Genomic DNA, 223,982 nt, shown 5'->3' with positions numbered 1-223,982 from the left:
TAAGTTTTGGGGGGTTATTGACTACATCATTGTCAGTATCAAAACCAATACCGTGAATTTCTCCTCGTTTGCTGCTTTGGAATTCAAATTCCAGGATGGTGTTGTTGGTAATATTGTAACTACCAATGTCCAGTTTTTTCCAGGTGTTACCGGATAGTCCTAGTTCAGTTTTATCAGCAGAGATAGTGAATTCATTTGTGACATTTTGGGAGGCGGCGGAAAGAGCGTATTCGTTGCTATTACCGTTGATATTGACGCTGATGTTATTCTGATTCTCGTAGAGTTGGATATTGCGGAACTGACCATTACTATCAGGTGAGGCTACATCATGGTCATTGGCAAAGGTGAGGTAGTTGAAATCTCCGGTGAAGTAATCTCCTACGGTAATACTGTAAGATTGCCAACCAGAACCAGTGCTATAGTTTTTAAAGTTATTCAGTCCCCAATTTTGAGTTCCACTAAGTTGGAATAAGTTTTGGGGGTTATTGATGACATCATTGTCAGTATCAAAACCAATTCCGTGAATTTCTCCTCGTTTGCTGCTTTGGAATTCAAATTCCAGGATGGTGTTGTTGGTAATATTGTAACTACCAATGTCCAGTTTTTTCCAGGTGTTACCGGATAGTCCTAGTTCAGTTTTATCAGCAGAGATAGTGAATTCATTTGTGACATTTTGGGAGGCGGCGGAAAGAGCGTATTCGTTGCTATTACCGTTGATGTTGACGCTGATGTTATTCTGATTCTCGTAGAGTTGGATATTGCGGAACTGACCATTACTATCAGGTGAGGCTACATCATGGTCATTGGCAAAGGTGAGGTAGTTGAAATCTCCGGTGAAGTAATCTCCTACGGTAATACTGTAAGATTGCCAACCAGAACCAGTGCTATAGTTTTTAAAGTTATTTAGTCCCCAATTTTGAGTTCCACTGAGTTGGAATAAGTTTTGGGGGTTATTGACTACATCATTGTCAGTATCAAAACCAATACCGTGAATTTCTCCTCGTTTGCTGCTTTGGAATTCAAATTCCAGGATGGTGTTGTTGGTAATATTGTAACTACCAATGTCCAGTTTTTTCCAAGTGTTACCGGATAGTCCTAGTTCAGTTTTATCAGCAGAGATAGTGAATTCATTTGTGACATTTTGGGAGGCGGCGGAAAGAGCGTATTCGTTGCTATTACCGTTGATGTTTAAAATCACCCTGGGGGGTTCGTTGAGAAAATCATCATTAGTGATGGTTCCAGTAACTGCGGTTGCGGTAGCAACTGTATAACCCGTGCCAGAATTTAAGGTTAAAGCAACAGTTTCATCATCTTCAACGATGGTATCTGCTGTGGGGTCAATGGTAAGAGTTGCGGTGGCAGAATTAGCCGCAAAGGTAATAGTTCCAGTCGTATCTGTGAAACTGGCTGCACCAATTTGGCTGTAATCGTTATTGAAGGTGGCTGTACCAGCAACGCTATAATTCACAGTTAAAGCATTGGTGGTGTTTTCTGTACGAGTGAAGGTATAAACTAGGTTGGTTGTGCCATCTTCGGTGACGCTATCTGGAGATATTGCTAGGGTAATTGTAGGAGTAATATTAGAGGCAGCAATATTACCACTGATAGTGTACTGCCCCAAACTGCCGTAATCTGTGTAGCCGGTAGTAAAAGGATCTCCTTTACCTACACCATCAATTTTGAGGTAATAGGTTCCAGCCGCCACACTTGTGTCGATACTTGCAAAGAGTGACTCTGTGGGATTGGAGGATACAATTAATGTACCAACAGAATCGTATAACTCTGCTAAAATGTCTAGGTTTGGTCCGCGAGTAAAGGGATTCACGGTTAAGCTAATTGCACCAGCACCCGTGAAAAAACTATAGTAATCAATATCTGTATTACGTTCGATGATGCCACTACCATTCAATGTTGTACCAGAAACATTTAATGCCTTGGCTGTAGCAATTGTATTACCAGTATCATCTGTTCGGTAGCCGAACCCATTTTTGGTCGTAATAATTTGCAAATCATCTTCAGTATTGGTAGCGGAAGCATACTCGCCTTTGGTCCACTGGGTTACGTTCTGGAAGTCTGAGTATCCCATAATTGGTGCCCAGCCAGTCTCCCCGCTACCATGTCCATAGTAGTATTCTTCTCTTGGGTTAATAGTTCCATCATGCTTGAGTCCTAGAGTATGACCAACTTCATGGGAGATAGTCTCAGCAATAGGTTTCTCCTGGCCGCCCATATCCTTACTAAACATAAAAGTGGGAGTATCAGTACCCCAATTGAAAGAATTAAGGTAGGCGATTCCTGATAATCTCTGACCAATCCAGTCCAAGCCGCTACCACCGATAACAGCACGCACACCCCAGCGAGTATCGTTAGCACCACTCTTAATCAGATCGTTAATATCTGTTGGTGCTTGGGTTGTGACATTAACATTAAAGGGGATAAAATCTTCAGCTACACGCTGCCAAATATACTGAATTCTTTGCAGTTCAGTCGAGCTAAATGAGGCTGTATTGCCGTCTAGGTCGAAGGCAGGGGTAACAATATTAGTACCATAACTTTCATTCCAGAAAGTACCAGAGGTGGTATGCCCGTTGAAATCTAAATAAATTGTGTGGTTAGCACCTGCTAGGCTGTTTAGGAAGAAAGTTTGGGATAAATCTAAAGCTGCTGATACAGGTGCTGTTAACTCTTGGGGTGGATTATTGATTTGATTTCGATCAACTAAAGGACGCGCACAAGATGAGCAACTACACCCTAAAATGCGTGGATGTGCTGTAGGGATAACAGGATCTACACCTTCGTTGATATTCGGCTGCACAGATGTGATTTCTTGTTCAGTTACGTTATTCCCTGGCGCAAATTTAGAACTAGATGTATCTGTCTGATTCACTTCTGGGAATGCAGCACTTCTCGCTTCTGGTGTGGCAGTTGTAACAAAACTATCTGATAAATTAATTTTATTAGTATTGGTGGGGTTGCCGATTAGACCCACATACGCTATGCGATCGCTTGTGCTATCTCTGGCATTAAGACTGCTGTTGCTGTTATGCAGAAGAATCGACTCAACGTTCCAAGTTCTGGTTAGTGATTGATAATTATGTAAATTCTCCAAACTCAGTTGCGTATTACCTAAGTACAAATATTCTGGAGAACCGTGAGAAACGATATGTAACCTGGTAATTTGGGAATTTTGTTGTAAGACTTCGGTAATTTCCTCAATCCCGTCTCGATTTGGCGAAAGAATAAATGTTTTTACTCCCTCAAGAACTCCTTCCTGTAGCCTTTTGTAGTTGGGAACGGAGGAATCAATAAAAACAACCGTATCGGTATCGGTTTTAGAGAAAAAATAGTTATTTGACATTTTTATGATTTTTTCACCTGGTAACAGAATCTAATGTCTTTAGGACTTACGCACAATTTACGTTTTCTTGGCGTTCTTCTCCCTTGGCGCTAGTACCGCAAGGCGGAAGTCAAAAGTCAAAAGTCAAAAGTCAAAAAGCTTATAAAATGGGCTTTTCAGGGATTTTGAATGGTCTGTTTATTTACGCCGTCTTGTACTAGCCTCCCTTTGGGAGAAGGGGAGACGCTACGCGAAGGCGACTTGGCGGTTAGATAAATCAAGATTTTTGGCAATTGTTGCGTAAGTCCTGGTCTTGTTGCATTGAGGCTAGTTTTTACTAGTTCTGATGCAGACAAGTTTAAGTATAAATAAATAGTAATATAGTTCAAGAAATACTTAGTAATTCTTAATATTATTAAAAGTCAGTTTTATCAAGCAGGTTTATGAGCGATCGCTATAATTGTCGATAGAGGAACTTCAGCAAAATAATTTTGCTGGAATTGTTCTTCCCTGATAGCGGCTAAAAATCTTTCTACAGATGCATCACCAATGTTTTCGCAATTGGTGCTATTATTCCAAATAATGTGAAAATCACGGTCTTCTCTTGTGACTGTGAACCCTAAATATTTTAAAGCTTCGATTCCCCAAAACAACGTTTGGTCACGAATGCCGAGTTTTTCTAAAAGTTGGAAGCGGGTAACAGATTGATTTGTGCGACTCAGATATTTAGCAATACCAACCAAAGTCAGCCAAATTTGCCTGGGTGGTTGATGATTGGGTTTAGACCAGGCGATCGCTAATTGTTGATTATTATAAAGACATCGCCTTAACCATCCACGTAAATCATCCCAGCTTGTCGGACAATCTACCATCACAAGCACTGAATGCTGATTTATCAGTTCAGAGTAATCTTGATTTCGCCAATCTAAGATAATTTGACTATAAACGCAATTTATCGCCTCCGAATTAACCGCAGAACGCACAGCAATTAATCTAATTTCATAGCGCTTATTAAAAGTATTATAATCTAGTTCGGCAATGCAATCACACCTACCTAGAGGCAATTCATCTTTATAGTGTCCCCACCAAATACCAGGAAACGGGCTGTTAGTAGACTCATCCCGAATATTAAAATCAGTTTTAATATACTGTACCTTTTTTCCTTTCCAATCCTGCTGATTGCGATGCCTAGAATTTTCAAACCAGCAATTTTTAATTAACAGTTTTGGCACAGGATTTCCCATTCCACAAGGTTCCAGAAGTTTGAGTTCCAAAAATAACTCTTTGCCTAAATCAGCGACAGTTACTGTTAAATCAGCTTGTACAGTGGGCGTGAGAGTTGTTCCCCCTAAAGTTTGCCTTAACTGCTGATTAATAGCATCTGTAAATAAAGGAATATTTTCCGGTAATAAACTCAAACCAGCCGCAAAGGGATGTCCACCAAAGCTATTTAACAGATGTGCTTGCTTTTTTACCAATTGGTATAAATCAACAAAATTAACAGAACGGGCAGAACCACGGGCTAAGAGGGGAGTAGGGAGTGGGGAGTAGGGAGTAGGGGTAGTACCTTGTGTTCGTTCTTCTGTACTTAATAAAATGGTCGGACGGCCTGTTTCTTGGGCTATTTGTCCAGCGACTAAACCCAAAACTCCCGCAGGCCATTGGCTATCTTCTAAAACAATAACGCTGGTGGTTGATAAGTCTAGCTGGGTAAGTTTTTGTGCTACTTGGGCTTGGACATCTTTTTGTACAGATTTGCGGCGGGTGTTAGCGAGTTCTGTAAATTCGGCTAGTTGATGACAATGTTTAAGATCCCGGCTAGTTAATAACTCTACGCAGAAACTAGCATCGCCTTGAATGCGACTCACAGCGTTAATGCGTGGTCCTAAACCGAAGGAAATATCTGTGGGGCGATCGCCATTTTTCTGGCATAATTCTAATAATCGCCCTATCCCTGGCCTTCGTCGGGCTGTCACTGGCTGCTGAAAGTCGGCTTGCAGTTTTTGAATACCTAATTGCGCTAAATACCGACAGTCTCCACTTAACTGCACCAAATCAGCAATTAATCCCACTGCGACTAAATCTAATAAATCTGTTAATGGATTTTGGGGAACATTTGGTAAGGTTAAATAAAGAGCTTCAATTAACTTAAAAGCTACCGCTACCCCAGAAAAATGAAATAATTGATGTTCACTGGGTAAATAGCGGGGGTTGATAATTGCTGTAACTGGTGGGCGTTCTTCAGGTAATGTATGGTGGTCTGTAACTATGACATCTATTCCTAATTTTTGAGCATAAATAATTTCATTAATATTTGTACTGCCTGTGTCGCAAGTTACTATTAATTTACAACCTTGTTTTTGTAAATTATCAATTCCTGGATAATTGAGTCCGTGAGATTCTTTCAGGCGATTGGGGATGTAATAAGTTAACTGGGTATTTTGCTCAAAAAATTGTCCTAAACCATCCCATAAAACAGCCGTAGCTGTAATTCCATCAGCGTCAAAGTCTCCCCAAATGGCAATTTTATCATTGTTATTTCGTGCCTGTTGCAGTCTTTCCATAGCTAACTGCATTTCTGCGCCAAATTCAAAGGGGCTGGCTGGTTGATAGGTTTTATAGTCGGTAAAGGCTGCTAATTTTTGTTTGTCTTTAATTCCTCTTTGCCACAATAATTGTGCTGCATACAATCCCATTGATGCTGGTGTATACTGTTTGACTATTTGGATGAACCAGTCTGGTGGTTTTTCGGGTGTTTCTATAATCCATTGCATGGAGTTTATTAATAATTAAATTATTGAATAATAACGAACCGCAAAGGGCGCAAAGTACACAAAGAAGAAAGAAATAAGGAAGGTATGTAGGCAATTTGTGCGGTCTCAGAAATCAATTTCTTATCTGTGTTCATCTGTGGTTAATTAGTTTTTGCCATTTTTACAAACAATGTTTAGATTTATTCATCGTTTATTTGAGTTTCATTCACCAGAGGATTGAGAATTATTTCGTTAGCAAGTCCTTCAGATTTACGGGCGCGAATTGCGGGACGGGTTCGCCTATAACCGGCTCTTTCGGCTTTTTGATGTTCGTAATCAATCAGTCTGCCATAATGTTCATGTTTGCTTAAATTCATCGACAAGAAAATATGCTGGCGGATGTTTCCAAATCCTTTGCGGTTAAAAAATTTGACGGCTGGATTGTTGGTGGGATCTGTATCGACTAGCATAAACCGCGCCCCGTCTTCAATCATACGCGCGATCGCTTTATCAACTAATTTATCTGCTACTCCCCGACGCTGAAATTTGGGGTTCACAGCTAGCCATAATATGTAACCGTAAGTCCAGGATGCTTTGGTGATGATGGTTCCTAAAATAAAACCTGCCAATTCTCCATCGGTTTCCGCCACTAGACAATATTCTGGATCTGTATTATAAAGTCCAATTACTTCCCATTCGTCCCAGGTGCGATATAAATAAGGATATAAATCGCTAGTAAATAACTGTTCTCCTAAGTGGTAAACTGGCGAAATATCATCTATCCCTAATTCTCGCACGTAAATCAAATCAGTTTCATCAAAGCTTTTCATATATTTTCCCTAAAATTTAGAGGGATACTTCTGGAATATTGGCAAGATTTGGTAAATAATTCTGCTGATTTTCTGGGCTGGCTTGTGTGCGATCGCAACCTGGAGCAAAATAACAATAATTACAAATTTTACTATTTTCCGACACTTGAGGAAATAGTTGATTTTTTTCGTATTTTTCCAGCAAATTAGTTAATTTATTTAACAGTTGATTCAGTTTCTGGGCTGTTTGCTGATGCTGGGTAGAATCGTAATTAAATGTAATATTTTGCGGTTGAACTTCAGACTGAACAAACCAGTAAGTCATGGAAATATTTTTGGGTAAATAGGCGCTCGTTTCAGCTAATACATATAAATAAAGACGTGTTTGCCAATTCTGTGCTAACTTGCGTTGATTTTGGGGTTTAGGATAAGTTTTCCAATCGAGAATTTGAGCTTGCTGGTTATCTGCTATAAATAAATCATAAACAACTGTTAGCAAATAGTTTTGAATTTGCAGTGTGCGGTAATGTTCGCTTTCTCGGAAAGTTTGGGTATCAGTTGGTGTTAAAATCTCTGGTGCTGCATTGCTAAAACCTGACATCCAGCTTTTTAGTTGAGTATCAGCTTCCAGGAAACTACCAATTGGTAAACCCATTTCTCGCTGTTGCATTAGCAGGTGAAATTGACTACCCAAAGTTTGGTGTTCTTCGTGTTTGGGATCTAAAGGCGAGTTGAGTTGTTCTAAGTAAGTGTGTTGGAATTTACGCGGACAAGCTTCTAGTAAGTTGAGATGTCCTTGAGATAGCCGTAATAGTTGAGTTGTTTCTGACAGCATTCTTTTATTTTAGATGTAGAAACGTTTCCTGGAACGTCTCCAGAGGAGTTTTGACATCATCAAAATGTTCACACTCCCGCTAAGTCCTGGTAAAAAATAAAAGGTGGAAGGATGAATTTTGCCTTTTCCTTCATCCCTCTACCTTTTTATGTACCTGATGCTTATTTAATGTTAGCCCGTGCGTCCCTGACTGCGGCAAAGAAAAATAATCCTGTGAGTGGAATGCTCAATCCAAGGATAATGGCAGTTACCTGAACACCTAAATCTGGTTGTCCAGAAGTAAGTTCAAACACTGAACCGACAGCAGCGATGGCTGTGATGCAAGAACCACCGAGAAATAAACCGCTTTTTGGAGTTAAATACACTATTATTACCCTATGCTACTGGTTTCACGGCTTGATACGAGAAGCCATTTTTAGATAACTCCTGGGACAAAGCCAAAGAATTTTCTACACGATCTACAAATACCACGCCTTTGAGGTGATCCATTTCGTGTTGAATGCAGCGTGCGAGTAAGTCCGTAGCTTTGAGGGTTTTGGGACGGCCGTATTCGTCTTTATAAGCAATTTCTACGGCTTCGGGACGTTTTACGTCTAAATACACTTTGGGAATGCTTAAACACCCTTCTTGGGCAACGCAGACTTCTTTGCTCATCTGTTTGATTGTGGGGTTAATCAATACCAGGGGCGGATGATCTGGGTTATCAGGCTCACAATCGATGACAATCAGTTGTTTATGAATTCCCACTTGAGGTGCAGCCAAACCAATGCCATCGCTACTGTACATAGTTTGCAGCATTTCCCGTGCCAATTGACGAATTTCATCGTCTACTTTCGCAATCCGCTTGGCATCTTGACGCAATACGCGATCGCCTAGATAGTGTAATGTCAAAGGCGGATTTTTTAACTTTTTTTTCTCGACAGCAATTTCAGAAGGCATGATGATCAATGACTAAGTTGTGAAAATTCCTACTATTTCAATTCTATCAACCTCAGATAGCCCCCTGTTGAGATAGAGAAATTCACCGGAATATAAATTTCAATGGAGAAATTCATCATGATTATCAATGTAATTTAGATTTTGGGGTGGTGCGTGTTTAAATTTCTGACAAAACTTGACTATTTGCTCAAAGAAACTTTCCTCGGTTTGCTGCGGGGTGGTTGGATGAATTGGGCGGCTATCAGTACCGTTACAGTGTTATTATTTCTATTTGGCTTGAGTCTGCAAACTTCTTGGCAAGTTGAAAAACTCCTGAATCAGTTTGGTAGCCAGTTAGAAGTTTCAGTTTATCTCGATCCAGAGACAGCAGCCCGCACCATTGAGCCATTTATCGCCCAAATGTCGGATGTAGTAGGGATGCAAACCATTACGAAAGAACAAGCTTGGACGAAGTTAGTCCAGGAATTAGGCATTGCTAATATTGATGGTGCTACGCAACAGTTAGGGGATAATCCTCTGGTGGATGAGATTAAGGTAAAAGCTCGTAATTCTCAGGTTGTACCCAATTTAGCGACTGAATTGGCTAAGTTACAAGGTGTGGAAACTGTGCAGTATATAGATGAAGCTGTAAAACGCGTTGCCCAGTTGCACCGGGGTTTAAATTGGATAACTTTGACGATTACAATTATTTTGACCTTAACGGCGATCGCAGTCAATACTACCACCATTCGCCTGATTGTCATGGCGCGACGGCGAGAAATTGAAATTATGCAACTGGTAGGTGCAACATCTGCTTGGATTTATCTACCATTTATTTTACAAGGAATTACCTTCGGTTTAGTTGGCGGTGCGATCGCTTGGAGTTTCATTTCTCTAATCCAACAGTTTATCAGCCGGACTTTAGCGAATCAACCAGAGTTTATCCAATTTCTGACCAACGGTTTAGAACTTAGTACCGCACAGGTTTTACTATTGCCTTTCATTCTCTTAAGTTTCGGTGCAGTGGTAGGATTAATGGGTAGCTTATTTGCTGTGCGGCGGTTTGCGAAGAATTAAAATTACAGCTTTCAGGACTTGACTTATGGCAACTCAGTGGGAATCTTTACTGCAAAATCTCGGTGAATGGCAAGGCTCATTTACCCGATTCTCACCCCAAGGCGCACTTTTAGAAGATATCAAAAGTGTAGTGTCCTTGCAAGGGTTAAATAATAACCAAACTATCCGCCAGATAGTCAGCCGCCAAGGACAAGAAGATTTAGTTTTAGAATACAGTTCTGTGGCAAAGAGTACGTTATTTTTTGCCACTGGTGCTTTTTCCCAAGGTTCAATTCAGTTAGCACCATTTACAGAATTTGGGGCGGAACTCGGTTTAATTCATGAAAATCGCCGCCTACGTCTGGTACAAATATTTAATAAAACTGGTCAGTTAGATAAAATAACTCTGATTCGCGAACATTTAGCTCGAACTGAAGCAGTAGAACGCCCATCGGTACAAATAGATGATTTATTGGGAGAATGGCTTGGTGAAGCTGTCACCATCTATCCAGATTGGTCTTCCCCAGATCATTACTCTACTAAACTCAATTTACAATTAGATAATGGGCGATTAATTCAAAGTTTAACTTTTAACGAGCGCACAATTACTTCCACTGGGACTATCAACGGTTGTATAATTAACTTTGATCAAAATCCCCAAAAACAGGTTCAAGTATTACTCCTCCCTGATGGTGCTTCTGTGACTTCACCCTTACAGGTGCAATTGCGTCAACCTTTATTTTTAGAAGTTGGTTGGTTAATTCGGCCTCACCTGCGCCAGCGCATGATTCGCAGTTACAACGATAAAGGCGAATGGGTGAGTCTGACATTAGTTACAGAAGAAAAAGTTTAACTTATAGTTTCTCTAATTCGTCTAGCGTCAGTGGTGCTTGGGCGCTATGGCGCACGTACAAAATATAAACTGTCGTATCTCGAATCGTAAACAGCAATCGGTAGATGTTTTTGGATTTTCCATACAGAAGTTGACGGACTTCCTCTGGAAAAATCTCGTGTTCAACTGCTAAGTTACAGCGTCGGGGGTTCTCTTGTAGAGTAGCAATAGCATTCATCAATGCTCGAAACCAACGATCAGCAAATTCTGGATTACGTTCTCGATACCAGCCATAGGCTTGCTCAATTTGAGCTTCTGCAATGGGAGTAATCTCAACCTGAAATGTCATACTTTTGCTGCATTTCTTGAACAAAATCTCCAATGGAGCGAGTTTGACCAGCGTTGAGTTCCTCAAAACCTTGCTGAATACCGGCAATTGTCTCCAACTGATCAATCAATTGGCGTAGTTTGCTAAAATTAACTTTACTAGGATCAAGAAAGGTAACGAGAACTTGAGTGCGATCGCTCAAGTCTTGGGGTAACTCACTAAGTTGAATTTGCCCATTTTGATAAATGCCTTCGATGGTTTTTAGCATGAGTTGTTATGGGGTTGCTAATTCTCTCCATTCTAGTTGCTGCAAGAATTTATTCACCCGCGTAACTAATGGTTCGCGCATGATTCGCAGTTACAACGATAAAGGCGAATGGGTGAGTCTGACATTAGTTACAGAGAAGTTGGCGAAATCAGCTTCAGCCTTTAGTTCTACGGCGTGATCCTCCGGGACGAGCATCGGACTTTTTACCACCTGTCACGGTTCGCGGTGTTGATTTTTTCGCTGATGTTTGTGGTAACTGTTTACCAGTTTTAGGTTTGTGCTTGCGTTCATTGGGAATTGCTTTCGGCTGGGTATAGGAATTGCCTCCAAAGCCAGCAACAACTTCAAAAGGTAAGCGTTGTGCAATCAGTTTTTCGATATCTGCCAACAGATGGTATTCATCGGCGGACACAAGGGATATAGCTTCACCTGACGCGCCAGCCCGACCAGTACGACCAATGCGATGCACATAATCTTCTGCTACATTGGGCAAATCGAAATTGACCACATGGGGCAGTTCGCTGATGTCAAGACCTCGCGCTGCAATATCGGTCGCCACCAATACCTGTAAACTATTGTTTTTGAACTTCGCCAAAGTGTGGGTACGTGAGGACTGGCTCTTATTACCGTGGATAGCCAATGCTTGAATGCGCTCCTCGCCCAACTGCTTCACCAGACGGTCAGCACCATACTTCGTGCGGGTGAAAACTAGGACTTGATACCAATTATCTTGGCGAATCAGATGGGCAAGTAATTGGCGCTTTTTGTCACGGTCTACTTTATAGACTTTCTGTGTCACCGTGTCAGCAGTAACGTTGCGGCGTGCGACTTCAATCATCTTCGGCCGATTCAGCAACCCGGCGGCGAGGGCTTTAATTTTTTCGGAGAAAGTGGCGAAGAATAGCAAGTTTTGGCGCTGTTTGGGCAGGAGCGAGAGAATGCGACGAATATCACGAATAAAGCCCATGTCGAGCATTCGATCTGCTTCATCCAGCACCAAAATTTCAATATGGGACAGGTTCACCGTACCCTGCTGCACATGGTCTAGCAGTCGCCCTGGGGTAGAAACCAGAATATCCACGCGCCCTTCCTTTAAAAGCCGTTTTTGTGGATTAATGCTGACTCCGCCAAACATCACCATCGAGTTCAGCTTTAGGTACTTACCATAATCACGCACGCTTGATTCCACCTGTGCGGCGAGTTCACGCGTCGGGGTGAGAATCAGCGCTCGGATTGGTGAGTATCCATGAGATGTGCTTTTAACATTCTTGTCAGACGACAATCGATGTAGCATAGGCAGGGTAAAGCCTGCGGTTTTGCCAGTACCAGTTTGCGCCCCAGCGAGCAAATCGCTACCCGATAACACCGCAGGAATGGCCTGCATTTGAATTGGCGTAGGTTCGGTGTATCCTTGCTCAGTCACAGCGCGGATAATTTCATGGGACAAGCCGAGAGTAGAAAAAGACATAGGATTCCATAATTAACATCGGCCTGTCGCCTGTGGCGGTGTCAGTCTTAGGCGGACGGATAAAGGTTTGAAGGGCAGTAGCACCAAGACCCAGAGCAAATGCCGCAGCTCTGCATTCTAGCAGAGAGCAGTCTATGATGTCGTCAACCAAAAAGTTTTTTCCCCATCAGCGAATTGAGGCGCTGGGCGATCGCTAAATTCTTGGTAGTTCTAAATAACAACGTCGTTGCAAAGCTTCCTTAAGTAAAGCTTGATATTCCTCATCCCTAATACCATAAGCGCCAAATCTTTCTAAATGAGGATTCATCATTTGAGCATCAAACAGTACAAATTGCCTTTGACGTAACCTTTCCACCAACTTAACCATAGCCACCTTTGAGCCTTCAGTAATGTGGTAAAACATCGACTCACCAATAAAAGCACCGCCAATTACAATACCTAAAATCCCCCCAGCCAGTTCATCACCTTGCCAAGTTTCAAAACTATAAGCGTAACCATTCTGGTAAAGTAACCAGTAAATCTCTTGTAACTCTCGTGAAATCCAAGTAGTTTCGCGATTAGCACATCCAGCCACCACACCCTGAAAGTCACGGTTAATCGCCACAGTAAAACGCTCTTGATTGAGAACACGCTGTAACGACTTAGGGTAGTGAAATCGCTCATCCAAAGGAATCAAAGTGCGATCGCGACTTCCGTACCATCCCAGGCCTGTATTATCATCAGCCATGAGAAAATAACCTTGAGCATAACCCCGAATAATAGCAGCGATATCATATTGCATAATTAAGCAAACAAGCAAAAAACCCTCTCAGCGTACCTTTGCGTTTCCCTCAGCGTACCTTTGCGTTTAAAAAAAGATGACTCAAGCAATCCCACCAATCACCTTACCACCATCCAACAACCCCCATCTCGAAGGAGAATGGTTGCAAGATTCCTTATTACGGTGGCTAGACACAGAATTTTTACCAGAAATAGTCAATCAAAAAATCGCCCAACGCGCGGCGCAAATCTTTGTCCGACAACGCATGGAAGGAGAAAACGACCTAGGATCTCTAGTTATAGCCATTGTTACAGAGATGCAGGCATTTGATTTTTCCAAAAGTTTTTATGGAGAGTTTGCGATCGCCAACGCCGTCAGCGATCTACTCTTAGACAGTCTAGGCATAGACCGTTGTTGTGGAGAATAGCTTGGCTGTGGTCATTAGTTCTTTGTCCAAACTAATGACCAACCACTACCAGCTAGACTTGACCACACCAGGTAAAAGACCTTGATGCGCCCATTCCCGTAGCACGTTCCGAGATAGCCCAAAGTCACTGTAGACACCTCTAGGACGACCAGTTACCCAGCAGCGATTGCGGTGACGAGTCGGCGCACTATTCCGGGGTAGCTGTTGAATTTTCCGGTGAACTTCCAACTTATCCAAAGGAGATACAGCGCTTTTGAACTCTTCTAATAACGCTTCTCGCTTGTCAGCGTACTTTTCTACCAACTTGGCGCGTTTTTTTTCGCGCTCAATCATACTCTTTTTTGCCATAAATTCTCTAACAGATTTAAAGACAGCATTTTCTATCTTACCGTGTCACCGTTAATTATAGGGATATTTTATTTTCCTTGTCCTGCAACTAATGTTTTCCCAGCACTGGGGCATAAATCACTTAACTCACAAGCCTCACAGAGGGGAGAACGGGCTTTACAAACAGCACGACCGTGATAAATCAACCGAATTGACCAATTTTCCCAATCTGGTTGGGGTAACAACTTGATTAGATCTTTCTCAATCCGGATTGGATCAGGAAATTTAGTTAAACCCAAGCGTTGGCTCAAACGCTTAACGTGAGTATCTACAGTCACTCCAGCATTAATACCATAAGCATGAGCTAGAACGACATTCCCAGTTTTGCGCGCCACACCTGGAAGCTGTAATAATTGCTCCATTTGGTTAGGAACTACAGAGTCAAACTCGCTGACAATTTTTTGACAAGCCCCTTGAATATTCTTCGCCTTATTGCGATAAAAACCTGTAGAACGCACCAAATTTTCTAACTCTTCTAAATCAGCATTAGCTAAACTCGCAGCATCAGGAAAGCGTGCGAATAAAGCTGGTGTAACTTTATTGACTCGCTCATCTGTACACTGGGCGGAAAGAATAGTTGCTACTAGCAGTTGGACAGGCGTTGAATAATTCAAGGAGCAAGTTGCATCTGGGTAAAGACGCTGTAAGCGGGCGAGAATTTCTAACGCCCGTTGCTTCTGGGATGGGGATTTCCGGCTCACACTCACTGGAATAACTTTTGTACCCACTCTAATTGGGAAGTTAACTGACTGGTTTCTTTGACGATCAGAAAAATGCCAAGTCCTAAAAGTAGCACTAAACCAGTTTGCATCACACCTTCTTGAATCCGGTTAGGTAATGGCTTACCACGGACACCTTCAATCAGCAAAAATGCCAGTTGTCCGCCATCTAAAGCGGGTAAAGGCAAAATGTTGATAATTGCCAAGTTAATGCTGATTAAAGCGCCAAAGAAGAACAAACCACCTGTATCATTTTGGGCAATATTGGAACCAATTTGCACAATTTTAATCGGTCCGGCTACCTGACTCGCAGTTTCCCCGAAATTAGTGATTAGTTGCCCAAATCCTTGCACTGTCAGGGTGACAAGGCGCTGAAATTCGCTAGCACCAATGTTTAAGGCTTGTCCTATATTCTTTACGGGACGGCGAACAACTTCACCATTGGGAGCTAGTCCGATGCCTATACTACCTCCGCCTGGCTTCTCTTCAGGAACTACATTCACCGACAGTTTTTGGTCGCCACGGGCAATTTCTAGTTGCACAGACTGACCAGGACTATTTTTAATGATGTCTCTGAAAGCTTCAATGTCTTTTAGCTCTGTGCCAAATTCTCTTTGATCAGCTGCTAAGATCACATCTCCTGGTTGAATTCCGGCTTCTGTGGCTACAGAACTGACTTCTGGTGCTAGTTGTTGAATTAAAACTCCTGGGGCGCTGGCTTGTCCGACACCGATGAGGCTGACTTGAGTTACCAAGAGGAAATAGGCAAAGATTAAATTGGCGATGACTCCGGCGCTGATCACGATCGCTCGGTCGAAAATGGGACGGTTTCGCATCAAATTGGGGTCATTGAGGGGAATATCGCTATCTGGGTCATCATCGGGAAAGCCGACAAAACCGCCCAGGGGAAACAGGCGGATAGCATATTCGGTTTGTGGCCCTTGGTACTTCCAAAGAACTGGGCCGAATCCTAAAGAAAAGCGGTTAACGAGAATACCTTGAGAACGAGCTGCGGTAAAGTGTCCCAACTCGTGTACCAAGATCAGAACAGCCAAGACTGCGATCGCTGCTAAAACTGACATAGAGTAATTTAGTCAAAAAATTCGGATATTATTCTTATTGTAATAGTTAAGGAATGGCTAAAGAGTCTTAACCCATCCGCCGGGATCAGTGAAGGGCTGGATTGAGTGAAGGGATGTCTACGACGAGCAACGCCTAAGCACTAACGCACTACTCGAATTTCTATTCCCACACTCAGGCTACCCCATAAGCGATCAGTGGTGAGAACAGGTTGGTTAAGAAAAATACCTAATGCTAGACAAGCGCGATCGCCAAATGAAAGTCCGATTGATTTAGTCGCTGGACGCATCATTCCCGCCTTAAATGCTTGTTCTTCATTAAAAGGAATAACTTCAAGATTTAAATTTCCAAGAATTTGCCTAATATCTTCTGCCGGGATTCCTGCTTCTGCTAACTTTGCTATAACCTCGGATAAGTTGACAGCACTAATGGCTGCATTGTCAATAAACTGCGAAATTTCTTCGCTACCAGTTTCTTGATTGAGCAAAGCTAAAATAGCAGAGGCATCCACCACAACTTCACTCACTCAAAGCCTCCAATCTTCGCTCCTGAATCAACTCTTCAGAAAGTTTTTTATTAGCAGGAATATATTGCCTGAAAAGATTTTGAGCATTTTTGACAGAAGTTTGAAATCGCTCATCGATTGGTCTTTCATCTAGCACAAGCACAGCATTATATTCACCCACTGGCATATCTACTGGAGAATTGACTAACAATTTACCATCGCTGGTTATGGTGACAATTATTTCTAATGTTTTCATAATTAACTTATCTAGTTAGTCAGCCTAATAATTATATAAAAAATACCATGCCGCCTCAAGTTTTGTGCTTTAGCGATCGCACTACAACAAATTCTTAAATTCTAAACAAAGTTCTATTGCTTCTTGGATACGTTCCATTAGCTCATCTACGGATTTTGCTTGTGTGTGACAGCCTTTTAAATTGGGGACTGAAGCCACGAAGTAACCATCTGAGTCTCTCTCAATAATTACACTGAATTCTTTCACCATGTGTCAACTACAATTAGCTCATAATTGAACTTATTGTATCAAATTCAATTTGTTTGCACACGATTATAAGTATAAGAGTAATAATTATACACTACTTAGTGCTTTGACTTTAGCGATCGCTACGACTGTCTACACCTAAGCGCTTTCAATATCTGGTAGTTTTTGACCATATTTTGCGGCTTTTTCTAACCATAAATTTCTCACAATTATCAATTATTGTAACGTTTCTTCTAAAATTTCACCTTGTGCTAAACATCCGCGTAAAGCTGGAATTTCAGCCACAAAACCACCTTCATCACAATTAAATATTCAGATACTTTCATTATTTTAGCAACGTCATTTTTGGGATTATTTAATCCGAGATGAACAGGATTTTATGCTACAGTGTGATTACATTCATTATAATCCTTTCAAACATTGATTATCTGTAAATCCGCAAGATTGGCAGTTTTCAAGTATTCATAGATTTATTGAATAGGGAGTTTATCCTCCGAATTAGGGAGTTGATGTAATTCTCGATATACAATCAAGCGATTTGTACGATTCCTAAATTCGTAGGGTGCGTTAGCGCCAGCGTAACGCACCGATTAAATATCAATAAAAGATGGTGCGTTACATTTCATTAACGCACCCTACGAAAAGAGTGAAAAGCTCACGCACTCTGGAACGTGAGTTACGAAAAGTTCGTCCAACTTTAATCATTCCATCTAATGAAGGGTTTGTCAGTATATAAACGTATCCTGATGCCATTGGTGTAAAAAGCTGAATTATATCACTTATCATACTTCACCTTAATCTTTTGTAGAGACGTACCCCAAACGCCTCTACAAAACCCCTAAATCACAAAACCTCCCTACCCAAATAAGGTTGCAACACCGCCGGTACTTTAATCGTCCCATCAGGCTGCTGATAATTTTCCAAAATCGCTGCCATAGTTCTTCCCACAGCTAAACCGGAACCGTTCAAAGTATGGACAAACTGCGTCCCCTTCTTACCAGCTTCCTTAAAGCGAATATCAGCCCTTCTTGCTTGAAAATCTACACAATTAGAACAACTGGAAATTTCTCGATACTTTCCAGAAGAAGGCAACCATACTTCTAAATCATAAGTTTTCGTTGCCCCAAAACCTAAATCAGCAGTACATAAATTAATGACCCGATAAGGTAATTTCAAAGCTTGTAAAATTGCTTCCGCATTGACTACCAATTTTTCTAATTCCTCAAAAGAAGAACTAGGATGAACAACTTTTACTAACTCAACTTTATTAAATTGATGCAGACGAATTAAACCCCGCATATCTCGCCCATAACTTCCCGCTTCTCGACGAAAACAGGGAGTATAAGCACAGTGATAAATTGGTAACTCTTCCGCAGCTAAAATTTCTCCCCGGTAAAGGTTGGTAACGGGAACTTCTGCTGTGGGTATCAACCACAATTCATCATCAGCACATTTAAAACTTTCTTCGGCAAATTTCGGTAACTGACCTGTTCCGGTTAAAGCATCAGTATTCACTAACAACGGCGGACTAACTTCTACATAGCCGGCTTCGGTTTGCGTCTTCAGCATAAACTGAATTAATGCCCTTTCTAAAGCCGCACCTGCACCAACCAGAGTTACAAACCGACTTTGGGCAACTTTCACAGCCCGCTCAAAGTTGAGAATACCCATTTTTTCGCCGATTTCCCAATGGGGAATAATCTTCGGGTTTTGCGGGAGATATTCATCACCCCAGCGTCGCACCTCTTGATTATCATCTTCACTTGTGCCAAAAGGTGTGAACTCACTGGGTAAATTAGGAAGTGCTAACACCAGTTGCTCAATTTCGGCTTTGAGGGCTTTTTCTTGGGGTTCCAGTTCACTTAATTGGGCTTTAACAGAGTTCCCTTCGTCGCGCAGGGCTTGAATTTCTGGAGATTGAGGATCAGTACCAGATTTAATTTTCTGTCCTACAAGCTTACCAATTTCGTTGCTGCGGGCTTGAAGTTGACTGCGTGTCCCCTCCAGTTCCCGTTGTTGCTTGTCTAACTGTAAAATCGGTTCGATGTCGTATTTACCACTACGACTGTTCAAGCGTTCTTGGATTAATTGGGGATTTTCCCGTATTTGCTTAATATCCAGCACAGATTTTTCTCGGTTTTTTTGCCTAGTGTCTTCTTGCCAAAACATCAGCATATCCTGATTTTGACTTGCTAGGGCAGGAATTGCCAATCTAACAATTTCGTTCTGCTAATCTTGCTCAAGCTAGAAAATTCTATATTAATTCTGATTCGGACTAAATCTGTTACATTCGGGTAATCCGATTGAGTAGCCAAATCGACACTGCAAGCCCTGCAAAGTGGGCTGAGACGGTGTTGATATTTGCCTGGACTACAAGCATATCTAAACCGCTAATAATCCGCGTGGGGTCAAATAATTGAGTGGTTGCAGCTTGGGGAGATATCGACCTGGCTACCAATGTCCCCACGATCGCTTGTGCGCCCAATAATGTTACTAGCATTCCCACTAAATTAATCCACAGTCCCAGGCGTAATACTTGCAAGGTTTCACTTTTGCGAGGGCGGTTACTGGGATTTGAGGATTGCAATTGATTACCTATTCTGGTATAGCGATAAGCCAAATAAATGCCGCCACCTAAAATCAGAATTCCGCAAACTGCTAAAAATACGCCAAACCCAGTCCCAGGATTATTACCTGTGCCAGTTCGCTGCTGACTAAAGATGGCAAATAGCAGCACAATAATGGCCGAAACAACGCCTAAGACTAGTTGAATCCAAAAACTAATCCAACCTGTTAGACGAAAGGTTTGGGCGATCGCACGGAGATTAGAGGAAGACGATGGGCTGTCGGAATTTTGTGACATACTGATCACCAATGTGCTAAGGACTTGTTAAATTTAATATCACACTTACCAGATGGGATATGAGGATCTCAAGTCCAGATAGTCAGTGTTGAATGCTTATTTGATTGTGTCTACAAGCTTATAGGTTTTTATCCCGACTTTTCACATACCTAAATTTCTGAGGTTGTTTACTGGGATAATCACCGTAAAACAAAGTGTTTATTAACTTTTGCAGACAAAACGGCATTTTGCTTGTAAAATTTCTTCGATGGCATTTTATGTTTAGGCAGTTCTCACCAGTTTGGCATCACTTGACACCTGGAAGCTGTCCAGGCGATCGCTTTAATTGCTCCTCTCCACAATACCTATAACTTGGGTAGGAGTGTGATATTTTGCGCTCCTCAAACTTGCAAATTCGTCCCGCGTTTAGCCGCGTGGGTAATTGTTTTAATGTTTACCCTTTGAAAAACCTGCCTAGGTAGCCAGATATAACTGCTTATTTGGTAGTAACACTATATACTGACTACCAGGATTTTAAATACCACTATTATCAGGCATTTTTTCGCCATTCACTAAACCATGAAACTTGAGGATATATATCAATTCTTTGAGAATCCTCCGCCAACTTATCTCTGTCAGGAAGTAGCAGTTTGTTACATCTTGTATATTCTATTACAGGGTGATTCCTACGGAACTGAGTTAATCCAGCGACTGGAAACTGAATACCCAAGCTATCGACTTTCGGATACGGTACTTTATACTGCGATTAAATTTCTCGAAGACGAAAGGGCGATTACTGGGTATTGGAAGAAACTCGAAGGGCGAGGAAGACCCCGGCGAATGTACCAAGTTTCTCCAGAATGGCAAGAACGATCACAAAATTTGGCGCATCTTTGGCAAGATTACAGAAAGGGGAGGACAATTTAATGAATAAATGAATAATTGCTCATCAATGATGTCTCCGAAATCAATACAATAATAATTTAGTTATGGATACTGCAATTGTCCCATCTACGTTGCTGCTCACCTTGTTGTTATTAGTGGGGCTGTTTTTCTTTATTCGCGCCTCAACCAAAGACCGCACAACAAAAGCACAACTTGTATCTGAACAAGATGAAACTGCTTTAATGGCCCAGGTTAAGGAGTATTTTCGCTCACGTTCTTACCAAGTAGCAGCAATAGACCGAGAAAAAAATCAAGTCATTTTTGAAGGTTTTGTTCAACCGAGTTGGTTTTTAGCAGTGTTTTTAACACTGTTAGCATCTGCGGGTATGCTCTGTCTAGCATTAGTTTTATGGCTGCTTTTTCCTAACTTCGGTCCTTTGTTTCTCGGATTAGTACTACTGTCACCTTTAAGCGGGCTGTTTTATTGGCAAAAAGCCGGAAGATTTGAAAAGGTATCGTTCCAGATAGAAGAAGCAAACCAGGGTGAATTACCCTCTCCAAGTAAAATTACTATAATTGCCCATCGAGATGAACTCATGGAGTTACAGAGGGTTTTACAGTTAAAATCTGCGGAATAAACATGAGGGAGGAGGACAAAGTTGGCAGGGCTATATAAGTTTTCCCTACGACAATGGCATCGCAGGGAAAATATTATATCTGTTTACAGAGCCTCTTAGGCAATCCATTAGGGGAGAGCGCAACTCAACTCTCACTTGCGGATGCATTTTGCTCTATCTGACTCCCCTGTGCATCATTTGACTAGAGATCAACCTATACAAACTAACGTGGTTTGAGAAGAAGTTGATTTTCCAATTAAGTGCGATTAACTCGACTGGATATACTGGCAAATCAGTTACAAACTTAAAAAAAACAAAAACTTTGCATAAACTGAGCAACTTTACCAGTTAAATGATTGTCAGAAGCCACATTAGGTTACTTTAAGATAACCATTTATAATTTAGCGGCTACTAGCCATAGCCACTGGTTCTATACCTGCTGGAGATTCTAATGTCCGCAGGCTGGGAAACAAGAAATGGTTTTCTTCTACGTATTGAGCGCCAAACAGCCCTTTTTCTGCCCAGAAATAACGGTCTGTGGTGTGTTCATTTCGCTTTACAAGTAGCAATGCGGGTGGCGCGATTCCTTCAGCTTGAATGAATTTTCTCGCTGCTGTCACAGGTTTTTCTTCGCCACTTTCGATGCTATATTGAGGCACGTGTTCTAGAATGCGTCGTCCTTCTTGGCGACGACGACTTTTCCGCTTACGTCTTCTAGCCAAACTATTTTCCTCCTCTTTCAAGCTATAGATTGTAGTTATAGCTACAAAATCCGTCGCAATTATATAAGTTCTAGTTCAAAATATCAATAGTTTTTAAAGTTTTGATACATAAGAAATAATATATGAAGTTGGTAACGCATATAATCCCCTGGTGCAAACCATTACTGCAAAGATTTAGTTAAGCTTTATTAAAAGAGTAAGAAAAAATAAAGCAACTTCCTTCTATCTTCCCTCAAATTCTGTGATCCTGAGCAAAAGCTAAAAATGTTAATGTCTGCCAGTTCAGATTTTGTTGCTCTATGTCGAGAGCAAATAGCACTGCTAACCCAAGGGCTGGGCGCTTCTTTGAGTGTTGTTTACTTAACACAAGAATTGGTAGATGCTCCGTCTGGTGAGGCGAAACTAATTCCTGTGGTGGTTTACCCGGAGACAGCAGTATTACAACCAGGGGCAGAAATTGCTCAGGCGACAGTAGCCGATGTTTTGGTAGTACCTCAGCCAGACAGTAAGTTATTGAAAGCCGGGACGGGATCACCGATTTCATCACAGGACACAAAAAAACCAGATGCTGAACAACCAGATTTAAATCAGGAATCTCCTCTGAGTGAACGCCAAATTGTGCTGCCTTTGATCCATGAAGGTGTGATGATGGGGCTATTGGTGACGGGTAGAGAAGATCGGGCATGGAATGAACAAGAGCAAAGCGAAATTCAAAAAATAGCCCAAACGCTGGCGATCGCCTGTATTCTAGATCAACGTCGAGCTTGGTTACAGCATCAGCTACATCAACAACAAATTCTCCAAGAACAGCAGCGAGATTTGCTCGATAACCTGCTGCACCAATTTCGTAACCCCCTGACAGCAATCAGAACCTTTGGCAAACTGCTATTAAAACGACTGCGAGCAGGTGATCCCAACCGAGACGTAGGAGCGAATATCGTCCGGGAAAGCGATCGCCTCGAAGAATTGCTGCAACAATTCGATCAAGTAATTGATTGGACAGAGGCCGATTTCGCGCCCAAGTCATTGCCCGAACACGAAGTATTTGTAGAAGCAACTGTACAAAGAGAACCCAAACCAGCACTATTATTGCCGGGAACAGGAGACAAAGAAACTGATTGCTTTGTAGTTGATTTATTAACACCATTATTAGTATCAGCTCAAGCAATAGCACAGGAGCGTCATCTACAACTGAAAACCGAAATTCCTGGGAATTTGCCACCGATATACGCCAATGTCAAAGCATTACAAGAAGTATTCAGCAACATAATTGATAATGCCCTAAAATATACCCCTCCCGGTGGCAAGATTTTAATTCAGGTAGGACAAGAAAAAGCTAATTTTCAAGGAATTGCTATTAGTAATACTGGGTCGGGAATTCCACCAGAAGATTTAGCACATTTGGGAGAACGCCATTATCGGGGAGTACAAGCGCAAACTGAAATTCCTGGAAGTGGTTTGGGACTAGCGATCGCCCAACAATTAATACAACAAATGCAGGGCGAAATTGAAATTTTCAGCCCTGCAATTAACTCATCTATGTCTTCAGCCGATGCACCGGGAACTACTTTTATAATTTGGTTGCCTATGAGGAAGCAGGGGAGCAGGGAGCAGGGAGCAGGGGGGAGAATAGGCAGGGGGGAGAAGAAGGTAACTTACCAATGACCAATGACCAATGACCAATGACCAAGACTATTTAACTGAAACCAGGAACTGTTGATTGATGGTCATTTGTAAATCGGTATCTGGTGCGATCGCAATTAAGTCAACGCTGTTTCTGCCAAAGAACAGACCAATCAAACCACCGATAGCCGCACCACCCAGCACTTCTTCTGTAGCCACCGCGCGATCGCCTGTGACAGCAGACACCGCCGCCGCCGCACCAGCACCTAATACAGTATTCTTGATAATTGTATTGGTGCTAGTACCCTTTCTAATGGTTTCAGTTTTAGTAATCACTTCTGATGAGGCGTTAATCTGATACTCTTCACCTGTCGTTAAAACTAACTTCTCAGCAACGAATTGAGAACCGCCTTGAGCAGGTTTGAGTTTACCGAAAACTTGACTACCAGCCGGAATTACTACAGTACCTTCTTGGGTAACTACATTTTGGTCTACTGTCAGAGTCAAAGGTGCTGTTTCATTTTTGGTCACCAGAATTTTTTCTGCCTGATCATACTTCACCGGAATCGCAGTCCCTTGGGGAATGGTTACAGATATCGGTGTAGGTGTAGTAGGTTGAACAGCTACAATATAGGGCGAACTAATTGCTGAGGCTTGACCAGAACGGACTAACGCCTGATAGATAAAAGCTGCTACCTGTGCGCGTGTCGCTGTTGCAGTGGGATTGAGGAACTGAACATTAGGATAGTTGACCACAATTCGCTGTTCAGTTGCTGCGGCGACGGGACTACGCGCCCAGTCTGCAATATTAAAGTTATCACTGAAAGTTTGCAGCGTGCTTTGGGCATTAGCAGTGGGCGAATAATTGAGACCGTTGGCTAAAGCTACCAAAGCCTGTTGGCGGGGAATAGCCTGATTAGGCTCGAAGCGATTACCGGGATATCCTGATAAGAAGCCATTAACATAGGATTGTCTAATGGCATTAGATGCCCAAAAATTACTGGGGACATCCACAAAATTAATTGCTTGCCGTTCTGGTGTGCTTGAGAAAGCGTTGGTAACCATTGTCGCAAATTGAGCGCGGGTTACTGGCTGTTCGGGGCGGAAACTACCATCAGGAAAACCAGCAATCACTCCTCGCTGTGACAACTGTTGAATGAACTGTGCTGCCCAATAGTTAGATGGAATATCAGAAAATCTGGTTTGAGCCAAAGCTGGTGCAGCTGTCATCAAGGGGGCGACAGCGCCGACTGTGACGCTTAAAGCCATAAATGCTGCGGTTCCAGATTGCCAACGATTTAAATTAAACATTGCTTTTTACTCCAGTAAATTTAAGTTTTTTTCTCTTAGCTATTCAGACAAGTTGGGTGATGAAAAGTTCCTCGAATTTTTATTTTTCATCAGTGAATTGGCAAGATTTTGTAATTTGTAAAAATCATATTTGTCTGTTTAAGAATTCATATTTATCCCATTCCTTGATGAAAATGCGTCCAATTAAACTAGGTCTTTAGGCTTTGTTTGTCAGCCAATAGCATCGGTTTAGTGGCATAATCAAGCGCAGTCTTCGACAGATAAATTGAGCGCTCACGCCGAATTAATCATCTAGAATTGGGATGAATATGAGGATTTTACAAATTTAAATCAAGTCCGTTCTCATTTTGGTTTGCTAGTTAATTAATTAATTTCATCAGTAATTACTAACAACAGGAAAATCAAAGGAACTGATATATTGACTGAGACGCTACGTAAATAAAAATAGTTGCCAGAGCATGAAACATTTTTGACTATTTACCTCTGAGCATTCCACTAGCTGGGTGTTGACCTATTTGTATAGATGGCTGGAGATTTATGAATAAAGAACGAAGCGATCGCCTGCTAGAATTACAGTGGCGATCGCTCATGGTAGATCATCAAAGACACGGCTAAAATATAATCAAGCTTAGTAGCGGTCTATAACTAAATTAGAATTAAGTCCCAGCCTCAAATCTTGTTCTGGTCTTAAAACGAAGACTTCAGCTTCTTTTTTCCGTAACAGTACACTGGCTAAAGCACCCGCCGCCGCACCACCTAACGTTTCTCCAATTTCAATTCTGCGGTTCCCTGTAATTAATGAAATTGCCGTAGAAGCACCAGCACCAATAGCCGCATCTGTTAAAACTCTGCTGCTATCATTTTTACTAACTTTTTCAGTTGTGGTAACAGTCTGAGAAGAAGCATTAATTGACTGGCGACGACCAGAGGGAAAGACTAATTCCCGTGCTACGAAGCGCACACCTCTTAAATTGTCATTATCTCTGTTTCCGCCGTTGAAATATACAGGTTCTAACCGTCCTACAACTTCCGTGTTTCTCGGAATTAAGACATTTCTCTGACTATCGGTGATGTCGTTGGATATTTTCAATGTCAGGTCTAATGTTTCCCCGCGACTCACAATAACTTTCTCCTTATCGTGTGTAACAGGAAAAATCACGTTGGCATTAGCAGGAATTGTGACTGTTCTCGATTGCCCCATATTATACTGAGCATTAGCAGGAGCAAAGGCAATCATCGGCATCACCGCAGTGGTAGTAATTGCCATTGTCATCAGTGCGGCAGTTCTAGATTTCCATTGGTGTAGGGTAGTCATAGGATGCTTGCGCCTTATCTCTGTTGTCTATGATATGACGACGTTTGACGAAGATTGTTTCTGGCTATCAGTTATCAGTTATCAGTTATCAGTTATCAGTTATATTTTTCTTGGAAGTTGAAAAACTTAGTCATAATAATGTTAAGATTGATAAAAATACTGACTTAAAGACTAGAATAGTGATATTCACATAGGTAAACTATAAAATAGTGCATCTGTACTCACAGTTCGTAAAACATTAGATGCGGCACTATAGCCTCAATGATTCCAGTCCAACTTATCCTCAAAAACTTCCTCAGTTACCGTGATGCAACTTTAGATTTTCGCGGTTTGCATACGGCTTGTATTTGTGGTTCTAATGGTGCGGGTAAATCTTCTCTTTTAGAAGCAATCACATGGGCAATTTGGGGTCAAAGCCGTGCCGGTGTTGAAGATGATGTGATTCATTCGGGTGCAAAAGAAGTTCGGGTTGATTATGTGTTTCAATGTAATCAGCAAAAATATCGCGTAATTCGCACCAGAGTTCGGGGTGCTAGTGGTGTCTTAGAATTTCAAATAGAAACAGCTTCGGGGTTTCGCGCCTTGACTGGGAAAGGAGTCAGAGCTACACAGGATTTAATTTTACAACATATCAAACTGGATTACGACACTTTTATTAATTCGGCTTACTTGCGTCAAGGTCGTGCTGATGAGTTCATGATCAAGCGTCCCAGTGAACGTAAGGAAATTTTAGCAGAATTATTAAAACTGAATCAATATGATCAATTGGAAGAACGGGCAAAAGAGACATACCGCCAGTTTAAGGCGAGAGCGGAAGAGTTAGAGCGTTCTTTGGAATCGAGCCAAATTCAGTTACAACAACAAGAAGCAACACAAGCCCAAAAAACAGAGTTAGAAACTGAACTCAACCAATTGCAACAAGTTCAGGCTTTTGAGAATATTCAATTACAAAGTTTGCAAGTTGTTCAGCACCAGCGCCAAAATTGGGAACAACAGCTGCATTTTGTCAAGCAACAACATCAAAATTTAACTCAAGATGGCGATCGCTTGCAACAAGAACAGTCAGCAGTTCAAACTCAGTTATCAGATTTAGAAGCCATCTTAAATCAGGAAGCTGAAATTAACACTGGTTTTACACAATATCAAACTCTCCAAGCTCAAGAAGAAGCTTTTGCGACTAAATTTCAAGCATATACCCGTGCAACGGCTTTACTTCAACAAAAGCAACAGGAATTAACTAACCAAATACACGCACTAGAAAGGGAACTGCAACAAGTTGAAGGACAATTAGTTGCATTAGAACAACAAGAGCCAGAAATTCAGCACACTCTCAATAAATCGGCGGAAGTCGAAGCAGCTTTAACCCAACTTACCGCAGCTCGTCGCCGTGTGACTGAATTAGATGAATTGCAAATGCAGGTTTCTCCTTTATTGCAACAACGGCAAAATTTGCAAAGTCAACTGGATAGGGTTCATGCTGGTTTAGTAGCGCGTCTAGAACAGTTACAAGCTACAGAAAACCAACTACAACGCTCCTCACAACGTCAACCGCAATTACAACAAGCGGCGAAAGACTTAGAAATCCAGATTTCGCAAATGGAGAAAGACAAAGTTTATTTGCAACGAGTTCAGGAAAAAGGCCAGGAAAGACGGCATTTTATGGAACGTCTGCAAGCTCAACAGCGAGAATATGAAAGATTATTGGCTGAATTGGAGCAAAAACTGGAAATGCTTCGCACCCCTGATGCAATGTGTCCTCTGTGTGAGCGTCCTTTAGATGAACATCATTGGAATCGTGTGGTAGACAAAACCAAAGATGAGTATCAGGATACTGAGGGACAATTGTGGGTATTCCGGGAACAAAAAGCAGTGTCAGACCGAGAAATTCAGGTACTGAGGCAAGAATATCGGGAGATATTGCAAAAGGTATCACCTTATGATACACTCAGAGAACAAAGAGGTCAATTAGCCGCACAACTGCAATCAACCAGTGATGCTGACCAACAATTACAAGAACTAGCTGCGGAAAAACAACATTTAGAGCGATCGCTGCAAGCAGGTGATTACGCCCCAGACAAACAGGCGGAATTGCAACAATTAGCAGAATATTTACAACAACTGAATTATAATGAACAAGACCATGCTCTGGCTAGAAGTGAAGTAGAGCGTTGGCGATGGGCAGAAATTAAACAAGGGCAAATTAAAGACGCAGCCAAGCGACAAGCTCAAATAGTCGCCCGCAAGCCAGAGTTACAAGCAAGCATTTCTCAATTACAGACTCGAATTCAGCAGGATAAAATTGATTCTGACTGTGCAAAAGAAATTGCTCAACTTGAGCGTCAGATTTCGGAAATTGCTTACAGTTCAGAGGAACATCATAACCTGCGCGTAGCTGTCCGCCAAGCCCAATCTTGGCAATTACGTTATCAACAACTTTTATCAGCCCAACAGCAGTATCCCCAACTCCAGCAAAGATGGCAAGATTTAGAGGTTTCCAGAAGAGAGAGATTGGAAGAACGGCAAAAACTGCTGACTCAAATTGAAAGTATTTCTCAAGAGTTAGTTAAATCAGCTAACCCCACTCAGGAAATTACTGTTTTAGAGCAGCAAATTCAAACCCGTCGCCGGCAACTTGATGATAAAATAGCGAATCTGGGGCGTTTGGAACAGTTGATGCTGCAATTAGAAACTTTGCAAAATCAGTATGAGCAACAGCAGCAGCAATTACAATCTTGTCAGCAGGAACAACGAGTTTATCAGGAATTGGCGCAGGCGTTTGGTAAAAATGGCATCCAAGCACTGATGATTGAAAATGTCTTACCCCAATTGGAAGCTGAGACAAATCAACTGTTATCGCGGTTGAGTGCTAATCAATTGCACGTACAATTTATTACTCAGAAATCTGGGCGGAGTAGTAAGGCGAAGAAGAAAGATGCGAAGCTGATTGATACTTTAGATATTTTAATTGCTGATTCTAGGGGAACGCGAGCTTATGAAACTTACTCTGGTGGGGAAGCTTTTAGAATTAATTTTGCTATCCGTTTAGCTCTGGCGAAATTATTGGCTCAGAGGGCAGGGGCGGCTTTACAATTGTTAATTATAGATGAAGGCTTTGGGACTCAGGATGCCGAAGGATGCGATCGCTTGATTGCGTCCATAAATGCGATCGCTTGTGATTTCGCCTGTATCCTCACTGTAACACATATGCCCCACCTCAAAGAAGCCTTTCAAGCCCGCATAGAGGTTAATAAAACCCAGCAAGGTTCCCAAGTCAGTTTGTCAATTTAACTCCCAGAGAAAACGCCAAAAAGAGGATTGGGGAGTTGACAAATGATTTTACATCTGTTAAAATAAAACCGATAAGGAAGAACTAGTTTCTAATACTCAAAGAAAATATTGCCAATCTAGCGTGCAGATTAACTCCCAGAGAACTATCTTCAAATCACTAGCTAAATGATTGCCCATTTAGAGTACAGATTAACTCCCAGAGAAAACGCCAAAAAGAGGATTGGGGAGTTGACAAATGATTTTACATCTGTTAAAGTCAAATGGATGAGGAAGAACTAGGTTCTAATAATTGGAGAAAATACTGCCAATCTAGCGTGCAGATTAACTCCCAGAGAACTATCTTCAAATCACTAGCTAAATGATTGCCCATTTAGAGTACAGATTAACTCCCAGAGAAAACGCCAAAAAAGAGGATTGGGGAGTTGACAAATGATTTTACATCTGTTAAAGTCAAATGGATGAGGAAGAACTAGGTTCTAATAATTGGAGAAAATACTGCCAATCTAGCGTGCAGATATAGTAGATAGATTGGAAAACTGCGGTCATGTTCAGGATAGAAGTGGAAATGCCGCAGTTAGCATCAAAAATGAGCGGTGTTCTGCCTGTACATAGTATCAGATGGTTGAAGATTGTCAGGATTTATTCCAACCGTTCAGTATTACCTATTTTTATCCAACCTTCTTGTTCCCCTTGTGTGCGAATCTTTTGCCAATTTTTATCCTGACTTTCCTCCAGTACAATCAGTTCTTCATTAACACCAACTCCAGCAATACGTTCAGCATCCATACTGGGTTCAACTCGCACACTCAAGCCTTCAGTCCAAGTTACACGTCCTCGGTAAGCCCCTGGTGGTAATGTGTCTGTGGGCGTTGGGGTTGGGGTTGGGGTGGGCGTTGGCGTTGGTTTTGGTGTCGTGTTTACCTCATTCCCTTGAGAAGATTGCTCTTGCAAAGAGGGACTATCATTTGCAAAAATAGGTCTAGGTGGGGATATAAAACTTCGATTCATGAAATAGAGCGCAACTGCAACACCGCTACCCGCTAAAATGGCGATCGCTAAGAAAACACCTAGTATAAACTTTACTACATTCAAAAACATCTTTAAAATCTCATCACCAATGATCAATAGTCAATAGTAAATCTTAAATATTGACTATTGACATCTGAATGATTAATTACCTAATTATTACATCTGTAGCTGAATGCGTTAACGTAACTTACCAAAAGTATCAGTTAAAGGATTGTGTTTCGAGGCTAGACGCGCTCTTCCAGATGCAGCCCATTCTTGTAGTTGTTGAATTTGCTCTACAGCCGTTCGCGCCAAGGGTATAATTTGGCTAGCAGCTTCCAGAATATCGTCGTTAGCAAAATCACGGTTTTGACTAAATCCAATGTGCATCGCTTCAATTAACGTTTGCTCAATCTCAGCCCCGGAAAAATCGGGGGTTTCATAAGCTAATCTGTCAATATCATAGCTTTTCAGGTTATGGGGGCGAAGTCGGGATAAATGAACGTTAAAAATTGCTTTTCTTTCATCTTGGGTAGGTAAACCGACAAAGAAAATTTCGTCAAATCGCCCTTTACGGAGCATTTCTGGCGGTAGGGCTTGGATGTCGTTAGCTGTGGAAACAACAAACACAGGTGAGGTTTTTTCGGCTAACCAAGTAATAAAAGTCCCAAATACACGGCTAGCAGTACCTGCATCACCTTTAGCACCAAGTCCCGAAAAACCTTTATCGATTTCATCAATCCACAAAACGCAAGGCGCGAGGGCTTCAGCGACTTGAATCATTTGGCGAGTCCGGGATTCTGATTCACCGACTAAACCACCGAATAAACGCCCAACATCGAGGCGTAATAGGGGTAAATGCCAATGATGTGCGATCGCTTTTGCTGTTAAAGATTTACCAGTACCTTGAATACCTAATAACATTAAACCACGGGGGTGTGGTAATCCGTACTGACGAGCTTTATCAGTAAATGAGCCTCCCCGGCGTAGTAGCCAGTCTTTGAGGTTATCTAGTCCCCCTATATCAGAAATTCGCTGAGTGGCGGGGTAAAAGTCCAGGATTTGGGTTTGGCGGATAGTTTGGCGCTTTTCCTCCAAAACCAAGTCTACATCCTCTGGTTGCAGTTCTCCGTGGGATGCGATCGCCCTAGCTAAAACTCGCCGAATTCTTTCCATCGATAGCCCTTGACAAGAGCGCACCAAGTCATCCAGAATTTTGCCAGATAGGGAGTTTTGACCAGTGCTTTGCAGTAAGCGTTCTACCTCAGTTTTAATTTCTGGAGCTGCGGGTAATGGGAACTCAACTACTGTGAGAACTTCGGTTAAATCGTCAGGAATGGCGATGCGTGGCGATAGTAAGACCAGATTTTTGGGTTGAGATTTCAGTAGTCTGGCTAAATTGCGAAGTTTGCGGGCGATCGCTACATCTTCTAAAAACCGATGATAATCGCGTAAAATCAAGACAGCAGGAGCAGAGGCTGGCAACTTTTCCACAAACTCCAAAGCTTGTAAAGGGTTACGCTTACCAAACCCCGCATCATTGGGGTTTCCCTGGTAGCCATCCACAAAATCCCAAGTATATACAGGCCGATTACCTTGGTTTGCGGCTTCCTCCCGAATCGCCGTTTCTACCCGTTCCTCCTCATAAGTGGGAATATAAATCAAAGGATAGCGGGCGCGTAGCAGCAATTTAAATTCTTCACGAAAATTCATAAGTCTAATTTATAATTCGTAATTCGTAATTAAGAATGACATATTACCACTCCCCACCCCAAAAGATTGGGATAGGCAAGTTAGAGGAATTTTATTGATTTAACAGGTCTATTGCTTGTTCGATGTGTAATTCGCCTTATAGATAGCAAACAGCATCTCTTGGTCAAAACGACTGGGGCAAGACATCCTTTTGCCTTCCAGTGTCTCTCTAACTAAAGCTGACTGTTGATCTGTTGGTGTATTCATGTCATCTAAGCATTTGCCAAAATTTCCAATTTATCCCAACTAGGTTTTTTAGTCCTCTCAAGTCTCTCAGATGTATGTCAAATCTGCTACGATCACAATGTTGACTGTCACTAAATGGAAAATCAGTTCAATACTCAATACTGTAGCCAAAATAAGAGCCTTGATAATTTTTGGCAAAAACGGCAAAAACAAGCATACATAAGCGTTTCGATAAAAAGGTTGTTTAGAATCTCAATACTGTAGCCAAAAAAAGAGTATAAAAAAGAGGGCTGATGTAGTAGAGTTATAGTCTTCCAAAACAACAACTCGAAATCCACACACAGCCGATGTTTGACATACTAGCACTGTTGCAATGCCTACTACCAGAGATAAAAGTCACGACGATGCGGCAATTGAGCTCCTTCATCACGGCCATGTTAGCGATGAGCGGGCGAGTTACAATGTTGGGAATTTCGCGTTGGGCGCTTAGTGGTGGTAGTTATCGGACGGTAATCAGATTCTTTCGTACAGTCATACCGTGGGCAACGGTGTTCTGGGTGTTTTTTCGGCGGCATTTGTTTTGCCCAAATGATGTTTATTTGTTGGCAGGAGACGAAGTAGTAATAAGCCAAGTTTGTATATTTTTGATGATCAGTTTTACAGTCGGAATAGTTAGTTATTTTGTTCAATCTATTTATCAAAATCATAGTTCAATTGTCCCCCGAATTATTCAGGGGATACTAAAATTCAATACACAAGGTTGGGCAGAGGAACAAAACCCAACATTTGCAAGGTTATTTTACAAATAATCCCAAAAACTTGTAGAGACGCGATGAATCACGTCTAAATTCATAGCGTCCCTTGACCGAAAAACGAGACGCAAGCCCCTGACTTTAGGCATGGGGAGAAGGCGGTAAGAACTTTTAAGTTCCGTCAAACGATTGCGTGGCTTTAGCCACAGTGTTAAAATAGATTAGCGAGAAAACAAGTAGGAATAACCTTCAGCGCATTGAAGTATCCTAGTACGGAGCAATCCCGGCAACGGACATATCCGACTCGATTCGGAATAGTTAAAGGGCGAATAATGGCAGGATATGGAGCGTTCATCTTTAAAATATGAAGGACTCAGAAAGTATGCGCGAATGAGAGCAAAAGCTCTTTGAGTGAGTAGAGGGATACTTGAATGTCCCGTTGTCGCCTTTTTCAGGTAGGCAAGAATCCCCTGGCTTTAGACGTGGGGAGGTTCAAATCATCCTGGAAGTTGCTTTTTCAACGCTTCCAAAGAAGCCCAACGACTATCCCCCGGTTTCTTTGAACCATCAGCATCATCGCTCAAAATACCCGGACAATCGAGGTTACAAAGCTGACGCTGAGGTATTGCTAAACACATCTGCTCGTATAACCATTCACTCGGATAAAAATAGCCTTTAGGTGAGAGAGTTTCCACTAAATCTTCCATCACCACTTCCCGTTCTAAAGGCAATTCCTCTATTTGGTTAGCAGCTTCATCTAACCAAATAACTTCTGTGGTATTCACCGTCAAACGTTGATTATATTGCTGCAAACAACGGTTACAAGTACAAGTAATAATTGTTTCTGCCTGACTGGACACTTCCAAGTAATTACCTTGATGATGCACCCGCACACGACCGCGAACAGGTGTCAAGCTTTCCAGACCAGGTAGAAACTCTTGAACTTGAATTTCCTCTGTCCGCTCCGGGGCTTTGGTGAGCTGCGGAATAAAAATTGCGTCCATAGGATTTCGATATAATTACGAAAATTTAGGTTTTACTAACAGCAATCTGCTAATAAGGGACTCCAAAAAATAAATTATCCCATATTGTGGGATGGCCATCCTGCCCGTCCTTGGTTATTAGCAGGCAAGATGCCTGCTCCACAAGAAAATTTGTCAGATTTTTTTATTTGTCAGTCCCTAATACAACCCTATTTTAACTCCTATTATTCAACCGTCGTAGCTGGACAAACCACCAAATTACGGTGCGGTTCTCTCCCACGGCTGAAGGTTTGCAAATCTGCAAATTCTTTCAAGAAAGAGTGGATTTGCCGCCGTTCTGCTGAACTGAGAGATTTTATTTCTACTTCTCCACCAGAAGCCCGGACTTCATTCGCTGCGGCTTGTGCCATGGCGTGAATTTCCGCTTGTCTTTTGACGCGGTAGCCATTCAACTCAATAGTGTAAAAAGCTTGTGATTCTTCGGGTAAGCCTAGATTTAGCACCGAATTAGCTAAATACTGAATCGAATCTAAAACGGAACCATCAGCGCCAATTAACAAGCGGATTTGTTCGGTCGTTAAATTGGTTTGATCAATTGTTAACCAGTAACTATTTAGTTTTGGGGAATCGCCAAATTGAGGCGGGTCAATTTCTAGATTCCCCTTAATCTCCGCAGGTGTTCCTGTTAGTTGCAGCAGCGTTTTTAACCACTGCTGCCCTCTTTCCATCGGACTTTCCAGCATCATCAACCTGTAGTCTTTTTCTTAGAACTCTTTGGCTCAAATGGTAAAGTTCTCTGTTCTGCTGCTGTTTCTTTCTCTTGGGTGGCGACAATTTCTTGTAGTCCCTCTGGTAGAGGTTCACGGGAGAGAATGTAAGTTTGAGCAGTTTGGAAAATATTACCAATTACCATATACATCAAAACCCCAGCTGGTAGGGGGAAGAACAAAAACATCCCAGAAAATATAACTGGTGTGATTTTGTTAACTGTATCTTGTTGTGGATTACCACCACTGGAATTCTGCCCGGAAATCATTTGGCTGACATAAAGGCTCACCCCGAAAAACAGGATCATGGAGACAATATCCCAATTAATCTGTCCGTCAGGATTTTGAGCGCCAACTCTACCTAAAGCTTGAATGAACAAAAATCCTTTCTCTGCTGCTAGTCCAGGAATTGAGCCTTGAATTGTCACGTCTCCTGGTTCTAAGGCTTCTATATTGCCTTGGGCATCTATTTTTACCCTCTCTTCCCCTTTGGTGATTTTCCATTCAGGAACCAGGTTACTTTCGGGATGTTCTGCTAAAAGCGCCTGAAATGGTTTGCCTTCAACAGTCTGATATTGGAGCTTAGTTTTTTCTCCTACTGCTAATTTGTTACCAGCAGGCAGAATAGCTGTCACACGAGTGCGTTCCCCATCAGCAATGTAGATGTTTTGGGGAGCAGTGGCAAAAGCTTGGGGTTGAATGCGTTCAATTTGTTCGGAGGGAAAAATTTGGAGGTTAACGCTATAGTTCGCACCTGCAAAAGGTGAACCCCGCAATGTGGCAAACAGCGCTAATAATACTGGCATTTGCAGCACAAGGGGAAGACATCCAGCTAATGGGTTGCCAAATTCTTTTTGGACATTGACCATTTCCTCTTGCTGCTTTTGCGGATTATCTTTGTACTTCTCTTTAATTTCTGCCATCCGCTTCTGCATCAGAGGTTGTACAATTCGCATTTTCCGCATATTACGAATTGAACCAGCACTCAGGGGATAGAGCGCGAAGCGGATTATCAATGTCAAGGCAACGATCGCCAATCCGTAACTAGGCACAATTCCATAGAAAAAGTCTATGATTGGCAGCATCACGTTGTTTGAAAGAAACCCGATACCAAAATCCATTATTCTGAATTTAACCTGAGCTACTGTAAACTGAACTGAATCTAATTTATCTAAATCATGATTCCTATATGACTATCCTACGCTACGGATAGCCGAATGGGGAAGAAGAAGCAGGGGGCAGGGGGCAGGGGGCAGGGGAGAAGAGAATAGGACTTTAAGTAGAGTCAATAAGTGCTATTTTCTTTTAAATTCTCCCCTGCTCCGGTGTTTCCTACTCCCCACTCCCTATTCCCTATCACTTCTTAGCAGCACCGCTATATAGGGGATTTTTAGCTGTAACTCTTTCGTTGATGTAGTCATAAGTTTCCCGGAAATTCGGAACAGCCCGCATTTCTAGGCGACTACCATTTCTGAGGGTTAATACCATATCTCCCCAAAAGCCGATGCCACGGGGAACTTTGACGATTTTAACCACTTCTGAATAGATAATATCAGTGCGATCGCGTCCTCTCCAACCTCCCGTTACAGAAATCCGGCGGTCGGTGATCCGGAAGCGTAGCCATAAAGCCCTCACAATTGCCCCAACTGCCAATGGTAGCCCCACAACAGTTAGTCCAATTAACGAATTGAGAATTAAGTCCCCGATGTGGGGGCCACCCTCATAATAAACTTCTTCACGAATGCCCATCAAATACCTCTGCTTTTACCAACAACTGCTCTAATTCTTGCAGAAATTGTTGGCTTACGCACTTAGATTCTGCTGCTGTTGGTTTGACAACTATGACTACCCGCCAGCCAGGGGACAAATTTGGCAACAAATCATGTAAAGCAGCTGTAATCTGGCGTTTAATCCGGTTACGAATTACTGCTCTTTTGCTGACTTTAGTGCTAATGGAAACGCCAAATTGTGTGCTGGACAGTGGTTTCTGACTGGTAGCAGTATCCAAGGAAGGCGCTTTTGAACCTGAAGGTCGTAAAGCTCTCAATGTGAAATGAGAACTGTGACGACGAATTCCTTCCCGGAAAACTGCCTGAAAATCTTTTCGAGATTTTAATCGATTTGCTTTGGGCAAAGCCACATCTGTTCTTTTTGCTGGAAACTTCCTAAACGCTCAGACGATGACGACCTCTTTTTCTCCTGGCTCGGATCACGTTTCTTCCGGTTGGTGTCTGCATTCTGGCACGAAAACCAGAAGTTCTTTTTCTCTTACGGCAAGTGCCGCCCAGGGTTCTCTGCATACTCTTCTCCTCTTAGGCGATTTTTATAAAAAGTTACAATCTGCTATTGTACCACTGCAACAGCCAAAAATGATCAATCAAAAATTGCTGATTTTGTAGTCAACGGTTCATGCTTCTGAATTAGCAATTAACAACTAACCAAAAGAGGCAGGGGAGCACCGGAGCAGGGGGCAAGGGGGAAGAATTCCGGATTTTCCCTGCCAACAGGAATACAAGCCCCTAAATTTATTTATGGGGTTCTCCCTGCCCCCGCCCCCTGACCCTTTTCCTCTTCTTTGACAAATATTTAAGAGATACTCAAAAGCCAGGTTCCCACATAACGCAGTAGTGGTACATCCCCAGGAGCGAGAATCTGGCAGTTAAAATGATACATCCCCCCAAAACGGGGAGTTCGCATATCCGAGATCACTAACTCCACCTCTTTTCCTGCTGGTACTGGCTCTTCGGGGAAAATTTCTAGTAGGCGAGCTTCCTTGTTCCACTTGACTTCAGTCAGAGGAACTTTTTTGCCTCCAACTTTTACCTCAATCTTTTTGGGGTTGAAAGTTCCTTCGTAATAATCTGGGTAGCTAACGGCAAACTGAGCTGCTGCTAAATTCATTTTCTTGGCTGGTATTCTGAATCTGCCTCGGTCTATGGTGTTAGGCTCTCCACCAAAATCGAATGTGTAGGATAGCCGATTTTCGCTTTTGACACCGCCAAATAGTATGAGTCCCTCTGAGCTTTGCGCTGCATTCATCACTGAAAATCCAGCAAGCATTGAGCTAGTCACGGCTAAAGCAGAAAGAAGTCTCAGAGGCAGTTTGCCCTTAGAACCTGAAAATCGTAAACTTTGCATAGTATGGGCTTCCTCAAACAAAAAAATAGGTTTGTGATCTAAATAACCGAAATTTAGTTTTTGTAACTAAACTTTACTACTGACAGCCCGAAAATTGACGTTAAATGGAAACAAAAAGTGCCATCAGCTCTAGAAGCTTGAGTAAGTGTAAAATTAGCTTGTGATAAATCTAACTTTTGTTTACGTAAACAGTTTCACTATAAAATTGGTAGAATTTACCCTCAATAAAAATACAGTTGGGATGTGATTTTGTTTCTAAATATGTATAAATGTATTTTAATATAAAAGTTTTGTGATAAAAATTGATCTGTCTAGTCAGCGATCGCCAATGAACTTGAGATAGATTGATGAAAATGAGCTTGATTCAAAGCAGCAATCATTAAAAAATAACTAGGAAACTATCAAGCTAAAAAATATGTGAACCAGGAATACTAAAATTTTGCAATCCCTAAAACAAGCTAAAGACAAAGATGCAAATTTGGTAATCAACTTAGGATTTGCAATATGTGAACCTATTTGTAACTATCAGCAAATGTGACATATGCGAGGCGCAAAGTGAGGCTGGGACTGGAGAACCAAGATTATTCAAGGACAAATTGAAGGTTCAATCTCTCAGAACAAGCGATCGCAGACAGTTATCGCCCTAAAGGCTGAATCAGGGGAAAATGACAGATTTCCCACAAAAAAGGTATTTATCTCCAGGAGATTTCATGAAAATTGCGGTTGCTAAAGAAATTGAAGTTTGTGAACGACGGGTAGCATTGAATCCTGACACCGTAGCCCGATTAATCAAACAAGGTTTGGAAGTATCGGTGGAAGCAGGTGCGGGAGAGCGCTCTTATTTTAGCGATTCTGCCTATGAAGCAGCAGGAGCTACAATTATCAGTGATACTGCTAAATTATGGGGTGAAGCAGATATTCTGTTAAAAGTTAGCCCACCGCAAGAGCGAGAAAATGGTGGTTCTGAAGTGGAATTACTTAAGGAAGGGGCTGTGTTAATCAGCTTCCTCAATCCTTTGGGAAATCCCGCAGTGGCGCAGGAACTGGCAAATCGCCAAGTTACGGCTTTTAGTATGGAGATGATCCCCCGTACTACTAGGGCGCAAAGTATGGATGCTTTGTCTTCCCAAGCTTCACTAGCAGGTTACAAGGCTGTATTAATCGCCGCAGCAGCATTACCAAAGTATTTCCCCATGCTGACAACAGCCGCCGGTACTATTGCCCCAGCTAAAGTATTTATTATGGGTGCTGGTGTAGCCGGATTGCAAGCGATCGCCACAGCCAGACGCTTGGGTGCAGTAGTAGAAGCCTTTGATATTCGTCCCGCAGTCAAAGAAGAAGTGCAAAGTTTGGGGGCTAAATTCGTCGAAGTCAAACTCGAAGAAGAAACCACAGCAGCCGGTGGTTATGCTAAAGAAATTTCTGAAGCTAGTAAACAACGAACTCAGGAAGTTGTCGCCGAACACGTAAAAAATGCCGATGTAGTAATTACCACCGCCCAAGTACCTGGAAGAAAAGCCCCACGGCTAGTTACAGAGGAAATGGTGGCACAAATGAAACCAGGCTCGGTAATAGTAGATTTAGCGGCAGATCAAGGTGGTAACTGCGCCTGCACTGAAGCAGGTAAAGATATTGTTTGGAATGGCGTAACAATTATTGGCCCCATCAATTTACCCTCATCCATGCCAATTCACGCTAGTCAGTTGTATTCTAAGAACCTAACATCCTTAGTGCAATTATTAGTCAAGGACAAAGCTTTACAGGTAGATTTTGCTGACGACATCGTGAATGCAGCTTGTATTACCCACGCAGGGGAAATTCGCAATCAACGGGTGCGGGATGCACTACAAGCTTTAAGTCCTCAAATTGGCACACATTAATGAACCGCCGATAAGAATTTATCTGTGTTTATCTGTGTGCATCTGTGGTTCTAAACAGGAGATATTATTTCATGACTGAGGCATTACTTGCTGCTTTGTTTGTGTTTGTTTTGGCATCTTTTATTGGCTTTGAAGTCATCAACAAAATTCCACCGACATTACACACGCCTTTAATGTCCGGCTCAAATGCCATTTCGGGGATTGCGGTATTGGGGGCGATTGTGGCTGCTGGTGCTAAAGATACCAGTGTGTCGGTGATTCTCGGTTTAATTGCTGTGGTACTAGCGACAGTTAACGTCGTTGGTGGTTTTCTCGTCACAGATCGGATGTTGCAAATGTTCAAGAAAAAGGAAGTTAAGGCGTGAGCGATTTTCTACCAACTGGGATTCAGCTGACGTACTTAGTCGCTGCATCGTTGTTTATTCTGGGTTTGAAAAAACTCGGTTCCCCAGCTACAGCGCGCAGCGGTAACGTCATCGCTGCTGTGGGAATGCTGCTGGCGATTGTCGCCACAATGTTAGATCAGCAGGTGCTCAACTATGAGATGATTTTGGTGGGCTTGGCGATTGGTACCGGAATTGGTGCGATCGCAGCCTACAAAGTCCAAATGACCGAAATGCCCCAAATGGTGGGTTTACTCAATGGTTTAGGTGGTGCAGCTTCAGCACTCATCGCCGTTGCTGAATTTTGGCGGTTAATCGCAGCATCTCAACCCATACCTCTAGATGTCAACATTTCCATTTTGCTGGATGTGTTAATTGGTGGTGTCACCTTAACCGGTAGTTTTGTCGCCTTTGCCAAATTGCAAGGTTTAATCAGTGGTTCACCGATTAAATTACCTTTTCAGCAACCATTTAACCTCTTACTGCTAGTTGGTTATATAGTAGGCAGTGCCTATTTAATCATCACACCCGACAGCTTACCCATATTCTTCGGAGTTGTGGGAGTTTCTTTAGTATTGGGTGTCATGTTCGTTCTCCCTATTGGTGGAGGCGATATGCCTGTGGTAATTTCGCTGTTAAACTCCCTATCTGGGATAGCAGCCGCCGCAGCTGGTTTTGTGGTAATGAACAATATGTTGATTATCGCTGGCGCACTGGTGGGGGCTTCTGGTTTAATCCTCACCCAGATTATGTGTAAAGCGATGAATCGTTCTCTGTTCAGCGTGCTATTTGGTGCGTTTGGTGGGGCGGTTGCTGGTGGTGCTGGCGGTGCTACAGGTGCTACAGGCGACCAAACTGTTCGCAGCATCGATGCGGAAGAAGGCGCGATGATGTTGGGTTATGCCCGTAGCGTCGTAATTGTCCCCGGTTATGGTATGGCTGTTGCCCAAGCGCAGCATACTGTGCGAGAATTGGCAGACCAATTAGAACGCATGGGTGTTGATGTTAAGTATGCCATTCACCCTGTAGCTGGAAGAATGCCAGGACACATGAATGTGTTATTGGCTGAGGCTAATGTGGCTTATACGCAGTTGTATGATATGGATGACATCAATCCTCAATTGGAAGCTGCGGATGTGGCTTTGGTAATTGGGGCGAATGATGTGGTAAATCCGGCGGCGCGTAGTGATGTAAATAGCCCAATTTATGGTATGCCGATTTTGGAAGTAGATCGGGCAAAGCAAACAATTGTAATTAAGCGTGGGATGAGTACAGGTTTTGCCGGTGTAGATAATGAATTGTTCTACAAGGAAAAAACTACGATGCTTTTTGGTGGCGCGAAGGATATGGTTTCTAAGTTGGTTTCGGAAGTGAAACAGCTTTAATAAACCACACCAGACGCAGAGAACGCGGAGGAAGAAAAGAATTTAGATATTTGGCTTGTCTTGGGGGTGTGATGCTTCTGGGACAAGTTTTTTTTGGGAATTTTCCTGATGTCAAGAAGATGTTCAGCAATTAGTTGTACAAACTCAATTTCTGATGTGTTCCATTGCCGAGGACCACTACACTGATGAATACTTATAACATTTTGAATCTTGCAAGACAAGCTAGGACGGGGCACGTCCAAAGTAACGCTGTAGGACTCGTGGCCGCTACTCTTTTAGGCGAAAGCCTATTGGAGCAAGTGACGAGGTAGATTACAGAATCCCCTCGCCTTTAGGCAGGGGAGTGTCAAAAATAAGATTTTTAGCTTGTATTTTTGTAGGAACATGATATAATCAAGCCCCTACAAAAACATTGTTCAACTTTGAGTGAATTATCGCCGTTTGGGAGAACTGCGTCTAATTTCGCGTTTTTCGTCTTCGCGGCGACGGCGATCGCGCCAATCTGCTAGAGTCAAATAACCAACGCCACCAGTAACCGCTACTAGAAGCATTAAGGCTAATAAAGCCAAAATATTCAGGAATGGATTTTCCACGATTCCCCTATAGTCCGTTACGTCCCCAAACCACCATTGCAATTGACCAAGTAAACACAACCAAAAGTGATACCCAACCCAGTGTCAAAGTTGCCATAGTCTTACTTTCTAAATAATTACAAAACGTCTCTAATCCCTATGATAATGGGAAAGAGCAGTTGATTCTTCAACTATATTGCTAATTTATTATACAGATTCTCTGTAAGCTGGGGTTTTATTAGCCCACAACAAGCAATGCCACAGGCTGATAAACTAAGCCATGATTAGCCGCTAAGAAGGCGATCTTGATCCAAAAATGGTCTTACTTATAGATATAAAGTGAACGAAACTGCAAATATGCCATTGATGGCGGAACGGCTAGAATCTCTCAAAGCGGGAATAATTGGGGGTTTTTCTGTTGGTTTGGCTTTTCTAATTACCAGTCTGGTGAATACCCTGGTTGTTGCCAGGTATTTTCCGACACTCGCAAGTCTGCAAAGTGAGATTAATGGGCGTTGGTGGCTGAGTGGGGGAATTGCGGCTTTTTCTGGTTTGTTATTTGGTGTCACCTATCGCTATATCATCCGCACCGATGAAAATCCTCAACTGAAATCTGGTGGTGTAATGGCTTTTGGTTTAGTGCGAGGTTTAACCCAGATAGATTCTGCTCAGACAATTTTACCTGGTTTGGTGCTAGCTGGTGAAAGTGTTTTGTGGTTTGCAATGGGGGCGATCGCTCTCGATACCACAATTCAAATCGGCTGGGTCAAACCTTTTAAGTTGACTCAAGGGAGTGATGAACCTAGCAAAAATTAAAAGTTACACTGAAATAATCACTATTTCGGGAGCAAATACCTGATGTCAACACCTAATCGTTTAAAAACTCCTGCTTTTTTCCAGCAATTACAGTGGGTAGCTGATCCTGTAGGGTATATGGAAAAAGCCGCCCAACAATATCCTGACATTTTTACGGCTCAAGTCGTCGGTTTTGGTAACAACTTAGTATTTGTCAACCATCCCCAGGCGATGCAAGAAATTTTAACCAATGACCGTAAGAAGCTTTTTGCTGGTGGTAAAGAAAATAAAATTTTGCAGCCTTTATTAGGTGATTATTCCATGATTATGCTGGATGGCGATCGCCATCGAAAACGGCGACAATTGGTAATGCCATCTTTTCATGGCGATCGGATGCGAAGTTATGGTGAAATTATTAGTAATATTACTGAAGAAGTTTGGAGCAATTTACCGACAGATAAATCTTTTCTGGCGCGTAATGTCACCCAAGATATCACCTTACAAGTGATGATACAAGCAGTCTTCGGTGTATATCAAGGAGAACGCAGCCAACAACTCAAGAAACAACTAGAGTTAATGGCGAATATATTTCGCTCACCGTTGAGTTCTAGTATGCTATTTTTTTCGTCTCTGCAACAGGATTTAGGCGCTTGGAGTCCCTGGGGTAAGTTTGTTAGGGATAGACAGGAACTTGATAATTTAATTTACACTGAAATTGCTGAACGTCGCCAGCAGAACCTGGAAAATCGGATTGATATCCTTTCGTTGCTGATGTCAGCAGAAGATGAATCTGGTAATCCTATGACAGTTCAGGAATTACGCGATGAGTTGATGACTTTGTTGTTTGCTGGATATGAAACCACAGCTACAGCACTGGCTTGGGGATTATATTTTATTCAGAAACACCCGGAAGTTCAAGAAAAACTACTGCAAGAATTGGACACCCTTGGTGATTCACCAGATCCTATGAGCATTTTCCGGTTGCCTTATCTTACAGCTGTTTGTAATGAAACCTTGCGGATTCATCCCGTAGCCATGTTGACATTTCCCAGAACAGTAAAAGAACCTGTGGAAATTTCGGGTTATGCTCTCGACCCTGGTACGATATTAGTTGGCTCGATGTATCTGACTCACCAGCGTGAAGATTTATATCCAGAACCCAAGCAATTTAAACCAGAGCGCTTTCTAGAACGTCAATTTTCTCCCTATGAGTTTATCCCCTTTGGCGGTGGTGTGCGTCGCTGTGTGGGTGAGGCTTTGGCAGTATTTGAACTGAAGCTAGTATTGGCAACAATTCTCTCACGCTATGAACTCGCATTGACTGATGATCAACCAGAAGTCCCCCGTCGTCGAGGTGTTACCCTTGCGCCTGGTCGTGGTGTAAATATGATGATAACAGGTCAAAGGTTGGCTTAAAAATCTCCACTGAGTATGGCAACAAATTAGACTCAGAATCGGTTTTGGTAACGACTTGGCTTTGAGTGATAATTTTATGGAGGTTAAAAAAAATGACACAGGAACTCACCGACCTCAGAAATAGTATTTTACAAGGAAATTACGCAGATGCTTTGGCAATTGTTGATGAGTTAGAGGGGATGAGTAAAAAAGCAATTCTGCGGCAGATTAAATCTTTTCTCAAGATTTTGTTGATCCATTTAATTAAAAATCAAGTAGAACAGCGATTAACAAATTCTTGGGTAGCTTCTATTCGCAATGCAATTTTAGAAATTCAAGACGTGAATCTCAAAGAAAATAAAAAATCCTATTATGTCAATCAAGATGAATGGGAAGATTTCATAAATGAGGTAGTAATTGAAAGTTCTATAGCTGATGCCAGTTTAGAAGTGATGAATGGCAAGTATAGTCAATTTCAACTAGCTGAAATTATAGATAGAACCCAGTTAATTGAGAATGCTTTGAATTTTTTGGGATTAACTTATTCCTATTCAGCCAAGGAGTTACCAGCAATTGTGGCAGAAAGTTTAACTCAATTACCGGGTGGTGAAGATTAGAAAGCCGGGAGATGGTAAGTAATGACACATTTGGGTGAGAAATTTGGCAATAGGGTGGGGAAACCCCGCCACAAGGTTGGCTCAAACATCTCCCCTGAGTATGGCAACAAATTAGACTCACAAAAGGTGATAGGATTTTGACGTATTAATTTTATCCAAAATCTAATTTTATATGGACTCCCTAACCTCCCGTATGCAGGCGGTACAGTCGCCAATTATTCCTGTGGTTGGGGAATTAATTCAAAATTCTCCCGGCACAATTTCTTTAGGACAGGGTGTAGTTTCATACAACCCACCGCCAGAAGCCATTGAGCTTTTACCCCAATTTTTAGCAGAATCTTCTAATAATTTATACAAAGCTGTTGAGGGAATTCCCCCATTATTATCAGCGCTGGCGGAAAAGTTACAAACCTTCAACAAGATTGCAATTAATCAAGATAACTGCATTGTAGTGACTGCGGGAAGCAATATGGCGTTTATGAATGCTATTTTGGCGATTACTTCCCCAGGTGACGAAATTATCCTGAATACGCCTTATTATTTTAATCATGAGATGGCGATCGCAATGGCTGGTTGTCGTGCCGTATTGGTCGCCACAGATACCAATTATCACCTGCGTCCAGAGGCGATCGCCCAAGCAATTACCCCCAAAACACGAGCTATAGTTACAATATCCCCAAATAATCCCACAGGAGTTATTTATACAGAAGCCGCATTAAAACAGGTAAATCAAATCTGTGGAACTCATGGCATTTACCACATTAGCGATGAAGCCTATGAATATTTTACCTACAATGGCGTAAAACACATTTCTCCCGGCTCATTTAGTGGTAGTAGAGAGTACACAATTTCCCTGTATAGCCTTTCTAAAGCCTATGGTTTTGCCAGTTGGCGGATTGGTTATATGGTAATTCCGCAGCACCTATTTGTCGCCGTCAAAAAAATTCAAGATACGATATTGATTTGTCCGCCCGTTGTTTCTCAGTATGCAGCATTAGGAGCATTACAAGCCAAGCCAGAGTATTTACAGAAAAACATTGGTGCTATTTCCCAAGTCCGAGAAATAGTCATAGATGCCCTCAAACCCCTAGAAGGTTTATGTAGCATAGCACCTGCCAATGGCGCGTTTTACTTTTTCCTCAAAGTTCATACTCAGATGGATGCCTTTGAATTAGTTAAAAGGTTAATTAAAGAACATCAAGTAGCAGTGATTCCCGGAACAACCTTCGGGATAGAATCAGGATGTTATCTGAGGGTTGCTTATGGTGCGCTGCAAAAAGATACCGCCAAAGCAGGTATAGAAAGATTAGTAAAAGGCTTGCAAATTTTACTGAGGAATGGGGAAAACAGGAACCTCAAAATCAAATAACATCTGTATTTCTTATTCTCTGTGTTCTCTGTGCCTCTGTGGTTCCTTAAATTCCGGATAATTTCCCCAATACCCCATTAATCTAAGGTAAATTCTACAAACTCTGGTTCCCCAGCCAACATATTTTTATCCACTGCCGACAAAGTTTTATAATGAGAACGCTGAGAATTTAGACTTTTACAAACCAACTCCGCCACATCAGGGCGATGAATAGTACCAACAATCCGGGGATCTTCAGTTAAAATCCCATTACCTGTGGCTGGTTCCGATTTCAACCCACCAGGACGAATTATTGTATAAATCAGTCCACTAGTAATTAAGTGTTGTTCAGCCTTATCCTTTTCCACTAACACAGGTCCCAGAGTGGCTAAAGCTTGGGGAGGTAAAGCACCAGCGCTATTCCCAGTACCAATAGAAGACACCAAAATAAACCTATGTACTCCAGCTTTAACAGCCGCATCAATGATATTTTTGTTACCGAGGAAATCAGCCCTTTCACCTTCCGAAGGTAAGCCGCCAATGGTACTAATAACTGTGTGGATAGGCTGATCTGCAATTATTGCACGCTCGACATCGCTGATATCTAAAGCATCTCCCATGACAGTTTCAATACCCATTGATTCTAGTTCAGCAACAGCTGACTCATTTCTCAGGAGTGCTTTTACCTGAAGATTTTGGGCGCTTAAGTATTTGGCAATTTCTCGCCCAACACCACGGCTTGCGCCAGCCAGAAAAATGTAAGATGCACTTGTCATATAAATTTTGAGTAATCAATATGGTCTCGTAATTAATCAAATTTTACCAGTTGCTTGACTAGTCGCAGCAATACTCCAAATCTGAGTTTGTGATTATGACGACAGATATTTTTGAGTGATGAAATTTAAATATCAGTAGCGAAAATCCCTTGTTTAATTAAAGCAATTATACTCAGTGCGATCGCTAAAGGAATTTTTAACTAAACAAGCAAGTAAATCTTCTCAAAGAAACTCATGGGTAAGAAAAAGCAAAAAAAGAGAGAATTATCTCCAGATAAAGATATTAGATTCATTACTACCAAGAAAATCTGGGAAATGACAGTTGGCATTTTGGCAATTTGTATTCCACTTGCAGGTGTGACGAGAAGTGGTCCAATTTTGCCTTTAGCTGCTATTTTTGGTGCAACTCTTAGTACTGTTGCTGTTTGGCGTTCTGATGAGAAAAACGCCAAATCTCATGATTTATCAGCACAGCAGCTAGAAATTTTACAACAAAGATTAGCTAATTTGGAAACAATATTGAACCTCCCCACGTCTAAAGCCAGGGGATTCTTGCCTACCTGAAAAAGGCGACAACGGGACATTCAAGTATCCCTCTACTCACTCAAAGAGCTTTTGCTCTCATTCGCGCATACTTTCTGAGTCCTTCATATTTTAAAGATGAACGCTCCATATCCTGCCATTATTCGCCCTTTAACTATTCCGAATCGAGTCGGATATGTCCGTTGCCGGGATTGCTCCGTACTAGGATACTTCAATGCGCTGAAGGTTATTCCTACTTGTTTTCTCGCTAATCTATTTTAACACTGTGGCTAAAGCCACGCAATCGTTTGACGGAACTTAAAAGTTCTTACCGCCTTCTCCCCATGCCTAAAGTCAGGGGCTTGCGTCTCGTTTTTCGGTCAGTAGTGATGAGTTTGATTTAAATAAGAAAATAAAACAGCTAGAAATAACTGAGAAGACTAAGCGTAGCCGGAATAAAAAAAATAAACAATAGTGAATAATAAAATATAGAACCTCACCCCCAGCCCCTCTCCTTAGTAAGGAGAGGGGAGAGATAAAACAATTAAGATTTGGGGAGAGATGTTTTGTTTTACCGGACGGGTTAAAGGAGTTAAGTCCTGATGTATATCAAATCACAAAAATTTTGAGACTTAAGTTACATCTGTAGGGGGAGAATTAGAGATGGCGATCGCCAATAGCCTAGACATAACCAACTAAAAGAGGTTAAAGTTATGGCAGTATCAGCAATTGACATTTCCAGAAGTCTCAGTGGCATAGACTTTCCGGTAAACAAAGACGGTTTAGTCAACCATGCTAGACAGAAAAATGCCAACCAAGAGATAATTGACACCCTCCAACAAATGCCAGAACGGGAATATGGCAACATGGCAGATGTAGAACACGCCTTTGGTGAAGTGAAATAATTCCTTAAGTGCTACGCAAGACGGAAATTAAAACAGTGTAGAGACGTTGCATGCAACGTCTCTACATTATGATCTAATTAACCGAAAATATCGTCATCTAAAATCATTACACCAGCAGTGATTGCATCAATGGTCTGTCTTCGGATAACTTCCCAGTCCGTAACCACTCCTCCAGTTCATCTGGTACTTGCACTTGGTTGAGAAATTCGCGCAACTTAACACCTTCGAGAATTTCCTTCTCTAATAATGCCTGTGCAGTCTCCTCTAGCAACTCGCGGTTATAATGCAAAATACTCAAAGCAATGTGATGAGCATTATCCAGAGTTAGCTTCACTTCCCGGTCAATTTCCTCAGCCACCTTGGGGCTAATACTGCGGCGAGGATTTCCATAACCTTCGAGGAACTGCTGTTGTTGAATTTTATCAAAAGCCACAGGTCCCAACCTTTCGCTCATTCCATAGATAGTAATGGCTCTTTCTGCTAAATCAGTAGCCTTTTGAATATCATCCGCCGCACCAGTGGAAACCTTGCCAAAAACAGTTTCTTCCGCAGAACGTCCACCCAATAAAGTAGCAATGCGACCGCGAATTTCATCTTCTATCATCAAAAAGCGGTCTTCTTCCGGCATCTGAATTGTATAACCCAAAGCACCCACACCACGGGGGACAACAGAGATTTTTTCCACTTTACCAGCCCCAGGCATCAACGCACCGATGAGCGCGTGACCAACTTCGTGATAAGCTACAGTGGTTTTCTCCAGTTCATTCAGGACACGAGAGCGTTTTTCTAAACCAGCCACCAAGCGCTCAATAGCTTCATTAAAATCTGCCATAATCACAGCTTGGCGATTTTTTCGGGCTGCTAATAATGCCGCTTCATTCACCAAGTTAGCTAAATCTGCACCCGCAAAACCAGGAGTTCTCGCCGCAATAGTTGACAAATTCACATCATTAGCTAATTTGACATTTTTAGCATGGACATTGAGAATAGCTTCTCTCCCGCTTTTATCAGGGCGGTCAACCACAACTTGACGGTCAAATCGTCCCGGACGACTTAAAGCCGGGTCAATGACTTCAGGACGGTTAGTAGCGGCGATAATTATCACCCCTGTGTTAGCGTCAAAACCATCCATTTCGCTGAGTAACTGGTTGAGAGTTTGTTCGCGTTCATCGTTACCGCCCATCATTGGTCCAGCACCACCGCGAGACTTACCCAGCGCGTCTAATTCTTGAACCTCCCCACGTCTAAAGCCAGGGGATTCTTGCCTACCTGAAAAAGGCGACAACGGGACATTCAAGTATCCCTCTACTCACTCAAAGAGCTTTTGCTCTCATTCGCGCATACTTTCTGAGTCCTTCATATTTTAAAGATGAACGCTCCATATCCTGCCATTATTCGCCCTTTAACTATTCCGAATCGAGTCGGATATGTCCGTTGCCGGGATTGCTCCGTACTAGGATACTTCAATGCGCTGAAGGTTATTCCTACTTGTTTTCTCGCTAATCTATTTTAACACTGTGGCTAAAGCCACGCAATCGTTTGACGGAACTTAAAAGTTCTTACCGCCTTCTCCCCATGCCTAAAGTCAGGGGCTTGCGTCTCGTTTTTCGGTCAATAAAGACAATACAAGGAGCTTGCTGTTTAGCTTGGTCGAACAAGTCCCGCACTCGTGAAGCACCGACACCGACGAATAACTCAATAAATTCGGAACCAGAAATGCTGAAGAAGGGAACACCAGCTTCACCCGCAACAGCTTTGGCGAGCATGGTTTTACCTGTTCCTGGGGGTCCGACTAATAAGACACCTTTGGGAATTTTTGCCCCCAGTCTGGTGTATTTACCCGCATTTTTGAGAAAATCAATAATTTCTTCCAGTTCGGCTTTAGCTTCATCTACACCAGCAACGTCACTGAATTTTACACCTGTGATGCCTTCAGAATAGATGCGGGCTTTGCTTTTACCTACCGTTAGCGCCGCAGGACCACCGCCTTGGCGATTGATTAAGAAGCCCCAAATTCCAAAGAAAATGAGCGGCGGAACCACCCAACTGAGTAATGTACCTATCCAGGCGTTCTCAGATGGCGGTGGGGCGGTAAATTCGACATCATGCTCACGGAGAATTTTGGGCAAATCTAAATCGAGAGCTACTGGCGTAGTGGTAAATACTTTTTCTACGGTTTCGCCTTCAGGTGTTTGGGTTTTGATGGTATATTCAATGCGATCGCTACCCACAACAGCTTGCTCAACTTGATTATTTTGCACCTGAGCAATAAACTGACTGTAGGGAACTTGCGCTTGTCGCTGCCAAAACAAACTGGGAACGATTAAGTTAAGCATTAATAACAAACTTAACAGAATCAGTAAACTCCCGCCCAACTGCCTATTTTTCGGCGGTTGATTGGGTTTTTTTTGATTATTATTAGTTTCTACAGGCATTTAGATACACCCTCCAAATTCAGTTATCAGTTATCAGTTATCAGTTACAGCAGTTTTCATTGAGATGAAATACAGATTTATCTGTGTAGCCTACGGCAAGCCGCTAACGCGTCTATATCTGTGTTCATCTGTGGTTAACTATCTTGTGAAGTGGCAAATTAGACAGGTTCTGGGTATGGAGACAATTTTTCTAACTACTCGAAGCAACAAAAAATTTAACGAACTAGCGACTTTGGCAGTGTCAATATAAAGGTTCGTGTCTGTATAGGTCTATTCTAGAAACTAAAGCCAATACCCTAATATCGGGTATACCCCACAGAAAAATGTGTATTGCCGAACTGTATGAAAAATAATCTCGGATTTGTGGTTAAATTACTTGTGATTTCAAGTTTGCTGTCTGTCTTGATTAAGTATGCAGGACCGAATGTCTCGATCATGGCAACAGATGCTAATGCGCTGATTATAGTATTGTTACCGACTGTGATGATTGCGATCGCTTTATTTTGGCGATTCCAGTCAGCACCCAAACAAAATTAGTATAACTTGCTAAAATCAGCTAACCTAATCTGAATGACACAGTTGGGGAGCAGCCTGTGAACCTTGGTCAATGGATCGGCTTAATCGCCATAGTCCTTTCTTTATATATCTTATGGCAAATTCGGCAGGTGTTATTGCTGATATTTGCCGCCGTCGTCTTAGCTGTCACCTTAAATCGCCTAGCCAAACGTATTCAAGGCTTTGGCGTGAGACGTGGCTTTGCTGTTGTCCTGTCGGTAGTTCTTTTTTTCGTGGGGGTTGTGTGTTTTTTCTGGCTGATTGTGCCACCTTTTGCACAGCAGTTTCAAGAACTCACTTATCGGGTTCCTCAAGGGTTTGATCGTTTTAATAGTTGGATACAACGACTAGAAACTTTAATTCCTAACCAATTGGTTCCTTACATCCCAGATTTCAATCATCTCATTGCACAGGCACAACCTTTTCTGAATCAGATATTGGGAAACTCTTTCGCTTTTGTTTCTGGCTCTTTAGAAGTCCTACTCAAGATTTTATTAGTCTTAGTATTAACAGGAATGTTCTTAGCCGAACCTCAAGCCTATCGCAAATTATTTATTCGCCTGTTTCCCTCCTTTTATCGCACAAAAGTAGACGGGATTTTAGATAAATGTGAACTGTCATTAGAGAGATGGATTACAGGTGCTTTCATTGCCATGAGTGTAGTGGGAATATTGAGTGTGATAGGCTTATCTGTGTTGGGTGTCAAGGCGGCTCTAGCTTTAGGAGTTTTAGCAGGATTTCTCAACTTAATTCCTAATTTAGGCCCCACATTGAGTCTTATCCCAGCAATGGCGATCGCTTTGTTAGATACTCCCTGGAAACCTCTGTTGGTATTCATTCTCTATTTTGTAGTTCAACAAATTGATGCTAACTTGGTTACTCCCACAATCATGGCCAATCGAGTTTCATTGCTACCAGCAGTGACATTAATTTCACAACTATTTTTTGTGACTTTCTTTGGGTTTTTAGGCTTATTTTTAGCCCTACCTTTGACTGTTGTTGCTAAGATTTGGCTGGAAGAAGTATTGATTAAAGATGTTTTAGATCAATGGGGCAAAAGTCACCACCAAGAAACTGAGTTAGTCATAATTTCTGAATCTTCCCTGTCAGATATTGACTGGAAGGAAGAAACTCCAAATGGCGACCAAGAGCCGCAACTTGATCAGATTTTACCACAAGAAGAGTAATCCCAATTCCCCATAAAAATGGACTTTGCCGAGGTAAATTTTGCTAATTTAACTCAAGTGTCTAAAAATTATTTTGTGTAACTCTACTCTTGTAAAAGGTTTCGTTAAATATCCAGATGCTCCTACTAATCGCGCTTTTACCTGATCAATAATTCCCTTAGAACCTGTGACAAAAATCACCGGAGTATTTTTAAACATCGAATTATTTCGTATAACCCGACACAACTCATAACCGTCAATTACTGGCATATTTAAATCCAGTAAAATTAAATCTGGCTTGTGTCGAATAATCGACATTACAGCTTTGAGCGGGTTATTGATTGCAATGACAACAAAAGTTTCACTGTCTAAAAAACGGCTAATTTCTTGGAGAATTGTTGGACTATCATCTACAGAAACAACTTTATAGACTTTTTTGGTGCTTACAGTAGCAGCAGTTACTCTTTCAGCAGTAGGATTTATGTTATTTGATATTGTTAGTTCCTGAATATTTTCTCCTATAGGAGCAGAAATATCCTGGAATTCCTCTACAACAATATCTGAGTCAGATTGGCTCGTATTCTTGAGCGTATCTACTGGTATGGCTACTAAATTCTTGTGAAATAATTCTGTTATCGGTAATTGATCAAAAGGTGGATCTGGTTCATGTAATATAATTCCACCTTTGACAATGTAAGGATATAGTATTTTAGCCAATTCAATTTCATCTTGATTCATCATCACCGCAAGATGGCGTAGGCTGAAACCCTTCATCCAGGTAGTTAAATTTGGCTGGATATCTGAAAAAGCTTGACTTTGAACTATATTGGTAAACAACAGATATGGGCGCTGATAAGGTGAAGAAATATAAGGTGTTAAAGACAACCAATTATCTAATTGAATTTGGCAAAATTCTATAACTTTTTCTACATCTAATCTGCATATTTCTGATGCTTCTGGCGGGAAATAGCTGAATGCAAAATGACCATTTTTAATTAATAAAAATGATTCAACTACTTCTTTAACTAATTCTTCAATCAGTAATGTTGCTTGTTGAGTATTCAAATACCCTTGATTCATCAACCAGTTAATAGCTTGATAATCAGCAGGATGATTATTCGTATCACCATGATATTCTCTGAACTGATTATGTAAGTCAGTTTCAAACATTAAGCGTAATTGGACACGAATTTCACTAGTAAGCCCTGGAATTTGATAACTCAGGCGACGCAGATGGCGTTCTAGTCGGTCAAAAGGTTCTACTGAATGGGTTGCGTAGGTTATTTTCCCCTGCTTTAGGTAAATTGACCAAGTAACTAAGTTACTAAAAGCTTGTAGACAAGTAGTATCATAACAATTAGATAAATGTCTTAACAAACGCTGAGGACGTAATGCTGTGAAAGTGCCAATATTATTCATATTTTGGTGTATTTTCGAGAGAGTATACAGAATACCGCCACAATTAATCTTTGATTAGGGATTTTTTTGAAAATTTAATATTTAAAATAAAAAAACATTATAAACTTGTAAATATGTATATAGAAAAAATAGCGATTTTTTTATTTAAATTTATAACAGAGTGATTAAATGAATTAATTGGTCAGATGATTTGCTGAGATTTGTCGAGATTTATGTTAGTATTCCACATTTTGTTGATAGACAAAACTTTGTACATAAATAATTTCTTAAATAAATATGTATACCGATTATATATGAGGAACTGCGATTTATTCCAGCACAGGAATCAATCTCACAGGCTGGCAAACAAAGCTGTGATTAACAGGCTAATTAGGCACATTTTGATTAATAAATGGTATATATAGATCATTTAGTTAAAAGTATCTGTTTCATAAAGATTGCACTAATTAGGGCTAAACATTTATGTTTAGTCTTGTAGGCTCCGGAAACGAAACTATATACTTTGAAAAAAGGAAAATAAAGCATTGAAACATAACATAACAAAAAAAGTTATGCACGATACCTTAAAACTCGATGAAATAGTTGAATTTGCTGAAAACCCTGAACCACGTTGTCCTTGTGTGCTATTGCTGGACACATCTGGCTCAATGCAAGGAGATGCAATAGAGGCGTTAAATCAGGGCTTGTTGAGTTTAAAGGATGAATTAGTCAAAAATTCCTTAGCAGCCAGAAGAGTTGAAGTAGCCATTGTCACATTTGATAGTAACGTCAATATAGTCCAAGACTTTGTGACAGCCGATCAATTTAACCCGCCAATATTGACAGCACAGGGACTAACGACAATGGGCGCGGGAATTCATAAAGCATTAGACATGGTGCAAGAGCGTAAATCTCTATATCGTACCAATGGCATTGCTTACTATCGTCCTTGGGTATTTATGATTACAGATGGAGAACCGCAAGGGGAATTAGATCATCTGATAGAGCAAGCAGCGCAGCGCCTGCAAGGAGAGGAAGCCAATAAACGAGTTGCATTCTTCACAGTAGGTGTAGAAAACGCTAACATGATGCGCTTAAATCAATTAGCCGTGAGGACTCCGCTCAAACTGAAAGGACTGAATTTTATTGAGATGTTTGTTTGGTTGTCAGCTAGTATGTCAGCAGTTTCCCATTCCCAGGTAGATGAACAGGTAGCACTACCACCGATTGGCTGGGGGACTCTTTAATCGCGATCGCGTAGCTGACCGTAGGTATGGCGCGGCTTATACTCAGACAGCTAGCTGCTGTGAAAAAATCTATGAACACAACATCAAAAAAGATATCTCATTGGCGAGTAGTCGCCGCATCTGTATGTGGTACAAGTCACATCAGAAACAAGCAGCTATGTCAAGATGCTCACCACTGGCAGCTCTTGCCAAGTAATGTATTGGTAATTGCTGCTGCTGATGGTGCTGGTTCAGCCAGTCAGGGAAAAGTGGGAGCAATGGTAGCTGTAGAAACAGCAATAGAAAACCTTTCTCTCCAAGAAATTACTCCAGACTCCCTTGCAGATGATGCAATTGTGCAATCACTATTGAATGAAGCCTTACTAGCCGCCAAAAAAGCAGTAGAGGATGAAGCGGTAGCTTGTAGCAAACAGCCTCAAGATTTAGCAACTACCTTAATTATTATGGTTGCCACACCAGATATGGTGGCAGTTGTACAAATTGGAGACGGTTTAGCAGTAGCCAAAGATCATATGGGTAACTTAGTGGCACTGACAATACCTGACAATGGCGAACACATCAACGAGACGACTTTTTTAACTTCGCCTGATGCCTTAGATACCGCGCAAATGAGATTATGGCGTGAATCCATAGTGAATATTGGAGTCCTTACCGATGGACTACAAATGGTGGCTTTAAACATGGTTCTGGGTGAACCTCACAAACCATTCTTTTTTCCCTTATTCGACTTTGTAGAGAATGCGGAAGATCAAACATTAGCCAAAGAGCAGTTGGTGCGGTTTTTAGGTTCTGAGCGGATTACGCAACGTACTGATGATGATCTGACGCTGATTTTAGCCGGCTTCCAGAGTGCTGTAAAGCCCTACGATAGCTGCGCTTAGAGCAAAGCGGGACGTTAGCCCGTGCTAAGTGAAAAAAATACTTGAAACGTGGCTCACGTCTCATGAGCTTTTTTCTCAGCAATGTTGTGCTAATTTTGCGATATTAGTCTTTTACATAACCCCATTCACCGTGATTTCATCATGCAGGTCTTACGTTGTCTTCCCAAACCAGAAATTATCAACCTCAGCGTTAGTTTGGGGCGTGGCGGTGAAGCTTGTATCTATGCAATACCGTCTTGTGGTGATTTAGTAGCCAAGGTTTATCACAAGCCCACAGTTGCTCACGCCCAAAAACTCCGGGCGATGCTGGCTAACCCTCCAGAAAACCCTACGGCTAGCTTGGGGCATATTTCCATTGCTTGGCCCCAGGATTTATTACAGGCGACAGATCAAGGCAATGGTATCATTGGCTTTTTGATGCCCCGGATTTACGGGATGCGCCCAATTATTGACTTTTACAATCCCAAAACCCGTCGCGAACATTGTCCTTTATTCAATTATCAGTATTTGCTGCGTACAGCTCGCAATTTAGCGGCGGCTTTTGCGGCTTTGCATAATAGTGGGTATTGCGTTGGTGACGTAAATGAGTCAAATATTCTCGTCAGTGATACAGCACTGGTGACTTTGGTAGATACTGACTCTTTCCAAGTATACGATCCTGATCAGAATCTTGTTTATCGCTGTTCAGTGGGTAAACCAGAGTTTACTCCACCAGAACTACAAAATAAAACTTTTGCTCAACACGATCGCCAAATTCCCCATGACTTGTTTGGCTTGGCGGTGTTGATTTTTCAACTTTTAATGGAAGGTACTCACCCCTTTTCGGGAATCTTTCAAGGTATTTCTGAGCCACCCCCTTACGAAGCCCGCATTGCTGCGGGACATTTCACTTACAGTCAAAAGCGCCAAGTACCTTATAGCCCTACCCCCATCGCACCTGCTTGGGAAGTGCTTCATCCCAAGTTGCAAGAATTGTTTTTACGTTGCTTTGAGGATGGTCATCATGACCCACAGATGCGCCCCACTGCTCAAACTTGGCTATCAGTTTTAGCTGAAGCCGAAGATAGCCTGATTACTTGTACTACTAATCCTCAGCATCGCTACAACAACCATTTAGATAGTTGTCCTTGGTGTGAACGGACTTTGCGCTTAGGTGGACGTGATCCATTTCCATCACCTAGAGCAGTAGAGAATCGCGAACATCTGCGCCCGCGAGTCGTACCAAAAAGGCGTTACACCCAGCGTCCACGTTCTCCACAACCAGTCAGTCCGCAGTATCAAGTAAATTATTGGCAGTCAGTAGCTACTCCTGGCTTTTCTCCTTATCAACATCGCAAAAAGACCAAGTTTTATCCTGCTATTTTGTGTTTACTAGGTTTTGGTCTGTTGGGGTATTTGGACGTAGTAATTAAATTTACTCGTCCATACGTTTCTCAAAATGCCTACACTCAACAAACTTTGATAGCTCGTTCCCACAAACCACCAGAAGACACTCTCAGTTTCGCAGATTACTATAAAGCCGGTCATGCTGCTTACCAAATTCGAGATTATGACCAAGCAGTCAAAAAGTTTAGCCAAGCCATAGAACAGCAACCGACAAGTTCCAGAGCTTATGTTAACCGAGGCAATGCCCGCTATAATTTGAGAGATTATGAAGGCGCTCTCAAAGACTATAACCAAGCTTTAGAGATTAACCCCGAAGAAGTTAAAGCTTTTGTCAACCGAGGTAATGCTCGTTATATGATGGCTGAATATAGCCATGATCCTGATCGAGAATATCAGCTAGCGATCGCTGACTTTAATCAAGCTCTGGGGATCAATAAGCAGGAAATTGAAGCCTATATTAGAAGAGGTATTGTCCGTTCTAAAATGGCTAGATATAGCAGTGAATCTGTGCAAGTTTATCAACAAGCAATTGTTGATTTGACCCAGGCGATTCGACTGAATGCATCCAGAGCAGAAGCTTATTTTCAGCGCGGTGAAATTCGCTATAAAATGGCACAATTTAGCAGTAACTTTATTCCAGAATATCAACAGGTAATCGCTGACTTTAACGAAGCACTAAAAATAAATGGCAGCTTGGCGAAAGTCTATCTCAAGCGAGGGATGATTCGCTATGAACTTACACAATATACTGGCAAGGAATTTGACCCCAATAATCTCAAGGCTATTGAAGATTTACAAACAGCAGCCAAACTTTCCTTAGAGCAAGAGGATACAGAAAGCTACCAGCAAGCACTTAGCAGTATCTGTGTAATTATAGAAAGCCAATGTACTGCTTTATTACAAAGCTCTGCTATATGGGAATATACAGGGAACAATTAATTTAAAAAACTAGTGAAGTTAGAGCTAGTTTTTTCCTAAATAGTTTTTTTTTGGTGAGATAAAATTAAACATGATAAGGGTGAGCATTTCCATACTCTTATCATGTTTAGCTATTTTACTATATTTAACTTATTGAATTATCATTATATCTATATTCATCTATATTTTATATATAAAAGAAAATCATTTACATCCTCTTCATCAATTAGCCAAAAATAATCGTTATATTGTGTACGGAAGCAAAGACATTATCCAGGCAATTTGCTCCTCTATACGTGCATCCTCTTCATCCCGAAAAATTCAAATAATAATCTACCTAAAAATCTCCGAAAAGGTAATTGTATGAAAGCGGTAATTCTAGCTGGAGGGCTTGGTACACGCCTCAGTGAAGAAACTAGTATCAGACCTAAGCCAATGGTTGAAATTGGTGGGAAACCAATTCTTTGGCACATTATGAAGACTTACTCTACCCACGGCATTAATGACTTTATCATTTGTTGTGGATATAAAGGTTACATCATTAAAGAGTATTTTGCCAATTACTTTTTACATATGTCAGATGTTACCTTTGATATGCGATTTAATCAGATGAGTATACATTCTGGTTATGCTGAACCCTGGCGTGTCACCTTAGTCAATACGGGCGATTACACAATGACAGGTGGACGCTTAAAGCGCATCAGTGAGCATATTGGTAACAGCACTTTTTGCTTCACTTATGGCGATGGTGTAAGTAACATCAATATCACAGAGTTAATTAACTTCCATAAAGAACAACAAACCTTAGCGACACTCAGCGCCGTTCAACCAGCAGGACGCTTTGGTGCGATTTCTTTAGGACAAGAGCAAACTAAAATCAACAGCTTTCGGGAAAAACCGGAAGGTGATGGTGCATGGATTAACGGCGGTTACTTTGTTTTAGAACCGGAAGTAATTAACTTGATTGCTGATGACTCTACAGTTTGGGAGAAAGAACCATTAGAAAAACTGGCACAGATGAATCAGTTATCTGCTTTTAAACATAATGATTTTTGGCAGCCGATGGATACTTTACGTGATAAAAACCACCTAGAAGAGCTATGGAAAAGTGGTCATGCTCCTTGGAAAGTCTGGTAATTCGTAGTTCGTAATTGCCATAACTGAAGGTTAATTTACACCGTGCTGCATGAGGATAATTTAGCTAATGAAATCAAATTTTTGGTCTGGAAAAAAAGTTTTTGTCACAGGACATACAGGTTTTAAAGGTAGTTGGTTATCTCTGTGGTTACAAATGTTAGGGGCAGAAGTGTGTGGTTATGCTTTAACACCTCCCACAAGTTTGAACCTGTTTGAATTAGCTAATGTTGCTGATGGGATGACATCGGTGGTAGGAGATATCAAAGATTTAGATTTTCTCCAACGAGTGATGCAAACCTATCAACCCGATATTGTCATCCATATGGCAGCGCAGGCGTTGGTGCGGGAATCTTACTACAACCCAGTAGACACCTATGCTGTAAATATTATGGGAACAGTCAACGTATTGGAAGCAGTACGGAATGTCCCCAGCGTCAAAGCCGTAGTTTCAGTCACCTCTGATAAGTGTTATGAAAATCGGGAATGGGTTTGGGGCTACCGGGAAACTGATGCTATGGGGGGATATGATCCTTACAGCAGTAGTAAAGGATGTGCTGAATTAGTCACCACAGCTTATCGTCAATCATTTTTCAATCCGGCTGATTACGCTCAACATGGAGTAGCTGTAGCCAGTGTTCGAGCTGGAAATGTCATTGGCGGCGGAGACTGGGCTAAGGACAGACTGATTCCTGATATTCTCAACGCTTGGCTTTCCGGGAAAGAAGTTGTGATTAGAAATCCCCAAGCAGTGCGCCCTTGGCAACACGTTTTGGAACCCCTAAATGGTTACTTAATGCTGGCTGAAAAACTATTTACTCACGGTTCAGTTTATTGTGGAGGCTGGAATTTTGGGCCGAATGAGTCAGGAGTAAAAACCGTAGCTTGGGTAGTTAACCAGCTGCAAAAGTTTTGGGGTAAGGATGCTAATTGGATTCAGGATGGTAAAGTTCAACCCCATGAAGCCAATTTGTTAACCTTGGATTGTTCTAAAGCTCGAACTCAAATTAACTGGGAACCAAAATTAGATTTAACCACAGCTTTAGCTTGGATTGTGGATTGGACAAAAGCCTGGAAACAAGGCTGTGATATGCAGCAAAAGAGCCAAGCGCAAATTCAGCAGTTTATGCAACTTGCATATTTTCAGCAACGAGAAATTGCTCGGTGGGAAGTTGAAACTGGGGAAAATGTAGCTGAAGTCGCTCAATCAAGAAGTTAACCAACTAATTGTCCCAAAATTTCTCCAGATAAATTCTATGATATTTACCACAACTACACTGAAAGACGCATTCATTGTTGATGTTGAAAAAAAGCCGGATCATCGGGGATTTTTTGCCCGTGGTTTCTGCGCTCAAGAATTTATGGCACATGGTTTGAAGCCTACAGTTGCCCAATGTAATATATCTTTTAACCACAAGAAAGGTACTGTAAGGGGAATGCATTATCAAGTTTCTCCAGCCGCAGAAACCAAATTAGTGCGTTGTACCAAAGGCGCTATCTATGACGTAATTATTGATATGCGTCCTGAGTCGCCGACTTTTTTATCACATATTGGCGTGGAATTAACCGCAGAAAATCACCGGGCTTTGTATGTACCGGAAATGTTTGCTCACGGTTATCAAACCCTCACAGATGATGCTGAGGTTGTCTATCAAGTGGGTGAGTTTTATACACCAGGTTATGAACGAGGATTACGTTACAATGACCCATTTTTTCATATTGAATGGCCTCTAGCAGTAACTGAAATTTCTGAGAAAGACTTAAATTGGACTTTATTGGAAATGATCCCTGTTGGTAGTGCAGATTCTAGATAAACAGTTATCAGTTATCAGTTATCAGTTACCAGTGTATTTACTGTTTTTAAGCTTAGTTTGAGCAAATAATTAACACTAGGAATTTAGCTAATGATTATTATTGATCGTGCCTTAGAAGCCCGCGCCGCCGCCGGGAATCCCGTGAAAGTGGGGATGATTGGGGCTGGTTTTATGGGTAGGGGGATTGCTAATCAAATTATCAATTCAGTTCCCGGAATGGAGTTGGTGGCGATTTTTAGCCGTCAGGTTGATGCAGCCAAACGAGCTTATACAGAAGCGGGATTAGAAAATATTCAAGTTGTGACAAGTGTAACTGAATTAGAAGAGGCGATCGCTCAGGATAAATATGCAGTTACCGAAGATGCTTCATTACTCTGCCAAGCTGAGGGCATTGATGCGATCATCGAAGTCACTGGTGCAGTAGAATTTGGCGCTCATATCGTCATGGAAGCGATCGCCCATCGCAAACACGTCATTATGATGAATGCCGAACTCGACGCGACTATCGGCCCCATCCTCAACGTGTACGCCAAACAAGCCGGAGTCATTCTCAGCGCCTGTGATGGTGATCAGCCAGGGGTAGAAATGAATCTCTACCGATTTGTCAAAAGTATTGGTCTAACTCCCTTATTGTGCGGTAACATTAAAGGACTCCAAGACCCCTATCGTAACCCGACAACCCAAGAAGGATTTGCTAAACGTTGGGGTCAAAAAGCCCACATGGTAACTAGTTTTGCTGACGGAACCAAAATTTCCTTCGAGCAAGCGATCGTTGCCAACGCCACAGGAATGAAAGTCGCCCAGCGCGGAATGCTCGGCTACAACTTTAGCGGTCATGTTGATCAAATGACCAAAATGTACGACGTTGATCAACTGAAGCAACTGGGTGGTATCGTTGATTATGTAGTTGGCGCTCAACCTAGCCCTGGTGTATTTGTATTTGCCACTCATGACGACCCCAAACAACGCCATTATCTCGATTTGTACAAATTAGGTGAAGGTCCCTTATATAGCTTCTACACTCCTTATCACCTCTGCCATTTTGAAGTCCCATTATCTGTAGCCCGTGCTGTGCTGTTTCAAGATGCTGTCTTGTCTCCACTAGCAGGTCCATTAGTCGATGTGATCACCACCGCCAAAATTAATCTGAAAGCCGGGGAAACCCTAGATGGTATTGGCTACTATATGACCTACGGCCAATGTGAAAATTCCCCCATTGTTCAAGAGCAGAAACTATTACCAATCGGTTTAGCCGAAGGATGTCGTCTCAAACGAGATATTCCCCAGGATCAAGTCCTCACATACGATGATGTCGAGTTACCTGAAGGCAGACTTTGCGACCAACTACGTGCTGAACAAAACACTTATTTTGCATCAGAAAAAGTTCTAGCAACCGTTGGATAACATCAGCATTTTCTATATTACTACCTTCAGTTAAGCCTGTGAACCCCTCAAGCTCTTTGATCAGCAGCTTGAGGGCATCTTCGACAGATACATCAGCTAACCAAACTGTAGAAATAAAAGTTTGTAGTCAGTAGGACTTACGCACAAGTTAAGAAAGAATGAACCACGTAAAGCCTACGGCATAGCTTCGCTTATGGCGCTAGCCTATCCCTTTGGGAGAAGGAACGTTCGCGTAGCGTCTCCCCTTGGGAGAAGAACACGTTCGCGAAGCGTCTCCTAAACTTAAGAAGAAATTTAGATAAAAGTATGAAAATTGCTCTAGTTCATGATTATTTAACCCAGCGCGGTGGAGCAGAGCGCGTATTTGAATTACTTTGCAAGCGTTACCCCCAAGCGGATGTTTTCACCTCTTTGTACAACCCGCAAAAAACCATTGATATGGGTGAACGTATCGTCAAAACTACTTTTTTGCAAAAAATTCCCGGCGCAGTCAAGTATTTTAGATTGATGGCTCCTTTGTATTTTCCTGCCTTTAGGTCCTTGGATTTACAAGATTATGATTTGATTATTAGTAGTAGTACGAGCTTTGCCAAAGCAGTACGCAAACGTCCAGATGCAAAACATATTTGTTTTTGTCATAATGTTACCCGTTTCTTGTGGGATACAGAAACTTATTTAAGGGAGTATGGGGACTATCGCTATTTTGCGCCCTTAATTGAACAGATTTTTCAATTAATGAGAAATGTAGACCTGAAATATGCTCAGGAACCTGATCTTTACATTGCTAACTCTAGTGTAGTCGCCCGTCGTATTCAAAAAATTTACAATAAACAAGCAATTACTATTAACTATCCCATTGATACAAATAATTTTCTCTTTTCAGATATAAAAGATGAATATTATCTAGCTTCGGCAAGGATGATCAGCTATAAGCGGCTAGATATCATCATTGAAGCCTTTAATTGGCTAGGGTGGCAATTATTAATTTCAGGTGATGGGCCAGAACAAGAACGTCTCAAAGCCAAAGCCTTAGATAATATTACGTTTTTAGGACACGTCAGTGATGCTCAACGCAAAGAATTATTTTCTAAAGCCAAGTCTGTGATAGTTGCCGCCTTAGAAGACTATGGATTAGTTCCAGTTGAGGCAAATGCTAGTGGCACACCAGTGATTGCCTACGGAGCGGGTGGAGTATTAGATACACAGATACACGGAAAAACCGGGGTATTATTTAAGAGACAAACACCCGAATCCATACAATCTGCATTAATAGAGTCCGGAGCAATCACTTGGAATTATGAAAATATTCGTAATCATGCAGTGAACAATTTTTCAGAACCAGTGTTTTTTAGGAAGGTTGAGCAACTTATTGAACAAACTTGTAGTATCAATTAATCATTGTTGAGGTTTTTCATATAAATTATCAAAATCATGTCACACTTGTAAACCGAGAAACCAAGATGGAGTCTGATTTTCCCAATTATAAATCACGTAAAGCCTCTGGTTAGTCCATGCAAGTTATGGGCATAGCTGGGCTAAGAGCGTAGCCCCTGGGCAATGACGAATTAGTATTAACAATATCCCTACGGGGAAGCAAGCTACGCGTAGCATCTCGCAGATAAGGATAATAAACATGAATCAACCTAGTCTTAGTCCCGGTATAAATCAGGTTAATAACTCTAATACAGAACCAAGTTATGGACAGTTGTTTAAAATATTTATTCGTAGATTCCCTTGGTTTTTAGCAGTATTTATTACTTCAATCTCAATGGCGGCTGTGGTAACTTCTAGGACAAAGCCTACTTACAGAAGCTCGATGCAGCTGCTTGTAGAACCTAACTATCAAGGTAGGCCCGAAGGCGCTGGGATAGACAGTCAATTTATCGAGCCGGATATTCAGATAGATACAGCAACTCAGCTGAATCTGATGCAAAGTTCAGGACTCATCCAACAAGCAGTTGACAAACTTAAATCTGATTATCCTCAGATTACTGTCAATGAAATTAGAGAATCTTTAGTTCTGAATCAACTCAGGAGTAAAGAAGATAATGTGGCTACAAAAATTTTCCAAGTAGACTATACTGCCCAAGATCCAGAAAAGACACAAAACGTTTTGGCGGCAATTCGGCAAGTTTATGTAGAATACAACAAACAGCAGCAGAATTCCCGGTTACAAAAAGGTTTGCAAGTTATTAGGGAACAGTTAAGTAAAGCCAGTGAGGAAGTAAATGCCTCGGAGACTAATCTACAAAGATTTCGCAGAAACCAAAATTTAATCGATCCTGAGTCACAAGCTAAAGCTCTAGAAGATTCTTTAAACACTATTGAACAAGAACGTCGTACTACCCGTTCTCAATATCAAGAGGCTGTAGCCCGCCAAAAATCTTTGCAAGAACAACTCAAGCGTTCTCCACAAAATGCTCTGGTTGCTTCTCGTCTGAGCCAGTCTACTCGCTACCAAGGCTTACTCAACGAAATTCAAAAAACTGAACTAGCACTAGCTCAAGAGCGTTTGCGGTTTACGGATGAAACTCCGACTGTGCAACAGCTTCAAGAACAACTGGAAAGCCAGAAGAAATTATTGCAACAAGAGGTGGGCAGAACTTTAGGCGTACAATCTAATGGTGTATTGTCCTCCCAAGCACCTCTTTTGGAACAAGGACAATTCGGTGAAATTGACCTCAACCTAGCGAGTCAGCTAGTGGAGACGCAAACAACTATAGTTGCCTTAAGCGCCCGCGATCAAACTTTGGCGGAAAAAGAAAATGAATTGCGTTTTGAAATCAAACGCTTTCCGCCTCTGTTGGCTTATTACAATCGGATTATGCCACAGCTACAATTTAGCCGTGAACGGTTAGAGGAGCTATTGCGAGCTGAACAGAAATTACGCCAAGAACTTGCTAAGGGTGGCTTTAATTGGGAAGTTGTGGAAGAACCACAATTAGGTACGTATTTAGGCCCCAATCTGCGGCAGAATCTTTTGTTGGGTGGAGTTGTGGGGTTGATGTTGGGAGGTATTGCTACCTTTATTCGAGAAGCATCTGATGATGCTGTGCATACTACGGCGGAATTGGAAAAGCAGGTGGCTTTGCCGTTGTTGGGAACTACTCCCAAACTGCCAACTACCAAAAACAGAGAGTCAATTATCAAGTTACCTTTTGGTAAACCAGAAGTTCTTTCTCCTTGGACAATTCAGGTGTTGCAATCTCCACCGCGTTGGGAATCCTTGGATTTAATTTTCAAGAATATTGAACTTTTAAATTCTGTTTCCACGTTGAAGTCTTTGATGATTACCTCGGCTTTGCGAGATGAGAGTAAGTCAGCTTTGGCTTTGGGTTTGGCGATGAGTGCGGCTCGTTTACACAAAAGGGTACTATTGATTGATGCCAACTTACGCGAGCCTAGTCTCCACGAACAGCTCAATCTTCCCAATGAGCAAGGGCTATCTACTCTCCTGGCTAGTGATGTCTCTCTTCCCAACCAGATTGGTGTTCCTAGTTTAGGTTCAGCGTACATCGATATTTTGACAGCCGGGCCGACACCGATTGACCCAGCAAATCTTTTGAGTTCACCACGGATGATGCAATTGATGGCAGTCTTTGAGGATAATTATGATTTGGTACTTATAGATGGTCCGCCAGTTCTCGGCTTGGTGGATGCTATGCTGACAGCTTCATCTTGTCGTAGTGTGGTACTGGCTGCCAGTATGAGTAAGATTACTCGCAGCCAATTAGCCCAAGCTACAGCCATGTTGAGTAAGTTAAATCTGATTGGGGTTGTGGCTAATGGAGTCTCAAATTCTGGCAGTACTTATGTCAAGTATCCCCAGCCGTCTCAATCTTCTCAATTGGCGTTGCAAGAAGCGGTAGAAAAATAGCACAGATTTTGGGGAGGGGGGACAGATAGGAAACTTCTATTTGTATCTGTGTGCAATTTTACCAATTGAAAGGTTTTATATGATGTGCGATCGCAATTTTTGGTATGGGATCGCACATATGCTTTTTTTGATAATTTGCTCGTAATTTGGAGAGGCGATCGCTTATATTTTCAGATATGAATTTTTTATTGTATTAATATTACTTCAAATTCAGTATATTTATAGCAACTTTATAATTATCTAGAAAAACAACTGCCTGTTTAAAGACTAAATAAAGAATCTAGCACAGTAGATAGTTCTTTCTACATAGTCTTATATCCTAGAGATTAAAGCCCCTTCTCAACAGCTAAAAGACAACGGTGAACTAGTTTTGTGAGATTGATAAAAAAAAAATAGGTAGTCGCAACTAAACGTAGATATGAAGTTAGGGTTCACTTGAGGAACGGGGAAATTTTCCTCTGCACTTCCCATCTTCCCTAGTTATCAAAGAGAAACCCGCGTTTCCCAATCAGCTTTCCCAGTATGTTTACTGCTAGTTGTCTGCTTAGGATCTTTCTTGTTTGTACATCTTGACACCAGCAGAATTTCCCAAGATGTGGACTTGTCTGGAGTGCAACTTACTTAAAAGAGCGTATTTCTGCACGTAATCGCCTACATATTTCTTGGAGCAAAACTTTTTTTCGGAGTCTTTGGCATTAATAGCCTTCAATATTAACCCAGAAATTCACTATTGTATAGATCCAAAGACATATGACAATATCATTAATTCCTGCTCTCCAGAATTCTTCTCTTGAAACCCAAAAACACCAACATCATCACTTTTCATACTGTAAACTCCAATGGCGGCGGGGTCAGTTGTTGGTCAAATCTACCGGAAAAACTCAACCGCTTCATCTACCTTCTTTGCATGACGAGCAATTATTAGTCAATTGCTTAAAACATTCTCTAGTAAATTTGGTGAGTATAGATCCAAATATTGGTGAAGATTATCTAAAACTTTGGGTTGAAGCTTGCGAAGAAGCTGGTAAGCCCATATTTCTGCGCCTACCCTCTAGCGATAAACAGGCGAAACAAGGTAACAATTGGCAAAAACTAATTGAATGGATTGCGGCTTTATTTCTGCTCCTACTCATGAGTCCAGTCATGATGGGATTATTTGCAATTTTACAGCTTAACTCACCAGAATCAGTTTTTACCAGTGAATGGCAAGTTGGAGAACGAGGTAAACTCTTTCGTGCAATCAAGTTTTGTACAACTACAAAGCCCAATATTACACCTTTGTGTCGTTGGATGCGTAAATACGATTTAGATCATCTACCCCAGTTGTGGAATGTGCTACGCGGTGAAATGAGTTTGATGGGTTCTGGTAATTGCACTTTAGAACAAGCTGTGCGGCTAACTTTGGCGGGACAACAGCAGATGAATCAACTATCAGAGATGAGGAATTCATGGGAAGAATCGAGTCTGTTGCATTTAGATAGCCAAACATTGTGATTTGCTTGTGAACTAGATGCATTAAGTCGCTCAGGTGCGTTAAGGGACTTCCAAGAAATAAATTATCCTAATAAACGTAGACCGAAGGGCTTGCCGAAGGCTACCACTCCAGACACAGAGGACACAGAGTTATGAGAGTTTGAGAGGTTTTTTGCTTTAGGTGATTTCGTATTTTTTTATTTGGAACTCCCTCATCGCCATAACGCACCCTAAAAAAAGATCAGCCTTTTTTTGTCTTACCTAATAGGACTTACGCAATAACTCTCTGCAACCCTCTTTCCTTCGTGTCCTTCGCGTTCTTTGTGGTTCGTTTTTTCATGATTTTGCGTAAGTCCTGCCTAAAATCAACGGGTTATTTAGCATCTCTATTATCTATCTAAGCAATCACATTTTGTAAATCAATCCTCATGTATATTCAAGCTTTCCAACTAATAGGTAATCGCTGCAAAAATACCAAGTTTTGGCAAAAAAATCGGTTAATTTTACGAGAGTTTAAAAATTTCCGCAAAATTGCTGCTTTAGCTTTAGTCTTTTCATTTATAGCTGCCACTTTTGAAGGTTTTAGTATTGGTTTTCTCCTGTCGTTTTTGCAAAATTTAACTACTCCTGATGCCGAACCTATTCAAACGGGAATTTCCTGGTTTGATACTTGGATTTTAGCTGCTAATGCATCGGCAATTCATAGACTATATCGCATCTCTTTACTGATTCTCTTAAGTACATGGATTCGGGCTGGTTTCAATTATCTAGCACAAGTATACACAGAAATGTCTCAATTGTTTCTAGCTGACCGCTTGCGGAAACAAATTTTTGATCAGTTGCAAGGTTTACCTTTAAGTTATTTTGCTAAAACTCGCTCTGGTGAACTAATTAATACTATTACCACTGAAATTGAGAGGATGAAACAGTGGTTTAGTGGAGCAGCATTTTTAATAACTAGAGGTATCACTGCTTTTGTCTATTTTGTCTCGATGTGTTTATTATCGTGGCAACTTACTGTTATTTCTTTTTTCTTATTCACCTTGGTAGGAGTAGGATTATCAACACTGAATGCGCGGGCTAGAGAAACGAGTTTTAGTACTTCGATTGCTAATGGAAATTTTACTTCAATAGCGATTGAATTTATTAACGCTATTCGCACAGTTCAGGCATTTTCTACTCAAGAGTTTGAGCGCGAACGTTTCTATAATGCTAGTGATAACGTAGTTAGCACTTCTACTAAAGTTGTATTAACTTGGGCGCTTGTCAGACCGCTAGCTGAAGCTATAGCTAGTACAATTCTCATTGGGATGATTATTTTTGCATTTACTATTTTTGTTGTCAATGGAACCTTACAAGTAGCTTCTTTGCTGACATTTTTCTTTGTTCTCTTCCGGGTTGTGCCAATTGTGCAAGATATTAATGGCACTAGAGCGCATCTCAGCACACTTGAAGGAGCGGCAGATAATATTAAGGAGCTAATTAGGACTGACAATAAAATCTATTTGCAAAATGGCTATGTCAAATTTACTGGGCTACAGTATTCAATTGATATAGTTTCTGCTGATTTTGGCTATGATGCTGATACTTTAGTGCTAAATAATATTACCCTGAGCATTGAAAAAGGTAAAACTACTGCGTTAGTTGGCGGCACTGGGGCTGGTAAAAGTACTTTGATTGATTTAATTCCCAGATTTTATGATCCAACAGAAGGGAATGTCCTGATTGATGGCATAAATATTCGCCAATTTGATATTAGTTCTTTACGGCAGAAAATCGCTGTTGTCAGTCAGGATACGTTTATTTTCAATACTACTGTGGGGAATAATATTTCCTATGGTACTGAAGGAGCGACTGAAGCGGAAATTCGCAAAGTTGCTCAATTAGCGAATGCACTGGAATTTATTGACGAAATGCCTGAAGGCTTGAATACGCAACTGGGGGATCGGGGTGTGCGATTATCTGGAGGACAACGCCAGCGAATTGCGATCGCTCGTGCTTTGCTACGTGACCCAGAAATTCTGATTTTGGACGAAGCCACCAGCGCCCTCGATTCTGTGACTGAACATTTGATTCAGGAATCTATCGAAAAGCTATCTGTAGGTAGAACAGTGATTGCGATCGCTCACCGTCTTTCAACTATCGCCCAAGCTGATAAGGTTGTAGTCTTAGAACAAGGACGCATCGTGGAACAAGGTAATTATCAAGAATTACTACAACTTCAAGGCAAGCTGTGGGAATATCACAAAACTCAATATGAAATGGGTCAAGCTGGATAAAATTTGTCCGGATTTAATTATCAGAGATTGCACAATAAATTGAGACCAAACATTTGGCATTTAAACGAGGTGAGATAAATGGTAAATATTGGCTATCATACTGCGCGCTTTCAAGGAAAATTTAACCGTTCTCTCTATAAATCAAAGCTGGCGAAAACGGTTAAAATTGCCATACAATCAAATCAAAAAGTTCCCATTCGAGTCTATGCTTTATCTTGTGAACGCGACTTAGCTGAACAAGTAGCAAGTATTCGCTCATTTATCAGCAATGTTGGGATACCTGAGACATTTACTGTGATTTCTGATGGTAGCTATACTGATGTGAGTTGTCAGTTACTACGCCGCATTCATCCCTGTGTTGAGGTTATACCAATCAACAAATTTCTCAAAACAGATTTACCACCATGTGTATCTGATTATGCTCAAATACATCCAATGGGTAAAAAATTATCAGCATTGATGTCAATTCCGGTGAATGGTGCAACTATTTATACTGATTCAGACATTTTATTCTTCCCAGGGGGAATTGACTTAGTTGAGTTAGCGAAGTTAGATAATCAAGTATGTCATTATCTTCCTGATTGTGCTAATTCTCTAGATGGCAGAATCCTTTATGAAGAAACAGAAAAATCAAATCCTGTGAATGCGGGATTTATTTTATTTAAACATGAGCTAAATTGGGATTTTGCAATTAAACGTTTGGCAAATTTAGCCGGAACACCGAGCTATTTTACTGAACAAACAATTGTACATTTGACAATTCACCATAATCATGGTGTGCCACTATGTTCAGAAAAGTATGTCATGAATGTGATGGATCAATTTATCTATCCAGATAAATTTTCTAGTAAAAAAATTGCTTTACGACATTATGTAAGTGATGTCAGACATAAGTTTTGGATGAATGCATCCAACTAATTTCAGGACTTACGCAAAAACTCTCTCCAACCCCTATTTCTCTGTGTCCTCTGCGTCTGGTGTGGTTAGTTATTCCGTAATTCGTGCGTAAGTCCTATAATTTATCTAAAAAAATTAGGATTCTAATTAAAAATAAGCCAAATCAATATGAGTTATACATTAATTGATCAAAAAATGATTTATCACTGCTCCCGTGCTGATATCAAGGGGGGTGGTGGTATTGAAACTTATTTAGCGTCTTTAGTAAATTCGCAAATTTCTGGGGTGAGCGATCGCCCTATTTCTTCTCTAAAAAATATCGCTCAAAAACAGCCCCAATTGCTGCATATTCACGACCCAGATATGTTAGTGGATTTGCGAGAAGAATGTCCAGCAATTTTTACTCTGCACAATCACTCTAGCTACTGTCCCAGTGGAACAAAATATTTAGCCAATCGCGGGAAAGTGTGCGATCGCATGATGAATCCTTTAGGATGTACTTGGGGACATTTAGTAGATGGCTGTGGTAGTCGCCGACCCCGAAAAATTCTGCAAAATTGGTTGAATACTCACCATCCTCTAGAGATACTCAAAAACCTCAAAATTCCTGTAATTGCTAATAGTGATTATGTGCGTCAGCAAATCATTAGTAGTGGTTTAGCACCGGAACGAGTCATGACATTGCGGTGTGGTGTCAAACCACCCAAAAATCCCACAACACCCCTAAATTCGGACACTCATCAAAATCAGCGCATTTTGTTCGCTGGTCGAATTGTTCCTGATAAAGGGGTGGAATGGCTGATTAAAGCTTTAGCACAAACTAACCAACGCATTCATCTGGACATCGCCGGTGATGGTTGGAGTAAGCCTAGTATGGAAAAATTAGCACGTCAGATGGGGTTAAGCGATCGCATTACTTGGCATGGCTGGTGTAATAGTGACAAACTAGAATCACTTTATCAACAATGCTTTGCTGTAGTCTTTCCCAGTCTGTGGCCTGAACCTGCTGGTTTAGTAACCCTCGAAGCCTATAGTCACTATCGCCCAATCATTGCTAGTGCAGTGGGCGGTATTCCTGAACACGTGCGAGATGGTGAAACAGGAATTTTGGTTACACCTAATAATATAAAACAGTTAGCTGCTGCCATCAACGAACTCGCCATAAATTATTCCCAAAGCCGACTCATGGGTGAGAAAGGTCAGGCTTGGTATCAGCAAGAATTTACTATTGATATCCACATCCAAAGACTGGCAGAAATTTATGCTAAAACTATCGCTGAATTTGAAGCAAGAACTCCTACTAATACGGCTTTAAATTTCTGCCCCATTTAAGAAAATTAAATAACTTTTGATTTTGGATGGCTCATTTTCAATTAATGCAGTCAAAAATTACTCACGCCTGATGTCGATAAAAATCACTGGTATCAGAGCAGCCAATCCAAAATTTCCCAACTTCAAGTATCTAATTATATAAACACCAGGTAAAATCTATTCCTTCTGGAATAGTAAAGCCAAAATATCACCTGATAAACTAATGTCACTCACGATGAAATCCCCACAACCTTTAGTCAGTGTTATTATTCCCACTTATAATCGACCGGAATATCTCCATCAAGCGATCGCCAGTGCTGTTAAGCAAACTTATCAAAATATTGAAATTATTGTTTCTGATAATTGCAGTCCCGAAAGTCCCCAAGAAATTGTCGAATCTTTTGGAGATCCACGCATTAGATTTTGGCGACAACCGCAAAATGTGGGGATGATTGCTAATCAAATGTATGGCTTCAAAATGGCAACTGGTAAATATGTAGCTAGCCTCCACGATGATGATATGTGGAATCAGGATTTTTTAGCCAAACTTGTACCACCATTAGAAGCCAATTCTGATTTAATTCTAGCATTTTGTGACCAATACATTATAGATAATAATAACAAAATTCAAAAGGAGAAAACAGAAGTAAATACACGCAGTTACAAGCGAGATCAACTAGCCCCAGGAGTTCATCAACCATTCGCCAAAATTGGGTTAATAGATAAAAGTATAGCCACAGCCGCAGCTTGCGTAATTCGTAATCACACTATTGATTGGGATAGTATTCCCTCAGAAGTTGGCGGTATGTGGGATTTATATTTAACCTACCTCTGCTGTATATCCGGTCATAGTGTTTACTATCATCCCGAAAAACTCACACTATATCGAGAACACGAGCAGACAGACACAAATCAGAGCGGAAGTAGAAACGTGCAGGCAAAAATCCGTAAAGCCAAAAGTGAAATCTTCTGTTATAAAATCTTTAGAGAAGATCCGAATATCGCCGAATTTAAAACCCACTTTCAAAAAAAAATGTTAGAATCTCATACAACTTTAGGCATCGGGTTACTGCGAAATAAACAGACAGAATTAGGACGTTGTTATCTTTGGCAAGCCCTGAGAGAGCAAAAGTTTAATTTGCGAACCATCGTCGCACTGATTCTCAGCTTTACCCCGAAAATGTTAAGCAATCAATTACTAGGAATACCAGAATAAATCAATAGTATTAATTAATTCAAAATTTTCAATCATCTGCTTTGTTTGTGTCTTAGTAGTTCCTTCTTTATCTTTGCCCAATTACTCAGTTAATCATTAATAATAGAGGGAATCAGAATCAATGAGAATTTGTATTGTTACCCACACCGTACAAAAAGGCGATGGTCAGGGTAGAGTTAATTACGAAGTTGCTCAAGAAGCAATTCGTCGCGGTTATCACCTGACCTTATTAGCGAGTAAAGTAGATTCAGAAATTCTGCAAAATCCCCAAGTTAATTGGGTTACTATCTCTGTAAAAGGATGGCCGACGGAATTTATTCGCAACATGGTTTTTGCGCTTAAAAGTACAAAATGGTTGCAAAAACATCGCCCAGAACTGGACATAGTAAAAGTAAACGGAGCAATTACCAATGCTTCTGGAGATGTGAATGCAGTGCATTTTGTGCATAATTCTTGGCTGAAATTCACCTCTAGGAAAAATCAACCAAATTTACAGAAATTTTTATATAATTTTTACCAGTGGGTATACACAAATTTAAATGCTCATTGGGAAAAACAAGCTTTTCGTAAAGCTCAAGTAGTAGTTGCAGTGTCTGATAAAGTCGCCCAAGATTTACGAGAAATAGGTGTACTTCCAGAGTCCATTAAAGTAATTTTAAACGGCGTTGATTTACAAGAGTTTTCCCCAGGAATTAGAGAACGCCAAAAATGGCAACTACCTGAGAACGTACCCCTAGCACTGTTTGCAGGCGATATCAGACTAGCTCGCAAAAACTTAGATACAGTCTTACAAGCTTTAGTGAAAGTTCCTGAGTTACATCTAGCAGTAGCCGGAAATACTCAAGGAAGTCCCTATGTTCAGCTAGCAGCATCACTGGGATTGGGTGAACGAGTGCATTTTTTGGGACAGAGGTTTGATGTCCCAGAACTGATGAAAGCTGTAGATTTCTTTGTTTTCCCCTCCCGTTATGAACCCTTTGGCTTGGTGGTGATTGAAGCGATGGCTTCTGGTTTACCTGTAATTACAGCTCGTTCCACCGGTGCGGCCAATTTGGTAACGCCAGCATCTGGGATAGTTTTGTCTGACTCAGATGATGCTGAGGGTTTGACACAAGCAATGCAGTTATTAGCAAGCGATCGCATCTTACGCCAAAACATGGGGAAAGCCGCCCGTTCCATCGCCGAACAACATAGTTGGACGAATATGGCACAAATTTATCTGGATTTATTTGAGGAATTAATTAATCATGAGGAATACAGTTCTCATCCCTACTTATCGCCGTCCCCTGGATCTATCACGCTGCCTTTTGGCACTGCAAACCCAAACTAAACCGGTTGATCAACTAATTATAGTAGTTCGGGATACGGATACAGAAACTTGGGAATTTATCGCCGAATTTCATCTGCAAAACTTCTTACCACTGCAAACTGTGAAAGTGACACAACCGGGAGTAGTCGCCGCACTCAACGCCGGATTAGCGGAAGTAGAAGGAGACATTCTTTCCATTACTGATGATGATGCAGCGCCCCATCCTGATTGGTTAGAAAAAATCAATGCTCACTTTATCGCTGATAGTTGCATTGGTGGTGTGGGTGGTCGTGATTGGGTACACTACGGCGATCAAATTGAATCCGGTCAACAGCCGATAGTTGGTAAGTTGCAGTGGTTCGGGCGGGTAATTGGTAATCATCATTTGGGAGTAGGAGAACCGCGCGAAGTTGATGTTCTTAAAGGGGTAAATATGAGTTTTCGGACTCTCGCAATTGGTCGATTAAAATTTGATCAACGTATGCGTGGTACGGGAGCGCAGGTACATTTTGAAATGGCTTTTACTCTGTGTTTAAAGCGGGCTGGTTGGAAGATGATTTATGACCCACAGGTGGCGGTTGACCACTATCCAGCCCAACGTTTTGATGAAGACCAACGTCATAATTTTAATGAAGTTGCTTTGATTAATTTGGTTCATAATGAAACTTTAGTTTTACTAGAACATTTGCCGCGATCGCGCCATTTTGTTTTTTGGCTTTGGGCTTTCTTAGTGGGGACACGAGAGAGTTTAGGTTTAATCCAATGGTTGCGACTTTTACCGAGTCAAGGTAAACTGGCTGGACAAAAATTAATCATATCTTGGCGCGGTCGTTGGCAAGCTTATGAAGCCTTGAAATTTACAAATCCTCGTTTAAATATGGGAAATTTTCCTTCTTAGAGCGATTTTTATATTTTGAGGTATCCGGAATGATTAATTAACCACAGATAAAGACGGATGATTTTTTATTCAATTTTTACAATATAATGTTGGTAGCTTTATTGTGATTTCCAAACAGATACATTTTAATAGTTTTTCAGAATCACACTTTTTTCCTGAAGAGCGATCGCTACAAGGTTGGCTGGCTATTTTGGGCTTTTTGCTACTAATTGTAGTTTGCTATTTTGCTGGTGCGGCTGGTTTGTTGCGCTTGGTTTATCCGGCGATGGCTTTGGCTGTAGCTGTATTTTTATACTTACGCCATCCCATTCTCTATATCGGCTTTACTTGGTGGATATGGTTCCTGACACCCTTAGCGACTCGCTTAGTTGACTATCGCATTGGTTGGGACCCTACCCGTCAGATGCTCGTAGCACCTTACTTAGTGGTGTTTGTCACTATCGCCACATTTTTACGGCACTCTCCTCGCGCTTCAATTCAGGGAGGACTGCCGTTTATTTTGGCGTTTATTGGCGTGTTTTATGGTTCTTTAGTGGGTCTAATTTATAATGCACCAGTACCTGTAGCACGGGGTTTTTTAGATTGGCTCAGTCCGATTATTTTCGCTTTTCACTTATTTATCAACTGGCGAGATTATCCCAGCTACCGCCAAAATTTGCAACGCATTTTTCTGTGGGGCGTGTTGATTTTAGGCATTTATGGTATCTATCAATTCGTGGTAGCACCTGAATGGGATAGATATTGGTTGATAGAATCCAAAATGTTTACGAGTTCGGGAGATCCGGAACCTTTTGGAATGCGCGTGTGGAGTACTTTACACTCACCCGGTCCCTTTGCCTATGTCATGCAAACAGGTTTATTGTTATTATTTACCAGTTCGGGAACCTTAATTTTTCCAGCCTCAGCCGTTGGTTATCTCTCCTTTTTGTTAACACAAGTACGCACAAGTTGGTTGGGTTGGTTGCTAGGAGTAGTGATGATTTTTGGTTCGGTAAAGGCGCGGATTCAAATGCGCTTAATTGCCATCATTTTAATCATGCTCATGTGTGTTATACCATTGACTAACATTGAACCAATTTCTGGTGTAGTTGCGGATCGTTTGGAAAGTTTTTCTAATTTGGAAAACGATACTAGCTTTAAAGAGAGATCGGGAAGCTATGACAGAAATTTAAGTTTAGCTCTTTCTAATGTTTTAGGTAATGGGTTAGGAAATATCTGGAAAGTCAATGAAAAAACTGGTCAAATAGAAGTAATTGTGCTTGACAGTGGCATTTTAGATATGTTTTTTACCTTGGGTTGGTTAGGTGCTATCCCTTATATTGGTGGTTTAATTTTGATCATTTTCAGCGTTCTCCAATATAATGAAGCTAAATTTGATAGTTTTGTCAGCGCCGCCCGTGCTATTGGTCTGAGTTCTTGTGTACAGTTAGTAGGCAATAGTGCGATGCTAAGTGTGCCGGGTATGATTCTTTGGGGATTTTTAGCTATGGCTATGGCCGCCCACAAGTATTATCAGCATCAAGGTATCAATACTTTCAATCAGTAGGACTCTTTTGGAGAGTATGAATGGCAAATTTATCCTAGAAATGTTTCGGGAGAACATCTCTACTTGCTAAAATCTAGGGTGAGCCAGAGGAGAACACTAAATACATGGTAGCCACCCCAACCGATTTAAATATTCCCGCCTTAGAAGCAGAATATAGTCAAAGAATGCCCAGGGAAATTATCAAATTTGCCTTGGAGACTTTTAATAATCTCTCGATTTCTTTTAGTGGTGCTGAGGATGTTGTCCTGATTGATATCGCCTCAAAAATTACTAAAGATTTCCGTGTTTTTACACTGGACACAGGACGCTTGCACCCTGAAACTTATCAGTTATTGGATCAGGTGAGAGAACGTTACGGGATTAAATTAGAGGTGCAATTTCCAGATGCTGCGGAAGTCCAAGCTTTAGTGGAAGAAAAGGGCTTGTTTAGTTTCTATCAAGACGGTCACAAGGAATGCTGCGGAGTTCGCAAAGTCAGACCATTACGCCGCAAACTGAATACTCTTGATGCTTGGATTACCGGACAACGCAAAGACCAAAGCCCTAGTACCCGCAACCATATTCCTGTAATTGAAGTTGATAGTGCTTTTTCTACCCCAGACCATCAGTTAATTAAATTTAACCCTTTAGCAAATTGGTCTTCTACACGGGTGTGGGAATACATCCGCGCTTTCAATGTGCCTTACAATAAGTTACACGAACGCGGTTTTATCAGCATCGGTTGCGAACCTTGCACTAGACCTGTTTTACCTAGCCAGCATGAACGAGAAGGCCGTTGGTGGTGGGAAGAATCTACAATGAAAGAGTGTGGTTTACACGCTGGTAATTTAGAAAAATAACCCCAAGGGTGCGTTAGCAAATCCGTAACGCACCTCAAGTTCTTTCTATGAGTATTCACCTATCTATGGTGAATTTTTTTTAATTAACAAATAAACTCCAACGGTAGTACCAACTATATTTGGTAGCCATATCCAAGAAAATGAGATAATTTCTGATATGATAAAAATTTTAGCAATTACTTGAATTGCATCATATAGTAAAATAATTCCTAAAGTTAGACTGAAGCTGTTATATCTAGTTCTCGGTTGTAGATTAATTCCTATTGCTGAACCTAATAAAGCAAATACAGCACAGGAAACTGGTAAAGTAAATCTTTCTTGAATATTAACTTGTAGACTACGAAAATTTCTGCGATCGCCTGCTTTTTGGAAAACCAACAATCGTTGATAAACTTGAAATATATTCATTTCTCTGTTATCAAGTGTTTCTTGATCTATTTGCAATTGTAAAGCTATATTAGGTAGATATAAAGGCATGGTATCAAACTTAATTCTTTCACCATAAGAGCCATCTGCATTAATTATATTTTTCACACCCTCATAAAAATAGCAAAATTTCTGCTGTCCATAGCATTCAGCAAACCTGGATTTGATAATTACTTTTAACTTTTCTGAATCTCTCATTAATAAAGTGACTTGTTGCATCTGCCCATCAGCAAATCTCTCGGCATATAATAGATGTTTGAGATAATTCTGTTGAGCTAATGAATCCAGGGTATTTTCATTATCTATTTGTTGGTAAAAAATATCATTTTTTTGAAAATATAATCTATTTATATTCATAGCTTTTTCTAGGGTAATTGCAGCTTTATAGTTGGCAGGAATCACAATTACTTCATTAAATATAAATAATACAGGTATTAACAAAGCAGCGACCATTACCGCAGGATAAACTAATTTATCTAAACTGACTCCACAGCTGTGGATGGCAATAATTTCACTGGTATTTGATAATTTTTTATAAGTAAATATAGTAGCTAGTAAAACAGCAATAGGCGCAGCAAAAACAATAAACTCAGGTAGTTTAAGTAAATGAAGATATATTAATATTTCAAAGGTTAACTGTCTTTCTATGAGAAATTTGAACTGTTCAAATGATATCCCAATTGATTCTGCAACAATGGTAACGATAGCAATGCTAAATAATAAAGGTGGAATTAGCTCTGAGATTAAATAACGTTCTAGTAATGAGAGTTGAGGAAAAGTATGATTTTTTTTCATTTATCATTGTTCCAGTTATGTCAAGTGATATGTAAGCGGGCAAGATGCCCGCAATATTTTATAAAAAATGTACTTTCCCTAATTAGCTTGATTGATAAACCTAACCGCCTCTCTTTGTGCTGCTTGTACTTCAGCCCGGCAAGTGGTACCTTGTTGACTCAAACCAAATCTGTCTACACACTGACCAGTTAAATCTGTGGCTGTGCTATTAATTTCTCCGAAAGTTGTATTTCTATCAACTGTTGCTACATAACCTAAAGACGGAACGGTAATAGTTAAGGTTTGGGGGGGTTCGGGGGGTTCAGTGGGTTCAGTGGGGTAAATGGGGGGAGTATTACTTGATGTACCTCCACTACAGGAAGTAATCATTACACAGGTAATTAAAATTCCCAAAAGCCTACGGGTAGCCAAATTTTTGGACATAAAATTAATCTCACAACGTTCTACTTATTACATGAGGCTGAAAGAGAGTTTTCCCAGGGTGATTTGTAAATAAATTTTATACGAACTTGTAATGATTGCAGTGGGTTGACGACAGCATCAATCACCATTGTGATGTGATAAATAATCTAACTAACTCCGGCTATGTTACTTTATTTTCACTGTTAAATTACCAGGGTTAGCGCATCTCAAATGTAAGCGGGCAAGATGCCCGCAATCTTTGACTAAATATTGATGCTAGTACAGCACAGCGTAAATAAAGCAACCATTTAAAATCCTTGAAAAGCCTGTTTGATCAGCTTTTTGACTTTTGATGAACGGCTAGCGGTACTAGTTAGTTCAATTGGTTGATATATTGATTATCTATCTCTAAAAGCAACTGGTATACTAGAGCCATCTGCCCGTCTCCTCGGACCAAATTCACATCTTCCTCTTGAACCATCACTAAAAGTTCTTCGAGAAATCGGAGTCGAGGAACCTTGACAATCAATCCTATATTGCTGCCATTCTTCTTCAGATCTTTCAGCATTTTGATTCTGACTGTTGTCACCCCCTCCCCCATTAGAAGTATTACTTGATGTACCTCCACTATCAGCATTTTGATTCTGACTGTTGTTACCCCCTCCCCCATTAGGAGTATTACTTGATGTACCGCCACTACAAGAAGTAATCATTACACAGGTAATTAAAATTCCCAAAAGCCTACGGGTGGCAAAACTTTTTGACATAAAGTTATAGGACTTACGCAGAAACTCTCTTAAACCCTCTTGACTCGGTGTACTCTGTGCCTCTGTGGTTGGTTTTCCCATAAATTTGCGTAAGTCCTAAGTTAATCTCAGAACGTTCTATTTATTACTGAATGCTGAAAGAGAGTTTTCGCAGTAAGACTCCTATTTGATTTTTGAAAAACATTCAGTATGCTGTTACTGATTTTTTCCTGTTCGTTCCCTGTTTCCTATCTCTACGAGTAATTTCAGTAATCAAACGTGATTCCTAAATTGATTTAGGACTTACGCATTGACAATAAATCCCAAATATGTAAACACTAAAAAGCACATATTTCGTAGGGGGTTTAGCAATGCTAAACCCTTACCACACGGGTATATTTACTATCAACATAATCATTGTTCAAAGCCAGAAATTGGCTATTTTGCTGACAGCATACCATGATTAATTTGTACAATGCGTAAGTCCTAGTAAAGTGGATTAACCGCAGCCTAACCCACCATTGTATGAATTTGATTTATCACCTGATTAGATTAAGAACATCTTGACATGCAGTTTGGATCAGTGCTGGCCAGACAATTGTCCATACAGCGAGATACCCTCCGATACTCTCTGTCTTCTCTTTCTCTTTCGACTCTTTGTTGTTCTAGTAGCCACAGACGCTGCTGATTCACATAATCATTTGAATCACGTCTACTGGGTTGTTGATGACGGTAGGGGCGCTTGGGTGCGGGCTGATTATTTTCAGTGCATTCTGAGGGAATTACTGAAGCGGCAGTTTCTGCATCACCTGTAATTGCTAAACCCAGTAAAGCACCGATGGCTGATGCAGTGCAGTAAGTTTCTTGGGATTGGGCTTGAGCTACGTTGATATTCCAACCTAATACAGAAGCTATCGCGGTGGCGGTTATGAATAATTTATACAACTTGTTCATAGTTACCTCACTAGAGAGTGATTTTAACTTCTAGTTATTAGAGGACGCTGAAACAAACTTTTCGCAAGTTGGAGTAATAAATAAAACTTATGTTTATATATAAAACTTATTAAAATAATATATCAAGTGAATTGCGAAAGATGGGTTTTAGCATCCTGTAAATAAGCGTATAGATTAATTGAACATACAGATTATGCTATGTATTTGAGTTACCAGAGAGGCGATCGCGCAACAATCCTATACAATTATTCTGGCATTTATTTATAGAATTTGACACTGGCAATTACCACAATTTCGTTATGAACGATATTAATACTAACTTGCGTCGTCTGATTAATGAGGCGAAAAATTTACCACTAGAAAGTGTAGAGCGTCAACAAAAAATACATCAGACTTATCTCCTAGCAATGAAATCTGGTAAACTTTGGCGAGAAAATAAACCTTATTATAATGATGCACTGCAAGATATGTGGGAATATTGCTGTAGTCATCTGGAAGAATATAACCCTACAAAAAAACAGGTAATTACTTGGCTAAATGATGAAATTATTAAAGCTTTGAGAAGATATGAGTATAAAGAAGAAACAAGACCACGCAAGAGACACATTGAACTTAGGGTAAATTTAAATTCAGATAATTTTGAACCAGTAATTAATAATTTAGATAACTTATCTCCAGAACAATTAAACAAACCACCTACTGATATTCAACCATTACTTGAAATGTGGGAAACAACAGTCCAATGGGTGAAAGCTGACCCAGATCAAGTATTACGCAACACTTATTTTCAAGAACGTCCAGAAATTAACGCTCAAGTTGTGATTTTAAAAAGGCTACCTCCTGATGTTTCTTGGAAAGAAATTGCTAAAGAGTTTAATTTAAATGATGCTGAGTCCAAAAATTTACCTAAATGGTATCACCGTAGTTGTTTGCCTTTACTCAGAAGATTTGGTACTAACCAAGGATATTTATAGCAAGATAAACTTGCGAAAAATATATTTTTGCTTATAGTAAATAAATGACTACTACAGTTAATATAATAAGAAGGTAGATGAGTAATATGCTCGATAAAATCTTCACGAAAGAATCAAACATTTCCGTTCCAGTAATTCTTACTAACAAAGCGATTTCTACTGCTGAAAAGTTTGCTAGAGAACAGTACACCCAAGCAAAAGCACAGCAAGTTTATCTCAATACTTTGGCAGTTTATTTAGTCGATAACTATTTACGTGTTATGGGAATTAACACAGATTTAGCAGCCGGAGATAGTTGGAATCCTGCGGTGCGTTTTGCTGCTGATGTTGCTGACTTAGAAATTACAGGCGTGGGACGTTTAGAATGTCTCCCTGTAGTTAATCAGGCAGAAAAATGTGATATTCCCCTGGAAGTAATTGATGAGAGAATTGGTTATGTAATAGTTAGTATTGATTTGCAGCAAAAGGAAGCTTATTTATTAGGGTTTACGGAAAAAATCACAACAAACTATGTATATCTAAATCAGTTACTATCGGTGGAAACTTTATTGGAACATATCAACCAATTAAAGCAAAAAACATCAATTGTTAAACTTAGTGAGTGGTTAAATAATACTTTTGAATCAAGTTGGCAATTACTCTCAAATATTTTAGCATCTCCCTCTCAAGAATTGAATTTTAATTTTAGAGATAGTCAGACAATTATTAGGGGGAAAAGATTAGATTTAATCCAAGGCCAAGAAGCAGTTGCTTTATGTGTTGGTGTCAATCCAGTATTCCATTCAGAAATGGCTATTTATATTAGTCTATACCCCACTGAACAACAGGTTCTACCTACTGGATTACAGTTAATGTTATTTAATGAACAGGGTAAACTAGAGATGCAAGCAGAAGCTGGAAAGAATGATCAGTTTCTTAAATTTCAATTTACTGGAGAATTAGGAGAAAGTTTTTGTGTAAAAATTTGTTGGGGAAATGTGGATATTGCTGAGAAATTTAGTCTATAGTATTTGGTAACGATGTAAAGATTAATGCCGCTATGAGTAAAGTCGTAGTTATTGAACTTGATGGTGACTTGTTACAACAAGGTTTTCGCGTCAGTTTGGAGATTAAAGAAGAAGGAAGGATAGATTCCCTTTGTCGTCGGAAAGGGAAATTACCTCCTGATCCCAAATTAAGCGATCGCCTAGAATATCATTGGCAAGAAATATATCGTAATTTAGCAGCATCCTATCGCATTAAGAACAAACAAATTATCAGTAAATCATTTTTACAATCACTTGTAGAAAAATGTCATCAATCCAGTGTAGATTTAAAAAATGAATTAAATAATTGGCTGAAGTCTGAAGAGTTTAGGGAAATTGATGTTTGTATCAGAGAGCAGTTAAAACTGGATGAAGACGTTAGATTTCTCATTCATACCGATGATCAAGAGTTACAAAAGCTTCCTTGGCAAGAATGGGATATTTTTACATCTTATTCACGAGCAGAAATAGGTTGGGCTTTGCCTAATTATCAATTACCAAGATCCATAAAAAATCATAATTTTAAAGTCAGAGTATTAGTGATTCTGGGTAATCGTCAAGGAATTGATATTGAGACAGATAAACTGTTATTACAGAGTTTACCCAATGTTGACTTAGTGTTTCTCGATGAACCACACCGCCGGGAAATTAATGACGAACTTTGGGAGAAAAATTGGGATATTATCTTTTTTGCTGGACATAGTAGGACAAAATCAGAAACAGGTACAATTGATATTAATCCTCATGATAGTCTGAGTATTGATGAACTATGTTATGGATTAAAAAAAGCTATAGAGAAAGGTTTAAAGTTAGCAATTTTTAATTCTTGTGATGGATTAGGATTAGCTAGAAGTCTGTATAACTTAAATATTCCGCAAACAATTGTGATGCGGGAATTAGTTCCTGATCAAGTAGCCCATGAGTTTTTAAAGTCCTTTTTGAAGAAATTTGCTCAGGGTAAATCTTTATATATTGCTGTCAGAGAAGCTAGGGAACAGTTGCAAGGGTTAGAAGATAAATTTCCTTGTGCAACTTGGCTACCTGTAATTTTTCAGAATCCGGCAGTGATTCCACCAACATGGCATGATTTAATCGGAATAAAACGACAAACCCCACAAGTCAGCCAGATTAAATTTTTGCATTTGTTGCTGACAAGTTTTGTATTCACTGGCTTAGTGATGGGAGTGCGATCGCTTGGTATTTTACAACCATTAGAACTGAAAGCTTACGATCATTTTTTGCGGATGCTTCCAGACAAAGAACCTGATCCGCACCTAGTAATCGTTAAAGTCACAGAAGCAGATATTCAAGAATTTGCTCAAGATCCGATTAGCGATCGCTTAATATTAAAAGCCTTAGAAAATATCAATCAGCATCAACCAATAGCTATAGGTTTAGATATTCTTCGGAATATTCCTCTCAATCCAGGTAATCAAGAGTTAAATAGCTATCTTCAAGAAAACCCCAATATTGTGACTATATGTAAATTCGGTCATCCCCAAGCTAAAACTAAAAATGATCTTGGCTTAAAACCCCCACCAGGAAGTCCCCAAACCAGTAGAAGCTTTAATAATATTAATAAAGATCCTGATAATATTGTTCGTCGTCAACTCATTTACGCCACACCCACAGAACTATCTTATTGTCAAGCTAAATACTCTTTTAGCTCACAACTAGCATTCAGGTTTTTAAACTCAAAAGGAATTAGTCCAGAGAGTGTTATTTTCAATCGTTTGCATGAATTACGTAATAAAAATGGATTTTACCAACAAATAGATGATAAAGGTTATCAAATCTTGCTCAATTACCGTTCTTCAGGAAAAGTAGCAGCAGAAATTAGTTTGAGCCAAATTATTAATAATGATTTTGAGCCTCAATTGTTAGGAAACAAAATTGTCCTGATTGGTTATACAACTGAATCAACGAAGCCAGATGTATTTTTAACTCCCTACACTAACCACCCGCAGCAAAAAAAGATGTTTGGTGTAGAAATTCATGCACAAATGACCAGTCAATTAATTAGTATAGGCTTAAAAGAAACACAACAGCTTGGCTTTTTACCTTGGTGGGGAGATGGAATTTGCATTTTACTTGTTTCCTTCTCAGCTTGGATACCAATTTTATACTTAAAATCATCATTACATCAGACTGTGGTATTTGCCATTAACATTATTGTTTTATATTATGCTTGTTTTTTGTACTTGATTACAGCACCATTAATCCCGGCAATTTTAGTCTTAGCTTTATTAAGAATTTTTGCACCTTCTTTGTTAATTACATCCGAAACCGAGGCATAAAAATGATGTTGCACCCCAACTTTAATCAAGTTAGGTTAAGACTGATATCTATTTTAGTTTTTTCGTTGGCTAGTTTCCCAGTCAATTTACTAAAAACACCAGCCCAAGTGAGCAAATCCCCATTGTCCAACATTCAATTTAATCTCCCAGACTTAGGAGATAAAGACGCTCCTGGTGATACAGAAGGAGCAGGAAGACGTGGTACTTGTCCTAAAATTAATACACCTCTAACTGCGTTAGTACCCAGGGTTAAAAAATCGCCATATTTCAGCAATGTTTGGGGATTAACTCTAGAAAAATCACCAACTTTATGGTTTTATATTCCCTATTCACCTACAGATGTGAGTAGCGGGGAATTAATAATATGGGATGAAACAGATGCAGATAAGAGAAAACATCAGAAAATTTATCAAGGTAATTTCTCTTTACAAAACACTCCGGGGATTATTAGTCTTTCTCTCCCCCATCAGGTGAAACTAGAGAAAGACAGAAGATATCATTGGTATTTATCAGTTCCTATAAAGTGTGATTCAGAAAATGCTGAAGTTGGTGTTAATGGGTGGGTTTGGATAGACACGAAGAGGCTCAATTTAGCATCACCGATATTATCAGGAAAATTATCAAAGCAAGAGCAAGCTGTTATTTTAGCTGAACATGGTATTTGGCAAGATGTTCTAACTTTAGTAAGTCAAACATCAGAAGCAGACTGGAAGCAACTGTTAACAGAGATTAATTTAAAGCATTTAGTCTCAGAAAAAATTGTTCCTTGTTGTAGTCTAAACACTTCAAATTAGTTTCACAACCAATTACCTACTAAAACAACAGCCGCCCATTTATGAGGTACACGATAGTAATTTAAAAGGTGCAGTTGTGCTTTTTGCAAAGCTTGGGCTTTAGTCAACTCAGGATTATTAATTAATTCTTGATAAAATTGTTTCATTAAAGCAGCAGTAGAGTCATCATCTACTTGCCATAAAGTTGCTAAAGTACTACGCGCACCAGAACGTACTGCTACCCCTGCTAGCCCTAACGCAGCGCGGTTATCTCCGGCGGCGGTTTCACAAGCACTGAGGACTAATAATTCAATATTTTGAGATTGTAGTGGATCTCTGCTTCGCAATAATTGCTCTAATTCTTGGATATTAATAGATTTATCCCAAGCCAAAATAAAAGTTTCTTCATTGTTAGAGCTAAATTGTCCATGAGTTGCTAGATGAATGACTTGGGCAGCAGTTTGATCAATTTTCAATTTAAAATTATTTTTCGTAAAGTCTTGATTACGCAGTTGTTCGCCAGAAACTTGAGCTTTTATTTCATCGAGTTCCTGACTGACAAATGGTAATCCGCCTAATTTTCTAGCTTCGATACTGGGGGCTTTATCTGTATCTATTCCCGCAGATAAGGCGCTTAATTCTTGTTTTTTCAGGGGCTGCGGCTGGATCAATTTTAAACCAGGGCTGTAGGCGATCGCATATTTTTCTACTAGATACTTTTGCCCATCATCTAAAGCCGCCATCGGGATATTTCTTAAGTAACTATCTAAAATAAATACCACAGTCTGAATGTTATTTTTAGCTAAATCAGGCTCTACTTGTCCAAATAACCAATCATAAACTTTTTGAGATAATTGTGACTCTCGACGACTAGGACTTTTAAGTTCTTGCTGTAATGCTTTTAAAGTAGTTTCTAATTCCGGCTGAGAAATATCAGTTGTGTAATGTAATAAAGGTTTTTGGGGAACTGTGAGAATAATTTCTAACCTTTGCGGTAAAACAATTGCATAAAATATGGCTGTTGGTGAATTATTTTGTGCTGATTGCGTGACAAAATCATCAATATTTATTTCTTGATTTTCTATACAAGCATCTCTAAAGAAATTTTCTAATTCTGCCAGTTGTAAGGACTCTATCAACTCACGAGCTTTTTGCAAATTATCCTGATTGGGATGATCTTGTAATAGTAAATCAACATATCGACGATATACTGGTTCTACTCTTTCTCTAAAATCATACTGAAGATCAGGATTGAGGCTAACCAAATCATTACGCAGAGTTTGCAAAGAATTCACTGCATCAGCATAAGCTGCGATCGCCTCCTGTTTCTGTCCCTGATTTAATAAAATTCGTCCTAATTGCCATTGTATTTGATAGCTAATATCAACAGCCTTTAATTGTTGCGCTATCTCTAAACCTGACTGGGTATATTCCCTTCCCCTTTGCCATTGTCCCAGTTTTTCATACACTCTTCCCACCATAGCTAAAGCGTAAGACTGAGTTCTTTTATCTCCTAGTTCTTCTGCATCCTTGGCTATACTAATTAATTTTCGCACAGTCTGAGAAACCCTATCTTGATTCCACCTATCCCCCAGATCAGTTTCTTCTCGTTGTTGGAGACAATTTAATTGTTTTTGTTCTTTACAGAATTGGTATTCAGCCAACTTTATTTCCGCATAAATTGTTGTTTGTCTGCGGGGTAAATCAGTAATAACTTTTTCAGCTTCATCAATTAAACTTATATCTTGAGATAAATCTATTTGATTCAGTAAACCCTGCAACTTAATTTCTTTTGATGATGTTTGCCTAATTGCTTTTTGATAATAATTTACTGGTAATTGACAAGATTTGTCTTGACATAAAGCACGTTCTGTATTTCCCAAACTGAGTAAAATATTACTTTCGTATTCAGGAAATAAATTCTCCACCATTTCTAGGGTAGTCAACAAAACTTGTTGAGACTGTTTTAATTTACCAACACCACGTAAAGCATTACCTAGAGTATGTAGTCCTTTGACTTGACTTAATTTAATTTGATGCTTTCTATCTGTAATAATTTGTATTTTCAGATTTTCTAATTCTTCATCTGTAATCTGACAATCTTGACCATTAATCTTAAAAGCTCTCAGCAAAGTTAAACAACTGCGAGGATAAAACCCTAATTTTTGCATTGCTTGAGCTTGATTCACTTGATTAGAAAATAGTGCTTCTTTTTCACCAATGTTAGTATAAACTTTAGCGGCTTCTTGCCAACTTGCTAAAGCTTGTTCTCTTTGACCTTGAATAAATCTCTGCTGACCTTGAATATCCAGAGTTTGAGCAAGAATACGCTGCTGTTCTGTTGTATTTGCCAGATTGTTGAGTATATGGAAACTTTTATCTAAAAATATCAAAGATTCTTCCCTATTTCCCAATTTTGCATAAGTCAAGGCCAAATTACTTAATGCCATTGCCTGATTTAGTTTATTATTTTGCAAAGCATAAATATTAGCCGCTTGTTTCCACTTATCAACTGCTGCTGTCAAACTTCCTTGGACATATAAATTTTCAGCTTGTCTGACTATTTCTAAAGCATGATCTTGATTTTTCACAGCTAATTTATCAACCTGAGCCATAACTGGGGAAATGCTCATGGATATTATAAATAGTAAGATTGTGAAAAATACAATATTTTTTTTATAAACATTTTTCAGTTCAAGTACCAGACGATTTGCAATTGAATTGAGTTTTTTTATAGTAGGGAACAGGGAACAGGGAACAGGGAACAGAGTTAAAAGTCTTTTAGTGTATCTCATTCCAGTGCATACCGCTATATTAATATATTCTTTTTAGTTACAGGCCATAGCCTGATTAATTTCTCGTTGCAACCCTTTACGGGTCGGGTCATAATCCACTAAAGTTAAATTACCATCTTCATTAAATATCCAACCCCTAGCCGGGATAATATTTTGACTAGAAGTTTCCATATTAGAGTTAGAACTAACCGCAGTTCCTAAACTTTCAGCAGGTTTTACTAACCCCACATCAATAGTATTAGTTTCTAAAACTTGATCAGGAGTAATCGGTAAACCACCCCTTCCAGTGCGGTAAAATTGACTATTAGTTCCCCGACGACAAACATTTTCAGCAATTAGCTTAGTGGGATCTTCTATATTTTCTGGTAATTCAATTAAACCTTGAGTGGGGTCTACTGCCAAAATATTAGTTTCTACCACTCCATCAATACCTAATGCTGAACTGGCATTAATTGTACTTTCGGGAGTAAAAAATAGGCTGTTAGCAGTAATGTTAATATTACCTCCATTCCCTTCAAAGGCATTAGCAATAATATTACTCTCATTTCTGCCAACTAAAAAATCAGTATTAATATTTATATTACCACCATTTCCTGTACCTCCAGCTTCAGTTGTAATTACACCTCTGTTCAGACGTAAAATATCATCAACATATAGACTAATATTGCCTCCTTCCCCGCTAAATGTAGCAGCAGAAATATCTGAATTACTATTAATATTGAGGTTGTCAGCCGTTAAAAAAATGTCCCCAGCATTGCCTTCACCTTGACTATTAACGGCAATGCGTGAACCATGATTCAAATTGACAAATATGGGGTCAATAATAACATTGCCACCATTTCCGGTAGAATTAGAAGTAGTGCTAGCCAAGATATTGCCACGATTTAAATTAATACTCTCAACAATATTGAGAAAAATATCTCCTGCTTGTTCATCACCATCAGTAATGGAAAAAATACCCCCATTTTCTGTTATTTCTAACTTCTCAGCATTAATAATAATGTCACCCGATTGACCTTTTCCCAAGGTACTAGTATTAATTTGACTACCATTGCTCAGAGCAAAATCAGGTGTATTAATTTCAATATCACCAGCATCTCCTCTGCCTGTAGCTTCCACTGTAGTGAATACACCATTTAACAATTCCGTGCCACTTGCGCCACTCAAAACTGCTTTTTCAGTCGCAGTAATTTTCACATTCCCTGCGTTTCCCTCGCCGGAAGTGCTAGCCACAATTCGAGCATTATCTGTAAGTAAAAAAGATGGAGAGTTAATCACAATATCATTACCATTTCCTTTTCCTCTTATATCTACATTAGTGGAAATAGTAGCTTTACCAAAAAGTTCTACTTGATGATTAGAGTTAATTGTCACCTTCCCCGCATTTCCTGCTCCAGTTGTTTTAGCGACTATCACAGCATTATCAGACATTCGTAAATTACCAGTTTTAATGTTAATATCACCTCCATTTCCTATACCACTAAATAAAACATCAGCAAAAATTCGACCAGATTGAATATTGATCTTGTCAGTAGCATTAATAATGATATTACCCGCATTACCTTTACCAGATGTACTAGTAGTTAATTCTGCAAAATTTTTAATTTCTAACACAGGTGTATTTATTTGAATATCACCGGCATTACCTACAGAAGAAACTACACTGGTAAATGCACCTTGAAAAAGTGAATCAGCAAATATCACCTTATCTGTAGCCGTAATATTGATATTTCCTCCATTACCTATTCCCGATGTAAATGACTCAAAATAAGCATTATTTATCACTTCTAATAAAGCAGTATGAATATTAATATCCCCTGCATTACCTACGCCTGTAGAAGCAACAATACTCTGAGCAAAAGTATCAGCACCATCAAACTTGACCAAATTATTGGCATTAATATTAATACTTCCGCCTTTGCCCTCTCCTGCTAAACTAGTAAATAAAGATGCACCATTAGTTACTTCCAAAGAACCAGCATTAATATTAATATCACCTGCATTACCCCTCGCACCAGATCCAATGAGAGTACTTATCCTACTACCAACACCATCTATTTTCAGTGTATTATCTGCATAAAGATTGACACTTCCCGCATTACCTCTACCAACACTTTGTGCTTGAATTTCAGAACCATTGCCAATTTGTAGAGAATCATGAGCATTAATCTGAATATTCCCGCCATTACCTTGAGCTAGATTATCAACGATACTCCAAACTTGGCTATTATCTAAAAGGATTTCATTGCTAGTAAAATTAATATTTCCAGCATTACCTACACCGTAGGTACTAGCAGATATTGGATATAAAGCATTATCTTTGATTTGCAAAGATCGACTATTAAGATTAATATTACCAGCGTTACCTACACCATAAACACTGCTATCAAATGTAGAAAAATTATTCAGAATTATCTTGTCTGTATTAATGTTAATGTTGCCACCATTACCAACAGTACCAGGAAAAGTGTAAGTATAAACAGCACTGTTATCAAAAATAACGCTATCAGCAACTTTTAAATTAACATTACCCGCGTTTCCCGTTTTTTGATTATTTTCAGTTATTACCCCAATATTTTCAGCAACCAAAGAACCATTATTTATATTAATATTTACATCCCCTGCATTGCCTTGACCATTGCTGGTATAAATGCCAGTGTAAATTATAGGTGCATAACTAGCATTTTCAAAAATCACATCTCCACTCAAAGCAGTAATATTAATGTTTCCAGCGTTTCCCTTGCCACTAGTGCTAGTATCAATATAAGTACTATTTTTGACTTCTAGAGAACCTGTGGTAATATTAATATCTCCTGCATGACCTTCACCAAAAGGTAAAACAGGATTATCAATCAGACTAGAATTTTCTACGGTTATTTTTTCTGTAAGTAGGTTAACAGAAAAATTTAAAGGTATGTAAAGAAAAGTTAACCTAATTGGCTTTGTTAAATTTAGTACGTTCTGTCCGGTGTTTTCCTTTTTTACCTCTGGTTTCAACACCATCCATAACTGCATACGCTAGTTCTAATTCATCCTCAAACATTTTTCCAGCAATTTCATCTCGTTTAAGATGTTGCCATTCTAATTCAATTGGATTCATTTCCGAGCAATATTTAGGAAGGAAAAACATATATAAACCCATTTGTTCCCACTTTGTCCATAATGCCTGAACTTCTTTACAACAATGTATTGGTCCATTATCTTGAACTATGACTCTCATTCGTTTACTTTCAGATGCTTCTTGCGCCTCTTGTTCCATCATTTTGATGTAAGAACTGCGCTTAACTCCTCCAATTACTAGACCATAAATAAAGCTAATTAATGGCTGAAATAGCCCAATAATACTGATTCTGCGTCCACGTCTTTTTGTTTGTTCGAGCTTTTTTTGTTCTCCTTTTTGATAGTATGTATAACCTGAATCACTCCAAGCTGAAAATCCTGATTCATCCAAATATTTTAGGTCTATTTCTCCACTAGCCGCAGCCAGTTCTAACATATCCATATCTGCTTGTTTATTTGCACGAGTCACTGGATCTTGTTTTGCTTGATGACTTATTCTTATCCGCTTCCAAATCACCCCTTTTTTTTTAGTCCCCGTCTGATTGTGTTGGTACTTACTTTTATCCCACGCTCTTTATCCAGTTTTTCTGCTAATTGCTTACTGTTATAAGTTTGTGCTTCTTCTTTCAAGCATTTTTCTAAATATTCAATGTCAGCTTCCACCAATTTTGGCTTTCTCCCTCGACCTGGTAACTCATGGAGTCCTTCTATTCCTTCTTTTTCCCACTTATTCAACACGACTCTTACTGTTTGCTCTCCCCAATCAAAGTGAGCCGCTATTTTTTCCACATACCAACCATCTGCATTTAATCTGATTACTTCAGCTCTATCTTTTACTTTCTGCGGTACTTTCGCTGTTCTCAGGTCAAACAACTCTCTATCTTGTTTTTTTGTCAGGAATATCCTTAACCTTGACCCCATATTTACATCACCCTAATATATGTTTTTCCGTATTTACTTATCTTTACACACCTTTAATTTTTTTTGTTTACCTACTTACTCCTTTTTTATCAATTTACCTACGTAATCACCGTTTGTGACAGTCAAGGGTGCGGAATGTAGGATTTAGACTAAGCATGAGAAAACATATCTTTATGAGGCTTAATCTGAGAATTTACTCTTATTTGACTCAATTTAACTTTTTTTTGGTTGTTTTATAGACTGAATTCAATCTATAATATTTCGGTCATTTTTTTGGTTGTTTTATAGACTGAATTCAATCTATAATATTCCGGTCAAGGCATTACAGCAGTTTCCGCTCTTATGAGGTACATCTTAGCCCCCTCCCCGCAAGCGAAGAGGGGGTTGGGGTTGGGGTTCTTGTACCTCATAACACCGAGAAGTGCTGTATAACTTTATTCAAATCTAATGGAGAAAACCAAAATGGAAAATAAAGATTTACTAGCACCCAACAAGTCTACTTTGCAAAGCCGCATTGAAAAAGTCAAGAAGCACAAGGAGCAATTTAAAACTCCATGTGTCGTTCAAGGCTTGGGAACTACTTGGGAAAACTGGGTAAGCCAAAGCTGGAGCAACATTGCAATGTAATTCAACCCAACTGAAATAATTAAGTAGTGGTAGATTTGTTTATGTCCACTATCTACCACTATGGGTAATAGATAGTCAGTCCTATAATGTGAGTTTTCCATGAAATGTAGAAGGCTGGGTAAAAGTCCGCTTTTTGTTTCAGAAATCGGATTGGGAACTATGATTTTTGGTACTCAATGTGATGTAGAAACATCCTTAACGATCTTGGATAAATCATTTGATATTGGAATTAACTTCTACGATTCTGCTGAAATTTACCCCGTACCTTCTACTGCAAAAGATTTTGGACTATCTGAGTCTATTCTTGGAGACTGGATCAAGACAAAGGATCGTAGTGCAGTTATTGTTTCTACTAAGGTTTCTGGATCTGCTCAAACTTGGTATAAATCTCCTGCTAGATCTGGAATGGCTGCACTGGATAGAGTCCAAATCAGGAAAGCCCTAGAAGGTTCACTCAAGCGATTGAATACTGACTATATTGATGTTTACCAAGCTCATTGGCCAGATCATGGAGCAAGACTAGAAGATTTACTTGACTTATTTCACTCTTTTATTAAGGAGGGAAAGATTAGAGTTATTGGTTGCAGCAACGAAACTTCATGGGGTTTAATGAAGTCATTGTGGATATCTGAAGCTAATCGATATACTCCATTTGATGTTATTCAAAATAGCTATAGTTTCCACAATCGCCGATTTGAAGACGAACTAGCTGAGGTTTGCCTTTATGAGAATGTTAGTTTAGTTGCTTACGCTCCTTTGTCAGGGGGAGTTTTAACGGGTAAGTACACCCAAAGTCAGCAATCTCACAATTTTCGCTTTAACTATTATTCCCAAGGTGAACTCAGACAAAAATCTATAGCTAGTCGATATGTCAATCATAAAACTCTGGAATCAGCCTTACTGTTTTGTGAAATTGCCCAAAGAGAGGAAATACCTCCCGCAGCTTTGGCATTAGCTTGGAACCTACAGCATGATTACTTAGCTTCATCTTTGATTGGCATTAGTAACCCTCAGCAGCTTGATGATATTGCTTACTTAGACAACTATGAAATTTCAGAGGAAGCATTAAGTTCCCTAGAAGCTATTTCAAAAGAAATACCTTATCCAATGGAGCACGGTTTTTAAATCATTACAAAATTTTCAGGATTGTTATTATGTTAGCCCAAGATTTACATACACGCCTCTTCATTTTACAGCCGACTCCCTTTTGCAATTTAGATTGTAAATATTGTTATCTACCAGATCGTGATAATAAGGCTAAAATCTCACTTGAGATAGTGGAAGCATCTTTTGAAAAGCTTTTTTCAAGCAATATGGTTAAGGATAAGGTTTATATTGTTTGGCATTGTGGCGAACCGTTAGTTGCTGGCTTGCCTTTTTTTAAGGAGGCAATATCAATTTTAGAGGCTGTGGCTAAGAAGTATGGCAAGGAAAATTCTTATACTAATGGAGTTCAAACTAATGGTCTCTTGATTAATGAGAAGTGGTGTGAGTTCTTTAAAGAAAAACATTTTAGTGTCGGAGTAAGCATTGATGGTCCAGAATTTATCCACGATAGACATAGGACTACCAAACGTGGAATCTCTACTCATCAAGCAGTATTAAAGGGTTGGAGGCTCTTACAGCAGTATGAGGTTGATACGAACATCATCGGCGTACTGACTAATTTTTCTCTAGATTACGCAAACGAGATACATGATTTTTTTGCTAGCCTCAATGTACAACTAATCGGTTTTAACATGGATGAAGTTGAGGGAACTAATAAAATATCTTCTTTCTCTCCCTCTGATTCCTCACTAGAACGGTTTAAAAAGTTCATGAGTGAACTTTATGATTTGGTTGAATCGTCGAAAGCTTTTGCTGTTCGGGAATTTGAGCTTGCTAAAAATCTCATACTAGGAACTCAGGATATAGAGCATGGTGAGAATCGACCTTTTTCAATTATTTCCGTTGATCATCAAGGTAATTTCTCCACGTTTGCGCCAGAACTACTCACTATGAAAAGTGATCAATATGGGGATTTTATATTTGGAAATGTATTGAATGATTCTTTTCAGAGTAGTTTCAATACATACAAATACCAAAAAATTAGTCAGAGCATTGAACAAGGAATCCTTTTATGCAAAGAGTCCTGTGATTATTTTAATATGTGTCGTGGTGGCTCTGCGTCTAATAAATATTTTGAACAAGGTAAGTTTCAATGTGATGAAACAACCTATTGTATTTTCATGAAAAAGGCAATTATTGATGTTGTTTTGGAGAAAATGGAAAAATCTATAGCCAATAAATTGTGAGCCGAAGTATATTTCAAAGAAACTATGCTAGCCACCTACATGAATACACATATCGCTCATTATTAAATAGATTGGAGAACAGCCGTGTGTCTAGATAAAGATATCCATTTGTGGATTGATCCTAGTCTTGATCTTGAAAAAGATACTGATCTAGTCTGTTTGTCTGATGGGCTAGAGATTATTAATCATGACGGTAAGATGCCACTTAAAAAAGACAGCAGTCAACAAATTACAAAAGGCTACACACATCAACAGGCTACTGCAACTGCTCGCCAAAAAGTAAAAGTTGGCAAAGTACGAAAAGGTATTTCTAATAAGCAGTATACAAGTAATGCGGTTGTTCCTAGAATGCCTTGGCAGCCAATTGTTCACTTTGATTGCTTAAATAATTTACTTGTGGGTGAAGGCTGTTCATCCTACTATAATACTGTAGCTATAGTTAAGTTAAGCACAAGAATAGAAGATTATATGTCTTCCGTTAACTTTTCAGAAATTAATGTCAACTCTAGCCTAAATCATGATTTTATTAATGAGATCGTTTCTTCTATTTCTGTAGAGGTAGAAAAGCTAAATACTTGTGGTTATCAAGTTTTTAATGCTATTGCTATCAACAAGCCAGGTTTACACACAGTAACTTTTGATCATAAGGAGTCTAAATACATAGGACTACATATAGATAGTTTTGATAAAGACCATCCTTGGAAAAGGAGGTTCTCCTCAAATCGAATCTGTATTAACATATCTACTGAAGATCGTTACTTTGTGTTTATTAACAAAACAATACTTTCTATTGTTAAAGAAATCGAACAACTACAACCAGAATCAATTCCAAAAGAAACCCATTTAGATATTTCAAAACTAGCTTATTATTTTGCAATATGTAAGCCTCATTATCCTGTAGTTAGAGTTAAATGTCCTCCTGGATATGCTTACATTGCTCCAACTGAGAATATTATTCACGATGGTTCTAGCGAAAATCAAACTCAGTTAGATGTTTCTATTTCATTCAGAGGTTTTTTCTCACCTAATCCTAGTCAGGTTATTAATGATTCTCAGTACGGTGATTGGGATTTACTTGCAGTGTACTCACTATTCACAAAGGAAGAGTGTCAGAAAATAGTCAGTGAAGTCTTAGATAATCAGCAATATTGGCAAGAAGAAATATGTTCAAGATTGCAACAATTTTTTCGGGATCTGAATTCAAACTTAACAATCAGGTTGACTGATAACTTGCAATTAAATAGAGTTAATAGAAATTCTTTCCAACTCCAATATGGATCGAGTTTGTCTGGTTTTGGTCGTCATACTTTAATTCTTTTCTTAAATGATGGTTTTAGTGGGGGTGAAACATACATTTCATCTGCATCTTATAAGATTACTCCCAAAAGAGGAGATGGTGTAATTTTTTCTAAGTTTCATCACTATGAGGATCTCTCTGTTTATCAGGGAGAAAAAATCTTACTTAAAGCAGAAGTTATGTTAAATTATTTACCTTAGACCTTATTTATTGAATACAATGTTTAAGCAAACAAAAGATATATTGACTAAGCATAAAGTTGGTAGATGGACTTACGGAGTTCCTGAAATTAAATATGATAATAAAGGGGGAAATTTGGAGATAGGTGCATTTTGTTCAATTGCTGGCAGAGTACAAATATTGTTAGGAGGTAATCATAGAATGGACTGGGTTACAACTTATCCATTTTATGTGTACTGGGATTCTGCCAGATACATTCCTAGCCCCTCTCACTCTAAAGGTGATGTTATTATTAAAAACGATGTATGGATCGGTGAAAACGCAACTATTTTATCAGGTGTTACCATTGGCAATGGTGCAGTTATTGGAACTTCTGCTGTCGTTGCTAAAAATGTACCTGATTATTCAGTTGTTGTAGGAAATCCAGCAAAAGTTATCAGGAAAAGGTTTGATGAAGAAACAATAGAAAGATTATTACGAATAAGCTGGTGGAATTGGTCAGATCAAAAGATAGAAACATTTTTGCCTTTAATGCTTGATACTGACATTAGCAAATTTCTAATAGCAGTGGAAAACTCCCAATAGCCTGTAATTCGTTAGTCTCACCGCTATCATCTACAGGCGTTACAGGCTTTAGTGTCGGAGTTGTCGGAGTTTTATTGACGGGCTTTGTCGTGGTTTGTGTCGGTGTTTGTCGGGGTTGGGTCGTTTGCGCTAATGTGGTTTCAATTTTTAGTAGGGGAAATGTTAAAAATAATAGTAATGGTAGTTTGATATTTACCATCTTTACCCACCCAAGGCTTAACTTTTTTAATATACCCGTTGCGTGGACTTCTGACAATAGGTTTAGCGACCTGCAATTATAAATTCCAAAACCTGCAATCATCGTTGTTTCTAGCCAGGATTATTTGCAACTATAATTTCATTTGAACCAGAATTAATTGCAACTGAGCCAGGATTAAATGCAACCAACCTGCAATCATCCATTTCGACCAGGATTAATTGCAAATAAGCCCAATACTTTACTAGGGCTAAGTTTTCAGGGTTGACAGGGGGTTGTCAAAAAACTCATATCAGAATTTAATAAATTAACTTTGAATTCCTTACCGTGCAAATAATCCTGGTTCAGTTGCAGTTAATCCTGGCTGAAGCAGAATTATAGTTGCAAGTAATTCTGGTTTGAAAATGTCTTGATTGCAGGTTTGAGCGATTAGTATTGCAGGTTGCTACAGCTACCTCTCCTCTAATTGCACCTTACAAAATTGTCGTGGTAGAAAATGCTGAAAGAATGCCACCCACTGCTGCTAATGCACTTCTGAAAACCTTGGAAGAGCCAATATCCGGCACAATTATCCTCATCTCTTCCCAACCCCAAAGGTTACTTGCTACAATTACCAGCCGTTGTCAACTTGTTCCTTTCCAGCGACTAAACAACGCCCAAATGACCACTGTTTTAGAAAATGTGGGACGTTCTGAAATTCTCAATCACCCAAATGTTATACAGTTTGCGGGTGGTTCTCCTGGAATAGCGATCGCTCATTATGATCAACTTCAATCTATCCCACAATCAATTTTGCAACAACTAATTCAACCACCTAGCAATCTGTTAACAGCGTTAAGTATCGCCAAAGATATTGAAGTGCAATTAGATTTTCATCAACAACTATGGCTGCTGGATTACCTGCAACATTGCTGGAAGGAATTTCTCAGTGATCACAGTTGGCTGTTGAAATTGGAAGATGCCAAAAACTCTCTGTTGAAAATGGCCTCTCCCCGATTGGTATGGGAAGTTTTACTATTTCCTGACTAATACCAAAAACTACATTTTTAACGCAATCTGTCTAAACATCATCAAAGATACCAAAAACGTTTTTGGATAAAAGGATTGCGCTATGCGCTCTTGTGGTGAACTAAATCAAACAAAAACCATGAGTGCCATTATCAATAATTACCGTCAATTGGATGTAGCATTTCTCCTGCTCAACGACTTGACAACAAAACTCCGCACGGCTGGGGCAAGAATCTCTGTTAGGAAAGTGGGAAATTTCCACAGAATCACCGTTTTGAAAGAACCTACTGTAGCCAGTATTGAGCAAATTCTCAGTTACACCAGTGGGGAAACAGAAACGCCTAACCTCAGCAGTAATGGTGCAATTACTTCACCCACTGAAATCAATTCCCCATCAGATTATGCTCTTAGTGAAGCTGGTGGTAATACAGTACCTACCGTAAACGAAGAGATTGAGGATAACTCAGTAAAAGATGCGATCGCTTTACCAACATCATCTGAATCTAATTCCTCAACAGATGATACTCCTAGTGAAGATGGTGCTAATACAGTGCCTACCTTAAACGAAGATATTGAGGATAACTCAGTAGTGGATGCGATCGCCTTACCAGAATTACCTGAATCTACTTCCTCAACAGATGATACTCCTAGTGAAGCTAGTAGCGATACTGTAACTGTGGTGAGTGATGATATTGATCATAGCAGTGACAGCAATGATATTATTCCCTGCGACACAGCAGAACTAATCACCGATTCAACTGATTCTCCTACACCTGATGACTTTTCCTCAGAAATAACAAATATTCCCGATTCTCCAGAATTAGCAAGTTTGGAAGATTTACAAACCCTAACTTTAAAAAGACTAAGGGAGTTAGCCAAATTGCACAAAATCCCTGGTTTCTCTCGCATGAAAGAAGAGAAATTAGTAACCAAATTGCATGGTTTAGCAACCAAAGAACAAATTTTGTAATACTCATCAACCTCAAATCTCTAGCAGATTTGGGGTTATTTTTTACGCAGTTTTTCCCAATACAACCAGTAATAAATGCGCTAGGCGCAATCAGGTTTGATACTGGGCTGTATCCAATAAAGCCTCAAATCAGCCTGTAGCAAATCATTCGTTTAGTTGCATAACCGAGAATGCGCTATCGCGCTAATACTGTGAAAAAAATAGATTACCCAAGGAAAATAATATGACTCAGCAATACGTCAATAAAGTTGATTTAGTTGGTCGCGTTGGTCAAACACCTGATGTTCGCTATTTTGAATCAGGTGCAATGAAAACATCCTTGACCCTTGCTGTCAAACCTCCCTACAGAAGTGAAAATCCCCTCTGGTTTGATTTAGAACTTTGGGGAAATATTGCTCAAGTTGCAGCAGACTGGGTTCAAAAAGGTTCGACTATTGGGATCACCGGTGAAATAGTCTTCGATAGATGGATAGATAAAAACACCAACGAATCCAGACAAAAACCCATCATTCGTGTCAGCAATCTAGAACTGATCAGTTCTGCTCAACGTAAAGACTCGAATGAAACCAGTGAAGACCAAGATTCCATAATTAACGCCAACTTCTAGAAAACTAACCACATCCCGCAGCATAACTTTTGTCTGTGGGATGTTGTGGTTGAAAAGCGCAAAGCGCAATTTTTATGAACAATTGACAATTTCATCACAAGGAATAGACCATGATTAACTCAACTCAAACTATTCGACTCCTCAGTATTGATGAAGCTTTTGATAGCCAAGGTGTAAAGATTGTCTATGGTGAATGTGTTTTCTCCTACTATTCAAAAGATGGCGTAGTGGAAGACACAATTCCCTACAGAACCAAGGGAGCAGCCGCAGTTTCCATTGCTGAATCAGGAATTAATGCTACTGGTATCGCTATGGGCTATTTAGATATTAACGTAGTGGATAGCGGTAAGGGATATAAAGAAAAGAAAACTGCCTTGGTTATCCGCACTTTCATCTGCACTACCACTGGTAATCGGAATCCTATACCAACTGCTACACCTGTTGTTCAAGCAACTCCACAGGAAAATACTCAACAGCTAGTTGGTGCTGGTGTAGCTACAGCATCTAACAACGGACATTCTCCAAATACTAATATTTCTCACATTCCCTTTTAATGATCTTACTTCTGGCTACTTTGCCAGAGGTATTTTTTTCCTGTCGGCAGATAATTTTTTTCACTTATCAGTGCTAGGCTATGACTTCAATGATAGATGTAGGAACTGTTATTTTTTTAACCCATAATTTGAGCAATAGTCTACAGGTTGCAGCAACAGAGAAAATTTATGTTTCAAGATTCGGTTAATTCTCATATATTGATATATGATGCAAAAGAATAAATATTAGACTTGTTAGGAAATAGATGGTGAAAATCGCTGAAATGTTTTCCAGGAAAGGAATTAAAGAATTTTAAGGGTTATTACCCAACGACTCTAATATATTCTTAAATCATATATCAATATATGATGTAGAAAATCCGATATATGATACTCACATAACATCAAAAAAATAGTCATGCAAATTAGATTAGCTGTAATAAGTAATGCCGGAGGAAGTGGTAAGACAACCCTTTCTGTCCATCTAGCTCATGCTCTGGCAAAACGCAAGTATAACGTAGCACTGTTTGACCTTGATCCGCAAGGGTCACTGACACTGTTTTGTGGTTTAAATCAACCAGAACCAGAACATACTTTAGCTGCTGTCCTCAAAGAGAATTTTGATGGTAACTGGCCGTTAACACCCTGCTGGAGTGAACACACTGATAAAGTAGTCATTTGTCAGGGTGGTATGGTTCTGACCCAAACAGCAGATGAATTAGTTTTACACAAACGAGGAGCTTACTTATTAGGCGATCGCTTAACTGACTATCCTCTAGAACATGATTTGATGATCTTTGATTGTCCAGCTACCCTGGGTCCCTTACCTTTAATGGCACTAGCAGCCAGTACACACATAATTATTCCCGTGCAGCTAGAACCCAAATCAATTCAAGGAGCGGCTCATTTACTGGAATGGTATTACTACCATTGCAAGCATTTACGCTTAAAACCCACACCAGAAATTCTCGGCTTTGTTCCCAACCAATACGATGCTCGACGTGCAGCCCATAGACAAATGTTGGCTGCATTACCATCTCAGTTAGAGCAGATGAATATCCATGCTTTTTCAGAAATTCGGGATAGTGCTGAATTTGTTAACGCCAGTGGACAAGGATTACCATTAGCTATTCACCGCCCCAGTCATCAAGCAAAGGATGACTTTAAAGAAATTGCCTCAAAATTAGCGGCTTTGATTGGCAGCAAGAGTAAAGAGAGCGCGAAAGTTTAACTAATCTGTTGCACCCAAAAGTTGTACCTTTTTGATTTTGGCTACAAGTTTTAAATCCTCTCCCCTGTTCAATCATTGTCTCAATGTGCAAATTAAATCTGTGCTAATTTATGACCACTCGTAAATCTCCTGACCTCACCAACTATTTTTCAGGCGCAAAGCAATCCCAACAATTATCAGAAGCTGAGGCAGAAATTCAACGCCTAAAAGCCGAAATAGAAGAACTCCGCTCTCAAGGATCAAGTGAGTTAGAAACACAGCTACAAACTCTCAGGGCGCAACTTCAGTCACAATCAGGTATCCAATCTATTTCTTTAGAAAAAATTCAAGCCAACCCAGAGCAACCGAGACAGACATTTTTATCAGAAAGTATTGAGTCTATGTCTCGTTCTCTGGTATCAGATGGACAACTAGAACCAATTATTTTAATTCAACGGGAACACTTAGTTATCTTTGACGGTGAACGACGTTGGCGCAGTGCTAAAAACTTGGGTTGGGAAAATCTGCAAGCTGTGATTATTCCTGAACCTGATGCTTTGCACCGTAAAGCTTTAATTACTTCATTACACAGGGAAGACCTCAATCCTCTGGATAAAGCTGAAGCTATTGTGCGGGAGTTGGCAATAAATACTGGTTTAGAACCTCAAGATATTCCCCGTATTCTCTCAACGGTAGTACGACGGTTGAATGCACAAAAACGAATGAATTCTGTTGTTGGACTGATTACGGTAACACCGGAAGAACAACAACAAGGTTTAGCTGTTTTGGACTTAGATGAACGCGAAGCGGCAATTTTCACTGTACTTTTAGATTTACAACTCAATCCCGCTTCGATTGATGCCAATATTTTTCCTATGCTTTCTTTAGCGGAAGACTTGAAAACTGCAATCAGGTCTTCTGGTCTTAAAGGTGTTCATGCCATAGCGTTACAAAAACTGTCAGCGAAAAATTTGGGAGTGCCAGAATTAGAAGCAGAAGAAATTAGAATCAACGTCACCCAAAAGGTGTTAGCAGAAAAATTATCTGTGCAAAAAACACGGCAATTAGTAACTGAAGCGATCGCTTCACAAAGTACCGACGCTGAAAAAATCGAAAAACAAGTTAAACCAATGACTACGGCAACACGCTCTTTGTATAAAGTTTCTGGGGACGCGCTGAAGAAAGTTGAGGTTTCTCAATTAATGGAGTTTCAGGAAGTCCTTCGCAAGAAACTGGCAGAGATTGAAGAAGTAATCCAGGAAAAAGCTGTCAACGATAATAAGGTTTAAAATGTTCTGCTTTTCCGAGTTAGCTAACGATATCTACCCATTATTAACAAATTATGAAGTATATTGCAAATTTACTTAGTGGTAGTGAATAATTTTAATCATCACAGAAAAGTGATAAGGGTTTAAAAAAATTTAAACAAGAGGATTTTGTATTATTTATGACACACTCTAACGAAAATAATATAGACCAAAATATTATACCAGTAGATGGTGCAAATATTATTCCCCTATATCAAGATAGTAAAAATATACTACAACAGGCATCCGCAGGACTAGCTTTACACGGGATGCTTATTAGTACCAACGAAGAAGACATTTTACAACAACGGTTTAATCTAATTACAGTTCAGGGAAATATCTCTTTAACTCACCCATCATATAAAGCTACAGATAACACAGAAGAATTTAAATCTGAAACCAAAGAAAGCATCTTTAAAAGAGGTGTGGAAAAGTTTGGTGCCAGCATTAAAGCATCCGCCAAAGGTAATGGTTTATTCGGAGGGCTACTGAATGCTAGTGCTTCTTTTTCATCACAAAAAGAAACAGAAAATATTAATGAAACAAAACAGACAACTACAAGTAATTACTATTCTAAAGTACAATATGTAGTTATGCCTGTTGCAGCTTGCACTATTACATCAAATCAGATTCGCCTTGATAATAATGCTTTACAAGAATTAAAGAGAATAGATAATATTTTACGCAATCCCGAATCTGAATATATAACGATTCAGGCTTGTAAAGATTTTCTAAAGGATTATGGTTCTCATGCTCTACTAGGAACTGTTACTTTTGGAAGTATTTCTTTAATTGTTGCTTCCTCCAGTGGATTTTCATCTACTGAAGAACAGAATATTCAAAATATTGTTAATACCAAACTTACTACTCAATTTCAAATTGGATTTATTGGTATAGGCGAAGGTAGTATCGGGACAGATCACAGTTCTAGGAATAAAAATCAATATATTTATAAACAAGAAATTACCGAATCTAAAATCAAAATAGAAAAACTTCAGATTGGTGGATTACAACCTGATCAAGCTGCAATTATTGATAGAGATTATAGAAGAGCGATCGCAGTATGGGAAATTATTTGTCGTTACCATCTCCATGAATTTGAAAATCCCCAAAAACTTATAGAATTACTCCGTCAAGAATGGATGAATTTTACTGGGTTAAAAGATAAATTTCAATACTTTGTTGATGAAATAGCTAAAATTAATGAACAAACTCAAAACTTATTAAACCAACAGATACCTTCCTGGATTCAAGAAAGACAATTAAATACCGAAAATCTCAATCATCTCATTAGATTAAGAAGAGAGTTTAAAACTAAAACTGACAATAATAATTACTGGGTACAAGAAATATTATCAAGCAAGATAGTTCAACAGTATTTACTGGATATTAGATACAACAATAATGCTGATAGTAAAGAAATTAAAGAATTGATGCGTCAAATTGTGAATGCAGAAGATACTACAGTAATGAATAAAGAAGATTATTCTCAATTTAAAAATATTTTCAAATGGCTAAATGAAAGATCAGAAGTTACAGATTTTATCATTGCATCTGAAATTAATAATATTAATGAATTCATTAATAAGATTTCTGATTTGATTATCACAATTATACTAGAAAATGATTCCACAAAAGAAAGTAGAAAGAAACAAGCATATCAACATATAATATTGGCTATCAATAACTTACGAACAGCACTTATAAAAAAAGACAAACTGAGTGAACTTAGTTTGTTGTGCTTACTTTTTCCCTTGGGTTATGTGCCAGAATTTAGCTTTTTTAATAAAGTTTGGGAATTTGAAGACTATCAAACATTAGAAAAGTTGTTACGAGAAGATCAAGAACATCCTTTTGGTATAGAAGCAAAAAATTACCAAACAGAAAAACAAGAAGCCTATTTAATACTCAAAATGTTGAGTTATGATATTTGCTTTTTAGAAAAAGAGAGAACAATAGACTTTATTCAGCAAATATTACTACCGAATCTACAATCAGAGTCCATTATTAGCATTCTCAAAAGATATAATGTAGGTTTGTCTTATGAGTGTGTAGAAGCAGTTAAAGAATTGCAAAATGTTATTGATGATCAACCACAGAATGAAAATTCAGAAATTGGATTACAAGATATTATGAAAGAAACTGACAATAATTCACAAAAAAAATCTCCGGTTACATCATCTGATGAACAACCTTCTCCTGAGTCACAAGATATACTAGAACGTTTAGGATTAACTAAATATTATCCTGGAAAATTGGGAAGAGAAGAAATTTATTCAATTACAGAATATTCACTAGAGCAGAATCTTCCAGCAACTACAGAACAACTTGCGACACATTTTTTAAGTAACCTAATATCGTTTAATTATGAAGGGCGTAAACTGAAAATTGCATCAGAAAATAAATCAGCAACTGAATCGGAACAGTCAGGTAGTCGCTTTGGAAGACGCAAGAAACAAGAACCAGAAACGGCTAATGTGTATCCATTAGATGTAGTTGCAGCCACATTTTTATGCTGTAATTCCATTATTCAACAAGATTTAGTTCAGAGATTATGGGGCTGTAAATTAGCAATTCCCTTAGTGATTCAAGAAGGTGAGGATAAATCTCCGAAATTCTTTTTATGGGCAATGCGCTCTTTAGTAATGAAGTGGAAGGCTCTACAAGGAGAATTTATTAAAAGTGAAGAAAGAGGAATTGCTAATTATCCTATAGAAACAGTTAGCTTTATTAGATTTGATAAGTCTGATTTTTCTAAATCATCGCTTTTAAATTGGGTAATTAGTGAAAATGAACCTGATAAATCTCATCCTGTATTTTTTCACAGAAATTCCGAGGGTTCTACTAAAAATCGGCAGTTAGCGGATGGTATGGTAGAAATTGGTTGGTATTTACCTAAAGGCGTGAAAGAAGATATTTTCCAAGATATAGTTTCATTCACCAATTTGCGTGGTGATGCTAGGAAATATCCTATTCAACTAGAACTAATTAAGCAAGCATCATCCAGAATCGTGATTTTAGCTTCAGCTAAAGAACTACTAGAAAAAGAAGCAGAAATTGTTCAAAGCTTTCTGGAAGATAGAAAGAGTGTCATTATTATTTTGACAGATAAAACAATTACAAATAAAGAAGAAGAAAGTGTAGAAAATTTCCTCAATCGCTTCTCTGAATATAGTGATGAGCAACTGGTAATTCTGGATATTGAAAACAAAAATTCACCAGATATCAGGGATGAAATTCGACGAAAATTAAAAGAAATTAAAGTTGACGAAAACTCCAAAGTTAGCCTAGAAAACCTTGCTCAAACAATGCAGCAACTAGGAATGAATGTAGATGAACTAGAAGAAAATTGCCGGCAAGGAATTAACAAAGCAACAGAAATTTTGCAGATTATCCAAAAACACGACAAAGATAAGCGCAAAGCTGAACTATTGCCATTACAGGGTAAAAATTGGGCAGATTGGGCTGAAGCTGATAAGGAAATTCATCGGCTAGAGAACATTGGGAAAGAGAAGTTAGATCAATATCTAGAAAGGCAAGAACTACGCAAAATAGAAAGTCGAAAACTGCAATTTAGCATCGTTAAAAATGGGCTTCCAGAGGTAATGCAATTGTTCATTAAAGCACTTTTGAATGAACAGTCCTCGGTTCGAGAGTATTTTGTCAGGTGGTTAAAGCTGGGGTTAGATGAACTTTCTAGAGAAGAATTGCCACTTTTATATGGCTTCTATGGCGAACAAATGAAAAAAATTGCTCAAGATAAAACGCCAGAAGAAAAAGCTGCTATTAACAAAGAACTTGACAAACTAGATAAGAGAATTTCATCTCAGTCATTTGGTTTGGAGCATTTGCTGCGAGAAATGGGTCAAATTTACTCAGCAGTGATAGCAAGTTCTGAATCTGAAAGAGCCAAATTTAAAAGTTTAGAACGTTTACCAAAAATTGCAGCTGATTTACTTTTGAGTGGGTATCCAGTAGAAATTATGGATGGTGATGTTAGCTCTGTTCCATATGTTTGGGTTGAGGCAGTTCTGAAAGAATTAAACAAAATTCTCCAGGAGAGGGAGGGACAGGAGAACCTGCGAGTCTTTGTATTGTCAGCAATGGGGATTCAAAGCTCTGGTAAGTCCACTTTGTTAAATACTATGTTTGGGCTGCAATTTGCAGTCAGCGCTGGTCGTTGTACAAAAGGAGTTTATCTACAACCAGTAAAATTAGAGCATAAATTACGCGAAAAATATAACGCTGACTATATTTTTGTGGTGGATACAGAAGGTTTAAAATCTCCCGAACTTTCTTCTGGCTCAACTCGTAAACATGATAATGAACTTTCTACATTTGTCATTGGCTTAAGCAATCTTGCCTTGATTAAGCTACCAGGAGAAAATAATACTTATTTGCAGGAAATGTTGCCTATCTCTGTTCATGCTTTTTTAAGAATGGAAGAGGTAGACTTGCATCCTAAGACTAAAATTGTTCACCGCAATGTTGATAAGTCATCAGAAGAAAAATTAAATACTCAAAGTCGAATTTTGAATGAAAATCTTGACAAATACACAAAAATAGCCTGCGAATTTGAAGGCAAGAAGGTTCAAACATTTAAGGAATTGATTGATTTTAATCTGACTGAAGATATAGAATATTTGCCTTCTTTATACGAGGGTGATGATTCCAGAAATGCAGTTATTCCTAATTATAGTAAAGAGGTAAATGGACTAAAGAGAAAAATTTTAACAGGAATAGATTTAAATCAATTGTCAATAACTAGTTTTTCTAAGCATTTGCAGAATCTTTGGGAGGCGGTAAAGAAAGATGATTTTGTTTATGAGTTTAAGAATACTATTGAAACTCAAGCTAGAGGAGAGCTAGATAAATTCTGGAGTCAGATAGATCTGCAATTTCGCAGCAAAGTAACAGAATTTATATTAAACGCACATACTAGAATTATGAATTGTCGTGATGAAGCTGAATTATCTAAAGTTTCTGAGGATTTCAAGGTAAATTTATCAGATAAAATAGATCAAATCTTCCAGCAACAAGAAGAAAGCCTTAAACAATTCTTCAAAAAATCAAAAGGAATGTATGAAGACGCTATACAGCAATGGGAACAAAGTACCTTTGCTAGACTTAGAGATTTGAGCGATAAATTGAGAAGTCAAAACAATCAGCAGATTGAAAGTTATCAAAATAGTAAACAAGCTGAACTGACTGTTGATAGAGAAGTTCTTAACTATGAAGAAAGAATCACTGAAAGTATACGGTTATTCGTACAGCGAGAAAAGGAGAAAATAGAACAGGGACAAATGCTTTCTTTGTCTGAAGAAAAATTACGAGAACTCTTTGAAGCTCAATGGTTAATTTGGATGAATGATTTGAGGACGCATTACAAAAATCCTCTAAAACAAGCGGATGTAGAAAGAGATACCCAGGAAGCTTTGAGACAATCAGATTCAGGTAAGTGGAGCTTCATTAGAGAGAAAATATCCAAGGAGAAAGAACTAAGGAAATTTGGATTAAAATATTTTTCTGTCAATAATAAACACTATGATTGGGATTGGAAACAAGCCGGAATTTTATCATTTACTCAGGTATTAAAAAAGGGGGAGATACCAAAGGATAAACAGCAAGAAGTTGTAAGAGAGATTGAAAAACTGAAACATAACTTATTTGAGAATGTAGATAAGATTCTTCGAGAAAAAAAGGATAATTCACAGCCATATAATGAAAGTTATATCAGAGATATCCTCAAACATATTAACAATATGATACATGAAAAATCTGAGGAATTATTTAAAAGTCTTGCTTTCCGCCTGACTCAAGATTTAGAAATTGATTTAGTCATAGCAATATGTGGTCATGCAATTAAGCATCTGGAAAATCTCGATCAACGCTTTCGAGAAAATCAGAATCCAATTCTCAAGCTCGAAAAAAATAAAGAGTTTTACTTTAAGCTTTTTAAAGTCAATTTTGACAAAGAAAACTTAGCAAGTACGATTGTCTATGTACTGTCTGAGATTATCATACAAGGAATTAGTCAAAAGATAGAAGAGGGTTTGGCAGATGAAATATGCAACGATATGTGTACCATAACTCATACCAAAATTATCAATAATAAGGGATCACTAATAGCAAGTATTCTCATTTCTCTAGCAGAAAAAGGAGACATTAATTCTTATTATACTTATATTCATTACCCGGAACGAAGTATAAAAGACTGGGTATCGAGCTATTTTAACGACTTTAATGCCAAAGATAAGGGTGTTGAAGGTGTAATAGAAGACAAAATTAAAAATTTAGTGGAAGCCGCTAAACATTTTGTAGAACAAACAAATAGATACATTGAAAGTAAAGATAAAGGTTCGCGTTCTATTGCAAATTGGATAGAAAAATTTAGTGAGTTAACAAGAGAAAATCTTATTATCAAAAATTTAGAAAGGATTGAAATTTTAGGTTCTACTTTTATTGGTGATTTTGATTGTAAATATCTCCAAGATGGACTTAGTAAAGAATTAGAGAATACTAAATCACGACTAGCTAGTGAATTGGGTGATTTTTCCAATCCAGCCGCCAGTAAATACACCAGTTTGAGAACCAAAGTTGTAGAAAAAATAATTACTGTAAGAATCGGTTGTGTAAAGAGTTGTCCCTTCTGTGGGGAAATTTGTATTAGTGGTATGAATGATCATGCTGGAGATCATGAGACTCCTAATCATCGTCCACAAGGTATAACTGGATACGCTCTAAGAGACGGAAACGGTAAACTAATTATAGAAACGTGTCAACAGCTTGTGAAGGGTGATGGAAACTTTGAAAACTTTAAGAATCACCACACTGATTGGAAACCTCACCCTTACAAGGATTATCGGAAAGTAAATAGTGACTATGCTTTATGGAAAATTATTGGTGATCGTACACTAGAATCTGGAAGCTACTGGAAGTGGTTTATGGCAACCTATTCTTCTCAGCTTGCTAAACTATATGATGCAGTAGAAGCAGATATACCAGAATCTTGGAAGTCACTCAGTAAGGAGAAAGAAATTGAAAAGTTGCGGAAGATAATTTAGGGCTAATTTTGCTACCTAACCAGAGTTCCACAGTTAGGATAAAATTAATCACGAATACAACCCTTCGCACAGATAAACCTCTTTTATCAAAGTAGGGTAAGTTAATTCTTATTTAGCTAAAATAATGCAAGTTGGCTAAGTCATCAAAATTTGAATTGCTGGAATTTGGGTTGTAACTATCAGTTGGAAGCTAACGCTTATTTGGGAGTGAGCAAATAATATGATTCCCAAAACAATATGCTACAAGCAGTCATTCCCAACTCAAACGAAACCTTCCTCAAAAACGCTGTTGTTGAAAGATACAACTTCTCCAAATTAAACAAAACACGCATCCGGTTCAAGATTCAATTAAAGAAAACAACTAAAAGCAATGCTCCAAAATGGGCAGATGTTCTTAAAACGTCTCAAAATGAGCAAGAATCTGACCTAGTAAAAGTTACAACTTCAGAAGTTGGTTTAAAAGGCATCAAAGTTTTCAAAGCTTTAGATGAAGCCGCAAATAAATTAAGACAAGAAGTTGCTTCAGTCCAAGAATGGATGAATTATGACAATGGTGATTGGATTTGTTCCATAGATTTAGCACCCATAGTCTGGAGTCAATTAATCGAAATTCGAGATAATATTGCCCCTACTTTACGCACCCAATTGAGAGAAGAGTATGACGAGGGTTACACAGATTACCAAGAACGAATTGATAAATTCCTCTCACTGAATGCTTGGCAGTTATCTGTAGAACAACAACAAGAAGTTAAGCAAAACTTAGTAAAAGCTTTTCCCTGTTTAGAGGAACTAGAAGACTACTTACAAGTAATAATTGGTCGTCCTGTGATTATTCCTGCTATTAGCGAGCAATTGTCAGAACAACAAGCTGAATGTTTGCAGCAAATAACTCGGTTTATCGAGCAGTATGACACAAATTTAGAACAAACACTCAGAGAATCAGCGATCGCAGGTGGTGAACAATTAGCAGCACAATTACTCGAAGATTTGAGCAACTGGGAACCAGGACGCAAGCCGGTTAACTTCAAGAAAAAGATGGAACGTCATTTTAAGAAAGTGCAAATGCTTTTGGGTAACGCCAGTTTTGAAGCAGATAGCAGTCTCGAACAAATGATGACTCATCTAGAAGACATTCTCGAAAACGCTTCTGTAGATGCCAAAAGGCTTGATTCACAGGGGCGTTCTCAATTAGAGGGAAAAATGGATGAAATTTACGCCAAGCTGCTGGATGAACAACGTCATCTTCAAAGATTAGCAAGTGATGAGGGTATGGGGTTAAGCAAAGCTACAGCCATGTCTCTCAAACTTCGGTAGAAAAACCTGTCTGTATCATCTTTGAACAAAAAAAAGGTGTGAGGTGTAGATAAGAATAATACACCTCATACACTTGCTACGCAATTAAGAGAGGAAATAATAGCAACTATTTGCTTACCTGTTTATCAGTCTTAATTTCCCAATTCACAGTAACTAAGATGTCACATTTCTCAACTGTCACCACAAAATTAACTAACCGTGAATGTTTAGTTGATGCTCTACAAGATTTGCAGCTTACCGTGCAAGTTTATGAGAAACCACAATTGCTCAAAGGTTATTACGACGACTCTGAAGGCAAAAGTGCAGAGATTGTTGTCCCTGGTCATACTTTAAATGCCCGTGCAGATATCGGGTTTCTGTGGGATCAAGAAGTAAAGGTGTATCAAATCATCCATGATGCCTATGAAACCGTACCCCGACTGGGAGAAAACTTCTTTTCTCATACCCTCATGCAAGCCTACGGTAAAAACATGGTTCGCGCTAAAGCAGCACAGTTACAGGAACAGCTAGGAGAATACACCATCACCGAAGAAACCAAGGGTCAAGTACATACCTTGCGTCTTGCATTCTCAGCACATCAACAAACTCAGCAAGTACGGAGATAGTTTATGGAAAGGGCAATATTGATACATTTTGACACTGCTACAGGTGAAGTAAAAATAGAAGCTGAAGGATTTGAGGGATTGTCCTGTCTAGAAGCAACCCAACCTTTTGAGGAAGCTTTGGGGATAGTAGAGAGCGATCGCACCTACAAGCCCGAATCTCACCAACAGCTTCGTAGCACTAATACCCATCAACACCGACTACATCAATAAATTCAAACCAGGGAGGGAGAAAATGTCTTCAATATTCCTCCCTCTCCTCATTATCCTTCACGTAAACAAGCTTTGCTATTTCATCAATACATTTTCACTGGGAAACAAACAAAATTCCTTATTCACAACCATGAAACTATCAAACCTAATTACCACCATTGACTCTCAAATACCCATCGTGGCTTTAGAGGTTCTATCTCCTGAAGAAGCAACTATCATTCAGTGGTTAACTACTGAAGTTATGGACAAACTCAACAGTCCTGTGTATTTCTGGAATTTAGGAGTATCCAGCTTAGAACAATGTCTAATTGCTGACGACGGTGGACTGGTATTCAAATCAATTGAGACTTACAAAAAGCCTCCTCACATAGACCCTTTAATATATGTATTCGAGTACATCAACAATTTTGAGGGGAATGGGGTTTTCATTTTGGGAGATATTCACCCTTTTGTGGGTAAAAATTCCCTGCAATTGAGTTGGGAAATTCTCACCAGAGTCAAAAACTTGTACCATCGTCTCAAACCAACTGAAAAACGCATTGTACTTCTGGGTCAAAACATTCAACTGCATGAATCTTTATTGAGGCTTATTCCTTGCTGTGAAGTTCCTTTACCCAGCATTGAGCAAATTCAAGACCACTTAGAATCATATTTGCTCTATTTGCAAGAATCTGCCAGTGAGCAAGAGGTAAAATTCACAGTTTCTCTGACCACTGAAGATAAGGAAACCTTGGCAAGAGCAGCTTTAGGATTAACTTTGGAAGAAATCAGCGACTTCCTGCGGTTGACTGTGAAGGAACGATTAACTTCTCAAGGCATTGTGATTGATGCTACAGTCATTTCCTTGGTTGTCGAATACAAAACCCGGCTATTAGCTCAAATGGGTATCGAACTGGGTAAACCCACAAAAATACCTTTTGGCGGTCTGGATTTACTACGGGATTGGTTGCAACGCCGTCGTCGGTTGTTTTCCCAAGAAGCGCGTTAGCGAAGCTCGCCGAAGGCATCGCTCAATTTACCCCAACCTAAAGGAGTGCTACTAGCGGGACCACCAGGGACAGGTAAATCAATAGTAGCAAAGAATATTGCCACCATCCTCAATCTTCCATTATTGCAACTAGACATTGCCTCAATGCTTGGTAGCCTGGTGGGAGAATCTGAAGGTAATGTCCGCCGCGCACTCAGTACAGCAGAAGCGATCGCTCCCTGTGTCCTTTGGATTGATGAAGTTGAGAAGGCACTTTCCGCTAATGGCGATACTTCTGGGGTTTCGCAAAGGATTTTAGGAAATATCCTCACCTTCATGTCTGAGTGTACAGCAGGGGTGTTTGTGGTGGCAACCTGTAATGACCCAACTGCTTTACCAATTGAGTTTAAGCGCAAAGGACGGTTTGATGAGAATTTCTTTGTTGATCTACCCACAGAAATAGAACGTTGTCAAATTCTCAGGATTCATCTGGGACGCTACGGTATAAAAGTTCCTGAAGAGTATCTGGAAGCGATCGCTGCTAGTACCAGCAAGTTTAGCGGTGCTGAATTGGAAACTCTAGCCTCAGAAGCCGCACTACTAGCTTTTGATGAGGGAAGACCACAGCAGGTAACACTAGCTGATCTAGAAAATTGCCAGCGAAATATTACGCCTTTAGCGGTTCAAGATGCTGCTGCTGTTGAGCGGATGCAGTCTTGGTCAAAGGTGGCACGACCCGCTTCTAGTCCTGTGCAGGTTTCCAAGAGAAGTCTTCGTACCTCTAAATTCCGTACCAATTAGATTGCCTCCGGCACAGAAGTAAGCGGCTCGCTTTGCTTTCAGTAGTCAAGTAAGCCATAAATCACTAAACCGCTAAATACTAATTGGAGTTTTTAGCGGTTTACAACCATGAAATATCATTGTAATCATCATGGAAATATATTTAGTATTCGTAGATGCTGCCCAGAATAGCAATAAGTTCTGGAGTGCTAAAGTTGAGCAAGAAAATTTAACTGTTGAATGGGGTCGAGTAGGCTACAAATCTCAACAGAAAGTTCACTCATTTGGTAATTTTCAACAAGCAGTTTCTAAATTTCACAATCTCGTTGCTGAAAAGAAAATGAAAGGCTACCGAGAAAGCCAGCCTCAAATTGATCATACTTCTGATTCTTTGGAAATCAAAAGAGCTATTCAATTGCTAGAAATATTACGCCCTTATGTAGCTGAAAGACAATTCGCAAATAGCAATTATTTAGAGACATTAAACCAATATCTAAAAATTGTCCCTACACCTTTAGGCATGAAAATAATCCCCTCCTTAATATACCGTCATGTCGGAGACGTAGACCACCAACTATCACTACTAAAATCTTTATTGGCAACTGAATCTGTTCAAGGTGAAAATACATCAGAATCTGGTAATAACAGGAAAGTTGTCAGCTTAAAAACAATTAGTAAGAACTTTTGGAGGCATATTTAATACTGTTCAACATTCAAATTATCAAGTTTCTCAACCTGTTAATGTAATTTTTCAACCATAAATGTTCACAAATTATTTATAAATGATATGGCTTACTAATGAATGTAAGCTATATTTTTTCTCTGATATCATTTTACTTTAAAGATGCACATATAGCATTTTCTAGTCTAATGAAGTACAAAATTATCTGCGTTTATCTGCGTCCATCTGCGTTCAATTATTACTGCCCATACTTCACTTGAATGCGAATATCTATAACATATTTAGATCGTAAATTTGCGCTATGCGCCCATTACCAAAACTATTTTTTGGCAATGGTATATGTTTACAATCAATTCAACAATAAGTAGGTTAACAGAAAAATTTAAAGGTATGTAAAGAAAAGTTAACCTAATTGGCTTTGTTAAATTTAGTACGTTCTGTCCGGTGTTTTCCTTTTTTACCTCTGGTTTCAACACCATCCATAACTGCATACGCTAGTTCTAATTCATCCTCAAACATTTTTCCAGCAATTTCATCTCGTTTAAGATGTTGCCATTCTAATTCAATTGGATTCATTTCCGAGCAATATTTAGGAAGGAAAAACATATATAAACCCATTTGTTCCCACTTTGTCCATAATGCCTGAACTTCTTTACAACAATGTATTGGTCCATTATCTTGAACTATGACTCTCATTCGTTTACTTTCAGATGCTTCTTGCGCCTCTTGTTCCATCATTTTGATGTAAGAACTGCGCTTAACTCCTCCAATTACTAGACCATAAATAAAGCTAATTAATGGCTGAAATAGCCCAATAATACTGATTCTGCGTCCACGTCTTTTTGTTTGTTCGAGCTTTTTTTGTTCTCCTTTTTGATAGTATGTATAACCTGAATCACTCCAAGCTGAAAATCCTGATTCATCCAAATATTTTAGGTCTATTTCTCCACTAGCCGCAGCCAGTTCTAACATATCCATATCTGCTTGTTTATTTGCACGAGTCACTGGATCTTGTTTTGCTTGATGACTTATTCTTATCCGCTTCCAAATCACCCCTTTTTTTTTAGTCCCCGTCTGATTGTGTTGGTACTTACTTTTATCCCACGCTCTTTATCCAGTTTTTCTGCTAATTGCTTACTGTTATAAGTTTGTGCTTCTTCTTTCAAGCATTTTTCTAAATATTCAATGTCAGCTTCCACCAATTTTGGCTTTCTCCCTCGACCTGGTAACTCATGGAGTCCTTCTATTCCTTCTTTTTCCCACTTATTCAACACGACTCTTACTGTTTGCTCTCCCCAATCAAAGTGAGCCGCTATTTTTTCCACATACCAACCATCTGCATTTAATCTGATTACTTCAGCTCTATCTTTTACTTTCTGCGGTACTTTCGCTGTTCTCAGGTCAAACAACTCTCTATCTTGTTTTTTTGTCAGGAATATCCTTAACCTTGACCCCATATTTACATCACCCTAATATATGTTTTTCCGTATTTACTTATCTTTACACACCTTTAATTTTTTTTGTTTACCTACTTACACATATATATTTTGTTGATATTAATCTCCTAGTGACCACGCAGTAACTTCATTCTGTGTGTGTTTAATTATATCATTAATGGCTAATTATTTGCTACCCAATGCCCACGATACCAGATGATGGCGATCGCTCTCCAAAGATATTTTCCCAGATCAGGCAAATATAATTCCCTGCTACACAAACATTGTGTCTGCTACCAACATCATCACAACGAAATCATAAAACTATCTCGCAGATGAAAGTCAGGGTTTACTCCTGAATGAGCTAACGCCCAGTAAGTAACATTACTATTTTTATCTTTAACTACTGTAGTAATCGCAACACTTATTTCTTGTTCTCTCACCAATATTTTACCCAAATCCACATCCAAAACCAGTGTGAAACTATCAGCTTGCTTCTGGACAAGAAACGGGAGGATATGAAAGGCTGTTTCCTCTTGCATTCCTTGACGATAGCCATCAAAATGATAAACATTCCAATGTCCGGTGGGGGAAAGGTTGAATTCCCAATACTCAGAATCTTTAATACCAATAAAAAACTCAAAACAAGTATTTTCCCATAGTTCAGGCTTGCGCTCTGGTGTATCTGATAATTGAGGAATCACGACTTGGTTTAAATCACCCGTCAGCTGATAACGGAGGCTAAGTTTATTTGCATATCGAGCAATATTACCTGTAATTTGCAAATTAGGCCAAGATTCCGGAGAGGGAAACGGTTTTAGAGAAAATTCCTGATTTTTCATTTCAAATCTGCGATAATTTGGCGAATCTTGGTTTCTTGAGCTTCAATACTCTCAGTCAGCTTAAACTGAACTAACGCCCTGGCTAAGTTATGTTCTGGATACTTAATTTTAAAGTATACATTCCCAGCTAAATAGTCCGTAAAGAATCTCAGTCCTAACTCAAAGCTAATCAAACGAATAGCAGCGTAAATGTAGGTATAGTCATTTTCGGTGAGAAAAGCTTGAGCAACATCAAGATAACCCTGTAAAATTCCCTGACATAAATCTGTATTAAAAGAAACGTTTTGCCATTGGTCTGTTTCTTCTCCCGCCAGATTGCAACCAGACCGCAAACAGTCGCCAATGTCGTAATGTATTAGTCCCGGCTTTACGGTGTCGAGGTCGATAATGCTAACTGCTTTCTGTGTGGCAGTATCAAACAACACATTATTAATTTTGGGGTCGCCGTGGATCAGGCGGAGTGGCAATTTACCTGTAGCTTTGGCATCTTCTAAGATATGTGCAAAGGTAGTTCTACTGCTGACAAATTGTAAGCAATAGTTAATCTCTGGGGATGTCTGCGGTTGAGTTTTTGTCAGTATATCCTCGTACTGCTGAAGATAAATTGGTGTAATATGAAATCCTGGTAAAGTATCAGCGAGTTTTGCCGGGGGTAAATCACTGATGAGATTGTGGAACATTCCCAAAGCATAGCCGATTTCTGGGGCGTGGGAATTATCCGCCAAAGTGTCAAATGATTGGGCGTTGTCTACAAAGCTGATAGCCCGCCAGCAGCCATTATTTTCGTCTCTCCAGAGGTTTTGACCATCCTGAGTTAATAACACGCGAGGAACCTCCCAGCGCCGATTGGCAGGGGTAAGTTTTAGGTTCTGGCTCACATGATCTGTTAAAATACGCATATTCTGCATAACCAGTTCTGGCTGCCCAAACACTTGCGTATTGATGCGTTGCAGCACAAAATGCTTTTTCTCTGGGGAATCCAGATTTACCAGAAAAGTGTCATTAATATTACCATTTCCCAATGATTGAATCCTCGTAACCTGACCTTGAGAGGTGAATTGTTCGGCTATAGCAATTAAATTGATCTCATTTGTCATGTTTTTTGACCTGCACTACTCCCCACATAAACTGCACAAAGGCAATAGGGGATATAGTACCGCAAGGCGGAAGTTAAAAGTCAAAAGTCAAAAGTCAAAAAGTTGATTATGTAGGGTTTTTATTGATTTTCAAGGCTTTTAATTGTATGCTGGAGTTACATCAGTAAGGTAAGAGCTATCAAGCGCGCTGACTTTCTAAATGAAAATGGTTTCACTACGTCCAGGGGTAGCAACTGGAGTAAACCATTGGTTTTCAATCGGATTAAAAAATATAAGGGCATTGAGCCGCACCCAGTTCATTTTTTAAGGACGCAGACTAGTACAATTTCTGTTAAAATCTATTTTTAACCATAATGTATAATATATTCAATACATTTAATCAATGAACAGAAAAGATGTAGAGAAGGTAGAAATAACTTCTGGTGATATCAAGGCTGAACAAATTGAGCAGCTTAAAGCCATTTTTCCAGAGGTGTTTACAGAAGATAATATAGATTTTGCCAAATTAAAGGCAACTTTAGGAGAAATTATAGATGATCGCCCAGAACGTTACTCTTTTACTTGGGCTGGTAAGCGCGAAGCTATTCAGATGTTACAAACACCCAGTAGAGCAACATTAAAACCAGATAGAAATGAATCAGTAGATTTTGATCATACTCAAAATTTGTTTATTGAAGGTGATAATTTAGAGGTTTTAAAGTTACTTCGCAATTCCTATTCTGGACAAGTAAAGATGATTTACATTGACCCTCCCTACAACACGGGCAATGATTTTATTTATCCAGATAATTATACAGATACTCTTGATAACTATTTAGAATTAACAGGTCAAAAAGATAGTGAAGGAAATTTACAAACTAGCAATCCTGAAACCAGTGGACGTTATCATTCTGCTTGGTTATCTATGATGTATCCCCGTCTGTTTTTGGCACGGCAATTGTTAAAAGAAGATGGGGTAATTTTCGTGAGTATTGATGATCATGAGGTTCATAATTTGCGGTTGTTGATGAATGAAATTTTTGGAGAAGAGAATTTCGTTGCGTGCGTGTGTTGGCAAAAAAAATATGCTCCAGCTAATGATACTGTTGATTTTTCAGCTACCCATGATTTTATATTGGTTTATAGTAAGCAGAGACAGTTTTTAGATAGTGGTAAACCAATAGCACTAATTGGCAGAATGGAGAGAACAGAAGAACAAAATAAACTATACAAAAATCCAGATAATGATCCGCGAGGTTTATGGAAAGCTTCAGACTATTTATGTAATAAATCGGCTGAACAAAGACCCAATCTTTACTATCCAATAATTCATCCCAAAACAGAAGAAGAAATCTGGCCTAGTCGAACTGCGGTTTGGCGCTATAGCAAAGCTAGACATCAACAAAATGTTCAAGATAATAGAGTTTGGTGGGGATTAAATCAGGAAAATAAAGTACCTGCATACAAAAGGTTTTTATCGGAAGTAGGTGGAATTATATCAGATACTTGGTGGCAACATAAAGATGTTGGACATAATGATGAAGCTAAAAAACAGATTAAATCTCTCTTTCCAGAAGCATCTCAATCTTTTGATACACCAAAACCAACCCGGTTAATCAAACGTATAGTTGAATTATCTACAAATACAGATTCAACAGATATTATTCTTGATTTTTTCGCGGGTTCTGCTACTACAGCCCAGGCAGTATTAGAATTAAATCATGAAGATACTGGTGATCGTCGATTTATACTAATTCAGTTACCACAAAAAACATATAATCCACAGTTTACTACTATTTCTGATATTAGTAAAGAGCGTATTCGTCGTAGTATTCAGAAAATAAAAAATTCAGCCAACGGTAAACTCCCATTGCAAAATCGCGAAACTCCAGAAGATTTAGGTTTCAAAGTTTTAAAATTATCTAAATCAAATTATCGTCAATCGGAAGAATTACCATCCGATACAGAACCCGAACAATATATAGAACAACTAGAACTATTTAATGATCCTTTAGTTGATGGCTGGGAATTAGAAAATGTAATATATGAAGTCATGCTCAAACAAGGTTATAGCTTAACATCTCGCATTGAGCAAGTTACAGAAATTGAATCGGCTACTATCTACAAAGTAACTGATGAAGATAAAAGACAGCATTTTTATATTAGTCTTGATAATCAGTTTCATTTTGAAACAGCGAGAACATTAAAACTAACTAAAAACGATTTATTAATTTGCCGTGACATGGCAATTGATGATACAACAGCAGCTAATTTAGTGCTGCAATGTAGACTAAAAACTATTTAAAAGGGGTAGCAGATGGAATTTAGATTTGATGCCAACCAAGAATACCAAACTACTGCTATTGAAGCCGTTACTAATTTATTAGAAGGTCAACCCCGCATAGAATTAGACATGAGTTTAATTTTAGAGTGGGGTTCTGCTACTGTCATGAATCGTCTGGATTTAGACGAAGCAAGTTTATTAGAAAATCTGCAAGCAGTTCAAAAACAAAACGATATTTTACCTGATGAATCACTCCAATATATTGAAAAAACGATAGAAACAATAAGAGGTAAAAAAACACTTTCCTTTCCTAACTTTTCTGTAGAAATGGAAACAGGAACAGGTAAAACTTATGTTTACTTACGCACTGCTTTACAATTATTTCAGCGTTATGGGTTGCGTAAATTTATTATAGTTGTTCCTTCCGTTGCTGTACGAGAAGGAGTTTTAAAAACCTTAAAAGTCACTGAAAGGCATTTTCGACAACTTTATAGTAATCCACCTTATCGTTATTATATTTATGATTCTGTCAATCTTTCTCAAGTGCGTCAATTTGCACTTTCTGACGGCTTAGAAATTATGGTGATGACAATAGATGCTTTCAATAAAGCTGCTAATGTCATTCGTCAGAGTACAGATAGGTTAATGGGTGAAACACCACTGCATTTAGTACAATCAACCCGTCCTATTTTAATTTTAGATGAACCGCAAAATATGGAGAGTGAAAAAAGTATTGCGGCTTTAGCATCTCTTCATCCTTTGTTTATTCTCCGCTATAGTGCAACTCACAAAAATCCCTACAATTTAATTTATCGGTTAACTCCTTTTACGGCTTATAATCAAGGTTTAGTTAAACGTATTGAAGTTGCTTCAGTGATTAAAGAAAATGATTTTAATCAGGTCTTCCTCCGGTTAGAAAATATTACCAGTCAAAAGAAAACCATTACAGCTAAAATTGCTATTCATCAATTACAAAAAAATGGCACAGTTAAAGAAAAGGTAATTACAGTAAAGCCAGGAGATTGTTTATTTGATAAAGCTAAACGCAGTGAATATGCAGATTTTGAAATAGAAGAAATTAATCCTGGTTCTCAAACCGTGCTTTTCAAGAATAATTTAGAAATTAGCATTGGTGAATCGAAGGGAACTGATAAAGAAGCTATCTTTGAGTCACAAATTCGTTACACGATTGAAGAACATTTCCGTAAACAAAAAAGACTAAAATCCCAAGGTATCAAAGTTATTTCGCTATTCTTTATTGATAAAGTTGCTAACTATAAAACAGAAACTGGTGAAGATGGTATTATCTGTCAGTTATTTAAGCAAGCCTTTGAAGAGTTAAAGGTAAATTATCCAGAATGGGAAGCATTGACACCTGAACAAGTCCAAGCTGCTTATTTTGCCCAAAAACGAAAAAAGGGAGGAGAAACTGTTTTTGAAGATAGTACAACTGGTACAGCCAAAAAAGATGAAGAAGCCTATAACTTAATTATGAAGGATAAAGAGAGGTTACTTTCTTTAGATGAACCTGTTGCTTTTATTTTTTCCCATTCTGCATTACGAGAAGGTTGGGATAACCCTAATGTTTTTCAAATCTGCACACTAAACCAAACAACATCAGAAACTAAAAAACGCCAAGAAATTGGTCGGGGTGTGCGGTTAGCTGTGAATCAAATAGGAGAAAGAATATTTGATCCAAAAATCAACATTCTTACTGTAATTGCTAATGAAAGTTATGAAAAATATGTAGCAACACTGCAACAGGAAATTGAAAACGAGTATGGTAAAGAAGGTGTACCACCGAAACCAGCTAATGGGAGGAACAAAGGTACAGCTAAGTTACGTAAAGAATATTTGTTAAAACCAGAGTTTCAGGAATTGTGGGAAAAAATTAAACATAAAACTCGTTATGCTGTGCAAATTCATACAGAAAAACTGATTGAGGAAGTTCTGAATGAGTTAGACACAAAAACTATTAATCCTCCCCGCATTGCTATTACTAAAGCACGGGTAGAGGTAGGTAATGAAGATACATTAGAAACCATGCAACTTAGCACCAGTAAAACGGCTATGACGTTAACTGGAAAACGACCTTTACCTAATGTAATTACTCTCATGGTAGACTTATTGGAGAATACAACTCCTTCTGTCTCATTAACTCGTCATACCTTATTAACAATCTTAAAAAGGTTGAGTAATCAAAAAAGTGTGCTTTCTAATCCTCATGAATTTGCTACGGTAGCGGTGCAAATTATTAAGAATAAACTAGCAGATCATCTAGTAAATGGGATTCAATATGAGAAAATAGATACTTGGTATGAAATGACTCAATTTCAAGATGAAATTGAAACTTGGCAAGAGTATCTAATTCCGGCAAATCGTTCGGTTTATGATCATGTAATTATTGATAGTCAAGCCGAAAATATACAAGATAGTATTGAAGGTAAATTTGTTGCAGATTTAGAAAAACGAGATGATGTACAACTATTTGTCAAACTTCCTAATTGGTTTACTGTACCTACACCTGTAGGCGAATATAATCCAGATTGGGCAATTATCATGGAAGATAGGGACGAACATGGAGAAGCAGTAGGGAAACCGCTTCTTTACCTCATTCGTGAGACAAAAGGTACAACAAATTTAGATGAATTACGCCCCGATGAACGCCGTAAAATTCTTTGTGGTAAAAAGCATTTTAATCAAGCATTAGGAGTAGATTACGAGGTAAATATAGAGAGAGTGTTATGAGGGGTAAGTAGTACAAAACCTCAGTTTGTAGTATGACAAAACATGGTTAAAATCTAGATTGATGTATTGCAACGATTCGCACACAGCTTCGCTATATCTACGCCAATTGGTATTACATTATTTAGGGTTTTTAATCAATAAAATTATACGCGATCGCACAAAGTTTTAAGCAACACCATAATCTGTGTACTGCCGTTTGAAGGGAGGTTGCAAACCCAAGATAATATCTTCTCTTGGTACTCCCATTTCAACTAATTCCTCTGCCGGATTCTGATCAGTTAAATTCTGCTGAAGCCAAATTTTGCCATCTTTAATGTCAAAATGCATAACACATCGATAAACACGATTAAATTGCTGCCAACCCACATTCATCCACTGGTAATGGTTATGCTCAGTATCTAAGATGAGTTGAACTTCTACGTCCTGATCTGAAACATCATTACTAGCATAACGAGTTAGTAGTTTTTTAATACATTCCTGATATTTTGCTACTTTATCCACTGCACAATCACCTTATTAATCAATTAAGCTGCCGCACCCTCTGGAAAAATCCGCCTCAAATCCAACAAGACATCTTCAAATCCAGGAATTGGTACTGATTGGTGAGATAAAGAAATTTGCTGGCTGAGATAGTGAAAATTCTTTTGAGCATTTTGATAAGGTTGATTGTATCGCTCAAGTTGACGAGCCGGCAAATTTACAATCCAATAATTAACAATTCCCACTTCTGCGTATAGAGATAGCTTTTTTGTTTGGTCATAAATCAATGTGGAATCAGAAATTTCGATAACTAATACAATATCTTCGGGGTAGGGATGATGAACTAGATAATCCTCATCTTTGCCTCTAGCAATCACGATATCAGGCTCAGGTTCACTTTGATTGGGTAGGGTAATGGGATCTTGCCCACGGATGACTGCGCGATCGCCTAATAACCGATCCAGTTGGCGACATAAGATAGAACTACACACTGTATGCACTCTTCCTTTTGCCGTCATTTGCATCAGTTCTCCTCGAATCAATTCAATGCGTTCGCCCTCTGTAAGTAAACCAAGTTCAATCAGCCGATGATACTCGTCTATAGTGAATCGCTTAGGTTTGACGACAGTCATAAAAATTTATGCACAATCACTCTATTTTCACTTTAGCTTCCCAACAGAAATTAAACTGACTTTAAAGCCAACGCCTCAAACTGTCGCCAGCAAAGATACAATGCACGGGGGACATGAAAACAGCCCTTCCATTTACCACCTTTGAGATTTAACAATACTTCCCCCCGGCGATTGAGATAACCGAACCATTCGCCATATTCTGGATCGGCAAAGTGTGACCAAGTATAATCGTGCATTTTTTGATACCATTTCCCACACTCATCACGCCCAGTCAGGCGATCGCCCATTGCTAATGCTACTAAAGATTCTAAATGCACCCACCACAACTTTTGATCCCATTCCAGTTGTTGTAGAGGATGACCGTCTGCATCCATAAAGTAATATAACCCACCATACTCAGCATCCCAAGCAAAATTGAGGATATTTAGCACCACATCAACGGCTTGATTAATCGTCTGAGTATCATTTTTCCGGTTGGCGATATCCATAATAAACCACATAGCTTCAATACCGTGACCAGGATTAATTAACCGCCCTTCAAAACAATCAATGTGGGAACCATCAGGGGCGACATTTTCATACATCAGCCCCCGTTCCTGGTCGAGAAAATCCGTCATCACCTCCTGAACAGTGCTAGCCAGGACATTTTCCAGGGTTTCGCTGGGTAGCAGCCATGCCATTTCTAGAGTCAGATTAGCTAAAATCATCGGTACAGCTAAGGATTTCATTGGGCGTGTACCGGGATAGGTCTTATTATATTTACCTTTAGGATTATCCTTGCGGCGCAACACATTATTATAAGCTTGCATTGCCACATCCTTCGCCCAATCTTCTCCACAAGCCAAGGCATATTGGCTAAATGCCATCGCTGCAAAACAATCAGAAAATATATTATAAGGTTCTACCAGTGGCTGACCTTCACGAGTGAGAGCAAAATACCAATTACCTTTAGCATCTCTGCCATGTTGGGCGAGAAAATCAGCGCCATTTTTGGCAATATTTAACCAAGTTTCCCGCTTTTCCATCTGGTTGTACAGCATAGAAAAAGTCCAGATTTGGCGATTTTGCAACCAGATAAATTTGTCTGTGTCATAAACCTGACCTTGGCGATTCAGACAGGTAAAATAACCGCCATGCTGCCAATCGAGGGAGTTTTTTTCCCAAAATGGAAGTACGTCATTCAAGAGGGCGTTTTTATAAAGTTCAGCTAGGGTTTTAAAGTCGTACTCCATAGATTTCTGCCAAAACCAACAACTTAATCATTATCAGTTAGCAGTTATCAATATGCCAATCACTTGAAAAGCTTGTTTAATTTCTTCTGCTAATGAATATTTTTGTTGCTGTGTATAGAGTTTAACAGCCTCACGATAAGCTAACAACATTTCGCGGAAATGTTCTACTTGATTGTCTTGTCCTCTAATATTCAGTAAAACCCAACCTAAGTTGTGATAAGCTTCTGCATAATTTGGTTTTAGCTGAATGACTTTTTCTAAATAAAAGCGGGCTTTTGTCCATTCCCCCAATTTGCCATACAACGTACCTAGACGAAATAACGCCAAGGCATGAGTAGGTACTTGTTGATTATTAGCTTCGTAAACTTGAATAGCACCTGAAAAATTTTGCAGATGTTCTTGAGTAATTCCCTGATTGATTAATACCCATGCGGGAACTTGTGATTTGCGGCTTGCTTGTTCAAAACTAGAAAGTGCCTCATTCCATAGCCCTTGTAGGGCTTTTTTCCAACCTTGAAATCCGAAAGCGAAAGCGCTATCAGGTACTTGACTAATAAATTCTTGTACACGTCTTTCTACATCCCTCGCCTGCTGGGTAACTACCGCTTTTTCTAAGGACATAATCAGATAAGGATACACCCATTGCTGTAATATTTGAGAATCACTAGATGGCGTTTCCTTGGACTTGAAAATTGCTTGTGTAGCAGCACGAATGGCTGGTTTCCATTGCTCTTGGTTGACAGCTATCCATGCTTGTAATCCGAAAGCAAAAGTGCAATTAGCATCTAGTTCTAGGGCTTTAGTTACAGCTATCTCCGCTTGTTGCCAATTACCAGACTTACCTAGCGCCCAAGCAAGATTAGCTTGTATCCAGGTTTCTTGGGGAGCTAATTTGGCTGCTTGTTGCAAATATTTTATACCTGCTGACCAATTTTGCTGACGGCAATTGACAAGCCCTAAAACCCCATAGCCCCTACCATCATTTGGTTGTAGTTGAATTGCTTTCTGAGCAGCTATTCCGGCTTTACTCTCATTGAGATGCATGTGAATTAATGCCAGTTCAACTGCGGCTTCGCCATTATTTGGTTCAATTTTTAGATACTTTTCATAAGCTTGAACAGCTGCTGTTAATTCACCTTGTTGGACTAAATCCCTGGCTCGTTTTTGGCTGGGAGAGACAAATTTACCATTTAAGGCATCAATTAATTCATCGGCTGTTTGAAAGCGGTCTTCTACTCGAAATTGCATCCCCGTTAAAATCACTTTTTCCATTAAGGGACTGAGATGAGGACACAATTTTCGAGGAGGTATCAGTGTATCTGATATAGCTCTATCTGTGGCGGAAACTGGTAATTGTTCAGTTAATAATTCATACATTGATGCACATAAGGCATAAAAATCTGTGGCTGGCCAACGCTGACTACGGTAACTGTATTGTTCTAAAGGAGCATATCCTGGTGATAAGGTGACGCTCATTTCACGGGTTTGTCCGGCAATAAATTCTTTGGTGGCACCGAAGTCAATCAAGACTGCTCTATCTTGGTGATCAATGAGAATATTATCTGGTTTAATATCTCGATGTAATAATTTGTTATGATGTACTATTTTTAAGGCTTCTGTAATTTGAATAAAATAACGTTTTATCTGATGTTCTGGCAATTTACCTTGTTCTTTAAAGATTTGATATAAGGTTTTCCCCGAAAGAAATTCCATTACTAAGTAAGCTGTATTATTCTCTTCAAACCATTCATATACTTTAGCAATATTACTATGGACACATTGTGATAAGTAATGAGCTTCTATCTGAAAGTTTTGCACCTGTTTTTGTCGCTCAACTGGAGTAATGGAATGAGGCCAATATACTGTATTGCCGTTTCTAGCAGCTTTTTCTGGCCAAAGTTCTTTAATAGCAACGCTAGCTGAATTTTGTAAATAAACTCCTTTATAGGTAATGCCAAAACCACCTTCTCCTAAAACTTTCTCTATCTGATATCTTCCTTGTCTTAAGATTGCGCCAGCAGGTAATTGGTAAGTGGATAAACTGGAAGTAGAAGTTAGGGGAGAACCACAGGCTGTACAATTAATTGCACTGTCAGCATTTTCGGTGAGGCAAGTGGGACATTGAATAGTCATTTAATTAAATAGATAAGTTAAATTAAATTTTTTAATAGCAAATATGAATTTAACTATTTTTTCCTATCCGACATTTTAAGGCTAGGAGAGTTGCGTTATCAGATGCACCCCTTTCTAATACTTGGTTCATAGTTTGATCTACAGCTAATTGTAAGTCTTGATGATTATTAAATATTTCGGCTAGGTGATTTTCATTCACTAAATCCCAAACTCCATCTGAGCATAGCAGTAAGATATCTTCGTTCTCCAGTTTGATTGATAATTCTTGGTTTGTACGTCTTAAATCTTGGACATAGCCATCACTTAATCTCTGTTTTGCACCTAAAAATTTTGTGAGTACATTTCGGTCTGGATGGTCTATACTTTCTTCTGGGGTGATTTGACCACTGGCTACTAACATCGCAATCAGTGAGTGGTCTTCACTTAACTGGCGTATTTCTCCTTGGCGCAACAGATAAATCCGACTATCTCCAACATGAGCAATCATTAATTGTTGAGCGATCGCTAAAATTACACTGAGGGTAGTTCCTCCATCTTTGACATGACTGGCTACAGATTCATTGACTTTCTGAAATAATGAAATTAACCATTCATTTCGTTGTTCTGCGGTTTTCAAATTGGGAGAAATAGGTTCTTCTATGACTATTTCCACAGCTAATTTACTGGCTACTTCTCCCTGGGACATCCCACCCATACCATCAGCGACAACTCCCATAATCATGGTTTCAGCATCACTTAATTGCTGTTGTCTCACTCCATAGTTATCTTCATTTTGTAAACGATTTGTTGAAAGTCCGACGGTTGAACGACTGGCAATATGCCACTGAATTTTGAATGTATTAAATACTTGACGAGTTTCTACTAATATGCTTAATAGTTGAGACAGAGGAAATCTTGCTTCTGGAATTGGAGATAGGCAAATTTTGAGAATTTGATAAATCCGAGGAATGGGACTAATTTTTAGATCAATAGACTGTTCTGGGGGCAAAGTTTGTTGGTGAATAGCATGATATAATAATGCTCCAACTGTATAGCTACTCATGGATTCATGGATAGGATTCTTCCCATAGGCAAGTTCAGGAGCGCAATAATCTCCTAACAAGCCAGAGGGGAGTATTTCACCCAGTGGGTAGGCACTAGTTAAATCAAAAATTTGCATGGGGGTTCCCATTTGCATCAATTCAGGCAGAATACAGACAAAACACCAGTTTCGCTGATGCAGATATCGTAAAAATTGGCAAACTTGGCTAGTGAAAAACAGAGATTCTTCTAAGGAATGCTCTACTTTTAACCAAGTTTCTAATGTTTGAGTCTCATCTGGAAGATAGGTAAGTAGGATGAGTTTACTAGTAGATGAGTTAGAGATGATTTCTTGTTCGGGATAATATTCTTCTTCTAAATAATTCGATTCAATGTCTAATGGGCTGGAGGTATCTGCTAATTCTAGAGGATTAGCCACTAATTCGCTGTTATCCTGCTCATTTTCTCTCTGTTGTGGCTGTTCATCCTCTAGCTGGTGGCTGGTTGAATGAAGATTAATGATCACAGATTCGGCTGTGGTGTGAGCTAGAAGTTCAGCAATCATTTTATAATCACCGAGTATTTGCCTTAGCTGTAGTTCTCGGCTGAGTCCGCCATCAATTGCGCCTACCCTGAGCAAACCTAATTTACTAGAGGTGCTACTATCATCTATTGATAAAATATTAACTTGGAAGTAATAAACATCGGTGGTAAATTGACCGAGATATGATAAAACTTCTAGTTGAAAAGTTTCAATAGCAAGGCTACTATTTATCTCAATTACTAAATTATTGGTTGTGTCTATCGGGAGTGAGGACATAGGGATTTTTAATTGGTTGGCATTTTAATGAGTTTGGAATAAAAACCGAACTTTGCCAAAGGCAATTTCATCTCCGGGATTTACGGTTTCAGGTGTGGTAATTCTGGCTCCAAAGCGAGTCTGTCCTACAGGTTTGATGAAAACACCATTTGTAGAGCCAAGATCCTTAACTTGCCAAACTCCCCCCTGTTGGTATATTTCTGCATGGTTGCGTGAAACTGTTTCACCACCAAAAAAGGTTTCTAAGTCAATATCAACAGGCCCCATATCTGGGTCAAATATGCCAACAATAGCATTGCTATCTAAGATAAATTCTGGCACGGGCGAACCAGGTTGTTTAGGAATTAGCTTGGCTATTGCAGTGGTGCTGGGGAAAGTAGGAGCAGTGGGGGTCGGTGTGGGATAGTTGGGTTGTGGTATTTGTGGTGATGGTATTTCTGGTTGAATAACTGTAGGTGCTGTTGTTGTTATGCTTTGTAGTTCTGAACCACAAGCACCGCAAAATTCTGAGTCTTCTGGGTTTTGATCATAACCACAGGTTGAACAGGTAATCATTTAGATATAACTCCTTTGTAAGTTAATGAGTATTGAAGTTGCACAGTTGAAGCATGATGTGGGAAAATTTGGGGTATGTCTTCGTTAAGTTCCTGTGAGTTTACGCATTTCTGCTTCTGAAAGCTGTTCGTTAATATCGCTGCTCATTTTCACGGTTTTACCTTTGGCTCCCATTTTGACTGTTTTACGGGTTCCGGCTGAAATTTTGCGGGTTTTGCGTAATTCTTCTTGAGCGCCGTTGAGGGATTCTGCCATTGCTTGGTTGCCAATTTTGACTGTCATCCGTCGTGCAGTGTCTAAGAGTTGTTCGGCTTTTTGAGGATCTTGTTCGGCGATTTTTGTGGCTTGGTTGATGATGTGGGAAATATTGCACTGTTGCAGATAATCCATGACTTCTTGATCTACTTGTGCTGCGCCTCCTTGTCCTGGGACAAATTGCACGACTACATTTTGAGGGGGTAATTCACCTCGGATTTTTTGCCCTGGGACATCGTAGGTTAAGCCGAGTTGAGCGATGCGGACACGGGATGCAGGACGACTGTTCATGCTGAATTCGAGGATAAAGATGGTTTCGTCGTTAGCGGCTGCGTTACCAATGGGATGAGGGTCTTGATTTAAGGGGAATTCGGCTTGGGTGGGGTAGGCGCGAACAATGCGGGTAAGTTCTACACCTTTGACTGTTTTGATGGTTAAGGCGAGGTTGGTGATCACTTCTTGCTGGGCTTGAGTGTATTCGTCAATGATTTTGTGAGGTAAATCTGAAATGGAAACTTGAGTGCCAATGGCGTTTCCGGGTACAATATAAAGTAGTGTGCCACCTGTGGAGTCGCTCAGATGTGTGAGTAAGTCTTCGTTAAAGTCTTCTCCAACTCCTAATGCGGTGATGGGGATGTTATTGGTGGCAAAATCTGAGGCGATCGCTCGGCATTGGTCATCGTCAAATGTTTGACCATCTGTAAATAGGAGGGTACGCCGAACGGTCATTTGTTGATTGTTTAACATCTCTAAAGCCCGGCGCAAACCTAAACCCATGCGAGTCCCACCGGAAAAGGTACGGAGTTGAGCGATCGCATCTTCTAATTTATTAATTTCTGTGGCACTGGTTAAGCCGATAATCTGGGAAGCGGTATCATCAAACTGGACAATGGCTATGCGATCGCTTGCTCCTAGTCTGCCAGAACGTATTAAGGCTAATAAGGACTCGCTGACAATATCAATTTTAGATTTGCCTCCAGTTACTTGTGTATATTCTTTGCCGTCAACTGTATAAGTTTTACCAGTGGGAGTAGTATCTCCAGCAACTATTTCATACATTGAACCACTGGTATCAATCACAAAAGTAAAAGTAGTTGAAGGAGGAATGGCAGCTACATCTTTTGTGGGGCGAAGTTTCAGCATCAGAAATAGTTTCTGTCCGGCTGTTTCCGCAGGCATAAATTCCCGATGTGGGCGAATGGCTAGATTGAGTTCATTTGGCATGATGCTTTTTTTGATGGAGAATTGGGAAGGAAAGTAGACTGGAAAAATTATTACTTATTATTAGCCTGTGTGCCGACTTTTTTTAGGCAAAATTTAAGGGTGGTAGCATTCCTAATTGGGGTTCTATATCTAATAAATCTGGACTGATAACGGAGGGGATTTGTTGATTTCCTGGTTCATATAATTGGTCAATATTTGATTCAATGAGTAAAGGTAAATTCAGAGTGATGTTACTATCTCTAAAACCTTCTTTAATATCCTGTATCCAAGTCTGAATGATTTGATTTAGGTGGTGATCTTTAATAGCGCATAGGCTTTTATTTTGCAGATCAATTCGCATATTTTCGCGTACTTGAGCAGTAAAAGCTTGCTGAGGCTGATTTTCTTGGTGAGAGAGTAAATCTAAATGATAAGTATATTCTTGATCAGAACCTTTTACCTTGAGAGAAAATGTATATTTCACCATAAAATTTTTCACCAGACAATTAATGACGATAAATACTGACATCATAGCATTGCTGCTAATAGACAACCCATTTCCAAATAGTAGGGGTTTGTTTCGTCTCAGGATTCTAAATATATTTTGCATTCTCCAGATAAACCTCAAAATAAATTTACCAATCAATCAAACTTTAAATAAATAGCTTTTTTATTTAGTCATTTGTTCATAAACCATACGTGATATTTCCGGAAAAATCTTTTTATCTTGATAAAAGCTTGGGTGATCCCCAAAAACTACCAAGATGTATTTATGTTTGCCATCTGGAGTACCTATAATAGCTGCATCGTTACGAGTCTTTGAGTTCCATCCCATTTTTGATAAAAAGTAAGTATTTTCTGGTAAAGATTCACCTAGAAAGCCTTCAATAGCATTAAATTGTTTATTTTGCCAATCCTCTTTTTTTAAGCTCCTTTTTAAAAGAGTTTTCATTTGATTACTATATTTTTTAGATATTGATTTCTCTTGCTCAATTTCAAGTAGTAAACGAGCGACATTATGCGTTGTAGTATAATTCCTTACAGGAGGATAAAACTCATTATCCTGTTTACGTATTTGTAAATCTCTACCCATAGGACCATCATTTTTACTGTAAGAGGTAGGAAACAGCTTTTGGCTAATATTTATTAGCTTGTAATCAGCTTCTTGAAAAAATTTATTCAAAGAAAGACGTTTCTGATACCATACCTGAAATTCACCATCAGGTAATTCATCACCTGATTCTGTTTGAGTAATTTTATCTACTATTAAACTAGCAGACTCGTTATCAGAATCTTTAATCATCTTACGTACAGCCTTTTCAGGTACTTCTCCTCTTTTTAGATGTCCTTCTTGATATAGCCCATATAGATACACCATCCAAAATAATTTTGTAATGCTGGCCGCAAATCTTGCTGTTTCGTTTGATTTTCCAGCATACTCACAGCATTTTGGACTATTTAAATTAATTAGACTTATAGATAAATGTTCAGTGGGAAGACCACTAGACTGGACGGAACTTACAATATCATTAACTAGCCTTTGTAGTTCATTATTAGGTGTGAAAGTTGGTTGTTTTTTGGGTTTATAACTTATATTCGACTTAACTTGTTGATAATCAATTTCTGGAATAGGAGTCATATGTTGCCTATCTGTGTTTCCATAATGATCATTGTTAGTCGTTGTGGTTAAATTTTGATTGTTAGGTTGTTTAGGAATTTCTATTGATGTTTGATTCTTTGGTATGGGGGAGGATAAAACAGGAGAAGACCAAGTAGAATTGACTTGAGGAAAAGATGGAGACCGAGAAATTTTAGGTTGAGTAAACGGCGGAGGAGTTTTGGCCTGATGATTTTCCCTGTGAATAATTTTATTTATTAGTAGTCCAAGAATTACGAGTGTTGATAATGAAACCATACAAGCCAAAGAGAATCTTTTGAAATTAATAGACATTTTCTTTTTAACAAGTTTTTTACGAACTCTCATATTTTTATTCATTAATTTACCTTCTTATAGTCGTAGATTTTCCAAACTCCATTTTCTTTTGCAAATGTGTAGATAAAATTACCACGGTAAGCGCCGGAATTTTTTCTGTCAATTCCATTCTTCCCATGAAGATATAATTCTTCAAAAACTTTGATTTTCATATATGGTCTGCTACCAGAATTAGAAAAATCTACGATATTTGTAATTTCAGATTTTTTATAGGTATAGTAAGCATTATTATTCTCTAACCAAGCAACTGGTCCATCAGGTTTTGTAGTAAATGAATAAAGCTTACCTGTTGTCAATTTATCCACTAAGCTTGTGTCATAAGGTGGCCCAAAAATTCTAGGTTTAGCTGTATACCAATTTTGAACTATCTCTAATGCTTCTTCTTGACTAATATCATGGGCTGGTTCAGCACCAGATACAGGAACGGATGGAGGCGGAGTATATGAAGGAGTCCGTCGTGGTCTGGGGACTGAGGAAGGACTGGGAGTGACACTAGGTGTATTAGTGGTTGTAGCTACGGAAGCTTGGACTGGTACAGGTGTGGGAGTAGAAGATGCTTGAAGGCTAGTTAAACTCATGTTTAAATCAAATGTTCTTAAACCTTGAGGTGCAGAAACTTGAATAATATATGCTCCATCTTTGGGTAATTCTAGGGTGTTAATAATTTGGTTATCTGGTGTATAAACCCAAATACAAATATCAGCATCAGTGGCGTAACTCAGTTTTTGACCTGATTCTGCATCAAATTGATAGCCAAGAGATTTAGTAGCAGTAGCTTGACCAGATTTAGTTAATGTCTGCTCATTCAGCGTAATTAGTTCTACATCTTGTTCACGCAGAGTTACTGCCGGTTTCTCTGAACAACCTGGAAATGGAGACGAAGAAACAGAGGAGGATGAGTTTAATACTGGTTGACTGCATCCGTATATTGTTAATAATGTCAAGCAAATAGTTAGCTTTTTCATCAATTTAGTCACAGATAAAGTAAATATGTTTTCAACATCAAGGTACTAATTTATTGTTAAATAACCAACTGTCAGTATCATCATTCCATGTTAAATAAATCCGGGTTTTAGGGTCTTCATAAATTCTTCCACTCTCCAAGACATACGACAATTTAGCATCTACTATAGCTTGATCACTATTTTGCTCAATAAGTTGGATAGCACCAATATTTATTTCTCTAACACTATTCCACCATTCTTCATATTGAGAATAACTACTAGAGAGATTTTTAAATTGAGGGGAAAGACTATTCCATGTTTGGCTATATTGACGATTTTTAAGTGCTATATAGTGATTTCTGACAAAATTATCTGCTTTTGGACGTGATCTAGATTTTCTTCTGGAATTAACCACAGCCTGATTAGAAGATGTAGGTGTAGGTGTAGGTGTAGGTGTAGGTGTAGGTGTAGATCGTGGAGAAGAGGGAATAGCGGCTTGTGTAACATTCTCTAAATTCATTGTTAAATCAAAGGTCGTAGAACCTTGGGGTGCAGAAACTTGAATAACATATTTCCCGGTAGTAGGTAAGAGACCGCTATTAAGTAGTTGATTATCTGGGGTATAAATCCAAATACAAATATTTTGATTGGTTGTATAGGAGAGCTTTTGCTCTGAAGTACCATCAAAGGTATATGCTAATAATTGATTACTGTTAACTATTCCTGATTCTGTAACGGTTTGATTATTGAGGGAAACAGGTTTAACATTTTGGGATTCTAGAACTGCTTGGGGTTGGGTAGGACATTCATTAGCTTTTGTCTGAGTTTGGTTAGTTGTCTGGGAACAAGCAGCAATGACTGGGAGAAGTAAAGTAGTTAAGCACAGGATTTTAATTTTCATAGGGTTTTTTTGATGGAAATTAATCCTGTAGGGCTTCTTGTTTTAAATGTTTACCCCAAAAGTAAAAAGGGACTATACCGCCAAGTGCGATCGCTAGTAAAGTAAAGATAAGCATTATTAGCCGCACTACCAAAGGAAGCGATCGCCCAAATACAGAAATTCTGTATGCTTTGGGTGGAGACTCCACGGGTTTACCTCCTGGAATATTCACGACAACCTGCACATCATGTTTAGCACCCCGTTCTGCATTGGGTTGGGTGTAGGTAATTTCGTATTCCCCCAGCAACGCATTGAGGAACAGTTGAAGATTTGCAGCAATGGCTTTTGCGTTTCCAGAAAATTCGGTAATTCCCCCGGTTAACTTGGCGATTTCCTCTAACCGTTTTTGGTCTACAAACTCTGCTTCTGGAACCTTACCACTACCAATATCCGCACGAGTAGCTGGTCTACCAAGTTTATATTTTTGCCCTAACTGTTGCGGTGTCAACCCATATCCCAAGGTATGAACAGTAATCAGAGGATTCCTTCTAAAGAGATTAGTTAAAGCTGTAAAATCCTGCTGTTCATTTGCTTTATTGTGATAACCATCAGATAGCAAAATAATTGAAAGTCTAGGTTGAGGTTGATCAGAATTTTCAGCTACATAAAAACGTTCTTCTTCACTAGTGGCTAAAAACCTGACTGCTTGATTCAAAGGTTCGTAAAGGTTAGTAGAAGCACAGGGAGTACTCTTTGCCAAGTAGTTGAGATGATTTTGTAACTTAAAATCATTCGCTGCAAAAAACTTATCCAGAGTCTCTTTATTTACGGGATAGCCTTGACAACGACTACCAGATTCGCCAAAAGGAACAATAGAAATTTGTGTATTTCCACCACGTTGGCTTAATACTTGAATAAATTGGCGAACTGCATTAATTGCACCTGTAATTTTTTTCGTACCCCCACTATCCAACTGATTCATACTGCCACTAAAATCTAGCATCACTAAAATCCAAGCTGGAGGCGGGACACTTTCTTCTGGGCTTTTCCAGTCTCTAGTTGCAAATCTAACTTCTTTTTGATCTACAAGTAACTTAAAATCTGTATCTTGTAGACCCATGACTGGTCTTTCTGCTTCATTTTTAACTTTAATGCGAATAGTTACTCGATCATCGTTGACTGTGGGATTATTGACAATTTCTGCAACATTTTCCTTTGCCCAACTGGGAGAAGCTAAGGAAGCTACCACCAGTAGAGATAAACTAAGCTTGTGGGTCAAGGAAGCGATTATAGTAGACAAAACGATAGATTTTTTTCTTCATGTTTGCCGTCCATTTTGACTGTGTGAAAGGTCAAAACGTAATTATGTTTTAGGCGAATTTGTTTAGAGGAGACTAACCGATGGCCATTAACTTCAATACAGGAAATAAACTGCGGTTTGGGAACTAGGAAAACCTCACGCTTTTTTAGAACTAAATCCGCAATGTGTGGAGGCAGTCTAGGCATATAAATATGTGATTTTCCCACTGTAGCCCCAATGTTAATCGTACCATTGCTTGGTAATTGAATTGACAAACCCTCCTCAATTTTTTCAGCATCTCCATCACTGACAAATTTGAGTAACTTTTTATCTATATATGGCAAGGTTTTTTTTAAGCCTCCTAATTGCAGTTCATCATTGTCATAGCTAAAACCTGTGTACTCAAAACCTGCACCAGCCCTTAAAGCACCCATATAGCTGGGAGAGTTAGTGATGCTAAAAACCAACCCTAGCAGCATCCCCAAAATAGAAACTCCTAAAGGGTCTTCAATGTTTCTAAATTCTGCCGGTACTTGACCCAAACCTGTACGGATAAATTCAAACAGTCCAGCCGCCACCAAACTGGCGGTACTAGCACCAATAAAGCTAGTTATTAAACGTTGTCGAAATCTTTTAGAGTCTCCTGCTTCGATGCTGTGGGATCTCCAACTCAAACCTTCAGCAATTCCCACGGAACTACCAATTAATAGCCAACCCAGAGTTCTGACAATGGGACTAGGAACGCTAATTATTGGTAAAAAGAGAATTTGCGAAATTATACCAGCAATTAAACCTGACAAAGTTCCTAAACCCAGGGAAATCAGTAAGGGCATTTTGGCAATGCGAAAGTTGAGTTTATGTCTGGTGGGGTTGCTAATAAATATTTCATTCATCACCATTCCAAATGCGAGAGAGATAGCGATACAAGGAAATAGGGTAATTTCGGGAAATTGTGGTAATAAACCCAAGTCAGTCAAGAAAAATTGCCCCAGGTTCCAGCCAATTAAGGCTGATGTTAGTCCAGCTAATATGTAAAGGTAAAATCTCATTATCAGTAGAGTTTATTGGAAAGTGCTTGTTTTTTACGGGCAGGTTTATATATTATAATTAGTTGTTATTAATCTCCCTTCTTAATGAATTATATGTTTGGTCGCCGTCTTTAATATATCCAGTCACATTCTGTATATTATTCCTCTTCTGATATGAATATATTGCTTCAGATAATTTTATTCTTTCAAACATTTGTTGTGACTTCTGTTGCTCAGTAATATTATCCAAATCCGATTTTGACATAAGTGAAAAATCAAATTCTACATCTAAAATATCTCTCATTTTTTTTATTATTTTCTGACGATTTATTATTCTTTCAGCCGGATTTTGTTCTTCAGTGAGTTTATTAAGCGCTGTTTTAGTTGTATTAAAATTAGTTTCTGTATTCGCTATCAATATTATATTTCTTTTATCTTCTGGCATTTGAAATACTGAGGGTTCTTCTACAACCTTTTGACCTGCGGGATTAGGACTTGTAGAAGGCGGAGTTTGACTTTTAGAAAAAAATTGAGAACCTATAACAAAACTAGTTCCAGACAATATGAGTGATAAAATGATCACGAATTTAATTGGCACAATATACTCCTGTAAAAAATAGTTGATAACACCTTCAATCAAAGTAACGTCTCTTTCAAGAGTCAACCCTAAAAAAGTGAGTGAATATGGTCTGTTGCTAGGATTAGGAGAAGCTGCAAGAAATACATCTTTAGGAACCTTACGTTCACTTACCTGATAAAAGTAAGCAGATAAGTCATATTCATGTAACTGCTCAAATAATTGCGCTAAAGGCAGATAATCATCAAGCTGATAGTAACCTCCATTAATTGCTCTCCAAGAACCGATGATTTTTTGCCAAGTGACTTTTTGAAACTTCAAAGCATCAAAAGAAAAAGTATGAGTTTGTTGTCCAGAGTTAAAATGCTTATAAATTAGTTGTAAATCATAGCGAACATCATTAATAAACTCACTACGACAAACATCCCAAGCTCTACCTTTTATAAATAACCAATGGAAAAGTTCTGGTGTGATGTCTCCTTGCAGTAACTTAGGTAGCAGCAACTTAATTCCCTCAGTGAGTTGATATTTGGGAAATTGCTTACCGACAGCAGATTGAAAATTTAAAGAAATGGTTTCATTTTCATCAGGATTCTTACCTGCTTTGACATTTAACCAAGTTAAAAACTCTGGTATAGTCTTGGGAATCACCATTGCCCTCAGTGTTATTAACCGCACCATCTGAGAGCTATAAATTTTCTGGTTAATCGCTGTTTTAGCTCCCTGTCCATCAAATAGGGTGTGCCAATATTCTGAAGTAATCTGTTTATCCCCAAGCGCCTCTTTAATAACTTTCACAGCATCAGGTTTGACTTGAGAACTATTCATTAAACTCCGAATTGCTGATTTAAGAGCTTCTTCATCTCCTACTACTGGTGTGGATACTTGTGGAGTTTGTTTAATCGCTCGTTGCAATATTTCATAAGCCCGTGTGGAAGCCGGTTGAATGATCTGAAAACTTCGGGGTTTTTCTAGTGCTTCTACATCAGATGCCCAGGATACAGGTTGAATCTTGTTAAGAATATTAAATTTTCTGAATGCTAAGATGTTGATAGTTTCCAAACTATACTGCTGTGGTTGTAACAATATAGGTTCAGTTGTTTCGATTGGTAAATTTTTAGCTTCTTCGTCAAATTTAGACTGATGAAAAGAAGTTGGATCAACAGATTCATATTGACCAACAGTTTTTATATCAAAAGGGTTAAATTTAGGTCTTCCCTGGTCTTCCCACCAAGCTAGTATTTTCCGAAGGTTGTTCTCTCCCTGAGCCAAAAAATAACGATACACAGAGACGCTGCGCCCTTTCTCATCTCGTCCCCTGGTGACAACAGCCACTACCGCCCAAGTATTATCTCCCGTTCCCACCACTCGTCCAATAATTGCCGGCTGTTCAGTAGAAGCCCCCTCTGTCACTGCAAATTCCCGATTGGCAATAGAACGCTCCACAACTTCAGGAATGCCCTTAAGGGTGACATTCATATACTGTCCGGTGAATCCCAGTGATACCCAACCGCCATCAGCAGTTCTTTCGGGACGAATACCAGTGCTAAATTCGTGAATTTCTACAGTCTCTGGATACATCTGTTTACCCCTTATCTAATTCCTTATGGCGATCGCCTGTACATAGCCAATAAATTGGAGCCACTAAACCAAAAGGCCGCCAGCGTTTGGGGTCTTTGATAATGGCGTTGACACCATCACGACCACGACGCAGCACTTGGACGTTGGGTTCTGGATATCTATTCCCCAACATCCCAAAAGCGGAAGCAGTAAAGTAATCCACTTTTCCGCCTCCCAGTTGTTGCCAAGCCTGTAGTTTACGGTGTACTTGGGGAAAACGAGCTTCAGCTAAAAAAGCTGGTTTATGTCGATTCACCCATAATTCCGACTGCTCACACTTAGTTAGCACCAAGGCAATTCTCCGAGTTCCCATATCCATATCGGTGCGATCAAGGGAAGTTAAAAACTTATCCAAACCATTGGCATACTCAAAATCCTTAGCACGACTATTGCCATCAACTAAGAACATAATCCCCGTAGCTAGGGAACAATCTTCTAAATACTCTTCTAGTCGTGGGTTTCCAGCTTGGTATAAGAGGTCAGCAAAAAATTCACCTGAGTAATCTTTGGAGCTGATATTGAGATTAACTAATTGGGAACCTCTAGCAATCTGGGGGTTATTCCGAGAAAACTGACCTTTGAGGGTAATGCTCAGGGTGTAATCCTTTAACATACTACGATCCAAATCAGTAGCTTCTAGCTCTAACCCTTGCTCCAGAATGTTTTGAGCCTTACTGATTAATTCTTCTCCCCACTCGCCTACAGGGATAACAGTCTGCACTGGACTAGCAGGATCGGCATTAGGCCATCTGGCTAAAGAAGCCATATAAGCAGTTTTTCCGGAACTGCGATCGCCAATTACCCTTACAACTGCGTTACTCTGCTGGGGTGCAGAGGCAGTTTTAGAGAACCAATTACGTATCATCTCTCATCCTCTTACCTGTACTCAGCCAATAAAGAGGGGAAATAATGCCATAGGGTTGCCAACGATTTGCCTCTCTTAAAACAGAATTTCTCCCATCAGTTCCCCATTCTACAATGCGGTTCGGACGAGGATCATTACGCCCCAAAACCCCAAAAGTTGATATGGCGTGAAACCGGAGATTTTTGGCAGGAATTTTATCTTGCAAAATAGATTTAGTCTTAGGTAAATGAATATCAAATAAATCAGCTTCAGGGTCAAGACGACCAGGCCATAGTTCCCCCCGTTCACATTTACTCATAGCCACCGCCAACCGTAAATCATTACTTCGGTCATGAATATCTATTAATTCAATAAAGCGTTGTAGCACTCGACTATAAAACTTATCAGTTCCTTGTTTCCATTCTGTGAGCAGAATTAAACAGCCATTAACATCTTTAGTTAAACATTCCTCAATAAACTCTTCATGTAAAGAATTTGATGAGCCAGTTTCTAAATCTTCAAAAATTTCTCCTGGATAGTCTCTGGCGACCAAATTGATTTTTTCTTTAGTAAAACCACTGGTAAATTCTATATTAAATGAGTAAACAGGTAATTCATAAATATTTCTGACATGAGAACCAGTAGGTTCTAAAGATGCTCCTTCGCAAATAATATTTTCAGCTTTGTCTGCTAACTTTTTAGTATCTTCATTTATCGCTTGAATATTGAACTTTTTACTTTTCCACATCGCCTTGGCTGGTTGGTAAGCTAAGGCTGCAAGATACGTAGTTTTACCAGACCCCCTGGGGCCAATTACCCGAATATTTCCCATATTTATTTGTGCCTTCTCTACTACTTAGCCAAAAAGCTGCCTAGATATATCCAAGGAAGTTCCAAAACCGACCGATTATGTATTGAAGTGATAAAACAGCGCACTGATAACCCCCCAATACTTTGATTAATTTGCTGTAATTGCGATTGAATAGGTCTAAAGTATCGTTGCAAAACATAGAAATGACGTTGTTGCCAATTCATTTGAGCGCCATTGGGACTGTAGCTGAGTTTTGCAGCTTCTTTTTCCAAGTCGCAAAAAAGGTCTGCCTTATTTAGACAAATTACCAGATGCCTTAATTTAGGACAGTCTTGCCGAAAAAACTCTACCCAACGGTCAAACCTGTTGCACCATTGTTGTTGACTCATAAATTGCTCTGAGTCCACTCCCTTATGAAAATTCATCCCTCGATGGGGTGGTAGTATCAGCAACATTCCTTCACTTTGACCAATGGCCGCTAAGAGTTTATTCCACTCACTTTGATTATCACCTTGCCAGCTTTTGCGCCATACCTCTCCAGGCGTATCTATCCAATCTACAGTAATGGGTTTTATACCTGTTGGCAGTCGTACTTGAACATCTAAGGGACGATCATAGATGGCTTGGTTAGCACCCGTTGGTCTAGTTCCTGCCAAATTTTCATCTAGTAACTGAGCTTGCAGGTTTTCGTAATCGAGGTTTTCTACTTTTACATATTCATTTTTAGGGTTGGCTAGCTCCATTGCTAAATGTGTCTTACCAGTAAAGCGATCGCCTATATACAATACTCCCACATTTATTACCCGTATTTATACAACATATATACCATACTTATTGAGCAGCATTTATTGATATAAATACTGAAATTATGCAGAGAATTGTTGAAATATCGGGCTGGATACCTGGAGTGGGTGGCGGCGTTATGTAAGTAATTAAGCGGAGATAATATTAGTCCCATCATTATCAATAAACATCTCCGCCAAAAAATATAGAGACTTTTCGTGGAACGTCTCTACAAGGGTTTGGGAAAAAATATTCAATTTTTAGAGATGACTGTTAACAACAAATATATTCTTTTTTCGTATCCCATTGGGGTTTTAGAAACTGCAAATCTGGGGTGGTGCGTTAGCCTGGGGCATAACACACCCGATAAACTCTTAGACCCCAATTAAATCAGGGGCAGATTAAAAACTACTGCAAAGAATTACCCGCTTGAGATAGCAATTCTCCCAGTCGTTGCACCTTTGTTGCTACATCACCAGTAGCGTTAGCAGCTGCATTTTGAGTGTCTTCGCCCAAATCGACCAGAATTTCTGCAATTGAGGAAGTATCGCCACTGAGGAGCGCTTCTTTGAGTTCTCCCAAGTCTTCAGCCAGGTCAGTTCCTGAGAGTTCTTGTTGCCAATTATTGATAATCGCCACCGCCTGATCGGTAGGGATGGAGGTCAGGTCTCTTTGCAAGGCAGAGATGGTGCTATCTATGTCAACGTTTTGGATTGCATCAGCCATAAGAATCTCCTGTTTTGAATGAATCTGAATAATCCACAATGGATTACTACCTGACCTCATTCTTCTCAAGATCAATACTTAAGTCCTCAGCCTAGAGTTATGTTCTCAAAGTTAGAAAAATTGTCAAAACTTTACTTTATATAAATCAAATAATTCTCCTGATTGTTTCGCCGCTACTTTTGCACCAGTAGCTTTAATCATTTTTTCCCACTCAGCTACAGGTTCGAGAAATACTTCAGCACCTAAATATGTTTCCAAAACTGCCCAATCTTCTGCTAAAGGGTGTTCGGGATTGAGGATGTCAAATACAAAATATCCATCTGGTTTCAAGACCCGCTTAACTTCTGCTAAGACAACACTCCAGTATTTTAGGGGAAAATAGCAGCTAAATCCTGTGGCGATCGCCAGATCAAACTGGTCTGCGGAGTAGTTTAATTGATGGGCTGGCCCCAACTCCACACCCTTGAACAGCTTAGAATTCAATTGCGAACCACGAGAATTGAGGGTATCCCGTGCCACTGTGCTAATTTCTTGCCCATAAAAGTATGCTAACCAATCCCGCCAAGGATAGATTAACAAGCTGACACCACAGCCAATATCCAAACAGTGCTGGTTTTTTTTCGGTTGAGCAATTTCCCAAAATGGAGAGGCAATTTTCCCAGACAACAGCCCCGCCACCCATTCTTGATAGATGGGCATTTCCTGTACTTCTGCTGGTAATTCCAAATCTTGCTTTTGATACTGTCGGTTAAAGCGATACCCCACCTGCGCCACTCTCTCCTGCCAGTTTTCTGAGTTATAGGGAGTTTGGGAGGGAAAAAGCTCAATTTGGTCTGGTGAATTCCGCTTTTTAGACATTCTGTCTCTGCTGCTCCTAGATTATTTAGAATCAATTTCTAGTGTAGCTAAATAGAAACTTAGTTTGCATATTTAAATTACATTAAACTCTTGTGGTCTGGGCAAAGATGCCCGGCAATGTTATGTGTCATCTATTTAATAGATAATGGTGGGTTACGCTGTCGCTAACCCACCCTACTGGACTGACAAGCTTAAAATGTTGCATTATATTTCTCTTGTGGAACAGGCATCTTGCCTGTTCTGGGGGGACCAGTAGCCCACCCCACAATATTTATGTTTATGCACTATTTTAAGCTGGCCACGGCGCTACAATTTTGAATGAAATTGTAAATCTCAATTAACCCAAATCAAAAAGTAAAAATTCTGTGCTAATGTCGGTACTGATTTGCAGTTTAAAGATACTATTCCGTTTTTAAACAAAATTTACAGGCGATCGCTCAATTTGACTCCATTCCTCCAGGTACGGTAAATTTAAAACTATACCTAAAGAAATATTATTTTCATGAATTACTACGTTATCTACGACGGAAACTGTAATCTCTGCGTTACCCTAGTCCAATTACTGGAAAACCTAGACCAAGGAAAGCTGTTTCGTTACGCCCCCATGCAAGATGAAGAAACACTGCAACAGTGGGGAATTACACCCCAAGCTTGCGAACAAGGAATGATTTTAATTGATGCTAATGCACCGGAACGACGTTGGCAAGGTAGTGATGCGGCTGAGGAAATTGGGCGATTATTGCCGATGGGAAGTGTATTTGTGGAAGCTTATCGGGCGTTACCTGGGATGAAGTGGGTAGGCGATCGCTTTTATGAACAAATCCGCGACAACCGCTATACTCTCTTTGGCAAGCGTGGGAGTACTTATCAATCAGCCTATTGTGTCGATGGTAGCTGCAAAACGGGGAATAATTCATAAATGAGTGCTATTAAACACATCTAAAATGTGCCGACAAATCTCCTTGAGTTTGTCCCCAACTTGCGGCGAAGGTTCAGCCATACCGACAAAACTCCAGTTTTCCACAGTAGACAGTCGCCAAGCTTCCCCGCGATGGTCAAAACCAGCGACTTCTAAACCAATAGCACGACGTGACTGATTTATGGGATCTTGGTAAAAGCGGATTTGAATCAAAACACTGCGACTGCGCCAAGATTTGCTGATTCCCGGAAAGTGAAAGCCAATGTCTATAGAATCTGGATCAATTAACTCCCTGGTTTCTGGATCATTTTTCCAAGGTTTGAGATCCGATTTAGCATCAGGAAACTCGAATTTAAACAAATTCACTACCGTAGCAATCTTGCTGGCGAGTTCAAGGTTTGTTGCTTGTTCAGATGCGTTCACGAAAAAACACTCCTATTACCGCAAGTGCGGAAGTCAAACAATTTTAGATTTTAGATTTGGGATTTTAGATTGATTCCACAGATAAATCTGGGGGCTTGTACCATTAAGGAACTATTGGTCAAAAGTCAAAATTCAAAAGTCTGATTTTCTAGGCTGTTCATTGAATTTAAATGGTCTGTTTGTTTACGCCAGAAAAACCGCCAGAAGGCTGATTATATTCCTGTTTCAACTTATCAGCACCTTTTAGATTTAGCAAATTTCAAATTACGCTTTCCTCATAATTAAGTCTTTTGAGACTGAGCCGGGCTATCTTGAGTAATTATACTTAAATTTTCCAGAAACACGCACTCACTACGCCCATTAGCAAAAATTTCTGGAAAATCCCTTGTTAAGTAGAACGCTAGATCACCCCAACGATCTAAAATTACACTGTTCATCGGCACACACAAAACACAATAAATTCAGTTTATGGCGCGTCAACGCTCGATTTTTTCTCTGATTTTAGTATTATTGGCTACATTACTCATCAGTTGTGGTGGCCCTAGTGCCACAGTTGCACCTCCAACTTACACAGCAACTCAACTGGAGAGAATTGGGGAATACGTTCCGAAAATTCAGGCTGTGCGCGATCGCGCAGACGAACTAAGAACCCTGATCAACAAAAAGGATTGGATCGATGTCAGTAATTTTATACATGGTCCGATGACCGAAGCTAGGTCAAGCATGACTTATATCATTCCTAACCTCGTACCTTCTGTCCAACCCGTAGCACGGCAAAAAAACCGAGATTTACTGAACGACCTGGTTAAAATCGATCAAGCGGCTGTACAGAGTGATACCCAACTTGCTTTGACTAGCTACCAAAAAGCTATGGAAGACATTGATAAATTCTTCCAACTGCTTCCTGATACAAGCACTCAACCAGAAGTAAGTTAGGCAATAAGTTTAAAATGGGAAGAGAAGGATCAGGGTGAATGAATGATCATTACTATCTTTTGCTACTCCCTGATCTCTCCCATTCTCTTGTAAAGACGTGATTAATTGCGTCTCTACCCACTTCCTTCAAAAAAATAATGAGTCATGTAGTTATCATCGGGTGTGGTGTAGTTGGGGCTGCGATCGCCTATGAACTCAGCCTAGTTAAAAACTTAAAAATCACAGTCATCGACCGTCAAGCACCCGCCAAAGCTTCCACAGGTGCAGCCCTGGGCGTTTTAATGGGCGTGATTAGTCATAAAATTAAAGGTCAGGCTTGGCAAAGGCGACAAACCAGCATTCAACGCTACGAAACCTTAATTCCCGAATTAGAAGCTGTAACAGGGCGTAAAATCCCTTTTAACCGCCAAGGTATTCTCAGTTTGTTCGGGTCAGAAGAAAATTTAACCGGCTGGGAAAACCTCGCCGCAGTTCGTGATTCTCAAGGCTGGAAATTAGAACTTTGGGATACAGCCAAACTCAAAAATATCTGTCCTCAAGTTGATCACACCAAAATTACAGGCGCGGTTTATTCTCCCCAAGACCGCCAACTAGATCCCACTGCTTTGACTTTAGCTTTAGTTGAGGCTGCCCAACACAATGGCGTAACTTGCAAATTTGGTGTAACTGTTTTGGGAATGGATACCCAAACCCCAGAAATTGACAAAGTTAGTCAATGTAGTGCTGTAGAGACGACAGAAGGAAAAATTGCGGCCGATTGGATTGTAGTCGCTGCGGGGCTGGGTTCTACACCACTCACGGCACAGTTAAACCAAATGCTTGATATCCGCCCGGTTTTAGGGCAAGCATTACACATACATTTAGATCAACCATTGGGTAATTCTGACTTTCAGCCGGTGATTACTGGTAATGATGTGCATATTGTCCCTATCGGGGGCGGTGATTACTGGGTAGGTGCAACGGTGGAATTTCCTAGCAATGCAGATGAAATACTACTAGATCAAGAAATGCTAGCAGAAGTTTGGCAGCAAGCGATCGCCTTTTGCCCAGATTTAGCCCCAGCCGAGATTATCCGCACTTGGTCGGGTTTACGTCCCCGTCCTGAAGGTCGTCCCGCACCAGTGATTGAACAACTACCAGGATTTAGCAATATTCTCTTAGCTACAGGACACTACCGCAATGGTGTTTTGCTAGCACCAGCAACAGCTGACGCAATTCGTGAGATGATTACTTCTGGGCATTATTAAAAAATAGCTTTTAGTATTTGTGCTTTGACGTTTTATTAGGAAAATGGTGTGTCTTTAAAAGAACATAAAATTACAGTAGATTCTCTAGAATGGTTTTATCGCGAGTGTGAACCCATTGGCAGAACTGACTTACTGCCTGTATTGTTTCTACACGGTTTAGTATCACAAAGTTATAGCTGGCGCAACATTATGCCTGCTTTAGGGAGTCAAGGAAGCAGAGCGATCGCACCTGATTGGATTGGTTACGGTTTTTCATCCCAGCCGGAAAAATGGGATTTTGCTTACACACCTGATAAATTTATTACTGCCTTAGAAGGATTTGTCAAGGCCTTAGAACTGGAAAGATTTTCTTTAGTTGTCCAAGGATTTTTAGGTTCTGTAGGCTTACAATATGCCTTGCGTCATCCCGAACAAGTAACTAATATAGCTATCTTGAATGCACCAATTTCCACAACTGCCAAATTGCCTTGGAAAATTAAACAACTGGGTTTACCATTGGCTGGTGAAATGATGACCCAAGATCCTCTCTTAGTTGATCGGACTCTCGAAAGTGGAAGTCGTTACCGCATCGAAGATAAAGATTTAGACATTTATCGCAAACCATTTTTAAAAGCTTCCACTGCGGGGCGAAGTCTCCTAGCAACTGTGCGGAATTTACAACTAGACCAAGCAATGTCAGAAATAGAATCTGGATTTAAACAATGGCAACAGCCAATTTTGATTCAGTGGGGCATGATTGACCCTTGGCTACCTATAGAAGTAGCACAAAAGTTTGCTGATTCTGTACCCAATGCCGAATTAATAAAAATTAATAATGTCGGGCATTATCCTCAAGAACACTACCACAAAACGATTCTAGAAGACCTTTTGCCCTTTGTCCGACGTATAAATACTTAACAAAAAAATCATAAATCTGGGGAAAATCGATATTATAAGCAAGAAACCATACATACAACACATTTCATTTGAGTAGGTGCAGAGTCAGTAGGGGAGAGTTGACCAATATTGTGGGGTGGGCATCCTGCCCGCCTATGGGTTTGGGTATCCTGCCCCCCTTCTTTGTGGAATATTGCCAACTTCACAAGATTTATAATATTAAAATGTGTACTTGAGTTACTTGCAAAATGCGATGAATATAAATAAGCAACAACAAATGATTTATTTTTCTCTAATTTTAAGTACGGTTAAGGTTAGAGGTTGTTTGAAAAGTCTAATTTATGACTAACTTGGCGACTAGAAGTCGCGGAACCATCCAGACGAAACCCGCCTGCGCGGGTTAATTTCTCATTAGTCCACGCAGGTGGACTTTGCTTGTGTAGTAGCGAATTATATTCGCCCAAAACTTTTAAAACATCCTCTTAGTAAATAATGCTTTTGTTGCGGATTTATAATATTATCTAAGACTGCATTTGTAAACTTTTTATTAAAGCTAAAAAAGGTTCAAAACCACACTGACGGAGATTTGAGTTCATGGCTTATTCCTGGTTTAAAGCATTTCATCTGATTGGGATTGTAGTTTGGTTTGCGGGGTTATTTTACCTAGTACGTTTATTTATTTATCATGTGGAAGCGAACCAAGAACCAGAACCAGCAAAAACGATACTGAAAAATCAGTATCAGATTATGGAAAAGCGCCTCTACAATATCATTACCACTCCAGGAATGTTGCTGACGGTAGCAATGGCGATAGGTTTATTAAGCACTGAACCGGAAGTTTTAAAACAAAGTTGGTTGCATATTAAACTGCTATTTGTTGCCCTTTTACTCGGTTATCATCATTACTGTAAACGTCTGATGAAGCAGTTAGCCGCAGATGAATGTCGCTGGAGTGGTCAGCAGTTGCGGGCTTTAAATGAAGCACCTACAGTCATGTTACTGGTGATTGTCTTACTGGCTGTGTTTAAGAATAATCTGCCAACAGATATTACAGTTTGGGGTATTTTTGGTTTAGTCATTTTAATGGCGGTGACTATTCAGCTTTATGCGAAAAAACGCCGACGGGATAAAGAAAAGCTGATGGAAGAAGGACAAATAGGACAAGTTCCTCAACAACAAAGTTAGAGTAAGTTTGCCGAGAAGTGAAAAGTTATTAATTTTAATGCTCTCCTGACTTATAGCCAGGAGAGCATAAATATTAACTATCTAGTTGACTATGTGCATTGAATACTATAGTATTCGTAAATGAAACACAAAATCATTGATTTATTTGCTGGTGCAGGTGGTTTGACTACAGGATTTGACATGGAGGGTTTTGAGTCTCTATGTGCAATCGATATAGATGCAAAAGCCTTAGCAACCTATAAGCATAATTACCCAAACACTAAAATCATTCATCAAGACATACGTCAGGTTAATCCATCTGATTTAAGATTAGCCTTGGGCTTGCGACAAGAAGAACTAACAGTGTTGATTGGCGGTCCTCCCTGTCAGGGATTTTCCAGAAATACTCCTGCTGGTTATCGCTACCTAAATGATTCTCGTAACCAACTATATAGAACTTTCTTGGAATTTGTAGAGGAATTTAGACCCCTTTATGCCGTAATTGAAAACGTGCCTGAAATCTTAAAAGCTTACAATGGCGTAGTTAGAGAAGAAATCACCAAACAACTTGAATCATTAGGCTATAAAGTTATCTCTTCATCACTCAATGCTGCACATTATGGAATACCACAAACGAGATCCAGAGCCTTTTTTCTAGCTAGTTTGGATAACTCTCTTCATTTTCCTGAACCCACAAATTTTGGTGATATTAGGAGTGACTATAGAACTATGAAGTCTTGCAATCAGCTTAATTTATTAGAGGCAAATTTTTCTCCACTGGTAACAGTCAGAGATGCGATTGGAGACTTACCACCACTAGATGCTGGACAGGACTATGGCGAAGAAGTTTATCCTGATGCTCCACAAACTACATATCAAGCTATGATTCGTAATAAAAGCTTGAAAATTGTTAATCATGTTGCTCGCGCTTTGAGTCCAATCCAATTAGCAAGAGCGCGCGTTCTTGGTGAAGGACAAGATGCTAGGGATTTACCTTGTGAATTAGCTCCCAAGAAACATTATAGCGGCGCATACGGTAGACTTTATTGGGATAAGCCAGCGAGAACCATCACCAGATGGGTTTTCCATCCAGGATCTGGTAGGTTTTTCCACCCTATTCAAGACCGAACAATTACAATCCGCGAAGCTGCAAGATTACACTCTTATCCAGATAATTTTCATTTTTTGGGAACATATACTGATATGGCTGCTCAAATTGGTCAATCTGTACCCCCACTCTTAGGTAAAGTGATAGCCTCATCTATGATTCAGGCTCATCTTCAGAAAACTGAGTATTGATTTGATCTTCCAAAGCACAAAGCACTGTTTTTACATATCTATCAAGTGTCAAACGAGTTCGTTCCACTGTAATACAAACCGCTTGTGCAGGAATAGTTCTAGCTCTAAAAAGTTGTTTCTGATTTTTGTACCAAATCAATTCTATTTTGCCTGTAACACTTCCTTGTAGTCCTGCGCCTGATAACCCACTCGTTTTATCTACTGTCCAAGCCCAAGAAAAGGTATTTGGGTCGAGAGGATAAAGTGGAAACTCACAGTAAATGTACTCGTAGCCTTTGATAGTTTTCAGCAATATGCTTTCATAACTATTGACAACACTTTGTGCTGCTTGACTAGCGATAATCTTCTCGTTCCAATGTTGAATAATGGCTGTTCCCAGAGCATCAGGCGATGATTGCTCGGTTAGACCAGGATACCCCAATTGGACAGCTTTTTTGATAATATCTGCTCTCTGAATTACAAAGAAAAATGAACTTCCAATCTTGAGTCTATTAAGTTGCAGAGATTTGAGTGACCAACCAGTTTTAGTCACCAAATCAACAGCATCATAAAGAAGCTTGCTGCGTCCCAATGCAGGATCTGATAAAGGTATATTCTTAATATAGTGAAAAATTGCTTCCCACGTATAATCTTCTATGGAACCGATAATTGGAGATGCAACAGTCGCAATAATAGCTTGCCTTAATTTTTTAATTTCATCGTCCTTCAACACTCAAAGATTCCTCTACGGCTTCTAAAAATTGACTCATTGTTATACCCAATGAATGAGTAATATGGCTGAGAACTCTAACAGATGGACTTTTTAGCCCTCGCTCAAGCTGGCTGATGTAAGTTCTGTGCAGACCTGTGACTTCTGCAAGATACTCCTGTGACCACCCTTTTTCGGTGCGATGACGCTGTAGTTCTAGTCCTAAAATTTGATCTAGTTTACTGGGCTGCATGAAAAAAAGCATAGAATTTTGAATACAAAAGTTCTACAGACTAAAGTATTCAATTTAAAAAGATAATTTGCGGGAAATCGAATAAGTAAGTATTTTTTCGGTGAAATTAGCAAAAAATGTTTGAGAATGTTAGTAGTAAAACCAGATTGATACAAAGATCGAGCAAAAAAAATGTAACCAACTTTACTAAATAGCAGATAAAAAACCGTTAATTTAGTAAAGGCCATAAATGTAATTCAGGCTACATAAAAATGCGGCTAGAGCAGTTACAAGCCTTTCTGGCGATCGCCCAAACCGGGAGTTTCCAACAAGCAGCCCGAAAATGTGGAGTGACTCAATCGACCATCAGTCGGCAAATTCAGTCACTAGAAGCTGATCTGGGCGTAGAACTATTTCACCGCAGCAGTCACGCCAAGTTAACTTTAGGTGGTGAATGTTTACTCCCTCGTGTCCGCAAAATATGCCAAGAGTGGCAAACTGCTACACAAGAATTAACAGATTTAATGGAGGGGAAGCAACCGGAACTTTGTATTGCGGCGATTCATTCGCTGTGTGCTTCCTACTTACCACCAGTGTTACAGAAATTTTGTCATGATTATCCAGAAGTACAATTGCGGGTTACATCATTGGGTAGCGATCGCGCTTTAAAAGTCCTCAAAGATGGACTAGTAGATTTAGCAATTGTCATGAATAATCGCTTCTTAACTACTGGTAAAGAAATGGTAGTAGAAGTATTATATGAAGAATCAATAGAAGTCCTCACAGCCGCCCATCATCCCCTAGCCCCAAGAGATAGAAAGATTGCTGCTCTCGCCCCATGATTATGGGATTACTAGCAAGAATGTACCTTTAGGAAGTACCGCAGAATTGTTGACTCAAATCCAGGAAGTTTTAGCCGGTCAACCTGGGGAACTCATGCAAACAGCCTTATGGAATGGTGGTTTTTATCTCTGGCGCAGTGGTATTTGTTCAGATATGCCATCAGGTTTAAGCAAAGCGGCAGAATTACTTCATAATGGGGCGGTAGCTACCAAACTCCAAGAGCTTAGACAGTCTTTGAGCGAATGTCACTGATCATTAATGCTTTGCGGAAAATATTAGTTTTTTAAATGCAGACTTTTCCCAAATTTCATTGGCTACCCAACCGATAATACTAAACCCACTGATTTCTGAGTTTGATTAATCAATGCGGTGGTAATATCACATCATCTAACTTTACCTCACTCCCCGGATTCAGGTGGTAGAATTGCAATTCAGATTGCATCGCCTGTAAAGGATAAGGAAACAAAGGCTGGAGCATTTGGTCACCCAGACATTGTTTAATGGAAGCTGCTGGATGGAGTGGGAATCAAACCTCTGACACCCCAAAATTTCACCAGAAATTCACCCACAGGACTACTTAGGGGAATAATTGGCTCTTCTGTTACGTAGCTTTGCAAACCCGATAACTCAAAATTTGACATTTTCCTTGCCAATTAGACCTTACTGAGCAGGTCATCGTAGTGCCGCACTTCCAAAAGTCGGTTTTTTTCGTCCACAATGACTACTGTAGGAGAGTAATTTTTTAACTCTTCTGGAGTGAACTGCCCGTAAGCCATTATGATCACGCGATCGCCTGTAATGCCTAGACGTGCTGCTGCCCCATTGAGTTCAATTATTCCGGAATTAGCGGGAGCAGGTATTGTATAAGTTATAAAACGCTCACCATTGGCATTATTCACTACTTGCACTTGCTCATAGGGTAAAATGCCAGCTTTGTCTAATAAAACTTCATCGATGCTGATACTACCCACGTAGTTAATATTTGCTCCCGTGAGGGTACAGTTATGAATTTTTGCTAAAAGGACAGTACGCTGCATTTTTTTTAGAGTTTTGTAGAATTTTTTGCAAATCGCAACCAGCGAAAGCTGTTTGTGTCTCTACAAAGGTTATAAACCGTTAAGAGTTAGAAGTTAAGAGTTAAAAATAAAAACTCATAACTCACAACTTATAACTCATAACGTTTACATTATGCTTGAGCAGCCTTGATGAATTTTTCTACTAAGGCGGCAACTTTGTCAACATCCTGCCAACCGAGAATTTCTGTCACCTTCTTTTCCAGATTTTTATAACTGCGGAAAAATTCGGCAATTTCGTCTAAGCGGTGTGGTGCTATGTCTCTGAGTGATTTTACTCCAGCGTAGCGCGGATCTTTGTCAGGAACACAAAGAATTTTTTCATCGCGATCGCCTCCGTCAATCATTTCTAACATCCCAATGGGTCGTGCTGGAATTACACAGCCAGGAAAGGTTGGTTCATCCATAATCACCATTCCATCCAAAGGATCGCCATCATCAGCTAAAGTGTTCGGTACAAAGCCGTAGTCATAAGGATATCGTACCGAAGAATAAAGCACTCTGTCTAGGGCGAAGGCTTCCAAGTCTTTGTCAAACTCGTATTTATTTTTACTCCCGCCGGGGATTTCAATTAAAACGTTGAGTATACCAGGTTTTGGTTGAGCAGGAATACGGGATAAGTCCACAGAAAAACTCCTCTGATAACGGGTAAATTCAGGTAGCACTCAGTTTGGCTCCTTCTGTAGAATTTTAAAGCCAAGATGGACTTCTTCCCAAGGTATTCATTTCAATTATTGTTCCACATCGCAAGTATAGGTCAACTTCCCACAGTAAAAAGCGTTGTCAGGACTCCCCGCAACGCTTTTTACTCAGATATCTACGACTGATGATCAATCAAAAAACTTGAGCTACACATATCTGAATCAGTCAGAAGACAATACAGATTCAGATCATGCCGGGTTAATTACACATCCAGAATATCAGATCACAAGGTGTTTTCTCCTTCTGCGAGCGAACTTGCTGTGAAATGCTACTTGCAACTGTTGTTTAATTTCCACGAATAGGCAGTGTATAGGTTTGCGGTTGCGGGTTATTTGCAACATCTGTTGAATAGTGGGCAATGACAAACACAGGTAGTGTTAGAGTCACTAGAGCGATCGCAGTTCCCACAATGTCTGCCAAACGATGGGAATATGTATCGGGAGGGTTGGCAGACTGGCTATTTGCGTCCATACAAATTTGAAATTCGTCACTTTTTTTGGAGGTTGACTCTCAAGAAGAGAGTGTTGATGCTATTCTAACTATTTTTTGACTGTTAACTATGTAGCAGTCAAAAAGTTCACCCAGTTTTGTCAATTTCATAATAGCAGCTTTATAACTGCCATTTTTGATACAAAGTTACAAAAAACCATTGGTATCTTGACTGCGTGACTAATAATTTACATTCTGGACTGTAATTTGTGATTTACGGGTTAAGAATAGGTTAACTATTGGCATAATAAATCACTTTTTTTTATCTGAGCATATATTAATTATTCACCTGAATTAGCGAACCATGATACTATAGTAACATCTTCAAATCACCTTGTCAGCGTAGTTTTAGCGATTTAGCTAGTTTTAGTTACATTTAAAGTCACCGAAATTTTACATAAAAATAAATATTTTTTTAACAATAGCCCTGTAGTTAAATCTCAGGTATGCAAAAATCAGTAAGACTATGTAAAACTAACTATTACACAAATGAAGTAATACCGCATAAATACAGTGAATACAGCCAGATTATCTCGTATTTATGCAGCGATCGCACCAAAAAAAGGTTCTGCATCATCAAAGCTAAATCTGAGTAATACTACCTCGCTTTTGTCAATCTATATATAGGTAGAGTCTGAGTCAAGCCTGCTAGTTTAATAGCGATTTTAGTCTTTAGTTCTGGGGGAATGGTTAATATATGACTGGTGAGGATGAGGGTTTGGCGGGTGCGTTTGAGTTGTCGTGTCAGGTTTTTGATGGCGCGAATTACGGGAGCATTTTTTTCGGTGTCGGGGTTTTTGAGGATAAAATGTATGTCTCGCAATACAAATATTGTGGTGGTATTTTCGGGTGCTTTGGCTATTCTTGCTAATGCACCCATGACTGAATTTTTATCGTTACCGTTGTCATCCCAACCGGTGACGATATCCCATAATAATAGTTGTCGTGGTGTCTGGGATATTTGGGTGAAACGAATAAGCTGCATCTTGTACTTGTAGTGACTCATCATTTAAAGCTTGAATTACTAAATCTAAACCCACTTCTCCATAATTCAAAACTTGTCCCAGTGCTGCAATTCTTACCGTTGGGTTGGAGTTACTCAACCGTAACTTTACCCCTTGAATTCCACCTAAAACTGCTGCATTCTCTGGGGCTTGATTTTGACCACCAAGTACAGCATCGTATTCTCCCGGTTGTTGCGGATTATTTGCCATTGGTAAACACTTGGGTTTTATGTATCGCTTCAAAGATTATACATGGTTTCTCAACCGTAGGGTGGGTATAGCCCAAGGGGCATGGCTGCGCTAAAGCGACAGCTTAACCCACCACAAATATTGACGGTTGAAGGTGGGTTACGTCGCCAAAAAGTTCTTTTGTTGAGTGTCATGTTTACCCTATGCGCCTAACCCACCCTACGATTGCTGGCGTTATTCGGTAAAACTTACCACTTTAGCCTTTACCATAAGCACTCATCGGTTCCTTGAGAAACTTAATATAAAAGTGTTTAAACGTAGACTTAATCACACGAGGCATGGCAAAATCAATTGGGATTAATTTATCTGGTAATTGCCAATCTTCAATTTTGAGTAAATCAGGTTGTAAATGAGGAAATTCTATCTCAGCTAATTCTGGACAAACACCCAACCTTTGAGACGCTGCAACTGTGGGAACTTGTTCGGGTGGGACATTGAGAATTTCTACTACCGCCCTATCTAAAGCAAATACATCGGCTGCGGCTGCTAAAATTCCTAAATTACGAGGTTCTCCACCACTCGGTCCATTACCTTCATGACCGATAATACCATCTAAAATAGTTAAGTTGGGATTAATTGCTCTGGCAGTTTCTACTAACATTTCACCAAATCGGTTAGCATCTTTCCCTGCTTCCATGTGCCACCAAGCTTTCATTTTACCAGGAACACAACCAAAGAGATTTTTTACCCCCATCGTTAATGTCAACTGTGTATGTGATTTGACTTTGGGTAAGTTAATCACAACATCTGCTTCCATTGCTTCTTTGCATAGCCGCAGGTGATTAAAATCTTCGTTGACTGTTTGGTAACGCTTACCGTGAAACTCAATGATAGGTATATGCAATGCTTCTAAAAGCGGGAGATAGCCGTTGGCTTCTGCGACTCCTTTGGCGCTCCCAAAGGCGGGACTATCGCCTAGAAATGGCTTACCACCAGCTGCTATGACCATCTGGGCGACTTCATAAACCAGTTCTCGCCGGGTTGTACACTCTTTTGTAGGGCGGGAACCTGTGAGGAGATTGGGCTTGAGTAATACTCTATTTCCTGGTTTGACAAAGGCAGACATCCCCCCCAAAGGTTCCAGCAGGGTGACTAATGATGCTCGTAAAGCCTCGCTTTCGTAGGAGGTAGCCCGAATTAGACTGACTGATGGTTTTTGTGTCTGCATGGATAATATATGACATTAATATATGTTTAATTATATGAAGAAATTTATCATCTGTCATGAAACCTCACCCCCAACCCCTCTCCTTATAAAGGAGAGGGGAGATTTTGACTTTTTGATGGTTTTTGTGTCTGCATGGATAATATATTGGATTAATATATGTTTCATTATATTAATAAATTTTACCTGCTGTCATGAAACCTCACCCCCAACCCCTCTCCTTATAAAGGAGAGGGGAGAATGTCAAGTTAGAGGAACAATGGCGCTCATTTGTTCTAAGTTTAAGACGATGGCTAATTCGTCTTCGGTCATTAATCCTCGTTCTAATACAATTTGTCTGAGAGATTTACCTGTTTCTAAAGATTCTTTGGCTACAGCAGCAGCGTTTAAATATCCGATGTGGGTGTTCAGTGCGGTGACTAATGCTAAACTACCTTCGGCGTAGGCTAAACAGCGTTCTTTATCGGCGGTAATTCCTTCAATACAGCGTTCGGTGAGGGCGGCGATGGTGTTACCGAGTATTTCAATGCTGTGAATCAAATTATAGCCAATTAGCGGCATCATTACGTTTAATTCTAATTGTCCGGCTTGGGCTGCTAAGGCGATCGCACTATCATATCCCATTACCTGAAAGCATACCATTGATGTCATCTCTGCCATGACTGGGTTATATTTACCCGGCATAATTGAAGAACCTGGTTGCACTGGGGGGAGTTGAATTTCTTTAAAACCAGTTTTGGGGCCTGAGTCCATTAACCGCAAATCATGGGAAATTTTGACTAAATCCTGTGCCAAGTTGCGTAAAGCCCCGGAAACGTTGACAAAAGGAGCCATACTCTGCATTGCAGCCATTAAATGGGGTGCTGGTTCTAAGGGCGATTCCAGAAATTGGGCAATAACTTCTACCACACGGGCGCGATACTGGGGATGTGTATTCATTCCTGTACCAGCCGCACTTCCACCCAAACCCAACGCCATTAAATCCCCAGAGGCTGTATAGATGCGGTTTTGGTGTTCTGATAATATCTGCGCCCAAGCCCGGAAATTCTCACCCAAACGCACAGGTACAGCATCTTGTAGGTGGGTTCTGCCAGATTTGACGATATCTTGAAATTGTACAGCTTTGTTTTCTAAAGATGCGATCGCCTTTTCTAAAGCTGGCTGTAATGTGTGGGTAAGTGCTAATAAGCCACCAACGCGGATAGCTGTGGGAATCACATCATTGGTAGACTGTCCGTAGTTTACATGGTCGTTGGGGCTAACCCTTTTGTAATTACCCTTTTCATCGCCGAGAATTTCTAAAGCCCGATTTGCCAAAACCTCATTAACATTCATGTGGTGAGAAGTTCCCGCACCCGCTTGATAGACATCAACCACAAACTGATCTCGTAAATTTCCCGCCAGGATTTCATTAGCAGCTTGGATAATTGCTTCACTGATATCCTGGGGAATACAACCTAATTCGCCGTTAACGGTGGCGGTAGCTTTTTTAATTATCAGACAGGCATCTACGTAAGTAGGCAAAGGCTCAATGCCGCTAATTTGGAAGTTTTCTATCGCCCGTAGTGTTTGAATGCCGTAATAAGCGCTACCGGGAATTTGGCGATCGCCCATTGAATCGCGTTCAATCCGAAAATCTGTATTTTCAGTCATAGTCTTGTTTTCATAATCTCAAAATACAGATCATGCCATGCAAATAGACTAAAAACTCAATTTGGTGATATTTTGTTTCGCACCATAGACACGCAGCCGAAAATCAAACAAGTTTATTTAAGCTAAACTTGATGTTAAATAGCATCAGGAAAATATTATGATAAAAACACCAACTCGCCAAATAAGTTTAGAAGAATTTTTGCAATTACCAGAAACCGAACCAGCCAGTGAATATATCAACGGCGAAATCATTCAAAAACCCATGCATCAAGGTAAACATAGTACAATTCAAGGTGAATTAGTTACTACAATTAATAATGTAGTCAAACCTCGCAAAATCGCTTTAGCCTTTCCAGAATTACGCTGTACATTTGGCGAACGCTCTATTGTTCCAGATGTGGCTGTATTTGCATGGGGGAGAATTCCTGTTGATGAAAAAGGCAATATTGCCAATGTGTTTAATACCTATCCAGATTGGACAATTGAAATCCTCTCTCCTCAACAAAGTACAATCAAAGTTACCAGAAATATTTTACATTGTTTAAATCATGGTACTAGCTTAGGTTGGTTAATTGACCCAGAAGAACATAACGTTTTAGTTTATCCACATAATCAGCAACCAATATTTTTAGAAAATGAACAAGATATATTACCAGTACCCGAATTAGTCGGTGATTTCCAGTTGACATTAGGGCAATTATTTGATTGTTTAAAATTATGAATTTACCCAACGCGATTACATTTTCTCGACTTTTGGGAATCCCATTTTTACTGTATGGATTATATAATCCCACACCCCAAGCCAGATGGATATGTTTAACAATATTTTTAGTCGCAGCGTTAACTGACTGGTTAGATGGCTATTTGGCGCGAAAACTCAACCAAATTACTGATTTGGGTAAATTTCTTGATCCTTTAGTAGATAAATTACTGGTACTTGCGCCGTTATTGGTGTTAGTTGAACTAGAACGTATTCCAGCTTGGGGCGTGTTTGTAATTTTAGCACGGGAATTGGCGATCGCCGGGTGGCGAGTAAATCAAACGACAATCACAGGGGCGAATATTTGGGGTAAACTGAAAACAGTTAGTCAAATCATAGCCATATCGCTGTTAATTGCACCCTTATCTACCCTTTGGGAAACTCCCTCTATGATTGCTTTTTGGATTTCTGTAGCATTAACCTTAATTTCCGGAGGAATTTATCTCATTCCACCTGCAAAAAATCCCACTTAACCATAACTCCCTCTCCGCGCAACTTTGCGTTCACCTTTGCGCCCCTTTGCGTTTAACTCTTACCCCCAACACGATTTTCATAGTTTTGTTTTAACCATGACTTATATTCTCCTGAACGTACCTGATTAATCCAATCAGAGTTATTGAGATACCATTGCACAGTTTTGAATAAACCACTATCGAAATTTTCGTGAGGTTGCCAACCTAATTCATCACTAATTTTACTACAATCAATTGCATATCTTCGATCATGTCCCGGACGGTCTTTGACAAAGGTAATTAATGAAGAGTGGGAAAAATCAGGTTTAGGCGCTAATTCATCGATAATTGCACAAATTTTTTCCACAACTATCAAGTTAGTTTTTTCGTTAATTCCACCAATATTATAAGTTTCGCCAACTTTTCCCTGTTGCAAAACTAGGTTAATAGCCTCGCAATGGTCGATAACATAAAGCCAATCTCTGATATTTTGTCCATCCCCATATATAGGTAATGATTTACCTTCCATAGCATTAAGGATAGTCAAAGGAATCAGTTTTTCAGGAAACTGACGCGGACCATAATTGTTAGAGCAATTTGTTGTTAAAGTAGGGAATCCATAAGTGTGATAATAAGCTCTTACAAAATGGTCAGAAGCTGCTTTAGATGCTGCATAAGGACTATTGGGTGCATAGGGTGTATCTTCGCAAAAAGCTGGATCTTTCGGATTAAGTGAGCCGTATACTTCATCTGTAGAGACGTGCAGAAAGCGAAATTCTGACTGTTTTGAAGCTGATAATTTTTGCCAATAAAATCGACTTGCTTCTAATAACTTAAATGTACCGACTACATTAGTCTGAATAAAATCTTCAGGACTCAAAATAGAACGGTCAACATGACTTTCAGCAGCAAAATTGATAATTGCATCTGGCTGATATTTTTCTAATAAATAACCGACTAACTCTAAATTACCAATATCTCCTTGGACAAAATGATAATTTTTATCACCTTGTAACTCAGCTAAAGTTCCTAAATTACTAGCATAAGTTAACTTATCCAAATTAATTACATTAGCCCATCCTAACTGTCTTGCTAGGAGGACAAAATTAGCACCAATAAAACCCGCCCCACCTGTAACTAATATCGTTAACATATCTTCTCAAAAAATCCAATTCGTTTATTTGAAAATAAATTGTAAATCAGCAACTAACTCTTCCTTTCCCCTCTTACCTTCGTGTACTTTGCGCCCTTTGCGGTTCGTTCATCTTCAAATAACCAACTAACCCTGAAAACCGTATGTAGGTAATCCAGAAACCTCAGACTTGAAAGCAAACAAATCACCAGAATAGAAACTTTTGTCAATTTCATCTTGCTGGAGTCCCACAGAAGCCGTAGTAATATAAAGTGTTTGCAAATCCTCACCTCCAAAAGTGCAGCTAGTCACCAATGGGACAGGTAACTGTATTCTGAATACTTCCTCACCACTGGGGCTAAAACGAATCACACACCAACCATTCCACATAGCTGACCAAATGTAGCCTTCGCTATCGATAGTCAACCCATCAGGATAGAAGGATTCATTAGTTAAATCAACCACAATCCGCCGATTACTAATATTACCTGTCGCCGAGTCAAAATCGTAAGCGTAGATTTTTTGTTGAGGAGAATCAGTCAAATAAAATGTTTTTTGATCAGGACTCCAACCCAAACCGTTAGAAATAGTTAGTCCTGTTTCCATGATATGTAGTGAACCATCATGGTCATAACGGTACAAATTGGCTTGAGTTGCTTCTGAAGACATGGAACCAAACCAAAAACGTCCTTGAGGGTCGCATTTACCGTCATTAAGGCGGTTGTTTTGTCTATCAGGTTCAATTTCGATAATTGTGGTAACTAAGCCCGTCTGAGTGTCTAGGAATGCCAATTGATGGCGCAATGCGATGATTAAGCGATTATCCCCTGCTGGTGATATTGCACCAACCACATCTCCCACATCAAAATACTCATCTTTGCCTGTAGCCGGATAAAATCTATGTACTCGATGGTTATAAATATCAACCCAATACAGCAACTGCTGTGTAGAATCCCAGATGGGGCCTTCGGCTAACCGGGCGCGCACCTCTAACACGTTATGGAGTGAATTTGGTAATAATTCCGTCATAGTCTATTGTAATTAGGCTATTAAAATTGACTTTCCATGTTACTAGAACACAGAAAGCCAAAGATAGAAAATCTCTAGACAGCTTGCAAAATCTCTTCATCCATAGAGAAATCAACCTCAGCTTTATCCCGCCCAGTTTTCAGATAATCGTTTTCTAGGGAATCAGCCAGCCCGGAAATTAAATCATATTCGGGTTGCCAAGCTAATTCTGTCATAGCTTTGTTCACAGAGGCGAAGAAATGCTGCACTCGCATGGGGAAAGCTTTACGTTTGCCAAAATCGAATTTTTTGGGGTCGTAATGCACAATTTTGACTGCATCGGGTGATTTACCAGCCGCTACCGCACAAGCACGGGCTAAACCATCGAAGGTGACAAAGCGATCGCCTGAAATATTATAAATTTGTCTTATGGCTTGTGAATTACCAATTACCTGTGACATCGCCGTGGCTAAATCTTTGACATGACCTAACTGGGTAATATGTAAGCCATTTCCCGGAATCGGTATAGGGCGATCGCGTACAATTCTATCAAAAAACCAGCTTTCCAAATCGTTATAATTTTGCGGCCCGTAAATATACGTGGGGCGAATCGAGGTAACAGGTAAATTCTGCTGCATCAAGTAAGCTTCAGTTTCATGCTTACCCCGGTGACGACTTTTCGGATCGACTGTATCGCCTTCTATGTGAGGTAATTGGTCAGATTTAAGATACACCCCCGCCGAACTCATATAAACAAAATGTTGCACTTGGTCTTGAAAAATTTCTGCTAATGGTTGAGTATCAGTAAGTTCGCGACCATTATTGTCAAAAATTACATCAAATTTTTCTGATGATAATTTTTCTTTTAATTGAGTGGCGTTAGTGCGATCGCCTATAATTTGTCCTACTCCCGGCAAATGAGGTACTGGACGATTACCACGATTGAACAATACAACCTCATGTCCTTGTTCTACCAGCAGTTGAGTCAGGTAAACACCAATAAACCTAGTACCACCCATGATCAAAATTCGCATAAATTCCCTGTTTTTAATGTTTACGTCTTTTCTGGAGCCAGAGGCTAGAGGTTCCCCATCCCCAGAAGAAGAGGGGGAGCAGGGGTGAGTTGGAAATTACTTTACACGGACGACTGCTTAACAACCTATTCTCTTCTCCCCTGCACCCTGCCCCCTGCCCCTCTGCCTCTTCCCACTCCCTAATTTGAGGTTATCAGGTTGCAGTATCCATCAGGAAACTCTTTTGATAAAATTACGTCTTATCCTCAATCTGGGGCAGTTCCCATTTCTCGTTCACAAAAAACTTTTCAGTTAACCCGTAAATTGCTAAGTTTTTTCCATCTATAAAAGTTCGCTGTGTCCTTGAAATACGCTTTGGTTCATGAGTGGCTGACACCAAAAGCCACAGGCGGTTCAGAACTAGTTGTGCAGGAAATTCTGAATCACATTGATGCCAATTTATACGCCCTAATTGATTTTGAATCCAGCAATCCTGAAAGTTATTTATACCAACGTCAGATTGGCACAACCTTTCTCCAACACTTGCCTTATGCTCGTAATGGTGTGCAAAAATACCTTCCTTTGTTGCCATTGGCCATTGAACAATTGGATTTACGCCAGTATGAGGTAATTTTATCCTCCTCCCACGCTGTCGCTAAAGGAGTTCTCACAACCCCCGATCAGTTGCATATTTGTTACTGCCATACCCCCATGCGCTATGCTTGGGACTTAACTTTTGATTACCTGCACCAAAGTAAGTTAGGAACGGGTTCAGCTGGCTGGGTAACTCGGTATTTATTGCATCGTTTGCGCCAGTGGGATGTCTTGAGTGCTAATCGTGTTGATTACTTCATCGCTAATTCCCAGCACACAGCTCGTCGGATTTGGCGCTGCTATCGCCGAGAAGCAACAGTCATTTATCCCCCTGTGAATGTAGATAATTTGCCATTTTTGCCTCATAAAGCAGATTTTTATCTCACAGTTTCCCGGTTAGTCAGTTACAAACAAGTATCTTTAATAGTCAAAGCTTTTAATCAATTACAACTACCATTGGTAATCATTGGTACAGGGCCAGAAATGCCAAAAATTCGCGAGTTAGCCAATTCTAATATTCAAATATTGGGATGGCAACCCGATGATGTGGTAAAAAAATATATGGCCGAAGCTAAGGCGTTTGTATATGCAGCTTGTGAAGATTTTGGCATAGCCTTAGTTGAAGCACAAGCTTGTGGTACTCCAGTGATTGCTTACGGTGCAGGAGGTGCTTTAGAAACAGTCCGAGATTTACGATCTTGTGTGGATACAGCCACGGGGATATTTTTCAGAACACAAACAGAAGCAGCTGTAATGGAGGCAGTAGAAAAATTTGAAATTTATCAAAATGCTTTCAATCTTGAGTATATGCGATCGCACGCTTCCCAGTTTTCATTACAAGTTTTTGCCGAGCGCTATCTCAAATTTATAGAGCAATGCAACCAAGAAAAAACCTCCTCAAAGCGATGAACCCAATTTAATTCCTTGTTTTGTGGGCTTTTGGCAATTTATCCCCAGAAGCAATTCATTTTGGCTTTAAGATTGGGACTATGTGTGGTGTGGATTATTAAGGAGTATGATGACTGCCCAGAGATCACTCCTCTCCGGCAAGCGATACCTACCCTTCAAGAATGACAAAGCCCAACGGCAAGATACTAGCGCGTCTACGCGTACTTTTTTAAGACGCGGCCAAAAAACCAAAACGCCTAAGCTCAAACCCAAAGGTTTGTCTGTTCAGGGTTTAAACGGAGAGTTCGCTAAACGACTGTTTGATATAGTGTTTTCTCTGTTGGTGTTGATTTTGTTCTTCCCCGTCTATTTAATTTTGTCCTTGCTGATTGCTTTTAGCTCAGAAGGCCCAATTTTTTATATCCAGAAACGGGTAGGCAAAAACTACAAGACCTTCAATTGTATTAAATTCCGGACAATGGTCAGCAATGCCGACGAAATGCTCATGCAAATGATGGCAACATCCCCCCAGTTGCGTCAAGAATTCGAGAGCAGTTTTAAGCTGAAACAAGACCCCCGGATTACCAAAATTGGTCAATTTTTACGAATTACCAGCTTGGACGAATTTCCCCAGTTCTGGAACGTTCTCAAAGGAGATATGAGTGTTGTTGGCCCCCGCCCCTTAGTAGCTTCAGAACTTCCTAAATATGGTTGTCACATTGATCATATTTTAACCATCCGTCCAGGAATTACTGGATTATGGCAAGTTTCTGGACGTAATGACATTCCTTACCCACGAAGAGTCCAAATAGACCTGCATTATGTCAAATTTAGAAACTTTTGGCTGGATTTATGGATAATATTTAAAACAATCGATGTGGTTATTATACCCAAAAATAACGGAGCCTACTGAAGAAGAACCAAAACTTTACACGCAACCCTTTGGGTAATTTCTCCGGGAAAAACCATCCCAAACCCTGACCACAGAAGCCGGGGAGCGGCGGCGAGTAGTTACTCATCATCAGTAGGGGCGGGTTTACCAATATCCCCGGTAATCATGAATATCTGTGATAGCTTGCATGGCGTAGTCATACCCGCCCCTACTACCCATAGCATAATTAATTTTTGTTCAATATAAACAGGACTTACGCAAAATTATGAAAAAACGAACCACACCAGACGCAGAGAACACAGAGGAATAAGGGTTTGATAGAGTTTTTGCGTAAGTCCTAATAAAACAGGACTTACGCAATAATTGCCAAAAATCTTGATTTATCGTTCGCGTAGCGTGCGCGAAGCGCATACCGCCAAGCCGCCTTCGCGTAGCGTCTCCCCTTCTCCCAAAGGGAGAGGCTAGCGCCAAGGGAGAAGAACGCCAAGAAAATGTAGAGTGTGCGTAAGTCCTATAAAAAACAAACAACCTATCAGGTTGCTGTTAAGTTAACCTGCTTAGGGCTAATTTGCGAAATTACTTTTTAACCAGTATATTTAGTTAGGACTTACGCAAGAACTCTCTGAAACCCTCTTGACTTTGTGTCCTTTGTGTCCTTCTCCCAAGGGGAGACGCTTCGCGAACGTGGTTCGTTTTTTCATAAATTTGCGTAAGTCCTGTTTAGTTAGGACTAGCTCTGTTAACTATTAAAATTAGTTGGTTTCCCATCAGGGAATCTACCCTTGATCTGGTAGTTTGTAGAAATGTGACTGTAACTATTTAATCAACTATGACTTACGCATTGACAGGACAAACCAAATAGGGGGTATGGATTTCAGGCATTCAACCTTGATTTTTCCACACTTTTTAGGCGATGCCTGCGGCGGGCTACGCCTACGCTATTTATCAAGGGATGATTGATAAAAGCCTGAAATGACATATTTCCGTTAATGCACAAAATCAGAAATTTGTACAGTGCGTAAGTCCTATCAACGATAAAAAGGAATTATTGAACATGAACCAAAAAAAGCGCGCGTTAATTACTGGTATTACTGGTCAAGATGGTTCATACCTCAGTGAGTTTTTGCTAGAGCAAGGTTATCAGGTGCATGGTATTATTCGCCGGACTTCTACCTTCAACACAGACCGCATCGATCATATGTACGAAGACCCTCACAAAGAGGGAGCGCGGTTGTTTCTTCACTACGGCGACTTGACCGATGGTACGACCATACGCAGAATTTTAGAACAAGTTCAGCCCACAGAAATTTATAATTTGGGCGCTCAATCTCATGTTAGAGTCAGCTTTGATTCACCGGAATATACAGTTGACGCAGTAGGAATGGGAACACTGCGTTTACTAGAAGCCATCCGTGACTACCAGAAACGCACAGGAATTCAGGTGCGTTTCTATCAAGCAGGTTCCTCGGAAATGTTTGGTTTAGTGCAAGCAGTACCCCAAAGCGAAACTACGCCGTTTTATCCCCGCAGCCCCTATGCTTGTGCTAAAGTTTATGCCCACTGGCAAACGGTGAATTACCGTGAGTCTTATAATTTGTTTGCTTGTAATGGCATATTGTTTAACCACGAATCACCACGTCGGGGTGAAACTTTTGTCACCCGCAAAATTACCAGAGCAGTCGCCAAAATTGTGGCTGGTAAACAGAAGAAAATTTATATGGGTAATCTCGATTCCAAACGAGATTGGGGCTATGCTAAGGATTACGTGCGGGCAATGTGGCTGATGTTGCAGCAAGACCAGCCGGAAGACTACGTAATTGCGACTGGTGAAACTTACTCGGTGCGGCAATTTTTAGAAAAAGCTTTTGGTTATGTCAACCTTAAATGGGAAGATTATGTCAAATTTGACGATCGCTATATCCGTCCGGCAGAAGTAGACTTGTTAATTGGTGATCCTACCAAGGCCAAACAAAAGCTGGGTTGGGAACCTTCAGTCACCTTTGACGAATTGGTGGCTCTCATGGTAGAAGCAGATTTACAAGCTTTGGGTCATACTTCACCCAATGGCAATGGTATAGCTTCTGATGATATGGCTACTATTCGTCAAGAACTCGGCGATCTCCATTTCTGATTTATCCGCAACATCATAAAATTATGACCGCCTTAGAACTAGAAAATAACCGGATTCTCGTGACTGGTGGCGCTGGTTTTCTCGGCCGTCAGGTGATTTCGCAACTGTGTAAAGCTGGGGCTGATCGTGCGAAAATTACAGTCACGCGATCGCGTGAACATGATTTACGTGTCATGGAAAATTGCCAGCGTGCAGTTGACCAACAAGACATAATTATCCACTTAGCAGCTCACGTCGGCGGTATTGGTCTCAACCGCGAAAAACCCGCAGAGTTATTTTACGATAACTTGATTATGGGTACTCAACTGATTCACGCAGCCTATCAAGCTGGAGTCGCCAAATTTGTCTGTGTGGGTACAATTTGCGCTTATCCCAAATTTACACCAGTACCATTTAAAGAAGATGACCTCTGGAATGGCTACCCAGAAGAAACTAACGCTCCTTACGGAATTGCCAAGAAGGCGCTTTTAGTGCAATTACAATCTTACCGTCAACAGTATGGCTTCAATGGCATTTACTTGTTACCAGTAAATTTATACGGCCCTGAAGATAATTTTGACCCCAGCAGTTCCCACGTGATTCCGGCTTTAATTCGCAAGGTACACGAAGCCCAAATCAAAGGAGAAAAACAACTTCCTGTTTGGGGTGATGGTAGTCCTACCCGTGAATTTCTCTATTCAGAAGATGCGGCGCGCGGCATTGTTATGGGTACTATATCCTACAATGACTCGGAAGCGGTTAATTTGGGAACCGGTGAGGAAATCTCTATCCGTGATTTAATTACTCTGATCTGCGAATTGATGGAGTTTGATGGTGAAATTGTCTGGGAAACGAATCAGCCCAATGGTCAACCCCGGCGCTGTTTGGATACTGAACGGGCTAAACAGGCTTTTAATTTTACGGCTCAGGTCAGTTTTAGGCAAGGGCTAAAAAATACGATTGAGTGGTATCGACAAAACGCTGTATAGCTCTTTTGGGGTGGGCGATGGGATGCCCACCTTTTTTGTTTTTTAACGCAGAGGAGCGCTAAGGTAAGCGCAGAGGTACGCGGAGGTTTTTTGCATGGGGAAGGTTGATTTACGTCGGAGTCTCATACAAAAACGGCAATCAATGTCTGTGGGAGAATGGCGGGAACGTAGCGATCGCATTTGTATACAATTGCAAGGTTCTCTTCTATTTCGTCAAGCTAAAACAATACTCGCTTATTTTAGCTTTCGTCAAGAACCTGATTTGAGTCTCTTGTTTACAGATTATCATTATAATTGGGGCTTTCCACGCTGCGTTGGTAAGTCTCTTGATTGGCATATCTGGAAACCTGACGATTCTCTTCAAGTCGGTGCTTTTGGTATTACTGAACCATTACCCCACGCTCCAAGTATCACACCTGCGGAGGTTGATTTGATTCTGGTTCCCTGTGTGGCTTGCGACTATGACAAATATCGTCTGGGTTATGGTGGTGGATATTATGATCGTTTACTCAGTTCACCGGATTGGGCAAATACGCCTACTATAGGTGTTGTCTTTGATTTTGCTTATTTATCCCAATTACCTATTGAAAGTTGGGATAAACCTTTACAATCTGTTATTAGTGAAAACTACTATACTTGAATCTAATTTTATTTTGCAAATGCCCAACTCACGACTGAAAATTATTTTAATCTACGGGTTATTAGGCGCGATCGCACTGGTGATGCTTTTTCCTTTGCTGTGGCTCATCAGTACAGCTTTGAAGTCTCCAACAGAAAATATTTTACAGTCGCCGCCGCAGTTATTACCCAGTCAACCCACACTCAATAACTTCTTTACTGTCTGGCGATCGCTACCTTTTGCACAATACCTCTATAACAGTACCTTAGTGGCAGTGCTGACTGTGGGTTTAAATGTCCTGTTTTGTGCTTTAGCTGCTTACCCCTTAGCCAGACTGTCATTTGTGGGGCGAAACGCCATTTTTCTTGCCATCGTCTCTACAATCATGATTCCGTTTCAAATCGTCATGATTCCTTTGTATATTTTGACAGTCCAATTAGGTTTAAGAAATACTTATTTAGGGATCATTTTTCCCAGTTTAGCATCAGCTTTTGGCATTTTTTTACTGCGACAAGCTTTTATAGGTGTCCCCAAAGAACTAGAAGAAGCTGCCCGCATGGATGGTAGTTCTGAGTTAGGCTTATGGTGGCATATTATGTTACCAGCAATTCGCCCAGCATTAGTCACCTTGTCTATTTTCGTATTCATCGGTGCTTGGAGCGACTTTCTTTGGCCGTTAATTGTCATCCAAGATGAAAGTTTATATACCTTACCCTTGGGAGTCGCAAAGTTAGAGGGTACATTTTCTTTAGACTGGCGCTTAGTAGCTGCTGGTTCCATAATTTCTATTGCCCCAATCCTGCTATTATTTTTATTTTTACAGCGTTACATTGTACCTACAGAAACTGGTAGTGGTGTCAAGGGGTAAATTGACTGGGATTCTTAGTTCAACCAGTAGGGGCGGGTTTAGAGATATGATTGATGATTAACCAACATATTGGTAAACCCGCCTTTACAACTAGACGAATTGCGTCGTCGAAACCAGAGGTGGGACTCTCCCGCGACGCGTTCAGCCATACCCTTCCTAACTACTATTGAGTCACTTCCAAAGCAAAATTCACCGTGTAAGGTTCCTCCATCGGTTGCTGATTACTGGCTTTGATAGCATCTAGATAGCGGCGCAAAACTAGCACTTGTGGTAAATTGGGACGATAAGTGAGATTTCCTTGCTTTTCAAACAGTGGTGCAGATGCGATCGCCTGGTAGTCAGAATTATTCTCAGAACTGTGGCTAACCCAGCTAGAATATGGCGTTGCAGGTATCAAACCCGCAGGTAACTCACCAGACAAGAAAGCCAATAAGCGTTGCTGACAAATACTTGTATTAATCCCACAACCCTCAAATAACTGGAGAATTTCACCAAAAGATAAAGTTCTATCTGGTAAAAGCCGCAGTAATTCCATAAACAGAAAATAGTCGGTGTACTGTTGCTTAGGTTCTTCTAAAACCTGGGGATGCAAAGGTAACATCGCCAAACCATAGGCTACCCGACTACAATTGGGAGCGCCGTTTTCACCGAGATATGAATCTTGAATAATTTTGGTGTTAGGCAATTTTTGCCATAGCCAATTATTCACCGCTCCTAAAGAAGCCACCCCGCCAGTTAAAATAGCTTGATTAATCGCTTCGGTAGGTATACCACGAGCCACTAACAACTTGTTGAATTCTCGGTTTAAGCGGCGGACAAAGGGGATAAATACATGGTTTTCTAAGTCTCGGCGCTGTAATACCCACCGTTGATCCGCTAATTCCAAAGTAAAGGATTCCTGCTGTTGTAAAATTAGCTTTAAAGCCAGCGCTGCATCTAGCACCGCCTGTCCTAACAACGAACTTTCTAACCTCTGCTGGAGACGAATCCGAGCAGTGATATCCGGTTCCCCTAATTGCGGTAAATCTAATTCTTCCAATCCCAAACTTTCCCAACGCATTTGATCTAAATCAGGAACAGCAGGTTGCCATTGCCAAGGATTTTTGGTAATTGTTTCATTATCTGGCTGGTTCAGGTCGCGGGTTTGCCGATATTTGGGAGGAAACAGTAATTGGCAGATAATATCTTGCTCAATTGCGTTACTAGCGTAAGCAAAACTATGGAGCATGAAATCATTGTGCGTCAATTGCTGTAGGTCATCTGGTAAATCAACCAGTGCCATTTCTGTGGTAGTTGCACCAATATTAATGACAAAGGTGTTACCAATTAGAGAATTATCGCTAGATTTGGCTGGATGTAAACCCTGGGAATCGCTGATTTGGACTGTTTCACCATCAGGGCTATCGAGTATACTCAATAAACTAGCGATCGCTTCCTCCACAAAAAATATTTGTTGTGGATGTTCGACTAATTTGCTAGTTAGTACAGCTTCTCGCACATTAAAGCGATATTGTTCTGACCAGCTAGATGGACAGGTGCAAATCACACCAGCCAGATTATTAATAATGTTATGGAAAGTTTCTTCATTTAAACCCACAGCACTAGCGATTAAACCTTGAGTTGTACTCTGGCGATCTGATTTTAAAGTCAACAGTAACTTAGAAAGCGATCGCACCACCCAAATTAAAGGTCCCGCAGAAAATTTGTTGAACTGCAATACAGGTTCCCATTTTTGCTGTTCATTCTTATATGGGATAGCTACCTGTAAATACGGCTTCAACTGTACTGAGTAAGAATTATAATTTTGATTTTCCGCCGCCTGTGCTTGTGTGTTTTCCCTCTCTCCTGGAGCTACAGAAGCACTCGGCAGATAAACCTCTGCTGGTAAACGAAACGATGGCGCAAACGAAGTAACTCCCAGTGGGTTTTCTGCTGACCAGCAGATAGCATAAACCACAGAAGTAGAGCGATTCAACAATGCCGCAGAAATTCCAGTTGTACCCACATCCAGTCCGAGATGCCACACTGAATCGAGCATATTCTGCGAAACATCTGTATTATTTACAGATTGGGAACTTGAAATTAAAGAACTTTCTTTCCCCGCACTTATAACTTGCTCTTGTGTTGGGGTTGTGGGACTAAAATCTAAATCAGCTTCTGTTTGCGGCCAAGATATCGGGTTAACCTGGAATACATCCACACCAGATTCAGCAAAATTTGCTCTCTCAGAATCACTCAGAACTTGCTGATCTATGCTATCTTCAAAATCTGCAAAAATATCTAAACTCAAATCAGGCTTCAGCATATCATCAAAATTGGCTAAATCCTGATTCAACTGTTGCATCTGCTCTTCATCCAGAGTAATATCCGGCAAATTCCCAGACTGGCTCTCCTCTGGAGACAGCAAATTTTCTTCTGGCGAAGCCTGAATGTAGTTATCTAAATACTCCTGCTCCTGCTCATCAACCACTACTTCCGACTGCTGGCTAATTGTCTGCGGGGCTATTACTGCTGCTGTTTCCAAACCCGGCTCTTCACCACCAACATCAGCAAATAAGTCACTCAGAGATGTAATTGTATCAGCACTGCTTGGCTGCATGGGGAAACTCTCAGCCAATCCAACTTCTGTTGGCGGATTGGTATGTTCCTCAAAAAACAATTCTTTCCATGACTGTGATTCTGTATCTGCTGTTTCCAACCAAGGATCTGGAACCTTTTGCACTGGTTGAATTAGCGATGCAGGTGTAGGCTCTGCAATATTATCTTCTGGGATGACCTCTGGTTCTAATGCAGGAATGGGAGATACAGATGCAGGTGTAGCCTCTGCAATATTATCTTCTGGGATAAACTCTGGTTCTAATGCAGGAATGGGAGATGCTGGTATAGTCTGTGCAATATTCGACGATGATAAATTTTCTACATCAAAGCCGGGATTAGTAATATCAGTCTCCAATAAACTGGCATAAAGTTGATCCACTTCATTACCAATTAATTCCAAATCATCCTGCTGTACTTCACTGACAGTATTACTAGATGATAGAGAATCATCTACACCAAGCTCCAAAAGCATTGCATCCAGATCATCTGTAATTACCACATCTTCGTCTTTCTCTTCCTCTTCCTCATTAAATATCAGTGAAGACGAAGCCTCTGGCGCTATAAATCCCCACAATTGACTTGTTTGATCACTTATATGATCATCTGGTTGTATTGCTGGTGGCGCAATCGTATTTGCTTCCGGATTTGATGACGCTGGTGGAGATAGGGGTTGATTTTGTGCTTCTAACTCCGGAAAAGATAACACAGTCATAGGGGCTTGTTGCTGCAAGACCTGCGTTAAATTATTCAGAAAGTTCACCATTAACTGCTCGCCCTGCACACCCCTACTGTGCATTCTCGCCAACCCCTGGCTTAAGGACTCGTGATAAGTATTAATATTGCGCTGTAGTGCCTCAAAGACGAAATTCACAGTCCCATCAAGGGATAATAGACGTTGATCCAGTTCCCTAGTCAGATGTGTTAACCGCTCCGCCTGTTCCGATGTTTCTAAGAAAGATTGACTCGCCGAAGATGCTACTTCTGTGTTCCTCTGATTATTCGTACTGGCAGAACTGGAGTAATTAACTATATTATCTCCTATCTGTGGCGTTAAATTAGATGGAATGCGGCTTATAAGCAACTGCAAAAATTCGGAAATCATCTGCTCCTGGTTAGCCCACTGCTGGCTTAACGAGTGGTTGTGCAGTCTCCTTTGCTCTAGCTGCCTAATTTCCTGTACAAGAGTCGCCCTCTCCTGCATCATTGTGGCTAATTCTGCTTGCAAAGGCTGTATTAATGTCAATAATTCGCTTTTTAATTGCTGCTGTAATAGTGAATTATCTTGTTCCTCGTCAGGTTGGTTTTGCTGTGCTGATAATTGGCTATTAGCTTTATTGACAAATTTCTCTAACAAAGGCGACCTTTGCACCTCTCCAGTCAGCTGGTTTTGCTCATTACTATCTAAAATCTCATTTTCTCGTTGCTGGACCAGGAAATTCCGAATTTTTTCTAAAACCTCTCTGGTTTCCGGCGTTTGATTAGACAAAAGCCTAGACAGGCGTTTACCACTGCTGTTGAGTAAATTGTCAATGTCTGCAATCAGTTGTTGAATTTCATCTGCGCGGGAAGTCACTTTAAATTACCTTAGATAGAACTGTACTTTAACTTTTATGAGCATTACTGAACAATTACGAAATTTCCGCAGGTGGGAACCCTGGAAACTCCTGGTTGGAATTATGTTATGGATGACTCATAGACTTGTCGGTCATCAATCAGCGTTAGTTTTAGACGATTAAATTGACGGCTATTTCAAATCTAGAAATACAAAAGTATTTTGAATCTATTTTTATACAAGGTGCTTTGCCGTCTCACCATAAATGCGATGTTACAGCTTCAAGGACGTGTCTAGTTAGAAAAAACATCCAAAAAATGCTCCAGTTTTGCGCCTACATGAGCAATTAATGTAGCTAACCCGTGGCTGAATGGCAAGGGGGCATTTTTTACCATGAACCACCGAATGCCCCTCCCTCAAGGAAGTAGGGAGGGGATGAAAGGTGGGTTAAAATCTCTACGTTCTCGAAGAATCGTTATTGTGGGCATACCCAAGATAGGGATTGGAACGCAGCACGAAATATATTAGAACTCGGATTGAGTACGGCGGGTCACGTCGGAACTAATAACGCCTCTGGAGACATCGGCCTCTGCTTGGGTGGGGAAACTCCTCCAAGTAAGTCGGGTCGTGGAAAGAGGAAACCCAAGGAGTGATCTTTGGAATCCCCACCTTCAACGAAGTAAGGTGGGGAAGATGTCAAAATCTTGAGTATCATTGATATTGTTTGTTTATATTTTGCCGTCATAAAATTTGCCATGCAGTTGACTCCCAAAGAATGATCCCAGATTCTATAAAATACTGTGTGCAAAAGATTTAAATAATTTTAAACGATGGGACTCCTATTTGATTTTTTAATAAGACTCAGTAAACATCTGTCCTTTGTGGAGTTTTGCCGTTCCTTGTCAACTGACGACGCAAATAAACCACTATTGTGTAATTTTTGTGTGTTATGTAATGTGGTTCTATTTGGTAAAAATGTTGTGTTTTGATAGTTTAAGCTGGATATAGTGCTTTGTGTGTTTTATATATAACAGCTTTAATAAATATGCCGTAATGGAAGACCGATATAGCCTGCAAGCAACCAGCAATGCCTGGATGATCTCTTCGGCTCCCTTTTTTCAAGGGTTGCCAGCAGCCGCTATAGAATTAGCGCTGACCCATCTTGTTACCCGTACACACCCTGCCAACCAAGTGATTCTGCTGGAGAATGACTGGGGTGGTGCTGTATACTTTATATTAGATGGTTGGGTAAAAATTCGTACCTACAATATGGAAGGTAAAGAGGTAACACTGAATATTATTGGTAAAGGGGAATTGTTTGGTGAAATGGGGGCGTTAGATGAAGTACCTCGTTCCACTGATGTGATTACCTTGACTTCAACGATGATTGGTAGTATGCCATCTCAGGATTTTGTCAAGTTACTTCATACAGAACCCTTGGCGGGGCTGCGATTGTCACAATTAATGGCTCGACGCTTACGACAAGTCAACCGTCGCCTGCGATTGCGAGAATCTGATAGTCAATCACGAGTAGCTGATACTTTGTTATTTTTGGCAGAAGGACAGGGAACACAAGGGCAAACTGGTACAGAAATTCCCAATTTACCTCACAGAGAATTGAGTAGTTTGAGTGGACTGGCTAGGGAAACAGTTACAAGAGTATTAACAAGGCTAGAAAAAAAAGGGTTAATTACAAAATATCCAGAGATCATTTGTATTCCTGATTTGTCAGCTCTGGAAAAAATGATCGTGTAAAATACCGATCGCTAATCACTGATTCGGATTACTGTCTATAGTGGAGGACTTACGGCAAAGTCGTTACTTTTTTCACCATGAGCATTTCAGATTCTCTCCCAGATGAAAACCCATCTCCTGAATTTCCCAACTCTCTCAACAAACACTTAGAACCAGAGCAGTTGACGCGACCTAGACTAAAAGTTGATGCGCCTTTAAGAATGGTGGAAACAGCATTTTTAGCCAGTGCAGCTAGCTTGATTTGGTTTATTAATTTCTATTTTCCTTTGGGGCCAGTATTACGGATATTTTTTCCCGTACCCATCGCTTTAGTTTACCTGCGCTGGGGCAAAAGAGCGGCGTGGATGGCTGCTGTTACTTCCGGGTTGTTACTATCAGTGCTGATGGGGCCTGTTCGTAGTCTATTATTTGTTATGCCTTTTGCTTTTATGGGTGTGCTGTTAGGGGCAACATGGCATCGTCGTGTCCCCTGGATTGTATCTATTACTTTGGGTACACTTTTGGGTACATTAGGGGTGTTTTTTCGGCTGTGGTTGCTGTCTGTGTTGTCGGGTGAAGACCTGTGGGTTTATGTGATTAACCAGGTAACAGAATTGATAGAGTGGGCATTTCTGAGGCTGGAATTATTAGCTAGTCCTAGTTTGTTTTTGATACAAGTAGGAGCCGTGGCTTTAATTGTGCTGAATAATTTTATTTATCTGTTTATGGTACACCTGGCAGCATGGCTGTTATTGGATCGCTTGGGAAATCCTATTCCCCGTCCGCCAGAATGGGTACAGGTTCTTATGGATTATGAAGGTTGAATAATTGATTCGTATTTATACCCAAATAAAACAAGGTGAAGAATGGATTGCTAAGTATAGGGAATGTTTACCTGTATTTGGCTGTGTTTTAGGTTTTACTGATACTGGTCTAATTCCGGGCATTTCTGCGGCTGGTAGCACTCCAGAAGATAGAAAGTATACAGCTTGTGCTGATGCTGAGTTTTTATATTATGGGGCTGGACGAAAACCTCTCTATCCCTTACCACCACTGACTGCGGGTGCTTCACCTGTGCTAATTTCTCGTGCTGTTGTTGAGGCGCTGAATATTCCAGTCTATTTGTTTAATGCTGGCTTACCTCAGCCTCCGGCTGTGCCAGTGATTGATTTGGGGGGTTCTCCAGCTAAGTGTTTAAGTGAAGGTGCTGCTATGAACATCACAACGGTACACCACTTGCTGAAGCAAGGGCTACTGTGGGGAGAGCGCCTGGCTGCCAATATTCCACAAGGGTATGTGATTTTAGGTGAGTGCGTTGTCGGAGGTACTACAACCGCTCTGGGAATTTTAACTGGCTTGGGTGTAGACGCAGTGGGAAAAGTCAACAGTAGCCACCCTGTTTGTAATCATACACAAAAGTGGGCGGTGGTACAAGCGGGGCTGGAGAGGATGAGGGCATCTGGGGGAAAATTATTAGATCCCTTAGAAATCGTGGCTGCGGTAGGTGATCCGATGCAGGTGGTGGTGGCGGGAATGGCGATCGCCGCTAGTCGCAATTGTGGTGTTTTGCTGGCGGGTGGTACACAAATGCTGGCAGTTTATGCTTTAATAAGTGCGATCGCTGATACTTATGATTTATCTTGGCAACCAACAGAAGTCGTCGTAGGTACAACCCGTTGGGTAGCAGAAGATCCCACTGGTAGCACCGTTGATTTAGCTCTCAGTTTAGGTAAAACAATCCCTCCCCTACTTGCCACTCAGTTAAGTTTTGCTAATTCTCGTTATCCCCAACTCCAAGCTTATGAGCAGGGCTTTGTCAAAGAAGGTATAGGGGCTGGGGCTGCTTGTATCGCTGCTTCTCTGAGGCAAAATTGGCAACAACATCAACTATTAACTGCCATTGAAGCTCAACTAGAACGGCTTAAATCAGTGAACAGTTAACAGTTAACAAACTGTTAACACGCAAATTTAGTCAGGGATTCAACCCAATTATGTCTCTTAACTGATAAATTATGACAATTGCTATCAAAAATTCAGCCGCCAAAGTCCCATTCCAAATGCAAATAAGAACATTGCCCGAATCAAAGAACTTTCGGCGGACTTTTATGATCTTAACTATTCAATAATTTAATGAATTCTAACTTTCATTAATTGTTCTTCTAAAGCAGCAATGCGATTGTATGCTGCCGTTAATTGTGCTGTTAGTCGTTGTATTTGTATTTCTGGCGTTAAGTTATTATCTCCACCTTGCCGATTCATGTCTAAAGTTATGCCATCTGTCAATACATCCTTATGTTCCAGTTCTGGATTTAAATTGATATGTTTTTTTAACTGGTAGCGGCTGACATCACTATTTTCTCCATAATTATTTTTGGCTTGTGTATTTGCTAAAGAACATTCTGAGAAAGCTTGAGCGACTTTACTATCAAGTTGCTCAATTACCTGGCAGAGGGCATCAAGTTTATGACTCAAAGTCAGAATTTGTGTTTGTAATGGCTCCATTTAATACCCTCGTCCGTATATTTTCTTTATGTTATTCAATTTACAGGTTATATTAACTTTACTTTTGAATTATTTAATTTTTCCTAAAGTTTTTCGGTATGTATCAGTTCTCGCCTGAGTATATACGCGAACGCGTTCGCTTCTCCCCTGGGGAGAAGAATTAATTAACCACAGATTAACACAGATGAATACAGATAATTAGGGACATCAAAAGATTAGGAAGGGCTACATACTCAATAAGTATTTAGGTATAATATAATTGAATGTTTTTTATCAGTAATATTGATGGTGCTTTTGCATAAAACCGAAATCATGAGGAGTTATTTTCACCAAAACAGTCTCAAGTCCGTCAATGGCTCAGGTTTAACCACAATATTCTCAACATACCGCTAAATAAGCATTTGAGGTATAATTCTATATATTTATTTAATATTATGTATAATCCAGAATCCAGAATCCAGAATCCAAAATCGATGGATCGACGGTCTTTTTTATTGGGTGCAAGTGGACTGGCGCTTTCTCAGTTCCTGTTTGGTTGTGGCGATAGCAACCAGACAAAACTCAATATCCAATTATTAAAAGGTTCTATCCCCAGTCAGATAGTTCGTCAGTTTCGCCAAAGTTTACAGCAACAAGTACAGTTAAATTTTTCCCCTGTCGAGCAGATACAGGATTTATTTAAACAATTGCAAGGTTGGCAAGATAAATCAAAAACCACTGATAAACCTTTTTGGACTCGCTTTATACCATTTAGGAAATCCCCACCAGCAGTTGCATCTGACTTGGTTACATTAGGTGACTACTGGCTGAAAGCAGCTATTGAACAAAAACTCATTCAACCACTAGAAGAGGCGGAGATCAAACAGTTAAAACACTGGTCTGCTTTAGATAAAACGTGGCAGCAACTGGTAACGCGCGATAATCAAGGTAATCTGGATACTCAAGGAAATGTTTGGGCGGCTCCTTACCGTTGGGGTAGTACAGTAATTGTCTATAATCGTCAAAAGTTGCAGAGTTTGGGTTGGACTCCGCAGGATTGGAGTGATTTGTGGCGAGATGGATTACAGGAACGAATTTCTATAGTAGATCAATCTAGAGAAGTAATCGGTCTGGTTTTAAAAAAGCTAGGAGAATCCTACAATACAGAAAATCTCGATACTATACCAAACTTAGAAAATGAATTACGGGCATTAAACCAACAGGTAAAATTCTACAGTTCCAATAACTACCTAGAACCACTAATTATTGGAGATACTTGGCTAGCCGTTGGTTGGTCCAGCGACATCATACCCGTTCTGGCGCGTTATCCCCAGCTGGCCGCAGTTATTCCGAAATCAGGAACAGCAATCTGGGCAGATTTATGGGTACGCCCCACTGGAGTTAAAAAAGATACTTTTTCATCACAGTGGATTGATTTTTGTTGGCAACCAAATATCGCTAAACAAATTTCTCTGCTCACTAGAAGTAATTCGCCAACTTTTCCTAATATTACCTCATCCGAGCGTCAGGAAGCATTTAGAAGCTTGTTACAGAGTAATCGTGAGGTTTTTGATCAAAGTGAATTTTTGCATTCTTTACCTCTATTAGCAATTGAGCAGTATGAGTCTTTGTTCGCCAAAATTAAGCAAGGGTAGACATTATAGCAAAAGTCAAAAGTCAAAAGTCAAAGACTCGCTGTGACTGGGTTTTAGGCTTTTGCCATTTCCTAACAACCTTGGCGGTTGCTATAGTTTTCTAGAAGGAACGCAATAATCCTAACCTATTCTGAGTATTTATTTGGATACGGCATGATATTGGACTTGTGACAAAATTACAGGTATAAGTTGCCAAAAGGTTTTGTTGATAGTTGAAAACTCTAACGTTATAACCGTCCTTTCTGGCACTGCTACCCAAGCGATTTACAAAGTCGTAGCGTTCTAGATAGTCTAGCAAGCTCCAAATTTGCTGATTGACTATGAGGTCTACTCTGGCGGGTTCTTGTTCGTTAGCTGGATATCCTATCCAGTTATCTAACAGCTTGTTTTCTGAATTTTCTTTTTCCCACCATAAACTAGGTGTAGTTAATCCTTCTGGGTTAATGGTATTGGCTGTGATGACATCACCATTGGGCTGGGTTAATAACGCAAGTTCTAAAGGTGCATCTGAAGGCGATGGAACTGGGGATGTTTCTGCTAGTGAGGGTGAGAGTGGTAACAGAAAAATTGTACTGAGGTTAATCGTTATTAGTAGAGGGAGCGATTTTTTGCAACTAGCTAGTTTGTATCTCAGCATAAACGTATACAATTTTTAATTTGCGATCAATCTCCAATTCGCTGATAATTTACGGGTAATTGATATTACTGCATTTTAATTTACCTAAACTTTGGTCAGCCGTCCAACTACCATCACAATACATTTTCTCTGGGAGTGACTGCTCTACCTGACGAATGACTTGTGTTTGGTGACCAGGAGACAATTCTGCTTGTTTATCTGCTAGGGGACTAAACAGGATGACATAAGTTTTCACCTTTGCTGGGGTTTACCAGAAGATTAGGTGTGGAAAACATGAGTATGATGAACAGACTGATGATGGTGCAGTAGTTATTCTCGTAGCAGCAATGAAATTTTCATCCTGTTACCTATTTGTGGGAAATCCATGACATCTCAAGAATTTTTAGAAAATTTGGCTACAGCTGCAACAGATCCCGAAAAACTCATGGTTGTTGCTGAATACCTGGAAACAACTGCAATGGACAATGCAACCACTCCAAGATGGCGCAGCATTCCTTACAGTTCTGAAATTGAGATGGCGCTGAAGAATTTAGCTTTTCATTTAGAAGGACTTGCTGAGACATAAAATTGATTTTGCGCCTTCAATTGCCTTCTTTCATCCACTCTCTGGCTGCTTTTTCGGCGGCTTCAGGCGTAAAGTAAAGCTTAAGTTCACCAAACACTGCACCACCTGGACTCAGCAACCGAAACTGCCAGGAATCATCTTTTTCAGTATAAAACACTGTGAGGGTAACGTTATGAATGCCAACAACTAAGTGAATTTTGGTGCTACTCATTAGTGGTTTCTCAACGTTTACCCCTTTTTTATCATTTTTAATTAATATATACAGCACATTTCATTTTGGTAGGTACGTTCGGGCGGGCGATCCTTGCCCTCCCCCACAAGAGTTTTACTATTACTCTTTGTACCTCATCTACCTGCAACCTGCTGTAAATATAGCGGTTCTCGGTTGAGTGAGATATGATACTTCTCACTCTAGCAAAACAAGCGCCTGCTTCAACTACATTCATCAACATTCGACTCCACAGGCTCAAATGTAACTTTGTTGTATAAATCTTGTAGGTAAATTTCAAAGGGTATAGTATTGAGTGCGATCGCCTGATCTTCCTCATCATACTCACGCAGCGACCATTGCTTTTTTCCCGTCTTAAAAAATTGCTCTACATAAATCCGAGTTTGGTCAATTAGTAAATATTCTTGAAACGTAGGAATAGTTCGATAAGCCTCAAATTTATTCTCACGATCATAGCCTTTAGTCGATTTTGATAAAACCTCAATAATCACCTGTGGATTCACAATGATATCCCGACGATTATTGAAAAATTCCGGTTCATCCGCCAAAATCATCACATCTGGATAAGTATAGATACGCTTTTGCGGTATCCACAGACGCAAATCACCTGCAAAAGCCTCATAATTCTGCTGTCTGAAAGCAAAATTTAATGCCGCGTAGAGATTGCCAGAGATTCGGTTATGATCTATTGTTCCACCTGCCATTGGAATTATTTCCCCGTCAATATATTCGCTTTTATAATCAGCAGCATCTTCTAAGGCTAAATATTCTTCTGGCGTATAATATCGCTGTTGTGTGACTTGCATAGTTTTTTCCAGTAGCAATGTCTAAAAATATTATAACGTGTTCAGTCCAATCATCTTAATTACGAATTACGAATTACGAACTACGAACTACGAACTACGAATTACTCCCACAGTCTTCTCCTATTTTTTCCGCCTAACCTTTCGTGACTATCTGCTAACAAAGCGGGAATATCTAAATTTTCTGGACATCGAGGTAAACATTCACCGCATTCTGTACAACGGTTAGCTTTCATCCCAGGAAACCAATGACCAGCATTTTCAAACATTCCATAACGATACTTTCCATAGTCCGTCATGTCATAAGCTACGGCAATATTTCGTAACCGCAGAACTTCGGGAATATTGATATTTTCTGGACAAGGTAAGCAGGCATAACACTGACTACATTTATCAGTTTCTAAAGCAGTTTTTTGGTGTTTTTCTAATGTTTGAAAAACTAACTTCTCTGATTTTGTTAATTGATTATTACTATCAGCAACCTGCAAAGGTTCTATTAATTCATCTGGGTTCGCTGACCCTACACTCAAAGTAGTAATCCGATGATCACTGAGTAAAAATCGGTAATTTAATTCTAAAGGTGAATAAGGCTGACACAGGTCGATTAATGTCTGGGGTGGCGTGTAGAGGCGACCTCCCTTATCAGCCGGGGAAATTATAAAAATGCCCATGTCCTTTTGGGCTGCTAACTGAATGGCTGGAGCATGACGTTGGAAAAAATAGTAATAATGCAGATTGACAAATTCAAATAAATCTGTATTGATTGCTGCGAGAATTACATCTAATGACGCGTGGGTGGAAAAACCAACGTGTCGCACTCGACCGTCATCAACAGCTTCCTGGACGGCTTTCATGAAGCCACCATTGGCTTGCACCCACTGAAGATGCTCCCAAGTATTTAAGCCATGAATCCCTAAGCAATCTAGATAATCTAGATTTAATCGCTCTAGTGATTCATCGATGCACCGACGCATACTATCAGCATCAACGGTAGGCGGAATTTTGGTGGTAATGTAAACCTGAGAACGGGGTAATGATAATCCGGCTTTGATAGCTGCACCAAGATACTCCTCACTTTTGCCATAACCTCTGGCTGTTTCTAGATGATTTACTCCCAACGCTAAAGCTTTGGCTATTGTTTGCTGTGCATTTTCGACATCAGCCAAGTAGCGCATTGTTCCTAAAGAAAAAACCGAGAGGTGTAGGTTAGTTTTGCCAAAGCGTCGGTATTGCATGAGAAGTGATGAGTGCTAAGTGGGGAAAGTGCTGAGTGTTGAGTGCTGAGTGCTGAGTCAAGAAAGTTTTGAGTTAAGAGTTAAGAGTTAAGAGTTAAGAGTGCTGATTAAGTTGCTTCTCCCCAGCACCCAGCACCCTGCCCCCCTGCCTCTTCTCCCCAGCACCCAGCACCCTGCCCCCCTGCCTCTTCTCCCCAGCACCCAGCACCCTGCCCCCCTGCCTCATCTAGCTCTCGCCATTGCCAAAGCCCTTGATCAAATCTTCGGGGCGAAGATTGGAGATAAATTCACGGAAGGCTTGCTGTTCGGCTTCATCAGCGTCGCGATCAACGGGAATTGAAGCATCGGAAACCACTTCTTCCATGACCCAGATTGGGGCATTTGTACGGAGAGCAACGGCGATCGCATCGCTAGGACGCGCATCAATTTCTTTTTTGATTTCCCCTTGCTGGACAATTAAAGCCGCATAAAATGTGTCCTTTTGTAATGAGTGAATAATCACCTTTTCGAGAATCATGGAACATGACTCTAAAAGATTTACAATTAAGTCGTGTGTTAGCGGTCTGGGAGGCTTTTGATTTTCCAGCGCACCCATAATTGCCCTCGCTTGTTCCTGTCCAATATAAATTGGTAAAGCCCGCCGATCTGAGGCATCTTTCAAAAGTACGATGGGACTGCGGGTTATGGCATCTAATGCTATGCCAGCGACTCTCATTTCAATCATTGCCTAAGCCTCTACAATCCTTTTAATGATTGGGCGCTGTGTAACAAATAATACGGTTTTTTCGGGTAACGTGGGGGCGGGAATAAACATAAGCATTGTTCTCTATAATTGCTTCTATTAAACTCCGAACTTGTTGTGAACACCAGAGTAAGTCAAAGTGGTCTACCTAGACAATAACCTTATTAACCAAGTATGCCTTGTGAAGGATGCGAATGTGTTAATAAATCTATAATAAGAAAAGTCAGAAATTATACTTAAAGTGTCCGGCATTAATGTCAAAATTACAGTGGATTTTTCGCAAAATTAGGCAATAAATAGAATTAGTTTGAGAAAAAAGCCGTGTTTACAGGATTAATCCAAGCATTAGGAATGATGAAACCCTTGGGGGGCGATTCGTGGCAAATTACCTTTGTAAGTCAGTCCTCTGCTGTCATTATGCAGGATTTGGCTTATGGGGATAGTGTGGCTGTAGATGGAGTTTGCTTAACAGTAGAGAAGATTTTAAACAATGGGTTTATCGCCACGGCTTCACCGGAGACTCTACGCCGCACGACTTTGGGAGAAGAGGAAACACAACAGGGATACGTCAACTTAGAAGCTTCGCTGCGGGTGGGTGGTAAAGTCGGGGGTCACTTTGTCATGGGTCATGTGGATGGTATCGGTCAATTGGTAACGGCCAAACAAACGGCTAGTTCTTGGGAAATGACTTTTACTGCACCCGAAGCGATCGCGCGGTATATTGTCCCCAAAGGTAGCATTGCTGTGAATGGTATCAGCCTGACAGTAGCTGCATATGAGCCAGAATTGTCTCAGTTCACAGTCGCAGTTATTCCCCTCACCTATGACGATACAAATCTCCGTTCTCTTGTTTCTGGCAGTTGGGTAAATTTAGAAGGGGATATTCTCGGCAAATATGTAGAGAAATTTCTTTCCCCTAGCAAACAACACCCGCAAACCGATATGGTGACACCTGAGTTTTTAGCAGAACATGGGTATTTGTAATTAGGGAGCAAGTCCTAAGTTGACAATTTCATAGACAAAACTGTACTTATATTGACAAAAATCAATATATATTTTAGGAAAAAATCAACTACTTGATATATAATACGGTGATATCAAGTATTGAATTGAGACTATTGCCGACGCGAAAACCAAGCAATGATGGTGGTAGTCTTTTTCAGAAACTTAATTGGAACACAATCGCGTCTGGCTAAGGCGTGAAAGTCTACTGAGGGATAACTGCTCCCATGCTCCCGTTGAAGTAGAAAGTAAAGTCTAGTTTTGTCTAGGTTTTATATAGCAGTAAGTAGAGACACGATTCATCGCGTCTCTACAGAAAGTAGGGGAAGTCAAGTTTCTTAACTTTTGACTTTTGACTTTTAACTTTTGACTTCCGCCTTGCGGTGCTAGCTATCTGGTTCTTGGATAACGCGAGCTGTTTGTAAAGCTTGAACCATCTGACTGAGGGCGACTTGTAATTGTACACCTGAGTCAACAGCAACCCAACCTTCTGGTTTGAGGTGGCGGACTTCAAAGTGCAGGTGAGGCCCTGTAGAGTTACCAGTGCTACCCACTCGCCCAATAACGGTTCCTTTTCTACCCTCTGACCTGGTTGAACAAATAGTTCTGACAAATGAGCATAAAGGGTTTGTTGAGATGAAGGGTGGTTAACAGTTACGGTTAAACCATAACCACCCATCCAGTTGGCATTTTGCACTGTACCCTCTGCGGCTGCTACTACTGGTGTACCCATAGGCGCTGCCAAATCTGTGCCGGCGTGGAAACGTTGATCGCCTGAAATAGGATGAGTTCTCCAACCAAATACAGAACTAATGCGAGCCGGCATAGAAAGCGGAAATATCATTCCCCCATCGCTAGCATAGGCCAGTGTCCCAGTAAAGGGAATTTGTGGCAGTACAGATGCTAATTGGAAGTCGTAAGCTACTCTACTGGGGCGGGGTGCAACATTGGCTGCTGTCATTGGTGGCGGTAGAGTCTCACCACCTGATGGGATGGAAGATGGATTCCCTGATCTAGTAGCGAAATCGCTAGGTTGAGGGATAAACCGATTCGGGCGAGATGCAGTTTTGCTCACACCACTAGATACAGCCCGATTAGGACTCCATCTGTTGTTACTGTTATTAGTGGCTACTGGTCGAGCTACTGGTTGAGCTACTGGTCGAACTGCTGGAACTTGCGCTACCTGAGTATTTTGGCTAGTTTTGAGCCAGTTGGGTGCTGTTTTAGGATCAGAATTAGCTACTTTCTGATTGGGCGCAGGTTCCTGAGTTGCTTGAGCGCAATTACTGCCTGATATACTTTGCCCAGACGGTAAAACAGTTTGACAACCACTAGAGCGTTCTGTTAGCACCACAGAGTTAGGTGCTTGATAAGTAGCCGTAGCATTGGTGTTGTAATTGGTAGGATCAATATAGGCGTTATTATAATCCCTGGTTTTACCTGCTGTGGCTGCGCTGGTGGCGCTGTTCGAGTTATTTAATGGTTGGGCAATTTCGGGGAGTTTTTCAGGTAAAGTCCGGGGTGTAGTAGGTTGGGCTACTCCAGTTTTGAGTTTTTCCAAAGTCACATTGGCTCTGGGAGTTGAAACCTCCGTTTTGGGTTTCTCCAAAGTCACATTGGCTCTGGGAGTTGAAACCTCCGTTTTGGGTTTCTCCAAAGTCACATTGGCTCTGGGAGTTGAAACCTCCGTTTTGGGTTTCTCCAAAGTCACATTGGCTCTAGGAATTGAAACCTCCGTTTTGGGTTTCTCCAAAGTCACATTGGCTCTAGGAATTGAAACCTCTGTTTTGGGTTTCTCCAAAGTCACATTTGTTTCTGGAGTTGAAATCGCTTTTCTACTACGTAGTCTCTGTGTCAGGTCAGCTTGGCGTTCTGCAAGTTCCGATTGTGGTCGAGATGGTGCAGAAGAAACAGTATCTGTTTTTACATTAGTTGGGATGACTACTGCTGGCTGAGAGCTTTCAACAGTGGGAACAATATTATCTATAACTGTTTCTGTTTGAGCAATTGCCAAGCCGTTACCTAAGAAACTAACACTACTGAGCAAAAAAAAGCTTTGTGCTGGTAGCGTAGATGCATAGATGTGGAAAAGCTTCCCGTAAGGATAGCGTCTGGATGAGTTATTTAAATGGTGATGGGCAGATTTATGGCGCTGCGTCATTGTTTCTCTCAGTTGTTTTAAATTAGTCTCAAGAGATGATGTCAGTGGTTTGTCTTGCCCAAAGAGCTAAATTTTGAACAAACCTATAATAAAACAGAAGATTTAGAGTAACCCAAACTGATTGTACCGGGTTCGACATAAATTTCTGGTGTTTTTATCTCAGTTGAATCATATGTTTCCAAAGATACATGAAGATTTCCCTGAGAAGTTACGCCAACTACAGTGCCTAAAAGGTTATTGATATATACCTGATCCCCAATATTTATCAATAAATCTAAATATCGAGACAAGAGTACACTTACTCCTTCTTGGCACAGACAGTCTATACCGGATTCTATTCCCAGTACAACTGTGTTCGTGAGCATTTCTAGACAAGAGATAGCCTTAGTAGGCTGGGAAGCTTGCCAAGTTTCGAGATTGATGCCAGTATCGGGTACTGGGTTAGCCCAGTTAATGCCGACACCAATCACTGCTTGTATGATCTGTCCATTGTGGACTTTTGTTTCGGTTAAAATGCCACCGAGTTTGCGACCATACAACACTAAGTCATTGGGCCATTTAATGCCCACGCTTACGCCGCACTGTCGTAATTGTGCAGCAATTCCCCAAGCACTAGCTAACGTGAGCTGATAACTATCAGTAGCTTCTAGTTTAGGAACAATACCCACCGAAAGATATAGTCCCCCGGTGGGAGAAATCCACTGACGACCCCATTGTCCTCTGCCAGCAGTTTGCTGAGTTGCAATTACGATAGAGTTTTTATCAGCCCCTTGTTTGAGCAAGTCCCACAGGGTCTGATTAGTTGAAGGAACACTTTCAAAAATATGTAGGTATTTTGGTAAATAAGTATACCTATTTCCCGATTCCAGAGCAGTTTCCCAGAGTTGCAGATCAAATCCCACAGCAGTTAACCGAAATCCCGTTGTTCAAGTTAGCATTAATTGATTGATTTTGATTTCTGTTTAGGTTTGGTTCAAGATGCACACTTGGCACTGGCATAATTGGCAAGGACTACCTTATCTTACTTGTAGTCTCCTTAAAGATTGGCATCACGGCTTTTTTACTCAGCAGTTTTGGCCGCGATCGCCTGAAGATTTGACAAAGTTTATGCACCCAGAAGCATCAGCATATCGTTTGCAGCAGGTACATGGCAATATAGTTCTCACCCCACAAGAAATTGAGAGCCAGACAAGGACAGAAGATTCTGGCTTAGTTCCGGGGGATGGTTTAATCAGCCAACAGCCACTACAAGCTCTCTGGGTAGCTAGCGCCGATTGTACACCTGTATTGATTGGCGATGTCAAAACTCGACAAGTAGCGGCATTACACGCGGGTTGGCGGGGGACTGCGGCGAAGATTGTTCCCCAGGCGATCGCCCGACTACGAAATCAGGGTAGTCAACTGGATGACTTACGGATTGCTATGGGACCAGCCATCGCCGGTGAGGTTTACCAAGTTTCTCTGGAAGTAGCGGCGGAAGTTGGTGCTAGCATTACACCCCATACAGAAGAACAGCAGATTATCGATGCTTTGCATGAGTTACCAAATTCACCCTTATTAGCAGATCCCGACCCAGGAAAAGTCAGGTTAGATGTGCGAAAAGTCAATGTTTTGCAACTGGAAAGTTTGGGTATTACCGCCGAACAAATAGCGATCGCTCCTTACTGTACTTACCAAACCCCAGAATATTTCTTTTCTTATCGTCGGGAGCAACAGAAAAAAATTCAATGGTCAGGAATTGTCATGTGAAACAATTATGCGATGCTTTTTTAGCTAGACTGTAAGGTCTATAATTGAAGTTTAATCAAGACATTATGCACTGGTTGTTATCTGGACCGTTGAGTATAGAGAGATTAACGGTTAAGATTGCGGGTTTGCCGGCATCTTTAGAAGGTAAAAAATTGGTGCAGATGTCAGACTTTCATTATGATGGTTTGCGACTGTCAGAAGAAATGTTAGAACAGGCGATCGCAATTAGCAACCAATTAAAACCAGATTTAGTTCTATTGACTGGCGACTATGTAACTACAAGCACCGAACCCATTCATGACCTAGCTTCACGACTCAAACAGCTAAAAAGTCAGGCAGGGATTTATGCCATATTGGGTAATCACGATATATATTACAAACACTCAAAAAGCGAAATTACCAACGCCCTAACTAGCATCGATATTAACGTTCTATGGAATGAAATCGCCTATCCTTTAGGAGAAGATTTACCATTAGTAGGATTAGCGGATCGTTATTCACCAGAATTCAATCCTACACTAGTAATGAACCAACTAAATCCTGACATACCTCGGATTGTCTTATCTCATAATCCTGATACGGCGGAGTTATTACAAGGGTGGCGAGTAGATTTGCAATTGTCTGGTCATACACACGGTGGCCAAATTGTGATTCCCGGACTAGGGCCTATATTAGTTGGCTACAAGAAAATTCTGCAAAATGTACCTCAGAAAGTACGGTATCGCTTTCCCTGTTTGCGAAAAAACTACTTGATTATCCGTCATTGGGAATGGTCGCAAGGTTTACATCAAGTCGGAAACAATCAGCTATATGTCAATCGTGGTTTGGGAACTTATTTCCCAGGACGTTTATTTTGTCCTCCTGAAGTTACAGAAATTATCCTCCAAAAGGCATAGTTTATCAAAACTAACCATTAATTTTTGGCACTTATTCCAGATGTATTTTAATTTTTGATAAGCTGTAAACACTGGTATGAGGAGTCTTGTACTGCACTATGCACTGGTTGTTTACGGGACGTTTAAGAGTAGATAAAATAACGGTTAAGATTGCGGATCTACCACAATCTTTACAAGGTACAAAGCTGGTACAGTTGACAGACTTTCACTATGATGGTGTAAGAATTTCTGAAGAACTTTTAGCACAAGCGATCGCTGCTAGTAACGAAGCTGAACCTGATATAATTCTATTAACTGGCGACTATGTAACCGACGATCCTACACCAATTCACGAGCTAGCTTTACGACTGAAACATTTACAAAGTCGCTGTGGTATTTATGCCGTCCTCGGTAACCATGATATACATTACAAGCACTCAAAAACAGAAATTACATCAGCCCTTACTAGCATAGGGGTTCATGTCCTGTGGAATGAAATCGCCTATCCATTGGGACAAGAATTACCAATAATAGGACTAGCTGAGTATTGGTCACGGGAATTTAACCCCGCACCAGTTATGGATATACTCAATTCTGATATCCCCCGCATTGTTTTATCCCATAACCCAGATACTGCCAAAATTTTGCAAAAGTGGCGCGTAGATTTGCAACTATCTGGACATACCCACGGAGGTCATATTGTACTACCAGGACTTGGCCCAGCAATTTTTCATTATCAAAAGCTGCTGAAACAACTTCCTAAAAAACTGCGACGTTGGGAACCATTATTATTAGGAGACTGTGGGAAAGTAGTGAAATATTGGGAATGGGCAAAAGGTTTTCATCAAGTGTCAAACAATCAATTATACGTCAATCGCGGCTTGGGAACTTATCGTCCAGGACGTTTATTTTGTCCACCTGAAGTTACTGTAATTACCTTAGTTAGCCTATAATTATTTACTTAGATATTTGTAAACCGCCAAAAGTTACGATGGAAAAGTATCAGTCAATACCTTTCGGTTAGGGGATGTAGAGACGTTCCATGGAACGTCTCTACAAGGGTTTTCGGATCACGAATTTGCTTAACCGAACAGTATTGAAGTATCAGTAACCTACGGCGGCTTATTAAACTGGCAATTTTTCGAGAAGATTTAAAAAACAGGGTCAACTAACTCAAATAATGTGGACAATTTTCGCAATCGTTTATCTCAAAGTTGAGCATCCTTACTTCCGATAAACAGGCATCTCTACTGTAAGTTCAAAAACCTCCAAAAACATCAATTAACTCAACGCTGCAAAACTTTTTAGAGGATGCGACAATTGAAAAATGATTGCGCGGTGATTAGAGCAGGAGGTACAGGCTCTAACTTCAAGGTTTTTGTTTAATTAACTCTTAACCTGTTTGTACCTTGGTCTTAATTTAGCATCCTGTATTTCATTTGGGTGAGATGTTTACCAAACTTGAACAGCATTAATTTGTTGTAATATTTGGAGTAACTTTTCTTAATATTGTGGTGTATTCGTGAACCACCCTGGATGAGGACTTACGCGAAAAATTCCCTCAAATCTGATTAATTTCTCCCCTCTGTGGTATTTTTAGCCTCCTGGAGTTCACACAGAGGCCAGTTAAAACTGATTACTGACATCTGCGATATTTAATGTGATAAACCAAACCACGGTGCGCCAAATCAAAGGAATCAACAGTGGCTATACCTTTACCACTGGCGCGCATGGCCGCATTCACCCGCATATTCAGACTATCCCCACAAGCTGACCAGACATCAGCCATAGTTGCTAATTGATCTCGCACATTGTAATCAGTTTCACCTGTGAAAGTCCGGGAAAACACTGGGCCACGCTGACCAGCAAAAAAGTATTCTGCTCTGAGTTGTCCAGTTGTCTGAGTACTCACATAGCCCCGATAATCAGCATCATAGAAAGAAATTTGAAAACCTTGGGGTACTTTAATTGGAATAGTCAAATTACAGCTTTTACGACGTTCCCTGACGTTGTTCCCTTCAGCGATAAATTTGTCAAACAGAATACTTAATTCTTGACCATCGGGGCTAACTGTGACGCTAGCAGTACCAGCAGGACAACCGTTACCACCATACTCTCCACCAACAATTTCAACTCGGTTTTGAGCAAATGCAGGAGTGATAAAACTCGTTATCAGGGTAGCAGTAGCGAGGAAAGCTGGTAACAATTTCAGAGATGTTTTCTGCAAGTTTTGAATATTCATAATTCACATATCGCTGTGGTGATTGTTAGTAATTGTCTACAATTCCTTTTGGCGTGATTTCGTAAAACTAAAAATATTTTTTTGTGATGAGAAAATATTTATGATTTTTGAGTTAACATACTCATGCAAGCATTGCAAATACTTGAGCAAAATTTCCGAATTTTTGGGGATGTTTTCCGGAAATTAAACATCATTCACCTATCGCAATCATCTAGGCGCTTTATCAGGACTTACGCAAAATTATGGAAAAACGAACCACGAAGGACACGAAGGACACGAAGTTAAGAAGGTTTCAGAGAGTTCTTGCGTAAGTCCTATTTATATTAAAAAGGGTAAATTGAAGACTGAATGTGTATGTTTTTTTTGTTTCTAGGATTGGCGAGAAATCTCTCTATTATAATTAAAAGCCATATGCATAAATGCATCTAAAAGTCAAGCTATTGACTCATGGTCTAGAAGCGATCGCACAGATAAGAAACATCAACGCCTATTTAGCCTCAGCAGTCTTTTGATTTTCTGACACCATCTCGATAACAGAGATTTCCTCCGGAATACAGGCTTATATGACCTTGACCACCTGGAATACTGGGCTTCATTGCTCCCACCCTGTTCTAAGTATGCGGCTTTATTTAAATCTGAAGCGGCTCGATATTCAAACCCCAGTTGAGAACAAACGAAGCCTCGATATTTGTATGCTTCAACGTAGTGAGGATTAAGACGAATGGCTTTGGTAAAATCGGCGATCGCCTCCTCATATTTTCCTTCATTAGCATTCTCCACGCCGCAGTTATAAAAACTTTGTGCATCCCAGCGCTGGACAGATATGTTTACCTGATTGGTTGACGTATTTGTCGGCGTAGCAGAGGGCGCACTTTCAGTATTTAGCTGTTGAGACTTAAGATTGTTGTAAGCGACATTGATTTCTTTGATTTTTTCCTCCGCTTCCTGTTTTTCCCGTGGGTCAAAAAAGCGATCAGGATGCCAAATCTTCACCAACTGACGGTAAGCTTGCTTCACCTGTCCTTGTGATGCACCGGGTGTCAGTCCTAAAATTTCATAAGCATGATTTATATCAAGGCGATCGCTCATACTGAAAGAAACAGGCAACTATATAGATATTATGTTAACTATTCCCCTAAATCTTCTTCAATCAACCCAAACGCCTCATAGTGGATACCATTGGGATGGTAGTAGTCGCAGCTTCTTTGAAGGTTGGTATTATCGCGTAACTTTACCCCATTGTGGTCAAACCTTCGCCTTCATGTACTCCATAGAAGACCCCATTGGTAGTAAACCCTATAGCGGGGGTGCAGCGCAAATCCTGGGGGCGAATGATGAGTATATATGTCGTACCTTTCCTGATGTCAAAAAATTCTGGGGTAGTCCAGATGTTCTGGGATTAGGTCATTGGGGTAAAACCGACCTCCACACCCCACCTTTATATCTCCTCCCGAATGAATTTGAACGTCATATCCAATCCGGCTATCAAGCCACAGCTACCTTAAATCAGGGGGAAATTCACGATCCTGCAACTGGTAATTATTGCCGTTGGCTGTACGAAATTCAGCCCATATACTATTGGGGAAATCAAAATAGTATTCAGCAATCAACCGCCGGCTGGGTGTCATCCCTACAAATTTTTGAACCTGGATGGCAAATTTTAATGGCTCACGGTTTAGCCAGTGGTTCAATTGATTGGAATGGTAAAATCTATGAATTTACTAACGCGCCAGCTTACTCAGAGAAAAATTGGGGCGGTGCGTTTCCGCAAAAATGGTTTTGGTTAAATTGTAATAGCTTTGATGGCGAACCCGATTTGGCTTTAACGGCTGGCGGTGGTAGGCGTGGTGTATTGTGGTGGATGGAATCTGTCGCCATGATTGGTTTGCACTATCAAGGCAAGTTTTATGAATTTGTTCCCTGGAATGCCAAAGTAGAATGGGATATTCAGCCCTGGGGTAGATGGCAAATGCGAGCAAGAAACTTAGATTATGAAATTGAATTGACCGGAACCACGCATTTACCTGGTACACCCCTACGTGCGCCTACAGCAAATGGTTTAGTATTCTGTTGTCGGGATACCATGCAAGGAAAGTTAGATTTGGAGTTACGAAAATTAAGTAGCGGAAAATCTTCAACAATCCTCAAAGCAGAAAGTTCTCTTTGTGGTTTAGAAATAGGCGGCGGTTCTTGGGATAATTCTTGGCATTCTAAGTGAAACAAGAATCCTCGAAATTATATTTCGGGAAGTGTCAATGCTATGATAGTATGTGCTTGCATATGCTTTGTAGTTGGGGCTGTAGCTCAGATGGATAGAGCGAGCGCCTCCTAAGCGCTAGGTCGCCGGTTCGAGCCTGGCCAGTCCCGTCCCCAAAAAAACAATTTTATGACAAAGGAAGTCGGAAGTGTTTGATGATTTTTCCGACCCAGTGCCTGATATTGCATCAATTGCGATATATCCTGTTAATACACCTTTGACTGTGTATTAAATAAAAGTATCAGTTCATATTTGGGTAGTTTTTTACAAAATCTGCTACCCTACATAGTTGTTTATCTTTTTTTTCAGAGGAAATCCTGGACTCAACAGACGAAAGTATAGAGCCTTGAAAAATCATCTATTATTTAAAGGTCATTCATTTCGGTTTATGGTTTTCGCCCTACCTCTATTAATGTGGCTGGGATACCAGGAATCGAAAATCGAGGAATTGCCACCCCAAGCGGTATTAGTCTTGGGCGGTTCTACGTCACATTTAGAACGAGAAAAGTTTACAGCTAATTTTGCTCGCCAGCATCCAAGTTTACCAATTTGGATTTCTGGTGGTAGTCCACCTACATTCACTGAGAAAGTGTTTGCCAAGGCTGGGGTTGATCCTAAACGATTACGACTGGATTATGAGGCTGTAGATACTGTTACTAATTTTACTACATTAGTAGATGAGTTGCAAGCTCAAGGTATTAAGAGTGTTTATTTAATTACTTCGGAATTCCATATGCGCCGCGCCCGTGTGATTGGCGAGATAGTTTTAGGGAGTCGGGGTATTCAATTAAAACCTGTCGCAGTACCTTCAGAAAATATGCGTGAACCCGTGGATAAATCTATCCGTGATGGAGCTAGAGCTTTAATTTGGGTAGCGACTGGTTACACGGGTGCAGAACATATGAGAAAGCCTTGAATGGGGGAATGGGGATTGGGTATTGGGTATTGGGTATTGGGAAAATTCGGATGGGGTTTGTAACTCAACCCAAATGTTCACTGCGGTACTATTCTGCTATATAAAACCTAGACAAAACTAGACTTTACTTTCTACTTCAACGGGAGCATGGGAGCAGTTATCCCTCAGTAGACTTTCACGCCTTAGCCAGACGCGATTGTGTTCCAATTAAGTTTCTGAAAAAGACTACCACCATCATTGCTTGGTTTTCGCGTCGGCAATAGTCTCAATTCAATACTTGATATCACCGTATTATATATCAAGTAGTTGATTTTTTCCTAAAATATATATTGATTTTTGTCAATATAAGTATAGTTTTGTCTATGAAATTGTCAACTTAGGACTTGCTCTTATGGGGTCATTTCTTGGATTAGAACATAGGGCTGAATAATCAGAGTTTGAAATCGCTTGGTGCGATCGCTATTCCAATTTCCCAGTTGTGTCTCTGAAGGTTTAGCCATTAATCCCTGATCAATCCATTGTTGCACTGATGGAATTTGATCACTGGCGATCGCCACTCCCACATCAAGCAAGTCCAAATCCTGTGCTACCACAATCACCGCATCCCTTTGTACATGAGGAATTAGCCAATCCCACTCAGCCTCATCCAGATTTTCTGTTAGTTCTGTTCTTAAATCCGACATAATTCCCCGTCTTGATTCGTCTACGACCGATTTTATATCAATAGTTGTTGCTATTTCTTAACGTCCTAAATCATGCAACTGATTAATTGCTGTCGCACATTGATGTGTCACAGCTTGTAATTCTTCTTTATTAGTAGAACTGGGCGCATCAATTAATTTCCCAATGCGAATAGTTAAGGGAACAGCACGAGGTAGAGCCGAGCCTTTTTGTAATATCTTCTCAGAACCCCATAAACTCACCGGCAAGAATGGTGCTTTAGCCTTCGCCGCCAGTAGTGCAGCCCCTCTTTTAGGATCAGTAATTCTACCATCTGGAGTGCGAGTACCTTCTAAGAAAACACCTACAGCCCAGCCATTATCAAGATAGTCCAGGGCGGCGCGGATAGAATTTCGGTCAGCACTCCCCCGACTCACCGGGTAAGCACCATACAATTTAATTACTTGCGCTAAAACTGGGACTTCAAATAACTCTTCCTTAGCCATGTACGCCACTGGACGACGTACACAATTAGAGACAATCGGCGGATCAAAATAACTAGCATGATTACTCACCACCACTAATTTCCCTGATTTGGGGACATTTTCCACTCCATAAATTCGCCCCCGAAAGTAAGCATGAAGCATAGGGCTGACAATTGACCACTTAAAAGCGTGGTACAGCGCCAGACTAATCAAAGGTTCGCGTTCTCTGGTCACGGAAGATAATTCAATTTATTTGATTCAAATTTAGCATAAGCGATCGCGATCGCTTTTGATCAGTCAGTAGAGGTAGGTTTAGCTTGTTTACCAACTATTCAGGTGCGACAATGACATATTCTAGGCTAGTGGCTAAGTTGCATCTTTGTATCAAGGAATAAAGATTCTACCTGCTCCCATATAGTTTTCAATATCTAATAAAATATCGACTAGACGAACAGCGCATTTTTCCCGATAACCACGCTCATCTAATCGGTCAGGATTTCCAATAGTAAGAATTGGGAGAGAATTAGCTGTATTATTCTCACGAATCATCTGCTCTAATGAGTCAGTTCCTTTCATATTTCGATTAGCTGTAATCAAAATCATGTGGTTTGCTTGAGCAAATTGCCACACAATTCTGTCACTACTATCCGTTGGTAATTCAACTTGTTTAAATGTGAAAAAATGAATTGACAAAAGTTCAATCCAACCTTCAGCCGCAAGTGTTCCCCAGAATAAAACAGCATCTCCTGTTAAGTTGTAGTCAATCAAAAAATTCATGATAGGGATGCAATGCGCTCTTTCCAAGATTGGAGTTTTGCGCGTAAAGCTTCCTGACCGACTTTATTCGGCATAGCTGCAATTGTGGCAAATCTTTCGCGGTTTTTCTCTTGCCAATATTGTCTAATTTCTTCTCCTTTTTGGATAAAATCTTGATAATCGGCTGCCATTTCTGCACTATGAGCTTCTATGTAGGCTAAAGCCAAATTCACCTGCTCATGATTTAGTCCCAGCTTTTCACAAATCAACTTGGATGGATATTCGACTTTAAGATAGTCCATCACATCGTATAACGTAATACGTGTTCCGGCAATTATTAGTCCTCGTTCTGTACGAATAATACTTGGTTGTCCATTGGATACGCTTGTCATATCCATGATCTCCTAGAAGTTATCTGACCTGATCCTATTCAATTTTGAATGAACTTGCCCAATCATCTAAACTGGTAATTCCGCAGCATTACGAACATTTTTCAAGGTTAAATCAGGAGTGGTGCGTTTAATCAAATTAGTTAGCACATTACCAGGGCCAATTTCCACAACTTCCTCAATACCTTCCGTTGGTAATTGCAGAGAAATTTCTCGCCAGCGTACTGAACCGGTCATTTGTTGGCTGAGGCGCTGCTTGATAATTTTGATATCAGTAGATGGAGATGGATTTACATTAGACATTACTGGTACAACAACTGGCTGAAATTCCACTAATTCTAAAATATCTTGGAACTCCGCCGCCGCAGCTGCCATAAAGGGTGAGTGAAATGCTCCAGAAGTTCTTAAGGGTATAGCACGTTTGGCTTTCACTTGAGACATAACTTCTCGTACAGCTTCTGGAGTACCAGAAATGACCACCTGACCTGGACTGTTATCATTGGCCAAAACTGCATCTGGTGTCTGAGCCAGAACGTTTTCTAACTGTTCACGGTCAAAGTTCATCAAAGCCGCCATCATTCCACCTGCGGCGCTATCCATGAGTTCCGCCCGACGCTTGACTAGGTGTAACCCAGCCGACCACTCAAACGCACCTGCAATGTAAAGGGCGATGTATTCACCCAAACTGTGTCCAGCCACTACATCTGGTTTATGTCCCCGTTCCCGGAGGATATCAGCCAGGATGCTTTCTACTACATAAAGACTGGGCTGTGTATAGAGCGTCTGTGATAACTTTTCTTCTTCGTTTTGACATAAGTCTGTGACAGACCAGCCCAAAATCGCTTCGGCTTGAGCAAATTTATCTTTGGCGGTTGGTATATCTAATAAGTCAATTCCCATTCCCAGCGCTTGAGAACCTTGTCCAGGAAACACCCATGCAGTTTTAGTCATTTGTCCTTAGTCATTTGTCCTTAGTCATTAGTCATTGGTCATTAGTCATTGGGAAATTAAAATCTTTTCCCCCTGCTAGAAAGCTCCCTGCTCCCCTGCCTCTTTCTCCCCCCTGCACCCTGCACCCTGCGCCCCTGCCTCTTATCTTCCCCATTGAAATATGGCTGCGCCCCATGTGAGTCCAGCACCAAAGCCAGATGCAGCAATGATGTCGTTAGGTTTGATTTTGCCTGAGCGCACGGCTTCATCTAGGGCTAGGGGAATGGAGGCGGCGGAGGTATTGCCGTAATTGGCGAGATTGCTAATTACTTTGTGTTCGGGAATATTTAGGCGTTGGGCAACGGAATCAAGAATCCGTTGATTTGCTTGATGCAAAACTAGCCAGTCTATTTGGTCAACAGTCAGATTTGCTTGAAATAAGGCTTTATCAATAATTTCTGGGACTTTCTGCACAGCAAAGCGGTAGACTTCTTTGCCGTTCATGGTTATGGGCTGATAAGTACCTTTAGTGATGTTTACGTCTGGGAGTAATTCTTGGGCAGAAGGGGCATAAGCGAGATTCAGGTAGTGGTTTTGTGTACCATCACTTTTGAGGGAAAATCCTAATAGGCGATCGCTTTGATTTGCTTGCAATACTACCGCCCCAGCACCATCGCCAAACAACACACAAGTCCGCCGATCTTGCCAATCTACCCAGCGAGAGAGGATATCTGCCCCAATTAAGAGTACATTTTGGTAGACTCCTGTTTTGATATATTGGGCAGCTGTGACTAGCCCAAAGACAAAACCAGAGCAAGCAGCTGTCAAATCAAAGGCGACTGCGTTGGTTGCGCCTAATTCAGCTTGAATTTGACAAGCACTGCCAAATAAATCATCTGGGGTGGATGTCGCCAGCAAAATCAAATCAAGGTCTGTGGCTTTAATTCCGGCAGAGGCGATCGCTTGACTACCAGCATCAGCCGCGAGGGTACTCAAAGACTCCGATGGTAACGCCAAACACCGTTGACGAATTCCCGTTCTTGTGGTAATCCACTCGTCTGAAGTTTCTACCAGGTCAGTCAGCGCCTCGTTAGTGAGGCAAGTTTTTGGTACTGCCGAGCCGCTTCCTGTAATTGCTATGCCTAACTTTTCCACTCCTCGTCTCCCCAGCTATAAGCATTTTAGTCATTAGTCATTAGTCATCAGTCATTAGTCATTAGTCATTTGCTATTGACCAATGACCTTTTTCCAGCTATTGATCGCTAGTTTTGTGGCTAATGCCTAACTAGTTTCCTGCTCTAGGATTTCATATTGGGACTGAAGTCTTTGCAGCACCTGATTGTCTACAGCTTCCTTTGCTGTGCGAATGGCATTAAAAATAGAAGGAGCTTGAGAGCTACCGTGACCAATAAAACAGACTCCGGCAACACCTAAAAGCAATGCACCACCATGTTCTGCGTGATCCATGCGCTGTTTAACTCGCTTCAGATTAGGTTTTAAAATTGCCGTCCCGATTTGACCGTGCAATCCTTGGGGTAATTCTTCCCGCAAAATTTGCAAAATCACTTCACCCACTGCTTCGGCAAATTTTAATAACACATTGCCCACAAAGCCATCACAGACAATCACATCAAAGTTACCGGAAAGGACATCACGCCCTTCAGCATTACCAATAAAATTAATTTGGGAATTTTCCCTGAGTAGTTGGTGGGCGCGCAGTGCTACTTCATTACCCTTAGTGTCTTCTTCCCCGATATTCAACAAACCGACATCAGGCTGAGGAACACCCAATACATACTGGCTATAAGTTGACCCCATGACAGCAAACTGCTCTAAAAACTTAGGGCGACAGTCTACATTGGCACCAACATCAAGTATCAGTACTGGTTTACCAGCTTTGATTGTGGGAAAAACCGTGCCAATGGCTGGGCGGTCAATTCCTGGCAATCGTCCGAGGCGAAGCAAAGCTGCTGCCATAGCTGCCCCAGAGTGTCCCGCAGAAAACACGGCATCTGCCTGCTGCTGCTTGACTAAATCCATTGCTACATTAATAGAAGCCTTGCGTTTGCGTCTGACTGCATTCAAAGGCTCCTCATCCATTGCGATCGCTTCCTCAGCAGGAACGATCTCCACCCGCTCCAAATTAGTTTTTGGGGGCAAGGCGGCGGCAATTTGTTGGGGATCACCAACTAACAATACTTTCACACCCAATTCTTCACTTGCGCGTATTGCGCCAGCAACGATTTCACCGGGTGCATGATCCCCTCCCATTGCGTCAATTGCTATCCGTACACCAGTCGATCCCATTGCTTAGAGCTACTAGAAACCTTACAAATTTTACCAGATGCCTTTGCTCAAAAACCGGCAGTTTCTCACTACCGTATTAGTCTTGTGACTATTGCAACATATTTTATTAAAAAAACACCTGTTGGGGATTAGGGAGAAGAGGAACGGGGGCAGGGGGCAGGGGGGAACGTTCGTTATCCCTACACCTCCCACACCCCACACCCGGCCTAATTTCTACTGTCCTAAGATCCAATTAACTAGGGTTCGCACGCCGTAGCCTGTAGCGCCTGGGCTGTTGTAACCGTTTTCTTTATCTGCCCACACTGGCCCAGCAACGTCTAAGTGCGCCCAAGGGGTGTCTTTAACAAACTGTTTGAGGAAAAGCGCCGCAGTAATGGAACCACCAGCACGAGGCCCGGTGTTTTTCATGTCCGCAATCCCGGATTTTAGCCCTTCAAAATATTTTTCTTCCATTGGCAGCCGCCACAGTTTTTCTCCAGCGCTTTGGGCAGCTTGTTCTAGTTGGGCGGCTACAGCATCATCAGGAGTAAACAAGCCAGCAATATCATCACCCAAGGCTACAATACAAGCACCTGTGAGGGTAGCTAAATCAACGATCGCATCTACTCCTAATTTATCTGCATACACCAAGGCATCAGCTAGGGTTAAACGCCCTTCAGCGTCGGTGTTGTTCACTTCGATTGTTTTGCCATTTGATGCTTTTAAGATGTCGCCAGGGTGCATGGCGTGACCGCTAATCATGTTTTCTGTGGCGGCTGAAATGAAGTGAACTTCTACATCTGGCTTGATTTGGGCAATGGCTTTGGCTGCACCCAAGGTAGTACCTGCACCGCCCATATCCATTTTCATGGTTTCGATGCCGCTACCAGCACCTTTAATATTCAGTCCGCCGGAATCGAAGGTTAAACCTTTACCAATAATTGCTAGTTTGCGTCTGGGTGTACCTGCGGGTTTGTATGTGAGGTGAATGAATTTTGGTGGCAAATCTGAAGCTTGAGCAACTCCTAAAAACGCACCCATACCCAGCTTTTCGCAGTCTTCCCGTTCTAAAATTTGGATCTCAATGCCGTGTTCAGTGGCGATCGCCTGAGCTGTTTCTGCTAAGGTAATCGGTGTAACTTCATTGGCTGGTGCTGCTACCAATTCCCTGGCTAAATTTACCCCAGAAACGATGTGATTGGCGCGGGTAATGGCTGCTTCTTGTCCAGCTAACCCCAGTAAATCTACTGTTTCAATTTTTGCGCCTTTATCTTCTGGCTCAGACTTAAAGCGAATGTCTTGATAAAGAGCTAATTGTAGACCTTCGGCGATCGCCTGAGCGGTTTCTGCTGGCTTGTTATCGCACAATGGCAAACTCAAACCCAGGTTTTTGCTTTTTTGTTTTTTTGCCACCCTAGCCACAGCAGCAGCAGCACGTCTGAGAGTTTCTAGTTTTAAAGCGTCTGGTTTCCCCAAACCAACTAAAATTATTTTCCGGATCGGGCTACCAGCACTAACACGGGTGAAAATGCTGCTGTAGGCTTTGGCGGTAAATTCTTCCTCAGCAATCAGTTCTTTTAAAACACCGCCAAACTGCTCATCTAATTTTGCCAGTTCACCAGTTAACTCAACGGCATCTTCAAATAATCCGATGGCTAAAGTATCCCCTGACAACTCTAACAGAGGCTTGTTACTAGGTTGAATTTTCATTTTGTGATTTTATGTAAATTTTCCTGCTTTTACCAGTATTACTTAAAATTCTTTTTTCTTTGGTGAAGTCTCTATCAAGCAACGCCGCACCCTGTGTAAGGACGTTTGTATGGAGGATGCAGCCCTAGAACTATATCTTCTTTAGGAATGCCCATGTCTAATAGTTCTTGACCGACATCAATATCAGTGGTGTTCTGTTGCAGCCAGATTTTGCCGTCTTTGATATCAAAGTGCAGGATGGTGTGATATACACGCTTTAAGCCTTTCCAACCCACTCGCATGAGTTGGTAATGATCTCGCACTGAGTCAAAAAATAGCTCGTTTTCCACATCTTCTTCTTGGGATTTATACTGACTATGTTTTTCTAAAAGAGTTTGGATGCAGGAACGATAATTTTCTAGCTTCTCCATTGCACAATCTCCTCAAACCTCTAGAAGAACTCGCTCATATTATTAATTTACGAGTTTTCAATACCCTTAAGTTGGGAAATTTTTTCACACTGAGCTAATAAAGGACTCGCCAAATCAGGATTTTCTTGGGCAATTTCTTGACATCTAGCTACTAAAGCAATGGCAAAATCAGGGTTGAGTTGTTGTAATAGCTGATCTAAAGGCTGGGGTGATTTGATGTTTTGACCAATCTCTTGCAATGATTCATCACTCAAATTAGCAGCTTCTAATTCTGGTAAGATTTCTTCCCAATTCTTCTGAGGGTAACTGGCGAGGATCATTTGCACTAAAATCTGATCCATGATGGCTTCTTGCGCCAAAGCAGTTGCTAGATACTCTTCACTTTCAGCCTGTAAAGTTGCTAAAGTTTCTGGGGAAGTTAGAGAAGTGGATTCATCTAGCTTGGCTTCATAAAATCGACAAGCTGCATATCCTAAAGAATAGATCATTGTGGCATTTGTGCTAGTGGCGATCGCCGCACCAGCAAAAGGCACATTTCGCAGCAAACCCAAACCGCCCAATCTTAAAAGACGACCACCACCCAAGCCTAAACCAAAAATTCCCAAAACTTCACCCTTCCGGGCGGGATCTTTTAAATCTAAACCATAAACCGCAGCAATTTGATAAAGCATTTCTGATTGTAATTTGGTGGTTGCTGCCAAATCAATAGCCAACAACGCCGCCGCCACTCCTGGTAAAATACTACTGGCTAGACCAATCCCCCCGGCTTTTCTGGCTTTATCAACCATAATCCTGTGGGCGATTTGACTGGGTGATTCATCAGGATACTTTTGCTTTAGCTTATTTACAGATGCTTCAGCTTTTTCTAAATCGACACTTTCACTAGGGCTAATCAACCAATTCAGATTTAATACCCCAGTTAGTTTTCTCACAAACCAATTTTCGCTGATGTGATTAACTACATTACCTGTAGTTTGAGTGCCTTGTGCAATTAATTTATATGTTTCTTGTGCAGCAACTACTCCCGCCCCTATGGATGTATCTAAGACTATTTTGCCAGCTTCGGCGGCAGTATGGGTAATTGCTTCTCCTACCTTACCCACAGACTCGCATACAGATTTATGATCTGAATTATCTAATTTTTTTACCTCTATTTCTGGTTTGGATGTCTCTGTCATTGTTAAGCACCATATTAACAGTCTGTTGTTTCAGTTGTACTGAATATGGCAGGGGCTGACATCCTCCAGAATGAGCAAATTTAAGATGAATTAACCGCCGATCAGATTTGCATTGGTTGATACCTCTACCTCTGTTTTACCCTCTAAATTGTCAGTTATCCCTTGGAACAATTCCAAAGCTGCACCTAAGTCCTCTGCAATTTCCAAAGCTAAAATATCCGGTGCAGGTAAATTATCTGAATCCTCTAAACTGTCATCCTTCAGCCAAAATATATCTAAACTGACCTTATCCCGTTGAATCAGTTCCTCATAGCTAAAAACTCTAAATCGCTCATTTTCTTGGCGTTCCTGGCGATTGTCAGCATTAAATGACCGAATAAAGTCTTGCAGATTTTCGGAACGTAGGGTGTTAGTTTTCAGGGTGAAATGTTGGTTAGTCCTAAAATCGTAAATCCAAAGCTTCTCAGTCCAAGTTGCAATAATTCCAGAGTTTTTGGACGATGGTTGAGGATTCGTTAGCCATTAGTTAAAATTAAGATTGTTGAATCTCGTTTTGTTAAGCCTGAATTTGCTCAATAGATAATTCAGTTGAGTCGAGAGGGGGAATTTGTTCAGGGGTTAAAGTAACAACTTGTCCATCTTGCCAAATGCTAATAGATTCTCCTAATTTGCGGTGTCTTTCTATAGCTTTAGCAACAGCAGCTTTAACGCCAGCATCTATTTTTTGATGAATTTCTGTTAGGGGAATTTGCATTTTATTCACTGATTGTAATTTGATTCCAGGTTTCGAGTTCATAGATAATCGCCTCCTGATTGATATCTGATGCAGCCACTAATAGAGGTTCAGACCCAGAATTATCATAGATGATCCAAGTATCGCACAGAGGTAAATACAAGTTAATTAGGTTTGTGCGTCCGCGTTCGTAGCGACGGCGAATAGTATCTTCTGGGATGTTGTGACCGCCACTTTCTACCCGTCTGTGTACCCGTGCGATGGCTAATTCGGGACTTTGTAACCAAAAGTAAATTAAGTTGATAATATAACCTTTGTCTTTACATTCTCTCAAAAATCGGGCAAAGTTACGAGCCGCTAAAGTTGTTTCAAAGGCAAAATCAGCTTCAGCATTCACCAGAGTTTCTAGTCTTGCTAACATTAATCGTCCGGCTTGAATAGCTACAGATTCCGGGTTAAAAGGAGAAAGTCCGGCGGCTATTTCATCGGCGTTAACATATTCAAATACTTCTAGGAAGTAGGGAAGGATTTGCAGGGCGGTGGTAGTTTTACCAGAACCGTTTGCACCGCCGATAATGTATAAGTTGGGCATTATTCTAATGGTAATGCTAATTGTGCGGATGATTTAGGCTGAGATTTGGTTTTTTTCTTGGTTTTGGTTGTTACCTGTTTAGCTTTTTCTGCTTTGATGCGTTCTAGGAGTTTTTCGGCGGGTTCGTCGTTGGGGTCTTGGGGGACAAGTTGACCTGTAAAGGCTTGTTTTAAGATGCTTTGGCGGAGTCTTTCAGCGCGTTTGATGTTGGTGTCTACGGTTTTTTCGAGTTGGTCTGTAACAGAGAAAATAAGTTCAAGTTCTTCAACAATTTTGCTTTGTTCTGCCCAAGAAGGCAAAGGAACAGCTAAATCAGATAAAATTTCTACATTAATATTCTTTTGTGCGGTTGCAGGTGCATAACGCTCTAAATTTTCTTTAGCAGTTCTAATAAAAAATTCAATCCAGTTGATCTCACAATTATTAGAATTTGAGATAAAGCCTACTATACTATCAGGAAAACAGGCATCAAATCCTAATATAGCTGTTTCTGCAATATTGGCGGCGATGGTAATACAAAGTGTTCCTTTACTCCATAAACGACTTTGCTTTAAACCTTCTTCGCTATAAGTTTGGGTATAACCATGAATTACACCGTTAGCACTTCTAACATCTCCTGTTTGAATAAACGGATATTGACCACCATATAATTTTGGATCGTTTCTAGGACGATGTTTTGATTTTCCTCTATTTAATTCACCAAGTTGAGGAAGTGTCGCCCACACCCACCCATCAGGTAACTCAGGTAACTCAGAGGTATCAGGTGCAACAGGTTCTTTATATTTCAGCTTCCAACTATCATCCTTGGGAGTTTTACCCTGTGCTTGCATTTTCGCCAATTGTTCAGCTTCCCACTTCTCCCGACGCTGCTTGAGGATGCGTTCAAGTAACACTGAAGCGGGTTCTAATTCCCCTTGATGTGCTGTGCGCCATTCCTTAGTTAAATTTCCTTCCACTAACGCACCGCACGGGTTTGACGATTGCGTGTATCAACATAAAACCCTGATTGAATAGTGCTACCCTGTTCAGTAATTTGGGTGCGGATGCGGTAAACTTCATACCCCACATTTACCCCATCAGCTACCGCCCGTTCATGGGGATATTCCATCACTAAGTTCTGATTAAAAAAACCAAATGTTTGCAGAGATGGAGTAGCAGTTAAGCCAATCAGAAAAGCATCAAAATATTCTAAAACTTGTCGCCAAATATTATAAATTGAACGGTGACATTCATCAGTAATAATAAAATCAAAAGTTTCTAAAGGAATTTTTGAGTTATAAACTACATCCTTAGTTTGTTGGTTTTCCTCTTCCCCACCAAACAAAGATGCTTGCTCATTTTCTGCCTCAAATTCAGCTTCCCCCCGCAACATGGAATAAAGTCGCTGAATTGTGGTAATACAAACTTTGTTCACTGGATCTATGGTATTGGAAGTCAACAACTGCACATTATAAAGTTCTGTAAACTTCCTTCCATCATCAGGAGTGACATACTGTTTAAACTCTTTTTCGGTTTGTTCTCCTAAGTTCTTTCTATCCACCAAAAATAAAACTCGTTTCGCCCCGGCTATTTTAATCAGCCAATAAATAAAACTCACAGACGTGTAGGTTTTACCAACCCCCGTCGCCATCTGTATTAAGGCTCTAGGGCGATTTTGTTTTAAAGAATCAAATAACCCAGCAATGGCTTCTTTTTGACATTCCCGTAAATCCTCTGTGTCAATTTGCGGTAACAATTGCAACCGTCCTCTGAGGGTGTCAGATTGTCCTAACCATGCTTGTAATGTTTCTGGTTTGTGGAAACTAAACACCTTTCTAGAACAAAAATCAGGGTCACGGTTATCTGTAAAACAGGTTTCTACCCCCGTGCTTTCGTAGAGGAAGGGTAAAGGTTTGCGGTGACAGTTTAATTTTGGGGGAAGCTGAAATGAATATTTATCAGATTGATTTTCTACACCACTGAGAGTTGTACCTACTTTTTTCGCTTCAATTACACCCGCAGCTTTGCGGTTAATAATTAGCAGGTAATCAGCAAACCCTGACTTGAGGGGATATTCCCGCACAGCAATACCCAAAGCCGCACTGAGATTGATTTGTTTATAGTCTTGAATAATCCAACCTGCATCGGTGAGTAGTTGGTCAATTTTGACTCTGGCTTGTTCCTCTGGGGTCATGACTGATTTATTATGCGGGTATATAAATTTTCATGCCTTTTGAGGTAAAAATGCAACTAAATGAGGGTTATTCCCCACTCCCTACTCCCCACTCCCCACTCCCTGTTCGGCTTTAAGCTGATGTTCGACAAAATTTTGTTCTCGTAAGATTTTATAGAGATTAATATTGTGTTCTAGTAAACAGGCGTGTCCACTGTCAGGTAATACAGCTAACTTGGGGTTAGGTAAAATACTTAGCAAGCGTCTGGCTTCGTTGACTGAGGGTAAGAGGCGATCGCCAGCACCAGCAATCAGCAAAACTGCTTGAGTGAGTTGGCGTAATTGCGCTTCAGTCACACTAAATTCGTTCAGTAGAGACAATCGCCAGTTAACTGTAGCTGGGGGTACAGAACGCATCGTTTTCAGCAGTTCATGGCGCAGGTGGCGGGGAATACGTGCCAAGGATGCTAAAAAGGGTAATAACCCTAGTGCGCCCAGATCATACAAATATTCTGGAACAAAGTAAGTAAATTGGGATGTCCAAGCCAACCAAGGGCGCAGCTGAAAAGCTGATGCTGGGTTAATTAAGATAATTCGCTTAAATAACTGTGGCGATTGGGTTGCTACTTTCATCGCCAAACAACCCCCAAAGGACTCGCCACACAGGTAAACTGGTCTGTGTGAGCTTTTTTCTAATTCGGCATGGATCAAGTCTAAGACGTTGTTGCTTAACTCGTCCCAGGTGGTGAGGTCTTGTCTGGGAATCGCCAAACACCGGACATCAAAGCCAACCTCTAAGCCCGCAGTTTGCGATCGCAATAATTCACCAGTTCCATCTAACCCTGGTAAATACACAAACAACGGATACTCTATTTGGACTCGGTTAGGAGTCAGGAAACACGGCTTTAGCTCAACTTTTGGCATTGTAAAATATAAATTCAATTTTTTGGTTTTATGATAAAATCGTATCGTCTGTAGTAAAAACTACCATTAAATAATAAAAATTATAAATCATTCATAAAATTCTTTCCCATTTCACTTGGCGGTCTTGGCGGTTCGATCATCTATGTTCATAACTCATCTATGATTACTACATAAATTAAATAGTTAACATTAACTGAATAAATGATCAGCCTGTGAAGGATAGACCAATCAATTTAAGAATACTCCTGAAAAAACTATTGGTAATGCTTACGAGAAACATCCTCTAAAAACGGAACAGCATTAAATATATCCGTGAAATTATTCCACCCTTTAATAACAACCTTGCGCTAGTAAACTAGCAACTTCATCGTGACAATTTTCAGTTAGTTCATTCACAACATTTTTCGCTTGTTTGCCATGATATTTCTGTTGATGTTGTGGTGTAATCCAATAAGGGCGACCAACTAACACAGCCACCCGATTATATAGAACCAAGGGATGTAAACCTGGTTGATTAAACAGAGGTTCTGAAGGGTCGAATAAACTTAATAGTCGCAGAGGTAAACCATGAGCATTGATTTCTTGTAGGGAGGCGATCGCAATTGGTAAAATTGCTAAATCCTCGACATTAGACCGCAAAGCTAAATGAGCAAAACCTCTGTGAAATTTACCAACTTCATTTGGTTTGGTAGCTGTCACCATTGGCCGAGTTCCTTCAGGGAAAACACCCACCATCTGCTGTGACTGTAAAATTATCTGTGACTGTTCAAAAAAACTTTGCTGGCGACTGGGTGTATCCTCTAAGGGAAAGCATCCCAATTGTCCCGTGACAATTTCCCGCATCAGTGGTACTTGTCCCATATAGTGATGACAAGCAAAGCGAATTGGTCTGGATAACGCCGACATCAAAACCAGTGCATCCATAAAGCTACGGTGATTGCTGACTACCAGAACACTACCATTCCTGGGAATGCGATCTTCGTGATAGCGGAAAATTTGCGTTGATAACGCCGCTAGGAAATAGCGAGAAATATCCAGGGGACTATTTGGAGTCATGGGTAATTAATATATTTTTGGAAAAATATAGCCGATGTTCTTGACTTAATTTTTACATTTCTGTATTGATACTAAAGTAGTCTTAAGGCAGAAAAAATTTATCCATAAAGGTAGCTACATTTTCAAAATTTAGACTGATGTATTCACCGTCACCATTAATATGATAGCAATCATGAGAAATGTTTATGAGTAGATAAATTATGTCTTGTGAGTAGAGACTACCCGGATTTATCCACATGAATCAAAAATTATGATCATCAGAAATTTGCTAATATTAAATTATGGTTTGTCAAACAAGTAGTAATATTATATGATTGCCTGCATCTAGCTGTAAAAGTAAGATAGAAACCGTTTTAATAATTTATTTTTTTATTCTGTATGAATTTAGTAGATAAAACCGAAAAAAGATTTGCATTGACAACACCCCTATATTATGTAAATGATGTTCCTCACGTTGGCAGTGCTTACACAACAATAGCAGCAGATGTAGTGGCGCGGTTTCACAGGCTGTTAGGGCATGAGGTATTGCTGATTACAGGTACAGATGAACACGGGCAAAAAATTCAGCGTTCAGCAGAGAGTTTAGGGAAACCGCCACAAGAATTTTGCGATCAAATTGTGCCTAGCTTTATCAAGTTATGGCAGTTATTAAATATTCAATATGACCGCTTTAGTCGAACTACCGCATCCCGTCATGAAGCCATCGTCAAAGAATTTTTCATGCGAGTTTGGGAAAAAGGCGACATCTACCAAGGTAAACAGAAAGGCTGGTACTGCGTATCTTGTGAAGAATTTAAGGAAGAACGAGACCTATTAGAGGGAAAGCGTTGCCCTATTCATACTAACAAAGAAGTTGAGTGGCGAGACGAGCAAAACTACTTTTTCAGTTTATCTAAATATCAAACTCAACTGGAAGAATTTTACCAGTCTCGACCAGATTTTATCCAACCAGAAAGCCGGCGGAATGAAGTCTTGAGCTTTGTCAGCCAAGGTTTACAAGATTTTTCCATTTCGCGGGTAAATCTAGACTGGGGTTTCCGGGTACCAGTTGATTCCCAGCATACCCTTTATGTCTGGTTTGATGCTTTGCTTGCTTATGTCACCGCATTACTAGAAGCAGATGCAGAACCAACTTTAGCCAACGCCTTAGAAACTTGGTGGCCAATTAACCTACATCTCATTGGTAAAGATATCCTCAGATTTCATGCAGTTTATTGGCCAGCCATGCTGATGTCGGCTGGTTTACCCCTACCAGATCAAGTATTTGGACATGGTTTTTTAACTAAAGATGGTCAAAAAAATGGGTAAGTCCCTGGGTAATACCCTCGATCCCATCGGGCTAGTTGAAAGTTATGGTAGTGATGCAGTTCGTTATTACTTCCTTAAGGAAATCGAATTTGGCAAAGATGGCGATTTTAATGAAGTTAGATTCATTAATGTTTTAAATGCAGATTTGGCTAATGACTTAGGTAATTTGTTAAATCGCACCTTAAACATGGTGAAGAAATACTGTAGTAATGATGGACTAACAATTGGAAATGAAGCCATTAATGACGAAAATCCTTTAAAAGCGATTGGTTTAGGTCTAGGAGAGCAGGTAAAGCAATCATATCAAGCTCTAGCTTTCAACCAAGCCTGCGAAGCTACCCTGTTGCTGGTACGAACCTGCAATAAATTTATTGATGAGCAAGCCCCTTGGTCATTATATAAACAAGGAAAGCAGCAGGAAGTGGAAACAGTCCTGTACGCAGTTCTAGAATCTGTTAGACTAGCAGCTTATCTTCTTTCCCCAGTAATTCCGAATATCAGTAACGCTATTTATCTGCAACTGGGCTTTGGAATTGACTTTAATGATCAAGTAAAAACTTCCATGCTTGCTCCTTTTGCTACCCATGCACAATGGGGGTTATTAAGCAGTGAACAATCATTGGGTAAACCACTACCCGTCTTTAAGCGCATAGAAATTCCCAAAAACGATTAGTCTTTTTAATTTTTCATCATTTTTCGATTCTGTTCAATTTGTTAATTTTGTCAAAAAACTGATCGGGGCTGAACTTACTTAGCTCCGAAACCTTATCATAAGCTGTTCTAGCATAACATCTCAAAAACTACGTATCAAATATAACAAGCATAATAATGAGGTATGACAACAATGTTGAATAATCTAGAAAGTGATTCCATCTTTACGCCGGAACAAGTCTTAGAAAATCGAGGTCGTGTAGCTATATTCATTGATGGTTCTAATCTGTTTTATGCAGCGTTACAACTGGGAATCGAAATTGACTATACGAAGCTACTATGCCGATTGACTGGCGGTTCTAGGCTCTTGCGTTCTTTCTTTTATACTGGTGTAGACCGCACAAACGAAAAGCAACAAGGGTTTCTGTTGTGGATGCGTCGCAATGGCTACCGAGTCATCGCGAAGGATTTAGTACAGTTACCTGATGGCTCGAAAAAAGCCAACCTGGATGTAGAAATTGCCGTAGATATGATGGCTTTGGTAGATTCTTATGATACCGCAGTTTTAGTCAGTGGTGATGGGGATTTGGCTTATGCTGTCAATTCAGTCAGCTATCGTGGTGTGCGCGTAGAGGTGGTTAGCTTGCGCTCCATGACCAGTGATAGTTTAATCAATGTGAGCGATCGCTATATTGATTTAGAAGCCATCAAGGAAGATATCCAAAAAAACCCGCGTCAAAGCTATCCATATCGGCCTCTATCCAGCATGGGTTTTCTGAAAGATATCAGAGAGGCTGATCAACAGTTAGAAATCCAAGATTAATGAATTATCAAAAAGGTAGGCATAAAAAGAGAGTAAATAGTGGAAAAAAAGGGACAAAATCAACAAGATTTCCCACGATTATTTTCATCACTATCTCTCAATTCTTTACAACTAAAAGCAAATTGGTTTTACCTACCTTTAACTTTTTTATTGGTACTTGGATTAGTTGGTTGTGGGGGTAAATCTCCCACAACTTCGCAATCAGATAATGCTGATTCATCTCCCAAAGAAAGCAATTTAACCTTTTTTGTATGTCACTTTAGAACAAGCAGATGAAGTAGGAAGACCTGTTTGGAAAGTTCGGTCTAAGAAGGCGATATACACTCAAGAAAAACAAATTGGGCAGGCAGAAAAACCCGTTGGTGAACTGTACCAAGATGGCAAACCAATTTACCAAATACAAGCAGAAAAAGCAGATATTGAACAGGATGGTCAAAAGCTATTTCTCAAAGGCAAGATCCTGGCTACAGACCCTGTAAATGGGATTGTATTGCAAGGTAATGAATTAGAGTGGTTGCCTCAAGAAGATTTATTAATTGTCCGTAACCAAATCAATGGGACTCATAAACAACTAAAAGCAGTAGCGCAAGAAGCACGAGTTAAAACCCGCGAACAGCGCATAGAATTTTCTGGTGGTGTAATCGCTAATTCCGTTGATCCCCAAATGCAAATGCGAAGTGAAAATTTAACTTGGCGAATTAAAGAAGAAATATTAACGAGCGATCGCCCCATCCAAATTGACCGCTACAACAACAATAAAATTACTGACAGTGGTAAGGGAGATGCTGCCGAAGTCAACTTAAAAACTAAAATCGCTACTATCAAAAAAAATGCCCAGTTAAATTTAGTAGACCCACCCACGCAAATAGTTAGTAACTCTATGACCTGGGACATGAACGCAGAAACGGTGAAGACAAATTCCCCGATCTCTGTTGTCCAGCGTGCTGAAAATGTGACTGTCACCGCCAATAAAGGCGAAATGAAAATACAGCAAAAAATTGTCAATTTAACAGGTAATGTCACCGCTATAGGTCAACGTCGTCAGTCCCTCAAATCTAATAAACTCATCTGGTATCTAGACAAGAAATTATTAGAAGCGCAGGGGAACGTTATTTATCGTCAAATTGACCCTCCCATAAATTTTACAGGTGAAACGGCCGTTGGTAATCTGCAAACAGAAGACATTGTGGTTAAAAGTGGTACATCTGGCCGCAGAGTAGTCACTGAAATTATTCCTCAAGATGCAGGAATTCAGAATTAATGAGCAGGAGAAGTATGATTTGTTTAATTACGAATTAAGAATTACGAATTAGTCTTAATTCTTGCCTAACAAAATTTCGTTACGACTAGCCGCACCCAATTGAGGCGAGAAATATTTAGGAGAGTGGGGAGTAATGGATGGGGGAGTATTGGGAGCGACTTCTAACTGTTTTACCAGAGCTTGTAATAGCTGATCTTGATTAGTGCGGAAAGCTGAGATTTGGGGGCCACGGTTAATAATAGCAAACCACACCAAACCGCGATCGCGTGTGGGGATGACTCCAGCTAAAGCGCTTACCTCCCGCAAAGTACCAGTTTTCATCACAGTAGCATGAGGCATATTTCTATATTGCATTGTTCCGCGACGGTCAAATCCAGAGGTAGGAAACAAATCAGCGACATTAATTTGATGGGTGGCGGCTTCCCGTTGAATCGCTATTAACATCGCACAAGCGGCTCTGGGAGAAATGCGATTGTCTACTCCTAATCCTGAACCATTAATTAACTGAATTTCTGCCTCCGGTACGCCAGCGAATTTAGCCGCTTGCAATTGCATCACAGCCGCGCCTCCTACTGATTCCGCCAAGATTTCTGCCATGACGTTGTTACTGAAAACGTTCATTTCCTTAATTAATTGCTGCAAAGGTAAAGAACGGTGACGCACCACTAAGGTTTGTTGGGGATTTGCTTGGGTTGCTAATTTCACACTACCCGCAATCACAACTTGAGGCTTGGCTGTCCCCTTCGGCATGATTGAATATATATAATTTGCCGGACGAGTCCAAGTGGTGTAATTCAGTGCTTGCTTGAGCATCTGCCCAGCTAATATGGGATTGGGTTCAAAATTCATGGCGAAATTGCCGCTTATTAGCAAATTTCCCTTTACTTGCTTAATACCCATTTTATTCAGAGTATTACCCAGAGCGATCGCTTCTTCCCAAACAAACATCGGATCACCACCGCCAGTAATCACCAAATCACCCTGTAATACGCCGTTAACTATTGGCCCTGTAGCGCTGATTAAAGTTTCAAATTGGTGGTCTGGCCCCCAAGTTTTCAAAGCAACTAGAGAAGTAGCAATCTTAGTTAAAGAAGCCGCAGGTAAAGGTGTTGTACCTTGATGATTCGCCATCAACATTGGCCCCGACTGCATCCAAATTCCTTGACTCTCGGCTAAGTTTTCCGCTACCAGCTTCGAGGAAATCAGTTCTTGCAAATATTGTTGAACTGTAGTGGAACCGGCTGGATTTGGATCAGGAGCCAGAACCAAGCCAGGACTACTTTGCCAAGCTAATGCCTGTAAGGCTTCTTTAGGCTTAATTTGTACCCCAGCCATTTCCAGCCACAGAGAAACTAAACCTGAACCCAATAATTCCAGCATACTTTATTCCTCTAAATTGTTTCCTGTGCTAATATACAGCCCTTTTGAGCAGAATCAGCAGGATGCGTTGCGCGGCACAAGAACTCACCATTTTAATGAGTAGGGGCGGGTTTACCAATATCCCCATTCATGATGAATAATATCCATGAACCCGCCTCTAATGCGTTATGCGGTACTCACTTCCTTTCTGGATGTGCCTTTTCTTCAATAGAGGGAGTACCCATCTGGTTAATTAATGCAATCATTTGATACAAACGACCTAAATCACGTTGGTTAAAGTACAACACCAAGCGTGGTAGTTCTGCTGTTTCATCTTGGTTTTCTTGAGGTAAAGCCTGACTTTTGGCAATTTTTCCTTTCACCAGGATATCGCTAAAGTTAGCATTTAACTTTTCTACCTCAGCATCTGATAAATCGGCTGACAGACGAATCACCAATTGCTCACCTACGTAGCGGCTAGAGTGATAAACTTGGTAAAAACTGGTAATCGCATTACAAGCTACTTCCAGGTTATCTGTCACTGTATAAAGGCTGGGGTCTTCCGGACTCACCAGACCTTTTTGCACCAATTGTTGATTAATATATTCGCTCCAAGACTGCCAATAATCGCCACCTGGATGATCAATTAAAACTACAGGAACAGGGCCAAATTTACCCGTCTGGCTTAAGGTCATACACTCAAAAGCTTCATCTTGAGTGCCAAAACCTCCCGGAAATAAGGCCACAGCATCACTTTCTTTGAGGAGAAACAGTTTGCGGGTGAAAAAATATTTAAAATGAATCAGCTTAGGATCACCCTCAATAAATGGGTTCGCTTGCTGCTCAAAGGGTAACTGAATATTTAAGCCAAAAGAATTATCTCGCCCAGCGCCTTCGTTTCCAGCCTGCATGATACCGCCGCCGCCGCCTGTCATCACCATGAATCCTAACTGACAAACAGTGCGAGCAAACTCAAGGGCCATCTGATACTCTGGTGTTGCTGGTGATAAACGCGCCGAACCAAAGATAGTTATTTTGCGGACGTGTCGATAATCATAAAATAGCTGGAAACCTCGCTCCATATCTGCTAAGGCAGAGGACAAGATTTTCCAATCAAGGCGTTCAATTTCACTCTCAGCTAGACGCACTATAGTAGCCAATGCCTGCTGAATCAGTTGCCGATTTTTTAAGGTTGGTAAACGATCAAATAGTTCAGCGATATCCGCCTGAAGAGTCTCTAATGTGTCAAACGACGCAGATGAGGTCATGAGAACTGTCGCCACAATGGCATTACATTTTACCTGATTTTGGAATGCAGTTGACAACCGCTTCAAGCAGTCGTTATTTGATACTCCATAGTTTTATTAAAAAGTACCTTTGGTTCAAAATTCGCCAAGGCACTGGTCAATATTTTAATCGACATATAGCAATATGCTTTGATTTAGTGAATTTACTGGCGTGGTCAGGAAAAACTCATGAGGGAACGGGGGACAGGAAAGACCGCATAGATGTGTAGTGACGGCTACGCCAACAAAAATAAAATAGGAGTCAGGAGTTCGAGAGCGCACTCAGTCGTTAAACAAACGCCATCCTGCTCCAGTAGTAGCAGCACATTTTTAGCAGTAGTTCTTTGCAACTATTTACCAGAAAAAAAAAGATTTTTGGAGACGCGAAAACTCGCGTCTCGCAAACTTCTTAACAAAGATTTACCTAAATCTAAAGCAAATAGAAGCCTCAAAATGATTTTGATATCAATTGAGTTTCAAAGATATTTTTCCAACGTGTTAGCTAATGTAGTTTTAGGTACGGCACCGACTACCATATCGACCTTTTGCCCACCTTTAAAAATCATTAACGTGGGAATGCTGCGGATACCGTACTGACTAGCAACTTGAGGGTTCTCATCTGTGTTGACTTTCACCACTTTGATTTGACCTTCATACTGACCGGCGATTTCCTCTACAACAGGAGCTACCATGCGGCAAGGACCGCACCAGGGGGCCCAGAAGTCAACTAAAACTGGTACATCGCTTTCGAGTACTTCTTGCTTAAAACTAGAATCCGTAACTTGTTCGGCTGCTGTCATGCCTAAAAACCTTTGCCAATTATATTTCTGAGTTTGGTGAAAATTCTACCATAGCAAAAACAGCTGCCCAGAAGTCAAAAATGTACATTTGCAACGAAACTAAAGAAATTATGGACAAACATAAGGAACCGCCCAGACAATAGTCCGGGCGGAGTGTGGTGTGAGGAGTGAACGGAAACATCTGTCTCCGCTATCTCTATTGTAAGCGACATATCGGATTTTTCCAGAGATTGTTTAAGAGTCTGGAAAAAAATTTTTGAAGAATTTGAGTTTGGGCATGGGGAACAGTAAATATTTTATTTCTTATTACTGATTCCCTACGCCCTATTCCAATTTTCTTTATTTACCCATGCCTAATTGTTGGGCTTTTTGGTATACTTTACCTTCAGTTAGTAGGGAAGGAGCAATTACAACTTCAACTTTCTGCATTTCTTTGATGTTTTTGGCTCCTAATGTCCCCATGCTAGTTTTTAAGGCTCCCACAAGGTTATGAGTACCATCATCCAGTCCGGCAGGACCGATGAGTATTTGCTCTAGACTCCCAGTTGTACCAACGCTAATGCGAGTTCCACGAGGCAGCACTGGGCTAGGAGTTGCCATTCCCCAATGATAGCCCCTGCCTGGAGCTTCGGCGGCTCTAGCAAAGGGAGAACCAATCATCACTCCATCGGCACCGCAGGCGATGCATTTACAAATGTCGCCACCGGTAATTAAACCGCCATCGGCAATGATGGGAATGTAGTTACCAGTTTCCTGATAATAATCATCTCTGGCGGCGGCACAATCTGCGATCGCTGTTGCTTGGGGTATACCCACACCCAAAACGCCACGAGAAGTACAAGCCGCACCAGGGCCAATTCCCACTAATACCGCCGCCGCTCCAGCTTTCAACAAATTCAACGTGACTTCATAGGTAACGCAGTTCCCCAACGCCACGGGAATGGGCATAGAACGGCAAAACTCCGCCAAATCTAGGGTAACTATCGAATCTGGCGATAAATGTGCCGTAGAGACTACCGTAGCCTGCACAAAAAACAAATCTGCCCCAGCTTTTGCCACTACCTCACCATATTTACTGGCTGCGGCTGGGGTAGCACTCACCGCCGCTATACCACCTTGTTGTTTAATTTCCTGAATACGTTTTTCAATTAATTCCGGCTTTATGGGTTCAGCATAGAGTTCTTGCATTAAGGAAACAAATTCACTTTTCCCTACAGAGGCAATCCGATCTAAAATTGGCTCTGGGTCAGCATAGCGAGTTTGAATACCTTCTAAGTTGATGACTCCTAATGCTCCTAACTGTGAAAGTTTGACAGCCATCTTCACATCAACCACGCCATCCATTGCACTGGCAATTATGGGGATTTCTCGCTCAATATTGCCAATAGTCCACTTTGTATCTGCCAGACTCGGATCGAGTGTTCTGCTACCAGGGACTAGAGCAATTTCATCAATTCCATAAGCTCTACGAGCTGTTTTTCCCCGCCCAAGTTGAATTTCCACGCTTTAACTTTGCTCAAATCTGTTTAAGCTAGGGTATCAAATTGTGAGGGGATTTGGAGCGTTTTTTTTGACTGTCACTACTAATTTTTAGAGCAAGTCCTAAGTTGACAATTTCATAGACAAAACTATACTTATATTGACAAAAATCAATATATATTTTAGGAAAAAATCAACTACTTGATATATAATACGGTGATATCAAGTATTGAATTGAGACTATTGCCGACGCGAAAACCAAGCAATGATGGTGGTAGTCTTTTTCAGAAACTTAATTGGAACACAATCGCGTCTGGCTAAGGCGTGAAAGTCTACTGAGGGATAACTGCTCCCATGCTCCCGTTGAAGTAGAAAGTAAAGTCTAGTTTTGTCTAGGTTTTATATAGCAGAAATAGAGGGAACAGTCAAAACTCTCACCATTAAACGCACACCATTGGGTGAGTTGTTCATGGTTGTAGTTGTTGATGAAGGTGGTCAAGCCGAAGTTGAAGTCAAGACAGGTAAAATCGCTGGCTTTGACTTTGGTTTAAAAACATTTCTCACTTGCTCCGATGGCACAAAAGTTGAATCTCCCCAATTTTTCAAACAATCGCTTCATCTGATTAAAAAAGCTCACAGACACCACTGTGCAAAGTCCAAAGGGTCGGCTAATCGTGAAAGAGCTAGAAAGAATCTGGTACGCAGGTATGAAGATATTTCTCACAAAAGACGCGATTGGTTTTGGAAATTAGCACATGAGTTAACTGACCGAAAAACGAGACGCAAGCCCCTGACTTTAGGCATGGGGAGAAGGCGGTAAGAACTTTTAAGTTCCGTCAAACGATTGCGTGGCTTTAGCCACAGTGTTAAAATAGATTAGCGAGAAAACAAGTAGGAATAACCTTCAGCGCATTGAAGTATCCTAGTACGGAGCAATCCCGGCAACGGACATATCCGACTCGATTCGGAATAGTTAAAGGGCGAATAATGGCAGGATATGGAGCGTTCATCTTTAAAATATGAAGGACTCAGAAAGTATGCGCGAATGAGAGCAAAAGCTCTTTGAGTGAGTAGAGGGATACTTGAATGTCCCGTTGTCGCCTTTTTCAGGTGGGCAAGAATCCCCCGGCTTTAGACGTGGGGAGGTTCAAACATAAAAATTAATTTTTTCCCAAAAAATGTGTTTAAGGCGTTTCTAGCTCCAGTTCTAGAGTAAAGCGCTCATTGAGCAAAGGCATGAAGGCATACACGGAGTTATAGCAATATGTTAAAGTTGACTTAGTTCAAAATTCAAAGTCAATCCCACTAACCCATGCTACTATCCTGGTAGGGCAAAAAAATGGATTGATCCCTTGGTTTAAATCAAGATAAAACCTAAAGTTGTTTTTCCAAACAGCGAAAGACTGCCGCTGACTAAGGCTAAAGAAAGTATAAACTCCCATGAGCGATCAAAATCCCTACGAGAAACTTGGGGTATCAGAAGATGCTAGCTTCGATGAAATTCAGGATGCTCGTAATCGCCAATTGGAGCAATACAATGGCGATGCCAAGAGTCTAGAACTCATTGAAGTAGCTTACGATGCGATTTTAATGGATCGCCTACGGATGCGCCAGGAAGGTAAAATTAAAGTACCTGAACGGATCAGGTTTCCCGAATTGCGAGTGCAATTACCTGCAAAAGACAGTCCCACCCCTCGCGAGCAGTCGCCTGCATGGCTGCAAAGAATGCTCGATCAACCCTCGCCTACAGATATACTGTTACCTGGCGCGTGGTATTTGGGTTTAAGTGCCATTAGTGTATTTACTCAAGCGGCCGGCGATCAGATTTTACAGTTGGCTTTAGTAGTAGGTATAGGAATCAGTATTTACTTCCTCAAACGTAAGGAAGGGAAGTTTGGTAGAGCAGTTTTATTGACGCTGATTGGTTTAATTGTTGGTTTAATTGTCGGAGGGCTACTTGCTAGCTGGCTGTTGCCGCAAATAAACTTGGTTCAGTTCACATCTGAGCAGTTCTCTACAGTATTCACATTTATATTGTTGTGGCTCATTAGCAGTTTTCTACGTTAAGCCGATGAGTTGTGTTGGGATTGGGGATTGATTAATAGACATTTGCTGAGAAAGAATATAGAGACGTGATATGTCACGTCTCTACAAGGGTTTTGCAAAAAGCATATTTAAATTGGCTCAATGTTTGATGGTAATAGATAACTTGGTTTGATCGTTTGTCTATGAGCCATCTTGTTCAGAGCAGCCGCTCTTAGCCAATTTTTACTGACTGAGATTCGAGAATAAGTTTGACAACTGTACTCAAATCCTGAACAATTAAGTCGGGTTGGTAAATTTCTAATTGAGTGCGATCACGAATCCCAGACTCCACAGCCATCACCTTAATACCGTATTTTTTCGCAGCAGCAATATCAGCTTCAGTATCCCCAACCATCCAAGTATCGGATGCAGGGGGAAGTTCTGCTAAAGCCCGTTCCATCAACAAAGGCTTATCTTGAATGTCACTCGTTTTAACATAGTCGTTTTTCAGGCAATAACAGCGATTTTCTGGAAAAAAACTGCCTAAGTCGTATTTTTGAAAGGCATAATCTAGTTCCCTGACTCGACGCATTGTCATCACAGCCAAATCAATTCCAGCCTGTTGAATTTTTAACAGTCCCTCTACAGCACCTGGTATGAGGCGGTCATACTCAAAATAAGTGTCTGTGTGTACTGTTTGTCGGCGCAACTGGGCAAATTCTTGTGCTTGGGTAGCATCCAAACCAGAGTTTAAGGCAATTTGTCTTTCAGGGACGCGCGATCGCTTGAATTGCCAAAATTCGGCTTTGGTAAGTTGTTGCACAGATTGTTCGGGATAGCGGATTTTCTGCAAACAATATTGATAAACACGGTAATACCGTTCAGATACATCAATAATCGGGCCGTCGAAGTCAGTAATTAATCTTAGCATCGGCGGAAATTGTGAATTTTTATGACAATTATCTCATTTCTTGACTCATTAGTTATCGCAACGTACCGCGTTTGATTTGTTCACTTTCAATGGCCTGAAATAAAGCGCGAAAATTACCTTCCCCAAAACCTTTAGCCTGGTAACGGCGCTCAATAAACTCAAAGAAAAAAGTCGGTTGTCGAAAAATGGGCTGAGTAAAGATTTGTAGTAATACTGCATCTTGAGCATCTTCTTTCCAGTCCACCAAAATTTCTTGCTGGGCGATCGCCTCAAGTTCTAGCATTGATAAAGGGAATCCTGGGCGCTGTTTAATCTGTGAGTAGTAGCTTTGGGGAACCGAGAGTAAAGATAAACCACGGGCGCGAAATTGAGCGATCGCACTGATAAGATTAGGTGTCCCCAAAGCGATGTGTTGAATTCCTGGCCCCCGATTCACATCCAGAAACTCTTGAATTTGGGAATTGGGCGAAGCTGGTTCATTAATCGGTAATTGTACGCTACCGTTACGGGAAACCATAACTTGGCTATATAAAGCAGAACGGTCGGTTTGAATTTTAAAACTTTGCTGGGGTTGAAAATCGAGAATTTTTGCGTACCAAGCAACAGCAGACTCTAATTCACCCACAGCCACATTCACCACTATGTGATCTATACCAGTAA

Annotated in this window: 197 protein-coding genes, 1 tRNA gene and 13 pseudogenes (1 of these 211 running past the window's edge); 95 read left to right on the top strand and 116 right to left on the bottom strand. The window is 40.2% G+C overall.

Annotated features, from left to right (window positions below; all coding sequences use genetic code 11):
• From NSP_RS26935 to def, 6 genes are all read right to left on the bottom strand, one after another.
• A partial coding sequence (locus NSP_RS26935) for a DUF4347 domain-containing protein (RefSeq protein WP_017804155.1) occupies positions 1 to 3,358 on the bottom strand: 3,358 nt, incomplete at its 3' end.
• A 410-nt stretch (positions 3,359 to 3,768) separates the two neighbouring features.
• Positions 3,769 to 6,111 (bottom strand): single-stranded-DNA-specific exonuclease RecJ, encoded by a 2,343-nt coding sequence (gene recJ, locus NSP_RS13785; RefSeq protein ID WP_006195480.1) that lies wholly within the window; start codon positions 6,109 to 6,111, stop codon positions 3,769 to 3,771.
• Between the two features lie 179 nt (positions 6,112 to 6,290).
• Positions 6,291 to 6,920: a GNAT family N-acetyltransferase gene (locus NSP_RS13780; RefSeq protein ID WP_006195481.1), complete on the bottom strand. Its 630-nt coding sequence runs from the start codon at positions 6,918 to 6,920 to the stop codon at positions 6,291 to 6,293.
• A gap of 16 nt (positions 6,921 to 6,936) precedes the next feature.
• Positions 6,937 to 7,734, bottom strand: a complete 798-nt coding sequence (locus tag NSP_RS13775; RefSeq protein ID WP_006195482.1) for a PD-(D/E)XK nuclease family protein — start codon at positions 7,732 to 7,734, stop codon at positions 6,937 to 6,939.
• 161 nt (positions 7,735 to 7,895) lie between these two features.
• Positions 7,896 to 8,099: a hypothetical protein gene (locus NSP_RS13770; protein WP_006195484.1), complete on the bottom strand. Its 204-nt coding sequence runs from the start codon at positions 8,097 to 8,099 to the stop codon at positions 7,896 to 7,898.
• A gap of 10 nt (positions 8,100 to 8,109) precedes the next feature.
• Entirely contained in the window at positions 8,110 to 8,673 is a 564-nt protein-coding gene (def, locus tag NSP_RS13765; protein ID WP_006195486.1) for a peptide deformylase, read from the bottom strand.
• Positions 8,674 to 8,826: 153 nt separating this feature from the next.
• Here def and NSP_RS13760 point away from each other — a divergent pair, with 153 nt between their 5' ends.
• The gene (locus tag NSP_RS13760; protein WP_006195487.1) at positions 8,827 to 9,729 is read left to right on the top strand and encodes a cell division protein FtsX; all 903 of its coding nucleotides are present in this window, start codon (positions 8,827 to 8,829) and stop codon (positions 9,727 to 9,729) included.
• Between the two features lie 25 nt (positions 9,730 to 9,754).
• On the top strand, positions 9,755 to 10,561 hold the full coding sequence (locus NSP_RS13755; RefSeq protein ID WP_006195489.1) for a DUF3598 family protein: 807 nt from the start codon (positions 9,755 to 9,757) through the stop codon (positions 10,559 to 10,561).
• 1 nt (position 10,562) lies between these two features.
• Here NSP_RS13755 and NSP_RS13750 read toward each other — a convergent pair whose 3' ends face one another.
• Together NSP_RS13750 and NSP_RS13745 are read right to left on the bottom strand one after the other, a co-directional pair.
• Entirely contained in the window at positions 10,563 to 10,889 is a 327-nt protein-coding gene (locus NSP_RS13750) for a type II toxin-antitoxin system RelE/ParE family toxin (RefSeq protein ID WP_006195491.1), read from the bottom strand.
• Positions 10,873 to 11,136, bottom strand: a complete 264-nt coding sequence (locus NSP_RS13745; RefSeq protein ID WP_006195495.1) for a hypothetical protein — start codon at positions 11,134 to 11,136, stop codon at positions 10,873 to 10,875. The genes NSP_RS13750 and NSP_RS13745 overlap by 17 nt, the downstream gene beginning before the upstream one ends.
• Positions 11,137 to 11,212: 76 nt before the next feature.
• Here NSP_RS13745 and NSP_RS27525 point away from each other — a divergent pair.
• A pseudogene (locus NSP_RS27525) lies at positions 11,213 to 11,314 on the top strand (hypothetical protein); the annotation flags it as partial.
• On the opposite strand, the gene NSP_RS13740 reads toward NSP_RS27525, so the two are convergent.
• Together NSP_RS13740 and aat are read right to left on the bottom strand one after the other, a co-directional pair.
• Entirely contained in the window at positions 11,291 to 12,604 is a 1,314-nt protein-coding gene (locus tag NSP_RS13740) for a DEAD/DEAH box helicase (RefSeq protein ID WP_006195497.1), read from the bottom strand. The pseudogene NSP_RS27525 and the gene NSP_RS13740 overlap by 24 nt on opposite strands.
• A gap of 193 nt (positions 12,605 to 12,797) precedes the next feature.
• The gene (gene aat / locus NSP_RS13735; protein WP_006195499.1) at positions 12,798 to 13,385 is read right to left on the bottom strand and encodes a leucyl/phenylalanyl-tRNA--protein transferase; all 588 of its coding nucleotides are present in this window, start codon (positions 13,383 to 13,385) and stop codon (positions 12,798 to 12,800) included.
• 76 nt (positions 13,386 to 13,461) lie between these two features.
• Here aat and NSP_RS13730 point away from each other — a divergent pair, with 76 nt between their 5' ends.
• Positions 13,462 to 13,791: a hypothetical protein gene (locus NSP_RS13730; RefSeq protein WP_006195500.1), complete on the top strand. Its 330-nt coding sequence runs from the start codon at positions 13,462 to 13,464 to the stop codon at positions 13,789 to 13,791.
• Positions 13,792 to 13,836: 45 nt separating this feature from the next.
• Here NSP_RS13730 and rpsN read toward each other — a convergent pair whose 3' ends face one another.
• The 9 genes from rpsN to NSP_RS13695 form a co-directional block, all read right to left on the bottom strand.
• Positions 13,837 to 14,139, bottom strand: coding sequence for a 30S ribosomal protein S14 (gene rpsN / locus NSP_RS13725; protein WP_006195501.1), 303 nt, complete (start codon positions 14,137 to 14,139; stop codon positions 13,837 to 13,839).
• A 68-nt stretch (positions 14,140 to 14,207) separates the two neighbouring features.
• On the bottom strand, positions 14,208 to 14,906 hold the full coding sequence (gene nth / locus NSP_RS13720; protein WP_006195502.1) for an endonuclease III: 699 nt from the start codon (positions 14,904 to 14,906) through the stop codon (positions 14,208 to 14,210).
• On the bottom strand, positions 14,882 to 15,979 hold the full coding sequence (gene rseP / locus NSP_RS13715; RefSeq protein WP_006195503.1) for an RIP metalloprotease RseP: 1,098 nt from the start codon (positions 15,977 to 15,979) through the stop codon (positions 14,882 to 14,884). The genes nth and rseP overlap by 25 nt, the downstream gene beginning before the upstream one ends.
• 140 nt (positions 15,980 to 16,119) lie before the next feature.
• The gene (locus NSP_RS13710; RefSeq protein WP_006195504.1) at positions 16,120 to 16,503 is read right to left on the bottom strand and encodes a PIN domain-containing protein; all 384 of its coding nucleotides are present in this window, start codon (positions 16,501 to 16,503) and stop codon (positions 16,120 to 16,122) included.
• A complete protein-coding gene (locus NSP_RS13705) occupies positions 16,496 to 16,738 on the bottom strand; it encodes a hypothetical protein (protein WP_006195505.1) in 243 nt (80 codons plus the stop codon). Before NSP_RS13705 ends, NSP_RS13710 begins: the two co-directional genes overlap by 8 nt.
• 81 nt (positions 16,739 to 16,819) lie before the next feature.
• A complete protein-coding gene (locus NSP_RS24215) occupies positions 16,820 to 16,987 on the bottom strand; it encodes a type II toxin-antitoxin system HicB family antitoxin (protein ID WP_006195507.1) in 168 nt (55 codons plus the stop codon).
• A gap of 612 nt (positions 16,988 to 17,599) precedes the next feature.
• A complete protein-coding gene (locus tag NSP_RS27520; protein WP_373567407.1) occupies positions 17,600 to 17,737 on the bottom strand; it encodes a GIY-YIG nuclease family protein in 138 nt (45 codons plus the stop codon).
• A 90-nt stretch (positions 17,738 to 17,827) separates the two neighbouring features.
• Positions 17,828 to 19,108 (bottom strand): serine--tRNA ligase, encoded by a 1,281-nt coding sequence (gene serS / locus NSP_RS13700; RefSeq protein ID WP_042201932.1) that lies wholly within the window; start codon positions 19,106 to 19,108, stop codon positions 17,828 to 17,830.
• A gap of 160 nt (positions 19,109 to 19,268) precedes the next feature.
• Entirely contained in the window at positions 19,269 to 19,847 is a 579-nt protein-coding gene (locus NSP_RS13695) for a DUF3611 family protein (protein WP_006195511.1), read from the bottom strand.
• 558 nt (positions 19,848 to 20,405) lie between these two features.
• Between NSP_RS13695 and NSP_RS13690 the strand changes: the two genes are divergently transcribed.
• Positions 20,406 to 20,753 carry a PadR family transcriptional regulator gene (locus NSP_RS13690; protein WP_006195512.1) on the top strand — a complete coding sequence of 116 codons (348 nt, stop codon included), beginning with the start codon at positions 20,406 to 20,408 and terminating at the stop codon, positions 20,751 to 20,753.
• A 62-nt stretch (positions 20,754 to 20,815) separates the two neighbouring features.
• Complete coding sequence (locus tag NSP_RS13685; RefSeq protein ID WP_006195513.1) at positions 20,816 to 21,349, top strand: cofactor assembly of complex C subunit B; 534 nt, start codon at positions 20,816 to 20,818, stop codon at positions 21,347 to 21,349.
• A gap of 380 nt (positions 21,350 to 21,729) precedes the next feature.
• Here the strand turns inward: NSP_RS13685 and NSP_RS13680 are convergent, their stop codons facing one another.
• Positions 21,730 to 22,050, bottom strand: coding sequence for a DUF3155 domain-containing protein (locus NSP_RS13680; protein WP_017804153.1), 321 nt, complete (start codon positions 22,048 to 22,050; stop codon positions 21,730 to 21,732).
• 264 nt (positions 22,051 to 22,314) lie between these two features.
• On the opposite strand from NSP_RS13680, the gene NSP_RS13675 reads away from it, so the two are divergent.
• Positions 22,315 to 23,715, top strand: coding sequence for a GAF domain-containing sensor histidine kinase (locus NSP_RS13675; RefSeq protein WP_006195515.1), 1,401 nt, complete (start codon positions 22,315 to 22,317; stop codon positions 23,713 to 23,715).
• Positions 23,716 to 23,742: 27 nt separating this feature from the next.
• Here the strand turns inward: NSP_RS13675 and NSP_RS13670 are convergent, their stop codons facing one another.
• Positions 23,743 to 24,984 (bottom strand): S-layer homology domain-containing protein, encoded by a 1,242-nt coding sequence (locus tag NSP_RS13670; RefSeq protein WP_006195516.1) that lies wholly within the window; start codon positions 24,982 to 24,984, stop codon positions 23,743 to 23,745.
• Positions 24,985 to 25,612: 628 nt separating this feature from the next.
• Positions 25,613 to 26,299 (bottom strand): hypothetical protein, encoded by a 687-nt coding sequence (locus tag NSP_RS13665; RefSeq protein ID WP_017804152.1) that lies wholly within the window; start codon positions 26,297 to 26,299, stop codon positions 25,613 to 25,615.
• A 261-nt stretch (positions 26,300 to 26,560) separates the two neighbouring features.
• Here NSP_RS13665 and sbcC point away from each other — a divergent pair, with 261 nt between their 5' ends.
• Positions 26,561 to 29,587, top strand: coding sequence for an exonuclease subunit SbcC (gene sbcC, locus NSP_RS13660; RefSeq protein WP_006195518.1), 3,027 nt, complete (start codon positions 26,561 to 26,563; stop codon positions 29,585 to 29,587).
• Positions 29,588 to 30,226: 639 nt separating this feature from the next.
• Here the strand turns inward: sbcC and NSP_RS13655 are convergent.
• From NSP_RS13655 to NSP_RS25995, 3 genes are all read right to left on the bottom strand, one after another.
• Positions 30,227 to 30,685: an SH3 domain-containing protein gene (locus NSP_RS13655; protein ID WP_006195519.1), complete on the bottom strand. Its 459-nt coding sequence runs from the start codon at positions 30,683 to 30,685 to the stop codon at positions 30,227 to 30,229.
• Between the two features lie 108 nt (positions 30,686 to 30,793).
• On the bottom strand, positions 30,794 to 32,308 hold the full coding sequence (locus tag NSP_RS13650; protein ID WP_006195520.1) for an AAA family ATPase: 1,515 nt from the start codon (positions 32,306 to 32,308) through the stop codon (positions 30,794 to 30,796).
• Positions 32,309 to 32,416: 108 nt separating this feature from the next.
• Positions 32,417 to 32,554: a hypothetical protein gene (locus NSP_RS25995; protein ID WP_158442627.1), complete on the bottom strand. Its 138-nt coding sequence runs from the start codon at positions 32,552 to 32,554 to the stop codon at positions 32,417 to 32,419.
• Positions 32,555 to 32,880: 326 nt separating this feature from the next.
• Between NSP_RS25995 and NSP_RS24795 the strand changes: the two are divergent.
• Positions 32,881 to 33,165: pseudogene (locus tag NSP_RS24795) on the top strand (transposase); the annotation flags it as partial.
• Positions 33,166 to 33,782: 617 nt separating this feature from the next.
• Here the strand turns inward: NSP_RS24795 and NSP_RS13640 are convergent.
• The 7 genes from NSP_RS13640 to NSP_RS13610 form a co-directional block, all read right to left on the bottom strand.
• Entirely contained in the window at positions 33,783 to 34,289 is a 507-nt protein-coding gene (locus tag NSP_RS13640; RefSeq protein WP_006195529.1) for a YceD family protein, read from the bottom strand.
• A 203-nt stretch (positions 34,290 to 34,492) separates the two neighbouring features.
• On the bottom strand, positions 34,493 to 35,014 hold the full coding sequence (locus NSP_RS13635; RefSeq protein WP_006195530.1) for a Jag family protein: 522 nt from the start codon (positions 35,012 to 35,014) through the stop codon (positions 34,493 to 34,495).
• Positions 35,014 to 36,156: a membrane protein insertase YidC gene (gene yidC, locus NSP_RS13630; protein WP_006195531.1), complete on the bottom strand. Its 1,143-nt coding sequence runs from the start codon at positions 36,154 to 36,156 to the stop codon at positions 35,014 to 35,016. The genes NSP_RS13635 and yidC overlap by 1 nt, the downstream gene beginning before the upstream one ends.
• A gap of 235 nt (positions 36,157 to 36,391) precedes the next feature.
• Positions 36,392 to 36,784 (bottom strand): PH domain-containing protein, encoded by a 393-nt coding sequence (locus NSP_RS13625; protein WP_006195532.1) that lies wholly within the window; start codon positions 36,782 to 36,784, stop codon positions 36,392 to 36,394.
• Entirely contained in the window at positions 36,771 to 37,175 is a 405-nt protein-coding gene (rnpA, locus tag NSP_RS13620) for a ribonuclease P protein component (protein WP_006195533.1), read from the bottom strand. Before rnpA ends, NSP_RS13625 begins: the two co-directional genes overlap by 14 nt.
• Before the next feature lie 25 nt (positions 37,176 to 37,200).
• Entirely contained in the window at positions 37,201 to 37,323 is a 123-nt protein-coding gene (rpmH, locus tag NSP_RS24200) for a 50S ribosomal protein L34 (protein WP_231859598.1), read from the bottom strand.
• A gap of 298 nt (positions 37,324 to 37,621) precedes the next feature.
• Entirely contained in the window at positions 37,622 to 38,173 is a 552-nt protein-coding gene (locus NSP_RS13610) for a DUF2808 domain-containing protein (RefSeq protein ID WP_006195536.1), read from the bottom strand.
• 710 nt (positions 38,174 to 38,883) lie between these two features.
• Between NSP_RS13610 and NSP_RS13605 the strand changes: the two genes are divergently transcribed.
• The 3 genes from NSP_RS13605 (at position 38,884) to NSP_RS13595 (ending at position 41,821) form a co-directional block, all read left to right on the top strand.
• Complete coding sequence (locus NSP_RS13605) at positions 38,884 to 40,053, top strand: Re/Si-specific NAD(P)(+) transhydrogenase subunit alpha (protein ID WP_042201938.1); 1,170 nt, start codon at positions 38,884 to 38,886, stop codon at positions 40,051 to 40,053.
• A 71-nt stretch (positions 40,054 to 40,124) separates the two neighbouring features.
• Positions 40,125 to 40,418: an NAD(P) transhydrogenase subunit alpha part 2 gene (locus tag NSP_RS13600; RefSeq protein ID WP_006195540.1), complete on the top strand. Its 294-nt coding sequence runs from the start codon at positions 40,125 to 40,127 to the stop codon at positions 40,416 to 40,418.
• Positions 40,415 to 41,821 carry an NAD(P)(+) transhydrogenase (Re/Si-specific) subunit beta gene (locus tag NSP_RS13595; protein ID WP_006195541.1) on the top strand — a complete coding sequence of 469 codons (1,407 nt, stop codon included), beginning with the start codon at positions 40,415 to 40,417 and terminating at the stop codon, positions 41,819 to 41,821. The genes NSP_RS13600 and NSP_RS13595 overlap by 4 nt, the downstream gene beginning before the upstream one ends.
• Positions 41,822 to 42,252: 431 nt before the next feature.
• Here NSP_RS13595 and NSP_RS26315 read toward each other — a convergent pair whose 3' ends face one another.
• Both NSP_RS26315 and petN read right to left on the bottom strand, forming a co-directional pair.
• The gene (locus tag NSP_RS26315; RefSeq protein WP_006195542.1) at positions 42,253 to 42,414 is read right to left on the bottom strand and encodes a hypothetical protein; all 162 of its coding nucleotides are present in this window, start codon (positions 42,412 to 42,414) and stop codon (positions 42,253 to 42,255) included.
• A 7-nt stretch (positions 42,415 to 42,421) separates the two neighbouring features.
• Positions 42,422 to 42,511, bottom strand: coding sequence for a cytochrome b6-f complex subunit PetN (gene petN / locus NSP_RS24195; RefSeq protein WP_006195543.1), 90 nt, complete (start codon positions 42,509 to 42,511; stop codon positions 42,422 to 42,424).
• Between the two features lie 239 nt (positions 42,512 to 42,750).
• Here petN and NSP_RS13590 point away from each other — a divergent pair, with 239 nt between their 5' ends.
• From NSP_RS13590 to NSP_RS13575, 4 genes are all read left to right on the top strand, one after another.
• Entirely contained in the window at positions 42,751 to 43,209 is a 459-nt protein-coding gene (locus tag NSP_RS13590) for a hypothetical protein (protein ID WP_006195545.1), read from the top strand.
• Positions 43,210 to 43,251: 42 nt separating this feature from the next.
• Positions 43,252 to 44,604 carry a cytochrome P450 gene (locus NSP_RS13585; protein WP_006195546.1) on the top strand — a complete coding sequence of 451 codons (1,353 nt, stop codon included), beginning with the start codon at positions 43,252 to 43,254 and terminating at the stop codon, positions 44,602 to 44,604.
• Between the two features lie 92 nt (positions 44,605 to 44,696).
• Positions 44,697 to 45,200, top strand: a complete 504-nt coding sequence (locus NSP_RS13580) for a DUF29 family protein (RefSeq protein WP_006195547.1) — start codon at positions 44,697 to 44,699, stop codon at positions 45,198 to 45,200.
• 172 nt (positions 45,201 to 45,372) lie between these two features.
• Complete coding sequence (locus NSP_RS13575) at positions 45,373 to 46,569, top strand: pyridoxal phosphate-dependent aminotransferase (protein ID WP_006195549.1); 1,197 nt, start codon at positions 45,373 to 45,375, stop codon at positions 46,567 to 46,569.
• 77 nt (positions 46,570 to 46,646) lie between these two features.
• On the opposite strand, the gene NSP_RS13570 is transcribed toward NSP_RS13575, so the two are convergent.
• Positions 46,647 to 47,324, bottom strand: a complete 678-nt coding sequence (locus tag NSP_RS13570) for an SDR family oxidoreductase (protein WP_006195550.1) — start codon at positions 47,322 to 47,324, stop codon at positions 46,647 to 46,649.
• A 234-nt stretch (positions 47,325 to 47,558) separates the two neighbouring features.
• Here NSP_RS13570 and NSP_RS13565 point away from each other — a divergent pair, with 234 nt between their 5' ends.
• Positions 47,559 to 47,888, top strand: coding sequence for a hypothetical protein (locus NSP_RS13565; protein ID WP_006195551.1), 330 nt, complete (start codon positions 47,559 to 47,561; stop codon positions 47,886 to 47,888).
• Between the two features lie 671 nt (positions 47,889 to 48,559).
• Positions 48,560 to 48,751 carry a DUF2795 domain-containing protein gene (locus NSP_RS13560; protein ID WP_006195553.1) on the top strand — a complete coding sequence of 64 codons (192 nt, stop codon included), beginning with the start codon at positions 48,560 to 48,562 and terminating at the stop codon, positions 48,749 to 48,751.
• A gap of 106 nt (positions 48,752 to 48,857) precedes the next feature.
• Here the strand turns inward: NSP_RS13560 and NSP_RS13555 are convergent.
• Positions 48,858 to 49,985: pseudogene (locus NSP_RS13555) on the bottom strand (ATP-dependent metallopeptidase FtsH/Yme1/Tma family protein); the annotation flags it as partial.
• Between the two features lie 376 nt (positions 49,986 to 50,361).
• A pseudogene (locus NSP_RS13550) lies at positions 50,362 to 51,186 on the bottom strand (ATP-dependent metallopeptidase FtsH/Yme1/Tma family protein); the annotation flags it as partial.
• Between the two features lie 342 nt (positions 51,187 to 51,528).
• Here NSP_RS13550 and NSP_RS13545 point away from each other — a divergent pair.
• Together NSP_RS13545 and NSP_RS13540 are read left to right on the top strand one after the other, a co-directional pair.
• Positions 51,529 to 51,723: a hypothetical protein gene (locus NSP_RS13545; protein ID WP_006195556.1), complete on the top strand. Its 195-nt coding sequence runs from the start codon at positions 51,529 to 51,531 to the stop codon at positions 51,721 to 51,723.
• Positions 51,724 to 51,779: 56 nt separating this feature from the next.
• Positions 51,780 to 52,928: an AI-2E family transporter gene (locus tag NSP_RS13540; protein ID WP_006195557.1), complete on the top strand. Its 1,149-nt coding sequence runs from the start codon at positions 51,780 to 51,782 to the stop codon at positions 52,926 to 52,928.
• Between the two features lie 48 nt (positions 52,929 to 52,976).
• On the opposite strand, the gene NSP_RS13535 is transcribed toward NSP_RS13540, so the two are convergent.
• Complete coding sequence (locus tag NSP_RS13535) at positions 52,977 to 54,326, bottom strand: response regulator (protein ID WP_017804147.1); 1,350 nt, start codon at positions 54,324 to 54,326, stop codon at positions 52,977 to 52,979.
• 551 nt (positions 54,327 to 54,877) lie between these two features.
• Here NSP_RS13535 and NSP_RS13530 point away from each other — a divergent pair.
• The 18 genes from NSP_RS13530 (at position 54,878) to NSP_RS13445 (ending at position 78,734) form a co-directional block, all read left to right on the top strand.
• Entirely contained in the window at positions 54,878 to 55,552 is a 675-nt protein-coding gene (locus NSP_RS13530; protein WP_006198750.1) for a vWA domain-containing protein, read from the top strand.
• Between the two features lie 26 nt (positions 55,553 to 55,578).
• Positions 55,579 to 56,433, top strand: a complete 855-nt coding sequence (locus NSP_RS13525; protein ID WP_006198752.1) for a PP2C family serine/threonine-protein phosphatase — start codon at positions 55,579 to 55,581, stop codon at positions 56,431 to 56,433.
• A gap of 141 nt (positions 56,434 to 56,574) precedes the next feature.
• On the top strand, positions 56,575 to 58,758 hold the full coding sequence (locus NSP_RS13520) for a tetratricopeptide repeat protein (RefSeq protein WP_006198753.1): 2,184 nt from the start codon (positions 56,575 to 56,577) through the stop codon (positions 58,756 to 58,758).
• Positions 58,759 to 59,100: 342 nt separating this feature from the next.
• Positions 59,101 to 59,874 carry a glucose-1-phosphate cytidylyltransferase gene (gene rfbF / locus NSP_RS13515; protein WP_006198755.1) on the top strand — a complete coding sequence of 258 codons (774 nt, stop codon included), beginning with the start codon at positions 59,101 to 59,103 and terminating at the stop codon, positions 59,872 to 59,874.
• A gap of 67 nt (positions 59,875 to 59,941) precedes the next feature.
• The gene (gene rfbG / locus NSP_RS13510; RefSeq protein WP_006198756.1) at positions 59,942 to 61,090 is read left to right on the top strand and encodes a CDP-glucose 4,6-dehydratase; all 1,149 of its coding nucleotides are present in this window, start codon (positions 59,942 to 59,944) and stop codon (positions 61,088 to 61,090) included.
• Positions 61,091 to 61,127: 37 nt separating this feature from the next.
• A complete protein-coding gene (rfbC, locus tag NSP_RS13505; protein ID WP_006198757.1) occupies positions 61,128 to 61,685 on the top strand; it encodes a dTDP-4-dehydrorhamnose 3,5-epimerase in 558 nt (185 codons plus the stop codon).
• Between the two features lie 90 nt (positions 61,686 to 61,775).
• Positions 61,776 to 63,089, top strand: a complete 1,314-nt coding sequence (locus NSP_RS13500) for an NAD(P)H-dependent oxidoreductase (RefSeq protein WP_006198759.1) — start codon at positions 61,776 to 61,778, stop codon at positions 63,087 to 63,089.
• 306 nt (positions 63,090 to 63,395) lie between these two features.
• The gene (locus NSP_RS13495; RefSeq protein WP_006198760.1) at positions 63,396 to 64,484 is read left to right on the top strand and encodes a glycosyltransferase; all 1,089 of its coding nucleotides are present in this window, start codon (positions 63,396 to 63,398) and stop codon (positions 64,482 to 64,484) included.
• Positions 64,485 to 64,722: 238 nt separating this feature from the next.
• Complete coding sequence (locus tag NSP_RS13490) at positions 64,723 to 66,966, top strand: GumC family protein (protein WP_006198761.1); 2,244 nt, start codon at positions 64,723 to 64,725, stop codon at positions 66,964 to 66,966.
• Between the two features lie 750 nt (positions 66,967 to 67,716).
• Positions 67,717 to 68,460, top strand: coding sequence for a heterocyst development glycosyltransferase HepC (gene hepC / locus NSP_RS13485; protein ID WP_006198762.1), 744 nt, complete (start codon positions 67,717 to 67,719; stop codon positions 68,458 to 68,460).
• A gap of 407 nt (positions 68,461 to 68,867) precedes the next feature.
• Complete coding sequence (gene hepA, locus NSP_RS13480) at positions 68,868 to 70,718, top strand: heterocyst formation ABC transporter subunit HepA (RefSeq protein WP_017804146.1); 1,851 nt, start codon at positions 68,868 to 68,870, stop codon at positions 70,716 to 70,718.
• Positions 70,719 to 70,796: 78 nt separating this feature from the next.
• Positions 70,797 to 71,636, top strand: a complete 840-nt coding sequence (locus NSP_RS13475; protein WP_006199125.1) for a hypothetical protein — start codon at positions 70,797 to 70,799, stop codon at positions 71,634 to 71,636.
• A 147-nt stretch (positions 71,637 to 71,783) separates the two neighbouring features.
• Positions 71,784 to 72,947, top strand: a complete 1,164-nt coding sequence (locus tag NSP_RS13470; protein WP_006199126.1) for a glycosyltransferase family 4 protein — start codon at positions 71,784 to 71,786, stop codon at positions 72,945 to 72,947.
• Positions 72,948 to 73,149: 202 nt separating this feature from the next.
• Entirely contained in the window at positions 73,150 to 74,142 is a 993-nt protein-coding gene (locus NSP_RS13465) for a glycosyltransferase family 2 protein (RefSeq protein ID WP_017804145.1), read from the top strand.
• Between the two features lie 121 nt (positions 74,143 to 74,263).
• Complete coding sequence (locus NSP_RS13460; RefSeq protein WP_006199129.1) at positions 74,264 to 75,472, top strand: glycosyltransferase family 4 protein; 1,209 nt, start codon at positions 74,264 to 74,266, stop codon at positions 75,470 to 75,472.
• A complete protein-coding gene (locus NSP_RS13455; protein ID WP_044482767.1) occupies positions 75,390 to 76,349 on the top strand; it encodes a glycosyltransferase family 2 protein in 960 nt (319 codons plus the stop codon). The genes NSP_RS13460 and NSP_RS13455 overlap by 83 nt, the downstream gene beginning before the upstream one ends.
• Before the next feature lie 103 nt (positions 76,350 to 76,452).
• Complete coding sequence (locus NSP_RS13450) at positions 76,453 to 77,895, top strand: O-antigen ligase family protein (RefSeq protein WP_006199131.1); 1,443 nt, start codon at positions 76,453 to 76,455, stop codon at positions 77,893 to 77,895.
• Positions 77,896 to 77,999: 104 nt separating this feature from the next.
• Positions 78,000 to 78,734: a phosphoadenylyl-sulfate reductase gene (locus NSP_RS13445; protein ID WP_006199132.1), complete on the top strand. Its 735-nt coding sequence runs from the start codon at positions 78,000 to 78,002 to the stop codon at positions 78,732 to 78,734.
• A 63-nt stretch (positions 78,735 to 78,797) separates the two neighbouring features.
• Here NSP_RS13445 and NSP_RS13440 read toward each other — a convergent pair whose 3' ends face one another.
• The 4 genes from NSP_RS13440 to NSP_RS13425 form a co-directional block, all read right to left on the bottom strand.
• Positions 78,798 to 79,955: an LptF/LptG family permease gene (locus NSP_RS13440; RefSeq protein ID WP_006199133.1), complete on the bottom strand. Its 1,158-nt coding sequence runs from the start codon at positions 79,953 to 79,955 to the stop codon at positions 78,798 to 78,800.
• A gap of 78 nt (positions 79,956 to 80,033) precedes the next feature.
• Complete coding sequence (locus NSP_RS13435) at positions 80,034 to 80,378, bottom strand: hypothetical protein (RefSeq protein WP_006199134.1); 345 nt, start codon at positions 80,376 to 80,378, stop codon at positions 80,034 to 80,036.
• Positions 80,379 to 80,755: 377 nt separating this feature from the next.
• A complete protein-coding gene (locus tag NSP_RS26310; protein ID WP_173403241.1) occupies positions 80,756 to 81,205 on the bottom strand; it encodes a hypothetical protein in 450 nt (149 codons plus the stop codon).
• 450 nt (positions 81,206 to 81,655) lie between these two features.
• Positions 81,656 to 82,057 carry a hypothetical protein gene (locus tag NSP_RS13425; protein ID WP_006199136.1) on the bottom strand — a complete coding sequence of 134 codons (402 nt, stop codon included), beginning with the start codon at positions 82,055 to 82,057 and terminating at the stop codon, positions 81,656 to 81,658.
• A 299-nt stretch (positions 82,058 to 82,356) separates the two neighbouring features.
• On the opposite strand from NSP_RS13425, the gene NSP_RS13420 reads away from it, so the two are divergent.
• The 4 genes from NSP_RS13420 to NSP_RS13405 all read left to right on the top strand — a co-directional run bounded on the left by NSP_RS13420 (position 82,357) and on the right by NSP_RS13405 (position 87,147).
• Positions 82,357 to 83,031 carry a hypothetical protein gene (locus NSP_RS13420; protein ID WP_006199137.1) on the top strand — a complete coding sequence of 225 codons (675 nt, stop codon included), beginning with the start codon at positions 82,357 to 82,359 and terminating at the stop codon, positions 83,029 to 83,031.
• Positions 83,032 to 83,108: 77 nt separating this feature from the next.
• Positions 83,109 to 84,038: a DUF1822 family protein gene (locus NSP_RS13415; RefSeq protein ID WP_082209967.1), complete on the top strand. Its 930-nt coding sequence runs from the start codon at positions 83,109 to 83,111 to the stop codon at positions 84,036 to 84,038.
• Between the two features lie 32 nt (positions 84,039 to 84,070).
• The gene (locus NSP_RS13410) at positions 84,071 to 86,353 is read left to right on the top strand and encodes a CHASE2 domain-containing protein (RefSeq protein ID WP_017804142.1); all 2,283 of its coding nucleotides are present in this window, start codon (positions 84,071 to 84,073) and stop codon (positions 86,351 to 86,353) included.
• Between the two features lie 2 nt (positions 86,354 to 86,355).
• Positions 86,356 to 87,147: a DUF928 domain-containing protein gene (locus NSP_RS13405; protein WP_231859469.1), complete on the top strand. Its 792-nt coding sequence runs from the start codon at positions 86,356 to 86,358 to the stop codon at positions 87,145 to 87,147.
• A gap of 2 nt (positions 87,148 to 87,149) precedes the next feature.
• Here NSP_RS13405 and NSP_RS13400 read toward each other — a convergent pair whose 3' ends face one another.
• The 3 genes from NSP_RS13400 to NSP_RS24785 form a co-directional block, all read right to left on the bottom strand.
• Entirely contained in the window at positions 87,150 to 89,759 is a 2,610-nt protein-coding gene (locus NSP_RS13400; RefSeq protein WP_231859468.1) for a CHAT domain-containing protein, read from the bottom strand.
• Between the two features lie 195 nt (positions 89,760 to 89,954).
• Positions 89,955 to 92,936 (bottom strand): beta strand repeat-containing protein, encoded by a 2,982-nt coding sequence (locus NSP_RS13395; protein ID WP_231859467.1) that lies wholly within the window; start codon positions 92,934 to 92,936, stop codon positions 89,955 to 89,957.
• A protein-coding gene (locus NSP_RS24785; RefSeq protein WP_231859466.1) for an IS630 family transposase occupies positions 92,854 to 93,902 on the bottom strand; the annotation gives its coding sequence in 2 pieces (ribosomal slippage) (positions 92,854 to 93,507 and positions 93,510 to 93,902; 1,047 coding nt in all). The genes NSP_RS13395 and NSP_RS24785 overlap by 83 nt, the downstream gene beginning before the upstream one ends.
• Positions 93,903 to 94,349: 447 nt before the next feature.
• Between NSP_RS24785 and NSP_RS26305 the strand changes: the two genes are divergently transcribed.
• The 5 genes from NSP_RS26305 to NSP_RS13365 all read left to right on the top strand — a co-directional run bounded on the left by NSP_RS26305 (position 94,350) and on the right by NSP_RS13365 (position 98,885).
• Entirely contained in the window at positions 94,350 to 94,529 is a 180-nt protein-coding gene (locus NSP_RS26305) for a hypothetical protein (RefSeq protein WP_144360541.1), read from the top strand.
• Between the two features lie 99 nt (positions 94,530 to 94,628).
• Entirely contained in the window at positions 94,629 to 95,654 is a 1,026-nt protein-coding gene (locus tag NSP_RS13380; RefSeq protein ID WP_071839307.1) for an aldo/keto reductase, read from the top strand.
• Between the two features lie 29 nt (positions 95,655 to 95,683).
• A complete protein-coding gene (gene grrM, locus NSP_RS13375; protein WP_006198942.1) occupies positions 95,684 to 96,823 on the top strand; it encodes a cyclophane-forming radical SAM/SPASM peptide maturase GrrM/OscB in 1,140 nt (379 codons plus the stop codon).
• An 84-nt stretch (positions 96,824 to 96,907) separates the two neighbouring features.
• On the top strand, positions 96,908 to 98,320 hold the full coding sequence (locus NSP_RS13370) for a 2OG-Fe(II) oxygenase family protein (protein WP_006198943.1): 1,413 nt from the start codon (positions 96,908 to 96,910) through the stop codon (positions 98,318 to 98,320).
• Positions 98,321 to 98,339: 19 nt separating this feature from the next.
• A complete protein-coding gene (locus NSP_RS13365; RefSeq protein ID WP_006198944.1) occupies positions 98,340 to 98,885 on the top strand; it encodes a CatB-related O-acetyltransferase in 546 nt (181 codons plus the stop codon).
• On the opposite strand, the gene NSP_RS13360 is transcribed toward NSP_RS13365, so the two are convergent.
• Positions 98,848 to 99,084, bottom strand: a complete 237-nt coding sequence (locus NSP_RS13360; protein ID WP_006198945.1) for a hypothetical protein — start codon at positions 99,082 to 99,084, stop codon at positions 98,848 to 98,850. The two genes, NSP_RS13365 and NSP_RS13360, sit on opposite strands and share 38 nt — an antisense overlap.
• Positions 99,085 to 99,516: 432 nt before the next feature.
• On the opposite strand from NSP_RS13360, the gene NSP_RS13355 reads away from it, so the two are divergent.
• The 12 genes and pseudogenes from NSP_RS13355 (at position 99,517) to NSP_RS13300 (ending at position 116,356) form a co-directional block, all read left to right on the top strand.
• Entirely contained in the window at positions 99,517 to 100,110 is a 594-nt protein-coding gene (locus NSP_RS13355) for a hypothetical protein (RefSeq protein WP_017804140.1), read from the top strand.
• 118 nt (positions 100,111 to 100,228) lie between these two features.
• Positions 100,229 to 101,059, top strand: a complete 831-nt coding sequence (locus tag NSP_RS13350) for a hypothetical protein (RefSeq protein WP_173403286.1) — start codon at positions 100,229 to 100,231, stop codon at positions 101,057 to 101,059.
• 223 nt (positions 101,060 to 101,282) lie between these two features.
• Positions 101,283 to 101,666, top strand: a complete 384-nt coding sequence (gene ssb / locus NSP_RS13345; RefSeq protein WP_006196492.1) for a single-stranded DNA-binding protein — start codon at positions 101,283 to 101,285, stop codon at positions 101,664 to 101,666.
• Between the two features lie 110 nt (positions 101,667 to 101,776).
• The gene (locus NSP_RS13340) at positions 101,777 to 102,220 is read left to right on the top strand and encodes a hypothetical protein (RefSeq protein ID WP_006196493.1); all 444 of its coding nucleotides are present in this window, start codon (positions 101,777 to 101,779) and stop codon (positions 102,218 to 102,220) included.
• 397 nt (positions 102,221 to 102,617) lie between these two features.
• The gene (locus tag NSP_RS13335) at positions 102,618 to 103,430 is read left to right on the top strand and encodes a ParA family protein (protein ID WP_006196494.1); all 813 of its coding nucleotides are present in this window, start codon (positions 102,618 to 102,620) and stop codon (positions 103,428 to 103,430) included.
• A gap of 110 nt (positions 103,431 to 103,540) precedes the next feature.
• Positions 103,541 to 104,698 (top strand): ParB/RepB/Spo0J family partition protein, encoded by a 1,158-nt coding sequence (locus NSP_RS13330; RefSeq protein WP_006196495.1) that lies wholly within the window; start codon positions 103,541 to 103,543, stop codon positions 104,696 to 104,698.
• Between the two features lie 158 nt (positions 104,699 to 104,856).
• Entirely contained in the window at positions 104,857 to 111,780 is a 6,924-nt protein-coding gene (locus tag NSP_RS13325) for a P-loop NTPase family protein (RefSeq protein WP_006196496.1), read from the top strand.
• 237 nt (positions 111,781 to 112,017) lie between these two features.
• Entirely contained in the window at positions 112,018 to 113,094 is a 1,077-nt protein-coding gene (locus NSP_RS13320) for a hypothetical protein (protein WP_006196497.1), read from the top strand.
• A 158-nt stretch (positions 113,095 to 113,252) separates the two neighbouring features.
• On the top strand, positions 113,253 to 113,699 hold the full coding sequence (locus NSP_RS13315) for a DUF1257 domain-containing protein (RefSeq protein WP_006196498.1): 447 nt from the start codon (positions 113,253 to 113,255) through the stop codon (positions 113,697 to 113,699).
• A gap of 3 nt (positions 113,700 to 113,702) precedes the next feature.
• The gene (locus NSP_RS13310) at positions 113,703 to 113,909 is read left to right on the top strand and encodes a DUF2997 domain-containing protein (RefSeq protein ID WP_006196499.1); all 207 of its coding nucleotides are present in this window, start codon (positions 113,703 to 113,705) and stop codon (positions 113,907 to 113,909) included.
• A gap of 130 nt (positions 113,910 to 114,039) precedes the next feature.
• Positions 114,040 to 115,677: pseudogene (locus tag NSP_RS13305) on the top strand (AAA family ATPase).
• A 130-nt stretch (positions 115,678 to 115,807) separates the two neighbouring features.
• Entirely contained in the window at positions 115,808 to 116,356 is a 549-nt protein-coding gene (locus tag NSP_RS13300; RefSeq protein ID WP_006196504.1) for a WGR domain-containing protein, read from the top strand.
• Positions 116,357 to 116,746: 390 nt separating this feature from the next.
• On the opposite strand, the gene NSP_RS24780 is transcribed toward NSP_RS13300, so the two are convergent.
• From NSP_RS24780 to NSP_RS13280, 3 genes are all read right to left on the bottom strand, one after another.
• A protein-coding gene (locus tag NSP_RS24780) for an IS630 family transposase (RefSeq protein ID WP_231859466.1) occupies positions 116,747 to 117,795 on the bottom strand; the annotation gives its coding sequence in 2 pieces (ribosomal slippage) (positions 116,747 to 117,400 and positions 117,403 to 117,795; 1,047 coding nt in all).
• A 284-nt stretch (positions 117,796 to 118,079) separates the two neighbouring features.
• Positions 118,080 to 118,616: a DOMON-like domain-containing protein gene (locus NSP_RS13285; protein WP_006196505.1), complete on the bottom strand. Its 537-nt coding sequence runs from the start codon at positions 118,614 to 118,616 to the stop codon at positions 118,080 to 118,082.
• Positions 118,613 to 119,713 carry a phosphotransferase enzyme family protein gene (locus NSP_RS13280; RefSeq protein ID WP_006196506.1) on the bottom strand — a complete coding sequence of 367 codons (1,101 nt, stop codon included), beginning with the start codon at positions 119,711 to 119,713 and terminating at the stop codon, positions 118,613 to 118,615. The genes NSP_RS13285 and NSP_RS13280 overlap by 4 nt, the downstream gene beginning before the upstream one ends.
• Positions 119,714 to 120,095: 382 nt before the next feature.
• Here NSP_RS13280 and NSP_RS13275 point away from each other — a divergent pair, with 382 nt between their 5' ends.
• On the top strand, positions 120,096 to 121,997 hold the full coding sequence (locus NSP_RS13275; RefSeq protein ID WP_006196508.1) for a site-specific DNA-methyltransferase: 1,902 nt from the start codon (positions 120,096 to 120,098) through the stop codon (positions 121,995 to 121,997).
• A 12-nt stretch (positions 121,998 to 122,009) separates the two neighbouring features.
• Positions 122,010 to 124,724, top strand: coding sequence for a restriction endonuclease (locus NSP_RS13270; protein WP_017804138.1), 2,715 nt, complete (start codon positions 122,010 to 122,012; stop codon positions 124,722 to 124,724).
• Between the two features lie 165 nt (positions 124,725 to 124,889).
• Here NSP_RS13270 and NSP_RS13265 read toward each other — a convergent pair whose 3' ends face one another.
• The 19 genes from NSP_RS13265 to NSP_RS13175 all read right to left on the bottom strand — a co-directional run bounded on the left by NSP_RS13265 (position 124,890) and on the right by NSP_RS13175 (position 145,418).
• Entirely contained in the window at positions 124,890 to 125,225 is a 336-nt protein-coding gene (locus NSP_RS13265; protein WP_006196511.1) for a XisI protein, read from the bottom strand.
• A 23-nt stretch (positions 125,226 to 125,248) separates the two neighbouring features.
• Positions 125,249 to 125,836, bottom strand: coding sequence for a Uma2 family endonuclease (locus NSP_RS13260; protein ID WP_006196512.1), 588 nt, complete (start codon positions 125,834 to 125,836; stop codon positions 125,249 to 125,251).
• A 50-nt stretch (positions 125,837 to 125,886) separates the two neighbouring features.
• A complete protein-coding gene (locus NSP_RS13255; protein ID WP_006196514.1) occupies positions 125,887 to 127,068 on the bottom strand; it encodes a n-acyl-d-glucosamine 2-epimerase in 1,182 nt (393 codons plus the stop codon).
• Positions 127,069 to 127,101: 33 nt separating this feature from the next.
• The gene (locus NSP_RS13250) at positions 127,102 to 129,201 is read right to left on the bottom strand and encodes a serine/threonine-protein kinase (RefSeq protein ID WP_006196515.1); all 2,100 of its coding nucleotides are present in this window, start codon (positions 129,199 to 129,201) and stop codon (positions 127,102 to 127,104) included.
• Positions 129,202 to 129,250: 49 nt separating this feature from the next.
• Positions 129,251 to 131,041, bottom strand: a complete 1,791-nt coding sequence (locus NSP_RS13245) for a PP2C family protein-serine/threonine phosphatase (protein ID WP_006196516.1) — start codon at positions 131,039 to 131,041, stop codon at positions 129,251 to 129,253.
• Between the two features lie 24 nt (positions 131,042 to 131,065).
• Positions 131,066 to 131,596: an FHA domain-containing protein gene (locus NSP_RS13240; RefSeq protein ID WP_006196517.1), complete on the bottom strand. Its 531-nt coding sequence runs from the start codon at positions 131,594 to 131,596 to the stop codon at positions 131,066 to 131,068.
• Positions 131,597 to 131,680: 84 nt separating this feature from the next.
• Positions 131,681 to 133,075, bottom strand: a complete 1,395-nt coding sequence (locus NSP_RS13235) for a vWA domain-containing protein (protein WP_006196518.1) — start codon at positions 133,073 to 133,075, stop codon at positions 131,681 to 131,683.
• Positions 133,076 to 133,157: 82 nt separating this feature from the next.
• Positions 133,158 to 133,586 (bottom strand): hypothetical protein, encoded by a 429-nt coding sequence (locus NSP_RS13230; protein WP_231859465.1) that lies wholly within the window; start codon positions 133,584 to 133,586, stop codon positions 133,158 to 133,160.
• 138 nt (positions 133,587 to 133,724) lie between these two features.
• Positions 133,725 to 135,050: a serine hydrolase gene (locus NSP_RS13225; RefSeq protein ID WP_006196520.1), complete on the bottom strand. Its 1,326-nt coding sequence runs from the start codon at positions 135,048 to 135,050 to the stop codon at positions 133,725 to 133,727.
• Positions 135,050 to 136,024, bottom strand: a complete 975-nt coding sequence (locus NSP_RS13220; protein ID WP_231859464.1) for an ARC6/PARC6 family protein — start codon at positions 136,022 to 136,024, stop codon at positions 135,050 to 135,052. Before NSP_RS13220 ends, NSP_RS13225 begins: the two co-directional genes overlap by 1 nt.
• A gap of 25 nt (positions 136,025 to 136,049) precedes the next feature.
• Complete coding sequence (locus NSP_RS13215) at positions 136,050 to 136,892, bottom strand: hypothetical protein (protein ID WP_006196522.1); 843 nt, start codon at positions 136,890 to 136,892, stop codon at positions 136,050 to 136,052.
• Between the two features lie 19 nt (positions 136,893 to 136,911).
• Positions 136,912 to 138,150 carry a vWA domain-containing protein gene (locus NSP_RS13210; RefSeq protein ID WP_006196523.1) on the bottom strand — a complete coding sequence of 413 codons (1,239 nt, stop codon included), beginning with the start codon at positions 138,148 to 138,150 and terminating at the stop codon, positions 136,912 to 136,914.
• An 8-nt stretch (positions 138,151 to 138,158) separates the two neighbouring features.
• Positions 138,159 to 139,220, bottom strand: coding sequence for a hypothetical protein (locus tag NSP_RS13205; protein WP_231859463.1), 1,062 nt, complete (start codon positions 139,218 to 139,220; stop codon positions 138,159 to 138,161).
• 58 nt (positions 139,221 to 139,278) lie between these two features.
• Entirely contained in the window at positions 139,279 to 141,357 is a 2,079-nt protein-coding gene (locus tag NSP_RS13200) for a hypothetical protein (RefSeq protein ID WP_006196525.1), read from the bottom strand.
• Positions 141,358 to 141,361: 4 nt separating this feature from the next.
• Positions 141,362 to 142,261: a hypothetical protein gene (locus NSP_RS13195; RefSeq protein ID WP_006196526.1), complete on the bottom strand. Its 900-nt coding sequence runs from the start codon at positions 142,259 to 142,261 to the stop codon at positions 141,362 to 141,364.
• Positions 142,251 to 143,072 carry a TRAFAC clade GTPase domain-containing protein gene (locus tag NSP_RS13190; RefSeq protein ID WP_006196527.1) on the bottom strand — a complete coding sequence of 274 codons (822 nt, stop codon included), beginning with the start codon at positions 143,070 to 143,072 and terminating at the stop codon, positions 142,251 to 142,253. Before NSP_RS13190 ends, NSP_RS13195 begins: the two co-directional genes overlap by 11 nt.
• Before the next feature lie 20 nt (positions 143,073 to 143,092).
• Entirely contained in the window at positions 143,093 to 143,845 is a 753-nt protein-coding gene (locus NSP_RS13185) for a hypothetical protein (protein WP_006196528.1), read from the bottom strand.
• Positions 143,846 to 144,242: 397 nt separating this feature from the next.
• On the bottom strand, positions 144,243 to 144,560 hold the full coding sequence (locus NSP_RS13180; RefSeq protein WP_006196529.1) for a hypothetical protein: 318 nt from the start codon (positions 144,558 to 144,560) through the stop codon (positions 144,243 to 144,245).
• A gap of 123 nt (positions 144,561 to 144,683) precedes the next feature.
• Positions 144,684 to 145,418 carry a class I SAM-dependent methyltransferase gene (locus NSP_RS13175; protein WP_006196530.1) on the bottom strand — a complete coding sequence of 245 codons (735 nt, stop codon included), beginning with the start codon at positions 145,416 to 145,418 and terminating at the stop codon, positions 144,684 to 144,686.
• Positions 145,419 to 145,920: 502 nt separating this feature from the next.
• Between NSP_RS13175 and NSP_RS13170 the strand changes: the two genes are divergently transcribed.
• Positions 145,921 to 146,337, top strand: a complete 417-nt coding sequence (locus NSP_RS13170; protein WP_042202223.1) for a thiol-disulfide oxidoreductase DCC family protein — start codon at positions 145,921 to 145,923, stop codon at positions 146,335 to 146,337.
• On the opposite strand, the gene NSP_RS13165 is transcribed toward NSP_RS13170, so the two are convergent.
• Positions 146,332 to 146,760: a hypothetical protein gene (locus tag NSP_RS13165; RefSeq protein ID WP_006196532.1), complete on the bottom strand. Its 429-nt coding sequence runs from the start codon at positions 146,758 to 146,760 to the stop codon at positions 146,332 to 146,334. The two genes, NSP_RS13170 and NSP_RS13165, sit on opposite strands and share 6 nt — an antisense overlap.
• Positions 146,761 to 147,228: 468 nt before the next feature.
• Here NSP_RS13165 and psbQ point away from each other — a divergent pair, with 468 nt between their 5' ends.
• The 5 genes from psbQ to NSP_RS13140 all read left to right on the top strand — a co-directional run bounded on the left by psbQ (position 147,229) and on the right by NSP_RS13140 (position 152,282).
• Complete coding sequence (gene psbQ / locus NSP_RS13160; RefSeq protein ID WP_006196534.1) at positions 147,229 to 147,696, top strand: photosystem II protein PsbQ; 468 nt, start codon at positions 147,229 to 147,231, stop codon at positions 147,694 to 147,696.
• A gap of 137 nt (positions 147,697 to 147,833) precedes the next feature.
• Positions 147,834 to 148,943: an NAD(P)/FAD-dependent oxidoreductase gene (locus tag NSP_RS13155; protein ID WP_006196535.1), complete on the top strand. Its 1,110-nt coding sequence runs from the start codon at positions 147,834 to 147,836 to the stop codon at positions 148,941 to 148,943.
• Positions 148,944 to 148,991: 48 nt separating this feature from the next.
• Entirely contained in the window at positions 148,992 to 149,840 is an 849-nt protein-coding gene (locus tag NSP_RS13150) for an alpha/beta fold hydrolase (protein ID WP_006196536.1), read from the top strand.
• Positions 149,841 to 150,413: 573 nt separating this feature from the next.
• The gene (gene hemJ / locus NSP_RS13145) at positions 150,414 to 151,004 is read left to right on the top strand and encodes a protoporphyrinogen oxidase HemJ (RefSeq protein ID WP_017804135.1); all 591 of its coding nucleotides are present in this window, start codon (positions 150,414 to 150,416) and stop codon (positions 151,002 to 151,004) included.
• 120 nt (positions 151,005 to 151,124) lie between these two features.
• Entirely contained in the window at positions 151,125 to 152,282 is a 1,158-nt protein-coding gene (locus tag NSP_RS13140) for a DNA cytosine methyltransferase (RefSeq protein ID WP_017804134.1), read from the top strand.
• Here NSP_RS13140 and NSP_RS13135 read toward each other — a convergent pair.
• Together NSP_RS13135 and NSP_RS13130 are read right to left on the bottom strand one after the other, a co-directional pair.
• Positions 152,245 to 152,994 carry a hypothetical protein gene (locus NSP_RS13135; protein ID WP_017804133.1) on the bottom strand — a complete coding sequence of 250 codons (750 nt, stop codon included), beginning with the start codon at positions 152,992 to 152,994 and terminating at the stop codon, positions 152,245 to 152,247. The genes NSP_RS13140 and NSP_RS13135 overlap by 38 nt on opposite strands.
• Entirely contained in the window at positions 152,978 to 153,223 is a 246-nt protein-coding gene (locus NSP_RS13130; RefSeq protein ID WP_017804132.1) for a helix-turn-helix domain-containing protein, read from the bottom strand. Before NSP_RS13130 ends, NSP_RS13135 begins: the two co-directional genes overlap by 17 nt.
• Before the next feature lie 251 nt (positions 153,224 to 153,474).
• On the opposite strand from NSP_RS13130, the pseudogene NSP_RS27515 reads away from it, so the two are divergent.
• Together NSP_RS27515 and NSP_RS27510 are read left to right on the top strand one after the other, a co-directional pair.
• Positions 153,475 to 154,008: pseudogene (locus NSP_RS27515) on the top strand (LysR family transcriptional regulator); the annotation flags it as partial.
• Positions 154,009 to 154,012: 4 nt separating this feature from the next.
• Positions 154,013 to 154,297 (top strand): annotated as a pseudogene (locus NSP_RS27510) (hypothetical protein); the annotation flags it as partial.
• Between the two features lie 71 nt (positions 154,298 to 154,368).
• On the opposite strand, the pseudogene NSP_RS26300 reads toward NSP_RS27510, so the two are convergent.
• The 8 genes and pseudogenes from NSP_RS26300 to NSP_RS13085 all read right to left on the bottom strand — a co-directional run.
• Positions 154,369 to 154,686 (bottom strand): annotated as a pseudogene (locus tag NSP_RS26300) (hypothetical protein); the annotation flags it as partial.
• Positions 154,687 to 154,698: 12 nt separating this feature from the next.
• Positions 154,699 to 155,082 (bottom strand): aspartate 1-decarboxylase, encoded by a 384-nt coding sequence (panD, locus tag NSP_RS13115; protein WP_006197974.1) that lies wholly within the window; start codon positions 155,080 to 155,082, stop codon positions 154,699 to 154,701.
• Positions 155,083 to 155,231: 149 nt separating this feature from the next.
• On the bottom strand, positions 155,232 to 155,744 hold the full coding sequence (locus NSP_RS13110) for an inorganic diphosphatase (RefSeq protein WP_042202713.1): 513 nt from the start codon (positions 155,742 to 155,744) through the stop codon (positions 155,232 to 155,234).
• Positions 155,745 to 156,105: 361 nt separating this feature from the next.
• Positions 156,106 to 156,291: a TLTLP motif-containing protein gene (locus tag NSP_RS13105; protein ID WP_006197976.1), complete on the bottom strand. Its 186-nt coding sequence runs from the start codon at positions 156,289 to 156,291 to the stop codon at positions 156,106 to 156,108.
• 616 nt (positions 156,292 to 156,907) lie between these two features.
• Positions 156,908 to 157,294 (bottom strand): hypothetical protein, encoded by a 387-nt coding sequence (locus NSP_RS13100; protein WP_231859462.1) that lies wholly within the window; start codon positions 157,292 to 157,294, stop codon positions 156,908 to 156,910.
• Positions 157,215 to 157,523 carry a hypothetical protein gene (locus NSP_RS13095; RefSeq protein ID WP_006197978.1) on the bottom strand — a complete coding sequence of 103 codons (309 nt, stop codon included), beginning with the start codon at positions 157,521 to 157,523 and terminating at the stop codon, positions 157,215 to 157,217. Before NSP_RS13095 ends, NSP_RS13100 begins: the two co-directional genes overlap by 80 nt.
• Before the next feature lie 235 nt (positions 157,524 to 157,758).
• A complete protein-coding gene (locus NSP_RS13090; protein WP_006197980.1) occupies positions 157,759 to 158,730 on the bottom strand; it encodes an Npun_F2552 family protein in 972 nt (323 codons plus the stop codon).
• Between the two features lie 240 nt (positions 158,731 to 158,970).
• Entirely contained in the window at positions 158,971 to 160,380 is a 1,410-nt protein-coding gene (locus NSP_RS13085; protein WP_006197981.1) for an aspartate ammonia-lyase, read from the bottom strand.
• A 157-nt stretch (positions 160,381 to 160,537) separates the two neighbouring features.
• Between NSP_RS13085 and NSP_RS13080 the strand changes: the two genes are divergently transcribed.
• Positions 160,538 to 161,101: a Uma2 family endonuclease gene (locus tag NSP_RS13080; protein WP_006197982.1), complete on the top strand. Its 564-nt coding sequence runs from the start codon at positions 160,538 to 160,540 to the stop codon at positions 161,099 to 161,101.
• Positions 161,098 to 161,613, top strand: a complete 516-nt coding sequence (gene pgsA / locus NSP_RS13075; protein WP_006197983.1) for a CDP-diacylglycerol--glycerol-3-phosphate 3-phosphatidyltransferase — start codon at positions 161,098 to 161,100, stop codon at positions 161,611 to 161,613. The genes NSP_RS13080 and pgsA overlap by 4 nt, the downstream gene beginning before the upstream one ends.
• Before the next feature lie 52 nt (positions 161,614 to 161,665).
• Here pgsA and rfbB read toward each other — a convergent pair whose 3' ends face one another.
• From rfbB to NSP_RS13060, 3 genes are all read right to left on the bottom strand, one after another.
• Positions 161,666 to 162,745 carry a dTDP-glucose 4,6-dehydratase gene (gene rfbB / locus NSP_RS13070; RefSeq protein ID WP_006197984.1) on the bottom strand — a complete coding sequence of 360 codons (1,080 nt, stop codon included), beginning with the start codon at positions 162,743 to 162,745 and terminating at the stop codon, positions 161,666 to 161,668.
• A gap of 126 nt (positions 162,746 to 162,871) precedes the next feature.
• Positions 162,872 to 163,753, bottom strand: a complete 882-nt coding sequence (locus NSP_RS13065; protein ID WP_006197985.1) for an SMP-30/gluconolactonase/LRE family protein — start codon at positions 163,751 to 163,753, stop codon at positions 162,872 to 162,874.
• Positions 163,754 to 163,827: 74 nt separating this feature from the next.
• Positions 163,828 to 164,766 (bottom strand): NAD-dependent epimerase/dehydratase family protein, encoded by a 939-nt coding sequence (locus NSP_RS13060; RefSeq protein WP_006197986.1) that lies wholly within the window; start codon positions 164,764 to 164,766, stop codon positions 163,828 to 163,830.
• 336 nt (positions 164,767 to 165,102) lie between these two features.
• Here NSP_RS13060 and NSP_RS13055 point away from each other — a divergent pair, with 336 nt between their 5' ends.
• The 6 genes from NSP_RS13055 (at position 165,103) to NSP_RS13030 (ending at position 171,705) form a co-directional block, all read left to right on the top strand.
• Positions 165,103 to 166,248: a glycosyltransferase gene (locus tag NSP_RS13055; RefSeq protein WP_006197987.1), complete on the top strand. Its 1,146-nt coding sequence runs from the start codon at positions 165,103 to 165,105 to the stop codon at positions 166,246 to 166,248.
• A gap of 109 nt (positions 166,249 to 166,357) precedes the next feature.
• Positions 166,358 to 167,140 (top strand): undecaprenyl-phosphate galactose phosphotransferase family protein, encoded by a 783-nt coding sequence (locus tag NSP_RS13050; protein ID WP_006197988.1) that lies wholly within the window; start codon positions 166,358 to 166,360, stop codon positions 167,138 to 167,140.
• 1,033 nt (positions 167,141 to 168,173) lie between these two features.
• A complete protein-coding gene (gene gmd / locus NSP_RS13045; protein WP_006197989.1) occupies positions 168,174 to 169,250 on the top strand; it encodes a GDP-mannose 4,6-dehydratase in 1,077 nt (358 codons plus the stop codon).
• Between the two features lie 23 nt (positions 169,251 to 169,273).
• Positions 169,274 to 170,218 carry a GDP-L-fucose synthase family protein gene (locus tag NSP_RS13040; protein WP_006197990.1) on the top strand — a complete coding sequence of 315 codons (945 nt, stop codon included), beginning with the start codon at positions 169,274 to 169,276 and terminating at the stop codon, positions 170,216 to 170,218.
• 94 nt (positions 170,219 to 170,312) lie between these two features.
• Positions 170,313 to 170,858, top strand: a complete 546-nt coding sequence (locus NSP_RS13035; RefSeq protein ID WP_017804130.1) for a 5-formyltetrahydrofolate cyclo-ligase — start codon at positions 170,313 to 170,315, stop codon at positions 170,856 to 170,858.
• Between the two features lie 19 nt (positions 170,859 to 170,877).
• Complete coding sequence (locus NSP_RS13030) at positions 170,878 to 171,705, top strand: carbohydrate ABC transporter permease (protein ID WP_042202714.1); 828 nt, start codon at positions 170,878 to 170,880, stop codon at positions 171,703 to 171,705.
• Between the two features lie 163 nt (positions 171,706 to 171,868).
• On the opposite strand, the gene NSP_RS13025 is transcribed toward NSP_RS13030, so the two are convergent.
• Complete coding sequence (locus NSP_RS13025; protein WP_006197993.1) at positions 171,869 to 175,876, bottom strand: hypothetical protein; 4,008 nt, start codon at positions 175,874 to 175,876, stop codon at positions 171,869 to 171,871.
• Between the two features lie 455 nt (positions 175,877 to 176,331).
• Here NSP_RS13025 and NSP_RS26925 point away from each other — a divergent pair.
• The 4 genes and pseudogenes from NSP_RS26925 to cobT all read left to right on the top strand — a co-directional run.
• Positions 176,332 to 176,508: pseudogene (locus NSP_RS26925) on the top strand (RNA-guided endonuclease TnpB family protein); the annotation flags it as partial.
• A gap of 400 nt (positions 176,509 to 176,908) precedes the next feature.
• On the top strand, positions 176,909 to 177,610 hold the full coding sequence (locus NSP_RS13020; protein ID WP_006197994.1) for a Crp/Fnr family transcriptional regulator: 702 nt from the start codon (positions 176,909 to 176,911) through the stop codon (positions 177,608 to 177,610).
• Positions 177,611 to 177,687: 77 nt separating this feature from the next.
• Positions 177,688 to 178,413 (top strand): DUF2232 domain-containing protein, encoded by a 726-nt coding sequence (locus NSP_RS13015; protein WP_006197995.1) that lies wholly within the window; start codon positions 177,688 to 177,690, stop codon positions 178,411 to 178,413.
• Between the two features lie 4 nt (positions 178,414 to 178,417).
• Complete coding sequence (cobT, locus tag NSP_RS13010) at positions 178,418 to 179,530, top strand: nicotinate mononucleotide-dependent phosphoribosyltransferase CobT (protein WP_006197996.1); 1,113 nt, start codon at positions 178,418 to 178,420, stop codon at positions 179,528 to 179,530.
• 186 nt (positions 179,531 to 179,716) lie between these two features.
• Here cobT and NSP_RS13005 read toward each other — a convergent pair whose 3' ends face one another.
• Positions 179,717 to 180,091, bottom strand: a complete 375-nt coding sequence (locus NSP_RS13005; protein WP_006197997.1) for a hypothetical protein — start codon at positions 180,089 to 180,091, stop codon at positions 179,717 to 179,719.
• Positions 180,092 to 180,564: 473 nt separating this feature from the next.
• Here NSP_RS13005 and NSP_RS13000 point away from each other — a divergent pair, with 473 nt between their 5' ends.
• On the top strand, positions 180,565 to 181,725 hold the full coding sequence (locus tag NSP_RS13000) for an extracellular solute-binding protein (RefSeq protein WP_044482828.1): 1,161 nt from the start codon (positions 180,565 to 180,567) through the stop codon (positions 181,723 to 181,725).
• 100 nt (positions 181,726 to 181,825) lie between these two features.
• Here NSP_RS13000 and NSP_RS12995 read toward each other — a convergent pair whose 3' ends face one another.
• Positions 181,826 to 182,362: a hypothetical protein gene (locus NSP_RS12995; RefSeq protein ID WP_017804128.1), complete on the bottom strand. Its 537-nt coding sequence runs from the start codon at positions 182,360 to 182,362 to the stop codon at positions 181,826 to 181,828.
• Positions 182,363 to 182,411: 49 nt separating this feature from the next.
• Positions 182,412 to 182,597, bottom strand: coding sequence for a hypothetical protein (locus tag NSP_RS12990; protein ID WP_006197727.1), 186 nt, complete (start codon positions 182,595 to 182,597; stop codon positions 182,412 to 182,414).
• A 129-nt stretch (positions 182,598 to 182,726) separates the two neighbouring features.
• Here NSP_RS12990 and NSP_RS12985 point away from each other — a divergent pair, with 129 nt between their 5' ends.
• The gene (locus NSP_RS12985; RefSeq protein WP_006197728.1) at positions 182,727 to 182,927 is read left to right on the top strand and encodes a hypothetical protein; all 201 of its coding nucleotides are present in this window, start codon (positions 182,727 to 182,729) and stop codon (positions 182,925 to 182,927) included.
• Between the two features lie 16 nt (positions 182,928 to 182,943).
• Here the strand turns inward: NSP_RS12985 and NSP_RS12980 are convergent, their stop codons facing one another.
• From NSP_RS12980 to NSP_RS12965, 4 genes are all read right to left on the bottom strand, one after another.
• A complete protein-coding gene (locus NSP_RS12980; protein WP_006197729.1) occupies positions 182,944 to 183,138 on the bottom strand; it encodes a hypothetical protein in 195 nt (64 codons plus the stop codon).
• A 221-nt stretch (positions 183,139 to 183,359) separates the two neighbouring features.
• Complete coding sequence (locus tag NSP_RS12975; RefSeq protein WP_006197730.1) at positions 183,360 to 183,962, bottom strand: Uma2 family endonuclease; 603 nt, start codon at positions 183,960 to 183,962, stop codon at positions 183,360 to 183,362.
• Between the two features lie 101 nt (positions 183,963 to 184,063).
• Positions 184,064 to 185,194 carry an aldo/keto reductase gene (locus tag NSP_RS12970; protein ID WP_017804127.1) on the bottom strand — a complete coding sequence of 377 codons (1,131 nt, stop codon included), beginning with the start codon at positions 185,192 to 185,194 and terminating at the stop codon, positions 184,064 to 184,066.
• A gap of 226 nt (positions 185,195 to 185,420) precedes the next feature.
• On the bottom strand, positions 185,421 to 185,918 hold the full coding sequence (locus NSP_RS12965; RefSeq protein WP_006197733.1) for a bifunctional nuclease family protein: 498 nt from the start codon (positions 185,916 to 185,918) through the stop codon (positions 185,421 to 185,423).
• A gap of 339 nt (positions 185,919 to 186,257) precedes the next feature.
• Between NSP_RS12965 and NSP_RS12960 the strand changes: the two genes are divergently transcribed.
• On the top strand, positions 186,258 to 186,920 hold the full coding sequence (locus NSP_RS12960; protein WP_006197734.1) for a riboflavin synthase: 663 nt from the start codon (positions 186,258 to 186,260) through the stop codon (positions 186,918 to 186,920).
• Positions 186,921 to 187,248: 328 nt separating this feature from the next.
• On the opposite strand, the gene NSP_RS27600 is transcribed toward NSP_RS12960, so the two are convergent.
• A complete protein-coding gene (locus NSP_RS27600; protein WP_478212178.1) occupies positions 187,249 to 189,099 on the bottom strand; it encodes a M23 family metallopeptidase in 1,851 nt (616 codons plus the stop codon).
• An 83-nt stretch (positions 189,100 to 189,182) separates the two neighbouring features.
• A complete protein-coding gene (locus tag NSP_RS12950; RefSeq protein WP_006197736.1) occupies positions 189,183 to 190,001 on the bottom strand; it encodes a biotin--[acetyl-CoA-carboxylase] ligase in 819 nt (272 codons plus the stop codon).
• A gap of 76 nt (positions 190,002 to 190,077) precedes the next feature.
• On the opposite strand from NSP_RS12950, the gene pgeF reads away from it, so the two are divergent.
• The 3 genes from pgeF to NSP_RS12935 all read left to right on the top strand — a co-directional run bounded on the left by pgeF (position 190,078) and on the right by NSP_RS12935 (position 192,676).
• Positions 190,078 to 190,848 (top strand): peptidoglycan editing factor PgeF, encoded by a 771-nt coding sequence (gene pgeF / locus NSP_RS12945; protein WP_017804126.1) that lies wholly within the window; start codon positions 190,078 to 190,080, stop codon positions 190,846 to 190,848.
• A 65-nt stretch (positions 190,849 to 190,913) separates the two neighbouring features.
• Positions 190,914 to 191,744 (top strand): metallophosphoesterase, encoded by an 831-nt coding sequence (locus NSP_RS12940; protein ID WP_006197739.1) that lies wholly within the window; start codon positions 190,914 to 190,916, stop codon positions 191,742 to 191,744.
• A gap of 98 nt (positions 191,745 to 191,842) precedes the next feature.
• Entirely contained in the window at positions 191,843 to 192,676 is an 834-nt protein-coding gene (locus NSP_RS12935) for a metallophosphoesterase (protein WP_006197740.1), read from the top strand.
• A gap of 683 nt (positions 192,677 to 193,359) precedes the next feature.
• On the opposite strand, the gene NSP_RS12930 is transcribed toward NSP_RS12935, so the two are convergent.
• Together NSP_RS12930 and NSP_RS12925 are read right to left on the bottom strand one after the other, a co-directional pair.
• A complete protein-coding gene (locus tag NSP_RS12930) occupies positions 193,360 to 193,965 on the bottom strand; it encodes a DUF4360 domain-containing protein (RefSeq protein WP_006197741.1) in 606 nt (201 codons plus the stop codon).
• 480 nt (positions 193,966 to 194,445) lie between these two features.
• Positions 194,446 to 195,054, bottom strand: coding sequence for a J domain-containing protein (locus tag NSP_RS12925; protein ID WP_006197742.1), 609 nt, complete (start codon positions 195,052 to 195,054; stop codon positions 194,446 to 194,448).
• A 31-nt stretch (positions 195,055 to 195,085) separates the two neighbouring features.
• On the opposite strand from NSP_RS12925, the gene NSP_RS12920 reads away from it, so the two are divergent.
• The 3 genes from NSP_RS12920 (at position 195,086) to NSP_RS12910 (ending at position 197,138) form a co-directional block, all read left to right on the top strand.
• On the top strand, positions 195,086 to 196,183 hold the full coding sequence (locus tag NSP_RS12920) for a tocopherol cyclase family protein (RefSeq protein ID WP_006197743.1): 1,098 nt from the start codon (positions 195,086 to 195,088) through the stop codon (positions 196,181 to 196,183).
• A gap of 75 nt (positions 196,184 to 196,258) precedes the next feature.
• A tRNA-Arg gene (locus tag NSP_RS12915) sits at positions 196,259 to 196,332 on the top strand.
• A gap of 278 nt (positions 196,333 to 196,610) precedes the next feature.
• Positions 196,611 to 197,138 (top strand): YdcF family protein, encoded by a 528-nt coding sequence (locus NSP_RS12910; RefSeq protein ID WP_006197744.1) that lies wholly within the window; start codon positions 196,611 to 196,613, stop codon positions 197,136 to 197,138.
• A gap of 389 nt (positions 197,139 to 197,527) precedes the next feature.
• On the opposite strand, the gene NSP_RS12905 is transcribed toward NSP_RS12910, so the two are convergent.
• The 16 genes from NSP_RS12905 to NSP_RS12830 all read right to left on the bottom strand — a co-directional run bounded on the left by NSP_RS12905 (position 197,528) and on the right by NSP_RS12830 (position 211,399).
• Positions 197,528 to 197,821 (bottom strand): DUF2288 domain-containing protein, encoded by a 294-nt coding sequence (locus NSP_RS12905; protein WP_006197745.1) that lies wholly within the window; start codon positions 197,819 to 197,821, stop codon positions 197,528 to 197,530.
• Between the two features lie 57 nt (positions 197,822 to 197,878).
• On the bottom strand, positions 197,879 to 198,517 hold the full coding sequence (locus NSP_RS12900; protein WP_006197746.1) for a lysophospholipid acyltransferase family protein: 639 nt from the start codon (positions 198,515 to 198,517) through the stop codon (positions 197,879 to 197,881).
• 150 nt (positions 198,518 to 198,667) lie between these two features.
• The gene (locus NSP_RS12895; RefSeq protein WP_006197747.1) at positions 198,668 to 199,060 is read right to left on the bottom strand and encodes a hypothetical protein; all 393 of its coding nucleotides are present in this window, start codon (positions 199,058 to 199,060) and stop codon (positions 198,668 to 198,670) included.
• Positions 199,057 to 199,431 (bottom strand): DUF433 domain-containing protein, encoded by a 375-nt coding sequence (locus NSP_RS12890; protein WP_173403285.1) that lies wholly within the window; start codon positions 199,429 to 199,431, stop codon positions 199,057 to 199,059. The genes NSP_RS12895 and NSP_RS12890 overlap by 4 nt, the downstream gene beginning before the upstream one ends.
• A gap of 66 nt (positions 199,432 to 199,497) precedes the next feature.
• A complete protein-coding gene (fabD, locus tag NSP_RS12885; RefSeq protein ID WP_006197749.1) occupies positions 199,498 to 200,379 on the bottom strand; it encodes an ACP S-malonyltransferase in 882 nt (293 codons plus the stop codon).
• A 141-nt stretch (positions 200,380 to 200,520) separates the two neighbouring features.
• Positions 200,521 to 201,513 carry a beta-ketoacyl-ACP synthase 3 gene (locus NSP_RS12880; protein WP_006197750.1) on the bottom strand — a complete coding sequence of 331 codons (993 nt, stop codon included), beginning with the start codon at positions 201,511 to 201,513 and terminating at the stop codon, positions 200,521 to 200,523.
• Between the two features lie 126 nt (positions 201,514 to 201,639).
• Positions 201,640 to 202,665, bottom strand: a complete 1,026-nt coding sequence (gene plsX / locus NSP_RS12875; protein WP_006197751.1) for a phosphate acyltransferase PlsX — start codon at positions 202,663 to 202,665, stop codon at positions 201,640 to 201,642.
• Positions 202,666 to 202,878: 213 nt separating this feature from the next.
• Positions 202,879 to 204,354, bottom strand: coding sequence for a leucyl aminopeptidase (locus NSP_RS12870; RefSeq protein WP_006197752.1), 1,476 nt, complete (start codon positions 204,352 to 204,354; stop codon positions 202,879 to 202,881).
• Between the two features lie 74 nt (positions 204,355 to 204,428).
• A complete protein-coding gene (locus NSP_RS12865; protein WP_006197753.1) occupies positions 204,429 to 204,764 on the bottom strand; it encodes a XisI protein in 336 nt (111 codons plus the stop codon).
• Positions 204,765 to 204,811: 47 nt separating this feature from the next.
• Positions 204,812 to 205,942, bottom strand: a complete 1,131-nt coding sequence (locus NSP_RS12860; protein WP_006197754.1) for a hypothetical protein — start codon at positions 205,940 to 205,942, stop codon at positions 204,812 to 204,814.
• A gap of 556 nt (positions 205,943 to 206,498) precedes the next feature.
• Positions 206,499 to 206,696: a hypothetical protein gene (locus NSP_RS12855; protein ID WP_006197756.1), complete on the bottom strand. Its 198-nt coding sequence runs from the start codon at positions 206,694 to 206,696 to the stop codon at positions 206,499 to 206,501.
• A gap of 1 nt (position 206,697) precedes the next feature.
• Positions 206,698 to 207,267, bottom strand: coding sequence for an ATPase (locus tag NSP_RS12850; RefSeq protein WP_006197757.1), 570 nt, complete (start codon positions 207,265 to 207,267; stop codon positions 206,698 to 206,700).
• Complete coding sequence (locus NSP_RS12845) at positions 207,267 to 208,223, bottom strand: restriction endonuclease subunit S (protein ID WP_006197758.1); 957 nt, start codon at positions 208,221 to 208,223, stop codon at positions 207,267 to 207,269. Before NSP_RS12845 ends, NSP_RS12850 begins: the two co-directional genes overlap by 1 nt.
• Positions 208,223 to 209,440, bottom strand: coding sequence for a DEAD/DEAH box helicase family protein (locus NSP_RS12840; protein WP_006197759.1), 1,218 nt, complete (start codon positions 209,438 to 209,440; stop codon positions 208,223 to 208,225). The genes NSP_RS12845 and NSP_RS12840 overlap by 1 nt, the downstream gene beginning before the upstream one ends.
• Positions 209,441 to 209,521: 81 nt before the next feature.
• The gene (locus NSP_RS12835) at positions 209,522 to 210,343 is read right to left on the bottom strand and encodes an alpha/beta fold hydrolase (protein WP_173403284.1); all 822 of its coding nucleotides are present in this window, start codon (positions 210,341 to 210,343) and stop codon (positions 209,522 to 209,524) included.
• Positions 210,344 to 210,673: 330 nt separating this feature from the next.
• Complete coding sequence (locus tag NSP_RS12830) at positions 210,674 to 211,399, bottom strand: lysophospholipid acyltransferase family protein (protein WP_006197761.1); 726 nt, start codon at positions 211,397 to 211,399, stop codon at positions 210,674 to 210,676.
• A 378-nt stretch (positions 211,400 to 211,777) separates the two neighbouring features.
• Here NSP_RS12830 and metG point away from each other — a divergent pair.
• The 3 genes and pseudogenes from metG (at position 211,778) to lptC (ending at position 215,442) form a co-directional block, all read left to right on the top strand.
• Positions 211,778 to 213,380 (top strand): annotated as a pseudogene (gene metG, locus NSP_RS12825) (methionine--tRNA ligase).
• Between the two features lie 171 nt (positions 213,381 to 213,551).
• Positions 213,552 to 214,181 (top strand): LabA-like NYN domain-containing protein, encoded by a 630-nt coding sequence (locus NSP_RS12820; protein WP_006197763.1) that lies wholly within the window; start codon positions 213,552 to 213,554, stop codon positions 214,179 to 214,181.
• A 150-nt stretch (positions 214,182 to 214,331) separates the two neighbouring features.
• Positions 214,332 to 215,442: pseudogene (gene lptC, locus NSP_RS12815) on the top strand (LPS export ABC transporter periplasmic protein LptC).
• 54 nt (positions 215,443 to 215,496) lie between these two features.
• Here lptC and NSP_RS12810 read toward each other — a convergent pair.
• From NSP_RS12810 to NSP_RS12795, 4 genes and pseudogenes are all read right to left on the bottom strand, one after another.
• The gene (locus NSP_RS12810) at positions 215,497 to 216,822 is read right to left on the bottom strand and encodes a D-alanyl-D-alanine carboxypeptidase (protein WP_006197882.1); all 1,326 of its coding nucleotides are present in this window, start codon (positions 216,820 to 216,822) and stop codon (positions 215,497 to 215,499) included.
• A gap of 176 nt (positions 216,823 to 216,998) precedes the next feature.
• Positions 216,999 to 218,069: an LOG family protein gene (locus NSP_RS12805; protein WP_006197883.1), complete on the bottom strand. Its 1,071-nt coding sequence runs from the start codon at positions 218,067 to 218,069 to the stop codon at positions 216,999 to 217,001.
• 494 nt (positions 218,070 to 218,563) lie between these two features.
• Positions 218,564 to 218,905 (bottom strand): annotated as a pseudogene (gene trxA, locus NSP_RS12800) (thioredoxin); the annotation flags it as partial.
• Between the two features lie 321 nt (positions 218,906 to 219,226).
• A complete protein-coding gene (locus NSP_RS12795; RefSeq protein WP_006197885.1) occupies positions 219,227 to 220,390 on the bottom strand; it encodes a GuaB3 family IMP dehydrogenase-related protein in 1,164 nt (387 codons plus the stop codon).
• Positions 220,391 to 220,775: 385 nt separating this feature from the next.
• Here NSP_RS12795 and NSP_RS12790 point away from each other — a divergent pair.
• Positions 220,776 to 221,138, top strand: a pseudogene (locus tag NSP_RS12790) (transposase); the annotation flags it as partial.
• A gap of 668 nt (positions 221,139 to 221,806) precedes the next feature.
• Positions 221,807 to 222,433 (top strand): CPP1-like family protein, encoded by a 627-nt coding sequence (locus NSP_RS12785; RefSeq protein WP_006198934.1) that lies wholly within the window; start codon positions 221,807 to 221,809, stop codon positions 222,431 to 222,433.
• Between the two features lie 190 nt (positions 222,434 to 222,623).
• Here the strand turns inward: NSP_RS12785 and NSP_RS12780 are convergent, their stop codons facing one another.
• Together NSP_RS12780 and hppD are read right to left on the bottom strand one after the other, a co-directional pair.
• Positions 222,624 to 223,322, bottom strand: a complete 699-nt coding sequence (locus NSP_RS12780) for an HAD family hydrolase (protein WP_006198935.1) — start codon at positions 223,320 to 223,322, stop codon at positions 222,624 to 222,626.
• 52 nt (positions 223,323 to 223,374) lie between these two features.
• Positions 223,375 to 223,982, bottom strand: the 3' portion of a protein-coding gene (hppD, locus tag NSP_RS12775) for a 4-hydroxyphenylpyruvate dioxygenase (protein ID WP_006198936.1). Its footprint extends 424 nt past the window's final position; the window shows 608 of its 1,032 coding nt (coding positions 425-1,032); the start codon falls outside the window, past its right edge; its stop codon occupies positions 223,375 to 223,377.

The organism is Nodularia spumigena CCY9414, from assembly GCF_000340565.2.
Classification (GTDB): Bacteria; Cyanobacteriota; Cyanobacteriia; order Cyanobacteriales; family Nostocaceae; genus Nodularia; species Nodularia spumigena.
The sequence above is the reverse complement of the archived record's forward strand: the minus strand, read 5'-3'. Positions and strand labels throughout refer to the sequence as shown.

Bases quoted from the DNA above. Each gene is read 5' to 3' on its own strand.
- NSP_RS12840 (WP_006197759.1), bottom strand. From the start codon at position 209,440: ATGACCCCAGAGGAACAAGCCAGAGTCAAAATTGACCAACTACTCACC.
- NSP_RS13215 (WP_006196522.1), bottom strand. From the start codon at position 136,892: ATGAAAATTAAAATCCTGTGCTTAACTACTTTACTTCTCCCAGTCATT.
- sbcC (WP_006195518.1), top strand. From the start codon at position 26,561: ATGATTCCAGTCCAACTTATCCTCAAAAACTTCCTCAGTTACCGTGAT.
- NSP_RS12895 (WP_006197747.1), bottom strand. From the start codon at position 199,060: ATGAATTTTTTGATTGACTACAACTTAACAGGAGATGCTGTTTTATTC.
- NSP_RS13415 (WP_082209967.1), top strand. From the start codon at position 83,109: ATGAGTAATATGCTCGATAAAATCTTCACGAAAGAATCAAACATTTCC.
- NSP_RS13420 (WP_006199137.1), top strand. From the start codon at position 82,357: ATGAACGATATTAATACTAACTTGCGTCGTCTGATTAATGAGGCGAAA.
- NSP_RS12930 (WP_006197741.1), bottom strand. From the start codon at position 193,965: ATGAATATTCAAAACTTGCAGAAAACATCTCTGAAATTGTTACCAGCT.
- NSP_RS12850 (WP_006197757.1), bottom strand. From the start codon at position 207,267: ATGCCCAACTTATACATTATCGGCGGTGCAAACGGTTCTGGTAAAACT.
- NSP_RS13675 (WP_006195515.1), top strand. From the start codon at position 22,315: ATGTTAATGTCTGCCAGTTCAGATTTTGTTGCTCTATGTCGAGAGCAA.
- psbQ (WP_006196534.1), top strand. From the start codon at position 147,229: ATGGCGCGTCAACGCTCGATTTTTTCTCTGATTTTAGTATTATTGGCT.
- NSP_RS13245 (WP_006196516.1), bottom strand. From the start codon at position 131,041: ATGTCCTCACTCCCGATAGACACAACCAATAATTTAGTAATTGAGATA.
- NSP_RS13320 (WP_006196497.1), top strand. From the start codon at position 112,018: ATGCTACAAGCAGTCATTCCCAACTCAAACGAAACCTTCCTCAAAAAC.
- NSP_RS13495 (WP_006198760.1), top strand. From the start codon at position 63,396: ATGAAAATTGCTCTAGTTCATGATTATTTAACCCAGCGCGGTGGAGCA.
- NSP_RS13490 (WP_006198761.1), top strand. From the start codon at position 64,723: ATGAATCAACCTAGTCTTAGTCCCGGTATAAATCAGGTTAATAACTCT.
- NSP_RS13015 (WP_006197995.1), top strand. From the start codon at position 177,688: ATGAGCATTTCAGATTCTCTCCCAGATGAAAACCCATCTCCTGAATTT.
- NSP_RS13180 (WP_006196529.1), bottom strand. From the start codon at position 144,560: ATGGCTGATGCAATCCAAAACGTTGACATAGATAGCACCATCTCTGCC.
- NSP_RS13365 (WP_006198944.1), top strand. From the start codon at position 98,340: ATGTTTAAGCAAACAAAAGATATATTGACTAAGCATAAAGTTGGTAGA.
- NSP_RS12925 (WP_006197742.1), bottom strand. From the start codon at position 195,054: ATGAGCGATCGCCTTGATATAAATCATGCTTATGAAATTTTAGGACTG.
- NSP_RS13475 (WP_006199125.1), top strand. From the start codon at position 70,797: ATGGTAAATATTGGCTATCATACTGCGCGCTTTCAAGGAAAATTTAAC.
- NSP_RS13080 (WP_006197982.1), top strand. From the start codon at position 160,538: ATGATAAAAACACCAACTCGCCAAATAAGTTTAGAAGAATTTTTGCAA.
- NSP_RS12940 (WP_006197739.1), top strand. From the start codon at position 190,914: ATGCACTGGTTGTTATCTGGACCGTTGAGTATAGAGAGATTAACGGTT.
- NSP_RS27600 (WP_478212178.1), bottom strand. From the start codon at position 189,099: ATGACGCAGCGCCATAAATCTGCCCATCACCATTTAAATAACTCATCC.
- pgsA (WP_006197983.1), top strand. From the start codon at position 161,098: ATGAATTTACCCAACGCGATTACATTTTCTCGACTTTTGGGAATCCCA.
- NSP_RS12785 (WP_006198934.1), top strand. From the start codon at position 221,807: ATGAGCGATCAAAATCCCTACGAGAAACTTGGGGTATCAGAAGATGCT.
- gmd (WP_006197989.1), top strand. From the start codon at position 168,174: ATGAACCAAAAAAAGCGCGCGTTAATTACTGGTATTACTGGTCAAGAT.
- NSP_RS13605 (WP_042201938.1), top strand. From the start codon at position 38,884: ATGAAAATTGCGGTTGCTAAAGAAATTGAAGTTTGTGAACGACGGGTA.
- NSP_RS13380 (WP_071839307.1), top strand. From the start codon at position 94,629: ATGAAATGTAGAAGGCTGGGTAAAAGTCCGCTTTTTGTTTCAGAAATC.
- NSP_RS13335 (WP_006196494.1), top strand. From the start codon at position 102,618: ATGCAAATTAGATTAGCTGTAATAAGTAATGCCGGAGGAAGTGGTAAG.
- NSP_RS13465 (WP_017804145.1), top strand. From the start codon at position 73,150: ATGTCACTCACGATGAAATCCCCACAACCTTTAGTCAGTGTTATTATT.
- NSP_RS13325 (WP_006196496.1), top strand. From the start codon at position 104,857: ATGACACACTCTAACGAAAATAATATAGACCAAAATATTATACCAGTA.
- rfbC (WP_006198757.1), top strand. From the start codon at position 61,128: ATGATATTTACCACAACTACACTGAAAGACGCATTCATTGTTGATGTT.
- NSP_RS13050 (WP_006197988.1), top strand. From the start codon at position 166,358: ATGACTGCCCAGAGATCACTCCTCTCCGGCAAGCGATACCTACCCTTC.
- NSP_RS13235 (WP_006196518.1), bottom strand. From the start codon at position 133,075: ATGCCAAATGAACTCAATCTAGCCATTCGCCCACATCGGGAATTTATG.
- NSP_RS13695 (WP_006195511.1), bottom strand. From the start codon at position 19,847: ATGTCACAAAATTCCGACAGCCCATCGTCTTCCTCTAATCTCCGTGCG.
- NSP_RS13600 (WP_006195540.1), top strand. From the start codon at position 40,125: ATGACTGAGGCATTACTTGCTGCTTTGTTTGTGTTTGTTTTGGCATCT.
- NSP_RS12985 (WP_006197728.1), top strand. From the start codon at position 182,727: ATGACATCTCAAGAATTTTTAGAAAATTTGGCTACAGCTGCAACAGAT.
- NSP_RS12980 (WP_006197729.1), bottom strand. From the start codon at position 183,138: ATGAGTAGCACCAAAATTCACTTAGTTGTTGGCATTCATAACGTTACC.
- NSP_RS12830 (WP_006197761.1), bottom strand. From the start codon at position 211,399: ATGACTCCAAATAGTCCCCTGGATATTTCTCGCTATTTCCTAGCGGCG.
- ssb (WP_006196492.1), top strand. From the start codon at position 101,283: ATGACTCAGCAATACGTCAATAAAGTTGATTTAGTTGGTCGCGTTGGT.
- NSP_RS13625 (WP_006195532.1), bottom strand. From the start codon at position 36,784: ATGGGCATTCGTGAAGAAGTTTATTATGAGGGTGGCCCCCACATCGGG.
- NSP_RS13545 (WP_006195556.1), top strand. From the start codon at position 51,529: ATGAAAAATAATCTCGGATTTGTGGTTAAATTACTTGTGATTTCAAGT.
- NSP_RS13460 (WP_006199129.1), top strand. From the start codon at position 74,264: ATGAGAATTTGTATTGTTACCCACACCGTACAAAAAGGCGATGGTCAG.
- NSP_RS13750 (WP_006195491.1), bottom strand. From the start codon at position 10,889: ATGACATTTCAGGTTGAGATTACTCCCATTGCAGAAGCTCAAATTGAG.
- NSP_RS13520 (WP_006198753.1), top strand. From the start codon at position 56,575: ATGCAGGTCTTACGTTGTCTTCCCAAACCAGAAATTATCAACCTCAGC.
- NSP_RS13280 (WP_006196506.1), bottom strand. From the start codon at position 119,713: ATGACAAATGAGATCAATTTAATTGCTATAGCCGAACAATTCACCTCT.
- NSP_RS13130 (WP_017804132.1), bottom strand. From the start codon at position 153,223: ATGCAGCCCAGTAAACTAGATCAAATTTTAGGACTAGAACTACAGCGT.
- NSP_RS13225 (WP_006196520.1), bottom strand. From the start codon at position 135,050: ATGAATAAAAATATGAGAGTTCGTAAAAAACTTGTTAAAAAGAAAATG.
- fabD (WP_006197749.1), bottom strand. From the start codon at position 200,379: ATGACTAAAACTGCATGGGTGTTTCCTGGACAAGGTTCTCAAGCGCTG.
- NSP_RS13670 (WP_006195516.1), bottom strand. From the start codon at position 24,984: ATGTTTAATTTAAATCGTTGGCAATCTGGAACCGCAGCATTTATGGCT.
- NSP_RS13610 (WP_006195536.1), bottom strand. From the start codon at position 38,173: ATGCAAAGTTTACGATTTTCAGGTTCTAAGGGCAAACTGCCTCTGAGA.
- NSP_RS13400 (WP_231859468.1), bottom strand. From the start codon at position 89,759: ATGAGCATTTCCCCAGTTATGGCTCAGGTTGATAAATTAGCTGTGAAA.
- NSP_RS13140 (WP_017804134.1), top strand. From the start codon at position 151,125: ATGAAACACAAAATCATTGATTTATTTGCTGGTGCAGGTGGTTTGACT.
- NSP_RS13580 (WP_006195547.1), top strand. From the start codon at position 44,697: ATGACACAGGAACTCACCGACCTCAGAAATAGTATTTTACAAGGAAAT.
- NSP_RS13270 (WP_017804138.1), top strand. From the start codon at position 122,010: ATGGAATTTAGATTTGATGCCAACCAAGAATACCAAACTACTGCTATT.
- hepC (WP_006198762.1), top strand. From the start codon at position 67,717: ATGACAATATCATTAATTCCTGCTCTCCAGAATTCTTCTCTTGAAACC.
- NSP_RS13240 (WP_006196517.1), bottom strand. From the start codon at position 131,596: ATGATTACCTGTTCAACCTGTGGTTATGATCAAAACCCAGAAGACTCA.
- NSP_RS13030 (WP_042202714.1), top strand. From the start codon at position 170,878: ATGCCCAACTCACGACTGAAAATTATTTTAATCTACGGGTTATTAGGC.
- NSP_RS13575 (WP_006195549.1), top strand. From the start codon at position 45,373: ATGGACTCCCTAACCTCCCGTATGCAGGCGGTACAGTCGCCAATTATT.
- NSP_RS12890 (WP_173403285.1), bottom strand. From the start codon at position 199,431: ATGACAAGCGTATCCAATGGACAACCAAGTATTATTCGTACAGAACGA.
- NSP_RS13560 (WP_006195553.1), top strand. From the start codon at position 48,560: ATGGCAGTATCAGCAATTGACATTTCCAGAAGTCTCAGTGGCATAGAC.
- NSP_RS12935 (WP_006197740.1), top strand. From the start codon at position 191,843: ATGCACTGGTTGTTTACGGGACGTTTAAGAGTAGATAAAATAACGGTT.
- NSP_RS12975 (WP_006197730.1), bottom strand. From the start codon at position 183,962: ATGCAAGTCACACAACAGCGATATTATACGCCAGAAGAATATTTAGCC.
- NSP_RS13530 (WP_006198750.1), top strand. From the start codon at position 54,878: ATGCACGATACCTTAAAACTCGATGAAATAGTTGAATTTGCTGAAAAC.
- NSP_RS12910 (WP_006197744.1), top strand. From the start codon at position 196,611: ATGGTTTTCGCCCTACCTCTATTAATGTGGCTGGGATACCAGGAATCG.
- NSP_RS13435 (WP_006199134.1), bottom strand. From the start codon at position 80,378: ATGTCCAAAAATTTGGCTACCCGTAGGCTTTTGGGAATTTTAATTACC.
- panD (WP_006197974.1), bottom strand. From the start codon at position 155,082: ATGCAGCGTACTGTCCTTTTAGCAAAAATTCATAACTGTACCCTCACG.
- rpsN (WP_006195501.1), bottom strand. From the start codon at position 14,139: ATGGCAAAAAAGAGTATGATTGAGCGCGAAAAAAAACGCGCCAAGTTG.
- NSP_RS13470 (WP_006199126.1), top strand. From the start codon at position 71,784: ATGAGTTATACATTAATTGATCAAAAAATGATTTATCACTGCTCCCGT.
- NSP_RS13640 (WP_006195529.1), bottom strand. From the start codon at position 34,289: ATGGACGCAATTTTTATTCCGCAGCTCACCAAAGCCCCGGAGCGGACA.
- NSP_RS13665 (WP_017804152.1), bottom strand. From the start codon at position 26,299: ATGACTACCCTACACCAATGGAAATCTAGAACTGCCGCACTGATGACA.
- rfbB (WP_006197984.1), bottom strand. From the start codon at position 162,745: ATGTTAACGATATTAGTTACAGGTGGGGCGGGTTTTATTGGTGCTAAT.
- NSP_RS13065 (WP_006197985.1), bottom strand. From the start codon at position 163,753: ATGACGGAATTATTACCAAATTCACTCCATAACGTGTTAGAGGTGCGC.
- NSP_RS13500 (WP_006198759.1), top strand. From the start codon at position 61,776: ATGATTATTATTGATCGTGCCTTAGAAGCCCGCGCCGCCGCCGGGAAT.
- pgeF (WP_017804126.1), top strand. From the start codon at position 190,078: ATGCACACTTGGCACTGGCATAATTGGCAAGGACTACCTTATCTTACT.
- NSP_RS13020 (WP_006197994.1), top strand. From the start codon at position 176,909: ATGGAAGACCGATATAGCCTGCAAGCAACCAGCAATGCCTGGATGATC.
- NSP_RS13090 (WP_006197980.1), bottom strand. From the start codon at position 158,730: ATGCAGACACAAAAACCATCAGTCAGTCTAATTCGGGCTACCTCCTAC.
- NSP_RS13190 (WP_006196527.1), bottom strand. From the start codon at position 143,072: ATGGGAAATATTCGGGTAATTGGCCCCAGGGGGTCTGGTAAAACTACG.
- NSP_RS13360 (WP_006198945.1), bottom strand. From the start codon at position 99,084: ATGGTAAATATCAAACTACCATTACTATTATTTTTAACATTTCCCCTA.
- NSP_RS13755 (WP_006195489.1), top strand. From the start codon at position 9,755: ATGGCAACTCAGTGGGAATCTTTACTGCAAAATCTCGGTGAATGGCAA.
- NSP_RS25995 (WP_158442627.1), bottom strand. From the start codon at position 32,554: ATGAATACACCAACAGATCAACAGTCAGCTTTAGTTAGAGAGACACTG.
- aat (WP_006195499.1), bottom strand. From the start codon at position 13,385: ATGCAATATGATATCGCTGCTATTATTCGGGGTTATGCTCAAGGTTAT.
- NSP_RS13410 (WP_017804142.1), top strand. From the start codon at position 84,071: ATGAGTAAAGTCGTAGTTATTGAACTTGATGGTGACTTGTTACAACAA.
- NSP_RS26310 (WP_173403241.1), bottom strand. From the start codon at position 81,205: ATGGGAAAACCAACCACAGAGGCACAGAGTACACCGAGTCAAGAGGGT.
- NSP_RS13250 (WP_006196515.1), bottom strand. From the start codon at position 129,201: ATGACTATTCAATGTCCCACTTGCCTCACCGAAAATGCTGACAGTGCA.
- NSP_RS13535 (WP_017804147.1), bottom strand. From the start codon at position 54,326: ATGAATAATATTGGCACTTTCACAGCATTACGTCCTCAGCGTTTGTTA.
- NSP_RS12860 (WP_006197754.1), bottom strand. From the start codon at position 205,942: ATGACAGAGACATCCAAACCAGAAATAGAGGTAAAAAAATTAGATAAT.
- rfbG (WP_006198756.1), top strand. From the start codon at position 59,942: ATGAAATCAAATTTTTGGTCTGGAAAAAAAGTTTTTGTCACAGGACAT.
- NSP_RS13100 (WP_231859462.1), bottom strand. From the start codon at position 157,294: ATGCAGCTTATTCGTTTCACCCAAATATCCCAGACACCACGACAACTA.
- NSP_RS12905 (WP_006197745.1), bottom strand. From the start codon at position 197,821: ATGTCGGATTTAAGAACAGAACTAACAGAAAATCTGGATGAGGCTGAG.
- NSP_RS13095 (WP_006197978.1), bottom strand. From the start codon at position 157,523: ATGGCAAATAATCCGCAACAACCGGGAGAATACGATGCTGTACTTGGT.
- NSP_RS13255 (WP_006196514.1), bottom strand. From the start codon at position 127,068: ATGGAGTACGACTTTAAAACCCTAGCTGAACTTTATAAAAACGCCCTC.
- NSP_RS13590 (WP_006195545.1), top strand. From the start codon at position 42,751: ATGCCATTGATGGCGGAACGGCTAGAATCTCTCAAAGCGGGAATAATT.
- NSP_RS13585 (WP_006195546.1), top strand. From the start codon at position 43,252: ATGTCAACACCTAATCGTTTAAAAACTCCTGCTTTTTTCCAGCAATTA.
- NSP_RS13170 (WP_042202223.1), top strand. From the start codon at position 145,921: ATGAATTACTACGTTATCTACGACGGAAACTGTAATCTCTGCGTTACC.
- NSP_RS12805 (WP_006197883.1), bottom strand. From the start codon at position 218,069: ATGACCTCATCTGCGTCGTTTGACACATTAGAGACTCTTCAGGCGGAT.
- NSP_RS13745 (WP_006195495.1), bottom strand. From the start codon at position 11,136: ATGCTAAAAACCATCGAAGGCATTTATCAAAATGGGCAAATTCAACTT.
- grrM (WP_006198942.1), top strand. From the start codon at position 95,684: ATGTTAGCCCAAGATTTACATACACGCCTCTTCATTTTACAGCCGACT.
- NSP_RS13310 (WP_006196499.1), top strand. From the start codon at position 113,703: ATGGAAAGGGCAATATTGATACATTTTGACACTGCTACAGGTGAAGTA.
- NSP_RS13200 (WP_006196525.1), bottom strand. From the start codon at position 141,357: ATGTATCCAGAGACTGTAGAAATTCACGAATTTAGCACTGGTATTCGT.
- yidC (WP_006195531.1), bottom strand. From the start codon at position 36,156: ATGGATTTTGGTATCGGGTTTCTTTCAAACAACGTGATGCTGCCAATC.
- hemJ (WP_017804135.1), top strand. From the start codon at position 150,414: ATGGCTTATTCCTGGTTTAAAGCATTTCATCTGATTGGGATTGTAGTT.
- NSP_RS13105 (WP_006197976.1), bottom strand. From the start codon at position 156,291: ATGGACGCAAATAGCCAGTCTGCCAACCCTCCCGATACATATTCCCAT.
- NSP_RS13195 (WP_006196526.1), bottom strand. From the start codon at position 142,261: ATGATACGTAATTGGTTCTCTAAAACTGCCTCTGCACCCCAGCAGAGT.
- NSP_RS12965 (WP_006197733.1), bottom strand. From the start codon at position 185,918: ATGATTGAAATGAGAGTCGCTGGCATAGCATTAGATGCCATAACCCGC.
- NSP_RS13525 (WP_006198752.1), top strand. From the start codon at position 55,579: ATGGCGCGGCTTATACTCAGACAGCTAGCTGCTGTGAAAAAATCTATG.
- NSP_RS13455 (WP_044482767.1), top strand. From the start codon at position 75,390: ATGAGGAATACAGTTCTCATCCCTACTTATCGCCGTCCCCTGGATCTA.
- NSP_RS13060 (WP_006197986.1), bottom strand. From the start codon at position 164,766: ATGCGAATTTTGATCATGGGTGGTACTAGGTTTATTGGTGTTTACCTG.
- NSP_RS13690 (WP_006195512.1), top strand. From the start codon at position 20,406: ATGAAACTTGAGGATATATATCAATTCTTTGAGAATCCTCCGCCAACT.
- NSP_RS13705 (WP_006195505.1), bottom strand. From the start codon at position 16,738: ATGAAAACATTAGAAATAATTGTCACCATAACCAGCGATGGTAAATTG.
- NSP_RS26305 (WP_144360541.1), top strand. From the start codon at position 94,350: ATGGAGAAAACCAAAATGGAAAATAAAGATTTACTAGCACCCAACAAG.
- NSP_RS13635 (WP_006195530.1), bottom strand. From the start codon at position 35,014: ATGATGCTGGAAAGTCCGATGGAAAGAGGGCAGCAGTGGTTAAAAACG.
- NSP_RS12855 (WP_006197756.1), bottom strand. From the start codon at position 206,696: ATGCAAATTCCCCTAACAGAAATTCATCAAAAAATAGATGCTGGCGTT.
- def (WP_006195486.1), bottom strand. From the start codon at position 8,673: ATGCCTTCTGAAATTGCTGTCGAGAAAAAAAAGTTAAAAAATCCGCCT.
- NSP_RS12865 (WP_006197753.1), bottom strand. From the start codon at position 204,764: ATGGAGAAGCTAGAAAATTATCGTTCCTGCATCCAAACTCTTTTAGAA.
- plsX (WP_006197751.1), bottom strand. From the start codon at position 202,665: ATGGGATCGACTGGTGTACGGATAGCAATTGACGCAATGGGAGGGGAT.
- NSP_RS24215 (WP_006195507.1), bottom strand. From the start codon at position 16,987: ATGGTGAAAGAATTCAGTGTAATTATTGAGAGAGACTCAGATGGTTAC.
- NSP_RS12810 (WP_006197882.1), bottom strand. From the start codon at position 216,822: ATGCTGGAATTATTGGGTTCAGGTTTAGTTTCTCTGTGGCTGGAAATG.
- NSP_RS13000 (WP_044482828.1), top strand. From the start codon at position 180,565: ATGGATCGACGGTCTTTTTTATTGGGTGCAAGTGGACTGGCGCTTTCT.
- NSP_RS13040 (WP_006197990.1), top strand. From the start codon at position 169,274: ATGACCGCCTTAGAACTAGAAAATAACCGGATTCTCGTGACTGGTGGC.
- NSP_RS13330 (WP_006196495.1), top strand. From the start codon at position 103,541: ATGACCACTCGTAAATCTCCTGACCTCACCAACTATTTTTCAGGCGCA.
- NSP_RS13445 (WP_006199132.1), top strand. From the start codon at position 78,000: ATGGTAGCCACCCCAACCGATTTAAATATTCCCGCCTTAGAAGCAGAA.
- NSP_RS13340 (WP_006196493.1), top strand. From the start codon at position 101,777: ATGATTAACTCAACTCAAACTATTCGACTCCTCAGTATTGATGAAGCT.
- recJ (WP_006195480.1), bottom strand. From the start codon at position 6,111: ATGCAATGGATTATAGAAACACCCGAAAAACCACCAGACTGGTTCATC.
- NSP_RS13205 (WP_231859463.1), bottom strand. From the start codon at position 139,220: ATGAGATTTTACCTTTACATATTAGCTGGACTAACATCAGCCTTAATT.
- NSP_RS12820 (WP_006197763.1), top strand. From the start codon at position 213,552: ATGTTGAATAATCTAGAAAGTGATTCCATCTTTACGCCGGAACAAGTC.
- rfbF (WP_006198755.1), top strand. From the start codon at position 59,101: ATGAAAGCGGTAATTCTAGCTGGAGGGCTTGGTACACGCCTCAGTGAA.
- NSP_RS13655 (WP_006195519.1), bottom strand. From the start codon at position 30,685: ATGTTTTTGAATGTAGTAAAGTTTATACTAGGTGTTTTCTTAGCGATC.
- NSP_RS13570 (WP_006195550.1), bottom strand. From the start codon at position 47,324: ATGACAAGTGCATCTTACATTTTTCTGGCTGGCGCAAGCCGTGGTGTT.
- NSP_RS13285 (WP_006196505.1), bottom strand. From the start codon at position 118,616: ATGAAAAATCAGGAATTTTCTCTAAAACCGTTTCCCTCTCCGGAATCT.
- NSP_RS13350 (WP_173403286.1), top strand. From the start codon at position 100,229: ATGAGTGCCATTATCAATAATTACCGTCAATTGGATGTAGCATTTCTC.
- NSP_RS12780 (WP_006198935.1), bottom strand. From the start codon at position 223,322: ATGCTAAGATTAATTACTGACTTCGACGGCCCGATTATTGATGTATCT.
- NSP_RS13260 (WP_006196512.1), bottom strand. From the start codon at position 125,836: ATGACTGTCGTCAAACCTAAGCGATTCACTATAGACGAGTATCATCGG.
- NSP_RS13395 (WP_231859467.1), bottom strand. From the start codon at position 92,936: ATGCAGTTATGGATGGTGTTGAAACCAGAGGTAAAAAAGGAAAACACC.
- NSP_RS13425 (WP_006199136.1), bottom strand. From the start codon at position 82,057: ATGAACAAGTTGTATAAATTATTCATAACCGCCACCGCGATAGCTTCT.
- NSP_RS13685 (WP_006195513.1), top strand. From the start codon at position 20,816: ATGGATACTGCAATTGTCCCATCTACGTTGCTGCTCACCTTGTTGTTA.
- rseP (WP_006195503.1), bottom strand. From the start codon at position 15,979: ATGTCAGTTTTAGCAGCGATCGCAGTCTTGGCTGTTCTGATCTTGGTA.
- petN (WP_006195543.1), bottom strand. From the start codon at position 42,511: ATGGCAACTTTGACACTGGGTTGGGTATCACTTTTGGTTGTGTTTACT.
- NSP_RS13175 (WP_006196530.1), bottom strand. From the start codon at position 145,418: ATGTCTAAAAAGCGGAATTCACCAGACCAAATTGAGCTTTTTCCCTCC.
- NSP_RS12920 (WP_006197743.1), top strand. From the start codon at position 195,086: ATGTTAACTATTCCCCTAAATCTTCTTCAATCAACCCAAACGCCTCAT.
- NSP_RS13730 (WP_006195500.1), top strand. From the start codon at position 13,462: ATGACTCAAGCAATCCCACCAATCACCTTACCACCATCCAACAACCCC.
- hepA (WP_017804146.1), top strand. From the start codon at position 68,868: ATGTATATTCAAGCTTTCCAACTAATAGGTAATCGCTGCAAAAATACC.
- NSP_RS27520 (WP_373567407.1), bottom strand. From the start codon at position 17,737: ATGGCATCAGGATACGTTTATATACTGACAAACCCTTCATTAGATGGA.
- NSP_RS12870 (WP_006197752.1), bottom strand. From the start codon at position 204,354: ATGAAAATTCAACCTAGTAACAAGCCTCTGTTAGAGTTGTCAGGGGAT.
- NSP_RS12970 (WP_017804127.1), bottom strand. From the start codon at position 185,194: ATGCAATACCGACGCTTTGGCAAAACTAACCTACACCTCTCGGTTTTT.
- NSP_RS13405 (WP_231859469.1), top strand. From the start codon at position 86,356: ATGATGTTGCACCCCAACTTTAATCAAGTTAGGTTAAGACTGATATCT.
- NSP_RS13155 (WP_006196535.1), top strand. From the start codon at position 147,834: ATGAGTCATGTAGTTATCATCGGGTGTGGTGTAGTTGGGGCTGCGATC.
- NSP_RS13085 (WP_006197981.1), bottom strand. From the start codon at position 160,380: ATGACTGAAAATACAGATTTTCGGATTGAACGCGATTCAATGGGCGAT.
- NSP_RS13035 (WP_017804130.1), top strand. From the start codon at position 170,313: ATGGGGAAGGTTGATTTACGTCGGAGTCTCATACAAAAACGGCAATCA.
- NSP_RS13315 (WP_006196498.1), top strand. From the start codon at position 113,253: ATGTCACATTTCTCAACTGTCACCACAAAATTAACTAACCGTGAATGT.
- NSP_RS13300 (WP_006196504.1), top strand. From the start codon at position 115,808: ATGGAAATATATTTAGTATTCGTAGATGCTGCCCAGAATAGCAATAAG.
- NSP_RS13775 (WP_006195482.1), bottom strand. From the start codon at position 7,734: ATGCTGTCAGAAACAACTCAACTATTACGGCTATCTCAAGGACATCTC.
- NSP_RS13565 (WP_006195551.1), top strand. From the start codon at position 47,559: ATGGGTAAGAAAAAGCAAAAAAAGAGAGAATTATCTCCAGATAAAGAT.
- NSP_RS13440 (WP_006199133.1), bottom strand. From the start codon at position 79,955: ATGAAAAAAAATCATACTTTTCCTCAACTCTCATTACTAGAACGTTAT.
- NSP_RS13275 (WP_006196508.1), top strand. From the start codon at position 120,096: ATGAACAGAAAAGATGTAGAGAAGGTAGAAATAACTTCTGGTGATATC.
- NSP_RS13780 (WP_006195481.1), bottom strand. From the start codon at position 6,920: ATGAAAAGCTTTGATGAAACTGATTTGATTTACGTGCGAGAATTAGGG.
- NSP_RS13230 (WP_231859465.1), bottom strand. From the start codon at position 133,586: ATGATGTCAGTATTTATCGTCATTAATTGTCTGGTGAAAAATTTTATG.
- NSP_RS12995 (WP_017804128.1), bottom strand. From the start codon at position 182,362: ATGCTGAGATACAAACTAGCTAGTTGCAAAAAATCGCTCCCTCTACTA.
- NSP_RS13650 (WP_006195520.1), bottom strand. From the start codon at position 32,308: ATGAATTTTCGTGAAGAATTTAAATTGCTGCTACGCGCCCGCTATCCT.
- NSP_RS13740 (WP_006195497.1), bottom strand. From the start codon at position 12,604: ATGTCTTTTTCTACTCTCGGCTTGTCCCATGAAATTATCCGCGCTGTG.
- NSP_RS12835 (WP_173403284.1), bottom strand. From the start codon at position 210,343: ATGCCAAAAGTTGAGCTAAAGCCGTGTTTCCTGACTCCTAACCGAGTC.
- NSP_RS13005 (WP_006197997.1), bottom strand. From the start codon at position 180,091: ATGGAGCCATTACAAACACAAATTCTGACTTTGAGTCATAAACTTGAT.